This window comes from Halorussus halobius (genome assembly GCF_004765805.1).
Lineage (GTDB): Archaea > Halobacteriota > Halobacteria > Halobacteriales > Haladaptataceae > Halorussus > Halorussus halobius.
In genome coordinates this window covers 229243-454551 of record NZ_SBIU01000004.1, presented here as the reverse complement: position 1 = coordinate 454551, position 225309 = coordinate 229243, and the positions used below count along the sequence as shown (strand labels likewise).

217 protein-coding genes, 5 tRNA genes, 1 pseudogene and 2 CRISPR repeat arrays (2 of these 225 cut by a window edge) are annotated in these 225309 nt (G+C 65.5%); of the genes and pseudogenes, 121 read left to right on the top strand and 102 right to left on the bottom strand.

Features of this window, described 5'->3' with window-relative positions; translation table 11 throughout:
- Both EPL03_RS14045 and EPL03_RS14040 read left to right on the top strand, forming a co-directional pair.
- Positions 1–446, top strand: partial view of a hypothetical protein gene (locus EPL03_RS14045; protein WP_135829961.1) — the 3' portion only. 580 nt of this gene lie to the left of the window's left edge; only the last 446 of its 1026 coding nucleotides appear in the window; its start codon lies off the left edge, out of view; it ends in the stop codon at positions 444–446.
- A 36-nt stretch (positions 447–482) separates the two neighbouring features.
- Positions 483–1112, top strand: coding sequence for a hypothetical protein (locus EPL03_RS14040; RefSeq protein WP_135829960.1), 630 nt, complete (start codon positions 483–485; stop codon positions 1110–1112).
- A gap of 25 nt (positions 1113–1137) precedes the next feature.
- Here the strand turns inward: EPL03_RS14040 and EPL03_RS14035 are convergent, their stop codons facing one another.
- From EPL03_RS14035 to EPL03_RS14020, 4 genes are all read right to left on the bottom strand, one after another.
- Positions 1138–2784 carry a tryptophan--tRNA ligase gene (locus EPL03_RS14035; RefSeq protein ID WP_135829959.1) on the bottom strand — a complete coding sequence of 549 codons (1647 nt, stop codon included), beginning with the start codon at positions 2782–2784 and terminating at the stop codon, positions 1138–1140.
- 99 nt (positions 2785–2883) lie between these two features.
- Positions 2884–3912 (bottom strand): tRNA-intron lyase, encoded by a 1029-nt coding sequence (gene endA, locus EPL03_RS14030; RefSeq protein WP_135829958.1) that lies wholly within the window; start codon positions 3910–3912, stop codon positions 2884–2886.
- 471 nt (positions 3913–4383) lie between these two features.
- Positions 4384–4605, bottom strand: a complete 222-nt coding sequence (locus EPL03_RS14025) for a hypothetical protein (protein ID WP_135829957.1) — start codon at positions 4603–4605, stop codon at positions 4384–4386.
- An 84-nt stretch (positions 4606–4689) separates the two neighbouring features.
- Positions 4690–5250, bottom strand: coding sequence for a 2'-5' RNA ligase family protein (locus tag EPL03_RS14020; protein WP_135829956.1), 561 nt, complete (start codon positions 5248–5250; stop codon positions 4690–4692).
- A gap of 401 nt (positions 5251–5651) precedes the next feature.
- On the opposite strand from EPL03_RS14020, the gene EPL03_RS14015 reads away from it, so the two are divergent.
- The 18 genes from EPL03_RS14015 to EPL03_RS13935 all read left to right on the top strand — a co-directional run bounded on the left by EPL03_RS14015 (position 5652) and on the right by EPL03_RS13935 (position 22514).
- On the top strand, positions 5652–6938 hold the full coding sequence (locus EPL03_RS14015) for an argininosuccinate synthase (protein WP_135829955.1): 1287 nt from the start codon (positions 5652–5654) through the stop codon (positions 6936–6938).
- 1 nt (position 6939) lies between these two features.
- A complete protein-coding gene (gene argH / locus EPL03_RS14010) occupies positions 6940–8397 on the top strand; it encodes an argininosuccinate lyase (protein WP_135829954.1) in 1458 nt (485 codons plus the stop codon).
- A gap of 171 nt (positions 8398–8568) precedes the next feature.
- Entirely contained in the window at positions 8569–8733 is a 165-nt protein-coding gene (lysW, locus tag EPL03_RS14005) for a lysine biosynthesis protein LysW (protein ID WP_135829953.1), read from the top strand.
- 1 nt (position 8734) lies between these two features.
- Positions 8735–9601, top strand: a complete 867-nt coding sequence (gene lysX, locus EPL03_RS14000) for a lysine biosynthesis protein LysX (protein ID WP_135829952.1) — start codon at positions 8735–8737, stop codon at positions 9599–9601.
- A complete protein-coding gene (gene argC / locus EPL03_RS13995; protein ID WP_135829951.1) occupies positions 9601–10674 on the top strand; it encodes an N-acetyl-gamma-glutamyl-phosphate reductase in 1074 nt (357 codons plus the stop codon). The genes lysX and argC overlap by 1 nt, the downstream gene beginning before the upstream one ends.
- Positions 10671–11633, top strand: a complete 963-nt coding sequence (locus EPL03_RS13990; RefSeq protein WP_135829950.1) for an acetylglutamate/acetylaminoadipate kinase — start codon at positions 10671–10673, stop codon at positions 11631–11633. Before argC ends, EPL03_RS13990 begins: the two co-directional genes overlap by 4 nt.
- Before the next feature lie 28 nt (positions 11634–11661).
- Positions 11662–12801 carry an aspartate aminotransferase family protein gene (locus EPL03_RS13985; protein ID WP_135829949.1) on the top strand — a complete coding sequence of 380 codons (1140 nt, stop codon included), beginning with the start codon at positions 11662–11664 and terminating at the stop codon, positions 12799–12801.
- Positions 12798–13859 (top strand): [LysW]-lysine hydrolase, encoded by a 1062-nt coding sequence (locus tag EPL03_RS13980; RefSeq protein WP_135829948.1) that lies wholly within the window; start codon positions 12798–12800, stop codon positions 13857–13859. Before EPL03_RS13985 ends, EPL03_RS13980 begins: the two co-directional genes overlap by 4 nt.
- Complete coding sequence (gene argF / locus EPL03_RS13975; protein WP_394346945.1) at positions 13856–14815, top strand: ornithine carbamoyltransferase; 960 nt, start codon at positions 13856–13858, stop codon at positions 14813–14815. The genes EPL03_RS13980 and argF overlap by 4 nt, the downstream gene beginning before the upstream one ends.
- 59 nt (positions 14816–14874) lie before the next feature.
- Complete coding sequence (locus tag EPL03_RS13970) at positions 14875–15180, top strand: AbrB/MazE/SpoVT family DNA-binding domain-containing protein (protein WP_135829947.1); 306 nt, start codon at positions 14875–14877, stop codon at positions 15178–15180.
- Positions 15173–15616 (top strand): PIN domain-containing protein, encoded by a 444-nt coding sequence (locus EPL03_RS13965; protein ID WP_135829946.1) that lies wholly within the window; start codon positions 15173–15175, stop codon positions 15614–15616. Before EPL03_RS13970 ends, EPL03_RS13965 begins: the two co-directional genes overlap by 8 nt.
- Before the next feature lie 141 nt (positions 15617–15757).
- Positions 15758–16579 carry a manganese catalase family protein gene (locus EPL03_RS13960; RefSeq protein WP_135829945.1) on the top strand — a complete coding sequence of 274 codons (822 nt, stop codon included), beginning with the start codon at positions 15758–15760 and terminating at the stop codon, positions 16577–16579.
- Positions 16580–16863: 284 nt separating this feature from the next.
- Entirely contained in the window at positions 16864–17820 is a 957-nt protein-coding gene (locus EPL03_RS13955) for an alpha/beta hydrolase (protein WP_135829944.1), read from the top strand.
- A gap of 87 nt (positions 17821–17907) precedes the next feature.
- Entirely contained in the window at positions 17908–18051 is a 144-nt protein-coding gene (locus EPL03_RS20100; RefSeq protein ID WP_168216270.1) for a hypothetical protein, read from the top strand.
- A 123-nt stretch (positions 18052–18174) separates the two neighbouring features.
- On the top strand, positions 18175–18777 hold the full coding sequence (locus tag EPL03_RS13950) for an N-acetylmuramoyl-L-alanine amidase (RefSeq protein ID WP_135829943.1): 603 nt from the start codon (positions 18175–18177) through the stop codon (positions 18775–18777).
- A gap of 259 nt (positions 18778–19036) precedes the next feature.
- Complete coding sequence (thrC, locus tag EPL03_RS13945) at positions 19037–20305, top strand: threonine synthase (protein ID WP_135829942.1); 1269 nt, start codon at positions 19037–19039, stop codon at positions 20303–20305.
- A 69-nt stretch (positions 20306–20374) separates the two neighbouring features.
- Positions 20375–20614: a hypothetical protein gene (locus EPL03_RS13940; protein WP_135829941.1), complete on the top strand. Its 240-nt coding sequence runs from the start codon at positions 20375–20377 to the stop codon at positions 20612–20614.
- A 241-nt stretch (positions 20615–20855) separates the two neighbouring features.
- Positions 20856–22514 (top strand): histidine kinase N-terminal 7TM domain-containing protein, encoded by a 1659-nt coding sequence (locus EPL03_RS13935; protein WP_135829940.1) that lies wholly within the window; start codon positions 20856–20858, stop codon positions 22512–22514.
- Positions 22515–22624: 110 nt separating this feature from the next.
- On the opposite strand, the gene EPL03_RS13930 is transcribed toward EPL03_RS13935, so the two are convergent.
- Positions 22625–23437, bottom strand: coding sequence for a hypothetical protein (locus EPL03_RS13930; RefSeq protein ID WP_135829939.1), 813 nt, complete (start codon positions 23435–23437; stop codon positions 22625–22627).
- A gap of 180 nt (positions 23438–23617) precedes the next feature.
- Here EPL03_RS13930 and EPL03_RS13925 point away from each other — a divergent pair, with 180 nt between their 5' ends.
- The gene (locus EPL03_RS13925; RefSeq protein ID WP_135829938.1) at positions 23618–24490 is read left to right on the top strand and encodes a hypothetical protein; all 873 of its coding nucleotides are present in this window, start codon (positions 23618–23620) and stop codon (positions 24488–24490) included.
- Positions 24491–24676: 186 nt separating this feature from the next.
- Here EPL03_RS13925 and serA read toward each other — a convergent pair whose 3' ends face one another.
- Positions 24677–26263, bottom strand: coding sequence for a phosphoglycerate dehydrogenase (gene serA, locus EPL03_RS13920; protein WP_135829937.1), 1587 nt, complete (start codon positions 26261–26263; stop codon positions 24677–24679).
- A gap of 130 nt (positions 26264–26393) precedes the next feature.
- On the opposite strand from serA, the gene EPL03_RS13915 reads away from it, so the two are divergent.
- Positions 26394–27569 (top strand): alpha/beta fold hydrolase, encoded by a 1176-nt coding sequence (locus EPL03_RS13915; RefSeq protein ID WP_135829936.1) that lies wholly within the window; start codon positions 26394–26396, stop codon positions 27567–27569.
- Between the two features lie 68 nt (positions 27570–27637).
- Here EPL03_RS13915 and trxA read toward each other — a convergent pair whose 3' ends face one another.
- The 5 genes from trxA to EPL03_RS13890 all read right to left on the bottom strand — a co-directional run bounded on the left by trxA (position 27638) and on the right by EPL03_RS13890 (position 31927).
- Positions 27638–27997: a thioredoxin gene (gene trxA / locus EPL03_RS13910; protein WP_135829935.1), complete on the bottom strand. Its 360-nt coding sequence runs from the start codon at positions 27995–27997 to the stop codon at positions 27638–27640.
- 402 nt (positions 27998–28399) lie between these two features.
- The gene (locus EPL03_RS13905) at positions 28400–29572 is read right to left on the bottom strand and encodes an inorganic phosphate transporter (RefSeq protein WP_135829934.1); all 1173 of its coding nucleotides are present in this window, start codon (positions 29570–29572) and stop codon (positions 28400–28402) included.
- A 14-nt stretch (positions 29573–29586) separates the two neighbouring features.
- A complete protein-coding gene (locus EPL03_RS13900; RefSeq protein WP_135829933.1) occupies positions 29587–30048 on the bottom strand; it encodes a YeeE/YedE family protein in 462 nt (153 codons plus the stop codon).
- A 121-nt stretch (positions 30049–30169) separates the two neighbouring features.
- Complete coding sequence (locus EPL03_RS13895; protein ID WP_135829932.1) at positions 30170–30727, bottom strand: YeeE/YedE family protein; 558 nt, start codon at positions 30725–30727, stop codon at positions 30170–30172.
- Positions 30728–30733: 6 nt separating this feature from the next.
- Positions 30734–31927 carry an MBL fold metallo-hydrolase gene (locus EPL03_RS13890; protein ID WP_135829931.1) on the bottom strand — a complete coding sequence of 398 codons (1194 nt, stop codon included), beginning with the start codon at positions 31925–31927 and terminating at the stop codon, positions 30734–30736.
- A 249-nt stretch (positions 31928–32176) separates the two neighbouring features.
- Between EPL03_RS13890 and EPL03_RS13885 the strand changes: the two are divergent.
- The 5 genes and pseudogenes from EPL03_RS13885 to EPL03_RS13865 all read left to right on the top strand — a co-directional run bounded on the left by EPL03_RS13885 (position 32177) and on the right by EPL03_RS13865 (position 35257).
- A pseudogene (locus EPL03_RS13885) lies at positions 32177–32422 on the top strand (sulfurtransferase TusA family protein).
- A gap of 2 nt (positions 32423–32424) precedes the next feature.
- Positions 32425–32991, top strand: coding sequence for a DsrE/DsrF/DrsH-like family protein (locus EPL03_RS13880; protein WP_135829930.1), 567 nt, complete (start codon positions 32425–32427; stop codon positions 32989–32991).
- A 188-nt stretch (positions 32992–33179) separates the two neighbouring features.
- A complete protein-coding gene (locus EPL03_RS13875; protein ID WP_135829929.1) occupies positions 33180–34388 on the top strand; it encodes an inorganic phosphate transporter in 1209 nt (402 codons plus the stop codon).
- A gap of 106 nt (positions 34389–34494) precedes the next feature.
- Positions 34495–34884, top strand: coding sequence for a ferredoxin Fer (gene fer, locus EPL03_RS13870; protein WP_135829928.1), 390 nt, complete (start codon positions 34495–34497; stop codon positions 34882–34884).
- A gap of 112 nt (positions 34885–34996) precedes the next feature.
- Positions 34997–35257: a hypothetical protein gene (locus EPL03_RS13865; RefSeq protein WP_135829927.1), complete on the top strand. Its 261-nt coding sequence runs from the start codon at positions 34997–34999 to the stop codon at positions 35255–35257.
- Between the two features lie 25 nt (positions 35258–35282).
- On the opposite strand, the gene EPL03_RS13860 is transcribed toward EPL03_RS13865, so the two are convergent.
- Positions 35283–36014: a DUF7509 family protein gene (locus tag EPL03_RS13860; RefSeq protein WP_135829926.1), complete on the bottom strand. Its 732-nt coding sequence runs from the start codon at positions 36012–36014 to the stop codon at positions 35283–35285.
- 112 nt (positions 36015–36126) lie between these two features.
- On the opposite strand from EPL03_RS13860, the gene EPL03_RS13855 reads away from it, so the two are divergent.
- The 3 genes from EPL03_RS13855 (at position 36127) to EPL03_RS13845 (ending at position 38669) form a co-directional block, all read left to right on the top strand.
- Positions 36127–36696, top strand: a complete 570-nt coding sequence (locus EPL03_RS13855) for an ArsR/SmtB family transcription factor (protein WP_135829925.1) — start codon at positions 36127–36129, stop codon at positions 36694–36696.
- Between the two features lie 7 nt (positions 36697–36703).
- Positions 36704–37558 (top strand): HAD family hydrolase, encoded by an 855-nt coding sequence (locus tag EPL03_RS13850; RefSeq protein ID WP_135829924.1) that lies wholly within the window; start codon positions 36704–36706, stop codon positions 37556–37558.
- Positions 37559–37664: 106 nt separating this feature from the next.
- Positions 37665–38669 (top strand): A24 family peptidase C-terminal domain-containing protein, encoded by a 1005-nt coding sequence (locus EPL03_RS13845; RefSeq protein ID WP_135829923.1) that lies wholly within the window; start codon positions 37665–37667, stop codon positions 38667–38669.
- A gap of 128 nt (positions 38670–38797) precedes the next feature.
- Here EPL03_RS13845 and EPL03_RS13840 read toward each other — a convergent pair whose 3' ends face one another.
- The 3 genes from EPL03_RS13840 to EPL03_RS13830 all read right to left on the bottom strand — a co-directional run bounded on the left by EPL03_RS13840 (position 38798) and on the right by EPL03_RS13830 (position 43283).
- Positions 38798–41509, bottom strand: coding sequence for a TRAP transporter permease (locus EPL03_RS13840; RefSeq protein WP_135829922.1), 2712 nt, complete (start codon positions 41507–41509; stop codon positions 38798–38800).
- A 72-nt stretch (positions 41510–41581) separates the two neighbouring features.
- Entirely contained in the window at positions 41582–41980 is a 399-nt protein-coding gene (locus tag EPL03_RS13835; RefSeq protein WP_135830013.1) for a DUF1850 domain-containing protein, read from the bottom strand.
- 223 nt (positions 41981–42203) lie between these two features.
- Positions 42204–43283 carry a TAXI family TRAP transporter solute-binding subunit gene (locus EPL03_RS13830; protein WP_135829921.1) on the bottom strand — a complete coding sequence of 360 codons (1080 nt, stop codon included), beginning with the start codon at positions 43281–43283 and terminating at the stop codon, positions 42204–42206.
- A gap of 186 nt (positions 43284–43469) precedes the next feature.
- Here EPL03_RS13830 and EPL03_RS13825 point away from each other — a divergent pair, with 186 nt between their 5' ends.
- A complete protein-coding gene (locus tag EPL03_RS13825; RefSeq protein WP_135829920.1) occupies positions 43470–45524 on the top strand; it encodes a S9 family peptidase in 2055 nt (684 codons plus the stop codon).
- Between the two features lie 289 nt (positions 45525–45813).
- On the opposite strand, the gene EPL03_RS13820 is transcribed toward EPL03_RS13825, so the two are convergent.
- On the bottom strand, positions 45814–46041 hold the full coding sequence (locus tag EPL03_RS13820; RefSeq protein WP_135829919.1) for a DUF7569 family protein: 228 nt from the start codon (positions 46039–46041) through the stop codon (positions 45814–45816).
- A 150-nt stretch (positions 46042–46191) separates the two neighbouring features.
- On the opposite strand from EPL03_RS13820, the gene EPL03_RS13815 reads away from it, so the two are divergent.
- The gene (locus EPL03_RS13815; RefSeq protein ID WP_135829918.1) at positions 46192–46392 is read left to right on the top strand and encodes a hypothetical protein; all 201 of its coding nucleotides are present in this window, start codon (positions 46192–46194) and stop codon (positions 46390–46392) included.
- Positions 46389–46787, top strand: a complete 399-nt coding sequence (locus EPL03_RS13810; RefSeq protein WP_135829917.1) for a type II toxin-antitoxin system VapC family toxin — start codon at positions 46389–46391, stop codon at positions 46785–46787. Before EPL03_RS13815 ends, EPL03_RS13810 begins: the two co-directional genes overlap by 4 nt.
- Here EPL03_RS13810 and upp read toward each other — a convergent pair whose 3' ends face one another.
- The 3 genes from upp to EPL03_RS13795 are packed head-to-tail and all read right to left on the bottom strand — an operon-like array spanning position 46788 to position 48268.
- Complete coding sequence (gene upp, locus EPL03_RS13805; RefSeq protein ID WP_135829916.1) at positions 46788–47465, bottom strand: uracil phosphoribosyltransferase; 678 nt, start codon at positions 47463–47465, stop codon at positions 46788–46790. It lies immediately after the preceding gene.
- A gap of 30 nt (positions 47466–47495) precedes the next feature.
- Positions 47496–48044, bottom strand: coding sequence for a hypothetical protein (locus EPL03_RS13800; protein WP_135829915.1), 549 nt, complete (start codon positions 48042–48044; stop codon positions 47496–47498).
- Positions 48045–48088: 44 nt separating this feature from the next.
- Positions 48089–48268, bottom strand: a complete 180-nt coding sequence (locus EPL03_RS13795) for a hypothetical protein (protein WP_135829914.1) — start codon at positions 48266–48268, stop codon at positions 48089–48091.
- A 121-nt stretch (positions 48269–48389) separates the two neighbouring features.
- Here EPL03_RS13795 and EPL03_RS13790 point away from each other — a divergent pair, with 121 nt between their 5' ends.
- The 12 genes from EPL03_RS13790 to EPL03_RS13735 all read left to right on the top strand — a co-directional run bounded on the left by EPL03_RS13790 (position 48390) and on the right by EPL03_RS13735 (position 65507).
- The gene (locus tag EPL03_RS13790) at positions 48390–48722 is read left to right on the top strand and encodes a hypothetical protein (protein WP_135829913.1); all 333 of its coding nucleotides are present in this window, start codon (positions 48390–48392) and stop codon (positions 48720–48722) included.
- A gap of 59 nt (positions 48723–48781) precedes the next feature.
- Positions 48782–49189 carry an SRPBCC family protein gene (locus EPL03_RS13785; RefSeq protein WP_135829912.1) on the top strand — a complete coding sequence of 136 codons (408 nt, stop codon included), beginning with the start codon at positions 48782–48784 and terminating at the stop codon, positions 49187–49189.
- Positions 49190–49726: 537 nt separating this feature from the next.
- Complete coding sequence (locus tag EPL03_RS13780; protein ID WP_135829911.1) at positions 49727–57541, top strand: hypothetical protein; 7815 nt, start codon at positions 49727–49729, stop codon at positions 57539–57541.
- On the top strand, positions 57522–58244 hold the full coding sequence (locus EPL03_RS13775; protein ID WP_135829910.1) for a hypothetical protein: 723 nt from the start codon (positions 57522–57524) through the stop codon (positions 58242–58244). The genes EPL03_RS13780 and EPL03_RS13775 overlap by 20 nt, the downstream gene beginning before the upstream one ends.
- Positions 58237–58917 carry a hypothetical protein gene (locus EPL03_RS13770; protein ID WP_135829909.1) on the top strand — a complete coding sequence of 227 codons (681 nt, stop codon included), beginning with the start codon at positions 58237–58239 and terminating at the stop codon, positions 58915–58917. Before EPL03_RS13775 ends, EPL03_RS13770 begins: the two co-directional genes overlap by 8 nt.
- Before the next feature lie 205 nt (positions 58918–59122).
- Positions 59123–59614, top strand: a complete 492-nt coding sequence (locus EPL03_RS13765) for a hypothetical protein (RefSeq protein WP_135829908.1) — start codon at positions 59123–59125, stop codon at positions 59612–59614.
- A 57-nt stretch (positions 59615–59671) separates the two neighbouring features.
- Positions 59672–60046: a hypothetical protein gene (locus tag EPL03_RS13760; RefSeq protein WP_135829907.1), complete on the top strand. Its 375-nt coding sequence runs from the start codon at positions 59672–59674 to the stop codon at positions 60044–60046.
- A 412-nt stretch (positions 60047–60458) separates the two neighbouring features.
- A complete protein-coding gene (locus EPL03_RS13755; protein ID WP_135829906.1) occupies positions 60459–61091 on the top strand; it encodes a hypothetical protein in 633 nt (210 codons plus the stop codon).
- A gap of 416 nt (positions 61092–61507) precedes the next feature.
- The gene (locus tag EPL03_RS13750; protein ID WP_135829905.1) at positions 61508–62239 is read left to right on the top strand and encodes a hypothetical protein; all 732 of its coding nucleotides are present in this window, start codon (positions 61508–61510) and stop codon (positions 62237–62239) included.
- A gap of 64 nt (positions 62240–62303) precedes the next feature.
- Positions 62304–62600, top strand: coding sequence for a hypothetical protein (locus EPL03_RS13745; RefSeq protein ID WP_135829904.1), 297 nt, complete (start codon positions 62304–62306; stop codon positions 62598–62600).
- Between the two features lies 1 nt (position 62601).
- Complete coding sequence (locus EPL03_RS13740; RefSeq protein ID WP_135829903.1) at positions 62602–63585, top strand: ArsA family ATPase; 984 nt, start codon at positions 62602–62604, stop codon at positions 63583–63585.
- Positions 63586–63764: 179 nt separating this feature from the next.
- Positions 63765–65507 (top strand): carbon starvation CstA family protein, encoded by a 1743-nt coding sequence (locus EPL03_RS13735; protein ID WP_135829902.1) that lies wholly within the window; start codon positions 63765–63767, stop codon positions 65505–65507.
- Positions 65508–65552: 45 nt separating this feature from the next.
- On the opposite strand, the gene EPL03_RS13730 is transcribed toward EPL03_RS13735, so the two are convergent.
- The 5 genes from EPL03_RS13730 to EPL03_RS13710 form a co-directional block, all read right to left on the bottom strand.
- Positions 65553–66164, bottom strand: a complete 612-nt coding sequence (locus EPL03_RS13730; protein ID WP_135829901.1) for a hypothetical protein — start codon at positions 66162–66164, stop codon at positions 65553–65555.
- Positions 66161–66535, bottom strand: coding sequence for a cupin domain-containing protein (locus tag EPL03_RS13725; RefSeq protein WP_135829900.1), 375 nt, complete (start codon positions 66533–66535; stop codon positions 66161–66163). Before EPL03_RS13725 ends, EPL03_RS13730 begins: the two co-directional genes overlap by 4 nt.
- Before the next feature lie 131 nt (positions 66536–66666).
- The gene (locus EPL03_RS13720; RefSeq protein ID WP_135829899.1) at positions 66667–67608 is read right to left on the bottom strand and encodes an ABC transporter permease subunit; all 942 of its coding nucleotides are present in this window, start codon (positions 67606–67608) and stop codon (positions 66667–66669) included.
- Positions 67605–68540, bottom strand: coding sequence for an ABC transporter ATP-binding protein (locus tag EPL03_RS13715; protein WP_135829898.1), 936 nt, complete (start codon positions 68538–68540; stop codon positions 67605–67607). Before EPL03_RS13715 ends, EPL03_RS13720 begins: the two co-directional genes overlap by 4 nt.
- A gap of 4 nt (positions 68541–68544) precedes the next feature.
- Positions 68545–71547: an outer membrane protein assembly factor BamB family protein gene (locus tag EPL03_RS13710; RefSeq protein ID WP_168216269.1), complete on the bottom strand. Its 3003-nt coding sequence runs from the start codon at positions 71545–71547 to the stop codon at positions 68545–68547.
- 675 nt (positions 71548–72222) lie between these two features.
- On the opposite strand from EPL03_RS13710, the gene EPL03_RS13705 reads away from it, so the two are divergent.
- The 3 genes from EPL03_RS13705 (at position 72223) to EPL03_RS13695 (ending at position 74555) form a co-directional block, all read left to right on the top strand.
- Positions 72223–72444, top strand: a complete 222-nt coding sequence (locus tag EPL03_RS13705) for a hypothetical protein (RefSeq protein WP_135829896.1) — start codon at positions 72223–72225, stop codon at positions 72442–72444.
- 156 nt (positions 72445–72600) lie between these two features.
- The gene (locus EPL03_RS13700; RefSeq protein ID WP_135829895.1) at positions 72601–73287 is read left to right on the top strand and encodes a DUF5828 family protein; all 687 of its coding nucleotides are present in this window, start codon (positions 72601–72603) and stop codon (positions 73285–73287) included.
- A gap of 74 nt (positions 73288–73361) precedes the next feature.
- The gene (locus EPL03_RS13695; protein WP_135829894.1) at positions 73362–74555 is read left to right on the top strand and encodes an inorganic phosphate transporter; all 1194 of its coding nucleotides are present in this window, start codon (positions 73362–73364) and stop codon (positions 74553–74555) included.
- A 190-nt stretch (positions 74556–74745) separates the two neighbouring features.
- Here the strand turns inward: EPL03_RS13695 and EPL03_RS13690 are convergent, their stop codons facing one another.
- Positions 74746–76149, bottom strand: coding sequence for a hemolysin family protein (locus EPL03_RS13690; RefSeq protein ID WP_135829893.1), 1404 nt, complete (start codon positions 76147–76149; stop codon positions 74746–74748).
- 128 nt (positions 76150–76277) lie between these two features.
- Between EPL03_RS13690 and EPL03_RS13685 the strand changes: the two genes are divergently transcribed.
- The 3 genes from EPL03_RS13685 to EPL03_RS13675 are packed head-to-tail and all read left to right on the top strand — an operon-like array spanning position 76278 to position 77711.
- Complete coding sequence (locus tag EPL03_RS13685; RefSeq protein WP_135829892.1) at positions 76278–76544, top strand: glutathione S-transferase N-terminal domain-containing protein; 267 nt, start codon at positions 76278–76280, stop codon at positions 76542–76544.
- Positions 76544–77068: a redoxin domain-containing protein gene (locus tag EPL03_RS13680; protein WP_135829891.1), complete on the top strand. Its 525-nt coding sequence runs from the start codon at positions 76544–76546 to the stop codon at positions 77066–77068. The genes EPL03_RS13685 and EPL03_RS13680 overlap by 1 nt, the downstream gene beginning before the upstream one ends.
- Before the next feature lie 55 nt (positions 77069–77123).
- Entirely contained in the window at positions 77124–77711 is a 588-nt protein-coding gene (locus EPL03_RS13675) for an L-threonylcarbamoyladenylate synthase (protein WP_135829890.1), read from the top strand.
- A gap of 69 nt (positions 77712–77780) precedes the next feature.
- On the opposite strand, the gene EPL03_RS13670 is transcribed toward EPL03_RS13675, so the two are convergent.
- On the bottom strand, positions 77781–78449 hold the full coding sequence (locus tag EPL03_RS13670; RefSeq protein WP_135829889.1) for a CRISPR-associated protein Cas4: 669 nt from the start codon (positions 78447–78449) through the stop codon (positions 77781–77783).
- A gap of 195 nt (positions 78450–78644) precedes the next feature.
- Between EPL03_RS13670 and EPL03_RS13665 the strand changes: the two genes are divergently transcribed.
- Positions 78645–80039, top strand: coding sequence for a DUF6498-containing protein (locus EPL03_RS13665; protein WP_135829888.1), 1395 nt, complete (start codon positions 78645–78647; stop codon positions 80037–80039).
- 173 nt (positions 80040–80212) lie between these two features.
- Here EPL03_RS13665 and EPL03_RS13660 read toward each other — a convergent pair whose 3' ends face one another.
- Entirely contained in the window at positions 80213–80815 is a 603-nt protein-coding gene (locus EPL03_RS13660; protein WP_135829887.1) for a conditioned medium-induced protein 4, read from the bottom strand.
- A gap of 118 nt (positions 80816–80933) precedes the next feature.
- Between EPL03_RS13660 and EPL03_RS13655 the strand changes: the two genes are divergently transcribed.
- From EPL03_RS13655 to EPL03_RS13635, 5 genes are all read left to right on the top strand, one after another.
- Positions 80934–81518 (top strand): biotin transporter BioY, encoded by a 585-nt coding sequence (locus EPL03_RS13655; RefSeq protein ID WP_135829886.1) that lies wholly within the window; start codon positions 80934–80936, stop codon positions 81516–81518.
- Positions 81519–81544: 26 nt separating this feature from the next.
- Positions 81545–82243, top strand: a complete 699-nt coding sequence (locus EPL03_RS13650; RefSeq protein ID WP_135829885.1) for an energy-coupling factor ABC transporter ATP-binding protein — start codon at positions 81545–81547, stop codon at positions 82241–82243.
- Positions 82240–82947, top strand: a complete 708-nt coding sequence (locus EPL03_RS13645; RefSeq protein ID WP_135829884.1) for an energy-coupling factor transporter transmembrane component T family protein — start codon at positions 82240–82242, stop codon at positions 82945–82947. Before EPL03_RS13650 ends, EPL03_RS13645 begins: the two co-directional genes overlap by 4 nt.
- Positions 82948–83030: 83 nt before the next feature.
- On the top strand, positions 83031–85154 hold the full coding sequence (locus tag EPL03_RS13640; protein WP_135829883.1) for a (Fe-S)-binding protein: 2124 nt from the start codon (positions 83031–83033) through the stop codon (positions 85152–85154).
- Between the two features lie 57 nt (positions 85155–85211).
- Complete coding sequence (locus EPL03_RS13635) at positions 85212–85586, top strand: cupin domain-containing protein (RefSeq protein ID WP_135829882.1); 375 nt, start codon at positions 85212–85214, stop codon at positions 85584–85586.
- 25 nt (positions 85587–85611) lie between these two features.
- Here EPL03_RS13635 and EPL03_RS20095 read toward each other — a convergent pair whose 3' ends face one another.
- Positions 85612–85785 (bottom strand): hypothetical protein, encoded by a 174-nt coding sequence (locus EPL03_RS20095; protein ID WP_168216268.1) that lies wholly within the window; start codon positions 85783–85785, stop codon positions 85612–85614.
- Between the two features lie 760 nt (positions 85786–86545).
- Between EPL03_RS20095 and EPL03_RS13630 the strand changes: the two genes are divergently transcribed.
- Together EPL03_RS13630 and EPL03_RS13625 are read left to right on the top strand one after the other, a co-directional pair.
- Complete coding sequence (locus EPL03_RS13630) at positions 86546–88600, top strand: DEAD/DEAH box helicase (RefSeq protein WP_135829881.1); 2055 nt, start codon at positions 86546–86548, stop codon at positions 88598–88600.
- An 86-nt stretch (positions 88601–88686) separates the two neighbouring features.
- On the top strand, positions 88687–88983 hold the full coding sequence (locus EPL03_RS13625) for a HalOD1 output domain-containing protein (RefSeq protein ID WP_135829880.1): 297 nt from the start codon (positions 88687–88689) through the stop codon (positions 88981–88983).
- A 235-nt stretch (positions 88984–89218) separates the two neighbouring features.
- On the opposite strand, the gene EPL03_RS13620 is transcribed toward EPL03_RS13625, so the two are convergent.
- Positions 89219–89446: a hypothetical protein gene (locus EPL03_RS13620; protein ID WP_135829879.1), complete on the bottom strand. Its 228-nt coding sequence runs from the start codon at positions 89444–89446 to the stop codon at positions 89219–89221.
- Between the two features lie 173 nt (positions 89447–89619).
- On the opposite strand from EPL03_RS13620, the gene EPL03_RS13615 reads away from it, so the two are divergent.
- Entirely contained in the window at positions 89620–91434 is a 1815-nt protein-coding gene (locus EPL03_RS13615; protein ID WP_135830012.1) for an SLC13 family permease, read from the top strand.
- 69 nt (positions 91435–91503) lie between these two features.
- Positions 91504–91576, top strand: a tRNA-Pro gene (locus EPL03_RS13610).
- A gap of 250 nt (positions 91577–91826) precedes the next feature.
- Here the strand turns inward: EPL03_RS13610 and EPL03_RS13605 are convergent.
- The 6 genes from EPL03_RS13605 to tgtA form a co-directional block, all read right to left on the bottom strand.
- The gene (locus EPL03_RS13605) at positions 91827–92546 is read right to left on the bottom strand and encodes a DUF192 domain-containing protein (RefSeq protein WP_135829878.1); all 720 of its coding nucleotides are present in this window, start codon (positions 92544–92546) and stop codon (positions 91827–91829) included.
- Between the two features lie 75 nt (positions 92547–92621).
- Complete coding sequence (locus EPL03_RS13600) at positions 92622–93116, bottom strand: hypothetical protein (RefSeq protein ID WP_135829877.1); 495 nt, start codon at positions 93114–93116, stop codon at positions 92622–92624.
- A 96-nt stretch (positions 93117–93212) separates the two neighbouring features.
- Positions 93213–93410: a hypothetical protein gene (locus tag EPL03_RS13595; protein WP_135829876.1), complete on the bottom strand. Its 198-nt coding sequence runs from the start codon at positions 93408–93410 to the stop codon at positions 93213–93215.
- Between the two features lie 123 nt (positions 93411–93533).
- On the bottom strand, positions 93534–95285 hold the full coding sequence (arcS, locus tag EPL03_RS13590) for an archaeosine synthase subunit alpha (protein WP_135829875.1): 1752 nt from the start codon (positions 95283–95285) through the stop codon (positions 93534–93536).
- Positions 95286–95340: 55 nt separating this feature from the next.
- The gene (locus EPL03_RS20090; RefSeq protein ID WP_168216267.1) at positions 95341–95505 is read right to left on the bottom strand and encodes a hypothetical protein; all 165 of its coding nucleotides are present in this window, start codon (positions 95503–95505) and stop codon (positions 95341–95343) included.
- A gap of 50 nt (positions 95506–95555) precedes the next feature.
- Positions 95556–97028, bottom strand: a complete 1473-nt coding sequence (gene tgtA / locus EPL03_RS13585) for a tRNA guanosine(15) transglycosylase TgtA (RefSeq protein ID WP_135829874.1) — start codon at positions 97026–97028, stop codon at positions 95556–95558.
- Between the two features lie 90 nt (positions 97029–97118).
- On the opposite strand from tgtA, the gene EPL03_RS13580 reads away from it, so the two are divergent.
- Positions 97119–97556 (top strand): FxLYD domain-containing protein, encoded by a 438-nt coding sequence (locus EPL03_RS13580; RefSeq protein WP_135829873.1) that lies wholly within the window; start codon positions 97119–97121, stop codon positions 97554–97556.
- Positions 97557–97614: 58 nt separating this feature from the next.
- Here the strand turns inward: EPL03_RS13580 and EPL03_RS13575 are convergent, their stop codons facing one another.
- From EPL03_RS13575 to EPL03_RS20085, 4 genes are all read right to left on the bottom strand, one after another.
- Positions 97615–98901, bottom strand: coding sequence for a COG1470 family protein (locus EPL03_RS13575; RefSeq protein ID WP_135829872.1), 1287 nt, complete (start codon positions 98899–98901; stop codon positions 97615–97617).
- Positions 98902–99104: 203 nt separating this feature from the next.
- The gene (locus EPL03_RS13570; RefSeq protein WP_135829871.1) at positions 99105–99725 is read right to left on the bottom strand and encodes an NUDIX hydrolase; all 621 of its coding nucleotides are present in this window, start codon (positions 99723–99725) and stop codon (positions 99105–99107) included.
- Positions 99726–99780: 55 nt separating this feature from the next.
- Positions 99781–100194, bottom strand: a complete 414-nt coding sequence (locus tag EPL03_RS13565) for an SPW repeat domain-containing protein (protein WP_135829870.1) — start codon at positions 100192–100194, stop codon at positions 99781–99783.
- A gap of 191 nt (positions 100195–100385) precedes the next feature.
- Positions 100386–101288, bottom strand: coding sequence for a hypothetical protein (locus EPL03_RS20085; RefSeq protein ID WP_168216266.1), 903 nt, complete (start codon positions 101286–101288; stop codon positions 100386–100388).
- Positions 101289–101838: 550 nt separating this feature from the next.
- On the opposite strand from EPL03_RS20085, the gene EPL03_RS13555 reads away from it, so the two are divergent.
- Complete coding sequence (locus tag EPL03_RS13555; RefSeq protein ID WP_135829869.1) at positions 101839–102645, top strand: DUF63 family protein; 807 nt, start codon at positions 101839–101841, stop codon at positions 102643–102645.
- An 86-nt stretch (positions 102646–102731) separates the two neighbouring features.
- Positions 102732–103361, top strand: coding sequence for a hypothetical protein (locus EPL03_RS13550; protein ID WP_135829868.1), 630 nt, complete (start codon positions 102732–102734; stop codon positions 103359–103361).
- Between the two features lie 18 nt (positions 103362–103379).
- Here the strand turns inward: EPL03_RS13550 and EPL03_RS13545 are convergent, their stop codons facing one another.
- Positions 103380–104096: an SDR family NAD(P)-dependent oxidoreductase gene (locus EPL03_RS13545; RefSeq protein WP_135829867.1), complete on the bottom strand. Its 717-nt coding sequence runs from the start codon at positions 104094–104096 to the stop codon at positions 103380–103382.
- A 58-nt stretch (positions 104097–104154) separates the two neighbouring features.
- Here EPL03_RS13545 and EPL03_RS13540 point away from each other — a divergent pair, with 58 nt between their 5' ends.
- Positions 104155–104706, top strand: coding sequence for a metal-dependent hydrolase (locus EPL03_RS13540; RefSeq protein WP_210424998.1), 552 nt, complete (start codon positions 104155–104157; stop codon positions 104704–104706).
- Between the two features lie 47 nt (positions 104707–104753).
- Here the strand turns inward: EPL03_RS13540 and EPL03_RS13535 are convergent, their stop codons facing one another.
- Together EPL03_RS13535 and EPL03_RS20080 are read right to left on the bottom strand one after the other, a co-directional pair.
- A complete protein-coding gene (locus EPL03_RS13535) occupies positions 104754–105113 on the bottom strand; it encodes a DUF7344 domain-containing protein (RefSeq protein ID WP_135829866.1) in 360 nt (119 codons plus the stop codon).
- A gap of 143 nt (positions 105114–105256) precedes the next feature.
- Positions 105257–105403: a hypothetical protein gene (locus EPL03_RS20080; protein ID WP_168216265.1), complete on the bottom strand. Its 147-nt coding sequence runs from the start codon at positions 105401–105403 to the stop codon at positions 105257–105259.
- A 548-nt stretch (positions 105404–105951) separates the two neighbouring features.
- Between EPL03_RS20080 and EPL03_RS13530 the strand changes: the two genes are divergently transcribed.
- The 3 genes from EPL03_RS13530 (at position 105952) to EPL03_RS13520 (ending at position 107263) form a co-directional block, all read left to right on the top strand.
- Complete coding sequence (locus EPL03_RS13530; RefSeq protein WP_135829865.1) at positions 105952–106269, top strand: HalOD1 output domain-containing protein; 318 nt, start codon at positions 105952–105954, stop codon at positions 106267–106269.
- A 104-nt stretch (positions 106270–106373) separates the two neighbouring features.
- Positions 106374–106784: a peptide-methionine (R)-S-oxide reductase MsrB gene (msrB, locus tag EPL03_RS13525; RefSeq protein WP_135829864.1), complete on the top strand. Its 411-nt coding sequence runs from the start codon at positions 106374–106376 to the stop codon at positions 106782–106784.
- An 89-nt stretch (positions 106785–106873) separates the two neighbouring features.
- Positions 106874–107263, top strand: coding sequence for a pyridoxamine 5'-phosphate oxidase family protein (locus tag EPL03_RS13520; RefSeq protein WP_135829863.1), 390 nt, complete (start codon positions 106874–106876; stop codon positions 107261–107263).
- A 41-nt stretch (positions 107264–107304) separates the two neighbouring features.
- Here EPL03_RS13520 and EPL03_RS13515 read toward each other — a convergent pair whose 3' ends face one another.
- Positions 107305–108081, bottom strand: a complete 777-nt coding sequence (locus EPL03_RS13515; RefSeq protein WP_135829862.1) for an enoyl-CoA hydratase/isomerase family protein — start codon at positions 108079–108081, stop codon at positions 107305–107307.
- A gap of 63 nt (positions 108082–108144) precedes the next feature.
- On the opposite strand from EPL03_RS13515, the gene EPL03_RS20350 reads away from it, so the two are divergent.
- The 3 genes from EPL03_RS20350 (at position 108145) to EPL03_RS13500 (ending at position 110132) form a co-directional block, all read left to right on the top strand.
- A complete protein-coding gene (locus EPL03_RS20350; RefSeq protein WP_449272224.1) occupies positions 108145–108936 on the top strand; it encodes a DUF7114 family protein in 792 nt (263 codons plus the stop codon).
- An 82-nt stretch (positions 108937–109018) separates the two neighbouring features.
- Positions 109019–109090 (top strand) — tRNA-Thr (locus EPL03_RS13505).
- Between the two features lie 442 nt (positions 109091–109532).
- On the top strand, positions 109533–110132 hold the full coding sequence (locus EPL03_RS13500) for a hypothetical protein (protein ID WP_135829861.1): 600 nt from the start codon (positions 109533–109535) through the stop codon (positions 110130–110132).
- A 455-nt stretch (positions 110133–110587) separates the two neighbouring features.
- On the opposite strand, the gene EPL03_RS13495 is transcribed toward EPL03_RS13500, so the two are convergent.
- Together EPL03_RS13495 and EPL03_RS13490 are read right to left on the bottom strand one after the other, a co-directional pair.
- Entirely contained in the window at positions 110588–110920 is a 333-nt protein-coding gene (locus EPL03_RS13495) for a hypothetical protein (RefSeq protein ID WP_135829860.1), read from the bottom strand.
- 26 nt (positions 110921–110946) lie between these two features.
- The gene (locus EPL03_RS13490; RefSeq protein WP_135829859.1) at positions 110947–111708 is read right to left on the bottom strand and encodes an HNH endonuclease; all 762 of its coding nucleotides are present in this window, start codon (positions 111706–111708) and stop codon (positions 110947–110949) included.
- A 435-nt stretch (positions 111709–112143) separates the two neighbouring features.
- Here EPL03_RS13490 and EPL03_RS13485 point away from each other — a divergent pair, with 435 nt between their 5' ends.
- A complete protein-coding gene (locus tag EPL03_RS13485) occupies positions 112144–112758 on the top strand; it encodes an SHOCT domain-containing protein (RefSeq protein WP_135829858.1) in 615 nt (204 codons plus the stop codon).
- Positions 112759–112772: 14 nt separating this feature from the next.
- Here EPL03_RS13485 and EPL03_RS13480 read toward each other — a convergent pair whose 3' ends face one another.
- The gene (locus EPL03_RS13480; protein WP_135829857.1) at positions 112773–113780 is read right to left on the bottom strand and encodes a tyrosine-type recombinase/integrase; all 1008 of its coding nucleotides are present in this window, start codon (positions 113778–113780) and stop codon (positions 112773–112775) included.
- Positions 113781–114094: 314 nt separating this feature from the next.
- Between EPL03_RS13480 and EPL03_RS13475 the strand changes: the two genes are divergently transcribed.
- Positions 114095–115216 carry a tyrosine-type recombinase/integrase gene (locus EPL03_RS13475; RefSeq protein WP_135829856.1) on the top strand — a complete coding sequence of 374 codons (1122 nt, stop codon included), beginning with the start codon at positions 114095–114097 and terminating at the stop codon, positions 115214–115216.
- A 514-nt stretch (positions 115217–115730) separates the two neighbouring features.
- Here EPL03_RS13475 and EPL03_RS20660 read toward each other — a convergent pair.
- Positions 115731–115859, bottom strand: coding sequence for a hypothetical protein (locus EPL03_RS20660; protein ID WP_280178864.1), 129 nt, complete (start codon positions 115857–115859; stop codon positions 115731–115733).
- A gap of 156 nt (positions 115860–116015) precedes the next feature.
- Between EPL03_RS20660 and EPL03_RS13470 the strand changes: the two genes are divergently transcribed.
- From EPL03_RS13470 to EPL03_RS13450, 5 genes are all read left to right on the top strand, one after another.
- Positions 116016–116531: a hypothetical protein gene (locus EPL03_RS13470; RefSeq protein WP_135829855.1), complete on the top strand. Its 516-nt coding sequence runs from the start codon at positions 116016–116018 to the stop codon at positions 116529–116531.
- A complete protein-coding gene (locus EPL03_RS13465; RefSeq protein WP_135829854.1) occupies positions 116521–118230 on the top strand; it encodes an SMC family protein in 1710 nt (569 codons plus the stop codon). Before EPL03_RS13470 ends, EPL03_RS13465 begins: the two co-directional genes overlap by 11 nt.
- Positions 118227–118673, top strand: coding sequence for a hypothetical protein (locus EPL03_RS13460; protein ID WP_135829853.1), 447 nt, complete (start codon positions 118227–118229; stop codon positions 118671–118673). Before EPL03_RS13465 ends, EPL03_RS13460 begins: the two co-directional genes overlap by 4 nt.
- A 102-nt stretch (positions 118674–118775) precedes the next feature.
- Positions 118776–123278, top strand: a complete 4503-nt coding sequence (locus EPL03_RS13455; RefSeq protein WP_135829852.1) for an NACHT domain-containing protein — start codon at positions 118776–118778, stop codon at positions 123276–123278.
- Between the two features lie 404 nt (positions 123279–123682).
- On the top strand, positions 123683–124918 hold the full coding sequence (locus tag EPL03_RS13450) for a tyrosine-type recombinase/integrase (RefSeq protein WP_135829851.1): 1236 nt from the start codon (positions 123683–123685) through the stop codon (positions 124916–124918).
- 60 nt (positions 124919–124978) lie between these two features.
- Here the strand turns inward: EPL03_RS13450 and EPL03_RS13445 are convergent, their stop codons facing one another.
- Complete coding sequence (locus EPL03_RS13445; protein ID WP_135829850.1) at positions 124979–126205, bottom strand: hypothetical protein; 1227 nt, start codon at positions 126203–126205, stop codon at positions 124979–124981.
- A gap of 75 nt (positions 126206–126280) precedes the next feature.
- Positions 126281–126433, bottom strand: coding sequence for a hypothetical protein (locus tag EPL03_RS20075; protein WP_168216264.1), 153 nt, complete (start codon positions 126431–126433; stop codon positions 126281–126283).
- Between the two features lie 558 nt (positions 126434–126991).
- Here EPL03_RS20075 and EPL03_RS13440 point away from each other — a divergent pair.
- Positions 126992–127273: a ribbon-helix-helix domain-containing protein gene (locus tag EPL03_RS13440; protein ID WP_135829849.1), complete on the top strand. Its 282-nt coding sequence runs from the start codon at positions 126992–126994 to the stop codon at positions 127271–127273.
- A complete protein-coding gene (locus tag EPL03_RS13435) occupies positions 127266–127493 on the top strand; it encodes a type II toxin-antitoxin system RelE family toxin (protein WP_135829848.1) in 228 nt (75 codons plus the stop codon). The genes EPL03_RS13440 and EPL03_RS13435 overlap by 8 nt, the downstream gene beginning before the upstream one ends.
- A 28-nt stretch (positions 127494–127521) precedes the next feature.
- On the opposite strand, the gene EPL03_RS13430 is transcribed toward EPL03_RS13435, so the two are convergent.
- From EPL03_RS13430 to EPL03_RS13415, 4 genes are all read right to left on the bottom strand, one after another.
- Positions 127522–128478: a permease gene (locus EPL03_RS13430; RefSeq protein ID WP_135829847.1), complete on the bottom strand. Its 957-nt coding sequence runs from the start codon at positions 128476–128478 to the stop codon at positions 127522–127524.
- Between the two features lie 2 nt (positions 128479–128480).
- Positions 128481–128864 (bottom strand): ArsR/SmtB family transcription factor, encoded by a 384-nt coding sequence (locus EPL03_RS13425; protein WP_135829846.1) that lies wholly within the window; start codon positions 128862–128864, stop codon positions 128481–128483.
- Between the two features lie 705 nt (positions 128865–129569).
- The gene (locus tag EPL03_RS13420) at positions 129570–130316 is read right to left on the bottom strand and encodes a pirin family protein (RefSeq protein WP_135829845.1); all 747 of its coding nucleotides are present in this window, start codon (positions 130314–130316) and stop codon (positions 129570–129572) included.
- A 106-nt stretch (positions 130317–130422) separates the two neighbouring features.
- Positions 130423–132327 (bottom strand): cation:proton antiporter domain-containing protein, encoded by a 1905-nt coding sequence (locus EPL03_RS13415; RefSeq protein ID WP_135829844.1) that lies wholly within the window; start codon positions 132325–132327, stop codon positions 130423–130425.
- A gap of 187 nt (positions 132328–132514) precedes the next feature.
- On the opposite strand from EPL03_RS13415, the gene EPL03_RS13410 reads away from it, so the two are divergent.
- Positions 132515–133372: a ribose-phosphate diphosphokinase gene (locus tag EPL03_RS13410; protein WP_135829843.1), complete on the top strand. Its 858-nt coding sequence runs from the start codon at positions 132515–132517 to the stop codon at positions 133370–133372.
- Between the two features lie 138 nt (positions 133373–133510).
- A complete protein-coding gene (locus tag EPL03_RS20070) occupies positions 133511–133648 on the top strand; it encodes a hypothetical protein (RefSeq protein WP_168216263.1) in 138 nt (45 codons plus the stop codon).
- Positions 133649–133743: 95 nt separating this feature from the next.
- Here the strand turns inward: EPL03_RS20070 and ileS are convergent, their stop codons facing one another.
- Complete coding sequence (ileS, locus tag EPL03_RS13405; RefSeq protein ID WP_135829842.1) at positions 133744–136941, bottom strand: isoleucine--tRNA ligase; 3198 nt, start codon at positions 136939–136941, stop codon at positions 133744–133746.
- A gap of 207 nt (positions 136942–137148) precedes the next feature.
- On the opposite strand from ileS, the gene EPL03_RS13400 reads away from it, so the two are divergent.
- Positions 137149–137580, top strand: coding sequence for an HIT family protein (locus EPL03_RS13400; RefSeq protein ID WP_135829841.1), 432 nt, complete (start codon positions 137149–137151; stop codon positions 137578–137580).
- A 60-nt stretch (positions 137581–137640) separates the two neighbouring features.
- Entirely contained in the window at positions 137641–138456 is an 816-nt protein-coding gene (locus EPL03_RS13395; RefSeq protein ID WP_135829840.1) for a ParA family protein, read from the top strand.
- A 165-nt stretch (positions 138457–138621) separates the two neighbouring features.
- On the opposite strand, the gene EPL03_RS13390 is transcribed toward EPL03_RS13395, so the two are convergent.
- Positions 138622–139134 (bottom strand): DUF7858 family protein, encoded by a 513-nt coding sequence (locus EPL03_RS13390; protein ID WP_135829839.1) that lies wholly within the window; start codon positions 139132–139134, stop codon positions 138622–138624.
- 171 nt (positions 139135–139305) lie between these two features.
- On the opposite strand from EPL03_RS13390, the gene EPL03_RS13385 reads away from it, so the two are divergent.
- Positions 139306–140181: a transcription initiation factor IIB gene (locus EPL03_RS13385; RefSeq protein WP_135829838.1), complete on the top strand. Its 876-nt coding sequence runs from the start codon at positions 139306–139308 to the stop codon at positions 140179–140181.
- On the opposite strand, the gene EPL03_RS13380 is transcribed toward EPL03_RS13385, so the two are convergent.
- The 7 genes from EPL03_RS13380 to EPL03_RS13350 all read right to left on the bottom strand — a co-directional run bounded on the left by EPL03_RS13380 (position 140171) and on the right by EPL03_RS13350 (position 148752).
- A complete protein-coding gene (locus EPL03_RS13380) occupies positions 140171–140836 on the bottom strand; it encodes a MinD/ParA family ATP-binding protein (protein WP_135829837.1) in 666 nt (221 codons plus the stop codon). The genes EPL03_RS13385 and EPL03_RS13380 overlap by 11 nt on opposite strands.
- Positions 140833–141276 (bottom strand): DUF7857 domain-containing protein, encoded by a 444-nt coding sequence (locus EPL03_RS13375; RefSeq protein ID WP_135829836.1) that lies wholly within the window; start codon positions 141274–141276, stop codon positions 140833–140835. The genes EPL03_RS13380 and EPL03_RS13375 overlap by 4 nt, the downstream gene beginning before the upstream one ends.
- 615 nt (positions 141277–141891) lie before the next feature.
- Positions 141892–142740 (bottom strand): DUF7856 family protein, encoded by an 849-nt coding sequence (locus EPL03_RS13370; RefSeq protein ID WP_135829835.1) that lies wholly within the window; start codon positions 142738–142740, stop codon positions 141892–141894.
- On the bottom strand, positions 142737–143075 hold the full coding sequence (locus tag EPL03_RS13365) for a DUF7855 family protein (RefSeq protein WP_135829834.1): 339 nt from the start codon (positions 143073–143075) through the stop codon (positions 142737–142739). Before EPL03_RS13365 ends, EPL03_RS13370 begins: the two co-directional genes overlap by 4 nt.
- Positions 143076–143112: 37 nt before the next feature.
- Entirely contained in the window at positions 143113–143751 is a 639-nt protein-coding gene (locus tag EPL03_RS13360) for a DUF7504 family protein (RefSeq protein ID WP_244605274.1), read from the bottom strand.
- A 131-nt stretch (positions 143752–143882) separates the two neighbouring features.
- Complete coding sequence (locus EPL03_RS13355) at positions 143883–144176, bottom strand: DUF7854 family protein (RefSeq protein WP_135829833.1); 294 nt, start codon at positions 144174–144176, stop codon at positions 143883–143885.
- A gap of 1 nt (position 144177) precedes the next feature.
- A complete protein-coding gene (locus EPL03_RS13350; RefSeq protein ID WP_135829832.1) occupies positions 144178–148752 on the bottom strand; it encodes an LAGLIDADG family homing endonuclease in 4575 nt (1524 codons plus the stop codon).
- Between the two features lie 172 nt (positions 148753–148924).
- Between EPL03_RS13350 and EPL03_RS13345 the strand changes: the two genes are divergently transcribed.
- On the top strand, positions 148925–149221 hold the full coding sequence (locus EPL03_RS13345; RefSeq protein ID WP_135829831.1) for a hypothetical protein: 297 nt from the start codon (positions 148925–148927) through the stop codon (positions 149219–149221).
- Between the two features lie 331 nt (positions 149222–149552).
- Here the strand turns inward: EPL03_RS13345 and EPL03_RS13340 are convergent.
- Positions 149553–149659, bottom strand: a tRNA-Ile gene (locus EPL03_RS13340).
- A gap of 96 nt (positions 149660–149755) precedes the next feature.
- Here EPL03_RS13340 and EPL03_RS13335 point away from each other — a divergent pair.
- The 4 genes from EPL03_RS13335 to EPL03_RS13320 all read left to right on the top strand — a co-directional run bounded on the left by EPL03_RS13335 (position 149756) and on the right by EPL03_RS13320 (position 154509).
- Entirely contained in the window at positions 149756–150553 is a 798-nt protein-coding gene (locus EPL03_RS13335; protein WP_135829830.1) for a hypothetical protein, read from the top strand.
- A gap of 269 nt (positions 150554–150822) precedes the next feature.
- The gene (locus tag EPL03_RS13330) at positions 150823–152367 is read left to right on the top strand and encodes a cellulase family glycosylhydrolase (protein ID WP_168216262.1); all 1545 of its coding nucleotides are present in this window, start codon (positions 150823–150825) and stop codon (positions 152365–152367) included.
- A gap of 151 nt (positions 152368–152518) precedes the next feature.
- Positions 152519–153811 (top strand): 5'-deoxyadenosine deaminase, encoded by a 1293-nt coding sequence (locus tag EPL03_RS13325; RefSeq protein WP_135829828.1) that lies wholly within the window; start codon positions 152519–152521, stop codon positions 153809–153811.
- A gap of 62 nt (positions 153812–153873) precedes the next feature.
- Complete coding sequence (locus EPL03_RS13320; protein ID WP_135829827.1) at positions 153874–154509, top strand: class I SAM-dependent methyltransferase; 636 nt, start codon at positions 153874–153876, stop codon at positions 154507–154509.
- Positions 154510–154536: 27 nt separating this feature from the next.
- On the opposite strand, the gene EPL03_RS13315 is transcribed toward EPL03_RS13320, so the two are convergent.
- Positions 154537–155781 carry an MBL fold metallo-hydrolase gene (locus tag EPL03_RS13315; protein ID WP_135829826.1) on the bottom strand — a complete coding sequence of 415 codons (1245 nt, stop codon included), beginning with the start codon at positions 155779–155781 and terminating at the stop codon, positions 154537–154539.
- Positions 155782–156214: 433 nt separating this feature from the next.
- Between EPL03_RS13315 and EPL03_RS13310 the strand changes: the two genes are divergently transcribed.
- Positions 156215–157363, top strand: coding sequence for a thiolase family protein (locus tag EPL03_RS13310; RefSeq protein WP_135829825.1), 1149 nt, complete (start codon positions 156215–156217; stop codon positions 157361–157363).
- Positions 157364–157553: 190 nt separating this feature from the next.
- Here the strand turns inward: EPL03_RS13310 and EPL03_RS13305 are convergent, their stop codons facing one another.
- The 4 genes from EPL03_RS13305 to EPL03_RS13290 all read right to left on the bottom strand — a co-directional run bounded on the left by EPL03_RS13305 (position 157554) and on the right by EPL03_RS13290 (position 160550).
- A complete protein-coding gene (locus tag EPL03_RS13305; protein WP_135829824.1) occupies positions 157554–157748 on the bottom strand; it encodes a helix-turn-helix transcriptional regulator in 195 nt (64 codons plus the stop codon).
- A complete protein-coding gene (locus EPL03_RS13300; RefSeq protein ID WP_135829823.1) occupies positions 157745–158143 on the bottom strand; it encodes a DUF2178 domain-containing protein in 399 nt (132 codons plus the stop codon). The genes EPL03_RS13305 and EPL03_RS13300 overlap by 4 nt, the downstream gene beginning before the upstream one ends.
- Positions 158144–158280: 137 nt before the next feature.
- Entirely contained in the window at positions 158281–159969 is a 1689-nt protein-coding gene (locus tag EPL03_RS13295) for an aldehyde ferredoxin oxidoreductase family protein (RefSeq protein ID WP_135829822.1), read from the bottom strand.
- An 86-nt stretch (positions 159970–160055) separates the two neighbouring features.
- Entirely contained in the window at positions 160056–160550 is a 495-nt protein-coding gene (locus EPL03_RS13290) for a deoxyuridine 5'-triphosphate nucleotidohydrolase (RefSeq protein WP_135829821.1), read from the bottom strand.
- Between the two features lie 161 nt (positions 160551–160711).
- Here EPL03_RS13290 and EPL03_RS13285 point away from each other — a divergent pair, with 161 nt between their 5' ends.
- Positions 160712–162688 carry an aconitate hydratase gene (locus tag EPL03_RS13285; RefSeq protein WP_135829820.1) on the top strand — a complete coding sequence of 659 codons (1977 nt, stop codon included), beginning with the start codon at positions 160712–160714 and terminating at the stop codon, positions 162686–162688.
- Between the two features lie 403 nt (positions 162689–163091).
- On the opposite strand, the gene EPL03_RS13280 is transcribed toward EPL03_RS13285, so the two are convergent.
- The 3 genes from EPL03_RS13280 to EPL03_RS13270 are packed head-to-tail and all read right to left on the bottom strand — an operon-like array spanning position 163092 to position 164241.
- Positions 163092–163241, bottom strand: coding sequence for a 50S ribosomal protein L40e (locus EPL03_RS13280; protein ID WP_135829819.1), 150 nt, complete (start codon positions 163239–163241; stop codon positions 163092–163094).
- Between the two features lie 58 nt (positions 163242–163299).
- The gene (locus EPL03_RS13275) at positions 163300–163632 is read right to left on the bottom strand and encodes an SMR family transporter (RefSeq protein WP_135829818.1); all 333 of its coding nucleotides are present in this window, start codon (positions 163630–163632) and stop codon (positions 163300–163302) included.
- Positions 163633–163671: 39 nt separating this feature from the next.
- Positions 163672–164241, bottom strand: coding sequence for a DUF367 family protein (locus EPL03_RS13270; protein WP_135829817.1), 570 nt, complete (start codon positions 164239–164241; stop codon positions 163672–163674).
- Positions 164242–164361: 120 nt separating this feature from the next.
- Between EPL03_RS13270 and EPL03_RS13265 the strand changes: the two genes are divergently transcribed.
- A complete protein-coding gene (locus EPL03_RS13265) occupies positions 164362–164739 on the top strand; it encodes a hypothetical protein (protein WP_135829816.1) in 378 nt (125 codons plus the stop codon).
- Positions 164740–164766: 27 nt separating this feature from the next.
- The gene (locus EPL03_RS13260) at positions 164767–166062 is read left to right on the top strand and encodes a hydroxymethylglutaryl-CoA reductase, degradative (protein WP_280178867.1); all 1296 of its coding nucleotides are present in this window, start codon (positions 164767–164769) and stop codon (positions 166060–166062) included.
- A 72-nt stretch (positions 166063–166134) separates the two neighbouring features.
- Here EPL03_RS13260 and EPL03_RS13255 read toward each other — a convergent pair whose 3' ends face one another.
- The 10 genes from EPL03_RS13255 to cas6 all read right to left on the bottom strand — a co-directional run bounded on the left by EPL03_RS13255 (position 166135) and on the right by cas6 (position 178312).
- Positions 166135–166524 (bottom strand): PIN domain-containing protein, encoded by a 390-nt coding sequence (locus EPL03_RS13255; RefSeq protein WP_135829814.1) that lies wholly within the window; start codon positions 166522–166524, stop codon positions 166135–166137.
- Entirely contained in the window at positions 166521–166721 is a 201-nt protein-coding gene (locus EPL03_RS13250; protein WP_135829813.1) for a DUF7557 family protein, read from the bottom strand. Before EPL03_RS13250 ends, EPL03_RS13255 begins: the two co-directional genes overlap by 4 nt.
- Before the next feature lie 77 nt (positions 166722–166798).
- Positions 166799–169547: a CRISPR direct-repeat array (repeat unit 37 nt; unit sequence GTTTCAATGCCTTCGCGGCTTTTCTGGGTTCTGCGAC).
- A 124-nt stretch (positions 169548–169671) separates the two neighbouring features.
- Positions 169672–169944: a CRISPR-associated endonuclease Cas2 gene (gene cas2 / locus EPL03_RS13245; RefSeq protein WP_135829812.1), complete on the bottom strand. Its 273-nt coding sequence runs from the start codon at positions 169942–169944 to the stop codon at positions 169672–169674.
- Between the two features lie 8 nt (positions 169945–169952).
- The gene (gene cas1, locus EPL03_RS13240) at positions 169953–170948 is read right to left on the bottom strand and encodes a CRISPR-associated endonuclease Cas1 (RefSeq protein ID WP_135829811.1); all 996 of its coding nucleotides are present in this window, start codon (positions 170946–170948) and stop codon (positions 169953–169955) included.
- Complete coding sequence (gene cas4 / locus EPL03_RS13235) at positions 170945–171538, bottom strand: CRISPR-associated protein Cas4 (protein WP_135829810.1); 594 nt, start codon at positions 171536–171538, stop codon at positions 170945–170947. The genes cas1 and cas4 overlap by 4 nt, the downstream gene beginning before the upstream one ends.
- A complete protein-coding gene (cas3, locus tag EPL03_RS13230) occupies positions 171535–173427 on the bottom strand; it encodes a type I-D CRISPR-associated helicase Cas3' (RefSeq protein WP_135829809.1) in 1893 nt (630 codons plus the stop codon). The genes cas4 and cas3 overlap by 4 nt, the downstream gene beginning before the upstream one ends.
- The gene (locus tag EPL03_RS13225; protein WP_135829808.1) at positions 173427–174128 is read right to left on the bottom strand and encodes a hypothetical protein; all 702 of its coding nucleotides are present in this window, start codon (positions 174126–174128) and stop codon (positions 173427–173429) included. Before EPL03_RS13225 ends, cas3 begins: the two co-directional genes overlap by 1 nt.
- Positions 174121–175071 (bottom strand): type I-D CRISPR-associated protein Cas7/Csc2, encoded by a 951-nt coding sequence (gene cas7d / locus EPL03_RS13220; RefSeq protein ID WP_135829807.1) that lies wholly within the window; start codon positions 175069–175071, stop codon positions 174121–174123. Before cas7d ends, EPL03_RS13225 begins: the two co-directional genes overlap by 8 nt.
- Positions 175068–177479 carry a hypothetical protein gene (locus EPL03_RS13215; protein WP_168216261.1) on the bottom strand — a complete coding sequence of 804 codons (2412 nt, stop codon included), beginning with the start codon at positions 177477–177479 and terminating at the stop codon, positions 175068–175070. Before EPL03_RS13215 ends, cas7d begins: the two co-directional genes overlap by 4 nt.
- Complete coding sequence (gene cas6 / locus EPL03_RS13210; protein ID WP_135829806.1) at positions 177479–178312, bottom strand: CRISPR system precrRNA processing endoribonuclease RAMP protein Cas6; 834 nt, start codon at positions 178310–178312, stop codon at positions 177479–177481. The genes EPL03_RS13215 and cas6 overlap by 1 nt, the downstream gene beginning before the upstream one ends.
- Positions 178313–178493: 181 nt before the next feature.
- Here cas6 and csa3 point away from each other — a divergent pair, with 181 nt between their 5' ends.
- Complete coding sequence (gene csa3 / locus EPL03_RS13205) at positions 178494–179138, top strand: CRISPR-associated CARF protein Csa3 (protein WP_135829805.1); 645 nt, start codon at positions 178494–178496, stop codon at positions 179136–179138.
- Between the two features lie 119 nt (positions 179139–179257).
- A CRISPR array of direct repeats spans positions 179258–179962; the repeat unit is 38 nt; unit sequence GTCGCAGAACCCAGAAAAGCCGAGAAGGCATTGAAACA.
- A gap of 394 nt (positions 179963–180356) precedes the next feature.
- Here the strand turns inward: csa3 and EPL03_RS13200 are convergent.
- The 5 genes from EPL03_RS13200 to EPL03_RS13180 all read right to left on the bottom strand — a co-directional run bounded on the left by EPL03_RS13200 (position 180357) and on the right by EPL03_RS13180 (position 184273).
- Positions 180357–180429 (bottom strand) — tRNA-Arg (locus tag EPL03_RS13200).
- A 50-nt stretch (positions 180430–180479) separates the two neighbouring features.
- Positions 180480–181910, bottom strand: a complete 1431-nt coding sequence (locus EPL03_RS13195; protein WP_244605273.1) for an MATE family efflux transporter — start codon at positions 181908–181910, stop codon at positions 180480–180482.
- A 71-nt stretch (positions 181911–181981) separates the two neighbouring features.
- Positions 181982–182560: a 2Fe-2S iron-sulfur cluster-binding protein gene (locus EPL03_RS13190; RefSeq protein WP_135829804.1), complete on the bottom strand. Its 579-nt coding sequence runs from the start codon at positions 182558–182560 to the stop codon at positions 181982–181984.
- Positions 182561–182653: 93 nt separating this feature from the next.
- Positions 182654–183754: a radical SAM protein gene (locus tag EPL03_RS13185; RefSeq protein WP_135829803.1), complete on the bottom strand. Its 1101-nt coding sequence runs from the start codon at positions 183752–183754 to the stop codon at positions 182654–182656.
- 6 nt (positions 183755–183760) lie between these two features.
- Positions 183761–184273 carry a halocyanin domain-containing protein gene (locus EPL03_RS13180; RefSeq protein WP_135829802.1) on the bottom strand — a complete coding sequence of 171 codons (513 nt, stop codon included), beginning with the start codon at positions 184271–184273 and terminating at the stop codon, positions 183761–183763.
- 181 nt (positions 184274–184454) lie between these two features.
- On the opposite strand from EPL03_RS13180, the gene EPL03_RS13175 reads away from it, so the two are divergent.
- The 5 genes from EPL03_RS13175 to nirK all read left to right on the top strand — a co-directional run bounded on the left by EPL03_RS13175 (position 184455) and on the right by nirK (position 187292).
- Positions 184455–184670: a DUF2249 domain-containing protein gene (locus EPL03_RS13175; RefSeq protein ID WP_135829801.1), complete on the top strand. Its 216-nt coding sequence runs from the start codon at positions 184455–184457 to the stop codon at positions 184668–184670.
- 79 nt (positions 184671–184749) lie between these two features.
- Positions 184750–185130, top strand: a complete 381-nt coding sequence (locus EPL03_RS13170; RefSeq protein ID WP_135829800.1) for a cupin domain-containing protein — start codon at positions 184750–184752, stop codon at positions 185128–185130.
- A gap of 72 nt (positions 185131–185202) precedes the next feature.
- Positions 185203–185430, top strand: coding sequence for a DUF2249 domain-containing protein (locus EPL03_RS13165; protein WP_135829799.1), 228 nt, complete (start codon positions 185203–185205; stop codon positions 185428–185430).
- 22 nt (positions 185431–185452) lie between these two features.
- Positions 185453–185764 carry a cupin domain-containing protein gene (locus EPL03_RS13160; protein ID WP_135829798.1) on the top strand — a complete coding sequence of 104 codons (312 nt, stop codon included), beginning with the start codon at positions 185453–185455 and terminating at the stop codon, positions 185762–185764.
- A gap of 445 nt (positions 185765–186209) precedes the next feature.
- A complete protein-coding gene (gene nirK / locus EPL03_RS13155; protein ID WP_135829797.1) occupies positions 186210–187292 on the top strand; it encodes a copper-containing nitrite reductase in 1083 nt (360 codons plus the stop codon).
- A gap of 41 nt (positions 187293–187333) precedes the next feature.
- Here the strand turns inward: nirK and EPL03_RS13150 are convergent, their stop codons facing one another.
- The gene (locus EPL03_RS13150; protein ID WP_135829796.1) at positions 187334–188209 is read right to left on the bottom strand and encodes an HVO_0234 family beta-propeller protein; all 876 of its coding nucleotides are present in this window, start codon (positions 188207–188209) and stop codon (positions 187334–187336) included.
- Between the two features lie 581 nt (positions 188210–188790).
- Between EPL03_RS13150 and glmM the strand changes: the two genes are divergently transcribed.
- Positions 188791–190155, top strand: coding sequence for a phosphoglucosamine mutase (gene glmM / locus EPL03_RS13145; protein ID WP_135829795.1), 1365 nt, complete (start codon positions 188791–188793; stop codon positions 190153–190155).
- Between the two features lie 173 nt (positions 190156–190328).
- The gene (locus tag EPL03_RS13140; protein WP_135829794.1) at positions 190329–191720 is read left to right on the top strand and encodes an ATP-binding protein; all 1392 of its coding nucleotides are present in this window, start codon (positions 190329–190331) and stop codon (positions 191718–191720) included.
- A 30-nt stretch (positions 191721–191750) separates the two neighbouring features.
- On the opposite strand, the gene EPL03_RS13135 is transcribed toward EPL03_RS13140, so the two are convergent.
- Positions 191751–192902 carry a DUF7118 family protein gene (locus EPL03_RS13135; RefSeq protein ID WP_135829793.1) on the bottom strand — a complete coding sequence of 384 codons (1152 nt, stop codon included), beginning with the start codon at positions 192900–192902 and terminating at the stop codon, positions 191751–191753.
- Positions 192903–192909: 7 nt separating this feature from the next.
- Positions 192910–193323: a phosphoribosyl-AMP cyclohydrolase gene (gene hisI / locus EPL03_RS13130; RefSeq protein ID WP_135829792.1), complete on the bottom strand. Its 414-nt coding sequence runs from the start codon at positions 193321–193323 to the stop codon at positions 192910–192912.
- Between the two features lie 750 nt (positions 193324–194073).
- Between hisI and EPL03_RS13125 the strand changes: the two genes are divergently transcribed.
- Positions 194074–195336, top strand: a complete 1263-nt coding sequence (locus EPL03_RS13125) for a sodium:calcium antiporter (RefSeq protein WP_135829791.1) — start codon at positions 194074–194076, stop codon at positions 195334–195336.
- Positions 195337–195387: 51 nt separating this feature from the next.
- Entirely contained in the window at positions 195388–195936 is a 549-nt protein-coding gene (locus tag EPL03_RS13120) for an NUDIX domain-containing protein (RefSeq protein ID WP_135829790.1), read from the top strand.
- 37 nt (positions 195937–195973) lie between these two features.
- Here EPL03_RS13120 and EPL03_RS13115 read toward each other — a convergent pair whose 3' ends face one another.
- Entirely contained in the window at positions 195974–196603 is a 630-nt protein-coding gene (locus EPL03_RS13115; RefSeq protein ID WP_135829789.1) for an IMPACT family protein, read from the bottom strand.
- A gap of 127 nt (positions 196604–196730) precedes the next feature.
- Between EPL03_RS13115 and EPL03_RS13110 the strand changes: the two genes are divergently transcribed.
- Together EPL03_RS13110 and EPL03_RS13105 are read left to right on the top strand one after the other, a co-directional pair.
- Positions 196731–197288 carry a DUF7342 family protein gene (locus EPL03_RS13110; protein WP_135829788.1) on the top strand — a complete coding sequence of 186 codons (558 nt, stop codon included), beginning with the start codon at positions 196731–196733 and terminating at the stop codon, positions 197286–197288.
- A 6-nt stretch (positions 197289–197294) separates the two neighbouring features.
- Positions 197295–197801 carry a hypothetical protein gene (locus tag EPL03_RS13105; protein ID WP_135829787.1) on the top strand — a complete coding sequence of 169 codons (507 nt, stop codon included), beginning with the start codon at positions 197295–197297 and terminating at the stop codon, positions 197799–197801.
- 16 nt (positions 197802–197817) lie between these two features.
- Here EPL03_RS13105 and EPL03_RS13100 read toward each other — a convergent pair whose 3' ends face one another.
- A complete protein-coding gene (locus EPL03_RS13100; RefSeq protein ID WP_135829786.1) occupies positions 197818–199218 on the bottom strand; it encodes a PQQ-dependent sugar dehydrogenase in 1401 nt (466 codons plus the stop codon).
- Between the two features lie 661 nt (positions 199219–199879).
- On the opposite strand from EPL03_RS13100, the gene EPL03_RS13095 reads away from it, so the two are divergent.
- Positions 199880–202399: an ABC transporter ATP-binding protein gene (locus EPL03_RS13095; protein ID WP_280178862.1), complete on the top strand. Its 2520-nt coding sequence runs from the start codon at positions 199880–199882 to the stop codon at positions 202397–202399.
- 81 nt (positions 202400–202480) lie between these two features.
- On the opposite strand, the gene EPL03_RS13090 is transcribed toward EPL03_RS13095, so the two are convergent.
- The 4 genes from EPL03_RS13090 to EPL03_RS13075 all read right to left on the bottom strand — a co-directional run bounded on the left by EPL03_RS13090 (position 202481) and on the right by EPL03_RS13075 (position 206705).
- Positions 202481–203371 (bottom strand): ABC transporter ATP-binding protein, encoded by an 891-nt coding sequence (locus EPL03_RS13090; RefSeq protein ID WP_135829784.1) that lies wholly within the window; start codon positions 203369–203371, stop codon positions 202481–202483.
- Entirely contained in the window at positions 203371–204483 is a 1113-nt protein-coding gene (locus EPL03_RS13085; protein ID WP_135829783.1) for a FecCD family ABC transporter permease, read from the bottom strand. The genes EPL03_RS13090 and EPL03_RS13085 overlap by 1 nt, the downstream gene beginning before the upstream one ends.
- Before the next feature lie 5 nt (positions 204484–204488).
- Positions 204489–205721, bottom strand: coding sequence for an ABC transporter substrate-binding protein (locus EPL03_RS13080; RefSeq protein ID WP_135829782.1), 1233 nt, complete (start codon positions 205719–205721; stop codon positions 204489–204491).
- 114 nt (positions 205722–205835) lie between these two features.
- A complete protein-coding gene (locus tag EPL03_RS13075; RefSeq protein WP_135829781.1) occupies positions 205836–206705 on the bottom strand; it encodes a helix-turn-helix transcriptional regulator in 870 nt (289 codons plus the stop codon).
- Positions 206706–206901: 196 nt separating this feature from the next.
- On the opposite strand from EPL03_RS13075, the gene EPL03_RS13070 reads away from it, so the two are divergent.
- From EPL03_RS13070 to EPL03_RS13050, 5 genes are all read left to right on the top strand, one after another.
- On the top strand, positions 206902–208707 hold the full coding sequence (locus EPL03_RS13070; protein ID WP_135829780.1) for an ABC transporter substrate-binding protein: 1806 nt from the start codon (positions 206902–206904) through the stop codon (positions 208705–208707).
- 110 nt (positions 208708–208817) lie between these two features.
- Complete coding sequence (locus tag EPL03_RS13065) at positions 208818–210554, top strand: ABC transporter substrate-binding protein (RefSeq protein WP_135829779.1); 1737 nt, start codon at positions 208818–208820, stop codon at positions 210552–210554.
- A gap of 60 nt (positions 210555–210614) precedes the next feature.
- Positions 210615–211628, top strand: coding sequence for an ABC transporter permease (locus tag EPL03_RS13060; RefSeq protein WP_135830007.1), 1014 nt, complete (start codon positions 210615–210617; stop codon positions 211626–211628).
- Complete coding sequence (locus tag EPL03_RS13055) at positions 211625–212584, top strand: ABC transporter permease (RefSeq protein WP_135829778.1); 960 nt, start codon at positions 211625–211627, stop codon at positions 212582–212584. The genes EPL03_RS13060 and EPL03_RS13055 overlap by 4 nt, the downstream gene beginning before the upstream one ends.
- A gap of 3 nt (positions 212585–212587) precedes the next feature.
- A complete protein-coding gene (locus tag EPL03_RS13050; RefSeq protein WP_135829777.1) occupies positions 212588–212932 on the top strand; it encodes a DUF7268 family protein in 345 nt (114 codons plus the stop codon).
- Positions 212933–213280: 348 nt separating this feature from the next.
- Here EPL03_RS13050 and EPL03_RS13045 read toward each other — a convergent pair whose 3' ends face one another.
- Complete coding sequence (locus EPL03_RS13045; protein ID WP_135829776.1) at positions 213281–214570, bottom strand: dihydroorotase; 1290 nt, start codon at positions 214568–214570, stop codon at positions 213281–213283.
- Between the two features lie 571 nt (positions 214571–215141).
- A tRNA-Arg gene (locus EPL03_RS13040) sits at positions 215142–215214 on the bottom strand.
- A 130-nt stretch (positions 215215–215344) separates the two neighbouring features.
- Between EPL03_RS13040 and EPL03_RS13035 the strand changes: the two genes are divergently transcribed.
- A complete protein-coding gene (locus tag EPL03_RS13035; RefSeq protein ID WP_135829775.1) occupies positions 215345–215887 on the top strand; it encodes a hypothetical protein in 543 nt (180 codons plus the stop codon).
- Between the two features lies 1 nt (position 215888).
- Here the strand turns inward: EPL03_RS13035 and EPL03_RS13030 are convergent, their stop codons facing one another.
- From EPL03_RS13030 to EPL03_RS13020, 3 genes are read right to left on the bottom strand one after another with little or no spacing between them, the layout of a single operon-like run.
- Positions 215889–216812, bottom strand: coding sequence for an amino acid ABC transporter ATP-binding protein (locus EPL03_RS13030; RefSeq protein WP_135829774.1), 924 nt, complete (start codon positions 216810–216812; stop codon positions 215889–215891).
- A gap of 46 nt (positions 216813–216858) precedes the next feature.
- Entirely contained in the window at positions 216859–217644 is a 786-nt protein-coding gene (locus EPL03_RS13025) for an ABC transporter permease (protein ID WP_135829773.1), read from the bottom strand.
- A 4-nt stretch (positions 217645–217648) separates the two neighbouring features.
- Complete coding sequence (locus tag EPL03_RS13020) at positions 217649–218683, bottom strand: ABC transporter substrate-binding protein (protein WP_135829772.1); 1035 nt, start codon at positions 218681–218683, stop codon at positions 217649–217651.
- 278 nt (positions 218684–218961) lie between these two features.
- Here EPL03_RS13020 and EPL03_RS13015 point away from each other — a divergent pair, with 278 nt between their 5' ends.
- Positions 218962–220776 carry an LEA type 2 family protein gene (locus tag EPL03_RS13015; RefSeq protein ID WP_135829771.1) on the top strand — a complete coding sequence of 605 codons (1815 nt, stop codon included), beginning with the start codon at positions 218962–218964 and terminating at the stop codon, positions 220774–220776.
- 39 nt (positions 220777–220815) lie between these two features.
- Here the strand turns inward: EPL03_RS13015 and EPL03_RS20065 are convergent, their stop codons facing one another.
- Both EPL03_RS20065 and EPL03_RS13010 read right to left on the bottom strand, forming a co-directional pair.
- Positions 220816–220989 (bottom strand): hypothetical protein, encoded by a 174-nt coding sequence (locus EPL03_RS20065; protein WP_168216259.1) that lies wholly within the window; start codon positions 220987–220989, stop codon positions 220816–220818.
- Positions 220986–221234: a DUF433 domain-containing protein gene (locus EPL03_RS13010; protein ID WP_135829770.1), complete on the bottom strand. Its 249-nt coding sequence runs from the start codon at positions 221232–221234 to the stop codon at positions 220986–220988. Before EPL03_RS13010 ends, EPL03_RS20065 begins: the two co-directional genes overlap by 4 nt.
- Before the next feature lie 101 nt (positions 221235–221335).
- On the opposite strand from EPL03_RS13010, the gene EPL03_RS20655 reads away from it, so the two are divergent.
- The 7 genes from EPL03_RS20655 to EPL03_RS12980 form a co-directional block, all read left to right on the top strand.
- Complete coding sequence (locus EPL03_RS20655; RefSeq protein ID WP_280178861.1) at positions 221336–221458, top strand: hypothetical protein; 123 nt, start codon at positions 221336–221338, stop codon at positions 221456–221458.
- Entirely contained in the window at positions 221451–221942 is a 492-nt protein-coding gene (locus EPL03_RS13005; RefSeq protein ID WP_135829769.1) for a DUF7384 family protein, read from the top strand. Before EPL03_RS20655 ends, EPL03_RS13005 begins: the two co-directional genes overlap by 8 nt.
- 113 nt (positions 221943–222055) lie before the next feature.
- Positions 222056–222340, top strand: coding sequence for a hypothetical protein (locus tag EPL03_RS13000; protein ID WP_135829768.1), 285 nt, complete (start codon positions 222056–222058; stop codon positions 222338–222340).
- Positions 222341–222425: 85 nt separating this feature from the next.
- Positions 222426–223388: a DUF5787 family protein gene (locus EPL03_RS12995; protein WP_135829767.1), complete on the top strand. Its 963-nt coding sequence runs from the start codon at positions 222426–222428 to the stop codon at positions 223386–223388.
- A gap of 229 nt (positions 223389–223617) precedes the next feature.
- The gene (locus EPL03_RS12990) at positions 223618–224415 is read left to right on the top strand and encodes a twin-arginine translocation signal domain-containing protein (RefSeq protein WP_135829766.1); all 798 of its coding nucleotides are present in this window, start codon (positions 223618–223620) and stop codon (positions 224413–224415) included.
- A 180-nt stretch (positions 224416–224595) separates the two neighbouring features.
- On the top strand, positions 224596–225039 hold the full coding sequence (locus tag EPL03_RS12985) for a hypothetical protein (protein WP_135829765.1): 444 nt from the start codon (positions 224596–224598) through the stop codon (positions 225037–225039).
- 138 nt (positions 225040–225177) lie between these two features.
- Positions 225178–225309: the start of a universal stress protein gene (locus EPL03_RS12980; protein WP_135829764.1), read on the top strand. It continues 513 nt past the right edge of the window; the window shows 132 of its 645 coding nt (coding positions 1–132); it begins with the start codon at positions 225178–225180; its stop codon lies beyond the right edge, outside the window.

Here is a 225309-nt window from a genome sequence, read left to right as displayed (position 1 = left end):
TCGGCGGGTTCGCCGGCTACCTCCTCACGCCAGTCGGGCGGGGATACGTCGCGGTCGCGCTCGGACTGCTTGCCTACCGATACCGGGACCCCTCGGCCGACCGCGTCCTCACCGTCCGTCGGGCGATAGCCGTGGCTGCGCTCGCCGTCCCGGTCGCGCTCGTCGGCACCGCCCTGTTCGAGAGCGGGTCGGTCTCCCGGTTCGTCCGGGGCCCCACGAGCTCGCTCGTGGTCGCCACCGGCGTCGTCGCCGGCGTCCTCGTCCACCAGCGTCGGTGGGCCCGGCTCGTCGGGGTCACGGTGGGCGTCGTGGCGCTCGTCGTCGGCGTCAACGCGCTCGCGCTCGGTCCGTTCGGCGCGCTCGTCAGCGTCGTCTCGGTCCTCGTCGGGCTCGCGGCCGGGGTCGTTCCGCTGGCCTACGGCGTCGCCTTCGCCCGTGCCTCTTGACGTTATCCTTTTGACTTCACTGGGAGAACGTCGACTATGGTCCCCCGCAACTCCCTCGCGGCGTGGCTCCCCGCCCTGGCGCTCGTCCCCGCGACCGCCGCCGCACACCCCGCCTCCGAACTGCCGAGCGTCGACGTCGGACTCGCCGGATTGGCCGTGCTCGCACTCCTGTTCTACGCCGTCTACGTCGTCTTCTCGGTCGCCGTGGGCGTCGTCGTGCTGGGCGTCTCGGAGTTCGTCCTCTCGGGGTCGTACGTCCGGGCCGTCGAGAACCGGATACGCGACGGCCCCGGTCGGGCCGGCCTGCTCGGCGTCGGCGCGGTCGTCGGCGGGTTCGTCGGGTTCGTCCTGTTGCTGGTCGTCCTGCTCGTCCTCGTCGAGGTCGGGTTCCCCCAACCCGTCGTGCTCGTGGCCGTCCTCCCGCTGTTGGGCGGTACGCTGTTCGCGTACGTCGGGTCCACCGTCGGGACGATAGCGCTCGGGGCGTCGCTGCTCCGGCGGTTCGGCCGCGACGAGCCGAACCTCTGGCTCGCGCTCGTGGTCGGTGCGCTGGTCGCCAACGTCCCGGTGGTCAACTTCGTGCTCGCGTTCGTCGTCCTCTTCGTCGGCGTCGGCGCGATGGTCGGCCAGTGGTGGGGCGGTCGAGGCGGCGCGCCGCCCCGGTAGTCCCGCGGCCCGACCGAGCGGGCCTTCAGCGCCGCGCTCGGTCGCTATCGAGTTCGATGTCCGCCCGCTCCAGCAGTTCCTCGACCTCCTCGCGCTTCCGCTGGTGGTCTTCGAGGAACTCCCGCATCAGCTCGGCGGCCTGCTCCTTGCAGTCCCCACACAGGCGCTCGCCCCCGACGCACTCGTCGTACACGCGCTTGGCGAACTCGTCGTCGTCGCCCGCGAGCAGGTAGGCGTACAGCTCGTAGACGGGGCACTCGTCGGCCCGCCCGCCCAGTTCGCGCTGTTTCTCGGCGGTCTCCCGGCCGCCGGTAGTCGCCGCTTTCACCTTGTCGTAGCCGTCCTCCGGGTCGTCGAGCAGGCTGATGTGGCTCGCGGGCACCGACGAGGACATCTTCCCGCCGGTCAGTCCCGTCATGAATCGGTGGTAAATCGACGAGGGCGCGACGAAGCCGTAGCCGCCGTGGTCGAGTTCGACCTCGCGCGCCAACGCCTCGGCCTCGTCCCGCGAGAGGTCGAACGCGTCGACGTGTTCGTCGAACACCCGTTTCTCGCCCGCGACCGCGTCGATGAGCGCCTCGAACGCCTCGTCGGTCGCGTTCCGGTCGAGGAATCGCACGCGGGGCCGGAGCGGCTCCTTGCCGGCCTCGCGGAGCTTGGCGACGATGGTCGCGCGCACCTCGTCGGCGGTCATCTCGGCTTCGAGCCAGTCGGCGGCGTCCTCGCACCGGACCGGCTCGCCGCCCCCGCCTTCGTCGCGCTCGGCGGCCTCGTCGGCGAGCGCGGCGTGGGCCGCCGCGAGCAGTTCGCGCTCGCCGGCGTCGGCCTCGAAGCTCGCGTACGCCTTCGTCACGCCGAAGTAGCGCGTCCGGGCCGCCAAATCCCGCGCCAGCCTGACGTGGGGGTCCTGGTCGGGGCCGACCGGGATGACCGTGGGCTTGGGCTCGTCGAGTTGGGGGTAGAGGATGTCGGCCATCTGAGTCACCACGCTCTGCATGTGCGAGACGCTGGTCTCCCCGGAGAAGCCGTAGATGTTCTCCAGCTCCGAGAAGTTGGCCGACGCGCCCAGCTCGAACGCGAGGTCCTGGACGTCGCGGTCGCCCGACTGCCGGTAGAGCGTGCCCTCCTCGGGGTCGAACCCGAGCGCGAGCAGGCTGAGCAGGTAGTCGCGGGCGTGCTCGTCGATTTCGTCCCACGACATCCCGCGCGCGCTGTTGGCTTCGAGGTCGGCGATGAGCGCGTAGGCGTCCCCGCCCTGGCGCTGGTGCCAGATGAGCTCGTCGAACACCAGCTTGTGACCGATGTGGGGGTCGCCGGTCGGCATGAACCCCGAGAGCGCGGCGAACGGCTCGTCGTTGACCATCGCCTCGGCGACCCGGCGGTAGTCCCGGTGGCCGAAGATGACCCCGCGCCGCATCAGGTAGTGGGGGTCGGGCACCTCGTCCAGCAGTTCGTCGAACTCCTCGATGCCGAACTCCTCGAACAGCTTCCGGTAGTCGGCGACGGTCGCCGACCCCCACGGGTCGAGGGTCGCGCCGTCGTCGCCGGCCGCCTCGGTCCCGCCGTCGGCTACTGCCCGACGGCCCGCGGGCTCGCGCCAGTCCTCGCCCGACGCGGGGCGCTGGTCGTCGGACGATGCCTCGGTCTCGCGCGGGCGTTCGTCACCTGTCATGGCGAAATCGACTGGCGGCGAGCCAATCTACTCCACCGTAGGGGGTCGTCGGCACAAAAAGGGGTCGCTTCGGCGGTGGCGGCGTCCCGACGCGCCACGTCAGGGGGTCAAGCGCCCGACCGACACCCACGTCACGCCGTCGCCGTCGACCAGCGCGAACACCATGCGCTTGCGGACGCCGTGGGCCAGTCGCACGTCGAGCGCGAGGTCGCGGGGCGCGAACGCGTGGTCGGCCGGAAGCACTCGCACGAGACACTCCGAGTGTCCCAACTCGTCGACCGACTCCACCGCGGCGTAGGTCCGGAAGTCCGCGCCGAACTTGAACCCCGTCTTGGGAACCACCCCGCGCTCGCGGAGCGCCCGGTAGACCCGGAGCCGGCGGTCGAATCGCTCGCCCTCGACCGCCCGACCGCGCTCGCGAACCGACTCCGCACCGGAATCGAGCGCGAGCGCGCCCTCGTCGGCCAGGGACGCCGCCTCGACCAGCGACAACTGGAGCGCGCCCGGCCGGTCGGGCTCGCGGTCCCGGAGCGGTTGCCCGTAGAACCCCCGCTCGTGGAGGCGCTCGGGCGGCTCCCACGCCACCACCCGGTCCCCGAGCAGGTCGGCGGGGACGCCTTCCGGGAGGTCGACGCCCGACGAGCCCCGGAGGTCGGGGCGGTCGGTTTCGAGGTAGGTGATCTCGCTCTCCTCGTCGACGACCGCCAGCACCGCGTCGCCGAGGTCGGCGGCGGGTACGTCCGCGCGCTCGCCCGCGACCCGGACCCGGTACAGCACCGCGTCGTCCCACGGCCCCTTCCCGCGCGGGTAGACGACGAAGTCGGTGTCCGAGCGCGGCGACGCCACCCAGTCCTCGCGGTCGGGCGAGAGGTAAAAGCCCCGGTCGCGCAGGTCGGCGTACACCAGGAACCGGGCGGTGACCGCCCCGCCCGTCCCGGCGAGGAACTCGCGGAAGCCCTCGCCATCGACGGCGTCCAGGTCACCCTTGAACAGCAGGTAGGCGGCCTCGACGCGCGACAGGGCGACCTCCTGGCCGCCGAGCGGGCGACCGTAGCCGCTGGAGTCGTAGAACCGCTGGCGGGCGTCGCCGCCGACGACGACCTCGCCGTCTCGAAGGCGTCCGTCCATGCTCCGGTGTCCGGGTCCGCGGACCAAACGGCTTCCGGTGTCCGACGAGCCGTCCGAGCGTCGTTCGCGCGGGCGGCGTTTCGTGACGCGATGCGAACTCGGCCGCGGGACGCGACGGCGGCACGTCGATTCGCTTTTCCATCGTCGGCGCGCGTCGACTCGCCATTTCACGGTCGGCGCGCGCTGGCGTCTCGTCGAGCGGAGCGAGACAAGGCTGGTGGGAGCGTGTCTCCCACGGCGCGACCTCGTGTCGCGCCCAAGCGCGCGAGGTCCTGGTGAGCGGATGTGAACGAGGGCTCGTCAGCGCTCGTCTCTGACGGCGGCGGGGCGCGTTCGTGTGCCCCGAGGCTGGGGCGGCGTGAGGCTCCCGCTGTGCGGATGCGGAGCGGTTGCGGTGCGGATGCGGTGCGGTTGCGGTGCGGTTGCGGAGCAGTGCGGTTGGCCCTGGTGGACTGAACGGCCGAGGCGCGGTCACGCGAGTAACGCGAGTGTGACCGCGGAAGTCACAGCCCGCATGGTTCGAACATCGAAGAGTTTCGTCATCACGAGCGCGACGCGATCGGACGACGGCGAAGCGCGCGCAGGCTCGCCAGACGCGGGTTGTCTGGCGGCGGCGAGCGCGTCGAGGGTGTTCGAGGCGTTAATTGCGGTTTCAGCGTGGTCGGAGAGCGGGCCGAAACCGTTCGAGGTCACGGACCCAGCTCCAGTCGCCGCTCTCGACGCCGCCGAGCGTACGAACCGGGTCGACCCCGATGCGAGGGCGGCCGACCGTGGACGCTACGCCGGCAGCGGGAACGTCGCGACCGACTCCTCGTACTTCGCGTCCCAGACGTCCAGCCTGTCGACGGTCCACGTCACCGGCTCGACCTCGCGGTCGGCGAGCCGGCGCGCGTCCGCGACGTCTCCGCCCCGGGCCAGCGTGACGTGGGGCACGTAGTCGTCGCCCTCGAACGCCTCGACCGCCGAGAACTCGGGGAGCAGTCGCCGGTGGACTCGCCGGAGTCCGGGGCTCTCGACCGCGAGGTACGCGACCGGCCCCTCGCCCAGCGGCGGGTTCGGGAAGTAGTCGATGCCGGCGACGCGGGCCTCGAACGCCGGCGCGCCGGCCAGCGCCTCGCGGACGCGCTCGCGCAGGCGCGGAACGTCCCTGCGGCGCTCGTCTCGCGAGGTCCCCCAGTTCGCGTCGCTCCGGCCGCGTCCGCCCGTCCCGTCGTCGCCCAGTCGCTTGCAGACCAGCGAGTGGCGCTCCCGGATGCGCTCGAACGCCAGCAGGGCGGGCCGAAGCTCCTCGGCGAGGCGACTGACCTCGCCCGGAACGGGGACGTTGAGGCTGTACACGCTCGACCCGTCGGCGGCCACGAACCAAGAGGATGACGGTCCGGGCGACGCGTGGCCGCGAGCCCCGACGCTTCGAAGTCACACCTCCGGGACGGCGATGAATAATGGAGTTAAAACGGTATTAGGTATCATACCGTGGGTTGCAAACCTTGCCTCGCCGAAAGAGTTTAAATCCTCGGGGCCAGAAGCTACTGGTGATGACACGGTCTCGCGGTTCCGGAGTGCCCGCGCTCGTCGGGAGCCGCGCGTCCACCCTCGTTCTCGCCCCGCGACGACGACCGGGGTCCCTGTAGACCCCATCTTATCCTCACTCCGACTCGGCCGGTCGCGTCCCGCTCGACGCGACCCGTATCGCTTCCGAACCGCTGCGAAACCACGACACCCGAAATCACGACACCACAATGACGACACAATCCACCGTCGCGCTCGCCTTCTCGGGCGGGCTCGACACCACGGTCTGCGTCCCGCTGCTCGAAGAGGAGTACGGCTACGACGAGGTCATCGGCGTCACCGTCGACGTCGGCCAGCCCGCCGAGGAGTTCGACGAGGCCGAGGAGACCGCCGACGCGCTCGACCTCGACCACTACGTAATCGACGCCAAAAGCGAGTTCGCCGAGCAGTGCCTCGACGCGGTCAAGGCCAACGCCACGTACCAGGGCTATCCGCTGGGTACGGCCCTGGCGCGTCCGGTCATCGCCGAGGCCATCCTCGACGTGGCCCAAGAGCAGGGCTGTGACGCCATCGCACACGGCTGCACCGGCAAGGGCAACGACCAGCTCCGGTTCGAGGCGGTGTGGCGCGACTCGGACCTCGACGTAATCGCGCCCGTCCGCGAACTCGGGCTGACCCGCGAGTGGGAGATGGAGTACGCCGCCGAGAAGGACCTCCCGGTCGAGGGCGGCAACGAGGGCGACTGGTCCATCGACACCAACCTCTGGAGCCGGTCGGTCGAGGGTGCCGACCTCGAAGACCCCGGCTACGTCCCGCCCGAGGACATCTACGAGTGGACCGACGCGCCGGGCGAGAACGCGCCCGCGGACGGCGCGTTCGAGACCGTCGATATCGCCTTCGAGGACGGCTACCCCGTCGCGCTCGACGGCGAGGAGCTGCCCGCGGTCCAGCTCATCGAGTACCTCAACGACCTCGCGGGCAGCTACGGGGTCGGGCGCTCGGACATGATGGAAGACCGCATGCTCGGCCTGAAAGTCCGCGAGAACTACGAGCACCCCGGCGCGACCACCCTCCTGAACGCCCACGAGGCGCTCGAAGGACTCGTCCTGACCGAGGAGGAGCGCGCGTTCAAGAAGCAGGTCGACGCCCAGTGGGCCGAGAAGGCTTACGAGGGTCTGCTGTCGGCACCGCTCGTGGACGCACTCGACGGGTTCGTCGAGGCCACCCAGCAGAAGGTCACGGGCACCGTGACCATCAAGTTCGAGGGCGGGCAGGCCCGCCCGGTCGCCCGCGAGAGCGACTACGCGGTGTACTCGGAGTCGGCGGCCTCGTTCAACACGGAGTCGGTCGACGGCATCGCCCAGGAGGACGCGACGGGCGTCGCCAAGTACCACGGCTTCCAGTCGCGGCTGGCCAACGCGGTCGCGGCCGACGCCGAGGCCAAGAAGGAGGAACTGCTGGCCGACGGCAGCGGCGAGAGCGAGGCCCAAGACGCCTCGACGAGCGAGGGCGAGTGAGATGACGGAGGGGAGCGAATCCGAGGGCGACGTGGTGCGCCGCGACCGCTTCAGCGGCGGCCCCGCTCGCGGGTTCCTCTCCAGCCTCGCGGCCGACGAGCGCATCTTCGCGGCCGACCTCGCGGTCGACCGCGCGCACGTCGTGATGCTCGCCGAGCAGGGCATCGTCGGCGACGACGAGGCCGCCGCGATTCTCTCGGCGCTCGACGACGTGGAGAGCGCGGGCTTCGACGCCCTGCCCGAGGGCGAGGACGTCCACGCCGCCATCGAGACGGCGGTCGTCTCGCGGGCGGGCGACGTGGGCGGGAAGATGCACACCGCGCGGTCGCGCAACGACGAGGTGGCGACCTGCATCCGGTATCGCCTGCGCGAGGACGTACTGGCCGCCGTCGAGGCGACCGTCGCGCTCCGCGAGGCGCTGGCCGAGGTCGCCGAGGACCACGTCGACACCGTGATGCCCGGCTACACCCACCTCCAGCCCGCCCAGCCCACGACCGTCGCCCACTACCTGCTGTCGTACGAGCAGGCGGTCGCGCGCGACACCGCCCGGCTGTTCGACGCCTACGCCCGGGTCAACCGGTCGCCGCTCGGCGCGGCCGCGTTCGCGGGCACGCCGTTCGACGTGGACCGCGAGCGCACCGCCGAACTGCTCGGATTCGACGGCGTCGTCTCGAACTCGATGGACGCGGTCTCGACTCGCGACTTCCTCGTGGAGGTCGTCGCGGCGCTCGCGAACCTCGCGACGACCGTCTCGGGGCTCGCCGAGGACCTCGTTGGGTTCTCGAAGGACGGGGTCGTCGAGCTGTCGGACGACTACTCCTCGACCTCCTCCATCATGCCTCAGAAGAAGAACCCCGACACGCTCGAACTCGTGCGGGCGACCGCCGGCGACGCGGCGGCCGGGCTGAACGGCCTGCTCACGACGCTGAAGGGCCTGCCCCGGGCGTACAACCGCGACCTCCAGACGGCGACGCCCCACGCGTGGGAGAGCGTCGACGCCGTGACCGAGGCGGTCGAGGTCGCGGCCGGCGCGGTCGCGACCGCGACGTGGGACGAGGCCGCGCTCGCCGAGGCGGCGGGCGAGGGGTTCTCGACCGCGACCGGGGTCGCCGACCTGCTGGCGATGCAGGGGATTCCCTTCCGGACGGCCCACGAGTTGGTCGCCGAGGCCGCGGAGGAAGGCGACGACTACGCCGCGCTCGACGCGGCCGCCGAGGAGGTCCTCGGCGACTCGCTGTCGGCGTACGTCGAGCGCGAGGCGGTCGAAGCCGCGCTCGACCCCGCCGCCAGCGTGGCGGCCCGGGACTCGGCGGGCGGCCCCGCGCCCGACGCGGTGGCGGGGCGGCTCTCGGCGGTCGAGGACTCGCTCGCCGCCGACGCCGACGCACTGGCGACCGAGCGCGACGCGCTGGCGAGCGCCGACGAGAAACGCCGCGCGGAGGTGAGTCAGTTTGACTGAGCCGCCGCCGGTCCCGTCCGGGACCACACTTATATACCAGCCGAGCCGACGACGCGGTTCGGATTGATGCGGAATTCTGCCCGTCACGCGATTAGAGCCGACTCCGAGCTATGTAAATTAAACGATAAGTTCGATGGGTTTAAGTAGTAACGCGGGGTACGAAGGGGTACGATGACAGAATGCGTCGAGTGCGGGGCGGACGTGGCCCTGCACGATTCGGCAGAGGTAGGAGAGATAGTCGACTGCACGACCTGCGGTGCGGAGCTGGAAGTCGTCGACCAGAACCCGCCAGTCCTCGACCGAGCCCCGGAGCTCGAAGAGGACTGGGGGGAGTAGATTGCAGCTCGGACTGCTCTACTCCCGGATTCGGAAGGACGAGAAGCTGCTCCTCTCGGAGCTGCGCGAGCGCGGCCACGACGTGGTGAAGATAGACGTGCGCGACGTCCGGTTCGGACTGACCGAGGCCCCCGAGGTGTTCGCGGACCTCGACCTCGTGGTCGACCGGTGTCTGGCCACGAGTCGGAGCCGGTACGCCACGCGCTTTTGCGAGGCGTACGGGATTCCGGTCGTCAACTCGCCCGAGACCGCCGAGACCTGCTCGGACAAGGTGCAAAACAGCCTCGCGCTCGCGGGGGCCGGCGTGCCCACGCCCGCGACCGAGGTGTCGTTCACCACGGAGTCGGCGCTCGAGAGCATCGAGAAGTTCGGCTACCCCTGCGTCCTCAAGCCCGTCATCGGGTCGTGGGGTCGGCTGATGGCCAAGATAGAGTCCCGGAGCGCCGCCGAGGCGATTCTGGAACACAAGGCCACGCTGGGCCACTACGAGCACAAGGTGTTCTACGTCCAGGAGTTCGTCGACAAGCCCGGCCGCGACATCCGCGTGGTCGCCACCGACGGCGAACCCGTCGCGGCGATGGCCCGCTCGTCGGACCACTGGCTCACCAACGCCGCGAAGGGCGCGGACACCGACGGGTTCAAACTCGACGACGAGGCCGAGCGACTCGTGAAGCAGGCCAGCGACGCGGTCGGCGGCGGCCTGCTCGGGGTCGACCTGATGGAGACGGGCGACTCCTACACCGTCCACGAGGTCAACCACACGGTCGAGTTCAAGGCGCTCAACGACGCGGTCGAGGTCGACGTGCCCGCCGCCGTGGTCGACTGGCTGGAGACGAAGGCCGACGCGAAACCGGAGGTGGCGGTCTGATGGCCGCCCAGGCCCGGTCGCGCGACGACGCGGGCGAAACCCTCGGGGCCACCGTGGTCGGCGGCTCCGGCTTCGCGGGCGGGGAACTCCTGCGCCTGCTCGCGGGCCACCCCAACTTCGATATCGCCGAGGCGACCAGCCGGCAGTACGCCGGCAAGTCGGTCGGCTCGGTCCACCCCAACCTGCGCGGGACCGACCTGCGCTTTTCGGACCCGGGCGACCTCGACTCGGTGGACGTGCTGTTCGCCGCGACGCCCCACGGCGTCTCGATGGGCCAAATCGACGAGTTCTACGAGGTCGCCGACCTCGTGGTCGACCTCAGCGCGGACTTCCGACTCGACACCGAGGCCCAGTACGAGGAGTGGTACGACGGCCACGACGCGCCCGAGTATCTGGACGAGGCGGTGTACGCCCTGCCGGAACTCCACCGGGAGGACCTGCCGGGTGCGGACCTGATCGCGGCCGGGGGCTGTAACGCCACCGCGACGATTCTGGGGCTGTACCCGCTGTTCGAGGCGGGGATTCTGGACGGCGACTCGGACGTGGTGGCCGACGTGAAGGTCGGCTCCTCGGAGGGCGGTGCGGGCGGCGGCGCGGCCTCCAGCCACCCCGAGCGGTCGGGCGTGGTGCGGCCCTACGCCCCGACCGGCCACCGCCACGAGGCCGAGATACAACAGGAGCTCGGAGCCTCGGTCTCCTTCACGGCTCACGCCGTGGACATGGTTCGCGGGGCGGCCGCGACCTGTCACGTCTTCCCGGAGTCGGCCGTCTCGACGGGCGACCTCTGGGGAGCCTTCCGCGAGGCCTACGACGACGAACCGTTCGTCCGGCTCCAGTCGGGCGGGTCGGGCGTGTATCGCTACCCCGAACCCAAAGCGGTCGCGGGGACGAACACGGCCGAAGTCGGCTTCGAACTCGACCCCGGCAACGAGCGCGTGGTCGTCTTCAGCGCCATCGACAATCTGGTGAAGGGGACGGCCGGGCAGGCGGTCCACGCCGCCAACCTCGCGCTCGGCGTCGAGGAGACGGCCGGACTCGAATTTTCGGGACTCCACCCGGTGGGAAGTCCATGACCGAGTACGCGAACGACGACCTGCGCGAGGCCCACGAGCAGTTGATAGACAACGACCTCGGAGACGACGGCCTGCGGACTGACGGCGGCGTCGCGGGCGGTGACGACGAAGACGACCGTCCCGTCGTGGTCAAGATCGGCGGCGCGCGAGCCGTCGACCCGGCGGGCGCGCTCGCGGACGTGGCCCACCTCACCGCGAACGGCGAAGACGTGGTGGTCGTCCACGGCGGGTCGACGGCGGTCGACGACGCGCTCGAACGCCTCGGCGAGGAACCGGAGTACGTCGAGACGCCCGGCGGCGTCGTGGGCCGGTTCACCGACGAGACCGCGATGGAGGCGTTCGAGATGGTGTTGCCCGGCAAACTCAACACCGACCTCGTGGCCGCGCTCCAGAACGAGGGCGTGAACGCCGTGGGGCTGTCGGGCGCGGACGGGCAACTGCTGACCGGCCCGCGCAAGTCCGCCGTGAAGGTCGTCGAGGACGGCCGGAAGAAGATTCGCCGGGGCGACCACTCCGGCAAAGTCGAGTCGGTCAACGCCGACCTGCTGGAGACCTTACTGGCCGACGACTACGTCCCGGTCGTGACGGTGCCGATGCTCGGCGCGGACGGCGACGGGAGCACGACCGAGTTCACGCCGGTCAACGCCGACGCCGACCGCGCGGCCGCCGCCGTCGCGGCCGCGCTGGGCGGCGAGTTGGTCGTGTTGACCGACGTGCCCGGCGTGCTGGCCGACCCCGACGACCCCGACACGCTGGTCGAATCGGTCGAGACGCCGGCGGACTTGGCGGCCGTCGAGGACGCCGCCGAGGGGTTCATGACGAAGAAAGTGATGGCGGCCGTCGAGGCGCTGGAGGGCGGCGCGGCCTCGGTCACCGTCGCGGACGCGAACAACCGCGACCCCATCACGGTCGCCCGGACCGGCCACGGTACCACCTTCCAACCGGGGGCGGTCAGATGACCCCGGCCACCGACCGGGAGGTGGTGACGTGACCGGCGGCTTCGTCTACTCCGAGAAACCGATCCGCATCGAGCGCGGCGAGGGCGTCCACCTCTACGACGGCGACGGGACCGAGTACCTCGACTTCGGCGCGAGCTACGGGGTCGCGGCGGTGGGCCACTGCCACCCCGAGGTCGTCTCGGCGGTCCAATCGCAGGTCGAGCGGCTGACGTTCGTGCAGGCCAGCTACCCCAACGCGGCCCGCGACGGCCTCTACGACAAGCTGGCGGCGGTCGCGCCCGGCGACCTCGACGACGTCTGGCTCTGCAACTCCGGCACCGAGGCCAACGAGGCCGCGCTCAAGTTCGCCCGGAGCGCGACCGGCGACTCGAAGATAGTCGCGGCCCGCGACGGCTTCCACGGCCGGACGATGGGGTCGCTCGCGGCGACGTGGAAGCCCAAGTACAGGACGCCCTTCGAACCGCTCGCGGGCGGCGTCGAGTTCGTCCCGTACGGCGACGAGGCGGCGCTCGCCGAGGCCGTCGACGACGAGACGGCCGCGGTCCTGCTCGAACCGATTCAGGGCGAGGGCGGCGTCAACCCCGCGCCCGAGGGCTACTTGCAGGCGGCGCGCGAGGCCGCCGACGACACCGGCGCGGCGCTGATATTCGACGAGATACAGACCGGACTCGGCCGGACCGGCGCGCTCTGGGCCTGCGAGAAGCGCGGCGTGACCCCCGACGTGCTCACGTCGGCGAAGGGGCTGGGCGGCGGGCTCCCGGTCGCGGCGACCCTCTGTGCGGACTGGGTCGCCGAGGACGCGGGCCCGCACGGCTCGACGTTCTCGGGCGGGCCGGTCGTCAGCGCGGCGGCCGAGGCCACGCTGTCGGTACTCGCCGACGAGGACCTGCCGGCGAACGCGGCCGAAGTCGGGGAGCATCTCCAGTCGAAACTGAGGGGTCCCGAGTTACCGATTCGCACGGTCCGGGGCGAGGGCCTGCTGGTCGGCGTGGAGGTCGGGCGCGGCGCGAACGCCGTCCTGAAGCGGCTGGCGATGAACCACGGCGTTCTGGCGCTCCCGGCGGGACGGTCGGTCGTTCGCCTGCTCCCGCCGCTGACCGTCGAGCAGTCCCACGCCGACGAGGTAATCGACGCGCTCGGCGCGGCGCTCGCGGAGGTGTCGGCGTGAGCGCCGAAGTGGCCCCCGACGAGGACGCCCGCGACCTGCTCGAAGACCTCGTGTCGATTCCCTCGCCCACCGGCGAGGAACGCGAGGCCGCGGAACGCCTCGCGGCCTTCTTCGAGGACGCGGGCCGCGAGGTCTGGCTCGACGAGGTGGGCAACGTCCGCGCGCCCGCCGACGACTCGGTCCTGCTGACCTCGCACATCGACACCGTGCCGGGCGAGATTCCGGTGCGGGTCGAGGCGTCCGAGGACGGAATCGAGGAACTGTGGGGCCGGGGCAGCGTCGACGCCACGGGGCCGCTCGCGGCGATGGCGGCGGCCGCGGTCGCAACCGGGGTCAGCTTCGCCGGCGTGGTCGGCGAGGAGACCGACTCCCGGGGCGCGCGCCACCTCGTCGCGGACCGCGAGGCCCCCGACGCGGTGGTCAACGGCGAACCCTCCGGCTGGGACGGCGTGACCCTGGGCTACCGGGGGTTCCTCGCCGGGGAGTACGCGGTCGAGACCGACTCGGCCCACACCTCCCGTCCCGAACCCAACGCGATTCAGACCGCGATGGCGTGGTGGTCGCGGGTGGCCGACGCGTTCGAGGTCGGCGGGAGCGACGCCGAGACGCCCGTCTTCGAGCAGGTCACCGCCAAACCCGTCTCGTTCGAGGGCGGCACCGCTGCCGACGGCCTCTCGGTCGAGGCGGGCGTCGAGGCCCAGTTCCGGATTCCGCCCGGCGAGTCGGCGGCCGACATCCGCGAGACGGTCGAGGGCGCGGTCGAGTCGGGCGAAATCGAGTGGCGCGAGCCGATTCCACCCGTGATGGAGAGCCCGCGAACCGAGGTCGGCCGAGCGTTCCGGGTCGGGATTCGACGAGTCGGGGGCGACCCCCGACTCCTCCGAAAGACGGGCACCAGCGACATGAACCTCTACGCCGGGGCGTGGGACTGCCCGATGGCGACCTACGGTCCCGGCGACTCCGAGTTGGACCACGCGCCGAACGAACGCCTCGACCTCGCGGCGTTCGACCGCTCCATCGCGGTCCTGAAACGCGTCTGCGAGGACCTCGAAGAATGACCGAACGCGCCATCCAGACCATGCCGAACTCGACCGACGAATCACCTCCCGACTCGCTGCTCGACGTCGACGACCTCTCGGACGACGACCTCGCGGCGGTTCTCTCGACCGCTGCGGACATGAAGGTCGCCCGGAAGCGAGGCGAGTCCTACGTCAGTCTGCCCGACCGGAGCCTCGCCATGCTCTTCGAGAAGCCCAGCACCCGGACCCGGGTCTCGTTCGAGGTCGGGATGACCCAGCTCGGCGGCCACGCCGTCTTCCTCGGGCCGGACGCGACCCACCTCGACCACGGCGAACCCGTCGCCGACACCGCACGGGTGCTCTCGCGGTACGTCGACGCCGTGATGGCCCGCGTGTTCGACCACGGCGCGCTCGAAGCGATGGCCGACCACGCCACCGTCCCGGTGGTCAACGGCCTCTCGGACGACGCCCACCCGTGCCAGACGCTCGCGGACCTGCTCACCATCTACGAGGCCTTCGATGGCTTCGAGGACGTCAGCGTCGCGTGGGTGGGCGACGGCAACAACGTCGCCCAGTCGTTCGCGGTCGGGTCGGCGATGGCGGGCCTCGACCTCACGATGGCGACGCCCGAGGGCTACGGACCCGACGACGAGGTGCTGGCCCGCGCGGCCGACCGGGGCGACGCGCCCGAGGTCGTCCACGACCCCGAGGCGGCGGTCGAGGGCGCGGACGTGGTGTACACCGACGTCTGGGTCAGCATGGGCGAGGAGACCGAGCGCGAGGAGAAGCTCGGGGACTTCGAGGGGTTTCAGGTGAACGGCGACCTGCTGGCTGCGGCCCCGGACGCGGCCGTGATGCACTGCCTGCCGGCCCACCGCGGCGAGGAGATAACCGGCGACGTGCTCGAGAGCGACAGCGCCATCGTCTGGGAGCAGGCCGAGAACCGGCTCCACGCCCAGAAGGCGCTGCTGGCGTACCTGCTCGGGGCGACGTAAGAGCGAGCTTCGAGGTCGTACAAACGTTTTTGTTTTACGGAGGCTAATGGTAAGAGTACATGGCGAGTAAAGCTACCGACGGGCGAGTCGTCCGCGTCTCCAAGAAGGGCCAGACGACCATCCCGAAGGCGCTTCGGGAGAAGTTCGACATCGACGCGCCCGGTCGCGTCCGCTTCCGCGAAACCGACGCGGGCGAGATCGTCGTCGAGCCGGTTCCCCATCCGTCCGACCTTCGGGGGTCGCTCGCCGACGAGGACGCCGAACCCGGAGACGTCTGGGAGAAACTCCACGAGTTGCGAAGCGAAGAGTGCCGGCGCGAGGACGCCGAACTCGACCGGCTCGCGGCGACCGGCGACGATGAGTAGCGCGTTCGTCTTCGACGCCGAACCGCTCGTCGCGTACCTCCACGACGAACCCGGAGCCGACCGCGTGCAGGACGTACTGGAACGGGTGTACGATGGAACGCTCGAAGCCGAGATGAGCGAGGTCACGGCGACCGAGGTCGCGTACAAGACCGCGTGGTTACACGCCGACGAGCGACTGACCGACGACGACCTCGACCTCGGACGACGGCAGGTTCGGAACTTCGTCGACGGCGGAATCGAACTCGTCTCGCCCACCGACTCGTGGGAGACCGCCGCGCGGATAAAAGCCGGCGGTGGTATCTCGCTCGGTGACGCATTCGCAGTCGCACTCGCTGCCGAGACCGACGCGACTCTTCTCGTCGGAGCTGACGACGACTTCGACGGCCTCGGCGTGTCCGTCGACGTCGAGCGAATCAGGACGACGGCAGCGACGTGACGCCGCCCCGTCGCAATCGACCTGCTCGGGGCGGCGTGAGCCGGCCAGTAGTCTCGGATTCCTTTTGACTAGTCGAATACGAATAGCGACGGCCAACACTCGTTATACGCCTTCGCGCCGCATCTCGGCCGGGGAGACACAGTGTTCTATCACGACAACGAACTCCAGTTCGAGGTCGAAGTCGAGGAGCCCGACCCGCAGTTCGCGAAGATGCTCCAGCAGGCCATCGGCGGAGCCGAGGGCGAGATGCGCGTCGCGCTCCAGTACATGTTCCAGGCGTTCGCGGTGCCCGCCGACAAGCAGGAGTTCCGCACCCTCTTGATGGAGACGGCGGCCGAGGAGCTGGGCCACATCGAGATGCTGGCGACCGCCGTCTCGAAGAACCTTCAGGACGCGCCAGAGGAGATGCGCGAGGAGGCGCGCCGGAACGACGCGGTCGTGGACGCGATGATGCAGAGCGGCCAGCCCAGACAGGCGCTGTCGGCCGGGCTCCACGCGATGCCGGTCGACGCCAACGGCGTCCCGTTCAGCGGGAACTCCGTGGTCGCCAGCGGCAACCTCGCGGCCGACATGTACGCCAACGTGATGGCCGAGTCGACCGGGCGACTGCTGGCGACCCGGCTCTACGAGATGACCGACGACCCCGGGATGAAGGAGATGCTGTCGTACCTCATCGCCCGCGACACCATGCACCAGAACCAGTGGCACGCCGCGCTCGAAGAACTGGGCGAGACGGTGCCGGTGCCCGCGAGTTTCCCGCAGGACGAGGAGAATCAGGACCACGACTACGAGTTCATGTCGACGTTCCGCGAGGAGATAGAGGACCCCGCGCGGCCGTGGACGCAGGGCGAGTCGTTCGACGGCAAGGGCGAGTTCTCGTTCGGCCGCCAGCCCGGCGGCGGGCCGCCGAACCTCGAGAAGACCATCGAGGAGATGTACAACGAGGCCACGGCCGACGAGTGAGGGGTTCGAGTCCCGTCGTCTCGCGTCCGGGGCGCTGACCGCCGGTGGGCGAGTCGCGCGAGCGACCCCGCACGCGGTGAGGGTCCGCAGCTACCGCCGCGACCGTTTTCAGTCGGGGTACCATTTATCGGCATGCTTTCAACTACTTCTGAACGGGAAATGTTTTCAACCGAGGTATTTCTTAATACGATGTCCAAAAAATAAGGGATAGAGTGGCTGACTTCCTATTCCACGATTTCGTAGATATAATTAAATACTTATACTACGTGGATATTCGATGAAATATGTCGGAGGCACACCCTGACATCGAAGCGGTCGTTTCCGAGGTACCGCCACTTCACACGCTCCCGCTCGAAGCCGCGCGCGACGGTTACCGGGACTTCATGGCCGTCGACGCCGAACTCGGGTCGCTCGCGGACGTGCGCGACAGCGCCGCCCCCGGTCCGGACGACGGCACCGTCCCCGTTCGGGTGTACACGCCCGGAGGCGAGGGCCCGTTCCCGGTGCTGGTCTGGATGCACGGCGGCGGGTTCGTCCTCGGCGACGTGGACTCGTACGACCCGGTCTGTCGGGTGCTGGCCGACGAACTCGACTGCGTCGTGGTCGCGCCCGACTACCGACTCGCGCCCGAACACCCCTTCCCGGCCGGACTGCGCGACTGCTACGCCGCCGTCGAGTGGGCGGCCTCCCGGACCGAGATGCTGGGTGGCTCGGACCGACTCGTCGTCGGCGGCGACAGCGCGGGCGGGAACCTCGCGGCGTCGGTCTCGCTGCTCGCGCGCGACCGGGGCGGTCCGGAAATCGACTATCAGGCGCTCGTCTACCCGACCACGGCCTTTTCCGACGAGTTCGCCGACGAGCCCTGCGGCGACGACTGTTACTTCATCACCGAACCCGACCTCGAGTGGTCGTGGGACCTCTACCTCGAAAACGAGGTCGACGGGATGAGTCCGTACGCCTCGCCGCTCCGCGCGCGGGACCTGAGCGACCTCCCGCCGGCGACCGTGCTGACCGCCGAGTTCGACCCGCTCCGGGAGGAGGGCGTCGCGTACGCCGACCGGCTCGACGACGCCGGCGTCCCGGTCGAACACGTCCACTACGGCCGGATGGTCCACTCCTTTTTCACGAACCTCGCCGAACCTCGCGTCGAGCGCGCGTGGGACGCGCTCGCAGAACTCGACGCGCATCTCACCCGGGCGCTCGACGAGGCCGACGAGGAGAAGCGTCTGGCCACCGCCTGACGACTCGCGACGACGTCTCGGCGCGAGTACGTTTCTGATAGAAAGTAGTTAATTTTATAGCAACAGAGGATAGAACGTAATCTGGCTATGAAGCAAGCACTCAGAATCGGACTGATACTCACGTTCCTGACCGCGCTCCTGCTCGTCGGTACTACCGGCGCGCTGGCTGGCGAGTGCATGAGCATCGGCGACGTCACAGTGAATTGTGCCTGTGACAACATGTGCTACTGACGCCGGCGGCCAACCGTAATTTTTCCCGGAGACGACGAGGCCGGAAGTCGCTGGTATTCGACCCAATTTAATTCTCTAGAAATAAACTTTATTTATTTACTCAATCAATATAAAACTGTGCCCATGGAATCCAGACGCGACCTGCTGAAGAAGCTCGGTGCCGCGAGTACAGTCGGCGTCGGTGCGACCGCGCTCTCGACCGGGTCGGCGGCGGCCAAGCCCGCGGTCGACTGGGAGCCCGCCCACTCCAGTAACTACACGTCGGCGGACCGTGGCGCTGGGGACATCGCCGGCGTCGTCATCCACGTCGCGCAGGGCTCGGCCGAGGGGACCGTCAGTTGGTTCCAGAACCCCGACGCCAACGTGAGCGCCCACTACACCATCCGGGACGACGGCTACAAGTACCAGAGCCTCAGCGACATCAACATCGGCTGGCACGCCGGCGGCACCCAGTGGTACACCGACCACACAATCGGCATCGAGCTCGGCGGCTACGTGGGCAGCGGCTTCCCCGACGCCCAGTACCAGAGCACCGCCGAACTCACCTCGTGGCTCTGCGACCAGTACGACGTCCCGAAGAGCCGCATCTCCGGCGTCGGCGACTGCTACGGCGAGGCCGGCATCATGGGCCACCATCAGGTGCCCGAGACCGACTGCGGCTACAACGACCACACCGACCCCGGCCCCAACTGGGACTGGGACTACTTCATGAGCCTCGTCTACTGAGTTCGCGCCCGACTACGGGGCCCGGAGTGTCCGGAAGACCGCGCCGGGAACCGGCCCGCAGGCGACGTGACCGACGAGGGCTGGTCGGAACTCGCTTCCGACGGTGGCGAGCGTGCCGAGAGCGTTCGGGGATACGATTGTGATTCTGCTGTCCGAGGACGCCACCTCGGTTCCGACTACGCTTCTCGATATCACCGCTCGCAGGCAAGCCCCGCGCCGACCGGCCCCTTTTTGCCCGTCGGTCGCCTTCCACCTCTCAATGACGCTGACGCTCGCGGACGCCGGAGCCGAGTCGCCGCCCGAGGCCGACGACGGGACGTGGCTGGCCTGCATCGAGTGTGGAGCGACGTTCCCCCCGTTCGAGGCGGTGCGGTACACCTGCGACGACTGCGGGAGCCTGCTCGAGGTCCGGTACGCCGACCCGCCGACGCTCGAGGAGTTCGCGGCGTCGGACGACCGGGGCGTCTGGCGCTACGCCGACGCGCTCCCGGTCGAGTCGGGCGTGAGCATCGCGGAGGGCGACACGCCCCTCTACGAGGTGCCGACCATCGAGGCCGAGACCGGCGTCGCCGACCTCCGGGTCAAACACGAGGGAGCCAACCCCACGGGGAGCTTCAAGGACCGCGGGATGACGGTCGGCGTGAAGGTCGCCGAGAAACTGGGCGTCGGCCGACTCGCGTGCGCCTCGACGGGCAACACGAGCGCGGCGCTGGCGTGCTACGGCGCGCGCGCGGACACGCAGGTCCTCGTCCTCCTGCCGGCGGGCAAGGTGGCCGCCGGGAAGGTCGCGCAGGCCAGCCTCCACGGCGCGCGCATCCTGGAGGTCGACGGCAACTTCGACGCCTGCCTCGACGTCGTGTCGGAGCTCGCCGACCGCGGCGAGGCGTACCTGCTCAACTCCCTGAACCCGTTCCGACTTGAGGGCCAGAAGACCATCGGCCTCGAAATCCTCGAACAGTTCCGCGACGGGACCGGCGACCTGCCCGACCGCATCGTCCTGCCGGTCGGCAACGCGGGCAACACGGCCGCCCTCTACAAGGCGTTCCGCGAACTCGTCGCCGCCGGGTCGCTCGCGCCCGAGGACGTGCCCGCGCTGACCGGCGTGCAGGCCGAGGGCGCGGCTCCGATGGTCGAGGCGGTCGAGACCGGCGCGGACGAGGTTCGGCGCTGGGAGGAGGTCGAGACCCGCGCGACCGCCATCCGCATCGGAAATCCGGTCAACGCGCCCAAGGCGCTCCCGGGCATCCGGGAGACGGGCGGGACCGCCGTGGCCGTCTCGGACGCGGAGATAACCGACGCCCAGCGCGCGCTCGCCCGGGACGGCGTGGGCGTCGAACCCGCGAGCGCGGCGTCGGTCGCCGGGCTCCGGAAACTCCGCGAGTCGGGCGAGATCGCGGCCGACGAACAGGTGGTCTGCCTGACGACCGGGCACCTGCTGAAAGACCCCGACGCCGCAGCCGCGGCGGGTGCCGAACCGGAGCCGGTTCCGGCCGACACCGAGGGCGTGCTCGACCACCTCGGGGAGTAAGCGAACGCCGACGCGGCGCGACCCCGTGCGGGCAAACACTATTATCCCGGGACACCTTACCAGCCGAATATGAACAAGTGGCTCCGATACGGCGGCTGGGCGGTGCTCGGACTGGTCGTCCTGTGGACCGTCCTCGAGATAGTGTCCATCATCTTCGGCGTCGTGTCGTGGATAGTCAGCACCGTCGTCTCGCTGCTCGTGGCCGGCGTGGTGCTGTACCTCGCGTATCTGGCCGTCTCGAAGCTCGTCGGCGGGTCGGGCGGGTCGGGCGGCTCGCGGTCGCGCTCCCGCGAGAAGGTGTTCGAGTAAGGCAGCGGGGCCGTCCACGGATACGACGCCACTCCGCGGCCGGCTTCCCGCGCTGGAACCGCGACTCTCGGTACCGCACGCCCGACCGTCGGCTGCGCGCGCCTTCTCCGCGATGCTGCAGGAAAAATAACTCCCCGCAGAGAAGCACCAGAGACGAACGCATCGGAGTATATCTCGTGATAATTCCGGCCAATAGTTTATACGAGTCGAGTTTGATACACCGGTAATCGGGCCGAGCCCTATGCAGTTCACACCGTCTGCCGCCGCGTCGATACTCGCTACCGTCGTCTCGCTGGGAGTGGCCACCTTCGGGTGGTACCGACGGGACGCGCCGGGCGCGCTCCCGGTCGCGGCCTTCACCGGTGCGGCCGCGATATGGACCGGCGGGAACGCACTGCAAGCCGCGAGTGCGACGCTGTCGGCGAAACTGTTCTGGGTCGACGTCCAGTACGTCGGGCTGGTCGCGGTCCCCGTCGCGTGGTTCGCGTTCGCCTGCGAGTACACCGGTCGGGAGGAGTGGGCCGACCGCCGGACGCTCGCGGTCCTCGTCGTCCCCATGGTCGCCACGCTCGGGCTCGCGTGGACCAACGACTACCACCACCTGATTCGGACGTCGAGCGAGGTCGTCACGGTCGGCGGGAACGCGATGCTAGACCGGACGTTCGGCCCGGCGTTCTGGGTGGCGTGGGCCTACTCGAACCTCCTGACCGGAGTGGGGACCCTCGTGCTGGTGTACGGGATGCTGAGGTCCCGAAAGCTGTACTGGCGCCAGACCCTCGCCGTGCTGTCCGGCGTGACGGTGCCGTGGTTGGCGGCCACGCTGTTCTACAACGGCCTGTCGACGGTCGAACCCGAGACGTACTTCGCGGTGAGCGGACTCGCGTTCGCGTACGCGATAAACCGGTACGAACTGCTCGACGTCGCGCCGGTCGGCCGTCGGACCGTCGTCGAACAGATGGACGACCCGGTGTTGATTCTCGCCCCGGACGGCCGGGTCGTCGACGCCAACCCGGCGGCGGCCCGGCTGTTCGGCTGGGAGAGCGTCGACGGCGTGGTCGGACGCGCCGTGACCGACGCCTGCGCGTCGTTTCCGGCCGTCCTCGCGTGGTACTCGTCCGGCGAGTCCGCCGGCGAGGTCGCCGTGGAGGCCGCGGACGGCCGGCAGCGACACTTCGACATCTGGACGTCGTCGCTCGGCGACGACGCCGAGCGACCGCCGAGCCGAGTGCTGGTCTTCAGGGACGTGACCGCGCTCAAGCGCCAGAACGAGCGGCTCGAGCGCGTCGGCCACACCATCGCCCACGACCTCCGCAACCCGCTGAACGTCGCACAGGGCCGACTCGAACTGGCGCGGGCCGACGGTACCGACGCGGACGCCGATCTCGAACGCGTCGCCGACGCCCACCGACGCATGGCCGACATCATCGACGACGTGCTGGCGATGGCGCGCGACGAGGACGCCGGTCGCGCCGACCGCCGCTCGCTGCGGGCCGCCGCCGAGCGCGCGTGGGCCACCGTCGACACCGCCGACGCCACCCTCGCCTTCGACGGCGACCCCGGTTCGGTCGAGGCCGACGGCAGCCAACTGGCGAGCGCGTTCGAGAACCTGTTCCGCAACGCGGTCGAGCACGGGAGCGCCGACGCGACCGTGCGCGTCGGCGCGCTCGACGACGGCGGGTTCTACGTCGCCGACGACGGTCCCGGCATCCCGGAGCGCGACCGCGAGTCGGTGTTCGAACACGGCTTCACGACGCGGGACGACGGGAACGGCGTGGGACTGGCCGTGGTCGCCGACGTGGCCGGGCGCCACGGCTGGCGCGTCGCGGTGACCGACGGGGAGGACGGCGGCGCGCGGTTCGAGTTTCGAAACTCCGAACCCGTGGCCGCGTCGACGCGGTGAGTGCGGCCCCGTCGCCCGTTCGCACGCGGCGGCGCACCGACTCGGGGCCGACCCTCACTCGTCCGCCGGCGTCCGGGTGCGTCCGTCCGCGTTCCCGACGGCGGCCTCGGCTACGTGAGCTTTACGTAGAGCCAAACTGCGCCGACGACCACCGCGACGGTTCCGACGACGTCCAACACCACCGCGAGCGAACGCCGTTCCGGCCGGAGTCCGACGGCGGCGGTCACCTGTGCCTGTAGCGTCCACGCGGCCACGATGCCCGCGACGACCACGACGTTGTCGTCGAACGCCCCGGTCCCGAACTCCCGGACCGCGTACGTCGGGACCGCGACGAGTACCAGCGGCGTCACCACGACGCGAACCACTGGCTCGAACCGCCGCCACCGCGACGCGTCGCGGCCGCCGACCCTGCGGACGTCGACGCCGCTGCCGGTCAGCACGCGGTCGACCGCCGGCAAGTCCGCGCGCGGGACGAGGAAGTCCCACGGCTCGAAGACGTTCCGCTCCCGGTAGTCGAGACGCACGAGGGCGAACCCGCCCAACGGAACCACGAACACGCTCCGCAGGTCGTCCACGTCGACTGTCTTTGCCCGAGTCCACGCCGGCGTCCGACCGTGTTCGATTCTGATGGTCCGTCGGGTCGCGTCGACGGTTACCCGTGGCGACGCGTACCGATAGCTCGACCACCAGAAGCCCAGCAGGAACAACGCAGGCAGACCCACGGCCAGGCTCGCAAGCTCCGGCCCGACCACCACGGCACCGGCGAGAACGGACAGGGGCAGACAGACGAAGAGCAGAAACCAGACCAGCGGGCCGCCCGACAGGAATCCGAACGCTATCCGATAGAGCGTGCTGACTGCTCCCGTGAGTCGGGACTCGAGAACGAGTGGCCCGTTTTCACCCGCGCTCGCACCTTCGTCCATGTGGAGAGTAGGTACGGTTCGGACTTAATTCTGCGGGCACGAAGGAGGATAAATACTGGTTTGCTCCCGGTCGCGCGATCTACCCGGTCCTTGCTTCGATGCGGACGGCCATTCCACTAGGAGATAAAATTAAATAATATTTTTTAGAAAACTTATATCACGTTGGAATCACGTACCCTCATGGACTCAGACAAGAGTTCGAGCAGACGGAATATTCTCAAAGGTGTCGCTACCGGTTCGCTCGCTGCCGTCGGGCTCCCCGGACTGGCGAGTGCGGTCGAAGACGTCGACCCAGAAGACGTCGGGTCGCTGATGAAGTCCGAGCAGGTTCGGGCCATCGAGCGCGCGGACCCGAAACTGAAGCTCCAACTAAACGAGGCGAAGGCGCTGGGGAGTTCCGACTTCGCCGTCATGGTACCGACCAATCACGGGCGGCTGGTCGTGGTCGACCACGACGGCGGGCGGGAGGCGGTGTTGCAGTTCGACCAGCGCGTGTCCGCAGTCGACGCCGACTGGCCGGAGGGGACCACCGGCAAGCTGAAGGCGACCGGCGACGAGGCCGTCTTCCAGCGTACGGCGACCAGTGAGGAGTCTCGGCAGGCCCTCGAACAACTCGGCGAGACCGACCTCGTCGGGTCGGACGACGTCGTGGTGAGTCTCACGCCGGAGACCGGCGAGCACTACGTTACGCGAGTCGACGCCGACGCGAAGGAGATGGAGACCATCACCGCTCGCGACACCGGCAGTTCGGGGATGGACCTGAGCGTCGCCGAACGCGACGTCCGCTCGCACGGCGACGACGTGTCGACCGCCGGGTGTGACTGCGACGACGAGGCGGCCGACCTGATCTACTGCGTGTATCAGGCGGGTAGCTGTCTGAGCTGCTTCGTCGGGTCGCCGGTACCGCCGGTTCTGGCCGCCTGCATCGTGTTCGTGTGCGCGGGCGGGACGGGCGGCGTCCCGCTGACCTTCGTGGCGGATCTGGGCTGTACCGACGTCGACCCGTCGTGCGTCCAGAACTGCGCCGAGTCCGCCTGGGAAGGGCTAGTCTAAAAGCCAGCGGTCGGCTTCCACGCCCCTCGATTCCTCTTCGAGGGACACTGACCGTCCCGAGGGCGACAGCGTCCGCAACCGGACGAGCCGAACTAACGCACAGCGTTGCAACGTTGTGCCGGACGTTTCCTCGACAGTCCACGGCACTACCGACGCTCTAGAATCCGCAAACGGTTTCCGAGACCTCTACTCCGCGCCGTTCAACTCGATGTACCGAGCCTCGATAATCCTCTCGTCGCTCTCCAGCGCCTCCTTGGCCTCGTCGGGCACCTGCTCGTCGAGGGTGTACACCGTCAGCGCCTCGCGGCCGTGGGCCTCGCGGGCGTTGAACATCCCCGCGATGTTGACGTCGTGGTCGCCCAGCACGGTCCCGATGAAGCCGATGACGCCCGGCGCGTCCTCGTTGCGCGCGACCAGCATGTGGCCGTGCGGGATGGCGTCGACCCGGTAGTCGTCGACGCGGACGATGCGGGGCTCGTCGCCGGTGAACAGCGTGCCCTCGACGCTGACCGACTCGTCGTCGCCCGCCACGGTCACGCGGACCAGACTCTGGAAGTCGTCGGTCTGGCGGGTCTTGCTCTCGGTCACCTCGACGCCCCGGTCCTCGGCTATCTGGGGTGCGTTGACCGCGTTGACCTGCCATTCGAGCGGCTGGAACACGCCCTTCTGGGCGCTGGCGGTCACGAGTTCCACGTCCTCCTCGGCGATGTCGCCCTCGTAGGTCACCTCGATGGACTCGATGCGCTCGTCGAGCAGTTGGGTCGCTATCTTGCCGGCGGTCTCGGCGAGGCCGATGTACGGCTCGATGCGCGGGAACGCGCTCTCGTCGATGGAGGGGGCGTTGAGCGCGTTGACGACCGGCTCCTCGGCGAACGCCGCGACTATCTGGTCGGCCGTGCTGGTCGCGACGTTCTCCTGTGCGGCCTCGGTGCTCGCGCCGAGGTGGGGCGTGACCACCACGTCCTCGACGTCGAGCAGCGGGTTGTCCGGCGAGATGGGTTCGTCGGCGAACACGTCGACCGCCGCGCCCGCGAGGACGCCGTCCTCGACGGCTTCGGCCAGCGCGTCCTCGTCGACGACGCCGCCCCGGGCGCAGTTGACCACGTAGCCGCCCTCCAGTTGGGCGAGTTCCTCCTCGGAGATGAGCCCCTCCGTCTCGGGGGTCAGCGGCGTGTGGACCGTCAGGAAGTCCGCGCGGTCGAGGCAGTCGTCGAGGTCCACGAGTTCCGCGCCGAGCTGGGCCGCGCGGTCCTCGCTGATGTAGGGGTCGTAGGCCACCAGCTCCATCCCCAGCGAGTCGAGCTTCTTGGCGACCTCCTGGCCCACGCGGCCGAGTCCGACCACGCCGAGCGTCTTGGCGTTGACTTCCGTGCCGAGGTAGTCGCCCTTGGCCCACTCGCCGTCACGGAGTCGGGCGTGGGCTTGGGGAATCGAGCGCGCGGTCGCGAACGCCATGGCGACGGTGTGTTCGGCCGCCGCCCGGACGTTGCCCTGCGGCGCGTTGGCGACGATGACGCCGTGGTCGGTCGCGGCGTCGATGTCGATGTTGTCGACGCCGATGCCCGCCCGGCCGACGATGACCAGGTCCGGAGCGGCGTCGAACACTGCCTCGGTCACCTCGGTACCCGAGCGGACCACGAGCGCGTTGGCGTCCGAGACGGCGGCCAGCAGGGCGTCCCCCTCGACCTCGTAGGCGGTTTCGACCTCGTGACCGGCCGCTTCGAGTCGCTCCAGACCCGCGTCCGCGATGGGGTCCGTGACGAGAACCTTCATGGATAATCGGACTGGTGCTGACGGGATAACCCTTTCTTCGTCCGTGGCTTTTGCCGAGCCCGCGGCAACCGGGACGACGACCGGATGGAAACTGTCGTAAGCCCGCAGTCCTTCGGACACGATACGCACGATGAGTTCGCCAGCGATACGGTTCATCGAGACGGTCGCGGACGGCGAGTACGACGCCGCGGTCGACCAGTTCACGGCCCAGCTCGGGGCCACCTACTCGGCGTCGGAGCTCGCCGAGACTTGGACGACGCTTCAGGAGCGGTTCGGGCCGTTCGTCGGAATCAGCGATTCGGAGTCGTTCACGGTCCAGGGACACGACGCGACCGCCGTGACGCTCGAGTTCGCCGGCGGAACGCAACGGGTTCGCGTCGTCGTAGAGGGGGACGCTATCGCGGGCCTGCAGTACCTCGACGCCGGCGACGTCTCGTACGACCGCCCGGCCTACGTCGAGGATGACGTGACCGAAACGGACTGCGTCGTCGATGGCCGTGCTGGCGAGCTTCCGGGGACCCTCGCGCGCCGGGGAGTCGACTCGGCGGTCGGGGTCGTCCTCGTCCACGGGTCGGGCCCGATGGACCGCGACGGGACCGTGGACGGGAGCAAACCGCTCAAGGACCTCGCGCTGGGGCTGGCCTCGGCGGGCGTTCCGGTACTCAGATACGACAAACGAACCGCAGCCGAGTCCGTCCCGCCGGCCGAACACACCCTCGACCGCGTCGTCGTCGAGGACGCCGTCGCCGCCGTCGACCGGATGCGTGAAGAGGTCGACGCGGTGGTCGTCGTCGGACACAGCCTCGGCGGGATGGCGGCGCCGCTGATCGCCGCCCGGTCGGACTCCGTCTCCGGGCTCGGGCTGCTCGCGGCGAACGCCCGGCCGCTGTCGGAACTGTTGCTCGAACAGTCCGAACAGTTCCCGGCGACGGAGACGCGAGCCGAAATCCGTGCCGGCGTCGAGCGGATACGCGCCGGCGAGTTCGACCCCGACGAGGACGTGCTCGGATTCCCGGGCGCTTTCTGGCGCAGCCTGGCCGAGTACGACCCCATCGAGACGGCGTCGGACCTCTCGATACCGATGGCCGTGTTCCAGGGCGAATCGGATGCGCAGGTGTCTCCCGAGAAGGACTTCGGTCGATGGCGCGACGCGTTCGCCGACGATTCGAGCGTGACGTTCCAGTCGTACGCCGATCTCGACCACCTCTTTCGGCCGACTTCGGGCCCGGAAGCGGCGACGAAGCACGTGGCGAGCGAAGTAATCGTCTCGCTCACGGACCTGCTTCTGGAGGCGACGACCGAGTAGCCCGTCGGAGCTTCCGTCTCTCTTCCGGTACGGCGTTGCGAGTCGAAACCCACGCTTCGGGGCGGAAATCAGTCCGTGTAGGTTTCGATGAGCGCGCGAAGCTCCCCTTCGTCTTCGAGGCCCACGGTCTCTTCGACCTGCTCGCCGTCGGCGAACAGGACGAGCGTCGGGACGCCCCGGACGCCGTAGGCGGCCGCGAGCTGCTGGTTGGCGTCGACGTCGACCTTGGCGACGGTGGCGTCGGTGTCTTCGGCCAGCGTCTCGACGATGGGGTCGAGCAGCTGACAGGGGCCACACCAGTCGGCGTAGAAGTCCGTGAGGACGACGTCGTTGTCGGCGACGACGTCGCCGAGTTGGGCTTCGCCGTCGACGTGGAGCGGCTCGTCCGCGGGGGCGTTGTCAGCGTCGGCTGCAGTATCGGTTGCCATCGCCGGTTCCTACGCTCCAGTGCGAATTAAGAGTTTTGGGTGCTATATACAATACTACCCAATATAATTGGGTGCGGGGGCGGTCCACTGGACAGTCGCGAGCGAACGCACCGCCCGGGAACTGCGACGCCGGGAGACGGTGCGATTAGCTTCGACGCCGGGACCAGTCGTCGAGCAACCGCTCGACGTCGCCATTGACCGTCGACCGGACGCGGTTCTCCCCGCCCGACGAGCGCTCGGAACCACGCCCGGTCGGGTTTCCCGAGCCCGCGAAAACATCCGACCGGCCCCACGCCGGGTCCCGGCGGCGTCGTTCGGCCGTCGAGTCCGGCATCGGTACCACCGGCTCGCCGGGACCGCCAACGGGCTGCCGACCGAGTCACCGGTCGCTTCTGGCCGAGGCTACAGGAGGAGAACGCCCGCAGCGTACGCGAGCACGAACGAGAGCGCGAACGAACCGACCCACGCGCCCAGCGTCACGAGAATCTTCCGCGCGTCGACCGCGTCCCGGCCGCCGACCGCCGCACCGCTCCCGATGATCGCGCTGACGACGATCTCGTTGAACGACACGGGAACGCCCAGCAGGACGGCCAGTTGCGCGATCAGGAACGACGGCACGAGCGCCGAGATAGAGCGCCGCGGTCCGAGCGACGAGTAGTCCCGTGCGAGTGACTTTATCATCCGAGGTGCGCCCGTCCACGAGCCCGCGAGCATCCCCAGGCCACCGCCGACGAGCACCGCGAACATCGACACCGCCACCTCGTCGAGCAGCGGGAGCAACGGCCCGACCGCGAGTCCGACCTGGCTGCCGCCCGCGGAAAACGCGACGAGCGAGCCCAGCGCGAGCAGCACGCGCCGCAGTCCCCCGCGCTGGTCGCGGCAAACGTCCCACCGGACCACGGCGGCGACGGCCAGCGCTGTGCCAGCAGTCACGACGACCGCCGACGCACGGCTATCGATCGCGACCGCCTGCTGTCCGAGCTCGCTGACCGTCCCCGCGGTGTTGCCCCTGCCGAGGAAGCTGAACTCGACGTTCACGAGGACGGCAGCAACGACGCCGACGAGCGCCGGGACGGTGTACCGTTCGGGTACGTCGGGTCGCGGGAGAACGCTCGCGATGGCGAACGCGATTCCGCCACCGACGAGCGGCGTCAACGCCCAGACGGCAGCTATCTGGCGGTACTTCGACCAGACGGGGGTTCCACCCAGGGCGAGGCCGACGCCGACGACAGCGCCGGTCACCGTGAACGCGGTCGCGATGGGGTAGCCCGTCGTGATGCCGACCGCCATCAGTCCGGCACCCAGGAGTAACACCAGGATGACGCCGGCGACGGGGACGGTCGCGCCGCCGACCAGGCCACTTCCCACGGCTTCCGAGACGTTGCCCCCTTGCGTGACGGCACCGGCGAACCCGAACAGCCCGACCAGAAAGGCGGCCCGCATCGTCCCGATGGCGTTCGCGCCGACCGCGGGCGCGAACGGGGTCGCACCGCTCGACCCGGCACCGATGACCCACGACATGAACAGGCTGGCGAGCGCTGCCCCGACGAACAGGGCGACGAGCGCGGCGTCCATCGGCGGCGTGGCGGTCAGTCGGCCCCCGCCGGGTCGGTCTCGCGGGCTCGGCTGTGGCTGCGCCAGTAGCCCTGGAGGTACGCGCCGAGGAACATCCCGGCCAGCGCCCACAGGATGGTGACGTTGCCGACGCCGAGGCTGGCGTAGGCCGCGCCCGGACAGATGCCCGACAGCCCCCAGCCGACGCCGAAGATAGCGCCGCCGACGAGGACGTTCCGGTCGAACGGCTTCAACCGTCGCTCGTAGGGGTCGCCGGTGAGCGGTGCGGCGTCCCGAATCCGGGGGAGGACGGCGAACCCGATTCCCGAGACGATGGCGGCCCCGAACATGACGAACGGGAGCCCGAGGTCGTCGAGCTGGAGGAAGTGCAACACGACCTCCGGCCGCGCCATGTGGCTGAACCCGAGCCCGAACCCGAAGGTCAGGCCGCCGACGAAGAGCAGCGGCTTGAACAGGGCGTGGCGGTCGTCGCTCACGCGTCGTGCCCTCCGGTTGCTCCCGTTGGCGGGTTCCGCGACGCTCGCCGCTCGCGGCTCACGGCCGTTCGCCGCTCGCTTCCCGGGCTGGTCGGTCCGTTCGCACCTCGCAGTTCGGCCATCACGGGCTCACCCCCAGCGCGGTGACGACCTGAGCCGTCCCGACCGCCACCGTCAGGAACGTCGCGACGCCGACCAGCGACGTCTTCGACGCCGAGCCGACCCCACAGACGCCGTGTCCGGACGTACAGCCCCTGCCGACGCGCGTGCCGATGCCGACGAGGATGCCGCCGAGGAACAGCCGCCAGGCCTGGACGTCGGTCGTCCACAGCGTCAGGCCCGCGACCTCGTGCAACTGCCCGGTGGTCCCGGGTTCGTACAGCGAACTGGACACCAGCCCGGACTGGAACGTCGCCGCGAACGCTAGCCCGCCGAGGACGATGCCGGCCGTGAACACGAGCCGCCAGTCCCGCGAGGCGACGTACTGCTGGAACCGCGACTGGTCGGAGACGTACGACAGCGTCGATTCGAGGAACGTGCTCGCGCCGGCGGGGATGCCCGTCCCGGCGTATATCAGGAGGGTGCCGAGCCCGACGAGTAACCCGCCGACGGCGTACCGGCCGATGCCGTTCGGGAACGGCCCCGTGGCCGACTGGAGAGCGACTGGGTCGATCACCATCGGCGTCTAGTCACCCGCCAGCGACTCCTGACTCGCTGCGCAGTTGTTCGGCCCGAGTTCGAGCGTGAACGCTTCCTCGTCGTCGACCGCGTGCTGCCCGAGGTTCGTCGCGATGATGTCCTCGTAGTTGGCCGGCCGGGGCGGCATGTCCGAGAGGAGCAACTCGACGAACGCGTCCTCGTCCATCGTGAGCGCGTCCATCTCGTCGACGAGGTCGCCGAGCGGCGCGGTGTAGGTGCCGTCGGCGGCCGGCTCGGCGGCGTCGCCGAAGTGCGCGCCGCCGACCAGCGTGTCGTCGGACAGCGACAGTACCCGCTCTTGCAGGGACTCGTAGAGCGTGCGGGCCGCGTCGGGCGCGTCCTCGTCGCCCGCTTCGAGGTCTGGGCGGGCGATGCTCTCGACGAAGAGGCCGTCGCCGGTCGCGAGCAGGCTGCCGTCGACGAGATAGGAGGTCATCCCGGTCGTGTGACCTGGCGTGTAGACCGCTTCGATAGTCGCGTCGCCGACCTCGAAGGTGTCACCGTCCTCGACCGTGGTCAGCTCGTCGGCGTACGTGACGCCGCGGTCGACGGCCGCCTCGGGGATGACGCCCTCGACACCCTCGTCGTCGAGCGCACGCACGCCCGAGACGTGGTCGGCGTGGACGTGGGTGTCCAGCGCGTACTGGAGGTCGACGCCGAGGTCGGCGGCATCCTCCAGGTAGCGGTCGGTGAACGCCCGAAGCGGGTCGACGATCGCGGCTTGGCCGTCGTCGTAGAGGAGGTAGCCGAGACAGCCCGAGGAGGGACGCTGGTACTGGACGAGCGTCCCGGCACCGTCGTAGCCGGTGACCTCGACGGCCTCGTAGACGCTCGCCCAGCCGTTCATTCCGCCCTCGAGGTGGTCGACGTCGTACCCACGCTCCGCGAGCGTGCCCGCGACGTACTCGCTTGCGCCGCCTTTCGCGCACAGGACCGTGATTTTGCGGTCCTCGGGGATGCGGTCGAGGACGTCCTCGTCGATCTTGTCGTCGAGGAACTCGACGTACGGGACGTTGATCGACGTGACGTTCTCGCCGTCGATGTGCCACTCCTCGTACTCGGAGTGCATGCGCGCGTCGAGGAGCGTGACCGACTGTCGGGCGTCGATGCGGTCTTTCAGCGATTCCGGCTCGACCGGTTCCACGGCGACCTCCGGGGTGGGGAACTCGTCAGCGTTCATGTCGTGTGGTCGCTTCTACCGGCCGAACACACAAAAGCATTTCCATAGTATTTCTATAGATGTACAATACTATCTCCGCGATATTGGAGGGGGACGAAAATATATCCGGAAGTTGCCCCCCCATTAACGCGCTTATAGAGATGCACGTCAAAGCAGTAGTTCGCAGAAAACACAAGAACCAACAATCTTTTAGTCGGGTAGCGAGTATTGTGCGATAGCTCCAATACTGGCCACCGGAGCGGACAACCAATGAGCGCCGAATTCGACATCGCGGAGACGCTCGACGTCAAAGGCGCATCGTGTCCCATGCCAGTCGTGAAAACCAAGTCGGCCATCGACGAACTCGCCGCCGACGAGGTCCTCGAAGTGGTGGCGACCGATTCCGGAAGCATGAGCGACATCGACGGCTAGGCGTCCGGGACCGAGGGCGTCGAGCTCCTCGACCAGGAGGAAGGCGACGACGCGTACAAACACTACGTGCGCAAGACGGAGTGACGATGAGCCCGGAGACACCCGACGCGGCGTCAGACCCGCCCTCCCGCGCGGAGTTGGCGACGCGCGTCGACGAACTCGAGGACGCGCTCGCCGACGCCACCGGCGACGACGCCGGGACGATGAGCATCGTCGCGACGAAGGGCACGCTGGACATGGCGTACCCGCCGCTCATCCTCGCCAGCACCGCCGCCGCGTTCGGCTACGACGTCACCGTCTTCCACACGTTCTGGGGGCTGGACATCCTCCACGAGGAGCGCTCGAAGGCGCTCAAGCTGAGTTCGGTCGGCAACCCCAACGTGCCCGTCCCGAACGTCGTCGGGGCGCTGCCCGGCATGGACCGCGTGACGACGAAGCTGATGGAGAAGCGAATCGCGAACAACGACACCGCGACCATCGAGGAACTCGTCGAGACCAGCCTCGACATGGGCGTGGCGTTCCAGGCCTGCCAGATGACCATCGGCCTGCTGGACTACGACGAAGACGACTTCTACGACGGCGTCACCACCGGCGTAGGTGCCGCGACCGCCTTGCAGGACATGGCCGACGCCGACATCCAGCTGCTGGTCTGACGACGGGGCGTTCTCGACGCAACCGGCCCCAGACGCCACCGACATCCGGGACGTGGACCCCGGGACGAACGTGACGTCGCGGTCGTTCCGGCGTTCCTCGATTCGTTCCCGGTAGGGCACTTTCGGTCCCGTGGCGAGGGCTCTCAGCGACCGACGCTATTTACTCGCCGTCGTCCGAACCAGCGAGCGTGCTCAGCCCACTCCTCGCTGTCGGCCTCGCGGTCGCGGTGTTCGTCGGGTTCAACATCGGCGGCTCCTCTACCGGCGTCGCGTTCGGCCCGGCGGTCGGCAGCAACGTCGTCTCGAAGCTCGGTGCGGCCGGGCTGATGGCCGGGTTCGCGCTGCTGGGCGGGTGGACGGTCGGCCGGAACGTGGTCGAGACGATGGGCGGGGACATCGTGCCCGCCGACCTGTTCACCCTCGGGGCGAGCGTCGGCGTCCTCTTTTTCGTCGGACTCGCCCTGCTCGTCTCGAACCTGTTCGGCGTGCCGGCCTCGACCTCGATGACCGCCGTGGGAGCCATCGCGGGACTGGGCGTCGCGGCCGGGGACATCGACTGGGGCGTGATGGGCCAGATAGTCTCGTGGTGGCTGGTCGCGCCCATCGTCGCCTTCTGGGTGTGTGCGGTCGTCGGGCGCTACCTCTACCCGTATCTCGACGTGTGGTTCCGCATCGACCAGTCGGAGGGGCCGCTGGTCGAGTACGAGCGCGTCGGGCCGATTCCGTACCCCGTCCCGGCACCGAACACCGGCCGGCGCGAACTCGTCGGGAGCGTCCTCGTCGTGGTCATCGCGTGCTACATGGCGTTCTCGGCGGGCGCGAGCAACGTCGCCAACGCGGTCGCGCCCCTGGTGGGCAGCGGGGCCGTCTCGCTCGACCACGGCATCCTGCTCGCGGCCGGGGCCATCGGTCTGGGCGCGTTCACCATCGCCCGGCGCACCCTCGACACCGTGGGAAGCGGGCTGACCGAACTCCCGCTGCTCGCCGCGCTGGTCGTCGAAGTCGTGTCGGCGTCGCTCATCACGCTCCTGTCGTACCTCGGCATCCCCGCCAGCCTCGCGGTGAGCGCCACGATGTGCATCGTCGGCCTCGGTTGGGGCCGGGCGACGCGAGCGGTCCGGGTGCGGGACGCGGCGGCCGCCGCGGTTCGCGGCGACGAGGGCGGCGACACGGCGGGCGAGTCCGGCGGGAACTCGGCGATGTCGGTGGACGCGCTCACGGCCGAACCCGACGACGAGGTACAGCGAATCGGCGAGGAAGACCCCGCGGACCTCGACACGGCCGACCTGTTCGACCCGGCGGCGACCGGCCGCGTCGTCACCCTCTGGATTCTGACGCCCACCATCTCGGCGGTGGCGTCGTTCGCGCTGTTCACGCTCGTTCCCATCTACGGCTGAGAGACCGCGGGCGGCGCGGCCGACCCGACCCGCTCGCGGGTCGCCTCGGGACGTCTCGGCGCGAAACAACAACTACTAACCATGTCGCCCCCGAACGCTCGGGGTGATGCCAACCGTCGAATACCTCAACTACGAAGTACTGGACGACCAGGGCTGGGACATGGACGACGAGGACCTCTTCGAGAAGGCGAGCGACGCCGGTCTCGACGACGAGGACTACGGGACCCTCGACGTGGCCGAGGGCGAGTACATCCTCGAAGCCGCCGAGGCCCAGGGCTACGACTGGCCGTTCTCGTGTCGCGCGGGTGCCTGCGCCAACTGCGCGTCCATCGTCAAGGAGGGCGAAATCGACATGGACATGCAACAGATTCTCTCCGACGAGGAGGTCGAGGACAAGAACGTCCGCCTGACCTGCATCGGTAGCGCGGCGACCGACGAGGTCAAAATCGTCTACAACGCCAAGCACCTCGACTACCTGCAGAACCGCGTCATATAGATCGCTCTTCCGGGCGCTCCGGAGTTCACTTCTTTACATGAGCGCTCCCGAGTAGCGCGAGGATTTCCCGCCGACGCACTTTCCCCGGTCGACGGCGTTCACTGAGTCGGCGATGACGGACACCTCCGACGACCCGCCCCGGACGATGCGGGACAACTTCCGCGTCTGGAACTACGACGCCGTCGAGCGCGAGGTCGTCCTCCGGAGTTCGGACGACCAGCACGTCGCGGTTCCGCTCCCCGAGGCGCACGCGGACCTGTTCGAGGAACTGGCGGACTCGTCGGGGACCGTCGACGCCACGCTCGTCCGCTCGGACGAATCAGGCACGGTGTGGCGACTCGACGAAGTTCACGGCGTGAGCGAAACATCGTGACCGGTCGAGAGCGACACGACACCGCTCAGGCTTCGTAGCTAGTGTACACTGGGAACGGTCGGTCCCGGGCAGTTCGCTCGACGTTGGCGAGGAACTGCCGGGTCTTCGCGAGCAGGTCGGCCTCGTCTTCGAACTCGATGGCGTCTACGCCGTAGGTGTACGGCAGTTCGTCGATGCTGGCACTGCCGAACGACTCACCGCGGAACACCCGGAAGCGCTCGCGGGGCTTCCGGTCCGGTTCCGGGTTCCCGGTCCGGAGGTTGAACTCGCTGAGAATCGCGCCGACCTCCGACCCGGCCCCGGTCGTGAGGCCGGCCTGCGTGAAGACGAACACTACGGCGTCGCTCACGGCGGCGAACGCCACCGACTGGTCGAGGACGGACAGATAGTTGTCGAGGTCACGTTCTTCGGCCTCGCGTCGCGTCGGGACGTCGATGTCGGTGGCGAGGAACGCGCGCACCCCGAACAGCTCCCGCATCTCCTCGCAGACGTCCCGCAGTGCCGCCTCCATCGTCCCCGTCTCGTCGCCGGTGACGTGACGGTCGGGGTCGAACAGCGGGTCGTCGATGAACGACGTCCTGAGTTTCTCGGCGTCGTCGAAGACGTAAGTCGCGTCGAACGCGGTGTACGGCCCCATCACGTAGACGAAGAAGTCTTCGTCGAGCCGGTCCCGGTCCGGCGTCGGCGCGTCGCGCCGGACGTACTCGAAGACTGGCCGACCGTCGTATCGAAACTCGTCGTAGTCCCGGCCGTTCATTCCTTCGGGGGATGGTGTTAGACGAACAACTATCTGTCGGAGCTGGAATTCATGTAGCTAAATTAGATTAATAACCGTTAATCTATTATGGGTAGCCGGAGTAGAGTCACGTATGACAGAGAGCGCGCCCGACGAACTATTCGAACTGCTCGATGCGGGGGACGTGGAGACGTACGCCGAACGACGACTGTTCGACGGTAGCGTCGACTCGATGGCCGCCCACATCGACCGGAAGAAGGCGCTCGCCGACCCGGTCCGGTACAGTATCCTCTACCTGCTCTACGAGTACGGGGCCGCGTCCCGGAAACGACTGGCGTCGGAGACGGGGCGCAACAACAACGACCTGCAACACCACCTTCGAGAGTTACTCGACGCGAACCTCATGGCGGAGATTCCCGCACCCGAGGGGGCCGACGGGAGACAGACCTACTACCGAATCACGACGCTGGGCAAACAGGAAATCGCCGCCGACCTGCGGAACCTCCTCGGCGAACGGGCAGCGACCGACCGGTTCGAGGCGCTAGTCGACCCGGAACTGGCCGAGGACATCCCGTCGGAGAGCGACGTTCGCAGGCGGCCACTCACCGTGGTCGAAGACGAGGAGGTATCCGGCGAAATTAATGGGTACAGGAGTGAACTCCGGACCAAACACCAGGCGTTCCAGCAGGTGACCACGGAGTGACCCGGCGATGACGACCATCGCGCTCGTCTTCGACTTCGACGACATCCTCGCCCCGGACTCCACGACGCAGTTCCTCGAACGCAACGGCGTCGACGCCGAAGCGTTCTGGCTCGAGGAGTTCCAGGACAAGGTCCGGGAGGGGTACGACCCCACCGTCGCGTATCTCACCCTGTTACTCGAGAAGGTCGGGAGCGACGAACCACTCGGTGAAATCGGCGTCGACGACCTCGAAACCTTCGGCGCGTCGCTGGACGAGAACGAGATGCTGTACCCGGGGGTGTCGGGCCTGTTCGCGGACCTGGACGACATCGCCGCCGACTACGAGGGAATCGACGTCGAGTACTACGTCGTCTCCGAGGGACTGGAGAGCATCATCCAGGGGACGGAACTCGCGGACAACTTCGACGCAGTGTACGGGTCACGGCTCGACGAAGACGAAGACGGCGTGTTGAGTCGCGTGAAGCGTCCGATTTCGTTCACCGACAAGACCCGGTACCTGTTCGAGATCAACAAGGGAATACGTCCGGAGGAGGCGAGACGGAACCCGTATCGAGCGAACAAACGAATCGCGTCCGAGGAGCGACGGATTCCGTTCGAGAACATCGTCTACGTCGGTGACGGCATCACCGACGTTCCCTGTTTTTCGGTCGTGAAGGAACGCGACGGCCGCGTGTTCGGAGTTATCGACAGCGACCGGGAGTCACCCAAACAGCGCGCGATTCGAGACATCGGCTCGCCCAGGCGGACCGGGAATCTGAGCGAACCCAACTACGACGTCGACGGGAGACTCGGCTCACTGCTCCGGTTGACCGTCGAGGGGATGTGTACGGAGCGGGAGATAGACAAGTACGAGGTACTCTGAGACGGAGGTTGGGAGGACTGCTCGCCGGCCGGTCGAACTGTCCGGGCTTCCTCTTACATTTATATACGATGGCGGAACAAACCCCCCTCACGGAGAGATTTCCCGCGTGCCCCTACTCGACGCCTCGATTCCCGACCTCCTGCGACTGCTCGTCGTCCCCGTCTTCGGCTGGGCCGCGCTCCGGGACGCGAAGACCCGCCGGATTCCCAACCGGACGTGGTATCCCCTCGCGGCCCTCGCGGTCGTCCTGCTGGCGTGGGACGGCTGGCGGGCGTGGAGCGCCGCGCTCGACGGTCCCGAGTTCTTCTGGATTCGGGCCGGGGTCAGCCTCGGCTTCGTGGCACCGCTCGTACTCGCGTTCTGGTGGTTCCGGGCGTTCGGCGGCGCGGACGCGAAAGCGTTTCTGGTGGTGGCCGCGTTGTTCCCGACGTTCCCGACGTACGTGGTCGCCGACTGGGTGCTTCCCCACCAGCAGACCGCGCTCGGCGTGTTCTCGCTCACCGTCCTGACGAACACGGTCCTGCTCGGCGCGCTCTACCCGCTCGCCGTGTTCGTCCGGAACGCGGCCGGCGGCCGAGTCTCGTCGGTCATGTTCCTCGGCAGACCGGTGTCGTGGGACGCGATACCGACCGAGCACGGTCGCCTGCTGGAGACGCCGGAGGGCGCGACTCGGAACGGCGTGGACCTCGACGCGGTCCGGATGTACCTCCGGTGGCGCGGCCTGACGCTGGCCGAGTTGCGCGAGCGCGCCGACCACTACCGGGACCCCGCGACGCTGCCGGCCGACCCGAACCCGCCGACCGACGGTGCGGTCGGCGTCGAGGACGCTCGCGCCGACGGCGGCGCGGTCGCCGAGACGATTCCGGACGACGACGCGCCGGACGACGACCCGTGGGGCGCGGCAACGTTCCTCGAGGACCTCGACCGCGACGCGTACGGCGCGACGCCCGAGCGCCTGCGGGACGGACTCGACGCGCTGGCGAGCGAGGACGAGGTGTGGGTCTCGCCGGGCATCCCCTTCGTCGTCCCGCTGTTCGTCGGCACCGTCCTCGCGCTGACCTACGGCGACCTGCTGTTCGGCGCGCTGGCGTGGTTGGGATTGACACCATGAGCGCCGACGAGGATTCCACGTACGCGGGGAAGTACGTCCAACCACGGCGCGGCCCACTGGGACGGGCGTACGAGCGCGTTCGGCGTCTCGTTTCGGACGGACGTCGTGAGGACGATTCCCGATCGTTTCTACGCCGCCTCGGTCGTCTCGCCCCGGTCGGCAGTCTGCTCGGTGTCGGCCCGCCGGCGATTCCGGACCGCGAGAACGCCGAACAGCACCGCGCCGACGCCCCGGAGCGCGAGGTCGAACAGACCGGGGTCGAGTTCGCCGACGACCCCGACCAGCGCCAGCAGCCCCGCCACGGTGTTGAACAGCAACAGCGGGGCCATCAGCAACAGCGCCGCGAGCGCGAACAGCGCCCGGCTCAGCCCGCCGACGTCGGTGTAGAGGTACGCGATGATGGTCGCGGCCAGCGCCACGACGCCGACGAACACGCCGGCGACGGGAATCAACACCTCCGGGACGAAGTAACCGAGGTCCGCCACGTCCGCGAGGCCGATGACGTCCACCTCCTCGCCGGTGCCGGTGCCCCGGAGCAGGAGGATGCCCGGCGTCAGCACGAACGCGAAGGGGACGATGGCCTTGTTGAGCGACAGCGAGAACGCCGTCACCCCCGTCTCGAACTGGTCGGACTTGGCGATGCCCGAGGCGGCGTAGGCCGCGACCGCGACCGGCGGCGTGATGTCGGCGATGACGCCGAAGTAGAGGATGAACAGGTGGGCCGCCAGTATCGGGATGGCCCCGACCTCGCTGATGGCCGGGCCGAGCATCGAGACGAGGATGATGTAGGTCACGGTGGTCGGCATCCCCATCCCGAGGATGATGGAGGAGACGGCCGTCAGAATCAGCAGGACGACGATGGACCCGCCCGCGACCGACCGGATGAGCGCGGTCAGGTTGGGGCCGAGGCCGGTGACGCTGATGACGCCCGGGATGATGCCGGCGGCCGCGACCGCGACGACCACCGTGGTCGCGGTCCGCGCGCCGGCGTCCATCGACTTTAGCACGAACCCGACGTACTGGAACGGCTTGGCGGCCGCGAGGCCGGGCCGGCGGACGGCCTCGGCGGCCGCAGCCAGCGCGGAATCGACCTGCGGGTCGAAGTCCAGCAGCGGGGCGTCGGCGTCGGGTCGCAACAGCATCGTGGCGAAGCTGATGGCGATGGTCATCCAGCCGAGCGTTCCGGCGGCGGCGAGCGCCGCCGCCACCGGTGGCGCGCCGCCGCCGGGGGCGGCCCCGGTGAGCGCGTCTATCACGCCGCCGCCAGTCGTCGCGAAGGCCGCGGCCTCCAGCAGGTAGAGCCCGGCGATAGTGCCGAGCAGGGGCACCCGCGTCTCCTCGTCGTAGGCCGCCACGAGCGCGATCAGCGCGCCGATGGCGACCAGCGTGAACCACGCCGACCGCGCGACCGACAGGCGCTCGACGATGAGGTAGTACAGCAGCAGGCCCAGCGGCACCAGATAGAACCAGCCCCGACGCAGGTGCGGTCCCAGCGAGACGAGGTCGCTCGGGGCCAGTCCGCCGATGTTCCGCTTGGAGGCTTCGAGGTGGACCATCACCCAGACGCCGAAGAAGAACACGACGGCGGGAATCGCGGCCGCCACGATGACGTCGGCGAACGGCGTCAGCGTGTACTCCACGATGAGGAACGCGGCCGCGCCCATCACCGGCGGGAGAATCTGGCCGCCCGACGACGCCGAGGCCTCGACCGCACCGGAGAACTCCGGCGAGTAGCCCGACCGCTTCATCAGCGGGATGGTGAACGCGCCGGTCGTGACCGTGTTGGCTATCGAGGAGCCGCTGATGGTCCCCATGAATCCGCTGGCGATGATGCTCGCCTTCGCGGGACCGCCCTTGCGGTCGCCGGTCGCCGAGTACGCCAGGTCGATGAACCACTTGCCCGCGCCGCTCATCTCCAGGAACGCGCCGAACAGCACGAAGATGTAGATGAACCGGACGCTCACGGTGACGGGGATGCCGAACACGCCGTTCTCGGTGTTGTACCAGAGGTTCTGGACGATGGCGTCCCAGCCCAGCGGCGTTATCGAGAGCACGCCGACGTACGGCGCGTCGACCGGGATGAGATACCCCCAGCGCGCGTAGACGACGAACGACGCCACGATGACCATCAGGTAGACCCCGAGCGCCCGCCGGGTCGCTTCGAGCACGAGCAGGACGCCCGCCGCGCCGAGCAGGAAGGCGTAGGAGGGTTCGCCGAGCGGAATCCCGACGCTCGCCAGCGCGTCGACCACGGGGCCGAGCAACGAGTACACCTCGTCGATGGGTCGGCCGGCACCGAGTCCGAGCGCCCGCATCCGCCGTATCTCGTCGAAGTCGGTTATCATGTACGCCGCCGAGAGTATCGAAATCGCGACGAGGACGGCGTCGACCGGCGTGACCCGGCGACGATTGGGGTCCGCGAATAGCCAGCGAACCGCCCGGCGGACGCCCTCGCCGACCCTCGTCACCGGACTCCCGTCGCCGAATCGTCGGCGGAGCGCGGGCACCACGCGGGCGAGTCGCCGCGAGAGGACCCCGTCGCCGGTCGTCGGCGGGAACAGCAGGAAGGTCAACACGAGCGCGAAGCAGACGTGGACGGCGTTGACCTGCAGCAACTGGAGCGCGGCGAGCTCGACGGTGCCGACCACCGGGAGGTCGACTCGGAAGACGAACCCCCGGGCGGCCAGCCACATCTGGAACGCCGAGAACAGGATGGCGACGACGGTGACGACTATCGCCGCCGCGCCCCGGAGCGTGCGCCGGCGCTCCAGTTGCTCGATGAGTTCCTGCTGTTCGTCCTCGGAAATCGGGGCGTCCCCGGCGTCGTCTCGCGCTGTCATGGTTCGGTGAGAGTCGTCGTTCGGTGAGCGTCGTCGATTTCCGCAGGGTCTCGGTGGGTTCGCGGTTCGCGGTCAGGGCGGTCGAACGGTAGTCGCGACCGACCCCGCGGCGACCCGGATGGTCACCGTCCGGGCGTCCGAGAGGTCGACGAGGTCGTAGGTGCGGTCGCCGACCACGAGTTCGTGGCCCGCGACGCGGCCGGGCGTGACGTGCAACCGCTCGTAGCTCCCCTCCGGGTCGAAGACGAAGGTACCGTTCTCGGTGATGGTGACGTCAGCGCGCGCGGGGAGCCCCGCCCCGTACGAACGAAACTCCATGCGAACCATCTCCAGTTCGGTCCCGTCGACCGCGTACACGTCCAGCACGGGCGTCTTCTCGACGCTGTGGGTGTAGTTCAGCGCCACCGTGGTCCCCTCGGTCACCGGGACCGCTAGCAGTCGCTCGCCGGTCTCGGCGTCCGCCACGACCAGCGTGCGGCCGTCGTCGGAGGCGGTCGGGACGTTCGTCGTCGGAGCGTTCGTCGTCGCCGGATTCGCGGTCGGAGCGCTCGTCGTCGCGGTCGCGGCGTCCGAGGATGGCCCGAGCGTCGTCCCCGGACTCGCAAGCGGACCGGCGGTCGCGGACGCCCCGAGAGCCGCGACCGCCACGGCCGCCAGACAGGCTCCGACCAGTCGGGGGAGTCGGGTCACTGTGTCAGTTCTCGGCCGTCGTGGTCTCGGCCGCTCCGCCGTCGGTCTCGGTGCCCATCTCGGTTTCGGTGCCCATCTCGGTCCCGTTGCCGGTCGTGGTCCCGTCGCCCGAGGGCGTCTCGACCTCGACCTCGCCGAAGATGCGCTCTGCGCCCTCGTGGAGCGGTATCGACATCCCGTCGAGCGCCGAGTCCTCGCCGATGAAGTCGGTCTTGATAGTCAACTCGCCGACGTTGTCGAAGATGGCGCTGGTGACCGTCTCGACCGTGTCGGCGTCGAGGCCCTCGCGAGTCGCTATCATCGCCTGCACGGAGACGGTCGGGGCCTCCTCGTCGACGCCGCTGTACGTGCCGCCCGGAATCGCGTCCTCGGCGAACCACGGCTGGGCGTCCAGGATCGACTGCCGGGCGTCGCCGGATATCTCCACGATGGAGACGTCGGTCGTGGTCGCCAGCTCCTCGATGGCTCCGAGCGGCCACCCGCCGACGACGAACGCGGCGTCGATGTCCCCGTCCCTGAGCTGGTCGGCCGCTTGCGAGAAGCCCGCGTTCTGCTCCTCGAAGTCGCCCTCGCCGATGCCCGCCGCGTCGAGTATCTGGAGCGCGTTGACCTGCGTGCCGCTCCCGAGGTCGCCGGTGTTGATGGTCGCGCCTTCGAGGTCGCTCAGCGTCTCGATGTCGGTCCCCGGACGGGTCACGACGTGGATGGTCTCGGGGTAGAGCGTGGCGACCCCGCGGAGGCTCTCGACCGCGTTGCCCTCGAACGCATCGATGCCCGTGCCGTTGTACGCGAAGTACGCCACGTCGTTCTGGATGAGCGCGAAGTCGGCGTCGCCCTGCGCGAGGCTGCCGACGTTCTCGACGCTCGCGCCCGTCGACTGGACCTGGACCGTGAAGTCGGTGTTCCCGTCGATGACCGTCTTGAACTCGTTCGACAGCGGGAAGTACGTCCCGCCGGTCCCGCCGGCGTGCCACGAGAGCCGCTGGTCCTGCGCGAGCCCGGTCCCGCTGAACCCGACCAGTCCCGCGAGCCCCGCCACACCGGTCGCCTTCAACACGTCGCGTCTGTTGGAGTCTCCCACCATTGCAGCGCGTACCTGTACGTCCGGAGAGATATACCCTGTCGACGCTTCGACCCCGAAACGTCGCGTTTCCGGGCTCAACGCTGGATTTCGAGGCCCGGGGTCCGGACAATCGGTCGTTTCCGATGCGGCGGACGGCCGGGCCGGGGAACCGGAATCCTCTTGTCAGTTTGTCCGAACTCCGAACGTATGGAGACGGTCCGTGCAAGCGATTATCACGACCTCGCGCAGGTGGGCGAGCCCCGAATCTCCCCCGACGGGGAGCGGGTCGCCTTCGTCCGGAAGGTGCCGACGAGCGACGACGAGTACGAGGCGACCATCCACGTCGTCCCCGTCGGCGGGGGCGAGCCCCGGCGATTCACCGTGTCCGAGGGGGTCGACGCCAGCCCTCGGTGGAGTCCGAGCGGCGACCGGCTCGCCTTCGTGAGCACGCGCGGCCGGGACGACGACCGGCCCCAACTGTGGGTCGTGCCGACCGACGGCGGCGAGGCCCGGCAGGTGACCGACGTCGTGGGCGGCGCGTCCAGTCCCGCGTGGTCGCCCGACGGGAGCCGAATCGCGTTCGTCCAGTCGGTCACCGCCGAGGACCGCGAGGCCGGGCGCGACCTCGAACTCGACGGTGAGTACGAACCCGACGACCCCGACCCCCGCGTGGTCGACCGACTGGTGTATCGGTCGAAGGGCGGCTACGTCGACGGGCGGCGCTCGCACGTCTACGTGGCCGACCTCGCGAGCGACGCGGGCGAGGCCGAGGTCACGCGACTCACCGACGGCGACTACGACTTCTCCGGACCGGAGTGGGCCGACGAGTCGACGCTGTACTACGGCGTCCAGCGCACGGGCGACCCCGACGACAACATCATCGTAGATATCGCCGAGTACGACCTCGATGCCGGCGAGGAGGTCGGGACCGTTGTGCAGACCGCCGGGTGGGGCGCGAGCGTCGCGGCCACGAGCGACGGCCGTCTGGCCTACGCCGCCACCGACCCGGAGGCGGCCACGCTCGAACAGACCGAAATCGAGGTCCTCGACCGGGAGACCGGCGAAGTGACGACCCCGACCGCCTCGCTTGACCGGACGCTCGCGGGCGCACCCGTCCCCCACTGGCCGGCCGGCGTCCCCGAGTGGGGTCCCGACGAGGAGGACCTCTACTTCCTGACGCCCGACGAGGGCGACGTGGCGCTCTGGCGGGTGCCCGGCGACGCCAGCGCCGACCCCGAGCGCGTGGTCGCCGACCGGGAGGTGTACGGCGCGTCGGTCGGCGAGGACGCCGTGGCGTACGTGGCCGGCGAGTGGGACCACCCCGGCGACGCGTTCGCGACGACGCTCCGGGGCGCGGAGACCCGGCGACTCACGCGGACCAACGGCGAGTACCTCGACGACCGGGCGGTGGCTCGGCCCGAGGAACTCCGGTTCGAGAACGAGTCGGGCGACGAGATTCAGGGCTGGGTGCTGACGCCGCCCGACTTCTCGCCCGACGAGACCTACCCGCTCGCGGTCGAAATCCACGGCGGCCCCCACTCGATGTGGGGCACCAGCCGGACGATGTGGCAGGAGTTCCAGTTGCTCGCGGCCCGTGGCTACGTCGTCTTCTGGTGTAACCCGCGCGGGTCGACGGGCTACGGCGAGGCGTTCATGGCCGCCATCGGCGAGGGCCGGTGGGGCTCGCCGGCCGCCGAGGACGTGCTGGCGGGCGTCGACGAGGTGGCGGACCGGTCGTACGTCGACGAGGACGACCTGTTCGTCACGGGCGGGAGCTACGGCGGCTACCTCACCGCGTGGCTGGTGGGCCACACCGACCGGTTCGACGCGGCGGTCAGCCAGCGCGGCGTCTACGACCTCAACAGCTTCTACGGCACCACCGACGCGTTCAAACTCGTCGAGTGGGACTTCGACGCGACGCCGTGGGAGGACCCCGCGTTCCTCCGCGAGCAGTCCCCGACCGCCTACGCCGACGCGGTCGACACGCCCACCCTGTTGGTCCACGCCGACGAGGACTTCCGGGTTCCGGTGAGCGACGCCGAACTCCTCTTCCGACTGTACAAGAAAAACGGCGTGGAGACCAGGCTCGTGCGCTACCCCCGCGAGGGCCACGAGCTCTCCAGGAGCGGCGAGCCCGCCCACGTGGTCGACCGACTCGAACGCCTCGTGCGCTGGTTCGACGGCTACTCCGACCACCACGACGTCCCGAGGGCACTGGAGCGGGGCGACGAGGGGCTGTCGGCGACCGAGGACGACGAGTAACCGGACGCGAACCGTCCTCGACGGACAGGTCCCCATCGAGGTGTCCCGCTTCATTGTTCCGTTTTCCCACACCAAGGTCCGTTTCGTCAGGGGTCGGACGTCGCGATATCCCGTCGCCTCCGTGCGGTCGCACACCCGAAACGAAGGGGTTCGGCGGGCGTCGGGGCGACTCGCCGCGAAACGGCTCCGGAGCGCTATATTCCGCAATTGGGGTGGCTTTCGGCAGGAAAACTTGCCGGCGACGACGCCGTTCAGTCGGCGGGTTCTCCACCCGATACCGAGGGGTTCGTCAGTCCACGATGAACTCGCCGTCGACCTCCTCGACGACGGGCTGGTCGGGTTCGGAATCCGGTTGCATCTCGGACTCGTAGCGGCCGATCCACTCGGCGAAACACGCGGGACAGAGTCGCTGGCTGTCTATCTCCGCTCGGTCGACGCTCAGCCGGACGGTTCGAGCCAGCGCGTCGGCGACGTCCTCGCCGCAGTGCGAACAGGGGTCGTCGGCGTCGTCAGTCATGCCCGAATGGTGGGTACGGCCGACATATAGGTCTTGGCGATGGTCGGTCGGCGGACTACCGCCAATGACCGCACCGACTCGCTACGCCGCGATATCGACGGTCACTGACCGTGGAAAACCATTTTATTCGCCGGACCGTAGTTGCGAGTGATGGGAAACACTGTCCGGACTTTCTCCTCGTTGGGGACCGGGAAATCGAACGGTGACTTGGAGCCGGAGCAGGAGACGCTCGGCGAGGCCCTCGACACCCTCGCCGAGGACGAACGCTTGGGCGACTTTCTGGCGAACAGGTCGGACGACGACGGCGTCGACCCGGTCGAAGCCGTCCGAGACGTACGCGAGGACGTATGAGCGAGCGGCTGTTCCTCGATACGAACGTCTTCGTGGCTATTCTGGACGAAGAAGCCGAGCAAGCGACGACGGCACGGAGACTACTCAACGCTGATTACGAGTTTTACACGTCGCTCTTGAACTTACTCGAACTCCGAACGGTACTCGTCAAGCATAAACAGTGGGAACCGGAGCGAGTAGAGGAGATAATAGACGGTGTCTCAGAACGAGTAGAGGTCTTCGTCCACGAAACGTCCGACGTTCTCGCGACGAATCAACTGCAACAGGAGACGCTCCTGTATCCGATGGATTGTCTCATTCTCGCGGCAGCAGAGGATGCCGACGCCGAACTAGTCACGTTCGATTCAGAGGTACTCGACGCAGGTGGTACTTCCCCGTCCGAACTACTCGATTAGCTACGTCGTCCGGAACGCCCGGTCGCCGGCGTCGCCGAGTCCGGGCACGATGAACCCGTCGTCGTCGAGGTGGTCGTCGATGGCGACCGTGAGCAGGTCGGCCGCGTCGGCCGCCTCGTCGACCCGGAGCAGGCCCTCCGGCGCGCTGACCGCCGACAGCACGAACAGGTGTTCGGGGTCGGGCTGGCTGTCGGTTATCTCGTCGAGGACCGCACACATCGTCGACCCCGTGGCGAGCATCGGGTCGGCCACGATGACCGTGTCCTCCTCGGTTATCTCGGGGAGCTTCACGTAGTCGATGGTGATGGGGAAGGTGCCGTCCTCGTCGCGGCCCGCCTCCTCGTCGCGGCCCGCGCTGATGACCCCCTGCTTGGCTCGCGGGAACGCCTTCAGCAGGCCCTCCACGAACGGCGTCGCGGCTCGGAGGACGTTGATGATGACCACGTCGTCGAGGCCCTTCACGCGCTCGCCCGTGGTCTGGGTCAGCGGCGTCTCGATCTCGACGAACTCGGTCTCCATCGCGCCGTCGATTATCTCGTAGCCACAGATGCGGCCGAGCTTCACCAGCCCCTTCCGGAACGCGACCTGCTCGGTCTCGGCGTCGCGTATCTTCGAGAGGGTGTCCTGTGCCAGCGCGTGGGTGATGAGTTTGGCGTCCCCGCGGTCTTCGATGGTCATCGTTCGTTCCCACGACGGGCGCGCTGGGGTTTAGCTCTTAATATAGCCGGCCAGTCGCGACGCGGGCCCGACCGGCCAGCGCGCGAGTTTGACGCCGACGAGCCCGCCGACCAGCAGCCAGTGGGGCGCGTCGGCCAGGACGTGGCCGAGGAAGTCCTCGGTGGGGTCGACCCTGTCCCAGTGGACCTCGTACCGGTCGGCGAACTCCTTGACGTGGACGCCGGCCCCGTCGGGGAGCGGCCGCCGGTAGTCGGCGCGCTGACCGCGCGGGTCGCCGGCGTGGGCGACGAACCCGGCGTCGCTGGGGTGGACCACCGCGTCCGTCGCGATTCTGAGGTCGACGTGCGGGCGCTCGCGCCGGACGCGAGCGACGACGCCGTCCCAGACCGAGCGGTCGGTCCGACACGCCGAGCACGTCGGAGTCGATTCGGCGTACTCCACCGGCGCGTCGCACTCGCGACACGGCTGAATCCACGACCACTCGATTCGTCGACCGCAGGCGTCACATCCCCGAGCGAGGTGCGCGACCGGGGCGGCACAGTGCGGGCACTCTGCGGTCGTGACGTCCGAGTTCGTCATCGTGCCCCGATTCCAACGAACCCCCGTAAGCTTTCTGTAGCGCGTCAGCGGACGACCAGGTACGTCACGACCATCAATATCCCCGTGAGGGCGACGACGCTCTGCCACTCGAACGCGAGCGCGTCCACCACCGAGAGGCCCCAGACGACGAGCGTCGCGAATCCCGCCGACAGCACGAGGTTCATCACGAACAGCACCCGGGGGTCGCCCTGCGAGTTCGCCATGCCGGATGTTGACTCACCATCGTCTTATCCTTTTCCCGACAGGGCGTCGGAACGCGTCGTAGCGGCGACCGGGGCTGGTCGGGCCAGCAGACCGAAGGCCCGCGGGGCCCAACGGACGGTCATGCGACCGCGGAACAGGGTGGGCCGGCCGGTCGACCCGGTCCCGTTCGTCGTCGTCGCGGGGTTCGGGTTCCTGTTTTGCTACAGCTACGCCCCGGCGTACCTGCTGGAACTGGGCGCGGAGCTGGCGGGCGCGCTCGGCTGGTCGACGATGCTGTTCCTCGCCACGACGGGGCTGGCCTACTATCGGTTCGTCTGGGACGCCCGTCCCGACCTCCGAAGCGAGGTCCCCGGCCACCTCCGATTCCGGCGGCTCGTGCTCGCCAGTCTGGCGGTCGTCGGCGTCCTCGCGCTCCTCACGCTCCCGCTGTTGACCCCCTACGCCGGGCCGTAGCTCCGCGCTCGCCGCCAGTCGACCGTAACCCTTTCGGGTCGCCCTGCGTATGGCCGACGATGCGCGAGGTCGAAGTCTCGACGTTCGTGTCCGCGCCGCCCGCAGTGGTCGAGCGCGCGCTCACGCCCGCGTCCGTGGTCGAGTACGAGGGGAGCTTCCAGGTGTACGACGTCGAAGAAACCGACGACGGCTGGACCGTGACCGCCGGCGCGACGGGGTTGACCATGCAACTCGACTTCGAGGAGCGCCGCGACGGCCTGTTTTACCGCCAGCGTAGCGACGGCGGCCCCTTCGAATCGATGGAGACGACGCTCTCGGTCGACCCCGAGGACGAGGGGAGCCGCGTGACCGCACGCTCGTCGGTCAGCCTCGGGCTCCCGGTGTCGGCGCTCTCGGACCGAATCGCGGCGTGGAAGCGCCGGGGCGAACTGGAGCGGGCGCTCGACGCGCTGGCCGAGGACGTGTAGTCGGGGCGGAAGCGGGTTGCGAGGGCTCGCTCGGTGCAGTGTTCGATTAGCTGGCTCCATGCGAAGGTGAGTCTGTGGCCAGTTTTCGGCGGCTGGCACTGTCCCGTCTGCACCGCCCCGACCCGCGTCTTTTCGTCGAGGGATTCGTTCGCCCGCCATCGGTTGTTGTAGAATTACTCGTAGTCGGGCGGGTCGCTCTCCCGACGCCTGTAGACCGCCATTGCATCGTCACCCCGAATCGAGAAGTGGTCGTGTCCGTCGACCTTTCGTTCGAGCGTTCCGCGACAGTACGACCACTCGCCGTGCCATACTTACCCGCCAGAAAAATTTAAATAGTATATATATTTAATGTATCCAAAAATGGGATTATCTCGCCAGAAGATTGCAGTTATATTTTCTATTCTCGTCGTGACGGCGGCTCTCCCGCTGGATACGGTCCGGCCTTCGAACCCTCCTTCCATTCCAGCAGCCGCGTCCTCGTCCGAGGCCCAGTCGCCGACCGACGCCGCGACCGGGGCAGCGTCTCAACTCTCTTCGTTGAACGCCAGCCAACTCAAAGCGGCCGCCGTCGACCGGCTCGTCCGGGCGAACGCTCCCGACGACGTCCTCGTTAGGCTCAACGCGACGCTAGCTACCTCTAGACCGAACCGGCCGGAGAGCGCCGACGTCTTCACGACCGACCGCGAGGTGGCCGCCGCCGTCCAGAACTCGACGCCGACCGCCGCTCGCCTGCTCGCCGTTGCCGACCATCGCGCCGCCAACACCACGCTCGCCGACCTCATCCGGGTCAAACGACTCGCCTCCTCGGTGAACGAGACGCTCGCCACGACCGTCGAGAGCCGGATCTCGACCGCGCGAGACGCGCTCGCGCGCGGCAAACGCCTCCGCACGAACGACCGGTACGTCGCGGCCATCGACGCGTACAACACGAGCTGGCTGGCGGCCCAGCGCGCGGTCGCCCTGCTGGACCGCGCCCTCGACCCGCAAGTGCGGCTCACAACCCGGCAGGACCCGCTCCGCGACGGCCGCTACACGTACACGCTCCGTGGCGTGGTATCCGACGCTCGCACGCGCCACGCCAACGTCACCGTGACCGTCGACGGTGACTCGCAACCGGTATCGGTCTCGACGCCGACCGCACCGGGCCACAACGCCACGTTTACGGCGAATCTCTCTCTGACCGACGCACCCCACCGAATCGAGGTCAACGCGACGACCGTCGGCGCTGCGCCTCCCAAAACGAACGCGTCGTTCGTTCAGCGCGACACCTCGGTCCTGCGACTCGACGGCGATGGTCTCCGCGCGAGCTACGAACAGTCGGTCACCGTCACCGACCCGCTCGACGCCGACAGCGACGCCGCTCGAACCGACAGCGACGAGGCCGACGACGGCGTCCGCGACGGCCGGGAAGATTTCGACGCCGACAACGCCACCACGGCGGCCGAACAACGAGTCTCCTCGGACCCCTTCCAACCCGACACTGACGGCGACGGTCTCAGCGATGGCGTCGAGATTCGCGCCGATGGCCTCAGTCCCGTGCAGGCCAATAGCACCGCTACCCACAACGCCACGGACGACGCCGACGGTGACCTCGACGGCGACGGACTGTCCAACCTGCGCGAGCAGGCCCTCGGTACTGCGCTCGATGACCCGGACACCGATGGCGACGGCCTCACCGACGGCGCAGAACTCGCGGAGTACGACACCGATCCGCTCGACCCGGACACCGACGGCGACGGGCTGTTGGACAACGAGACCACGAGGTACGGGAGCGACCCCTTGGACAACAACTCGGACGGCGACGGCATCCCCGACGGGGTCGAAGTTAGTCAGCACGGCACCGACCCGGCGAGCAACGACACCGACGGCGACGGATTGGCCGACGACGCCGAACTCCAACTCGGGACCGACCCGACCGGAATCGACACGGACGGCGATGGACTGGACGACCAGGAGGAGTTATACCGCTACGACACCAACCCGAACGACCCCGACAGCGACGGCGACGGGCTGGGAGACGCGGCGGAAGTCCACTTCCAGTACACCGACCCGAATGCGGTCGACACCGACGGCGACGGCCTCGGGGACGACGCCGAAGTTCACCGATACGATACCGACCCGAATGCGGTCGACACCGACGGCGACGGGGTGAGCGACGCCGCCGAAGTCGAAAAGCACGACACCGATCCGAACGAGCCCGACAGCGACCGTGACGGTCTCAACGACAGCACGGAACTCCACGAGTACGACACCGACCCGAATGCGGTCGACACCGACGGCGACGGTCTCGACGACGCGGCTGAAGTCCGCCAGAACGGCACCGACCCGAACGACCCCGACACCGACGGCGACGGCCTCGAAGACGGTCCCGAAGTCCACGACCACGGCACCGAACCGCTGGTCGCTGACACCGACGGCGACAACCTCACCGACGGCGAGGAGGTCACCGAGTACGGGACGGACCCGCTGGCGGCCCACAGCGACGGCGACAGCCTGTCGGACGGAACCGAGATCAACCAGTATGGCACCGACCCGCTGGCGGCCGACACTGACGGCGATAGGGTGACGGACGGCAACGAGACGGTCGTGGGGCTGTGGCCGGACGACCCGGACAGCGACTCGAACCGGACTGCGCGCGACGAGAGCGACGACGGGCGACGGGACGGCGCGGAGGACTTGGACCGAGACGGCGCGAGTAACGCCGAGGAGTTCGACGCGGCGCTCGATCCGCTCGACCCGGACACCGACGGCGACCGGCTACGCGACGGCTTCGAGTTGGACTCCGACCGGCTGGACCCGAACGCGACCGACACCGACGGGGACGGGACCCCCGACGCCAGCGAGGACTTCGAGGGCGACGGATTGGACAACCAGCGCGAGCAGACCCACGACACCGACCCCCACGTCGCGGACACCGACGGCGATAACCTCACCGACGGCGTCGAAGTCGATAGCTACGGAACGGCCCCGAACGCGACCGACACGGACGACGACGGTCTGGAGGACGGGGCCGAAGTCTGGACCTACGGGACGAAGCCGTTGACGGCGGACACTGACGGGGACGGGCTCTCGGACGGGGTCGAGGTGAACGTCCACGGAACCGACCCGCTGGTCGCTGACACCGACGGGGACGGGCTCTCGGACGGGGTCGAGGTGAACGTCCACGGAACCGACCCGCTGGTCGCTGACACGGACGACGACGGTCTCCGTGACGGCCCGGAAGTCGTCAACGGGACCGGTCCTCTCACAGTGGACACGGACAGCGACGGCCTCGAAGACGGTCCTGAGATTCACACGTACTCGACCGACCCGCTGAACGTCGACACCGACACCGACACCATCCGAGACGGCCCGGAGGTCCACCAGTACGGCACCGACCCGAACGCCTCGGACACGGACAGCGACCGGCTGAACGACAGCACGGAGTTGAATCGGACGCTCACGAATCCACTTGCGGCCGACAGCGACTCGGGGCGCACAGCCACCAATGAGGCGGGCAACAACGTCAGCGACGGCTCGGAGGACTTCGACGGAGACGGCGTCGCCACCTACTACGAGTACGCGCTGGGGACCGACCCCTACGACGACGACACGGACGGCGACGGCCTCGGCGACGGCTACGAGGTCCAGTCCAGTCTGCTGTCGCCGCGTTCGACCGACACGGACGACGACTCGGTGAGCGACGCCGCCGAGGACTTCGACGGAGACGGGCTCTCGACGGCCCGCGAACGGACGGTCGGAACGCATCTGAACCAGTCGGACACCGACGGCGACGGATTGAACGACAGCGAAGAGCTGGAGACTTACGAGACGAACCCGCTGACAGGCGACACCGACGGCGACGGGTTGAACGACAGCGAGGAGGTGAACCTCTCGACGGACCCGACGGTGGCGGACACCGACGGCGACGGGACCCTGGACGGCAACGAGACGTTCACGACGAGTTCGGCCGACGAGCAGACCGGCGTCTCGATGTCCATCACCGGCGAGGGCAACGTCGCGGACACGGTGTCGGTCGACAACAGCTCGGAACCGGTCCTGGAGACTCGGAGCGTCGACACCGTCACGGCGAGCGAGACCTACGAGTTCGAGACCAGCCGGAACTTCTCGACGGCGACTATCACCCTGCCGTACGACGGGTCGACGGTCAGCGACGCGAACGAATCGACGCTCGACGCCTACCGCTACAACGAGACGCTCCAGACGTTCGTCGCCGTCGAGAACTCGACGGTCGACACCACCAACGACACGGTGACGGCCGAGACGCCCCACTTCTCGACGTACACGGTCATCTCGACCGACGCGTGGGAGGCGCAGTTCGACCGCTCCCGGCCCACGAAGTGGTCCCGAAGCGACGACTTCGGCGACCTCGCCAACTGGTCGCAGGATGGCGAGGTCTCGACCGCGACGGTCAGTGCGACGGCGTCGCTCGACACCGCCAGCGGCGGGGACACCGCCGACCGTTCGTCGGTGGTCGGCGTCGGCTCGACCGACCGCCCCGACCCACGCAACTGGACGACCCCGTCCAACCGGACGAAATCCGAGCGTCGTCAGTCGGCAGCGAACTCCTCGACGACTCGCGCGCCGGACGCGAACGCGACGACCGACGCTGCGAGGACACGGACCACATCGGAGCGAGCGACCTCCGTTCAGACGACTACGGCGACCACTACCACTACTACCGCAACCACTACTACTGTAACGACTACCGAGACCACGACCGTCGAGGCTTCGGTCGCGGCGGCGACGACCACTACCGGTACCGAGCATTCTACCACCAACCCCACCGACGTCGGGCGTTCGACTACTCCCGACCAATCCGAGACGACCGTCACTACCGAACGGACTACTCCCCCCGATGCGACTACCACCGCCGAACCGACCGAGACCGACGGTAGCTCCGACAGTCAGTACGACGCGCAGGTCGGTCCACCGAAGCACGATAATCCGAAGGGCGGCGGGTCCTGTGACGGAGAGTGTGGTGACGAGACCACCGAAGAGACGACCACCGAAGAGACGACCACCGAAGAAGAGGTCTCGAACCCGGACCCGAAGGAGGATTCGGACGGCGACGGCGAGTGGGACCGGTACGACGACTGCCCGTACGAATACGGCCTCGGTTCCGACGGGTGTCCGATAGACAGCGACGACGACGGAACAGTCGACCACGAAGACGACTGTCCGAACGAAGCCGGGGCAGGGGACGGCTGTCCAAGCGACAGCGACGACGACGGCACGCGCGACTACTACGACGAGTGTCCGAATACGCCCGGTCTCAAGGACAACGGCTGCGCCAAGAACACCGACGGCGACCAGTACAACGACTACTTCGACGACTGTCCGACCGAGGCTGGTACCGGGTCGGACGGTTGTCCGGTCGACGACGACGGCGACGGGACGAAGAACCTGAACGACGACTGCCCGCAGTTCCCCGGCTGGAAGCAAAACGGCTGTCCACAGGAGTCGAGCCTCGAACGCACCGTCACGCTCCGCGACGCCGAGACCGTCACCCTCGGCACCATCGCTACAGCCGAGGCCATCAGCGACCGGTCGGTCGCCGAACTCGTGGTCGTCGGTCCCGACAGCCAGCGCGTCCGCGTCTACGGCGAAGACCGCTCGCACGTCGCTCGCACCGCAAACAACTCGACGGTCGAGGCGACCGGCATCATCCCCGGCGGCGAGGGCGACCGCGGCGAGTTCGAAGCGGTCGAGGAGGACCTCTCGCAGTTCGCGGGCGAGCAGGTCACGATTCGGGTCGTGACGGTCGGCCGCGCGACCTTCGAAATCGACGCGCTCAAGATCGGCTACGACACCGACGGCGACGGGCTCTACGACAGCGTCGAGCGCGGGAGCTGTGGCCTCTGGGACGGCAGAGGCCAGTGTCTCGACACCGACCCGTATCTCGCGGACACCGACGGCGACGGGCTAAACGACAGCGAGGAGATCGGGCCGCGCAAGCAGGTCCACGGGCGGGAGTACTACGCGCTGGTGAGCAATCCGACGGTTCGGGACACCGACGGCGACGGTCTGAGCGACGAGCAGGAGGTCGAAGGCGGGTTCGAAACGGCGGTAACGCGGAGTCCGGAGGCGTCCCGGAAGTATCTCAACGGACAATCAGGCTCGGACAAGCGCGAGCATCTGAGTCGCAAATCAGTGAGCAGTAGCCCGCTCGCATACGACACCGACGAGGACGGTCTCTCGGACCGCCAAGAGTGGCTGTACAAGACCGATCCCGAGAATCCCGACAGCGACGGGGACGGCCTCGAAGACGGCCGCGAGCGCGACTTCGGTGCAGATCCGACACTGCACGACTATCGCGGGCCGGATATTCGACCGGCGAAATACGGCTACCGCTTCCAAGAGAACTTCACGAAAATCCAGTACGTCGCCGTCTACTACACTGCAGACCCGAGTGACGTTGCGAAAACGACAGTTACGAAAAACGGCGACGTTCAGTACAGCGCGACTCCATCGGCGGAGTTTAGCCGTCACAACGGGTCGTTTACGGAGCCGAGTCAACTGATTGTCTCCGGTTTAGAGGATCAGATCGGAACCAACGTCGAAGCGACTGCGACCGACAAGCACGGCAACAAAAATACGCATTCGCTCGTCCAACGCGCGAACGACTGTGGATTGAAAGCAAAGTCGCGGACCGACAGTTACAATTATATAAATAACCAGACAAATTCCGGGTACGGCGTCTGTTCGGGCTTCGATGCCAGCATCGGCAGTAGCTTAAAAGCAATCGAAGAGTTCGCCGCTAATCCGGACGCGCTCCTCAACTTCGTCACCGGGCTCCGCCAACTCGTCAAGATACTTGACAAGTCCGGCGTCCTCGACATGTTCATCGAGGCGTTCAAATCAACCCTCGAAACCAAACAGCAGGTGAACAACCCGTTCACGAAAGGGACCAGCGAGTACACCGAGTATCGGCGTGCGTGGTATACTGGCTACGCGACCGGCTTCATCACGAAAGCAGTGTACGGTGGCCAGATCACGAAAGCGCTCAAGAGTACGAACTATGTCGAGACCATCGAGGACGTCGCCAAATCGACGCGCGCCGGACAGACCGCGATGCGGCTCAAGGCACCCTACGACCGTGGAAAGGCACGCGTAGCCACCGGGTTAGCTGAAGGGGGAACGAAAGCGGCGGGGCCATTGCTGGAGCGGGCGAAGTCGGCGGGGGCAACGTATCGGCTGTGGAAGCTTCAGCAAACGGCTGAGGTGGATAGTGCCGACCTCTCGGACGTCGAGCAGAAGCGAGTAACGCGGTTCCTTGCACAGCATGGGGAGGATGGTGCTGAGATGCTACGTCAGATGGACAGTGAGAGTGTCCGGCGGATGTTCCGAAAGACGTGTAGCGTTGGGACATTCAAGCGGGCTGGCGGTGGCTGTACACAACTGAGTGAGGAAGAACTGTTGGAGTACACTACAGCAGTTCGGCGAGCAGATGTCGGGGTTGGTCGGTTCTACAAGAAAATCGATGAGACCGACGTTAGTGAGGCGGCCGCAGAACGGTTCGTCGCTGAAACCGGACCTGCTGGGCTTCGATTAGCGGCCACACTCGACTCTGACTCGTTTGAGCGACTGATTCAAGTCGATGCAGATGCTCAGGATGCAATTGCTGAAGCTTGGCGATCCGATACTCTTCGAGTTTCTACTGGAGATATTCAAAATGCTATCCAGCGCTTTGATTCATTAGGATCTACCAAGAGAGTAGAAGCGACAAAACTATTGGAAGACGCCAATGGTAAGGGAGCTAATTTAATCGCTAAAATTAGGTATGATAGTCTTGAGAATATATTGGGGATAGATGGCAAATATTCACGAGAAGCACGACGTAATCTCGCTAGAGAATTCTCAGAAGGGGATGTTTCTATTGAGAAAGTTAACCAGTTTGCTACTGATTATATGGCTGTTAAACACAAGAGTGGATCTAAAGGTATAGTTCAAGATATTGCCAAGCAAGATGACGTAGGCGGTCCTATTTACGAAGCACGGGTTGCTAATGAAATAGGAGCAGACCGAATCGGACGGCTGAGTACTGATGTTGGTAGCGCTGGTGAAAAAGGCGAACTAGATATTGTACTTGAAAATGGCAACATTATCGAAGTAAAAGACCAAAAATGGCATCAATTAGGTGTAAGTCAATATCAGGATGTCAATAAGAAACTGGATTCAAGTACTAGTTATAAAAGTATGGATGGAGATACATTAGTGTATGTTGTGAGAGGGTTAGATGTGACAGACAATAGGAAGAAAGAATTTATAGAAGGGATGGAGGAAAAGGCGAAAGAGGAATACGGTGTGGAGATAGAAATTAAGATTAAGGATGCCCCCGATAAAGCCTGAAATGAGTGTTTCTGTGATTGATGATATGGTTGAGGTTTGGTTTCTTTTCGGAAGAAGTATTAAGAAAAAACTCCTCGGGAATTTACTCAACCATTATCTAGAGATAGGTTGCTCTACACAACAAAACGGGCAAGAAGATACTTGTAAATATCAACCTCCAGATTTTAAGGAACCTACACAGACACTCAATACGGAAGAAGCTTTCAACAGAATAGTTTCTGACCAGAAAGGTGGATTAGAACTCTGGTATGAGGATATCCGAGTAGACCTCGAAGTAAATTTAGAAAGTTCTGTATTCTCCACAACAAAGCATATATCTCTCAAAATTTGGTCGTCACAGTTTAAGGACCACGATAAAGACCATTCCAGTCCAATGGATCGAGTCTCATCGTTTCTAGATCTTGTATTCCAATTGGTGGATATCATGAAACCAAAGTACGCCTTTGGTTCGCTTTATGGCGAGCAAGATAGCGGAGAGGAAATCACACGAGAGGTATTAGACAAATCAGGTATCCCAGGTATTTTTTGGATTAATCTATTCACAAAAGATTTAATATCAAGGATTGGTGAGGAAAAGCTCCTTTCTGCTCCTGCTTGGAAAGTAGATAAAATTTCAAAGGATCAGATATTACTTGTAGTTACTAGTTCTCCACTCTCATATAAACAAGAAGCAGACCAGATAGAAGATTTTCTTTATGACTGATCTTAGCAATCTAAATAATGCGCCAAATAATCCCAAGCAAAATAAAACATTTCTCGCTTTCCGCCCTGAAAGCGTGTCATGGATATTGGAAGTGCCAGCATCTCCAGAAGAGGGTAAAGGAGATCAAATGCTTTCAATTATCGAGGAGATACTCGTCTCATTCGAGGATATATTATTAGTGACTGATGTAGCATGTCGCCTTGAGTCAAAGGATAAGCCAGAGGAGACAGATTCATTACAGATTGTGGATTCTGATGGTGTAACTTTTCAAGATTTAGTGTCTAGTATTCCTAAAGCGTCGTGGAGGATAACCCAAATTTCTCTATCAGGTGAATCAAAAATTCAACTATTGGATAGTGAGCACAGTATATGCATAGTTTCTGATAATTATATATCGTGTACTAAAGGAGGTATTTTAGAAAAGAATCCGGACAAAAACCCTATCGAAATATCCGTAAATCAATATGAGATATTCAGCTCAGCCCCATATCAACATGACTTACAGATAACGACATTCACAGATATTTGGTTTGAAGATAGCAATATTGGTCAAACAAACCAGAGAAAGCTTGCAACTGCACTTGGGGAAATTTACTCACGTCTTCAGATTTCAAATGTCCGTACAGGATCGGAAACTAACCCTCCGGACCAAGTCTGGTCACCAAAACAATAGAATTCAGAGAAAGATTATAAATGAAGTGGAATCGGCCTAGAAGATAAACATGGCAGACGAACCATACCATATATGACATTTTTCTGGTGCAATCTCTGAAGATGATGTCCCAGTTATCGTTGACCGGTGTGTTAATGCTGGATTCAGCCTACAAGATAACGAACAGCTTGTTGATGAGGAAGGGGCTGAACAAAAGCTCTTGTCCTTGAAATATGACAAGGTTCTAGATATAACTCTTGGATTGAACCTCGGCGAAAATTGGGACTGGAATGAACCAAGAGTAATAACCACATTCTCCACTATGGCGGTGGAGACCGCTACCGACGTAAATTCTGAACAACATACTCAAGAACTAGTTCAAAAACGCGTTACAGCAATACTCGAAATGACAAAGGGGGTTGTGTCCGCTACAAATCCTGAATACACTTGGGGGGTTCTTTCAGTCGGGTCAAGTCCCTCTAGTGGACTTCGACCTGTTAAAAGGCCAATTAGTGAAAGCATTCAGCGGATACCTTGGATTTTAGTTTTGTCTGAGCCAACAATTGACGACTTTGGTGGTCGTGAGTACGTTCTTCAAACACCTGCATGGATGGTGGAAGAGCTACCAACAGGCCATATCCTAATCGTAAAAACAAATAATCCTGTGGATCCATCAGAAAGTACGGAATCACGGTTGCAGTCTTATCTTTTAGACTAATGTATTTATTCATGTAATATAAAATATTTATTTAATCAATAGTTTAAGCGTACCGGATTGAGTTTTGTCAGCTATGAGTTTGCTGGCGCAAATGTTGATACGACCGACCTCTCGGACGTCGAGCAGAAGCGAGTAACGCGGTTCCTCGCACGGCACGGGGAGGACGGGGCAGACGACCTCCGAAAGTTGGACGACGAAGACGTGAACGCACTGTTCCGACGGGCGTGTAGTGCTAGTGGATACGGAACTCAGCGGATCGGTGGTGGTGACTGCACAGACCTGACTGATCGTGAGCAACGCGTCTATCGTGATGCGGTCGTTGCAGCAGATGTTGACCCGAGCGAATTCGGCGCGCGGTTAGCGAAGACCGACGTGAGTTCCGCGAACGCTCGACGACAAAGCCCTGAATCAGTTCGTGCAGTTGGATGCTGAGTCCCGGCGTCTACTTGTGGACGCGTGGCGGGCCGACCGTGAGGTTACTGGTGGCAGAATTGGATCAGATGGACTCGATATAATGGTCCGGCAAGGGGCCGACGTGAGAGACCTGAGTCAGAGGTCGAGTCTCTCGACTGACGAGACTCGTAAGAATCAAAGCATCTTGACCCTGGCGGATATAATCCATTCCTCGTAGATGAGGAAATAGACGGTCTGGTAAACAAACTGGTAGCTCAAGCCGGATCTGGAGAGGATGATATTCTTGTTGTAGTCACCGAAGAATTCTATGACCAATATGAGAGCAAACTCAACAATATTCCCGATCGAGTGAAAAACGGTCTTAGTTCAAATGGACTTGACTCCGATATTACGATAGAAATTAGTACCTACGATGAAATAAATTCCTGATATGCCGACGACAGTTGCAGCATTCTACACACATAGTACGCCGGACGACATTATTGAAACGGTTCTCAAAGTTTGCAATGATATCGGATTTAAAACCGGAGAAATCACCGAACGAAAGTCAAGAGTGGACGGCGTTCAGTTCGACAATATAAATATCCCGTTTGACGGGTGGGAACTCAATTTCAAATTCAATCTGAACGATGACCGCGATCCAGCCGAGCCCCCACTTAGTATCGGACTCGGACGAAGGATTGATCCAGCCTCGGTGGCTGAAGATACGACCTACCAGCATCGAATGGACGTGATTTTCGAGTTAGTCTGCCGAATTGCAAGTACGCTTGCTGTCGATTATGCTCCAGTATTTATAACACCGGGTGTGTCAGTGCGTCCAGAAACGGCCCAGATCACCGATTCAGTCGAGGATATTCCATATATCGGCGTGTATACGAAGACAATCCTTGACGGTCTAGGCGGTGTAGAGGGGTTAGGAACGCCTTCACCGTGGTATATCGCCGAACTTAACGATGGCCGTATCGTCGTTATCCCCGCTTCCGAACCGTGGACCGAAGGCGGGTGGGAGCCACCAACAACTGCCGACTTCCTCGCATCTACCGAATTTAACCGCGACAGCTAACCGATTCGTACTCAGTCAGTTAGGGTCGACGGTGAATCAAGCACGCCGTCGAGACTGCCACACTCAAGATTGGCTACGACACCGATGGCGACAGGCTGACCGACAGCGACGGCGACGGCCTCGAAGACGGCCGCGAGCGCGACTTCGGCGGCGACCCGACACTGCACGACTATCGCGGGCCGGACATCCGCCTCGATAGGTACGGCTACATCGGCAACGCCAGCGCCACCAAAATCCGGTACATCGTCGAGTATCTAGTTGCGGACCCCAGCGGCGTCGCGCAGACGCGCGTCCGGAAAAACAGCGGAACGCGCTATCGAGCGCAACCGGACAGCGTTCTGAGTCAGCACAACGGCTCGTTCACCGTTACGGGCTTCGCCACGCTCGGCGACCAACTCGCGGGCGCGAAAGTCGAGGTGACCGCAACCGACAGCCACGGCAACGAGGAATCGACGGTCGCCATCCGGCGGGCGAACGCTATCGGCCAACTCGCAGGCAAACTCGAATCCGACACCATCTACGCCCAGAAGACCGCTGGACAGCTCGGCGTCCTCTCGGGATTCTCGACCAGCATGGGTGGGACCGTCAAGTCGCTGGTGTCGCTGGTGGGTGACCCGCTCGGATTCGTCGAGGGGCTGACCGGACTCGTGGAACTACTGGACGAGTCCGGACTCCTCGATATGTTCCTCGACGCGATGGTCTCCAGCCTCCAAGAGACACAGCGAGCGAACAATCCCTACGAAAAAGGGAGCGCGCTCTACGACGACTATCAGTACAATTGGTACGCGGGGTACACTGTCGCGTTCGTGACGAAAGCGGTGACGGGCGCGCAAGCCACCAAGGTCGTCAAAAGCTCGAAATATGCGAAGAAAGTCACGGAGTTCGCCAAATCGACGCGGGCCGGCCGGACCGCGATGCGGCTCAAGACGCCCTACGACCGTGGGAAAGCGCGCGTGGCGACCGGACTGGCGAACGGTGGCAAGAAAGCGGTGGGACCACTGCTGGAGCGGGCGAAGTCGGCGGGTGCGACCTATCGGTTGTGGAAACTGCAACAAACGGCCGTCGCGGATGTGGACGACCTTTCAGAGACGGAGCCGTCGCCCCGTGAAGCTCTCTCGTTGCAACTCAGACGCAGCCCACCGAACTGAAGAACCCACGCCAATTTCGAGAGGGCGGCAACCTTTTATCGCGCCGCCGACTCGTTGTGAACTGATGACACTCGCCGACCGAATCGGAGCGTACCGGGACGTGGTGGCGGAGTGGCTCCACGGGCTCTACCACGGGATGATAGAGCATCCCGCGTCCGAGCTCGTCGAGCAGGAGGCCGAGGACGTCGACGACGCGTTCCTGTTCGCGTGTTTCGCCGACGCGTTCGGCATCCCCAGCCCCGTCTCCTACTACACCGCCGAACTCCTGCCGTACCTGGGCGAGGAGTTCCAGCAGTGGGAACACCGGATGTGGGACCGCGGGTCGCTGCTCGAACGCAAGGGCCACCAGTACCACTTCTGATATGAATAGGTTCGTCTTCTTCGGCGGCAAGGGCGGCGTGGGCAAGACCACCGTCTCGTGTGCGTACGCGCTCAAGTGCGCGCGCGACGGCCTGAAGACGCTCGTCGTCTCGACCGACCCGGCCCACAGCACTTCCGACGTGTTCGACCAGCAGTTCGGCGACGACCCGCAGGCGGTCGCGGGGTACGAGAACCTCTACGCGATGGAACTCGACCCCGACGAGGAGGTCGAGCGCCACATGATGGATATAAAGCGCACGATGAGCGACCAGGTGAGCCCCGCCATCGTCAACGAAATCGACCGCCAGATAGAGCTGGCCCACCGCACGCCCGGGGCGCACGAAGCCGCGCTGTTCGACCGCTTCATCGACGTGATGCGCGAGGCGTCGACTCCCGACGGCGACGACTACGACCGCGTCGTGTTCGACACCTCGCCGACCGGCGGCACCCTCCGGCTGCTCGCGCTCCCGGAGTTTCTGGGCGACTGGATCGACCGCCTTCTCGAAAAGCGCGAGCACAGCGTCGACCTCCACGAGAAGGCGGCCATCGGGAACCGCGACCCGGTCGCGCGACTCGACGAGGACCCCATCATCGGTCGACTGGTCGAGCGCAAGGAGCTGTTCGAGTTCGCCGGGGAGACGCTCCGGAACGACGCGTCCTTCTTCCTCGTGTTGAACCCCGACGAGCTGTCGATTCGCGAGACCGAGCGCGCCATCGCGGAACTGGCCGAGTACGACCTCGGCGTCGCCGGGCTCGTGGTCAACAAGATCGCGCCCGACCCCGACGAGAGCGAGACCGGGACCGCCGCGACGTACCTCCGACAGCGCCGCGACACCGAGCGCGAGCGCATCCGGCGCATCGACGCGGAGTTCGACGAGCCGGTGGTGGCTCGCATCCGCCAGCGGGTCGAGGAGGTGAAAGGCGACCTCCTCGACGAGGTGGCCGAGGAACTCGACGTCGCGGTCGCCCCGACCGCCGACCCCTGAGGCCGGGCCAGAAAGTATTCAAGCGGAACTTATTGCCGGTTCGGTCACCCTTCTCCGTCGAACTCGGGCTGAATCGCGACCAGAACGCCGATACCGGGGCCTGAATTCGTCGTTCCTAGCGAAAAACAGAACAATCTTTAAGTCGCTGTTTTCCGTTTCACGGGGTGAGGCGAGATACCATGGTTCAAGTAATCTGGCTGGTGGCGGCAGTGCTCGTGCTGTTCACGCTCGGGTACTTCAGTTACTCGCGGTACCTCTCCCAGTTCGTCGAGCTGGACGAGGACAGCGAGACGCCAGCCCACAAGTACGAAGACGGCCAGGAGTACGTGCCGGCAAAGAAGCCGGTGTTGTTGGGGCATCACTATTCGAGCATCGCGGGCGGCGCGCCCATCGTCGGACCCATCACCGCGGGGCTCATCTGGGGCTGGGTCCCGGCGCTGTTGTGGATCGCCATCGGCAACCCGCTGATGGGCGCGGTCCACGACTTCGTGTCGCTGTCGGGCAGTCTGCGACACGAGGGCAAGTCGATAGGGTACATCATCGGCGAGTACGTCGGCGACGACGGCAAGAACATGCTGCTGTGGTTCGCGTTCCTGACCATCATCCTCGTCGTGGCGGTGTTCGCGTACGTCACGGCGCTGGTGTTCCAGGAGTTCCCCAGCGCGGCCACCGCGAGCATCCTGTACATCGCGCTCGCGCTGCTGTTCGGGGTGTACCTCTACCAGCTCGACGGGCCGTTCATCCCCGGCACGGTGCTGTTCGTGGCGGGCGTGTTCGCCAGCGTCTGGGTCGGCATCCAGTACCCGCTCGCGCTCACGCAGACGACGTGGATTCCCATCATCCTCGTGTACGCGTTCGTCGCCAGCGTCCTCCCGGTGTGGGTGCTGTTGCAACCGCGCGACTACCTGTCGTCGTTCCTGTTGTACGCCGGCGTCGGGGGCGCGCTACTGGCTATCATCGTCGGGACGCTCATCACGACGCCCGCCGAACCGCTCCAGACCAACATCCCGGCTTACAGCGGATTCTGGGGCAGCGACTCCTTCGGCGTCGTGAGTCCGCTGTTCCCGATGCTGTTCGTCACCATCGCGTGTGGCACCATCAGCGGATTCCACTCGCTGGTGTCGTCGGGGACGACCGCAAAGCAACTCGACAAGGAGACCGACGCGCGACTCATCGGCTACGGCGGCATGCTCGGCGAGGGCCTGCTGGCCGTGGTCGCGCTGTCGGCGGTCGCGGTCGTCGGCATCACTCCCGAAGGCACGACCGGCGGGGTCGGGCTCGCGCTGCCGAACTTCGCGGACGGCGGTGGCATCATGCTCACCAGCTTCGGCATCCCGATCGAGTACGGCGCGCCGTTCATGGCGCTGGTGATGGTGAGCTTCCTGCTCACCTCGACCGACACCGCGCTCCGGCTGGGCCGGTACATGCTCGAAGAGATAATCGGGACGCCCGAGTCCCAGGTCGAGGAGGTCGCGACCAACCGGTACGCGAACGCCGGCTTCCAGTCGGTCGTCGCGTACGGTCTCATCGCCACGGGGACGTGGACGCCGCTCTGGCAGCTGTTCGGGAGCGCGAACCAGTTGCTCGCGGCGCTGGCGCTGCTGACCGCGACCGTGTGGCTGGCCAACTGGAGCGCCAACAAGCAGCTGATAAGCACCGGCGTCCCGATGGCTATCATGTCGACCATCACCATCCTCGCGCTGGTGTACCTCCAGTACTACCAGAACCTGTATCAGGGCATCATCCTCGGCGAGTCGTCGTTCGCGCTGTGGTCGCTGGCGCTACAGATCGCCATCGGCACGGTGCTCATCGTACTGGCGCTGGCGCTGTTGCGCAAGGGGTACGGCAACATCCAGAACGCGAGGGGTGACGTCTCGGCCGCTCCGGCGACCGACGGCGGACAACCCCCGGACGAGGACTGACGCGACGGCTTCCGACTCTTTTTTTCGGAGCGACGACCCGAGCGGTCAGCGCCAGATGGCGCGGACGAACCGCTGGAACAGCCCGGGGTCCGACCCGGACACGTCGTCCCACAGCCGGAAGGCGGCCGCCGCGTCCGCGTTCCGGCTGGCGACCAGCCGCTCGTCCTCGGGGTTCGCGACCACGAGGTTGACCTCGTACCGGCCGAAGAAGCCGAACTTCAGGAGCGTCCGGTCCCGGAACCCGTCGACGAACTCCCGGACCGAGTCGGGAATCTCGGAGGCCACGACGACGAACGTGAACTCCGTCTCGAAGTGCTCCTCGTCGGCGGTTATCCACTCGTCGGCGAGGTCGTGGCCCAGTTCCACGAGGCGTTCGAGGTCTGCGACCGTGACGCGGTCGGTCCGGCGCGCGAACAGGTGCTCGCGGGCCTCGTGGTTGGCGTAGTTGAGCGACGGGTGGAACAGTTGCTTCCGGTTCTCGACCCGGACCTGGCCGTACATGTCGAACTGCTCGCCGCCGACTCGATAGCCGTTTTCGAGGTCGAAGCTGTACATCAGCCGGTCGCTCACCCGGTCGAGATACTCGTCGTCCCAGTCGGGCACGTCGTCGGGGAGTGCGCCGTCCGGAGCGTCCTCGGGGGCGTGGGCGTCGCTCATGCGTCGGGGTCGTAGGCGTGTACGTCGTCGACCGGCGGAGCGCCCAGCGCGAGCGTCCGGACCGATTCGTCGGCGTCCTCGGGGACGAACGCTCGCTGGGGACTGTCGGGTTCCGCGACGAACAGGTGACCCTCGGGGACGACCTGCTCGCCCTCGGGCGTCTCGACGCGGAGCTCGCCCCGCGTCACGTAGAAGACCTCCTCCTGGTCGTCGTGATAGTGGTACGCCAGCGGAATCTGCTCGCCGGGGTCGGCCTCGTAGAGGTTGACCGCGACGTTCTCCAGCCCCGCCGTGTCCCCGAGCGCGCGCTGCACGCACGGCCGGTCGGGCGTGGGGTCGACCGACTCGGGGTCGATGACGTGGTATCCCATGTGCGACCTGTGGACACGGGGGTTGAAATAGCCTCGGACGGTGGGGGGCCGTCTCCCCGACGTTCTCCAATCTACACCGACATCCGCTTCTACACGGTCTCGGACAACTAGAGTTAGACGAATTTCAGGTATTACGAGATGTCTTTCCTATTGAAATGATACATCGACAGCCCAAGCAGTACAGCTGCGAGCGTGGTCAGGAGCGCGACTGAAACAAACATCGGAACGCGGCCGACGACGGGGACTGTCCCGGACAGGCCGCCAACGAGTGGGTCTGGGCCCCACCCGGACGCATCGAAGACACCCGTCACGGGCCCCAGCGTTGCCTGAGTGAGTGGCGAGAACGTTACGCCGGTCACATTATGGAAGAAAACGAACACGTTGCCGAGGTGGTAGTTGACGTCGAGCAGGTGAAGTTTGTAGGTCTCGTATACGGTCGAACCGCCCGTAACGACCCGAACGAAGTAGAAGGCGAAAAACAAACCAGGAACGAGCAGCATGGCGAGCACGGTTTGCAGTCGACCTCCAGTAACGGTCGCGACGATAGCCCCAACTGTGGCGAGAAGGACACAGACGAAGAAGGCATAGAGCAGGGTACCGGGGAGGAGTGTGAAAATACTGGAACCCAACGCGAGGGGAACTGTTCCGGAAAAGTGGTACAGGGCGACGGCGCAGATAAAAATGCCGGCAATCGTTGTGAGGAATGCAAACGCGACGATGGCCCCGAACTTCCCCAGTAGTACCTGCCGCCGGCGCACAGGCTTGCTCAGAAGAATCCGCAGAGTTCCTTGCTGTTCCGTCTTCGCAATCCCGTTTGCGGCCAGGACCGCTATGAGAACCATCATCGGGATTCCAGCGGCCCAGGTGAACGATAATTGGCTAAACGAATCTATCAACAACTGTTCTTGAGTCCGTAGTGGAAGTGTTGCTAAATCGTCGGAAGCAGAACTAGTCAACCCCATCGAGAGCAAGATGGTGATGACACTGTAGGGGACGAAATAAAGCAAGAGGAGTTTCAGGCTCGAAAAGTCCCGAAGTGTCTTGCGAGCAATCACGAGGCTTCGGGCAGTCATTCAGTAGTCACCTCCTCGTTCTCGTTACGCTCGATGGCGTCAGCGAACGCCGACTCGAGACCACCGGTTTCTTGCAGCGATTCGAGCAATATCCCTTCGTCAGCCAACAGCTGCTGGAGTTCCGTACGGAACTCGTCAGGGTCGTCCGTCATGATGGTGATAGAGCCGTCTTCGTCGAGGCGGACACTGGTGACCCATCCTCGACCCTCGAGCAACCCGACTAGCTGTTCGTTCTCGGAGGTGTCAACCGCAAACGTCTGGCCGCCGTAGCGGTCCTGAATACTATCGACAGGCCCGGTCTCGACAAGCTGACCGTCGTGGAGGATGGTCACTGTATCGATGAACTGTTCCAGTTCTGCGAGTACGTGGCTACTGACGAACACTGTCATTCCCCGTTCAGTAAGGTCTTTGAGTGACTCGATAATCGCCATTCGGCCTGACGGGTCCAGAGCCGCAGTCGGCTCGTCGAGTATCAGTAGTTCCGGTTCGTGAATCATGGCCTGGGCAAGACTCAGCCTTCGTTTCATCCCGCCACTGTACCCGCCGATTTTCTGGTTGGCGGCGTCACTGAGATCGAGCCACTCCAGCAGTTCCGCTGCGCGCTCGCGGGTCTCCGAACCCATACCCGCCGTCTGTCCCATGTACTCGAGGTATGTTTGCCCGGTCATGGATTCGTCCAACGCCGGGTCCTGTGGCGAATAGCCGATAGTTTCTTTCGCCGGGATCGATCCCGCCGGTTCACCGTCGATCATCACCTCGCCCTCGGACGGACTGAGCAATCCGACCATCATCTGCATCGTCGTCGTCTTTCCGGCCCCGTTCGGCCCGATGAATCCGTGGATGCTCCCGGCCTCGACAGTGAGGTCGATCCCATCGACTGCAGTCAGATCACCATACCGCTTCGTCAAATCTCTGGCTTCTATCATCGACATCGCATCACCTCCGAACCCCCTGAATGAGGCTAGAGACGGGTCTGAGTCCGAAGACAGCACCCACCGAGAGCGCTGTCAGTCCGTACATGGCGAGATCGAGTGACGAGTCGCTCTCGACGGTCACACTCCGACTATCGTATACACTGATTCCATTGGCATCGGTCGATTCTATCTGAATCGTGAACTCCCCGGAGGGGAGACGGACCGACGTCGACTGCTCCGTCGTTCGTGCCACGAGACGTTCGTTCACTCGGACGGTCGTGACGTACTCCCCATCAGCGGCGAAACTCCACTCGAGTTGCTGTTCGGACTGTGAATCAGGTTCTGCGAGCGAGACTCCGGCGGACGGATCTGTCGTCGTCAGGCTTCCATCGGACCCGATCAACCCGATTCGGTCCTCGAAAACGGAAAATCGGGTGACCGCACCTCGGCCACTCAGCAGGACCTCGCCCTCGACCGGGTCGACGATGTAGAACTCGGCAGTCCGTGATTGGTTTCCGTCCGTCACTGCGACGACACCTAGTTCCGGAACGCCGTCACCGGTCTGGTCGGGGATCGGCTGTGCGTGAATTCCGGGAATCGGGGGTCGATTCACCTCTTCATACGGTGCCAGGACGATTTCATCGACGGTTTCACCCGCGTTCACGTCGTAAAGCTCAACTTTCGCCCCCGACCGCCGGGAACTCTTGACGATGGCAATCTCTTCGTTGCCGTCGTCGTCGACGTCGCCGATAGGGGTCACCGGTTGCGGGGACTGGATTCCGGCGTTTCGTATGGGCCGAAGGTGCCCCATCTGGCGACGCCAGACCTGGTCGAATCCGTCGGATACCGTTACGGTTGCTTGGCCCTCGTTCTCCGAGAAGGTCACCAACCCCTCGCCGTTCTCGAAATCGGTCGGGACGACGTTCGCCGTCCTGGGACGCGGGTACGAATTGACCACCTGGCCGTCACCCGGGGAGAACACCTTCAATTGCGGACCGTCGTCCGTTCGCGCGGAAAAAAGCACCTCGTCGTATCCGTCGGCGTTACGGTCAGGGATGGTCCGGATCTCAGCGTTCCCGTTCAGTTGACCGACTTCGGCCTGGGTAACCGTCCGAAACGACAACTCTCCATTCGACGTTGCCGGTTGGAGTACCGCTACCTCGCCTTGTTCCCGCGAGACGGCCACGAACGCCTGAAGTTCGCCGTCTCCACCGATAGCCCGGTATCTGATGTCGTTGCCGTCGAGGGGTTGCCACTGCTTGGCATCTGCCTCGGGAGGGACGTCGCGATAGAGGCGCTCCCACACCACAGCTCCAGTCTGGAGGTCGATCACGAACACTCGTTCCCCTGCTCCGACGAGAACGTCTGGGGTTCCGTTGCCGGTGACGTCGCCGATCGCGTCGATAGACGTGATTCTGAACCGCTGTCCATCCCCGTCGAACGCGTGATTCTCGTCGTTGACGAGTTCGTATCGTGCCAGTTCGGTACCGTCGCTACCGGAGAGATGAACGAGCGTAGAGAGCGGCCGCTGATTCCGATCAACCTGTTCGCGGGACCGTCGCTGTACGGCGAGGATGTCGAACCCGCCGTCATCGTTTTCGATCGGCCGCAGACGGGTTAGGCCACCCTCCTGAAGGAATCGTTCGACGTCGACGAGACGGGACCAGGCGATCGTTCCGTCGGTGCCGGCTCTGAGCATCAAATTGCGGTGCTGTTGGCCGTCTCTGAGGGTGTTCTGTGAGTACACTAGATAATCGTCCGTTCCGTCACCGAGGAAATCCTCGGCGAGCACCTGGGTATTACGGAGCGAAAGCACACTCCACTCGATGTCGCCGGACTCATCGACCAGTTTCAGGTCGCCGTTACTGGAGGCGACGACGAGGCGGTCACCGCTGGGAACGACGTAGCCTGTCGCCCGTTCATTGGCGCGACGATTCCGACCAGCCGCGGACGCGACTTCGATCGGTGTCCCTTCAGCACCGTCCTCAACACTATACACCCGTATTGTTTGCGTGGTTTCGAGCCCCGGTGACGGGACGAGCAAACTACCGCCTTGGATCGCGGAGCTGTGGGCGATGTTCCCTAAATTCCCCGTCGAAACTCCCTCTTTCGACCACTCTACTGAGCCGGAATCGGCACTGAGGTTGTATAGCTCCCTGCGTTGCAGGTCGTAGCGACGCCCTTGGGGTTGCTGTGGAATCGCCACCGCTATTGCCAACCTGGACGTACCGCTATCGCGTTCGGCGACGGTCAACTCTAGATTGAAGTAGTGTGCATCGCTTGGGACCGTCGGAACGCCCGACGAGGAGTTCTGTCGATAGTATTCCTGAAGGGCACCCTCGTCGAACGCCACCAATTCTTTCTGCCAGACGAGCGTCCCATCGTCGGGTTCGAGCAGCGCCGCGGTCCCGTCCTCTGTCGTTACGGACAGCCGTTCCGAACCGTCGAGCGTCACCGGTTCGACATTCCATACGGATCGTGGTATCGATCCAAAGCGTTCGTGTTCGAACGGTTCGGCGACCTGTTTCTCGTACACCAGTTCTCCGCTCGCCGCATCGATAGCCACGACGGAGCCGCCCTGAGTTCCGGCGTACACCGTCCCGTCGATCGAAGCGGTCTGCCAGACTGCATATTCCCGGGACATCTTCCACGATGGGTCACCTGTTTGCCCGTTCAATGCGACCACGGTCGAACCGGCACTTACGACGATGTCAGTAGTCCCGTCTATCGGTTCGGCATCGAAGACGGGCACTTGTCGGTCTATCGTCCCGAAATCTTGGCTGTAGACAGTTCGATTCTGTGAGTGCGACCAGCGAACTTCGCCAGTGGAGATATCAACGGCTTTGATGTTTGCGAAATCCGGGTCGTCTACGAGAGCGATTGCGAGGTCACCTTGGACGTGACTGATATCCCGAACCGGTTGCATCTCGATAAATTGCTCAATCGAGCCTTCCGAGACGACGTAGACGCCCAATTCTGTCCCGACGAGCAGAGCATTCCCAAGATCGACCGGCGTTGTCGTCACAGTTCCTTCGAGGCTAACTGGGGTAGACTCGGCCGCTTGGAGTTGGTTTGTCGGGATTGAATTCCGCGTTTGACTCGGTGAGCTAGCACCGGTCGCGGTAGCTCGAGCCCCGGGGAAATGTTGCACTCCATACATCGCGGTGCAAGCAGCAAGCGACCCCCTCAGGAAATTTCGCCTGTTGAGATTGATTTCCTCGGTGACTCTCATTTAGGGGGGATTTATAGATTGACTACTTATATCCTTCGATAGGTAGGATTTCTAACCTATGTGCGCATCCTATTGAAATATTAATTGAAGCCGACAAACAAGATACGACGCAAGAGGAAAGACTACCGCGATTCTATTACCGGAACACGCTACCGGCTGTCGATGGTTCTTCTATCTGGCCGGGGCGATGTGGTACACCGTTCCGAGACGAAGCAACGTCTTGGCGGCCGTATCGGCAATCTGTACGCGTCTCTGCCTGATATCAAACCTACCCGTTCTCACAGCGTCCTCACTATCCATCACTTGCTCGTGTACAGAGCGGGATACATCAACTTCGTCGACCCGTATCCCCTGGTGGTTGAAACTCGGTCGCATAAATGGGAGTCCCGCGAAAGACGTTCAGGAACGAACCACAAACCGCCGAACCCTTAAGACGACGGACGACCAACGTCCGTGCGAGTGGACACCATGGACAGCGACAGAGTCGAAGCGTGCGGTCGATGCTCGATGACCTCGATGGTCTCGATGACCGAGGAGGACGGCGAGTCGGGCGGCACCAACCCCTTCGACGGGGACCGCATCGAGGTCGACGAGTCCGAACTGCGTCGGGTCTCGCACCATCAAATCTTCCTCGGGCGCGTGAAACGGCGCATCGATGAGCTAGCGACCCGGCTGACGTACGGTCGATAAAGCTGACGTACGGCCGGCGAGCGCGCTCACCGGCCGACCACCTGTCGGGAGTTTCGCCCGACCATCCGCCGAGGATTTAGACGACTACCTCCCGGTAACTGCGAGTTCCGCCTCGCCCGACAAGCGTTTAACCCCCCCGGACTAGGAGCCACACCAATGGAAGAGAGCGTTTCGGGATTCAAGCTCCGCGGCGCGTGGGGCGACATCGTCGAACACGGCGAGCGCATCACCGAAGCCCTCCGCGAGGCCGACGTCTCCGGCGACGCCTACGAGGAGTGGGACGAGTGGCGGCCCAAACACCACGAGCGCCTCGGCGAGGACGTCTCCGAGAAGACCGCCGAGCAGGCCTCGGTCGGCGAGGGCGAGGGCGAGAAGAAGGGGAAGGGTCCCGACGAGGACCTCAAGACCGCCGGCGAGAAGATAAGCGAGTCCTACGAGAAGCTCGAGGACGAGAAGACCGACGAGGCGGTCGACAAGTGGCAGGACTCGGTGAACTACGTCGCTCGCGCGGCCGACTCCGCCGGCCGGAAGGCCCTACGGAAGGTCGAGGATACCGTCTATCAGAAGGTGATGACCCGGCTCGCGCCCTACTACTTCGACAACGACCTCATCAGCGCCAACGTCCAGCAGGTCGGCCGGGGCGACGGCGAGCAGGAGTTCGTCTTCGAGGTCAACGTCAACGACGACGAGCTCAAGGAGGTCGTGAGCGAGAAGCTCGCCGACTACGAGGACGAGGTGAGCCGCTGGCACGTCGACACCGAGAAGCGGACCGACACCGCGGAGGCCGCCGAGGGCGTCGAGGCCCCCGAGGAGGTCGAGAAGCCCCACTCGAAGACGACCTGATACGGCGTCGAAATCCGGCCGCCCCGTCGCATCGAGCCGGTACACTATTTTACCGTCAGTCACAGGTTCGGAGCATGGTCGCAAGCGGCGTCGCGACGCTTATCGTCGCCGGAGTGGCGAGCCTGTTCATGGCGTGGGCTATCGGCGCGGGCTCGTCGGGCTCGACCCCGTTCGCTCCGGCGGTCGGCGCGAACGCCATCTCGGTGATGCGGGCCGGGTTCCTCGTCGGCCTGCTCGGCTTTCTCGGAGCCGTGCTGCAGGGCGCGAACGTCTCGGAGGCGGTCGGGACCGAACTCATCGGCGGTGTCCAGTTGACGGCCATCGCCGCCACGACCGGGTTGCTCGTGGCGGCCGCGCTCGTCGCCGTCGGCGTGTTCACCGGCTATCCCATCGCCACGGCGTTCACGGTCACCGGTGCCATCGTGGGCGTGGGGCTGGCGATGGGCGGCGACCCCGCGTGGGCGAAGTACCAGCAAATCGTCGCGCTGTGGATTCTGACGCCGTTCGCCGGCAGTTCCATCGCGTACGTCACGGCCCGACTCCTCCGGTCGGAGCGCACGGCCGAGTCGGTCGTCATCCCGTTGCTCGGCGGGCTGGTCGGGCTCATCGTCGCCAACATCGAGTTCGCGGTGCTGGGTCCCTCGGGCGTGGGCCGGTCGATAGCCGGGGCCGCCGCGAACGCGGTCGCGTTCCCGCCGGTCGCGGGCGTCGAGGTCGGGCGCGTCGTCCTCTCGCTCGCCATCGCGGGGGGCGTCTCCGGGCTCCTCGCGTGGGACGTCTCCCGGAGTCTCGAAGCCGGACAGCGCCACTTCCTGCTCGCGCTCGGGAGCCTCGTGGCGTTCTCGGCCGGCGGGTCGCAGGTCGGCCTCGCAATAGGGCCGCTGGTGCCGCTGCTCGACCCCTTCTCGATTCCGCTCTTGCCGGTACTGGTGGGCGGCGGCGTGGGCCTGCTCGCCGGCTCGTGGACGGGTGCGCCCCGGATGATAAAGGCCATCGCACAGGACTACTCGGCGCTCGGGCCGCGTCGGTCCATCGCGGCGCTCATCCCCTCGTTCGCCATCGCCCAGACCGCGGTCCTGTTCGGCATCCCGGTCTCGTTCAACGAGATCATCGTGAGCGCCATCGTGGGCAGCGGCTACGCTGCCGACGGCGGGGGCGTCAGCCGTCGGAAGATGGGGTACACGGTGCTGGCGTGGTTCGGGTCGCTCGCGCTGGCCATCGGCGTGGCGTACGGGGTGTTCACCGCGATAGGGAGCGTCGCCGGGTAGCCGATTAGGGTCTCCATTGTAGTTTTCGTGACGCGGCTCCGCGCCGAATCGTCAGGACTTCGAGAAGACGGGGCCTGTCGGTCGAGAGCATCCGACAGCGACGGGGCACCCTCGTCGAGTCGAGCCGGTCGACACGGGCGAGACGAACGCCCCCACGTGAACGCGACTCTCAGCGTCAGTAACTCGACTCCTATCCTTCGGTCTCGACGCCCTCGCCGGCTCCCACGTTCGGGTCGTCCTCGATTTCGGCGCGCTCGGCGTCGTCGAGTTTCGTCACGCGAGCCTTCAGGATGCGGGTGTTCTCGACCTGCTCGACGTCGAGGCGCACGCCGTCGTAGGTGATGCTCTCGCCCTCTTCCACGAGCCGGCCGGCGCGGTTGAAGATGAACCCCGCGACGGTCTCGAACTCCTCGCCCTCGGGCAGGTCGATGTCGAGCGCCTCGTTGACCTCGTCGATGTTGAGCTCGCCCTGCACGACGGCGGTGTCGTCGTCGACGTACTCGATGGGTTCGTCCTCCTCGCCTTCCAGGATGTCGCCGACGATCTCCTCGACGACGTCTTCCATCGTCACCAGCCCCTCGGTGGTGCCGAACTCGTCGATGACGATGACCATCTGGAGACGGTTCTCGCGCATCTCCGCGAGGAGCTCGTCGACGTTCTTGCTCTCGGGGACGTGGAGCGTGGGCTGGATGACGTCGTCGAGTTCGAGGTCGTCGTGTTCGCCGTAGGTCCGCTCGCGGACGAGGTCCCGGATGTGGACCACGCCGACCACGTTGTCGAGGCTACCCTCGTAGATGGGGACGCGCTCGTGGCCGCTCTGAACCAGCGTCTGGATGGCGTCCTCGACGCTCGCGCTCTTGGCCACGGCGGTCATGTCGAGTCGCGGGGACATCACCTCCTTGGCGATAGTGTTGTTGAACCGGAAGATGCGCTGGAGCATCTCGCGCTCGTCTTCCTCCAACACGCCCTCGCGTTCGCCGGTCTCTATCATGCCCTGAATCTCGTCGCGGGTGACGTAGGAGCTCTCGATGGCCGACCCGCCTCCGGTGACGCTGTTGACGAGGCGGGTGAGGTAGTCGAACGTGACGACCAGCGGCAACAGGAAGTACTCCGAGTACTTCAGGGGTTTGGCGACCCGACGCGACCACGACTCGGTGTTCTCGACCGCGTAGGACTTGGGCGCGCTCTCCCCGAACAGCAGGACGAGCGCCGTGATGCCGAACGTGGCGATGGCGACCGCCTGCCCCTGCGAGACGTGGAACGCCAGTACCCCGGTGGCGATCGAGGACATCGCGATGTTGACGATGTTGTTGCCGACCAGGATGGTGACGAGCAGGCGGTGCGGGTCCGACTTGAGTCTGGCGACCGTGTCCGCTCCCGGGAGCCCCTCCTCGACCAGCGCGTCGACCCGGTGGCCCGGAAGCGAGAACATGGCTATCTCGGACGAGGAGAAGAACGCCGAGAGGCCGATGAGGACGACGATAGCCGCCGTTCCGAGCCACGTCAGTACGCTCTCGGTGAGCGTGACACCGAGGAACTCGGCGGCAGGCGTCGCCTGCAGCGGGACGGCCGTGAGTATCGGGAGTGACACCATTCGACGGTCCAACTTGAAGGTCGGCGGGATTAACTCTTTATTCTTTCCCCCGACCCGACAGAAACCGGCCAATCAGCGGGACTGCCGCGAGCGAAGACCTTACGGCGCTTTCAGGCCAACAGTCACACATGAGTACGACCGACGACCCGCCGATAACGTTCTACCGGCTGCAGGCGTGCCCGTACTGCGAACGGGTCACCCGCACGCTCCGGGAGTACGACCTCGACTACCGCTCGCGGTTCGTCGAACCGATGCATAGCGACCGCGACGTGGTCAAGCGCGTCAGCGGCAAGCGCAGCGTCCCGGCCATCGTCGACGAGAACACCGGCGTCACCATGAGCGAGAGCGCCAACATCGTGGAGTACCTCGACCGGACGTACGGGGGCGAGAACTGATGCCCGAGTTCGAGGTCGCTTCGCTCCCCGACACCGACCACCTCGCGGAGGGCGAGGTCGCGCCCGACTTCACGCGCCCGCTGGTCACCGACGAGTACTGGGAGGACGTCTCGCTGTCGGCGTTGACCGACGACGGGCCGGTCCTCCTCGTCTTCTATCCGATGGACGGCGCGTTCCCGGCGACGTACGTCTGGAACGAGATTCGCGACCGGGAGTGGGGTAGCGAGGCGAGCGACGACCGCGACCTCACCGTCGTCGGGCTCTCCATCTCGGACCCGTACTCGCACAAGCGGCTCATCGAGGAGCGCGGAATCGACTACCGGCTGTTCAGCGACCCGGGCAACGGCGTCGCCGAAGCGTACGGCGTCGTCCACGACCTCGACGGGATGGCGGGCGTGAGCGAACCCAGACCCGCGGTATTCCTGCTCGACGATGACCGTACCGTCGAGTACGCGTGGGTCGCCACGGAGTGGCCCGACTTCCCGGACTACGACGAGATAGAAGCCGCCATCGCGGACCGCTGAGGGACTCGCACCTGCGACCGACGCGCCTTTTTCGACCGGGAACCAACTGCGAGCCATGAGCGACGACGCCGACGTCGAGCGCGCGGCCGAGGCCGTCCGGGACGGCGACCTCGTCGTCTATCCGACCGAGACGGTGTACGGCCTCGGCGCGGACGCCCTGAACGACGAGGCGGTCGAGCGCGTCTTCGAGGCGAAACGACGGTCCCGGGACGACCCCGTCTCGCTGGCGGTGCCCGACGTCGAGGCCGCGCTCCAATACGTCCGGGCCACCGACCGCGAGGAGCGGTTCATGCGTGAGTTCCTCCCCGGCCCGGTGACGGTCGTCTGTGAGAAGCGCGAGCCGGTCCCCGACGCGCTCACGGGCGGGCGGGACCGGGTCGGCGTGCGAATCCCCGACCACGACCTCGCGCTGGCACTCTTGCGGTCGGCCGCGCCCGTCACGGCGACGAGCGCGAACGTCAGCGGCCGACCCAGCGCGACCCGCGTCGCGGACCTCGACCCCGAAATCCGCGACGCTGCGGCCGTCGTCCTCGACGGCGGCGAAACTGGCGGAACCGGGAGTACGGTCGTGAACGTCGCGTCCGGCGAGATACACCGTCGCGGCCCGAACGCCGACGCGGTGGCGGCGTGGCTCCGGGACTGACGTCCCTGCTGGGAGACGGCCGAAGCGACCGTCGAGACGTACTTCTCGCTCGACCTGCTCGCGTTCTGACTACAGTCCGAGCAGCGACCGGAGCGACCGCGTCTTCACGCCACACTCCGCGCGGTACTCGCAGGCGTCGCACTTGGCGTCGTCGCGGAGGCGGGGCGGCGGGCCGTCGAGCGACCGTACCGCCTCCACGGCGGTCCGATAGGCCGCCTTCCGGCGGACGGTCAGGTCCAGTTCGCGGACGACGCCGTGGGTGGGGTACTCCACGAACGCGCGCTCGACCGGGCGCTCGTGTTCCCACGCCAGCGCCTTGGCGGCCGCGACCGCCCGGACCGATTGGGGCTCCCAGACGCCCTGGTCGGGCGGGTCGCCGGCGAACACCATCGACGGCGTCGGCGGGTCGAGCTCCAGCACTTTGTGGACGATGCCCCGGCAGTCCCGGCCCTCGACGAGTCGCTCGCGGTCGTCGGGGTCGGCGAGCGCGGGCCACTCGTCGGCGAATCTCGACCGCGCGCGGTCGAGATTCGCCCGGAACGCCCCGGGTTCCACGGCGAGGGGCAAGTCGGCCAGTCGCTCGTCGGGGGCAGATTCGAGGTCGCCGTACCGGAACGCGAGGTCGCGGCACTCCGCGACCGCCTCGGGCACGTCGAGGCCGTCGTCCTGCCGGCGGTAGTAGAGCTTTCGCGGGCAGTACGCCGCAGTCGCGACCTCGCCGAACTGGACCGTCGTCATGGCCCGGTTTCGTCCCGTCCTCGTATTTAAAATCGGGGGTGGAAAGGGTGCTACTTCCCGCCGGGAGCCGCCGGCTCCCGCGCGAGCGACTCGACCCCTCGAACCGGCCGACTCGTCGGGGGAGCGGTCCTCGGAGCGACGGACGGTCGACTCCACACCGACAGCTTTTATTCGCCCCTCTCAAACGTTGAAACGGTGGTAAAGCCGTCGAACGATTCGTCCGCCGCGTTTCTGGCGACGGTCGCGGCGAACGTCGTCCCGCTGGTCGGCGTGTTCCACCTCGGGTGGAGCGCGCAGACGTTCGCGGTCGTCTACGCGCTCGAACTGGTCGTCGCCGTCCCGTTCGCCGGACTGAAGGCACTGTTCGCGCGCCGCCCGCCGAACTACGACGAACTGGAGCGCCCACAGGAGGGGAACCCGCTCAAGCCCGACGAGTGGGGTGGGGTCTCGGTCGGACCGAGCGACCTCAACCGCCGGCGCGGGAGCGTCGCGGTCGTCGACTCGCTCCCGCCGGTCTACCCCCGGAACGTCCCGTTCGTCTTGCGGGCGTTCGGGGCTGCGGTGTCGCTCGTCGGGGTGTTCCTTTTCGTGTTGGGCCGGTTCGTCGACGTGCCGGCGACGCTCGCCGACCCGAGCGTGGCGGTGAGCGTCGTCTTCTTGGTCGTCTCTCACGTCGGCGTCGTCGAGCGCGAGTACTTCCGGAAGCGACGCCACGAGACGAGCACTCCCCGAGACGTGGTCGCGAGCGCGACGACCGAGGCCGGGCTGGCCGTGGTGGTACTCATGTTTGCGATTGTCGGCGGCCCGACCGGCGCGCTGGTCGCGTTCGTCGCGGTGAAGCTGTTCGCGGAGTGGCGGGGCTACCGCGGCGGGGTGGCGTTCGACCCCGACGAGGGAGTGGGAACGCTCCCGCCCGTGGCGGCTCCGGATGCGTCGCCGACGGTCGAGGTCCGTCCGGACCGGCGCGCCGTCCGCGGAGCCGCGCTCTGGCGGGGCGCGAAGTCCGCAATCGGTAGCGGTCCGGTGTACCTCTTCGCGTGGGTCGGGCTCACTGCCGGGTCGACGGGGCCGGTCGCCGCCACAGTGGTCTGTTTCGGTCTCCTGCCGGCCGGCATCGGCGGGCTGCAGGCCGTCGAGTACGCCCTCACCCACGGCACGCTGGCGTACCAGCGCCGCGACGACGCGGTGGTCGCGTACGACGACCTCACCGATACTGTCCAGTGGGCGACCCTCGTCGACGACATCCGGGACGTCGAGCTGTGCGAGGGAGAGTTCGTCGACCGCGCTTGCGACACCCGGACGTTCTCGCTCACGCCGTCCGCAGGGGAGTACGAACGCAGCGTCGCGCACCTCCGGGAGTACGGCCGGGCCGTCGAGGCGTTCGAACTCCCGGTCGAGACCACGGCGTTCGGCCCGCTCGACCGACGCGTGGCCGGGGCGGCGGCCGCGGTCGGAGCCTGTGGCGTCGCCGCCGTGGCTGGACTCGCCTACTCCGCCCCCACCATCGCGGCAGTCGCCGCCGCGTGGGGTGGCCCGTTCGGCGTCGTCGCCCTCAGGCGGGCGTGGCAGTGGGCGCTCCCGGCCGCCTGAGCCGACGCCGGGCGAAGCGGGCGCGTCGTGGCCGGTCACCGCGACCCGGCCGCCCCGTGTATCCGGAATCACGGCGTGGACGTTCGGACGAGCGACTTCTTACGTGAGTTCGGGTAGCGCTCTTTTAAGCGTGCGAAGAACGTGCCATCACCGTACCCGACGAAAAAAGTCGCTCAGAACGAAACGTTCGTCTCCATCCCCTCGGTCGCGTCGTCGAGGCCGTCGTCGTGGACGTCCGTCGTCATCTGCTCGGAGAGGTCCCCGTCGTGCAACAGGTTCTCGAACTCGTCGCGGTAGCGGTCGTTGACAGTGCGACGCTCCTGTTGGGTCTCGACCACCCGCCGGTAGCGTCGGACGGTCGACTCGCTCACGCCGAGCTCGTCGGCGCAGTCGACGTCCGACGCGCCGGCGTCGAGCAGGTTCCGGAGGTCGTCGAGGTCGAACGGGGCGTCGGCGTCGTCGTCGCGGACGAGGTGGAGGTCGATGCGGGCGCGCGAGACCGTCTTGCCGAGGGACTCGTCGCCGAGTCGGCGCGCGATCTCGGCGTCGGAGTCCCCGTCGTAGAACCCCTCGACGACCGTCACGAGTTCCGCCTCCGAGAGGCTCGTCCCGAAGTCGTACCGGTCGCTCATCTCGGCGACGAGCGCTTCGAGTCGCTCCTCGATCTCGGCCTCGGACTGGAGCGACCCCGGCGTCTCCTCCTGCTGTTCGGTGACCGTGGCCTCGTCGGTCACGTCCATGAATATGTCCCGCAGTTCCTCGGTCTTCTCGTCCATTCTTGTATGGTGTGGGCCGGACGCGGCCTCAGTATAAAAACCTGTTGGCGACGGGAGATGTGGCTCGGCCCTGCCGTCAACCGAAGCGTTCTTGCAGGTTGACGATTCACGGGGTGACATGAGCACGGACGCCGCTTCGGTCGAACTGGTCGGCGAGGAGACGGTCGGGAACGTCGCTCGGGCCGCACTGCTGGCGGCGCTCACGGGCGCGTTCGCGTACGTGTCGTTCCCGTATCCGCTCTCGCCCGCTCCCGTCAGCCTACAGGTGCTCGGGGTCTTCCTCGCCGGGATACTGCTCGGGCCGCTCTGGGGCGGCTTCTCGATGGCGCTGTACCTCCTCGCGGGCGCGGTGGGCGCGCCCGTGTTCGCGGGCGGGTCGGCCGGACTCGGCGCGCTGTGGATTCAGCCCACCAGCGGCTACCTCTGGTCGTACCCCGTCGCCGCCGCGCTGGTGGGCGCGCTCGTTCACGGCGGCCTCGCAATCGGCGACCCGGCCGATCGGAGCGCGGCCCGCCTCGTCGCCGCGATGGCCGCCGGCACGGTCGTGATCTACGCGGTCGGCGTCCCGGTCATGTCGGTGGTCCTCGGACTGACGTGGACCGAGGCGTTCGTGACGGGCGCGCTCGCGTTCGTCCCCGCCGAAGCGGCCAAAATCGCGGCCGCAGTCGGCGTCGTCCGGAGCGACGGCATCGCTGCGACCTGACTGCCCGCGAGAGACGACGCACTTCGATGATAGCGACGCGAAATCTGGTCCATCGGTACGGCGACGCGGCCGCAGTCGACGGGGTCTCGCTCTCGATTCCCGACGGCGAGTTCGTCCTGCTGGCCGGCCCCAACGGCTCGGGCAAGTCCACGCTGGTCCGGCACTTCAACGGCCTGCTCGACCCCGACCGAGGCGAGGTGCTGGTCGACGGCACGCCGGTCGGCGACGACCTCGTGGCCGCCCGAACTCGCGTCGGGATGGTGTTCCAGAACCCCCGGGACGGGTTCGTGGCCCCGCTGGTCGGCGCGGACGTGGCGTTCGGCCCCGAGAATCTGGGGCTGTCACGCGAGGAAATCGAGCGCCGAGTCGACGCCGCACTGGCGGCAGTGAACATGGCCGGTCGGCGCGACGAGCGCGTCGACGACCTCTCGGGCGGCGAGCGCGAGCGGGTCGCCATCGCGGGCGCGCTGGCGATGGAACCCGACCACCTCGTGCTGGACGAACCCTTCACGGGACTGGACGCGCCCGCCCGCGAGTCGGTCGTCGAACAGCTTCGAGGCCTCCGCGACTCGGGGACCGGGGTCGTCCTCGTGACTCACGACCTCCGGGACGCGCTCGCCCTCGCGGACCGAGTCGTCGCGCTCGCCGACGGGCAGGTGGCCGTGGACGCTCCGCCGGCCGAGGCCCGCGACGAACTGCCGGAACTCGGGGTTCGGCTCCCGTGACGCTCGGCTACCGCCCGGGCGACTCGTTCGCGCACCGGCTCGACCCCCGGAGCAAGCTGGCGTTCCAGTTCGCGTTCGCGCTCGCGGCGTTCGCCCACACCACGCCCCGAGGACTGGTCTGGCTCACCCTCGCGTGCGTCGCGGTGCTGCGGGTGGCTCGCGTGCCAGCCCGCGCGGCGCTGGCCGAGTATCGGTTCGTCTTTCCCTTCCTGCTGGCGGGCCCGCTCGTCGCCGCGCTCACGCTCGGCCCGCCGTGGGTACAGCCCTCACGCGCCGTCGAGAGCGCGCTCGCCAGCTATCGCGTCGTGTTGGTCCTGCTGGTGAGTGCGGCCTACCTCCGGACGACCCCGGTCCGGGAGTCGCGGGCCGCGATTCGGTCGCTCGTGCCCGGCAGACTCGGCCGACTGCTGGGGGCCGGCGTGGGGTTCGTCTTCCGATTCCTGCCGGTCCTGCAATCGGACCTGCGCCGGATTCGGGACGCCTCGGCCGCGCGACTGGGCGACCAGCGCGGGTCGGTCGCCCGAATGCGGCTCGTGGCCGTCTCGGGGCTCTCGCGGGCGTTTTCGCGGGCCGACCGGTTCTCGCTCGCGCTCCGCGCCCGGTGTTTCGCGTGGAATCCGACGCTCCCGGCGCTCTCGCTGACCCGGGCCGACCTCCCGGCACTGGCCGCGAGCGCGGCGGTGCTGGCGTGGGCGCTGGTGTAAACGGTAAACTCCTGGCCCGTTTTTCCGCGGGGACGCCGGCTCGGTCGGTAACACTTATGCGAATCCTGTCCGCGGTGTAGGACATGGACTCACTCGTGTTGGCACAGACGGGCAGCGAGGTGACCCGGCCGACGTTCTGGCGCATCGGCCACCTCGGCGAGGCCATCTTCTACTACCTCTCGGCCGTGGCCATCGCGTTCTTCCTGTTCGGCGTCTACGAACGCTTCGCGACCTACGCTCGCGGGACCGACTCGTGGTTCGACCGCCTCGACGACCTGCCCGGTCGGGTCCTCGGAGCCGCGAAGATAGTCTTCACGAACGAGAAGCAGTTCGACCGCGACCTGTACGCGGGCGTGATGCACGCGTTCGTCCTCTGGGGCTTTCTGACGCTGTTCATCGGGACGACCATCCTCGCCATCGACATGGACGTCTGGACGAAGGGGCTCGGTCAGGACTCGTTTTTCGTCGGCAACTTCTACCTGTCGTACTCGCTGGTGATGGACGCGATGGGGCTGCTGTTCGTGGTCGGCGTCGGCATGGCCATCTACCGGCGCTACTGGGTGCGGGAGGGTCGACTCTGGGGCAAACACACCTCGACCGAGGACGACCTGTTCGTCTGGACGCTGTTCCTGCTCGGCGTCGGGGGCTACCTCACCGAGGGCGTGCGCATCCTCGGCACCAGCCAGTTCCGGAACGTCTCGTTCGAGACGGTGAGCTTCGTCGGCTGGTTCGTCCGGGACGTCCTCGAACTCGCGGGGGTCACGCCCGGCATGGCCGAGGCGGCCTACCCCGTCGTCTGGTGGTCACATTCGCTGCTCGCGCTGGCGTTCGTCGCGACGATTCCGTACGCCAAGCCGTTCCACATGATATCGAGTTTCGCCAACGTCGTGACCCGCGACGAGAAGGCGGGCAAGCGCCTGCCCGGAGTTCCGGACGACGCCAGTCCCGAGGAGATAGGCCACGGCTCCATCGAGGACTTCTCGTGGAAGGAACTGCTCGACCACGACGCCTGCACCAAGTGCGGCCGGTGTTCGTCGGTCTGCCCCGCGAAGGCGTCGGGCCGACCGCTCGACCCCCGCGACGTCATCCTCGACCTGAAACAGTACCGCGAGGACCTCGACGCCGGCCGGACCGACGAACAGCCCATCGTCGCCGACGGCGGGACCAGCGTCGTCGACAGCGAGACGATGGAGTCGTGCATGTCCTGCATGGCCTGCATGGACGCCTGCCCGGTCGAAATCGAACACGTCGAGCAGTTCACGGGGATGAACCGCCGACTCACCGAGTCGGGCCAGATGGACGCCAACGTCCAGGACGCGATGATGAACGTGTTCCAGAACGGCAACACGTTCGGCGAACCCGAGCGCAAGCGCCCCGACTGGGCCGACGAGTTGGACTTCGAGGTGCCCGACGCCCGCGAGGAGCCGGTGGAGTATCTGTGGTACGTCGGCGACTACCCGAGTTTCGACGAGCGGAACAGGAAGATAGCCCGGTCGCTCGCCACCATCTTCGAGGCGTCGGGCGTCGACTACGGCATCCTCTACGAGGACGAGCAGACGGCCGGCAACGACGTGCGCCGGGTCGGCGAGGAGGGCCTCTACGAGATGCTGGTCGAGGACAACGCCACGGCGATTCGGGACTGCGAGTACGACAACATCGTCTGCACCGACCCCCACAGCTACAACACGTTCCGGAACGAGTACCCCGAGTTCGACGACTGCGACTGGGACGAGGACGACGTGTTCCACTACACGCAGGTAATCGAGGACCTGTTCCGCGCCGGGCAACTCGGCCTCTCGGGGACCGAACTCGACTACGCCGTCACCTACCACGACCCCTGTCACCTCGGGCGGTACAACGGCGAGTTCGAGGCTCCCCGCGAAATCGTCGCCGGAACCGGCTGCGAGCTCTCGGAGATGCCGCGCAACCGCGAGGACAGCTTCTGCTGTGGCGGCGGGGGCGGCGGCCTCTGGATGGACTTCGACGAGGACCCCAAGCCCAGCGAGGAGCGCCTGCGCGAGGCGCTCGAAGACACCGACGCGGGAAGCCGGGTCGAGAAGTTCGTCGTCGCCTGTCCGATGTGCATGACGATGTACGAGGACGGCCGCAAGACCGGCGGCTTCGAGGACGACCTCGAAATCGTGGACGTGGCGGAACTGCTCGTGGAGGCCATCGGCGAGACAGAGCGCGTCGAGGTCTCGGACTGAGCGGGCGACGTCTCCATCCACCGGTATTACTTTTAGCTCCCCCGCGTAGGTGCGTGCATGAGCCAGCAAATCGAGCCACTGGTCCGGCACAGCGACGACATCGAGTACGAGGACGTGGACGCGGCCGAGGGGATGTCCAAGGGCGTCCTCGTCGACGAGAGCCGGGGCGCGCCCAACTTCGCCATCCGGCGGTTCGAACTCGACCCCGGCGCGGAGGTTCCGGAACACACCAACGAGGTCGAACACGAGCAGTACGTCCTCGCGGGCGAGTACACGGTCGGCATCGGCGACGAGGAGTACACCGTCAGCGAGGGCGACTCGCTGCTCATCCCGGCGGGCGTCGTCCACTGGTACCGCAACGAGGGCGACCAACCGGGCGCGTTCCTCTGTGCGGTGCCCAACGGCGACGACGAGATAGAACTGGTGGAGTAGTCGCTCCCGTTCGGGACCGGTGTCGCTACTCGCGTTCGGGTAGCGAGACGAGCGCCCGGATGTCGGCGGCAATCCACGCGTCGGTGGCCGACTCGTCCTGCAGTCGGACCGTCGGCCGGCCCTCCGCGTCGTCGTCTATCTCCAGCGTCACTCGTTCGTCGAATCGCTCGGGTAACCGCTCGTCCTGTCTCCCCCTCATAGATTGTGGTGCTGTGCGCACGCCCGGCTTACCACGATGCGGTCTTTGTTATTTGCCGGTTGCTCGGGAGTATTGGTGGAATAACGTATCTCTACCTCGGTTATGCCGACGTTAACCGGCGATTCTGGTCGTGGTGTATGGGATCAGGGTGGTTGGAATTGTGCGGTCTGGGGTGCTGTTTGCGGTCGTGGGGCGGTCTGCGGTACTGGGGCGGTCTGCGGTACTGGGGCGGTCTGCGGTACTGGGGCGGTCTGCGGTACTGGGGCGGTCTGCGGTGCGGTACGCACCGGTCGAGGCAGTAGTTAGCCCCTCGTCACCGTCAACTTCTGATTCGGGAGATTTGAGCTAGCTACTGCCTCGACCGATGAGAGACCGCACCGCACAGCACCGCACCCACAACGGCGAGCCTCACGCCGCCCCAGCCTCGGGGCGCACGAGAGCGCCCCTCCACCGGCAGACGGTCCTGCTCGCTTCGCTGCGCGGGCTGCGACTGCCGAGCCTGCGCGCGCGTCGCTTGCGCAGACCTCGCACGCTTGGCGCGCTCACAAGAGAGCGCGCCGTGGGAGACACGCTCCCACGAGCCTCGTCTCACTCCGTTCGACGAGACGCCAGCGCGCGCCGACGTGGAAACGTAACCGTAGCGCGCTGACGACTCTCGCACAGTTCTCTCGCACGACCGACTCACCACGACTCGAATCGCCCGCGACCCCGCATCGCTCGTTCCGAACCGCTCAAATACCGCGAGCTACTACCCGTAGGCGTGTCCAAGCAGGTCCCGCAGGTGGACGTGCTGTTCCTCCACGCGTCGGGCGGCGACTACCTCGCGGTGGTCGACCGCGACGGCGAGCGCGTCTTCCAGGCGAAACTCGAACTCCAGGAGACCAACGCCGGGCCGAGGCCCGGCCGGTTCCGCGTCAAGCGCGGGACCAGCGAGGAGCCACGAGACCCCGACCAGTTCGTCGAAATCGCGCGCAGAGCCGACCGCATCCGCATCTCCCAGCAGACCCGCCCGGACGACCGCGAGGAGCTTCGGGAGATGCTCGACGCCTACCAGCTCGACGCCAAGACCGTCCGGACCTGCCGGTTCTGCGCGTCGAGCGGGCGCTACTCGCCCATCACGAGCGAGACCGCCGTCGACGCCGGCGACGAGCACATCTGCCCCGACTGCGCCAAAGAAGAGCTAGAGCGCGAGCTCTCGTTCCGGGGCGACCTCACCAGCGAGGCCCGCGACCGGCTCGAAGACCTCCTGCTCGAGGTCCAGGACCTCGAACGCATCACCAACCTCCTGAAGGGCCGGCTCGACCCCGACCTCACGAAGTTCGACGAGATAAGCGCCAACGTCGAGGACGTCGAGGACGTGCCGGTCGACTCGCTCGACCTCCATCCCGGCATCCAGAACTTGCTGGAAGACCGGTTCGACGACCTCCTGCCGGTCCAGAGCCTCGCCGTCGAGAACGGCCTGCTCGACGGCCAGGACCAGCTCGTCGTCAGCGCCACCGCCACCGGCAAGACGCTCGTCGGCGAGATGGCCGGCATCGACCGCGTGCTGAACGGGCAGGGTAAGATGCTCTTTCTGGTGCCCCTCGTCGCGCTCGCCAACCAGAAGCACGAGGACTTCGAAGAGGAGTACGGCGACCTCGTGGACGTGACCATCCGGGTCGGCGCGAGCCGGGTCCGGGACGACGGCCACGCGTTCGACCCGAGCGCGGACGTCATCGTCGGCACCTACGAGGGCGTCGACCACGCGCTCCGGACCGGCCGCGACCTGGGCGACGTCGGCACGGTCGTCATCGACGAGGTCCACACGCTCAAGGAGGGCGAGCGCGGCCACCGCCTCGACGGCCTCATCGCGCGACTCAAGCACTACTGCGAGACGCGCGCCCGACGCCGCGAGGGGTACGGCGGTGCCCAGTGGGTGTACCTCTCGGCGACCGTGGGCAACCCCGCTTCGCTCGCGAAATCGCTGGAGGCCAACCTCGTGGAGTTCGAGGAACGGCCCGTCCCGCTCGAACGCCACGTCACCTTCGCCGACGGCGACGAGAAGGTCGACATCGAGAACAAGCTGGTCCGCCGGGAGTTCGACAGCGAGTCCTCGCAGGGCTACCGGGGCCAGACCATCATCTTCACCAACTCCCGGCGGCGGTGCCACGAGATATCCCGCCGGCTCGAATACAGCTCCGCGCCGTACCACGCCGGCCTCGACTACGGCCGCCGGAAGAAGGTCGAGCGCATGTTCGGCGACCAGGACCTCGCGGCGGTCGTGACCACGGCGGCGCTCGCGGCCGGCGTCGACTTCCCGGCCTCGCAGGTGGTGTTCGACACGCTGGCGATGGGCATCGAGTGGCTCTCGGTCCAGGAGTTCCACCAGATGCTCGGCCGGGCGGGCCGCCCGGACTACCACGACCGGGGGAAGGTGTACGTCCTCGTCGAACCCGACGCCGCCTACCACAACAGCATGGAGATGAGCGAGGACGAGGTGGCGTTCAAGCTCCTCAAGGGCGAGATGGAGGACGTCCGGACGCTGTACGACGAGAGCGCGGCGGTCGAGGAGACCCTGGCGAACGTCACGGTCGCGGGCAGCGAGGCCAAGCGGCTCAACGACCGGATGATAGGCGAGGTGCCGACGAAGCACGCGCTCGGAAAACTGCTGGAGTACGAGTTCATCGACGGCCTCGACCCGACCGACCTCGGCCGGGTCGTCACGACCCACTTCCTCGCGCCAGACGAGGCGTTCGAGATACTCGACGGGATTCGGAAGGACCGCCATCCCTACGACGTCGTGGCCGAACTCGAACTCCACGGCGAGGAGGACTGATTCGTTTCCGGCTCGGACCCGCACGCCGCGTTCGTCTGACGCTCGTCTGATGGGTTTTAATACGTGGTAGTATCAAAATACGTATCATGGCGACAGCAGACCGCAACTGGTCGCGGGGGCGAACCGCTTCGGTCCACGAGACGCGCCACGACCCCGACGATTCGGCGGCGCTCAGCGAGACCGTCATCGACGCGGTCGCCGCCGCCGAGGGCGTGGACCCGACCGACTCCGACCTCGAACTGTATCAGGCCGTCGACCTCGAAGCGCTCGACGTGCTGTTCGAGCGCCGGTCGGGCGACGGCCGGTGGCGGTTCGAGTTCTCCATCGACGACCTCCTCGTCGTCGTCGAGGGGGCCGGTACGGTGAGAGTGTACGAGCGGTAACGAGGGTTCCCTACGGTCACGTTCCGGCGAATTGATACTGGTTAGCGATTCTGGCCTGGGGTCGATTTATCCGGCGGAACAGGCGCTAAAGCCTCGCCGTTTACGGCGGAGAAGACATCACTAATATAGTGTATCAAAAGAACGTCGGGCGGGAGTCTGTGGTAGAGGGTGTCGGTGCTGAAGTCCAGCAACCGACAGGCCACTTCTCTGGTCGAGGAAGCGACTGGCCGAATCCTTAGTACTCTTTGAGATTTTTCGCTGTTGCCTGGTGGTCCCGCTTGCTCTTCCCGAGCCCGGACGCGAACATGTCGCTTTGGTCATCCGCCCCAACCATGTTGCCACACCCCGTACACTGCTTTACCTCTTTCCAGTCTTGATTCGGTCCCGGTCCTGCTACAGTGACATTGAAAAGGAAGGTCAAGGTGCTGTTACAGTTATCGAATGGACAGTCAATCTCTGTCATGCCTTCCACCAGTATATCCATGGCGGAAAAACCTTTTGGTGGGTCGAAATCCGATTTCGCGGGGCACCCATCTATCCAGGTCCGCGTCGGAGCAGCCAAGGAGACGTGCTTCCGCATCGTTTTTGTCTTCACCCCGAGTTGTGACCGACGTGGCACTCGCGCTGACGCCGGAGATAGTCGTCGTCTTCGTGATCGTGCTCGCGGCGCTGGTGCTGTTCGCCACCGAGCCGGTGCCCATCGACATCACCGCGCTGGGCATCATGGTGGCGCTGATGGTGCTGGAGCCGTGGACCCGAGTCTCGCCCAGCGAGGGCGTTTCGGGATTCGCCAGCACCGCGACCATCACCGTGCTGGCGATGTTCGTGCTGAGCTACGGCGTCCAGCGCACCGGCGCGGTCCAGATTCTGGGCCGGAAGATAGCCGGGTTCACGCGCGACGACGAGACCCGCCAGCTCGGCGCGACCATCGGCGTGGTCGGCTCGATTTCGGGGTTCATCAACAACACGGCGGCGGTCGCCATCCTGATGCCGATGGTGACCGACCTCGCCCACGAGGGCAAGACCTCGCCGTCGAAGCTGTTGCTCCCGCTGTCGTACGCCTCGATGTTCGGCGGGACGCTCACGCTCATCGGCACCTCGACCAACATCCTCGCCAGCGACCTCGCGGCCCGGCTCGGCCAGCAGAACCCCGCCGAGTTCGGCGAACTCCACGCGTTCTCGATGTTCGAGTTCACCGCGCTCGGAGTGCTGGTCTCGGTCGTCGGCGTGGTGTACCTGATGACCGTCGGGCGATGGCTGACGCCCGCCCGCATCCCGCCCCGCGAGGACCTGACCGCGGAGTTCGGGCTGGAGGAGTACCTGACCGAGGTGGTCGTTCGGGAGGACTCGCCGCTGGTGGGTCGGACGGTCCGGGACGCGGTCGCGGACACCGACCTCGACGTGGACCTCGTCCAGCTCATCCGCGACGGGCGCTCGTTCGCCGAACCCCTCGCCGCCAAGGAGATTCGGGCCGAGGACGTGTTCGCGCTTCGGACCGACCGCGACACGCTGGTCGACCTCATCGACGCCGAGGGACTCGACCTCCTGCCGGAGGTCGAGGTGACCGAGGCCGAGTTGGCGGGCGGGGAGGCGACCGACCGGAGCCTCGTGGAGGTGGTGGTCGCGCCCCGCTCGTCGCTGGTGGGCGAGTCGCTGGCCAGCGCCAACTTCCGGGACCGGTACGACGCCACCGTGCTGGCGCTCCGGCGCGGCCCGGAGTACGTCCGCAAGCGCATGGACCACGCCGAGTTGCAGGTCGGCGACACGCTGCTGGTCCAGGCGACCGCCGACAGCATCTCGCGGCTGAACGTCAACCGCGACTTCATCGTGGCGCAGGAGATAGAGCGCCCCGACTACCGGCAGTCGAAGATTCCACTCGCGGTCGGCATCGTCGCCGGCGTGGTCGCGGTGGCCGCCCTCGACGTGCTGCCCATCATGGTGTCGGCGCTGGCGGGCGCGCTGGTGATGGTCGTCACGGGCGTACTCAAACCGCCGGAGGTGTACGACGCGGTCGAGTGGGACGTCATCTTCCTGCTCGCGGGCGTCATCCCGCTGGGCATCGCGATGGAGCAGACCGGTGCGGCCGACCTCATCGCCGACCTCGTGGTGCTGTCGGCCGACCTCCTGCCGCCGATAGCGGTCCTCGGCCTGTTCTACGTGGTGACGGCGATACTGACCAACGTCGTCAGCAACAACGCCAGCGTGGTCCTGATGATTCCGGTCGCGGCCGAGGCGGCGGCGCAACTCGACGCCAACGCCTTCGCGTTCGTGCTCGCGGTGACGTTCGCGGCCTCGACCGCGTTCATGACGCCCGTGGGCTACCAGACCAACCTGTTCGTCTACGGGCCGGGCGGCTACAAGTTCACCGACTACTTCCGGGTCGGCGCGCCGCTCCAGTTGGCGTTCGCGGTCGTGACGACGCTGGGCATCGCGTACTTCTGGGGCGTGTGAGCGGCCGACGGGAGGGAAGTCGCCACAAACGAAACCCTTTACAGGTCCTCCCGCGCTAGTCACCCCTATGGGACCGTGGGGTAGCTTGGTATCCTTTCGGCCTTGGGTGCCGATAACCCCGGTTCGAATCCGGGCGGTCCCACTTCCGGCGACAAACCAGTGAGCACCGCGTAGCGCGTGCGAACGAGTCCAGCCGCCGGACGTTGACGTTTCTCGGATTCGAGCCCTGCGAGTCGCAGCCCGGAACGGCCGCAGGCCGAACGCTCGGACGCCGATTCGGGTCGACTCCCGGTCGGAGCCGTCGCTGGCGAGTCGACCCGAAAGAATGTACCTCGCGTACCCCTACCCGAGGTGTTCGTGGCGTCACGCCCGTTTCTTAAATGCTTTGTGTTCTAACTCGTCTCGGACACCGCCTCCGGCCCGGCTTCGGGCGTGGTGCCGTCGAACACGAGTTCCGAGCCGGGGCCGACGCCGGTCCGGTTGGCGAACCCGCGTTCGAGTTCCACCACGTACGTCGCGTCGCCCTCGCTGCTGTAGCGGTCGACCGCCGAGTCGGGCGCGTGGGGCTGGGGTTGGGCGTGCTCGACGTTCAACACGGTGCCGTTCGGCGCGACGAAGATGATGTCGAGCGGGACGTAGGTGTTCTTCATCCAGAACGTCCGGGGCGCGGCGTCGTCGTAGACGAACACCATCCCGGTCCGGTGGGGAAGCGACTGGCGGTACATCAGCCCCTGCCGGCGCTCGTCGGGTTCGTCGGCGACCAGCAGCGACACCGCGACGTTCGGACACCCGTCGACGAGGAACGTCGCGGTCACGTTCTCGTCGGCGTCGGTGGTCGCGGGAAGCGTCGTGGTCGCCGTCCCCGCGCTCGTCTCCCGCGCGTCGTCGGCGGTCGCTTCGGTTCGAGTCTCGGCCGGCGCTCGTCCGCAGTCGGCGGTCGTGGTCGGCTCGTCGGTCGAGGTCCTGTCCGCGCTCCCGTCGGTCAGCGTCGTCGCCTGCGCGGTCGGCGCTTCCGTCGTGGTCTCGGCCTGTCCCCCGCCGCTGACGGTGACGCCGCCGAGACAGCCGCCGAGTAGCACCGTCCCCACCAGCAACAGGGCGTACGGCTTCATGCGGAGAGGGTACGCCTCGTGCGACCAAAAAGGTGGCCGGCCGAAGAGCGAGTCGCGCGCCGGTCGCTCTCGCGTTCACCGGCCGACGTCGTACCGGAGCGGCGTCGAGTACGGCAGAACGGGCACGTCGAACGTGTCGGCGAGCGTGGCGAGCGTACCGTCGAACGTGAACAGGAAGACGGCCACGTCTCGGTTGCGGTTCTCTCGGGCGAGTGCGAGGACGAGCGCGGCTTCCGGGAAGTTGCACGCCATCTTCGGCCGGTTCTCGATGACTTCGGTTGCCGCCTCGAACACGTCTTTCGGCGTCCGCGACTGGCGGGTGTCGCTCCAGTCGTCGCTTCCGTGAAGGACGCGAAGGTCCGAGCGCTGGAGACGGTCGTAGAGGTCGGCTACCGAATCGGAAGAGCCGTCGTATCGAACCTTCGTGAAGACCTCTACGAGTTGGTACGTACTCGTAGTGAACGCCGCCCGACGACGTCCGAGGGTTCGCAGACGGTCGAGTACGTCTTCGTGTAGCTCGGACCGGACGTTACTGAACCACGCGAGTAGTGCTTCCTTCCCGAGAAACACGACAACGTGGCCTCGGCCGGACGGGAGCAAAACGTCGTCGGGATGTTCCACTACTGGCCCGTCACTCCGTGAACGAGACGCCGAACTCACGGCCGCTCACTCCTCGTCACTCGCCAGACGAATACGTTCGCCGTCGAAGAGCGGGTCTGGCCGGTCGACCCCGAAGTCGTCAGCTTCCAACTCCGGCAGTTCGTCGGAGTCCTCGTAGATGAACGCCTTCACCACCGGGGAGAGGTCTTCGTCGGCGGGATGAGGATTCTCCTTCGTGTACTGTGGGTCCTCGTCAGTTGCCACGGACGACCCTCCTCGTCGGTGAACTGTCCCCTATTCTACTAAAAACTGACGCGGGGGCCACGGGTGCGAGTCCGTTCCGAGTCACGGGCCTGTCTCGCCCCGCCTTCGGATGTACAACTACGGTTACTTCTCCTCGACGTGGCGGACCGAGGTGGCGATGCCGCGCGTGCTCTCGACCATCTCCGGGCCGGACATCTCCGCGCGGCCGACCGCGAACGCGCTCGGCCCCTCGATGACCACTTCGTCGCCCACCCGGACGTCCTCGGAGGCGTCCACGACGCCCGGCGCGAGCACGCTCCCGTGGGGCGCGAAGTCGTCGATCTCGACCCGCTTGGTCGGGGCGTCGGATTCGACCCACCGGCGCGCGCCGGCGAGCGTGAACGAGAGGACGCCGTACTGGGGCACCATCGCGGCGAGTTGCTCGCCCTCGCCGTCCCGGACCCGAAGTTTGGGATAGCGGCTCTCGGTCCGAACGTCCTCGAACAGGGCGTCGCCCGCGCCCTCGCCGAACTGGTAGTCGGCGATGGCCCGCACCGTGTTGTGCTGGCGCTCGCGCTTGCCGTACTTGAGTTCGCCCTCCAGCGCGGCCGCGAGGTTGCCCAGCGACTCGGTCGCGGTGGGGTGGCCCTCGACGGTGTACTCGAACTCCACGCCGAGGTCGGCCTCGACGCGCTCGCACACGTCCCGATACCCCTCGTCGGGGACGTGAGCGACGACCCGAGGGTAGTCGTTTCGTTCCAGATAGCGCCGAAGGACCGACGCGACGAACTCCTTCTCGTCCTCCGACCAGCGCCCCGTGACGACGGCGTCGTAGTGCTGGGCGGGGTAGGTGAGTTCGAGTTCCTGGGGCACCACGCCGATGGGCGAGGTCATCGAGACGGTGTGGCCCCGGAACTGGACGGCGTCGTGGAACTGGCCGTGGCTCTGGGACTCGCTGTACGGTTTCTTGGCCGAGCAGGGCACCAGCACGAGCGGGTTGTCGAACCGGTTTTCGTACCGGGTCGTGACCCGGTCGGCGAACCGCTGTATCTCGACCCGGCGCAGGGTGTCCTCGGTCGCGGCGGCGAGTTCGGCGTCCCGCAGGACGGGCGTGCGCTCTTCCACGTAGCTCCACTGCTGGTCGAACTCCCGGACAGCGGCGGTGAGCCACTGGTCGTGGCGGGCCTGTCCCTCGACGTAGTCCCGGAGGCGACCCTGCCGGATTCGCTCGCGGACGACGCCGAGTTCCGCGCGGAGCGCGTTCACGTTGTGTTCGGCGCAGTCCTCGCGAGTGAACTCCGCGAGGGGCGTTCGGCACGCCGGACAGGCACACGGGAGTTCCGAGAGGTCGTCGAGGTAGTGGGTGCCCTCGGTGGTGAGGTACTTGCCCTGGGTCCCCGCGACCACGGCGCGGTCCTCGTCCACGAGGTCGACGCCGGCGTAGACGAGGACGGCGACGTTGGCGGGCGTCGCCACGCCCGGCAGGTAGAGCGCGCTGTCGGCCAGAATCTTCTCGCGGGTTTCGATAATCGCGTCCTTGAACCCCGCTCCGTGGCCGACGACCCCCTGCGCGCCCGAGAGGACGTAGGCGTCCGCGCCGTAGTCGTCGGCGGTCTCGGGCGCGACCACGGCCGCGCTCGGGTAGTCGACGTCCGGGTACTCGACCGCGAAGGAGTCCATCACTTCCTCGTCGGTGCCGCTCGGGAACCCCCGGTGGGGCAGGACTGTCAGCCGGGTCTCGTCGCCCTCGGGCACCTCGCGGTCGGCCGTCCAGAGGCTCCCCGCGTCGGCGAGCAAGTCGTCCACGACCGCGGGCGTGGTCACCGACTCGGAAAGTCGCAACTCGGCGACCCGGGCCGGGCCGTCGCGGTGGTGGACCTCGAAGTAGTCGGTCATACCCTCCGGTCGGGGACCGAGGGGCAACTATCTTGCGAGACGAGCCGCGACCGCCTCAGTCCCGGCGGCCGAGGAAGTGGCTGTTCTCGGCGTGGCCCCTGCCGAACTCGCGGAGCCAGCCCGCGCCGTCGGCCAGTCGCCGGTAGGCTCGTCGGAGTACCGAGTCCGCGCCGTCGGCGGAATCGGCGTCGTCGGGTCGGTCCTCGCGGGAGTCCGCCATGCGAGAACCGACGGAATCTCGGCGCTTAAATCCCGGCGTCGAGTCGGTCCTCACCCGCTCAGGTCCACCACGTCCACGCGCTCGGGCACCGCCGCGAGCGCCGCCTCGGGCCAGCCGCGATGGGCCAGCGTGAACTCGGTCTCGGGATTGGCCGCCGCGAGCCGGGCCACGCCCTCGGCGGCCGCCCGGTAGCCCTCCGCGTCCATCCGGTCGGGTACCTCGGCAGTCAGGGGATAGGTCTCCGAGAGGTCCCGGGGGAAGGGACCGAACGGCGCGCGGACGTTCCACGACTCGTCGTAGCGGTCGCTCGGGCCGCCCTCCGTGAGCAGAACCTCGTCGCCCGGCGAGAGCGCGAGGCGGTCGAGACGGTCGTGGTGGCGGACGACCTCGGGCCGGCGGGCGCTCTCGCCCGAGAGGTAGAAGAACGCGCCCTTCGACGCGGAATCCTCGCGTTCGAGCAGGTCGGCGTGGTCGAGGAGCGCCCGATACCCGTCGAGCATCGCGGGGTGAGCGCGGGCGCGGGTCTCCACGAGTTCGAGCAGGTTCCCGGCGCGGAGCGCCTGCTTGACCGTCCGCATCTCGCGGAACGTGACGTGGAGGTTGTGTTCGGCCAGCAGTTCCTCGCGCTCGCGGTCGCCCAGTTCGCGGAGTTCGGCGGGCGTGTGGTCGGCACAGACGGGACACGAGCAGGGGAAGTAGTCGAGGTCGTCGAGCTGTTCGGTGCCCCGGACCGTGAGGTAGCGGTCGTCGCGGGCGTACAGCGCGTACGCCGCCGAGTCGAACAGGTCACACCCCATCGCGACCGCGAGCGCGAACATCATCGGGTGGCCCGCGCCGAACAGGTGGACAGGCGCGTCCCGGCCGAGGCCGCGCTTGGCCCCGGCCACCACGTCCACCACGTCGCCGTACCGGTAGTCGTTCATCAACGGGACGACCGCGCCGACCGGGAACACGTCGAGGTCGGTGGCGTCGGCGTGGCGGCCGGCCGACTCGCGCAGGTCGGGGTAGGTCGACCCCTGCACGGGCGCGTTGACCAGCATCTCGCCGGTGTCGACGCCCTCGGCGACCGCGAGGCGGTCCTGGGTCGTGGCGAGTTCGTCCTCGGCGCGCTCGCGGTCGACGTCCGGCGGCGTGGGCACGTCGACCGGCGTCCCGACGTCGCTCCCGATATCGCGCTGGAATTCGAGGATTTCCGGCGTCGTGACGTCGATCTCGCCGTACTCGGCGAGCTGGAACGACCCCGAGTCGGTCACGATGACCCCGTCGAACTCGAGCACGTCGTGGAGGCCCCGCTCGAGCGCTTCCTCGCGGTAGTCGTCGCTGCCGTAGAAGACGTAGGAGTTGGTGATGAGAATCTCCGCGCCGAACGCCGATTGCATCCGGGACGGTTCTATCGTCCTGACGTGCGGATTGATGACCGGCATGAGCGCCGGCGTCTCGACGGTCACGCCGGCGCGGGGAACCGTCAGTTCCCCGATGCGGCCGAGCGCGTCCTGGTCGCGTATCTCGAAGTGGTCGCCCATTGGCGCGGAGTAGCCCGAGGACGGGGGTAAGGGTTCCGTTCGTCGGGCGCTCTCGAAACGGTTATCCCCGGAGAGTCCGACCCCGCGACCATGCGACGACGCGCCCTCCTCGCGGTCGTCGGGTCGGCCGCCCTCGCCGGTTGTGGCGGCCGGTCGGACGGCCCCTCGACCCCCGAAACCGAGACGACGACCGACGCCGAAACGACCGCACGAGCGACCGAGACCACCGTCACCGACGACCCCGCGCTCGAAGTCGGCGACCACGAACTCGTCCGCTCGAACGAGGGGTCGGCGAGCGAACTCGCCTCCGTGGTCGGCACGGTCCGCAATTCCACCGACGAGACGGTCGCCGAGGCGACGGCCACCGCGACCTTCGAGGGCGGCGGCGAGACGCTCGACAGCGCGAGCGCGGACGTCTCGGACCTCGCGCCCGGCGGGTCGTGGTCGTTCGAACTGGTCTTCCCCGGCAGCGGCGAGGACGCCCGCGCAGTCACGGACTACGCGCTCGACGTCGAAGTCGGCGACTGACTACTCGGCGTCACGGCCGGCGGCTCGCCGCGCTCGAAAAAATGGAATCGGTCGGTCGCTATTCCGCGCTCTCGTTGCGGACGATCTCGTAGCTGAACCCGATGGCGTTCTCGGGCATGACCTGCAGGTCCCAGCTACCGGCTTCGGGGTCGTCGACGCGGTAGACGAACTCCTGGCCGCCGGACCGAACGCCGTAGTCGCCCTGCTGCTCGACGCTCGGGCTGTTCGAGGCGCTGAGGTCGACCGAGCCGCGGTCGCTCACCTGCACGCGCTCGGCGTCGACGGTGGTGCCGTCGGGCGCGACGAAGGTGACGTCGAAGTTGGCGGGGTCGTCCGAGCTACCGCCGTACACCCCGGCGCGGGGCGAGAGCGTGAGGGTGACGTCCTCGGCGTCCTCGCTCACCTCGAAGGAGGTCTCGAACGGCTCCTCGGGCTGGTTCCAGACCTCGAAGTTGAGGCTGACCTCCTGCCAGTGGTTGCTGTTGTCGGCGCGGTTGGGGTCTTTCAGCCCGAGGTCGAGATTGCCGCGATAACTGTTGCTGTCGGCGCTCTCGGGCGGGGACACCGTGACCGAGACGGTCGCGGTCTCGCCGGGCTCGACGCTCGACGGTGCGTCGATGCTCACCCACGAGGGGTCTATCTTCGAGGAACTACTGCCGTAGCGCACGTTGCTCTGGCCCTCGAGCTGGGGGCTGAGCGGGACGGCCTCGTCGCCGGTGTTCTCGACGACGACCTGCTTGGTCGTGGTGTCGCCGGCCTCGACCTGTCCGCGGAGGTAGGTGCTGGAGAGTATCTCGACGGTCGGCTCCTGCCAGACCCGCACGTTGACGCTCGCGGCGTGGACCGGGCGCGCGGGACGGCCGGGGTAGGTCACCTGTTCGTCGGTGAACGCGACCTGTCCGCTGTAGTAGCCGATCTCGGCGTCGTCGGGGACCGAGACGGTGACGGTGAACTCCTGCTCCTCGCCCGCTCCCACGGACGAGTCACCGTCGATGGAGACCCACGACTTCTCGAGGAGGTTCTGGCCGGTCGGCGGCACGTAGACGCGCGGGTCGAGGTCGACCGCGGAGTCCTCGCGGTTGGTCACCGTGACGGTGAACTCGGTGGACTCGCCCGGCTTGAGCTCCGGGCGGTTGTAGTCGCTCTCGACGTAGAGCTTGGTGTAGTCGGCCGACTCGTTGGCCTGCGCCCCGCTCGTCTGGGTGTCGTTGGCGGTGGCTGTCTGGACTGCCGATACGTCTCGGTCGTTCAGGGCGGTCGAATCGGTGGCGGCCGGGCCGTTGGCCGCGACGGCCGGCATGGCACCGACGACCAGCACGATGAGGGCTGCTACTCGGAGTTTCATGGTTTCGTCGCAACTCGCGCTCGCTGACGCTCCCGGTGGAGGGCGGTCAGGACGGCGGAGTTGCCTACTCGGACTAACTCGCGGCCGACATAAATGTTTAACGAGTGATAATTACTCCGGTTGGTTTACTGAAGAAATTGGGCTGAGGCCCGATACGTCCGGTATTTTTCAGTTCGAAGGGTAGTCCCCGAACGTCTCGGGAGCTAGTCCCCGACCGCCTCGTAGTACAGCACGCCGAGCGTGGTCCGGCCGTCCCGGACCTCGCGGGCGGCGACGTGGTCGCGAAGTTCGTCCATCGTCGTCGTGTCGACCCGAATCGACTCGTCGCCGTCCAACTCCTGCTCGGCGGTGGGCGTACAGCCCCGCGCCACGAAGAAGTGGAGGACCGAGTCGGCCACCCCGTTCGCGGGTTCGACGCTGGTCAGAAACGACACCTCGTCGGCCTCGTAGCCGGTCTCCTCGCGGAGTTCCCGCCGGGCAGCCGCCGCGGAGTCGGCGTCGTCGGGCTCCATCCCGCCGACCGGGAGACCGCGGTTCGCCCGCCCGACCGCCTGCCGCCACTCCTCGATGACCACGACCTCGCCATCGGGCGTGAACGGCAGGACCACCACGCTCGGCGGTTCGGTGAGGTAGTCGAAGTCGGTCTCGGTGCCGTCCGGCAGGCGGACCTGCTCGCGGCGAACGTCGAACCCCGGACAGGAGTAGGCGACCTCCGCGTCGAGGACGTCCCAGGCCAGCGAGTCGTCGTCGGTCGCGGGCTCGTCGCCCGAGGCGGGCGCGTCATCGGACGGACGCGCGTCGTCGGTCGCGGGCTCGTCGGTCATGCCCGGCGGTTCGCGCTGGCACGTGAAAAGACGCTTCGGTTCGCCGCCCGCGTCTTCACCGCGTCTCGGCGTCGGTGGTCCGGGTCCGGCGCTCGGCTCCGCGACCCTGATACGCGTTGTACCCCGCGAGGACGGCGACGATGGCTCCGCTCACCACGTCGCTCCAGAACGCGCCGTCGGTGAGCACCTCGAAGAGGAACGGCGCGACCACCATCCAGAGGCCCAGCAGCGCGACCAGCGCGGCCGCGCCGGTGTTGATTCCCTCGACGTCGTCGGTCCTGAGGGCGTTGTACCCGGCGATGATGCCGATCGCCGCGCCGACGATGACGTCGTTCCAGAAGTTGGCCGCGGGCGGCGAGTACAGGAACGCCGATATCACGATCCACGCGCCGACCAGCGCGACCGCCGCGGAGATGTACCCCCCGATAGTGTCCGCTCGGGTCCTCGCGTTCGTCGTCGTTTCGCTCATACTGAATCCCCCATCTAGAGTTCGCGCTGACGGGGATAAATCGATTGGCTGTCGCGGCGTTCCGGGGCCCCACCGAGAACACCGAAAACGCGTTTCGGCCGCTCTACGGCGGAAAGAGCGACGAGAGCGCGTCGGTGTCGCGACGAAGTCGGGACGAAGGGAGCCACGCCCGAGCGTGACCCGGTCCGAAGTCACGTCGTCGCGTCGGACGCCTCCGCGTATCGCACGCCCCGGTGAACGTCCCCGCCGGCCCAGTCGAGGTGGTAGGTCATGTCCGACTCGCCGTCGCCGACCCGCTCGTCGGGGTCGTCGCCAGCCGAGAGGGCGTCGGCGTGCTCCCACGTCTCGGACTCGCCCGCGGCCACCGCGACCGAGACGCGCTCGATGGGCGTGTACGCGACCATCGGCCCGGTCCGGTTCAGCCCGGCGACGAACCGACCCGGTACGTCGCCGGCGTTCTCGACGGTCACCGAGACGGTTGGCGACTCGTGGGGTTCGACGGACTCGGGAGCGTCGACCGTCACCGACAGCGACGGCTCGGGCGCGAGGAGTCGCCGGCGAACCGTCCCGTCGGGCCGCCACTCGCCGCCGGGCCACGTCAGCGCGGGCGCAGCGTCGTCGCTCCCGGCGCTCGCCGGGAGTTCGAACAACAGCAATCCCTCGCCCGAGTCGGGGTCGTAAAACGCCTCTCCGCCGTCCTCGAACCGCCAGAAGCGCCACGGCTCGTCCACCGACTCGGGGCCGTAGTCGGTGCCGTCGAACCGGACGGCGAACGACTCGGGGTCCGGCGGTTCGCCGTCGCCCGAGGTCGAGACGTCGACCAAGAGATACTGTCGGTCGTCGTCCCTGACGCCGATGGAGTCGGGCGAGGTCATCGTCACCATCGCCGGCTGGAGCGCGTCGAGCGAGACCGACACGTCGGCGGGTTCGGCGGTCGTCGTGGACGCGTCGGTCGTGGCGGATTCGGCGGTGGTCGTGGCTTCGGTCGTCGTCGCGTCCCGCGTGGCGGGCGCTTCGGGCGCGGACGCCGAGAGGCAGCCGGCGGAACCGGCGAGGAGGGACCCGGAGAGCGCGAGGAGCCGGCGGCGTCGCATGGCCCGAGGTTCCGTCGAGGGCGGTAAGTGCTTTGTGCTGACTGGTTCCGACGTTCACTGTTCTGGAATCCGGCGTGCGGTTCTCCGTGCTTGAGTCCGGCGTGCGTTTGACTCAGGCGTGCGCGAGTAACGCGCGCGAGGGAGGGGCGCGCTCGTTCGCCCCGAGGCTGGGGAGGTGGGAGGCTCCCGCTGTGCGGTCGCGGCGCGGGTACTCATTTGCCTCGCCAGTAGCTAGCTTCCTGAGTCCATCGTATTCTGTCCCGAGAGCATCTGAGGTAGCTACTGCCGAGACCTACGAGTGACCGCACAGCACCGCGACCGCACGGCACCGCACCTCGTCCTCCCCAGCCGCCTGCGTTGCTCCCGCCGGTGCGCTACTCGGCCCTCGCACGCATTGGCGTGACCACTGACGGGTCACGCCAGCGCGCGCCGACCGTAGAAAATTGAGCCAGCGCACGCCGACGGTTCCTCGCCCGTGAGAGACCCGGTTTCACCCGTCTCACTCCCACGTATCGCAAACCTTTCGGACGAGCGCTCCGCGATGTTGGCCATGGTGTTGCCAGAGGGGTTCGCCCTGCCCGCGCTCCCGTACCTCGCCGGCCTGCTGGTCGCGGTCGCGGTGGTCGCCGGCGCGCTGTACCGGGCCGGCCCCTACGTCTCCGACCGGACGGTCCTCGCGCTCGCGCCGTGGGTCGTCGTCGGGTCGGGGCTCCACGTCCTGTTCGTCCTCGGGTGGGTTCCGGACGTCCTCGCACCCCTGCTGGGCACGCCCGCGGTCTACCTCACCACCTTCGTCGTCGCCGGCGGGGTGTGGCTCGCCGCGCTCCGCGCGGACGCTGACCCGGTGGGGCCGCTGGTCGCGGTCGGTGCGCTGCTCGCGTTCGCGACGGTCGGGTACGCGCTGGCCCGCGGCGCGAGCGACGGCCTGCGACTGTTCTGGCCCGCGGTCGGGCTCGCCGTCGCCGTCCTGCTTGCGGGCGCGCTCTGGGCGGCGACGCGGTGGTCGTACCCCGCTGTCGCCGCCGAGACGGGCGCGGCGGGCGCGCTGGTGCTGGTCGGTCACGCGCTCGACGCGGTCTCGACCGCCGTCGGCGTGGACGTGCTCGGGTTCGGCGAGCGCACGCCGCTCTCGCGGGCGGTCCTCGACCTCGCGGCGTCGCTGCCGACCCCCGAGGCGATGGGCACGGGCTGGCTGTTCGTCCTCGTGAAGCTCGCCGTCGCGGAGTTGGTCGTCGTGCTGTTCGCCGACTTCGTCCGCGAGGACCCCGCCGAGGGGTACCTCATGCTGGGCGCGGTCGCGGCGGTCGGTCTCGGCCCGGCCGTCCACAACCTCGTGCTGTTCGTGATTACCGGGTAGCGACGCCCCGCCGCGAGCGTTCCGAGACTGAATCGGCTCTTTCACCCTCTAGAAAGCTTATCACGCCGAGCCACGACGCCCGAGATATGGCCGAGCTCACGCGACGCTCGCTGCTCGCCGCAGTCGGCGTCGCCGCCACCGCCGGCTGTCTGTCCGACGACCGACCGGGCGAAACGACCGGCGAGACGCCCCGGACCGAGTCCCCCGAGCGCGAGACGACCGATTCCACCGCGACCGCGCGGGGGACGCCCGACGAGACGACCGCGGGCGACTGGGTCACCCACGCCTCGAACCAACCGGACCCCGACCACGCGGTCACGCTGGAAAACAGGTCCGACGCGGCCGAGACGGTCCGCGTCCGAGTCGTCCGCGAGGCGACCGACGAGACCGCGTTCGAGGCGACCGAGACCGTCGACTCCGGCGTCGAACTCGACCTCTACAACCTGAAGGAGGCCAGCCCCGAGGGCGTCGAGGCCTTCGAGATATGCGGCGAGCTAGTCGAGGCCGAGACATCCACCGCCGACGCGTCGACGACCGACGACGCTCTCACGACCGCCGAGACGACGACCGCCCGGACGACGACCACCCGGACGACGACCACGGCTCCCTCGGGCCGCCGGGACTGCGCGACGATTCGGACCAACGAGTGCTACGCGGACGCCCACGTCACCGTCGGCGAGGACGGGGCGTTGCAGGTCGTCTACGCCATCTGCTGACCGCGCGACGGGCCGGTCTCAGGCTTCTGCCGACTCGAAGGCGTCCCGACCGACGACCTCGCCGTCGACGTCCTCGACGGCCGCCTCGGTCGCGGCCCACGCGAAGACGGCGGCGGCGTCCGAGCCCCGACCGGTATTGCCGTCCGCGCCGTCGGCGAGACTGCGCGCGTCGACGACGCCCACGGCAGCGTCGAGTTCCGCCGCGAAGCCGCGAGCCACCGCCGTCGCCGCCGCCTTGGATATCGCGTAGGAGCCGCCGCCTCGCTCGCGCTCGCCCGCCCCCGCGACCAGCACCCGCGCGCCGCCGGCCAGATGGGGCACCGCCTCGCGTATCGTGGCGAACGCGCCCCGGGCGTTGGTCCGGAGGGTGTCGTCGAACGCGGCGTACGACTCCCCGGAAAGCGGCGTCTCGGTGGCGTCCGAGTCGACGGGGTCGCCCTCGCCGTGGAACGTCTCGGCGCACGCGGCCACCACGTCGACGCCGCCGTCGCTCTCGCGGGCCGCCGTCTCCAGCAGGCGCTCGACGTCGTACTCGTCACGAACGTCGGCCCGGACGCCCCGGACGCTCCCGTCGCCCTCGGCGCTGTGGGTCTCCATCTCGGCGACCAGCTCGTCGAGTTCGTCCGCGTCCCGGCCGGAGACGACGACTCGCGCGCCCTCGGACGCGAACCGCCGGGCGACTGCCCCGCCGAGGCTCCAGTCCGCGCCGGTCACGACCGCAGTCAGTCCGTCCATACCGACCGAACGGGCTCCGAACCCAAACCGATTTCCGAGTCGGCGCGAACCTCCGGGTGTGTTCAGGCACGGTCACTACGGCGTGGCGCTCGTGCTGTACGCGCCAGTGGGGTGTGCGCTGCTCGCGCTCGGGGACCCGACCGCCGCGCTCGCCGGCGGCGCGGGCGCGCTGTGGCTGACGATGCTGCCCGACTGGGACACGTGGCTCCCGCTGGTCTCCCACCGGGGGCCGACCCACACCCTGCCGTTCGTGGCGCTGGTCGCGGGCCTCGCGTGGGCGGTCACCGGCGGCGTCGCCGAGACCGCGGGCATCGCCCGCCCCGTGGGACCCCTCTCGCTCCCGACGTTCGCGGCCGGAATCGCCGCGCTGGCGCTGCTGGCCCACCTCGCGGCCGACCTGCTGACGCCGATGGGCGTGGCGGTGCTGTGGCCCGCGACCGGCCACCGGTACACCGCGTCGGTGACGACCGCCGACAGCACCGCGTGGAACTACGGCCTGTTCGCGCTCGGCGTGTTCGCGACCGCCGTCGCGGCGTCCCTCGGGGCCGCGCTGTTCGCGAACGACCTCGCCGCGACGCCGCTGGTCGGCGCGTCGCTGGGGCCAGCCTAACCGGCGGGCGGACGAGCGGGGCCGCCGCCTCGTCAGCCCCCAGCGCGTCAGGAATCAGACGACCGGCCGAGCGGTTCGCCCTCGTCGCCGGCGGCCGCCGCGAGGTAGCGGTCGAATCGGTCGGAGGGGTCGTCGAGCGCCACCGTCCCGCCCTCGCGGTCGTACTCGACGAGACCGGCGTCGGCGAGCTTCGGGAGGTGGACGTGCGCGAGGTCGGCGGTGACGCGCGCGAGGTCGACGCCGCACTCGGCGGCCACCGCGTCGGCGAGGTCGCGGACCGTCGTGGGTTCGGTGCGCCGGTACAGAACGTACAGGGCGTGGCGTCGTCGTTCCGCCGAGAGTACGTCGAAGAGCTCGTCGAGCGACTGCTGGGCCGAGCCACGGTCCTCACCGGGGGTGGCGTCCATGGCCCGTACACCGGCCGGGCCGTCGGGCGTACGGTTCATCTCCGTGCCACACGTACGCAAACAACTGTAGTAACTTTTACGGGAGTTCTCAGGGGTCGTGACGAGGTGACTCGCTCGCCGGAAGGACGGTCGGCGGGGCAAGGTCACCAGTCGCGGTACGTGAGCTCGTCGGACTTGTTCGTGACCGCCCGCATCATACATCCGCGACACACCCACACGTCGCCCCCGGTGCGAGACACCAGTCGCGTTCCCCCCGACTTCCGGCGCTCGCAGATGTCACAGACGCGCATACCCGGCGTACGCTTCCCGAAGGTATCAATCCCCCGGGCAGTCGTCGCCCGGAGTGGGCGACCGGACGCGCCGGGTGCGACCCTCGTCGTCGGTCGCGCCCGCGTGCGGCGTGGGCCGCCGGGTCGTCGCGGCGACGAACGCGTCCGGGTCCCGCGGGGCGCGGTGACCTCGACTCGCGACGTCGTGGCGGCGTGAGCGTCGCCAGCCCACGGACGTCGGCGTCTGGGAAAACATTATAATCCCTCCACGACTCCCATCGCCCGTGTCCAATGGACTCACAACCTCACGCGGGACTGCCGGGCGCTCGGCGCTACGCCGTCCGGCGGACCCGGTCACCGCCCTACCGCGACTCCCCGTCGCCCCGCCGCGGGGAGCCACGGTCCCAACTTAGCGCGTGGTCCCCGTCGCCAGCCGCCGCCGACGCCTCGTCGCCAGCCGTCGAGTCGCCACCGGTCGCCGCCCCTCCGCCGGCAGTCGTGGACCCTTCGTCCCCGAACGAGCGAGTTGCGAACGGGCGCGACTCTCCGCTCTCGGACCGTCGCCACCCATGACGGACGACGCGAGCGCGCCCCTCGGAAGCGTCGAGTACGACCCGACCACGGACGCTTACTACACGAACTACGCCGGCGACGTCGCCCCGCCCAGCGCGGTCGTCCCGAGCGCGATAGCCGAGATAACCGGACGCGGTGTCGAGACCCTCCAGCCGCTCCAGGAGGTGGTCGACCCGGACGCGCTCGACCACATCTTCCGCGAGCCCACCGGCGACCGCGAGGACGTCGAGATAGCGTTCACCTACGCCGGCCACGACGTCACCGTGTCGGGGTCGGGCGTCGTCGTCATCGAATCGGTGGCGTGCGAGGCGTGAGGGTCGGGACGACCCGAGCGCGGACGTCAAACGGGCCGCTGGCGGGACCCGGAGACGCCACGCTCCGCGTAACCCCTAACCGCACAGAGACCCAAGACGTCGCCATGAGTCAACAGGACGGAGCCGACTCCGACCTCCCGGCGACCGACGAGGAGTGGCGCGAGCGACTGAGCGACGAGGAGTACCGCGTGCTCCGCGAGGCCGGGACCGAGCCGCGATTCTCCGGGGACCACGTCGACCGCACCGAGGACGGCGACTACGCCTGTGCGGGCTGTGGCGCGCAACTGTTCGACGCCGACACCAAGTTCGACGCCGGCTGCGGCTGGCCGAGCTTCTACGACGTCGACGACGACCGCGTCGAGACCCGGCGGGACACCAGCAAGGGCATGGACCGCGTGGAGGTGCTGTGCGCCGAGTGTGGCGGCCACCTCGGCCACGTCTTCGAGGACGGCCCCGAACCCACCGGCGAGCGCTACTGCATCAACTCGGTCGCGCTCGACTTCGAGTCGGAGTGACGCCGGCTCGCTCGGGCGGCTCGCCGCCGTGGGAGAGCACGGACGCCGCCCGCCGGTAAGCGTTTCCCCCATCCGGGCGTGGGTCCGCCGTGTCGAATCCCGTTCCGCCCGAAGCCGAGGAACTGCTCACGAGCGAGCCGCTGCTGGCGCACTTCGCGACCTGCGCCGACGGGAATCCCCACGTCGCGCCGGTGTGGTACGCCTACGACGACGGCGTGGTGGTGTTGCTCACCACCGGCCGCAAACTGGCCAACGTCCGGGAGAACCCCCGCGTCGCGGCGTCGGTCGAGAAGTCGACCGAGGGGCGCGCGGAGTGGATGGTCACGCTGCTGGGGACCGCGACCGTCGTGGAAGACGCCGACGCGACGCGCGCGGCCGCCGAGCGCATCAACCCCAAGTACGGCGCGTCGCCCGACGAGTACGCCCGGAACACGCTCGTCCGGATCGCGGTGGGGTCGGCCGACTACCGGACGTACTGACTCCCCGCCCGTCGCGGTCGGTCGCCCGACGTTCGGGCCCGTCAGCTCTCGCGGTCGTCGCGGATGTCGTCGGCGTGGCGCTCGACGAGCGCGCCGAACGCCCGGGCTTCCCGGCGGGCCTGCTCGTCGGCCCCGCTTCGGTCGCGCATCCGGGTTTTGACGACGCGCAGGGTCTCGGCGTCGTGGGCCGCGAGTTCGTTGGCCACCGCCCGCGGGTCGTCGGTCACCCGCGAGACGAGCCCCATCCGGCGAGCCTCGTCGGCGTCGACGGTCCGCCCGGAGAGCATCAGGTCCAGCGCCTCGCCCTCGCCGACGATTCGCGGGAGCCGGACGGTCCCGCCCCACGCGCCGAACAGCCCCAGCCGGACGCCCGGCTCGGCGAAGGTGGCCGCCGGGGTCGCAACCCGCAGGTCGCAGGCCAGCGCGAGTTCGACGCCGCCGCCCCGGGCCGCGCCGTCGACGCCCGCGACGACCGCGCAGTCGGCCGCCTCGATGGCGTCGGCGACTCGCTGGCCGCGCTCGGCGAACGCCTCGCCCCGCTCGCGGTCGAGGCCCGCGACCACGTCGAGGTCCGCGCCGGCGCAGAACGCCGGCCCCGCGCCGCGGAGGTAGACCACCGAGCAGTCCGGGTCAGCGCCGGCGTCGGTCACGGCGGCTTCGAGCGCGTCGAGGCCCCCGGGCGCGAGCGCGTTCCGTCGCTCGGGGCGGTCGAGCGTCACGACCCGCACGCCGTCGACGTCGTCGGTCCGTATCGCGAGTCCATCACGGTCCCGGTCGCTCCGGTTCGCGGTCGCGTCGCCGTCTCGGTCCGGTCCCATCACGTCCGTAGCTCGGAGCCGGTTTCCAAAGGTCTTTGGCGATTCCGTCACAAGCCTCGGCCAATGGAACCGGCCGTTCGGGCACGACGAGCGGGACGGCAGGCGGTGCACGACGTCGCTCCGGACGCCCTCCGGGAACGCATCCGCGTCCTCCTCGACGACTCGGCGATGGTACCGGGGGTGCTTGCGCTCAGCGCGGCGCGAGCCGTCGAGGACGGCGACGGGCCGAGCGTCGGGCGGGGCGGACCGAACGGGGGCGAGGACCCCCGCGAGACCACCGGGAGCGACGGCGGAACGGTCGGCGGCCCGGGGAGCGCGAGCGACCCAGCGGGTGGCGGGAACGCGGCCGGCCCGGTCGGAATCGAGGAGCGGGCCGCCGGCGTCCAGCTCATCTACGAGGGGCTGCGGCTCACCCGCGCGCTCGCGGACGAGCCGCCGTGGGAGCGCGAGCCGCCACACACCGACAGCAACGTCGACGTCCTCGCGGCCGACGTGATGGTCGCTCGCGGGTTCTCGCTGCTGGCACGGACCGAGGCCGCCGACAAGGCGGTCGCGACCGTCCAGTCGTTCGGCCGCGACGAGACCGACGGCCAGCAGGGCCGACCCGCCTCGCCGCACGCGCTGGAGACCGACGTGTTCGAGCTCGCGATGCTCGCCGGCGCGACCGCGTTCGGCGTCCGTCCCTCCGAGGCCCTGCTGGCCTACGCCGCCGAACTGGCCGCGTCGCTGGAGGGCGACCGCCCGGAGCCGCCCGAGGCGCTGCCCGCGGAGGTCGAGCAGGCGATGGGCGACGTGCCCGACCCCCGGCGGTTCGTTCCGGCCGACGACGCGCGGCCGTCGGCGACCGACCCCTGAGACGGCGGCGGTTTCGAGGGCCGAGGCGCGGGCGGAATCGAAACGCCTAAAGAGTGTTCCCGGCATAGCAAAGGATGCGCGCGCCTGGGTAGCTTAGCGGTAAAGCGCGTCCTTGGTAAGGACGAGAGCCCGGGTTCAAATCCCGGCCTAGGCTTGCGCCTGCGGCGCTGGCTGTAATTCCAGTACAGCGCCCTTCTTACATAGTTTTTGCCCCGGATACCGTCAGGAAGGCCACCCGTCTAGCGGGGGGTTTTGCCGGTAGTCTGCTGGTGCTAAGGATACCCGCCTGCGCAATGACCCTCTGACGTGCCGCGTTTAATGAAAATTCGGGCAATCAATCGGAAATCAACGGGAAGGGGTGGGAGGTCAGAACATCAACCAAATCGTTTTCTCATTCACAATCGTTAGTTCGGAAGTGAATTTTTTGAAGTTAGTCCATATATCGGATGACAATTAACAAACAAAAGTTATAAGCGTTTCAAATGAGTCTACTCTTGTGACTGAGTTCTCCAGTCGGCCATCCACCTGAGCGGTGCATGTAGGCTCCCGTCTTAGACAGGAGTTCCACCTGCTTGGAGAACTACAGGAGTTCAATTATGAGTGCCAAAACAAACCAGAGCGGCGGCTCTCGTTTGGAATCGGCTTCGTTTGTCGATTGGTCGAGATACCATGAGAACCGATGGCGATACGAGGGTAACCCAAAACCAGCACCAGAATCGGACATCTATAATCCTGATGCACGGAATGCAACGACAATTCGATATGACATCGACTGCCGGCACGACCCTGAAAAGAGAAGAAAGTACAAACGGCTCTCAGAATACAACAGTGGATTAAGGAACGGGCCAAAGTGGACCAATGATGAATACAACACCAATCTCCTAAACCGGCATTTGATTCAGGCACTCGCTTCACAAGTAGGACTGAACCCACGTTACAAGCGGGAAGCCGAGAGTCTATTCCGTGGGTTTAACCTCCAGCAATTCGGAACTGATGCGGATATCGTGGCATTCTGTACGTGCGTCGCTGTAGTTGAAAATTCAGAGGAAAACAATAGGAAATGCCATCCCTGTGTCCTAGACGAAAAGATGGACTCTGAATTCAAGCAGGTCGCAAGGGAGGAAGGGTATCAGAAGAGAGAACTCATCAGTCTGTATAACAAGGTCACCCAAGCCAAAGACAAGTACCGAGGGTGACCCCCTATATAAACCCTTTACCATTCTACTCCAATGGAGGGGCGACGAAGGAGGACAACGTTCACTTTTCCACTGGCGGTTTACAACGTGGTTACCAACGGGAAGGCGGCCACCAGCCGAGCCGCAGGCGAGGGGTGGCCGTACGGGTTCGGTGACCTTCAACCCAATAGCCCGCTCCGGTCGCTTCGCTCCCTTCGCGCCGGGCTTCCCGGTGTTCCCCGCTAAGTGGTTTCCGTCAGTGGTCACTGGTAGGAAGTCCGACCAGCAAGAAGACCTTGAAACAGAACACCGAGCAGCGTCAGTAGGTGTTCCTGACGGAAACCACTTAGCGGGTACCATGCAGAGAACGTCTTCTCAGTGTCGAGTAGTGGTGATTCCGTTCCTGATTATGGCCGTGTGGGAGAGTATAGTAGATTAGCAAAGAGATAGCATGAAGGGAATAGTAAGAAAACAGGTCACTCACTATTAGTTGTTACTTGGGAAGTTTGTACATCTGAGAGGATGTCAATCTGTTGGAGGATGTGAGTGAACTTCTCATGCGCTGTTGCCTCCCTGTCCTTTCGAATAAGAACAACGTTTGTTACGAAGTCCTCGGGAATCTCTCCTCCCTTGTCATGTGGAGTAATCTTGGTGCCCTTTTTCTCTTCAACTTCGAGTTCTTTTGCGTCCTGTAACAACCTCTGGATGGCATCAGATTCCCCATCATAATTGGAATTATATTCTCCGTCACTAACCGCCACATACCCTTCCTTACCAGAAGAATCTTGGAAATGGAGTTTTTGGTTCATAGTATCTGAATTTATAAGCGGTGAATTTACTCATCTATAGCCGGGGGTTCTTTTCTCACCATTTTCTTTTTCGTATATATTCTTCCGATACTTTGGATGACGATTATTGAAATGATTGCGCCGAGAAGTACCCTAATTGACACAGTAAACACACCCCAGATACTTAAAATAATGCCGACAATAATTCCGAGGTGATTCGTCTTTTCATGGTTCTTAGCCCACTTATCGGAATGACCCTGCAATTCCTCCAAGTCTATATGCTCAAGTGTAATTTCCTTGCTTAGAAGTTGCCAGTTTTCTGGTAACAGTGTTAACCCGTTTTCTCTCGGCGAAAATGGACCGACCGTCCCCTGATGACCACGAGGTCCAACCCGTAACTCAAGACGGTCTGATTTCGCCTTTGTCAGTGTTGACCAACAGTGGGTACATTGCAAGGTCTCATTTGCGGAAGGATGGTGGGAAACCTCTTCAACCCCACAGATAGGGCATTTTTTAAAAGGGTTGGGGATTTTCTTCTGTTGAGTCTGGGAGGATTTTCCAGAGCGTTGTTTTTTCGATGTAGGGGCCTGAACGTCATTGTGTACTGCATTATGGCAATTCTCACAGAGAGTTTGCAGATTAGACAGTTTATGTTCTCCACCCTTTGACTTTGGCACTATGTGATGAGCATGTAGAGTAGCGTTTCCGCGAGGCCCACCTTCTAAACCGCAGTTCTGACATGTGTAATCATCCCTGCGATACACCCTTTTTCGACGAGAATCCCAATTGTCGGGATAGTTCTGGGACATACCAACCTGTTGGAAGTAACGTAGTAAAAATGAGATGGATATTATTTGGTAAACGCCCAATCGACACGCTTACAGACCGTCGAGGTACTTCTGTCGAGTTTCCATCTACTCGTCCTTCGACTGCTTGTTGTAATACTTGTCGAGTACCTCCCTGCTCACGTCTATACGGTCGCTGATTACGTCCTTCGGCGTCTCCTCATTAAGGGAGTAGGTGATTGGCCCCTTTCCGAAGCGGATGCGGTGAGAGCGACGAGAGACACTTACAGGCGGGGTTGTAGGAGTTGGCTTCGCAGGTGTCCAGCTCCCGGTCGTGCGGGCACTCCTTCCCGATTGTCACCGGAACTTTGGGCCAGAACAATCCTTCTCGGGCAAAGGACAGCGGTAGAAGGACAAACACCAGATAGATTTTTATGCTGTTAATGATATCATTCTACTATGCCTCTCTTTGGTGGAAGTACCGAACCGGGTGCTGATGTTTTTCGTGAGTGTCCTGAATGTGGAAAGGACGAAATATACTCCCAGAGTGACGGGTTTCTGAGTACAACTGAGTATCTCTGTAATCATTGCGGATATGAAGCGGGAATTAACGAAGTCACTAAATCATTCAGTGAAACGTACAAAGCACATAAGAAGAAAAATAGGAAGGAAATTAATGGAGAATTAGAGGAAATTTCTGACCCAGAACTCAGGCAACAGGTAATGGATAGGCAGACAGAGGGATGGGAGATTGAAGAGATTACAGGGTCAGGGGAGCGAGTGGTGATGATTGCTACTGAAGGGGGTACTATCGGGGGGCACGCTCTTACAGGTGTTTTGACGGGTTTGTGGACCTTTGGGATGGGAAACGTGGCATATGGTAAATTGTCTGAAAAGAAGAATCAGGAGCGGATTGTTTTACGTACAGATGACGAGTCTAACTCCCCTACTCAAAGTAGCAACACGGAAAATCCGATTGAACTCATTCGAGAACTAGAAGAGCTACACGAAGAGGGGTTGATAACTGATGCTGAGTTTGAGGAGAAGAAACAGGAGTTGTTAGAAGAAGTATGATTCTACATCTTGGTCTAAATATCCCTGATGTGGTCTCGTCGTCTTTCGGCTTTCTCAGCACTTGACCCCTTGTCGTAGTGTTTGTCAAGCACCTTCCCGCTCATATTCACTCGTTCTCCAGTCACGTCCTTCGGCTGTCCTGCGTTCCGAGCGGCAGTCACGTATCCCCGTCTCAGGGCATGGGGACTAACTGACCCCGGGCACTTGCAGGAAGCGTTCCACGACATGGCCTCGCAGGTGTCCGGGTCACGGTCAAAGGGACACTCCCCGCCGTTGTAATAGCAGGGTCGAGTGGCCGTGTAGACGTACCGTTGAATCGTCGTCTCCACCACACGGCCACTCTTGGATGTGAGAAGCGGCTTCCTGTTGTGTTCGTCCCTTACCTCGTTCCGGTTCTGCTCCACGTAGTCACGGACTATCCCAGCCGTCTCGGAGGTTAGCAGAACATCCCGCCCGCTCTTCTCTTTGTTCTTGAGCGGTGTTCCCGACGTTGGCCGGTGCCGTAGTTCGAGCGCAGGACGCGCTTCGTCAAAGTCACCGAGGTCGAGTGCCCGTAACCCGCTCATTCGCATCCCCGTTTTCCAGAGGATGAGGAGCGTGACGTGACGGTTACTCGCGTACTCGTACTTCGTGAGGAAATCGAGCATGGCGACGGCTTCGTCTCGGGTGAGGAGGTCGTCGCAAATCTCGTCATCCTCGTTGACTGAGGGAATCCGCACCATGTCGGCCATGCCCCGAGGGACGGCTTGGATGTGTTCGCAGAACTCGATGAACTGCTTGAGCGTCATCATGTCCTGTCGGGCTGTGATGACCTTCACGTTCGACAGGCGGTGTTCCTTGTACCGCTGGATGACTTCGCTGTCGAGGTCGTTGAGGTCTGTGATGCCCTGCTCGTCTAGCCAATCACAGAACTGCCGAGTGGTCGTGCGGTAGTTCTTGATTGTCTTCTTGGTGACGCCGGGCTTCTTGTCGTTGAGGTAGCGGTTCTTCGCGTCGTGCGGCGGCGTTGGTTTCAGGCTCATGGCTGTTCGGGTACAGCCAGTTTAACAGGCAGTGGTATAGCCCAAGGCGGGCGCGGGGCCGTGTGCCCCAAATCGCCCGCCGACGAGAGCCCGGGTTCAAATCCCGGCCTAGGCTCTTCTTCCCGACTTCTTCCTGTAGTTACCGGGTTCTCCGTCGATGTAACAATGAACCGGTTGAAAGGACGCGAGGGTGGCTACTCCGAAGTTGGGTTGCCGCCGTCACGCGATTCTCGGAAGGTATCGGACATATTAGACAAGGAGTTTAAACGTTGGGCGCTAGCTAGACTAGCTTTTCCTGTGGAGGCGATACCGCTATGAACAACGATGAGAACAAGGTCGATGGAATCATCCTCGTAACCAGCGAGGCAGAAGAGTTTCTAAACCCGCGTCAAGAGATCTCCTACCGATCTCACCGGCGGGAACTCTGTGAGTGGATGCTGTCCCTGGGGAAAGATCCGGAGAAAGCGAATGGCTACAGTTACACTACTGCGAAGAACCGGATGAACCGGTTGGACCTGTTCTACCGATTCGTTTGGGAACAGGAAGGTAGGTACGTTCAGGATTTGACTACGGATCACGCTGACAGTTGGATGCGTTTCCTGGCGAAGCAGGACTACAAGGAAAGTACGAAGTGCCACTACCAGAAGGCCGCGCAGACATTGTTCAAATGGAAACGCTGGGAACGAGGAACCGACACCGAATGGGAACCTGTGATCGAGTACAGTGATCCCTCAACCCAGTACCAGCCAAGAGATTATCTGACTAAGAAGGATCGGCGGAAGCTGCGTGATGCCGCAATGAGCTACGGTTCAGTGCCTCACTACAACTCGGTTACTCCTGAAGAACGAGAAAAGTGGAAGACTTACTTGGCACAACGTTTCCAGAAGCCTAAGGACGAAGTAGTGAAGAAGGACTGGCTCAAAGCTAACTCGTTCAAGTATACTTCGATGATCCACGTTGCGTTAGACGCTGGGCTACGACCATGCGAAGTCGGGAACGCCAAAGTCCGGTGGGTCGACACCAGCAACGGCGTACTACGTATTCCCCGAGAGGAGTCCAGTAAGAACCGGGAGAACTGGACAGTCGCACTCAAACCTGAGACCGTCTCAATCCTGAAACAATGGATCGAAGAAAGAAAGCAACGGGACAAGTACAACGGGAGGGAACCACTTTGGCTGACGAAGTACGGTAACAGGTACGACAAGGATTCGTTTAGAACCGTGTTCAGAAACATAGCGGAGGAAGCAGATCTCGATCTTGAAAACCGTGATCTAACACCTTACAGCATCCGGCACTCAACAGCGACCTACATCACGGATGAAGCAGGACTCGCAGTAGCCGCAGAACAATGCCGTCACAAATCCAGGAGAACCACAGAAAAATACGTTCATAGCTCTGTAGATCGACAGGAGGACGCAGTCGACAAAATAGACTGAACTCTCCCCTCCTCATTTTCTCCTTCTTCCATAATCACTATACAGTGTATAGTCGTTCCCGTTTTCAGGGCTGATTCAGACCTGATTTCCGGTGCTATTAGGAAACTTTCTAACCTGATTCCAACCCAGTTTTGAGGACCGGTGTTTCCTATGCCCTCTCTATTTCGCTTGTGAGAATGAGAACAATCGGTCAAGAGAAGACACGTTCTCAGAACTATACCCAGTTACTCATGGGTTCTGCAACCGAAGCCAGGTCCAAATCCCGATCCAAACCGCTTGAAAACTGTAGAAAAAACAGGAAATCCAAATCCCGAGCTATTTCCTACATTTCCCCTGATTTACGGCACGGTACACTCTGGTCGAGGGGGATTTACAGGATTTCCCGAAGTCGGAACATAGTGTAAACTCTGTTGAGCCTCACTCTACTATTTCCAAGAGAAACCCTGTCGTGTAAACAGAGATCAGTAATAATTCAAGTACAAGCGAAGGTCAGTGTCTCTGCCGGTCGTGAGGCTCAACAGAGATGTTCAGCAACGGCATCCACCTTTTCCAGTAGTTGTCTGGATGCTTGAACTGCTTCAGCATCCCTCTTTCCTACGCGTTCCTCAAACTCCTCAAAAGAGAGCTGGTGTTTCAGAAACATTTCCACGGATTGCTTTCGAGAAGACATACCACTTTGTTGGAATTCAAGATTTTTCAGACCTCTTGAAACAGATACTGCTCCTTGTCTCAAGCCAAAGTCTTTCTCTTCCGAGTTAGAACCAAAAGTTATCTAACTATTTGGTGGTGATTACTCATTATGCAGCTTAGTAAGCACATTCAGCAGAGCTGGGGTGCTCTGTTTCTCTTCATTTACGCCTCCGGGGTTCTCTACCTTTCTCCGTACAAATTGAAAGACCCTATGCACTTCATGGCGGCCGGTGTACCTTCTCTTGTTCTGGTCTTCCTAAGCGTGGCGTTCAATGATGGTTTGATGGAGTTTTTCGCGGGAGATGTGATTGAGGAGACGTTTGAGAGTATAGATGAACGTACAGGAAATGAAGAGTTCTACTGGGATGCTGATCAAGAGACTCAGGACAGAATAGATCGAATGGATGGTAAAGCTCACCGCCATTTAGTGACGGTTCTTTCTGGTCTATTAATCGGCTTTTCACTGCCCTTCGCGATCGATTATTTGTATGGGTTTAATTACGCTGTTCTATCGCTAGCTGCATCACTAGTCGTGATCTACTTATTTGGTTACCGGGAGTATCGTAATCTCCGACAGGTAGTTAAAAGTTCAGCCAAACTGTACAATATAACCGATGAGGATTGACTCCTTAGACATCGAAGAGTTCGCAAATGGCGAGCATCGAGGAATGGAAATAGAATCGCTAAGCAGCGACTCTCAACTACTTCAAGGCGGAAGCCGAACAGGTAAAACACTTACATTCAACGCAATACTATACAATCTACTTGGAGCCCAACATACCATAGATTTAGCCACAGGGAGACAGAACGAGGTCGAGATTGGGTTCACAAACAATCGACGATTTTTCCGAGGAAATCCCGAAGCAGAGTACGAAACTGAGGACGAAACATTACACGGATCCGAAGCATCGGAAACATTTTCTGAAGATCTTGGCGACACCACTCTACTGAAATCTCACTTTGTCCACTCGCATATAGGCAAGATGCCTTTAGACGATTTGAGCAGAGCCCAGAGAACCAGGCTAATTCGTAGCGTTACCAATCAAGGTCTTGAACAGAGAATTTCACGGTTAGAAGATGCGAAAGAACAACTGGATCAGCTGGTTGTCGAGACTAAAGACACTAAGCGTCGTCTCTCTGAGGAAGAATCTGACCTTGATCGAAAGATAAGCGATTTAGAATCCCAGAAGGAGAAGTACGAGAGGCTGGAGGCTCAAATTGAAACAGGAGAGTTGGCGGAACTCAGTAAGCAGTTGAAAAGAGATGAAAAACTGGAGACTGAGCTTGACGACTTATTCAAGGAAAAGGAGGGTTTGCGTAAGCGTCTTCGGAAATTGCACAGAAAGAAAAGAAAACAGGAGAACTACGAGTCAGAGGTCAACGAGATAATTGCAGAGGCGGTCAATGATTTTGTCTGTCCGACATGTGACCGTAGGATTACAACCGAGAAAGCAAAGAACCGTATTAACCGGGGGTACTGCCCTTACTGCGGACAGAACCACTCTCTTGATGGGCTGAAAGACCGTCTTAGCCAGAAAATTGAGGAGTCAGATGATCTGCTTGACGAACTCAAAGAAGAAATTCAAGAGCTACAAGACCAGAAAGACGATGTCTCTCAGCAGATCGATAAGATAAAAGAGAAACGACCTGAGCTCGGAGAGTTAGACGGATTTACTAAGCGAAGGCTCGACAACTACGATCACAACATCCAGAAGATCCAAGATCACGTACAGGAAGAGCTAGAGTCTATATCTAACAGTTTGGAGGATCTACAGTCTGACCAACAGAGTATTAATCAGAGGTCTGAGGAAGTTGAGCAAAAGCTAGAGGCGTATTCTGAGGCGCTCAGCCACTCCTCGGAGATGGTTGGCGAATTGACTGAGGAAAGCTTTGAAGCTGGCATACAAGAGTTTAGTGATGCCTGGGAGGACGCATACAACCAGATGAACTCCAACCTTCAACTGGGAATCAGTATTTCCGAGGAGGGAAGGATTCAGTTCCCAGGAAGGAATAACCTACGTGAGTATGATCGGGGAGGAAATCTGAGCGGATCAGAGTTGCAACTACTGAATATCTCCTTTGTCTGTACCTTGAGTCGATTTACTACAGAGAACGATGTTATTGATTGGGACACTATCGTTTTGGATGAGCCTTTTTCTAATCTTCAGGAAGACGAGAACATGGAGGCAGCTCTTGACTATATCACGTCATTGGATAAGCAGGTGATTGTTACAACATCGAACAGTTCTATTGAGTCACGATTTGATCAGGTTGAAGAATTGGAGAGAGAACCTCTCCAGACGAAACTAGGTGAATTCCTATGACCGAAGACAACGATGATGAATTGCATCCACGGTTGATGATGTTAGCCGAGTTTGACGGTGAGATAGAAGGACGGCTGAAGTTCCATAAGTCACTATATCAATACCGGAACACAGAGGCTGATTCTGAGGACTGGTCGTTCAGGAGAGAAGAGCACGGCCCGTTAGATCCTGGATTTTCTAGTCGGATGCAATCTTACGAAGATCTGGATATGGCCGATGTTGATGAGGATCGAGAGCCCCATCGTTTCCGGATTACTGACAAGGGTGAGAGATTTGTTCAGGGCCTCTCGACAGGACTCTCGAAGCTTAAGGAAGGATTCGATGAAAAGCAAGGAGCTATGAGCAAAGTTGCGTCAAGAAATAAGGATCGAACAGGCTCCGAAATTGAGAAGGATGAAGACGTCCAGAAGGCAAAAGAAGAGCCCTATCAAACTGATGTCTGAATATTTCCTCGAGTAGCTTCGTGCTAGTTTCTCAACTGTCTGTCTACAGTCTAATGTGCTTGAGAAAATGATTAATAAGTCCGTATAATACGTAGTAACATAATGTCGGAGGAAGACGAGGAGATAGGTTCCTCAGATTCGGATCTTACAGATGTAGCAGCTAGTACAAAACGGACAGCGGCTGCTGCCCGCGGATATACTTTTCAAGATTTTGTAGCAGGAGCTTGTATTCTTTCCGTCTTTTTTGAAGATTCAAATTCTGTTACAATTGAATGGAAATTTGGAGAAGAAGACAAATTTGATGATATTATCCTTGAACGGGATGGAGAAGTTATTTGTATCCAAGTGAAAAATGGCATAAACTATACCTTATCTTCTAGTGACCTCACCGGTTCGAGTTCTCGAGGATTAGCCATAGATGATTTAACTGAATCTGCGAAGTCACGCCTTGATGCGGATGAAGGATCACGATTTATAGTTTTGACTTCGTTCAATCAGGAACCAGGGTCAAATATTGATTTCAAAGATGATTCAGGAAGTTTGTCGTTGTTAAATGGTGTTGATTTCCCTACCAAAGAATTAGTTGGCGAGCAAGGTAAGATTACTAACGGAACCGATATTGAGTTTATACTTGGAGCGCCAGGAGTCGATACAGAAGGGAAGAAAGTAACTAAATCTATCCAAGGTACCGATTTCTTCGAGGAGATCTTATCAAGTGTTGCGCCACGGTTAGAACATTATGAGAACCCGGAGATTGATGATTCTCATACTCTTATTGAGAGAGCGGTTAATCTAGCAAGATGGGCCAGAAACCAACCGGTTCTGCGATTAGACCGAGAAGAGATTGTTCGTCGGCTAGAGTTGAGTCCATCACCGATTTTCTCCCAAAGATTTCCTATTGAAGAAGGATTTATCCGGCCGCGATGGATTAATAATGTAGAGGAAGCTTTTAGCAACCCAGATAACCGCATCTTGGTGGAAGGAAAGCCGGGGAGTGGGAAGTCTACAGGTATAGAATTGCTTCATCGGAGTTGGGAAGAACCGGATAATCAGCGGACATTACGCTTTTATCTGTATGTTCCGGAGGATGCGGACTCATTAGAGAAGAAACGAAGTGATCCTGTTTGGTTCCGACATCAGCTTGCTGCCCAAATACTCAATACGTTCCCAGAAGCATTTGACAACGATGTCTCGGTTCCTGTATGGACCGGGATTAACGACCTGCAGAGATATATTGATATTGTCGGTCAATGGGCAGAGCAAAATAGTAAACGGGCTCTGATTATTGTTGATGGGTTGGATCACGCTTTACGAGAATTTGGAGGGACAACGGCCACTAAACCTGCTGAGGGAACAGTACTAGAAGAGATAGGGAAGCTTGATTTCCCAAATTCATTGGGGCTTCTGATGGTAAGTCGTCCCCTTTCCGAGCGAACACATGAAACGCTAGGGGTGGATTCTAGAATTGATGTTTCTTCATGGGAATCTGACGAGATTAAAGAATACCTTAATAGAAATGATATGGCTTCTGGAGATGAAGTTGTTGACCGGGTTAAAAAGGTTTCAGGCGGTCTTCCAGTGATTATATCGCATCTTCTCCGTAAAGCTGGCACTCATATAGAAGGAGTGGAAGCAGGTCTGGAATCGGCACTAGAGGAAGCCTCACACGTTGATGGAGAGTTGGAGAAGTATTACGATACTATATGGAGCCCTCTAGAACCGTATGAACAGGACGCAGCCACGTTAGTTGCGTTGAATCCTACAGGACTACATAGGGAGGTTTTAGATGCGGTAGTAGATATTCCGCATACTCAAAAGAGTATATCACTAGACGAAGCTCCTCTTACTCACATTCTAGATCTTTTACCAGACGGTCGATTCCGTATCTTTCATGATAGCTTTCGAGCATATACTGAAGACCAACTGGATCAAGAAGAAATAGAAAGAGAACATGAGAGATTATACCGTTACTTGTTCGATCAATGTACCTTCTACCCTACAAATTTAGAGAGCCTACAGTACCACGCAGAAAATGGGCCTGGTAGCGCCGCTCTAAAGAATCTAGCTACACTAGATAATCTTCTTGGTTGGTGGCAGGATGGCGTTCATCATGACTTAGTGTCCGAAACTTTGGAATTGGCCTTTGATGCTTCCTTACAGGACGGTGACTACTTAACGGCTATCGATTGTATCGTTCTCGGCGGTGTCTCTCGAAATATGCTTAAAACCTACTTGAATGACCGTTTGCGCCTCAGTTATTATATTTCCCGTGGCGAGCGTGAAACCGCTCTCCGCTTAGTTGACCAAATCCGATTCTATGATGGAGGCAACGAGGAAGCGCTGAAAGCTATGCAGGTCGTGTCCCAGACTTGGGAGGATGAATTAGATAAAGACTGGCTGGTTCAGTGGGAAGAAGATTATCAAGAGGACGAACAGCCTAGTTGGGAGCCAGAAGCATACTTTGAGGTTGCAGCCACAGTCTTAGAACCGGATACATACTGGGAGTTGGCAGCGGACTTCAAGCGGCAAGACACAGGCGAGCACTTTACTTATGAGGTTCTTGCTGCCGTTGAAAAGAACTCAGATCTGCTTTCTGATCAGCCAAAGCCACCAGAGTGGATTTTTGAGAATCCCGAACTGGCTCTGGAAGCGTGCGAAGATTTGATAGATGTTCTCCCAGACTCTTGGCGGACCGAACTTAGAGAAGAAGCGCCGGACTGTTCTTCTCTATCTTTGGCTGGACTCCATACCTTGCTGAAGTGCGATGGCCCGGAGGACGAGATTCTCCAAGCTGTTAAACAGAGGACGGTAGGCCAACCAATGGATGCACCGGGAGGAAGGGATGTGCAGTTCTGTGATGTATACTATGTTGGTTCGATACTTGCTGGTCTAGGCAAGTCACCAGACATTTTGTTTAATATAGTTGAGAAAGTTTCAACGGAGCAAGAAAGGATTCAAAAGCTTTTAGCGGTGATTGGGGCAGCAACGACACGGAGTTTATCGGCAGAAACAGAACATTGGGTTAACGTTACTCTAAAATATCTAGAGGAGATTCTTGAGGAGGGCCGTATTGAGAATACTAGAACTCAATATATCGATAGCTGGCGGTATAGGCAGGCAGTCTCTAAGGTATTCGATGCTTTTGACGAGGTGGTGGATCAAGGGTCAGAAGATCTCACCAAGAAGGTGCTCAGAATGACAGACGACATAGAATCTGACGACCAAATCTTGGAGTACATCTCTAGAACTCTTACTGAGACCCGTGGTACTTTGTTCCCGAAGGAAGAGCTACCTGAGGGCCTAGAGCAACGATATGAGGAAATTCTAAAGCGTCCTCCGGATGAGACACCACCTTCAGAGGAACTTATGGACCTAGGCGTCCAAGCGGCTAAAGCTGGTTATGATGACCGTGCTGAAAAGTACGCTAAGAAAGCAGTTGAGCATTGTTTCCGATACGGATATCGGAAGGATATGTTCCTTAGCGATATTTGGAAAGGACTTGAAGATATTGCTGACGGTGATTGGGATCGCCATCTCGGTAGTGCCATCCAACTAATCAACTGGGCAAATCTGCTTCTTGATTTGACTGATGGAAAAGAAACGCATCACTTTGAGGGGAAGTTTCTGAAATCCCTTCTTAACGATGGAGCAATTGATTATAATACGGCAGAGGAACGAGCACGCCATAATACAACTTTGCGTAAGCTTTGGGATTGGCGTCTGCGGAATCCGGAAGGGATGACCGAAGAAGAGTTGAGGAGTTTAATTCGAGTGAAAGAGACGAAGATTCGAAGTAGTCATCGTTCAGACCGGGCACTTCCATTCTTTGCTAAAGCCGCAGAGGTTGCCGATGAATTTGGCTGGGATCGTTTGGTAGTCGATGCACTACACGCCTTGAACAGTGGTGACTATGTCCGGGATGAGATTAGCAACGAAGAAGAGCAGGACCTTCGGGATCTAGCGTCAAAGCATGGCGTTGACATTCCTGATGATTTAGATTCAACTAATAGCACCACAGATTATGGGGACCAGGAAGAAGAAGAGGAAGAAGAGGACAAAATTGACGAGCAGATTCAGGAATTGCTGTCGGAGCATTCGGAAGAAGACCCTCTTGAGAAAGATGACTTTGAGGTATTAGGGACGGAAGAACTGTTAACTGCTGGCGAACTTCTTGAAAATAGAGGTATTAGTTCGACACGATATGACCCGACGGCGGCGGCTCCAATTGCTCGTATATTGGCGGACCGGAATGAGAAACAAAGAGCAATCCAGTTATTAGAGAATGTGATTGCTGAGCGTGATTTAATGAACTGGTGGCTAGGCGGAGGTCATAGCCGATTTGTGGCGGTTGCTGAAGCTTTGATTGACTTATGTGGAGAGGAATCTTTACAGCATGTGCTTACTGCGTGGCGTAACAGCCGTCTGGACACCAATGGCTACCAAAACATCTTCCCACAATTAGTCTGGGCCGTTAAGAGAACTGAAGGACAAATAGCCGCGGAGGAACTATTCTCCCATACGATGGACTGGATGAGACGGCTTGCTTGGCCTTATGAAAATCGAGTTCAGAGATGGGGTGTGCTCGAACCGACTTTCCGTGATTAGGAACAGACGTCATTGTCTACGTCTTTGAGTTTTGGTACGCATTTTCCATCATGTTTTTCTGGTATACCTGTTCAAAGTTGTTGAACCGTCTTGATTTCGTATGCGCCGAGCTGGAAGTTTTCTTATAAAACTTCAGTAGCAGTATTTCTCTTGAAAACCCCAAACGAAAGAAGGAGAGAGGTTGAGAAACACTGAACGGATTGGAGCAAGCCCCATCCGGGCACACTACAGACCGTTCAGAGCCCTCAGCGCCGTACTATTGGAATAACAACCAAGAGAAACGCCGAGTCGTAGCGCTGTGAACTGACTGTTCAAAGCCCTCCAAGGGCAACAAGGTGTTCAACCTCAACAGAACACCGGTGTCTCCCCGTTCTCCTTCTACACTCAGATGTGAACCAATAGCTATGTCCACTACAGACTATGTTGATGTTGAAACCGCTCTTCAAAACCTCGAAGACTCCAAACTCAGCCAGGCCAACGTCCAAGCCATACACGAGTTTATCGACAATCTTGCAGCAGAAGGAATCAGCGAGGTCCGACAACGCCGATTAATCACCTGCCTCAAATCACTGGTCCAGAAAGTCGCTCCGCCAGAGTTCGAACTACGGCAAGCATCCGAAGAAGACCTCAAAACAGTGATCGCCTCATTGAACCGGAGCGACTACGCCGAGTCAACCAAACACACCATGCGAAGCGCCGTCAAGAAGTTCTACAAAGTCGAGAACGGCGGCCAAGAACATCCCGAGAAGGTCGATTTCTTCGCGGTTGGCGGCGAAAACGGAAGCACCGTCTCTCGCCAAGACCTCTTCACACAGGACGAGCTCAAACAACTGTTCCGCTCATTTTCGAAGACGAGGGATCGAGCATTCACCATGATGCTCTACGAATCTGCGGCACGACCCGGTGAACTGCTTCAAGCCAACATCGGCGACTTCACAAGTACTGAGAAAGGTGACTTCATCTACCTTAAAGGACTCAAAGGAACACCCGACCGTACCAATCAACTCGTACGCTCGGGTAGAACACTGAGAGAATGGCTCAGCCAACACCCCTTAGGCGGCGAACTAGGTGACCTCAATAATCCGAGTGCACCGCTCTGGGTGAAAACCGAGCAGCAGGAATGCAAAAACTGTGGAAAGACTCCACACAACCATTCGCAGGGTTGCGAATACAAACCAGATCAAGGAGATCGTCTCTCCTACGACGGGTTTCTCCGCCGGTTCAAAGATGCGTGTGAAACAGCCGAGATACCGGAGAACAAGCGTCGACCATACAACCTTCGGCACACCAGGTTGACGGAGGTGGCGACCTTCATGGGCTACGAGCAGTTGAACAAGTTTGCGGGCTGGAAACCTGGAAGTGACAGGGCGAAAGTCTACGTCCATTTGAACAACGATGATGTGAACAAAGCGATCAGAGACGAATACGGCTTAGAAACAGGAGAAGACCAGGACTCTACGGTTCAATGCCCGTTTTGTAGTGTTGAGAACCAAGACGTACATACCGAGTGCCGGAACTGCGGCCGACCACTCAACCTCAAACAAGAAACCCAGAAAGAAGAGAAACAGGACGTATTGGAGCGGCTGTCCGAATTCGAAGAAGAAGGTGTCCTAGATAAACTAGAGGAACTTGACATCTAAGCGGCGGGAATGATGAGGTAACTCTGACTATCCTTAAAAGGAAAAGTTAGAAGATGTGAGTTACGCAGAAGTTTCAAACCGGAGTTTATCCCGTGTGTGGTGAACTGTCACGTTGTTCTCCTCAGCGATGTAGGCCACAGCGTTCATCCTGTCAAAGTAGTTGAACGCAGGTTCTGACTCAGGATTACGGAACCACTCATCAGTAAAATGATGCGCGAAGCCTCCAGACACGTTCTTTGCTTTATCCCATAAATCTTGACTATCTGATTTCTGAAGAGCGGTACCAGCATACATTCCTATTTCTTCCGAAGTGTTGTTGTAGTCGTGTTCTGCTGGGTGTTCTACGTATCCGTTGACTCCGGCGTTGTCTCCTTGGAAGAAGTTGGATTCGGCAACCGTTGCTATTTGTTGTTCTACTTGGTAGTTTGTTTCTATGGTGTAGTTTTCCTGGTTTCCGGTTTCTTCTGGTTTGCGTGTTGGTTGTTCTGTGGCGGCGATGAGTCCGTGGTCGCCGTTTTCTCCTTTTGAGTCGTGGTCCCAGTAGAAGGTGTTGAAGCCGTGACGTTGGTCGAGGCTTTGGTATGCGGCGGCTTTTATTCCGTTGTGAACACTGCTGATGCCGTCGATACGGGTGTCAGCAATCGCGTGTTTGTACCAGAGGTCCTGGATCCCTGATTCTTCTATCCGTTTGTCCAGGTTCTCTCCATGTTTGAAGGATGTGGATTTGTCTTTGTCTCCGTTTCCTGCCCAGTTAATTTCCTCTTTAAGCTTGAGCTGGTTTTCTCCTCCGGCTGCTTCGATGTATTGTTGGTGGACTGATTGTCTCCACTCGGGTTTGTGTGCGTTTGCGAAGAACTCGTAGACGAAGCCTTTCCCCGTTACCGGGTGTTGGAAGTGTCGCTGGTTCAGCGCTTGGTTGAGATCCAGTTCTACATTTAGTTCTCCGTTATACTTATCGAATATTATTGAGTTTGTGTACTCTGCGTTTTCGTTGGCTGGCAGAACATTCAAGGTTACAGAATCTCGTTCTAGTTCCTCGGCGACACTTTCTAGGTCCTCAGCTTGATGTGTCTGTTCTAGAGGATTCCTCCCTTTAGTAGTGGTCTCCCCAGTAGTGGTTTCCCCCGTGGCTATGGTTGTCTGTTCCTCGGAGATTGTGGTGATTCCAGTAGATCCGTTAGAACGGTCTTGCTGGTCTTGGTCAGTTCCGCTACACCCGGCGAGTCCGACTGTGGCGGCGACTGCTGTCCCGAGAAATTGTCGTCTGGTTACACCATCCCGACCCAAAGAATTGTCACCTATTGATAACAATAATATCCTATTATTTATAAAAACTGCGCTCCTCCGAAACAGAACAGTGTCTCAGAGAAGCTGAAGGAGCACGAGAAACAGCTGCCATCTCCAAATAGAGCGTTTTCTATCTTCGACTGCTCCTCTACCCGATCCAACCTCAAAAGGAAGATAATCCAGCTGTAAAGAATCTGAATCTCCAACACCTATACTTGGGTTCATCATACCCGGAAATCTCGTTTGAAAGTATACGCGGGTTAGCGTACACCAGATTTCAGTTGGGTAGTATTCGACGTGAACTGGTTTAACTAAATGTATAGTGCAGTAGCATTACCAAGCAGGCCGAAAGCATGCTTCCCCGCCGACTTATGCTGGTGCACGCTAAAACTACTCCTGACGGAGACAACCCGGAAAAACAGGAAGTCAGAGGACGGAGCCAAGTTCCACCCAAAGTTGAAGAATACGTGTTGACGCAACAAGGTCAGAACTGGCTTGTTGGACCTCGAGATATGTTGTTGTCTTGGTAAGGACGAGAGCCCGGGTTCAAATCCCGGCCTAGGCTCTTCCTGCCGTACACGCCTCGGACGCACATTCCACGGATTCATTCGTCTCGAACACAACGTGGTTAGAACAGCCCTGGCTCACTAATCTGCGCTCGCAGAGGGAGGTGAAGGAGAGTCAGGAACCTGATAGAACGCCCCCGATACGCCTATCCACGACGATTACGTGGCAAATGAGATTCCGTCGAAACGACTATTGGTAAGACCAGCGTATTACGTCTATATGTCTGAAGCAGCCACAAGCGACGACGGCGGGGACGACATCGCCACGGTGAACTTCAAACTCACCGAGTCGTTCCTCGAACAGATAGACGACACGTGGCAGGGACGCGGGTTCAACAGTCGGAGCGAGTTCATCCGGTACACGCTTCGAGACGCCGTCGAGTTCCCGACGTTCGACCGCGACGAACTCGTCGCCCTGCTCGAAGCCGAGGAGGACGTCCGCGAGGGACGAACGACGAGCGCCGAGGAGGCCCGCGAGCGGTTCGGCACGAGCGATGAGTGACGACGGGTGGACGTGGGAACTCTCCTCGAAAGCCGAGGACGACCTCGATGCGCTCTCGCCCGCCGACCAAGACCGGATACTCGACAAGCTCGATGAGGTCGTCTCCTCACCGTGGCGCGACCCGCCCGACTACGGCGAGCCACTCCAGAACAGTCCGTACAAGAAGATTCGCGTCGGCGAGTTCCGACTCTCCGTGAGCTTCCGGCAGGACGACTTGTAGTACTCTTCTCAAACGAATATGATACTGATTAGGTGATGAAGAAGTTGAATACGACGCCAACAAATATGCCTATCGTCACGACAGTTCCCGCGTAGACAAGCAATAGCCTGCGCCTGAACAGCTTATTGAGAAGAACCAGATTGGGGATACTAACTCCGGCTCCGCCGATGACGAACGCCAATACGGTTCCGATGGCAATGCCCTGATCGCTGAGGGACGCCGCGATCGGCAACATTCCACTGAGGCTGATGTATACTGGTGCACCTGCCAGCGCAGCCAACGGAACCGCAAGCGGGTTCTCCGGCCCAAGCACTGCGTGGAGGAGTTCAACCGGGATGGCACCGTGAATCAGTGCACCGATTGTCATGCCGAGAAGGAGGTATGGGAGCGTATCGATGAAGAAAGACCACGCTTCGCGGGCCGCAGTCTCGATGTGATCACGATGCGTCGTCGTCGGCGTCGTCTCAGCAGTACAGCAAGCGGTTGCTCCACCGTCCGCAGCAACCGGTTGTCCCTGATCATCGCCAATTCGAACGTCCTTCACATATCCTGAAAGTCCGAGCCGACCGATGACGATTCCACCGACGATTGCAGCGAGGAGCGTGATTACGACGTACCAGACGGTGATTTCGACGCCGAAGAGTCCGAGCAGCAGCAGAACGGCAATCCAGTTGACTAGTGGCGATGCGAGTAAGAACGAAAACGACAGTCCGAGTGGTGCGCCTGCTTGAAGCAGCCCTGCTAATACCGGGACGGTCGAACAGGAGCAAAACGGTGTTACTGCACCGAGACCAGCGGCTGCGATATTGCCGGTGCCTTCGTCGTGTCCGCGGAGTTTCCGTTCGACTTTTTCCGGGGGAAGATACTCTTGGGCGAGCCCGACGAGGAAGGACGCGCCGATGAACAGGGGAACGAGGAGGACTGCAAGATGGAGGAAGTAGTTCCACGAGTCAAGAAGTGCGTTGGAGAGACTGGGAGAGAGCATTCTTAGGTGTCCTCCTGAATTGCGTGGGCGAGATCGAGTAATTCGAAGACGGCGGTATCAGCGATGCGGTAGTAACTCCATTTGCCTTTCTTCCGGGACTTGACCAACCCTGCGTCTTTCAATTTCCGGAGGTGGGTGGCAACTGTTGACTGTGGTGCGTCAAGGACGACCTGTAGCTCACAGCCGCAGCACTCGGATTCACGGAGTGCGCTGAGAACGCGAAGTCGGTCTTTATTTCCAAGTGCCTTGAAGACGGACTCCTGACCGGATACATCTTGCTCGGGTGGTTTGATCTCTTGGAGGGCCGTAACTCGTTCGTCTGGATTATCGTAGAGGCGATCAAGTGCGTTGTAGGCGTCGTCCGGTGGTGATTCCGTTTCAGTCATATCGTGAGTTTCCGATTTGGGTTATTCACAGCAACTGTCTGATTTGTCCTCTTCCGAGTTAGATTGGACTTCTTCGATGCGAGGGCCACAACAGTCTGACTCATTGTCTTGGTCGTAGCGGTTTGCGAGGCGATTCCAGAGGCGATCGAGAGCACTTTGAGTCATTACGTCATATCGTATTTTCCCGATGTGGATAAAGCTTTGGGAGATAGGTCGCCGACGAATTTGTTATAGTGCATTGTCTGCCGCAAGAGTATCGAAATATATCTCAAATAATAGAATATTTAGCGGTCAGTTCGCACACCAACCTATAGTTTGGTTCAGTAGGAAGGGTATCGAACTAAGTGGGTTCTAACAGAGCCACTTGGCTCGATGAAGGGAGCAATTCAGTTGAACCACTCGAACTCCACACAATTCTGATGTGATGAGTAGGGCAACGCTCACCCGAACATGGTTGTCGATTTCTTGCGTCCACAGACGGCATACGGGGCCGAATACCCAGTTCTTTTATAAGTGGGTTGCTAATAGAGAGATGAGAAGCACGCAAGGTGGATATTTGCGGCAAAGGTAGCCGCTTTCAGGGCCGAAGGCCACCTCGGTAAAGCAAGTCCTTGGTAAGGACGAGAGCCCGGGTTCAAATTCCGGCCTAGGCTTCATTCTCCGCTATCACTTCCGAGCCACGCTACGAGACGAGCGTATTCGAAGTCACAACACCACGGGACCCCGTAACCGAATCGGCTCGCCGTGGGGTCGCCCCGAGACCGCGACGACCCGGAACGAGTCGCCCCGCAACTCGACGCTCCCGCCGTCCGTGACCGGGAACACGTCGCCCTCGCCGAACTCGTGGCCGTCGACGACTCCCTCTCCCGCGACGCCGTAGAGGAAGCCCGCCCAGTCGTCGGGCGTCGACCACGTCCACTCGCCGGTCACCCGGACGTCGAGGTACTCCATCGGCGTGTGAAGTTCGATTGGAGAGCCGTCGCCGACGACGGTCGTCACGCTCGCGCCCGGTGTCTTCTCGGTCGGCAGCGCCCCGGCGGACGCGTCCTCGTAGTCCGGGTCGGCGTCCTTCTCGTCGCGCGGGAGGTTCACCCAGAGCTGGAGGCCGTTACAGGCCGCGCCGTCGGCGGGGAACTCCGAGTGTCGGACACCCTCCCCGGCCGTGATGTGCATCACCTCGCCCTCGGTCGCGGTGTGGGAGACGCCCAGCGAGTCCTCGTGGGCCATCCCGCCCTCGACCATGTACGAGACGATCTCGAACCCGCGATGGGGGTGCATCGGGAACCCCTCGTCGGGGTCGATGTAGAACCGCTCGAACAGGACGAACGGGTCGAGGCTCGACGGGTACTCGTCGGTCGGGAACGCCCGGTTCGAGCGCACGCCGGTCCCGTGGGCGACGGTCTGGCCCGGGACGGGGGTGCGGTCGCTGCCGGACGATTGGTTCGACTCCATACCCGACGTACCCCTCCAATACCGATAAGCGTCTCGGAGCCGGAAACGACGGGCGGTTTCCGGCAGTGGGACGCGGGGCCGGCACCCCAGTTCCCGAGGGCGTCGCTCACTCGTGGGGGTGGACCCGCGAGATGGCCTCCGACACGGCCTCGGTCCGCCCGAGGATGGTGATGTGGTCGCCGTACTCGAGTTCGAAGTCGCCGCGTGGGACCGTGCTCTCGCCGTCCCGGGCGACCAGCGCGACCAGCACCTCGTCCGGGATGTCGGCGTCGATGTCGGCGATGGTGCGGCCGACGAGTTCCTCGGCGGTCACCTCTATCTCCTGTACGTCGCCCGACCGACCGAGTTCAGTCATCCAGTTCGACAGCGCCGGCCGCTCTATCATGTTGTCGATGCCCCACGCGGTCGCCATCGCCGAGGACACCGTCTTGACGCCGAGTTCCTCGAACGCGTCGGCGTTGTCGGGGTTGTTGACCCGCGCGATGACGGTCTCGACGCCGAACTTCGACTTGGCGAGCTGGGCCACCAGCAGGTTGGTGTCGTCGTCGCCGGTCGCTCCCACGACGATTTTGGCGCGGTCGGCCCCGGAGTTCTGCAGAACCTCGACGTCGGTACCGTCGCCCTCCCGGACGGTGAAGCCGTCGCTCCGAGCCCGCTCGGCCTTCGATTCGTCGTCTTCGAGTATGACGACGTTCTCTCCGCGTTCTTCGAGGCGTTCGGCGAGCGCGAGGCCCACCCGCCCGCCTCCGATGATGAGTACGCGCATTGGTATCACTTCCAATCGCTCCGCGATTCGTCTGGCGAACCCGCCTTCGAACACGACCGTCGCAAGGATGACGAGGAACACCGTTCCCGCGAGGACGTCGGCTCCGGCCGGGTTCGAGGGCGGTTCGGGCGTCTGTAGCTGGATGGCGAACAGCGTCGCCACGCTCGCGGGGATGATGCCCCTCGGGCCGACGAGACTCATGAACACTTTCTCGTCCCGCGTGAACCGCTTGCCACGCGTCGAGACGAAGACGAGCAGGGGTCGGACGACCAGCGCGACGATGAGGACGACCGCCACCCCTTCGAGACCGAGCGCGAGCAGCGTCTCGAACTCGATGAGCGCCGCGAGCGCGATGAAGATGAACGAGAGGACGATGAGGGTGACGTCGCCCTTGAACGCCTCGATGGTCTCCCTGTACGGGAGGTCGGCGTTCCCGAGTATCACGCCGGCGGCCGCGACGGCCGCGACCCCGGCCTCCGCGGCGATGGTGTCCGCGATACCGTACGCGATTACCGCCCCCGCGAGCGTCATCAATCGGGCGTTCTGGGGCGTCTCGGCCGTCGAGAGGTCGACCTGGGTGAGCAGGTACCAGAGTACGATCGCGACCCCGACGCCGATGGCGATTCCGACCCCCATCCGGAACGCGAACTCGCGGACGTAGTCGGCGGGGTTGGCCTCCTGGGACGCGAGCAGTTTGAAGATGACGACCGCGAAGATGGCGGCGGTCACGTCGTTGACGATGCCCTCGGTCTCCAGGGCGGCGGCCACCCGGTCGCGGACCGGCACGACCGAGAGGATAGGCGTGACGACCGTCGGCCCGGTGGCGACGAGGAGCGACCCGACGAGCGCCGCTATCGTCCACTCGACTTCTAGCAGGAAGCGAACCGCCAGCGTCGTCCCGACGAACGCGATAACCGCGCCGACGGTCACCAACCGGACCGCTGCGGCGGGGGCCTCGCGGAGTTTCTCGACCGTGAGGTGGAACGCGCCCTCGAACACGATGATGGCCACGCTCAGGCCCACGATGGTCGACAGCGCCGGGCCGAACGACGCCCGGTTCACGATGCCGAGTCCCTCCGGTCCGACCGCGACGCCCGCGAGGATGAGAAAGAGGACGCTCGGCACGCGAAGCCGGGCGGAGAGGACCTGCGCAGCCACGCCGAGCGCGATGATGAGCGCGACTATCAACAGGAGGTTCGACCCGCCTCCGACCGCGAGTACCACCAGCGCGTCGCCGGGAATCACGAACGGGACCTCCGTGTCGTCCCGCCCGTCGAACGGGGGCGTTCGTCGTCAGCGAGTGACGTCCACGCTTGCATCCGGCGGACGTTTCGGTTCCAGCGCTATAAATGTCCGATTTCGTTGACGGGGCGTGGTCGAGGACTCGCCCCGAGTGAAAACCGATTTACTCCCCGCCGTCCACGCCTCGGACATGATCCTCAGCGGCTCGGCCTCGCAGGCGCTCGCGGCGGAACTGGCCGCCGAACTCGGCGAACCGCTCGCGAGCGTCGAGTACGAGCGATTCCCCGACGGCGAACTGCTCGCGAGCGCGCCCGACGTCGCGGACGCCGACCCCGACAGGGCCGTCGTCGTCGCCTCGACCGTCTCCAGCGACGCCCACCTCGAACTCCTCCAGTTGCAGGACGCTGCCCGCGAGTGGGGAGCCTCGGAGGTCGTGACCGTGCTACCGTACATGGGCTACGCGCGACAGGACGACGCCTTCGAGGCGGGCCACCCGGTTTCGGCCCGGGCAGTGGCCCGAGCCATCTCCTCGGGCACCGACCGCGTGCTGACGGTCGCACCCCACGAGGACGCCGTGTGCGACTTCTTCGAGGTGCCCGCCGAGTCGGTCGACGCCGCCGGGCGACTCGCCGACCCGCTGCCCGCCGACCTCGCCGACCCCGTCTTCCTCTCGCCCGACGAGGGCGCGGTCGACCTCGCCGAGACGGTCCGGGACTCGTACGGCGCGGGCGAACTCGACTACTTCGAGAAGACCCGCCTGTCGGGGTCGGAGGTCGAACTCTCGCCCAGCGACGCCGACGTCGCGGGCCGGGACGTGGTGGTCGCCGACGACATCATCGCCACCGGGTCGACGATGGCCGGCGCGGTCGGGATTCTGCGCGAGAAGGGCGCGGGCCGGGTGTTCGTGACCTGCGTCCACCCGATGCTGGCGTCGAACGCGGTGACGAAGCTGTCGCGGGCGGGCGTCGAAGCGATCTACGCGACGGACACGATAGAGCGGCCGGTCAGCGAGGTGTCTGTCGCGTCGGCGCTCGCCGAGAAACTGTAGGCGACTCCGGCGAACCTCGGTGGGCCGCCGAGCGACAAGTGGAACGTCGGTTGCCAGCGTGGAAATTCCAGGGCCGAATAGACTTAATCAACTACAACGTAGAAAAATTTATTATCTGGCGGGGGAATTCCACGGTTGGTGCTAAAGATGCACAAGATCAGACTCGCGCTGCTCGCGACGGTCGCACTGTTTGCAGTTGCAATCGACCCGGTCGCTGCCGAAGTCGGCGTCGAATGCGGAACTCTCTGGGGCGGAGGCTTCTGCCCGGAACCGTGAGTCGCCCACGGGTGAATCCGTGAGCTTCGATTTCACGTTCTAGAAGACCGGTGATACGCTAGCAGGCGAAATCGCGGGCGAGACGTCGGTCGTCGCTACGCCTCGGCTTCCGCCAGCGGCGCGACCGCGATCTCCATCTCGACGCCCTCGACCGTCCACGTCTTGCGGTGGCCGTCCTCGACGTCGCCCACCTCGTCGGCTCGGACCTCCTCGCGGACGAGGTCCATGCGCGACTCCACGAGGTCGGCCACGCGGTCGTCGGCCACGTCGAGGTCGAGGCGGACGCGCTCCTCGATGTCGAGGCCCATCTCCTTGCGCATCTCCTGAACCCGGCGGACCACCTCGCGGGCGTACCCCTCGCTCTCGATGTCCTCGGTGAGCTGGGTGTCGACGTAGACGACGCCGCGCCGGTCGCCGTCGACGTCGAACTCGACGCCGGCGACGCCCTCGGGCGTCTCCCGGACGAACTCGACCATCTCGTCGGTGAGGTCCGCGTCGAGGCCGGCCGCGTCCGCGACCGCGCCTTCCAGCGCGGCGAGCGTGGGCTCGGCGACCTCGGCGTCGTTGAGCGCCTGCATGACGCGCCCGGCGTCGTCGCCGAACTCGGGGCCGAGCAGGCTCATGTCGGCGGTCGCGCTGTAGTGGAGTTCGCCCCAGTCGTCGCCGGGTTCGACGAGCTGGACCTCGCGGGCGTTCAGGCGGTCGGCCAGCAGGTCGCGGTGGCGGTCGACTGCCGCGACCACGCGGTCGTCGTCGGTGGTCACCACGAGTCGGGTGACGGGCCACCGGAGCTTGCGCTCGGCCTGCTGGCGGGCGTTCGACCCGGACTCCTCGACGGCGCGGAGGAGTTCGACGTCGGTCTCCAGTTGGGCGTCGCGCCAGTGCTCGTCCGGTTCGGGCCAGTCGAGCATGTGGACCGAGTCGTAGCCCGCGTCGCCCGTGAGCTTCTGGTACACCTCCTCGGCGACCAACGGCGCGTACGGCGCGAACAGCGCCACGAGCTCCGAGAGGACCGCGTAGAAGGTGGCGTACGCCGCGCGCTTGCTCGCGCTGTCGGCCTCGTCCCACATGCGCTCGCGGACCACCTGGATGTAGAACCGCGAGACGTCCTCGACCACGAAGTCGAGCAGCACGTCGACCGCCCTGTCGTGGCGGAACTCCTCCCAGTGGGCGGTCATCTCCGCTTCGACCGTCTGGAGCCGCGAGAGCACCCACTCGTCGACGAGTTCGAGGTCCGAATCGACCGATTCGAGGGTGGTCTCCTCGGGGTCGAACTCGTCGAGGCGCATGTACGGCAGCGGGAACCGGAACACGTTCCAGAGGATGTTGAGGTCCCGCTGCATGTTCTGGGTCTCGTCCCACGAGAAGCGCATGTCCTCGCCCTGCGGGTTGACCGACAGCAGGAACAGCCGCATCGGGTCCGCGCCGTGCTCGTCGATGACCTCGCCGGGTTCGACGGTGATGCCCTTGGACTTGGACATCCCGCGCCCGTCGGGCATGTTGGCGTAGCCGTGCATCAGCACCTCCTCGTAGGGAATCTCGCCCATCGCGGCCGTGGCCATGCCGAGTTGCGACCAGAACCAGCCCCGGGTCTGGTCGTGGGCCTCCATGATGAGGTCGGCGGGCCAGAGTTCGTCGAACGCCTCCTGCTCGCTCGGGTAGTCGAGCGTGCCCCACGAGGCGACCGAGGAGTCGAGCCACACGTCGAACACGTCGCCGACGCGGGTGTAGGTGGTGCCGTCCTCCGTGATGGTGAGGTCGTCGACCGTGCCCTTGTGCAGGTCGACGCTTTCGGGGTCGACCTCCTGGTCGACGCGCTCGGCGAGTTCCTCTCGGTCGCCGATCACGATGGCGTTCTCCATCGAGCCGTCCCAGTCCTCCGGGAGCCAGATGGGGATGGGGATGCCCCAGTAGCGCTGGCGCGAGACGTTCCAGTCGGGCGCGTCCTCGACGAAATCCCGGAAGCGGTTGTCCCGCGCCCACTGGGGATGCCACTCGCTGTCCTCGATGTTGTCGAGCAGGTCGTCCTTGACGTCGGTGATCGTGATGAACCACTGGTCGGTGACGATCTGGATGATGCCGGTGTCACACCGCCAGCAGTGGCCGTAGCTGTGGTTGGTCGTCCCGGAGTGGAGCATCAGCCCCTTCGCTTCGAGGTCGGCGATTATCTCCTCGTCGGCGTCCTTGACGAACTGGCCCTCGTACTTGCCCGCAGAGTCGTCGTACACGCCGTCGCCCCCGACCGGACAGAAGATGTCGAGTCCGAGTTCGCGCCCGCGCTCGAAGTCCTCCTCGCCGTGGCCCGGCGCGGAGTGGACGAGGCCGGTGCGGTCGACCTCCACGTAGTCGGCCGTGTACACCTGCAACGCGTCTTCGCCGTCGGCGTGGTCGGGCACTTCCTCGTCGAGCGGATGGTCGTACTCCCAGCCGACCATCTCCTCGCCCGAGACCTCGGCTTCGATTTCGTAGTCGTCGTAGCGGCCCTGTTTGAGGACGTCCTCGACGCACCCGTCCGCGAGGTAGAGCACCTCGCTGTCCCCGTCCTTCTCGGCTCGGACCCGCTTGTAGGTCACGTCGCCGTCGACCGCGACGAAGGTGTTGGCCGGGATGGTCCACGGCGTCGTGGTCCAGATGACCAGCGAGCCCTCCCGATTCCGGAGCGGGAACTTGACGTAGATGGAGGGGTCCTCCACGTCCTCGTACTCGACCTCGTTGTTGGCGATGGCGGTCTCACACCGGGGACACTGCGAGATGGAGCGTTGGCCCTGCTCGACCAGTCCCTCCTCGTGGGCCTGCTGGAAGCCCCACCACGCGGCCTCCATGTACTCGGGGTCGACCGTCTTGTACGGGTCGTCCCAGTCCATCCAGACGCCAAAGGACTGGAAGTCCGACTGGAGGCCCTCCAGTTGCTCCTCGGCGAACTCCTTGCACTCGGCGATGAAGTTCTCCTCGCCGAACTCCTCGATGTCCTTCTTGTTCTCGAAGCCCAGTCGCTCCTCGACTTTGGTCTCGATGGGCAGGCCGTGCATGTCGTAGCCCGGCCGGTCGGTCACGTCGTAGCCCTGCATCCGATGATACCGGATGTAGGCGTCCTTCAGCGTCTTGTTCCACGTCGTGCCCATGTGGGCTGCGCCGGAGGTGTACGGCGGGCCGTCCACGAAGAAGAACGGCTCCTCGTCGGCGCGGTGCTCCACGGTCTTCTCGTAGGCGTCGACCTCGTCCCAGTAGTCGAACACGCGGTCCTCGACCGCGTCGGGGTCGTACTGGTCGTCGACCTCGCCGAACCTGCTCATGTACGTGGTGTTCTCCTACGGCGTTAAATTGGGTTCGGTTGTGCAGTCGAGTCTGTACGTCGAGTCGGCCGGGCGTGGCGCGGTCCTCGGCCGGTGGCGTGTGTCGCCTCTCGCGGACGCCGCCTCCGAATCGGCGAACCCCGAACTCGCGTCGAATAGCAGCCTCAACCTTGATACCTCGGCCGGCCGAACCCCTCGCACGCACCCATGAGCAACGACGACTGCATCTTCTGCCAAATCGTGAACGGCGACGTACCGAGCCGAACCGTCTTCGAGGACGACACCGCGATGGCGTTCCTCGACGCCAACCCGCTCGCGCCGGGCCACACCCTCGTCGTCCCGAAGCGCCACTACGAGACGCTCGAAGCCGTGCCCGAGGACACCGCCGCCCACGTCTTCGGCGCGCTCCACCGACTCAACACCGCCGTCCAGCACGCGGTCGACGCCGACGGCGCGAACGTCGCGTTCAACGACGGACCGGCCGCTGGCCAGGAAGTGCCTCACGTCCACGGCCACGTCATCCCGCGATTCGAGGGCGACGGCGGCAACCCGGTTCACGCGGTCGCGGGCGAGCGCCCGAACCTGAGCGACGACGAACTGGACGAGATCGCCGAGACCATCCACAGCCAGCGCGACTGACTCGCCCTCCGGGGCCGGCGAAGCGCACCCTTTTATATCATCGGGGAAAACGTCGAATCAATGCACGCAACGACTGCCGCGCTCGTCGGCGCGACCGGCGGTGCCGGCACGACTCGACTCGCGCTGGAATTCGGTGCGACGCTGGCCCGGGACGGCCGCGACGTGGCGATTCTCGACGCAGCCTTCGCCACCGAGGGATTGGCCCGCCACGTCTCGGGTCGCGTCGACCCCGACCTGACCGAACTGCTGGTCGACGACGACCCCGTCGCTGCGGACCGACTGCTCGCCGAGGGTCTGGACGAACACCCCGTCACGGCCGAGCTGTCGGGCCGGCTCGAACTCGGTCCGGCGCGGGCACCGTTCGAGCGACTCGCCCGCGCCAAGACCGCCGAGGCGGCCCAGCGGTTCGGGACGCTGCTCGACGAGGCCGGCGGCGAGTTCGACCACGTCCTCGTCGACGTCCCTCCGGTCGCCGAAAATCAGGCGGTCGCGGCGGTCACGGCGGCCGACCGCGTCGCGGTCCTCGCGCCCGCGAGCGAACGCGGGGTGGACGCACTCCAGCGGACGCGCGGTCGAGTCGCCGACGTGGGCGCGAGCGTGGACGCCGTGGTCGCGAATCGTGCACCCGAGGGACACCCGGTTCGGAGCGCCGACGCCACAGTTCCGGAGAGCGAGGCGACGACCGTCGACGGCGCACCCGCCAGCGTGGGCGGCCCTGAAGCGGACGGCGACCCCGAAAGCGAGTTCGCGCCGGCAGTCGCTCGCGCCACGGCGGCCGTCGTGGACGCGGAACTGACGTTGGAGTTCGAGGAACCGGGGCTGTTGGAGGTCGACCCCGAGGAGCTGCTCCCCGACGCGCTGTCCGGGCGCACGTAGCCGCCCGGATAGAATACAGCAGGGCTGGCCTAGAATTTTATCACCGTTCGGGCTCGCGTAACTATCGGAGGTGACAACGAATGCAATTCGTCAACCCGCTCAGTTGCGGACGGTTCAAGTGTCTCCCGGTGTAGGTCGGCGTTCGCGTCCGGCCTCGAATCGACCTCAGAATAGCTCCGTCACGTCGCTTCTCGCCTCCGCCAGCGCGTCCTCCGTCGTCCGGTCGTTCGACCGGAACCCCTCGACGACCGCGCGAGCGCCGTCGAGGGGGTCGTGTGTCTCCACGAACGTCGCCAGCGCGAACTCGGTCTCGCTCGCGCCCGCGAGTTCCTTCGCTTCGGTTCGCGAGAGGTCGGCCGACAGCCAGTCCCGCAGGATGTCGTGAGCGCGCGGCGTCAGCGGCGAGACGCCCTCGCAGCCCAGCAGGTGGAGGGTCTTGGCCGCGGTCACCGGCGCGACGCCGGCCGCCCGCGCGCCGTCGCCGACCGACCGACCCGCGACGTGGCCCTCGACTATCGTCGCCGCCGACGCGGCGTCGCAGGGCAGTTCGTCGCCGAACTCGGCGAGGCGCTCCCGGAGCGACGTCTGGGTTCCCGCCGTCGCGTCCACCGAGGCGACCCCGCGGTCGCGCTGCTGGGCGGTCACCTCCAGCCCGTCCGCGATGTCCGAGAGCGTCACGGCTATGGCTTGGTCGACGGCCCCCTTAAATTCTGCCGTCGTCCGGGCGGATGATAACCTCTCGCTTCCAAGAGCCTACCGGTTACCGGTAGGTTCTTCGCGCCGCCGCCTTCTATTTCACCCGTTCCTAACCTTCCTTTAAATAGCATCTCGGGCGAAGTTTCGACCGTGATGAGCAAAGCACACGCGACAGCGCGGACGTGCCCCGAGTGCGGCGGCCGACTCACGCCCGACTGCGACGAGACCGTCTGTGAGGACTGCGGCCTCGTCGTCGCCGAGGACCGGATGGACCGCGGGCCCGAGTGGCGGTCGTTCGACGACGAGGAGACGAGCGAGCGTCGGACCGGCGCGCCCCTCACCCGGTCGCGCCACGACCGGGGCCTGACGACCGAGATCGGCCACGACGGCGACCTCCGGCTCACGGGCCGCAAGCGCAGGCGAGTCGCCCGGATGCGCAAGCACCACGAGCGAGCCCGCATCGGGTCGAAGACCGAGCGGAATCAGGTGTACGCCTTCACGGAGATTCGGCGGCTCGTGGGCGCGCTGGACCTCCCCGACAGCGTCCGCGACCGCGCGTGCGTCCTGTTCGAGTCGGCCCAGTCCGAGGACCTGCTCCGCGGGCGGTCGCTGGAGGGGTTCGCCGCCGGAACGGTGTACGCGACCGCGCGGACCGCCGCCGTCTCGCGCACGCTCGACGAGGTGCTCGACGTCGCCCGCGCGACCCGACGCGAACTCAAGACGGCCTACGACGTGATGAATCGCGAACTCGGCCTGCCGACCGGACCGATCGACCCCCGGGAGTACCTGCCCCGGTTCGCCAGCAAGCTCGACCTCCCGACCGAGATAGAGACCGAGGCCGCCGACCTGGTCGAGCGCGCCCGCGAGCAGAACCTGCTCTCGGGGCGCAACCCCGGCGGATTCGCGGCGGCGTGTCTGTATCTGGCGGCCCGGGACACCAGCCACCAGCTGACCCAGACGGAGGCCGCCGCCGTCGCCGACGTGACCAGCGTGACGCTTCGCTCGGCGTACCAGGACCTCACGCGCTGAGCGACCCCTCGACTTCCGCCGCGAGTTCCCGGAAGCTGGCGGCCGGTTCGGAGTCCGCGGCGACCGTCGACACCGGACAGCCCTGCCGCTGGGCGCGCCGGACCCGGTCGTCGTCGGGAATCGCGACGATTGGCGCGCCCAGCGCGCGCCTGAGTCGCTCGGTCGGCGGGTCGCCCGCGGTCCGGTTGAGCGCCACTGCGGCGAGTCCGGCGTCGAGTTCGCGGGCGAGCGCTCGGGTCCGGATGGCGTCGGGGAGCGCGAACGCCTGCGGCGCGGCGACCAGCACCGCGGCGTCGGCCGCCAGCAGCCCCATCCCGGCGTCGGCGGCCATCCCTGCGGGACAGTCCACGACGACCGCGCCGTAGGCGTCGGCGACCGCCGCCACCGCGTCGACCAGCCGGGTCACGTCGCCCGCCCGCGCCCCGGCCAGCGTCCGCCCGCACGGGAGCAGGGCGACCGGGGCGTCCTCGCGGACCGCCTCGACCGGGTCGGCGCGCCCGGCCAGCACGTCGTGGAGGTCTGGCCCGCGCCGGGCCGCGAGGTCGGCCATCCCGAGGTCGGCGTCCACGACCACGGCGTCGAGTTCCGCGCCGAGGTTGAGCGCGACCGTGGACTTGCCCACGCCGCCCTTCCCGCCCGCGACGGCCAGAATCACGGTGACCTCCGCGGGTCGGCGTCGCTCGGTCCGGACTCGCGGCTGGCGTCGGACGCCGGCGACGGGACGGCGTCGGCGGGCGGTCTCGCGTCGCCGAGCGCGCGCACGACGCCGTCGGGGCTCTCGTCGGGAACCGTCCGCTCGCAGTCGCGGTCGGCCGACCCGGCGCGCTCGCCCCAGACCAGTTCGACGGGGGGTTCGTCTGGCGGCGCGGGGCTGGCGTATCCCAGCGGCAGGGTCGCGTCGGCCGGGACGACGCCCTCGAAGCCGCCCTCGTCCCACCCGGCCTCGGGGACGCCCTCGCGCCGGGGCGGTCGGACCGGGCCACTGAGTCGATTGGCGACCCGGACGCGCCGGGGCGTGGCAGTCGGGTTCTCGACGACGAGCGTTACGAGCGAGACGTCGGCGCGCGACTCGACGCGCCAGTCGAGGTCCACCATGGCCCGGTTTCGTCACGTCATTGGTTATAAGCGTACGCGTGGAGCGGGCGACCGACCGCTCGAACGCTCCGACTGCCTCGGCGACGATAGCTCAGTCGTCCCATCTCGGCGCGCGCTGACTTGCTTTTCCACGGTGGCGCGCGCTGGCGCGACCCGCAAGTGGTCGCGCCAACATGCGCGAGGGAGGGGCGCGCTCGTGCGCCCCGAGGCTGGGGCGGCGTGAGGCTCCTGCCGGGCGGTGCGGGTGCGGGGCGGTGCGGTTTCCTCGGTGGACTGAACGGGCGAGGCGCGGTCGCGTTCACTGTAGTCGCCTCAGCGACCGCTATCTGACGCAACTATGTCCGTCAGATATGTCGCTGAGCGACCGCGAGCGGGCCGAGGGCGTTCGAGGACGTTGCGGTTCTATTGTTATCCCAGAGCGCGCAGAGAGCGTTCGAGGCTGTCGTTGCTGTTGTGCTGGTGGAGAGCGCGCCCAGGGCGTTCGAGGAAGTGGTTGCAGTTCCAGCGTCGTCGGAGTACGGCCCTTTAGAGGCCTCGACAGTAGGCATCTCGACTCCCGACATCACACTGTCGACAGTACCACGAGGATAGCCATCGCTTGCGCCACGGACCGACTCACACCAGAATCACCGGCGCGTCGAGCCACCGCGCGGCGGCCCCGGCGCTCTCGAAGGGGTCGACCTCGCCCGCGAGCGCAATCGGCGCGTCGAGGTCGGCCACGCGGGCGACCGCGAGCGCGTCCCGAGTTCCGGTCGGGAGTCCCGTCTCGGGAACCGCGCTTCGGGCCGCCTCGAACTCGTCGCGCACGCGCTCGGCGAGGGACTCGCGGGCCGCCCGCCGGAGGTTCCCGGCGCGGTCCTCCAGCCGGAGGCGCTCGCGGCGGGTCTCGCGGGTCTCACGCGCTCGCTCGCGGGCCCGGGCCAGCGCTTGCTCGGCCGCGATGCGCTCGGTCTCGATTTCCGAGAGCCGGCGGGTGGCCTCGGCGAGGTCGGACTCGGCGTCGGCGGAATCGACGTCTCGCTCGCGGAGCGCCTGCACCCGGCCCCGGAGCGTGGCGACGCGCTCGCGCCACTCGGCCTCGGCGTCGCCGGCCTCCGCCACGCGCTCGCGAGCGCGCTCGCAGTCCACCGTCGGCGGGTCGAGCGCGCCGAGGCGCTCGCGGACTGCGGCCAGTTCCTCGGCCTGCGGCGCGACGTGGCCCCGCGAGCGCGCGGCGGCCGCGAGGGCGGGACCGCGCGCGAGCGCGAGGTCGGCGTCGATTCGGCCGACGTGGTCGTGAACTGGCTCGGGAGCCGGGCAGTCGACCGCGAGCGAGCAGTCGCGGTCGCCCCCGTCGCCGACGACTCGCGGTCCGTCGTCGCGGACCGCCTCCGCGACCGTCGCCGGGGCGAGGTCGATTCCCACGAACGCCCGCAGGTCGACGGCGTGGCCCGTCCTGACTGCGTCGCCGACGCCCACCTTCATAGCTCGGCGTCGCGCATCGAGTCGACGTCGGGGTGGTCGGTCCCGGCGGCGAACGCGGCGTACGGCGTGCTCGGATGCTCGCGGTCCTCGTACGCCGCGGCGGCGTCCCGGACCGCTTCGGGGACCGCCTCGAACTCGTTGAACGTCGCGGTGCGCTCGACCTGCACGTCCCCGCCGTGTTTGGCTCGGAGCCGGAGCGCGAGGAACGCGCCGAGTTCGGTCGCCGCCAGCAGCGCCGCGCGACCGAATCGCTGGACGACCGCCGCTTCGTGACGGTTGCAGGCGTTCCGGAGCGTCTGGCGGGCGGCTCGCGAGTAGGTCACGACGAGCAGCACGGCAGTTATTTCCGGGACTTACGGATATAAAATTTCCCTATCGGCTTCGGACGGTCCACCCGCCGTCGTCGTCGAGCTCGACCACCGCGTCGAACAGCGAGGTGAGCGTGCTGACCGTCTGCTGGTCGCAGGCCTCGGGGTCGAGGTGGAAGTGTGCAGTCACCCCGGCCGCCTCGAACCGGCCGGTCAGGACGTGGAGGAACTTGTAGGCCGTCTGGAGGTCGGCGTACTGGAGCAGGGCCGTCAGCGAGTCGAAGCAGGCGGTCACCTCGTTGCCGTCGTCGCCCCACCGCTGGAGGACCTCGCTGAGCGTGATGCCGAGCCCGGTCAGGTCGCCCGGATTGGCGAGGGTCTCGACGACCTCGTCGTCGGACCCCGTCGCCGGGTCGTTGCCACCGCGCGCCGACGTCGAGCGGGTCGTGTCGCCGACGCTGACGAAGTGCATGTTCCGGGGTCGGTCCCCGACGTGGGTGAGCCAGTCCTGGACGCAGGCGTCCGGCGAGCGCGTGTACCCGACCCACAGGACGTCCTGTTCGTGCGGCTGGTCGAACGACAGCAGGTCGAGACACGCCTCCTCGGTCCCCGAGTGAAGAGACGGGGCGAGCAGGAGGATGCACGACCCGCGTTCGACCGCGTTTTGGACCGACTCGTTTTCGCTGTGACCCTCGGTTTGCATCGGTAGTATCGCGGCGTTCCCGCGTGCAGGTCCGTCCGTCTGGACGAATGGTGCTAAGGGAAGCGCTCTTATTTATTTTCCCATGTCATCGTCCCGCATCGCCAGCGCGCGACCGAACGAGACGCCCGAGGTCACTCCACCTGTTCGACCTCGAACGACGGCGGCTCGCCGTCTGCCGACGCTGCACCCAGGACGCCGACCACGCGCTCGCGAGCCTGTGACCGCGACTCGGCGACCACGACGAGTCCGTCGGCCGGGTCCTCGCCCGACGCGCGATAGGCCGACAGGTCCTCGTCCTCGAACTCGGTCGCGTAGGTCCGGAGGACGTTCACGACTCGCCGTTCGGTGGCTTCGAGGTCGGCCTCGCCCGACTCGAAGTCCGCGAGCGCGTCCTCGACGTTCCGGAGGGCGGAGATGCGGTCCATGCTACGTCGTCCGCAGGTGGTCGGTCGAGGGCTCGTACACCTCGCCCTTCTGCTTGAGCTTGTCTATCTCGTGGTCGGCCTTCGACTGCTCCATGCCGATCTCGTCGGCCCGGGCCATCACTTCCTCGACGGGCGCGCCCTCCTCGTACTCGTCCTCTATCTCGGCGATGAGTTGCTTGAGGTTCTTGATGCGGTCGCGCTGGGATTTCGAGGTGCCCGTTTCGACCACGTCGGCGTCGAACTGGCCGGTCTCGGGGTCGACGCCGATGTCCTGCAGGCACGACCGGGTGATGTCGACCGCGCGCTCGGCGTCCTCGACGGCGACCTCGTCCGACAGGCGGACGCGGGCGCTGGCCTCCGAGAGCCGCACCAGCGCCTCCAGTTGGCGGGCGGTCACCGGAACGGGGGCGTCCTCGTCGACGCCCTTCGCCCGGAGGTCGACGTAGAAGTCCTCGATGGTCTCCTTGGCCGCCTCGGTCATCGTCGGGAAGCAGTTGCGCTTGGCGTACGCGATGTACTTCCGGAGCAGGTCGGGGTCGATGGCGGGCGCGACCTCGCCGGTCTCGTTCTCGACCTCCTCCTGGGAGACGTTCGGCGCGCTCATCTCCGTGCGCTGGGTGTTCAACTGGCCGGCGTAGTTGGTCTGGAGGATGTGTTCGGCCAGTCGACGGTCTTCCTCCTCGTCGGGCTGGTCGGTCACCGTGAAGATGAGGTCGAACCGCGAGATGAGCGCGGGCTCGAGGTCTATCTGCTCGCCGATGGGCTCGTACTGGTCGAACCGACCGTACTTGGGGTTGGCCGCCCCGAGCAGCGAACACCGGGACTTGAGCGTCGCGTTGATGCCGGCCTTCGAGATGGATATCTTCTGCTGTTCGAGCGCCTCGTGCATGGCGCTCCGGTCCTCGGAGTTGTGGACCACCATCCCGTTTGCGACGAAGTTGTGGGTGCCCGCTACCGTGAGGTCGTACACCTTGGGCTCCTCGCTCCGCTCGATTGCGTCGACCAATCGCTTGACCTCCTTTCGGACCGTTCGGATTCGGTCGAGTGCGACCGACTCGACTTCGGAGAACCGGTCGGTCTCGACGACACCGTTGAACCACCGCGAGACGGTCGACGGTACGACGTCGAGCTCGCGGGCGAGAGCGGCGAACGACACGCCGTGGCGGTCGAGTTCCGCCCGGAGCGCGTCCCACGAGCTCGTGGACGGGTCGACTGCCAGTAGCTGTCGTCCCATCTCGACGCCGTTCTCGGGAGAACAACCGAGCACGTCCGCGAGTTCGCCTCGAAGCAGCCGGGTCCTATCGCCGGACGCTTCGGCCGCCGTCGTCTCGACAGCGTCGACGCGCCGCCACTTCACGTCCCCACGGACCAGCGACCGGAGCGGTTCGAGATCGGTTTCGGCAACCGATTCGACGACCTCTCGGAGCCGGTCGGCCACGACCGTCCGGAGGCCGTCACTATCACCCCACGCCCGGGAGATTCCCTGCTGGGTGTACTCGGTGCCATCGGCGAGTTCTCGCTGCGAGACGTGGTATCGGCCTTTCACTTCGGCTAACGTGTCCCAGTCGCGGCGCTCGGCCAACGCTTCCAGAGTGCTGTCGGCGGTCGCCTTGCGTTCCTCGAACGTGTCGAGGACGACGCGAGCCAACCGGAGCGAGACGTCCGCGTCTCCGTTCTCGAAGTTGCAGTACGTCGCGTCGCCGATGCCGCATTCGGACTGCTGGAGCCGAAGCGAATCCCGGAGGTCCGAGAGCAGGCCGCCGCAGTCGGGAATCACGTCGAGTATCGTCCTATCGCCGGACGCGGCCTCGCAGACTGCTTCGAGCGCCGACTGCTTTCTGTCGAGCGTGAACCCGACGTGCTGTTCGAACGCGTCGAGCGAATCGGCTGCCGTGATGGCGAGCACGTACACGTCGCGTTTGTCGTCGCGTCCTTTCGTCTGGATTTGAGTCGACACGCCGAACTCCAGCAGTAGGCTCTTGACGCCCAGCAGCAGTTCGTCGCTCGACGAATGTATCTTGACGTTGCCGGTGGCGACGTCGACGCTGCCTTCGCTATCGGCTAGCGCTCGAACGAACGCCGCCTTCGTCGCCGGCGAGGCGTCCGTGACGCCCTCGGGGAACGCCTTGTCGTCGTACGTTTCGAGATTCATCCCCGCGTCCAGAACTGCGTCTGCGTACTCCCGGCCCGGCAGTCGAACGGTCTCGACGCCGTCGTCGCGCTGCTCGCTGGGGGGACGTACGGGCGTCGCGTCGAACGCTGCCTGACACGCTCGCTCGAAATCGGCCAGTAGCTGTTCTTCCTTGTTGGTGAAACGAATCCCGTACACGCCCGCGTCGCGGTCGTAGTAGACGTTTCCGTCGCCCGAGAGATAGCCGAGGACCGCGCCCATAGCACCCCCCACCGTCGAAGCGGCGTCGTCAGGTTCGACGGCGGTGGCCGGGAGAGCAGCGGTTCCGCCATCAGTCGCTGGCCGTGAGAGTCGACGTGGTACGTACACCCAATCGCCGGCTGTGAGGTCTCGAGCCGGCTTCTCGACGCGCTCGCCGTTCTCGAACGCGAAGAAGGGATGGTCGTGGGTCGCGGTCAGTTCTTCGCCCGATTCGGTCCGGACCGTGGTGAGTTCCTCGGGCGCGTCGTACTCGTGGACCGCCGTGACCGGACGCTCGACGAGTCGACCGTCCTCGGTCATCGTCCACGCGTCGAGGTCCACGTCGCGTATCGTTCGACCGTTCGGAAGCTCCTCGATTTCACCCTCGGCGGCGGCATCGCGCGCCAAGTCCCGGATGCGCGAGACTCGTCCGTCGGCGAGGTGGACGAGCGTGTCGCCGGTCACACACCGCATCTTGTCGAGTTCGTCCACTGCCGCGATTCCACGGTCCGCGAGTACGAGCGCACCGGCTTCGAGGGTCCACTGCTGGCCCTCGCCGAAGTCGTCCTGAACAGCGGCCGCCGTAAGGCCGGCGCTCGACGACCCCTTCCCGGAGGTGTACACCGAGCGGGGCGCGATGTTCTGGACGTACGAAATCATCTGGGAGTTGTGCGAGACGACGTTGTTCGAGAGGTAGTTGTGCGTCCCTTCGACTTCGAGGTCGTACACCCAGTCGTAGTCCGGTTCGACGGGTTCGATGGATGTGATTTTGGACTGTCTTACCTTCGACCCAAGAGGCGAAGTCGGAGGCTGCCGAACGTCAGCCGTAGATGCGACGCCGCCATCGGTCACAGTTACGGGGTCCGAATCGTGGACGGCAATAGGGTCACCCTCTCGAAGCCCTTCAGCCTGAACTGCCTCGAACGCACCATCGGAGTACACGAAAAGCGGATGAGACGGCGTTACTTCGAGTTCGGTTCCACTGGCAGTTTCGATGCGGTACATCTCCTCCGGCGCTTCTCGCTTCCAAACTTTCGTCGCACGCTTCTGGACTAACGTCCCGTCGTCGTCCATCGAGGGGAGCGGAATATCGACCTCCTGGTACACACCGTCGTCTATCGAGGTCGGGTTATTGAGGTGAGATTCCACAATTTCGCGGATCGGCTTCTGAGTTCCATCCGCAAGCGTAACCTTCGTGCTTCCTTCCAGACACTTGCCCGTGCCGGGGTCCCCTATAAGCAGCATGTGCAGGTCGCCCCGAATCCGGGACTCGTCGGGCAGATGCTTGGTCACGCCCGAGAAGAGCTGAAGAATCATCGCCAGCTTCTCCTCGTCGTAGCCGTAGATGGCCGGAGCCATCGACGCGACCATCTTGTCGTAGATGTCCGGCTCGTTCGAGAGTTCGACGATCTCCGTCTTGTCCTCGTCGGTGATGTCCATCTCCTCGAACTCCTCGTCCTCGATGGTCACCGACATGCCGTCCATGTACACGTCGAAGACCGCCGACTTGTCCTGGTCGCTTCCCTGCTGTTCGAGGTGGAGGATGCCCGTGACCGTGACGTGGTCGCCGGGCGTGACGTTGCCAGTGATGTCGTCCTCGATGTGGACGTCGATTGCCTGGGGCGTCTCGCCGCCCCGGAGCCCCTCCGGGCTCTCCTGGACGCGGAGCTTCTGGGAGTCGACGAACTCCGACTGGTCGAAGTTTATCTGGAACGGGCCCTGTCGCTCGCAGCCCTGACACTCGTGGGGTTCCTGGAAGTCGCCGCTGCTCTGGGGGATGTAGGTCAGCGTGCCACACCGCTGGCACTCGAAGGCGGCCTCCTGAATCTTGGGTCGGACGTCGGTCGCCTTCCGGACGATGCCCTGCACGCCAACGAGGGTGTTGACGTGTCGCGCGCGGATGGCCCGGATGTCGGTGGTCCGGTCGAGGTTGCGGACCCGGACGTGGGCCTGCCCGAGGCTCACGTCCACCGGGAGGTCGTAGAGCCGCAGCGCCTCCTCGGCGTACTCCCGGTACTGCTCGGGCTGGGAGATGAAGTCGTCGGCGAGTTCGGGGTCGAACCGATAGAGGTCGGCCCAGTCGACGAACAGCGACCGCTGCTCGCCGGGGTAGTTCTGGGCGAGCTCCCCGACCTCGTCGCTGTAGTACCGTCGATAGAACTGCTCGAACGTATCGATGAGCTCCGTGTTCTCCGCGCGAGCCATTCAGCAACCCTTAGTCCCCCATCCGATAAGAAGTTTCGTAAACGGAGTGGACGTGAGCGTACGCCCGGTCGGCCCGCCCTCGCTGTCGGAACGTGAGCGACCGTGAGACCGGAGCCAGCGACGGGCGCTGGGCAGCCGAACGCTTTTGCCCCGGTCCCGAGTACCCGCGTCCGTGAGTCGAGAAGTCAGGCGAGAGATTCGTCTCGTAGAGTACGAGGACGGCCAGTGGTCGGCGACCGACGAGGAAGCCGACGTCACCGTCGAGGGCGAGAGGTGGGAGGACGCGTTCCTCCAGCTAGGTCTCCGGTCCGCGTCCACGTCCACGATCGACCAAGAGGCGGCCGAGATGAGCGCCGAGGAACTCGGAGACGCCGTGGACGACATCGTCGGCGACGTCGAGTCGATAGCGAACGCGCCGGAGGACGTGGACGAAAACGAAGTGGACGACGCTGACGACTCCAGGGCGTGACCCGAGCGCTGACGCGTCCCTCGTCCGACACCGACTGAGCCGGCGAACGAAGCCAGCGAGCGGACCACCGAACTCCCGACCGGGCACCGGGATGCGGTTCGCGCATCTCCAGGCGAGTGAGAACGAGACTCGACCGCGGGAGACGGCGCTCGCGGCTGGGTCGACGGAAGATGGGCCCGCTCGGATTCGAACCGGAGCGAGACAGTCCTGCTCGCTCCCTTCGGTCGCTGCGCGGGCTGTGACTCGCAGGGTTCGAACCTGCAGTCGTCCATTTTCGGCGCCAGTATTCGTTCGCGCTGCTGGGCGGCGCTCACAGTCTCGTCGCCGAAGATGGGCCCGCTCGGATTCGAACCAAGGAATCGCCCGGTGTCCCATGACGCCGGAGGGGTCCGGCCGTCAGTATGAGCCGGGTGCTTTACCAGACTTAGCTACGGGCCCTCGCCAGCAGCTAAGGCGGGGATTCGTTAAAACAGTTGGGTTCCGCGCCGGCGCGCCGGCCAACGTTTATCCGCGATGGCGAACCAGTTCCGGACGATGACCGACGCGACCGACTACGACCCGGTCGACTGTCCGGCCAGCGACTGCACGTACAGCGGCGCGGTTCGCTCGGTCGCCGGCCACGTCAGCGCAACGAACGACGACGCCCACTCGTGGGACCGCCTCGGCTACGACGGCGCGCGCGAGTTCGTGATGGCCGAGAAGCGCCGCCAGCGCGGCGACGCCGGGACGCCGCGGGCGGGCTCCGGGTCGGCTTCGGCCGGCGACGCCGGCGGGTCCGACGACGCGCCGAGCGACGCTCGGTCGGGGACCGGCGCGCCGGCCGACGACGACTCGGACTTCGAACTCGGCTTCGAGCGCGATGCGCTGGTCTTGCTCCACCTCGCCAGCGAGTACGACCTCTCGTCGCTCGACGACCTCGGGACCTACCAGCTCGCGGACCTCTACTCGCTGCTGGCCGACGTGAAAAACGCCGCGGAGGACGCCCGACAGGAGGTTCGGGACGCCCTGCTGGAGCAGGTGCGCGAGGAGCGGACCGTCGCGGCCGACCTCGGGAGCGTCGAGCGCCGCACCTACACGTACCGACAACTCGAAGACGAGGCGACCGTCCGCCACGCGCTCGCCGACGCGGGCGTCGACCCCCAGTCGGTCCGGAGCTTCGACGAATCGAAGATCCGGGACGCGGTCGAGGCGACCGACCTCGACGAGGACGCGGTGTTCGACGTCGAGGAGCGCGCCCAGATGCGCATCGCCGACTCGAACGACGGGAGCCGCCGCCGGCAGTTCGACCGACTCGACCCCGACGTTCGGGAACTGGCCGACGACGAGGAGTGACCGCTCCGTTGAAACCCGCCGCCGAGGGGTGCCGCCGTTGGCTGCCCGGTCTGTGACCGAGCCCCCGAGGCTTGGCTCCGGGGGCTGTCGGTGACCGGTCCCCGAACGACCTAGGCTATTTGTACCTCCGGTCTGAGATACGCCACATGAAACGCCGACGGTTCCTAGCGGCAGCAACTCTCTCGACGAGTCTCTTAGCTGGGTGTGAATCTAGCCCGTCTTCGGAAACCGAGGGGCACACGTCGACCCGATCGGACGCTGCTACTACTGTGGGTACTTCTACGCCAACCACGTCTTCGCCTGATGCGGAATTCGAGCTCGAACAGCCCACCGCTCCCGACGACGTCGCCCCGGGCGACTCGTTCGAGATTCGCACCCGGATACGGAATACGGGAACCAGTGCTGGGTCACGAACCGTCTCACTGGAGATCGGCGAACACGAGTACTCGAAGTCGATCGACCTCGGCCCGGGCGAGACGACGACACTCTCGTTCGCGGTCGAGGAGCCCCTCGTCGCCGACACCTACCAGTTCACCATCGCGACGAAGGCGACTGGTCGAGCGGTTCGTGGTGAGTTGCAAGTCGGGGGCGACATTCCAACGCTCGACCACTTCGTTCGGACTGAGGGCCGGAACTTCGTTCGGGACGGCGACCCGTTCTATTTCAACGGTGCGAACAACGACATGCTCCGACGAGCGCCGAAGTGGTACGTCGACGAGGTGTTCGCCGAGGCATCCGAACTCGGACTGACGGCGCTTCGAACGTGGGTGTACGCCGGCAAGTGCTTCGTCGGCTCCTGTAAAGGGAATAATAACAAGGTGCTCCCCGAACCCGCTGACGACGGGTCGGACGCCGTCGATTCGTTGCCGCCGCTCAACGAAACCGTGATGCGGAAGCTGGACTACGCCATCTACAAGGCAAACGAGACCGGGGTTCGATTGGTCCTGCCGCTCCTCAGCAATACCGACAGCCACACCGGCATCACCGATTTCGTTCACTACACTGCGTCGGCGTCGAATCACGACGACTTCTACACCGACCCCAACTGCCGGGCCCTCTACAAGGAGTACGTGGAGGCGGTGTTGACGCGGGTGAACGTGTTCACTGGTCGCGAATATCGAAACGACCCCGGCATCATGCTGTGGGAGCTCGTGAACGAGCCCGACCTCCTGGACAACGACGGGGCGACGTCGATCATGCAGGACTGGATCGAGGAGATGGCCCCGTTCATCAAATCCGTCGACGACAACCACCTCCTCTCGACCGGGGAGATCGGCTACTACGAGGAATCGAAGGAAAAGAGCCTGCCGGGGAAATCGGACCAGGGGATGGACTTCGTCGAGAACCACCAGCCCGATGCTATCGACGCCGCCACGTTCCACATGTATCTCAACAAAAACGGGCTGCTGGCCGAAGACGACGACGGTGTCCCCCGTTGGAAAACGTGGGTCGAGAACCACGCCATCGACGCACACGAAACCCTCGAAAAGCCGGTGTACGCTGGTGAGGTCGCGCCGAGCAACGATGACGGGCAGTTCCGGGTGGATCGTCGGGACGACGACTGGAAATCCCAGGACGAAAAGCGGGCCAAGAAGTACCGGGAGATATTCGACGAGTTCCTGGCCCACGACGTGAACGGGGCGCTCAACTGGACGTTCATGATTCCGTTCGACTATGCCACCGACCCGGTGGATTCCCCGGAGGAGTGGAACGCGAGTGTCAGCGTCTATCCGGACGACCCGTACACGTCGGAAGTGCTCGGCGAGTATTCTGCCACGCTACAGTCGATGTCGTCGGATTCATCCGGCGAGTAAGTGCGTGGAGTGACGCCTGTTTCTACGATAGTACGACGACACAAAGAGGATTCCAAGAGCCCGACGACGCGGTTCGAGACGACTGCCACTTCCGACGGGTCGACGGCGAACCGACAGATACTTTCCCGATTCCGACCCTACGGGCTGGGGGATGTTGCTCCACGGAACGGTCGTCGCCGACGCCGAGACGGTCGTCGAGGACGGCGCGGTAGTGGTCGAGGGCGACCGCGTCGTCGCGGTCGGCGACCGCGAGGACCTGGTCGACGCCTACCCCGACCACGAGACGACGGCGTACGACCTGCTCGCGCCGGGCGTGGTCGGCGCGCACGTCCACTCGGTCCAGTCGCTTGGCCGGGGCATCGCCGACGACACCGCCCTGCTCGACTGGCTGTTCGACTACGTGCTCCCGATGGAGGCCGGCCTCGACGCCGACGGCATGCGAATCGCGGCGGAACTGGGCTACCTCGAACTGATAGAGTCCGGGGTCACGACCGCCATCGACCACCTGTCGGTCCGCCACGCCGAGGAGGCGTTCGAGGCGGCGGCCGACCTCGGGATTCGGGCCCGGATGGGAAAGGTGCTGATGGACACCGAGTCGCCCGACGGCCTGCTGGAGGACACCGACGCCGCGCTCGACGAGACCGAGCGCCTGATTCGAAAATATCACGACACCTGCGGCGGGCGCATCCGGTACGCGGTCACGCCCCGATTCGCGGTCAGTTGCACCGAGGAGTGCCTGCGTGGCGCGCGCGACCTCGCGGACGAATACGAGGGCGTGCGCATCCACACCCACGCCAGCGAGAACCGCGACGAGGTCGCCACGGTCGAGGACCGCACCGGCCGCCGGAACGTCCACTGGCTCGACGAGGTGGGGCTGACCGGCGAGGACGTGGTGTTGGCCCACTGCGTCTGGACCGACGAGTCCGAGCGCGAGGTGCTGGCCGAGACCGGCACGCACGTCACCTACTGTCCGTCATCGAACATGAAACTCGCGTCGGGCATCGCGCCCGTCGTCGACTACCTCGACCGCGGGGTCAACGTCGCGCTGGGCAACGACGGCCCACCCTGCAACAACACGCTCGACCCCTTCACGGAGATGCGACAGGCCAGCCTGCTCCAGAAGGTCGACCACCTCGACCCGACCACCACCCCGGCGGCGTCCATCTTCGAGATGGCGACCCGCAACGGCGCGAAGGCGGCGGGCTTCGAGAAAGTCGGCAAGCTGAAACCGGGCTGGAAGGCCGACGTCGTCGGGCTGACGACCGACGTGACCCGCGCGACGCCGCTCCACGACGTGTTCTCGCATCTGGTGTTCGCGGCCCACGGCGACGACGTACAGTTCACGATGGTCGACGGCGAGGTGCTGTACGAGGACGGGGAGTTGCGGACCGGGGACGCCGACGCGATTCGACGGCGGGCCGAGGCGTACGAGCTGCCGGTCTGAGTTCCCGGCCCGTCCCCGCCGACTCCGAGAGCCCTTTAGGGACCGGCCTCCTGCCATCGGGCATGAACTCCGAGGACGACCACAGCCCGTCCGACAACCATCGCTACTGGGCCGAGCGCTCGGAGGAGTTCTCGCCCGCCTACTACGCCGACATCGGGCGCAACGAGGTGACCGAGACCCTCGACGCCGTGTTCGACCACTACGTGGACCGCGACGCCGCGATTCTGGAGGTCGGCTGTAGCTCCGGCCGCCACCTCGCCGGGCTCCTCGAATCGGGGTACGAGAACCTCACCGGCATCGACATCAACGACGACTCGTTCGACGTGATGGCCGACCACTACCCGCGACTCGCCGAGACCGGACGGTTCCACGCCGGCGCGATAGAGGACCTCGTGCCGGAGTTCGAGGACGACGCGTTCGACGTGGTCTACTCGGTCGAGACCCTCCAGCACGTCCATCCCGACAACGACTGGGCGTTCGCGGAGCTGGCCCGCGTCACGTCCGACCTGCTGATAACCGCCGAAAACGAGGGCAACAGCCCCGAACGCGGTCGCGAGGGTGCGGAAGTGAGTTGCGTCCACGACGACTTCCCGCTGTACCACCGCGACTGGAAGCAGGTCTTCTCGGACCTCGGGCTGGCCCAGCTCCTCTGCGAGCCGGGCAAGCGCGACACGGTCCGCGTGTTCCGCGTGCTGTGAGGCGTCCGGCCGGACCGCGCCCGGCTCTCACTTCCCGCCGGCGGTCGTGACGACTTCGCCGATTTCGGGCGCGCCCGCGGCGACCCCGTCCGCCCGCAACTCCTCGGCGAACGCCTCGCACCGGTCGCCGTGGTTGACCAGTACCTCGGCGTCGCGATACGAGTCGAGGAAGTCGAGCAGCCCCTCGCGGTCGGCGTGGGCCGAGAAGTCGTACTGCTCGACCCGTGCGCTGACCGGCATCACCCGACCGTCGATCTCGGCGCGCCCGGTTTCGAGGAGGTCGCGACCGGGCGTCCCCTCGACCTGATAGCCGGTCATGGTGATCTTGTTCGTCGGATTGGCCCGAATCTCGGGGACGTAGGTCATCGCGGGACCGCCCGAGAGCATCCCGCTGGTGGTGACGACCACCGTGTTCTGGTCCGCAATGCGCTTGCGCTGGCCGTTTCGCCCGGTGACGAACCGCGCGTGGGACTTCGCCCGCCGGAACGCGTCTTCGTCCCGAACGAACTCGGGATGCTGCCGGAGCATCTCGGTCACACGCTTGCCCATCCCGTCGACGTAACAGGGGACGCCGTGTTCCTCGCAGACGAGCAACAGCTCCTGGGTCCGTCCGATTGCGAACGCCGGCACCACGACCGTCCCGCCCTCCCAGAGCGTCGTCTCGACGCTCTCGACGAAGCGCTCCTCGACGGTCGCCCGGTCGTCGTGTTCGACGTCCGAGTACGTGCTCTCGCACACCACCACGTCGGCGTCGGGTCGGGCGGTCGTCCCGGCCACCAACTGCTGGTCGTCCGTGTGAAAGTCCCCGGTGTAGAGCAGGCGCGTCTCGCCGTCGTCGACGAGGACGTGGGCGCTCCCCGGAATGTGGCCCGCGTCGAAGAAGGTCACCTCGTGGCCGGCGGCCTCGAACGACTCGCGGTAGCCGTGGCGTTCGGACGCCTGCGTGACGCGCCGGACGTCCGTCTCGGTGAACGGGCACTGCATCGTCCCGCCGTGGAGTTCGAGCGTGTCCCGCGCGAGCGTCAGCGCGAGCTCTTCGGTCGGGGGCGTCCAGTGAATCGGCGGCCGGCCGTCGCCGTCGACCAGCGCGGGGACGGCCCCGGCGTGGTCGAGGTGGCCGTGGCTCACGACCACGGCGTCCGGGTCGGGGTCGCCGACCGGGAACTGCGGCGGGGTCTCGGCCATCATCCCGTAGTCGAGCAGGAGGCGGTCGTTCACGAGGACCGCGCTCCGCCCGACCTCGCGGGCACCGCCGAGGAACTCGATGTCCATCACCGACGGCTACTGCGTCCGGCCGCTTGACGCCGTCGATTGCCCGAAACGGGGATTCGATACGCGCTCCCGTCTGGAAGTGAACGAGCCCAGACGGTATCGTCGCCCGAATCTAGATCCGCCTGCCATTGATTCGACTGCTCTGGGGTAGCGTACGTCCCGCCCGGTCGGAGTTCGCCGACGCCAACTTCAGTCGCGTACCGTCTCGTCGGTCGGCTCGCCGTCGTCCCAGCCCCGGAACGCGTCGTAGCGTTCGAGCATCGCGTCGAGTTCATCCGGCGGGAGTCCGTCCCCGTCCCGGGACCGTCCGGGACGACCTCGTGTCCCAGCCGGTCGCCGACGGCACCGGCGGCGCGCCCGCCGCCCGGAAACTCCCCGCGAGTCGCGCCGCGTTCTACTGCCATTTAAGATTGTAGAGGCCCGACGGTAACGCATGGGAGACGACACCACCCCGGTTATCGCGAAGGCGGTCCGGACGCCGCAGGGCAAACAGGACGGCGTGTTCGCCGACACGCGGAGCGAGGACCTCTCGATACCGCTGGTCGACACCATCCTCGACGAGACGGGGCTCGACGGCGACGACGTCGACGACCTGCTGTGGGGCGTCGCACAGCAGCGCGAGGAGCAGGACAACAACGTGGCGCGGGTCATCGCGCTCCTCTCGGAACTGGGCGAACAGGTGCCCGCCGCGTCCATCAATCGGTGGTGCGCATCCTCGATGCAGGCGGTCATCAGCGCCAGCGACGCCGTGCGGGCGGGGCAACGCGACGCCATCATCGCGGGCGGCGTCGAGAACATGAGCCGGGTGCCGATGGACGGCGGTTACCAGAGCCGGGGCATCCACCCGCGGATGAGCGAGGAGTACAACCTGCCCGGCCTCCAGATGGGGATGACCGCCGAGAAGGTGGCCGAGGAGTACGAGATAAGCCGCGAGGCCCAGGACGAGTACGCCGCCCGGAGCCACCACCGCGCGGCCGAGGCGACCGAGGAGGGCCGGTTCGACGACCAGATAGTCCCCATCGAGACCGACGACGGACTGGTCGAGACCGACGAGGGCATCCGGCCCGACACCGACGTCGAGACGCTCGCGGGCCTGCCCTCCGTCTTCGTCGGCGACGGCACGGTGACGGCGGGCAACGCCAGTCAGGTCAGCGACGGCGCGGCCGCGACCCTCGTCACCAGCGAGGCGTTCGCCGAGGACCACGGCCTCGACGTGATGGCGTACGTCGGCGACAACAACGTGGTGGGCGTCGACCCTTCCGTCATGGGTATCGGCCCGGTCCCCGCGACGCGGGGCCTGCTCGAACGCACCGGCGAGTCCATCGAGGAGTTCGACCTCGTGGAACTCAACGAGGCGTTCGCCAGCCAGACCGTCTACGCCAAGAACGAACTCGGCGTCCCGGACGAGAAGTTCAACGTCAACGGCGGGGCCATCGCGCTGGGCCACCCGCTCGGGGCCTCGGGCGCGCGCCTGCCGGTCACGCTGGTCCACGAGATGCAGCGCCGCGACCTCGACAAGGGACTGGCGACGCTCTGCGTCGGCTTCGGTCAAGGTGCGGCGATGACGTTCGAGCGGAAGTAGGTGCGGTTTTTTCATCGACGTTTTTCGAGCACGGACGCGAGCGAAGCGAGCGTTCGTGCGAGGAAAAAGGTCGTCGCGTCAGGGTGCGGCGATGACGTTCGAGCGGAAGTAGGTGCGGTTTTTTCGTCGACGTTTTTCGAGCACGGACGCGAGCGAAGCGAGCGTTCGTGCGAGGAAAACGGTCGTCGCGTCAGTCCTCGGGCTCGAACAGGTCCTCGATTCGGCAGTCGAACCGGTCGGCCAGCGCGAACGCGAGTTCGAGCGAGGGGTCGTACCGGCCCCGCTCGATGGAGTTGATGGTCTGGCGCGTGACGTCCACGTCCTCGGCGAGGTCGGACTGGGTCAGGTCCCGCTCCTCGCGAAACTCCGGGAGCCGGGTGTTCATCGCCGTGCGCCGACCACCATGGTCATCGCGAGGTACGTGACGTAGAGGACCGCGACCGCGATCGCGACGCCGGCGGCCATCGGTCCCCACTCGTACAGCCCGACCGCGTCGAGCGCGACCAGCGCGGGGAACACCAGCGCCGAGAGGACGCCGTACAGTCCCATCGTTCGCGCGCTGGCGCGCCGGTGGATGGACTCGTCGCGCTCGTCGAACAGCGTCGCACCGCTGGTCCGCTCGACGACCAGCGTCGCGCCCGCCAGCAGGAAGAACGCGGCGGTCGCAACGAGGTTGTATCCGAGTCCGACGAGGACGCCGAAGGTGACGCCCGCGAGCATCCACAGGCCCAGGTAGGCCCGACGATACGTCTGTCGTCCGCGAGTCGCGTTCGATGTCATGGGTGGTGTCGAACGAGCGTTCTGTAAAGCTCGCTTTACAGTAAAGCGTCCTTTACACTCCACAATAAAAGTATGGGTTCGGGCTCGGGTTTCGACTAGTTCCGCCTCGAAAATCGTGTGGGCGACGCGTCGACCGGTCAGTCGTCCGCACTCGCCGCGCCCGACCCGCCGGAGACGTGCGAGTCGGGCACCGTCCCGTCGTCGTTCCAGCCCCGGACCGCGTAGTAGTCGTCGAGGGCGTCCTCGAACCCCGGCAGGTCGTAGGGCAGGCGGTCGGCCTCCCGGGCGATGCCCCGCCGGTTGTTGAAGTGGCGTTCGAGTTCGACCACGCGGTCGCCGACCGCGAGCAGGTCCTCGAAGTCGGCGTCGAACAGCAACTCGTAGCGCTCGGGGCTCACGAAGTCCCGGGAGAACTTGCAGACGACGCCCGAGTCGTTGAGCGCCATCAGGTTCTCGCGCTCGACCAGCCGCTCGGGCTTGCCGTCGAAGCCGTCGGGGGCCATCGCCTCGTCCTCGTCGACGAGGGGGTACTCGACCGAGTAGAACGTCGCGTACATGTGGTCGGCACCGCGATTGGCGACCGCGTACGACAGCCCCTGTCCGTGGAGGAGTCGCCCCTCGTGGGCCGCGAAGTCCATGCCCTTGACCGTCCAGTTGCCGACGCCCAACTCCTCGTGGATGCGGTCGATGCCCTCCGCGAGCAGGTCGCCGACGCCCTCGCGGTGGGCGATTTTCTCCACGAGGTCGTGGACGAGGTCCTCGTCGCCGAACCGGTCCTCGCTGGCGAGGTACGCCGACACCGTGTTCCCGGTCGAGATGGTGTCGAGGCCGTACCGGTCGCAGAGTTCGTTCGACTGCATCACGTCCACGATGTCGTCGATGCCGGCGTTCGAGCCGAACGCCATCGCGGTCTCGAACTCCGGCCCTTCGGTCTCGACGCCCGCGTCCTCGTCTCTGGTTGGAAGCTTGCACGCGAACGCGCACTGCGAGCAGGTGCCCTTCTTGTACTTCTTCTCGGCGACCGCCGCGCCGTTGATGCCCTCGGCTCCCTCGAACGAGCGCTCGGCGAAGTAGTAGGCGGGCAGGCCGTCCATCTCGTTGGCGAGGTCCATCACCGAGACGGTGCCCTGCTCTTTCATGATGTGGTCGGCCGTGGCGGCCTCGCGGTGGATGTCCATCGCGCCGGCGGGCATCTCGATCTCGGGGCGGGAGTCGCCCGCGAAGGTGACCGCCTTCACGCCCTTCGCACCCAGCACCGCGCCGAGGCCGCCCCGGCCGAACGCCCGCTCTTCGGTGGTCATGATCGAGGCGAACCGGACCTCGTTCTCGCCGCCGGGACCGATGCAGGCGACGTGCTCGGACTCGAGTCCGTGGGTCGACTCGAGGTACTCGCAGGTCTCGGGCACCGTAGCTCCGTCCAGGTCCGGCACTTCCTCGAACTCGACGCCGTCGTCGGTGACGTGGACGACGAGAAGTTCGTCGCTCGCGCCGGTGATCTCGACCGCGCTGTACCCGGTGTCGGCGACGTGCCGGGACATGAACCCGCCGGCGTTCGACGACAGCAATCCGCCCGTGAGCGGCGAGATGCCGGTGGCGTTCGTCCGACCGGTGAAGCTCACGTTCGAGACCTGCATCGGCCCGGTCGTGAACAGCAGGCTGTTGTCCGGCCCGAGCGGGTCGGCGTCGAACGGGACGCGGTCGTGGGCCAGCTTCGTGGCGACGCCCCGGCCGCCGACGAACGACGCCAGCACGTCGTCGATGTCCTCGGTGCGGGTCTCGCGCTCGCCGACGTCGACGGTGAGCAGCGGTCCTTTCGCGTGCCTCATGGTCGCCGATTGGGGAGTCCGGACCATAAAACGATGAGGTCGTTCGAACCTCCCGCGGCCGGGACGTCGGTGGTCGAACCGCCGACTCAGAACTCGTCGAGGCCGACGTTCTCGCCCTGATAGGACCCGGCGTAGGTGCCGTCGTGGTCGGCCTCCGCGAGGACGAGCTGGGCGATTCGCGCGCCGCGTTCGAGCGCGACGTCGTGGTGGACTTCGAGCAGCCCCTCGCCTTTCCCCTCGTAGCCGGCGTCCCAGACGGCCGTGTTCAGCATGCAGGAGTTGCGCATGAGCGACGACCGGGGGTAGATGAACCCGACGTGGCCCTCGGGAATCGCGACGGTCTCGGCGTACTGGACGACGTAGCCGCCGGGCGTGAGGTAGTAGGTCTCGGCGGCGTCGTCGGCGACCTGTTCGGTCTCCAGTTCCCGGCGCTCGCCGACCTCCTTGCCCTCGCGTCCGATGCGACCGGGTTCGCGCTGCTCGTACACCCTCTCCAGCGTGAGGTCCACGCCGTTGGGCTGGACCTGCTCGGGGTCGGTGTCGGTGACGTGGTCGGCGACGAACGAACCGCTCTCGAACATGGTGGGTGGCTCCGCTCCGAGGCCCAAAGCGTTGTCGGAGTCACGCGACGCGACGCGGACGGCGCTTCCCTCAAATCTTGCCACGCGGCGACCGCGTGCCCGCGTTTCCGGAACGGAAACACGCGGGATTTATACACGTGGAGGGTCGATATTCGGACGATATGGGACAGACGCTAACGGAAAAAATCCTGGAGGACCACCTCGTCGAGGGCGAACTCGAGACCGGCGAGGAGATCGGCATCGAGATCGACCAGGTCCTCGCACAGGACACGACGGGAACGCTCGTCTGGCTCCAGTTCGAAGCGCTGGAACTGGACGAGGTCAAGACGGAACTCGCAGCGCAGTACTGCGACCACCAGACCTACCAGTTCGACTTCAAGAACACCGACGACCACCGGTTCCTCCGGTCGGCCGCCGGCACGTACGGGGCGCACTTCTCGCGGCCCGGCAACGGCATCTGTCACAACGTCCACAAGGAGAACTTCGCCGCGCCCGGCAAGACGATGCTCGGGTCCGACTCCCACACGCCGACGCCCGGCGGGATGGGCGAACTCGCCATCGGTTCCGGCGGACTGGACGTCGCGGTCGCGATGGGCGGCGGCCCGTACTACTTCGACGTGCCCGAGGTCGTCGAGGTCCGACTCGAAGGCGAGCTCCCGGACTGGGCGACCGCCAAGGACGTCATCCTCGAGATGCTCCGACGCCTCTCGGTCAAGGGCGGCGTGGGCAAAATCTTCGAGTACACCGGTCCGGGCGTCGAGAGCCTCTCGGTCCCCGAGCGCACGACCATCACCAACATGGGCACCGAGCTCGGCGCGACCTCCTCGATATTCCCGACCGACGAGAACACCAAAGACTACCTCGAACGGGTCGGCCGCGGCGACGAGTACGAGCGGTTCCAGCCCGACGACGACGCCGACTACGACGACCAGGTCACCATCGACCTGAGCGAGCTCGAACCCCTCATCGCCGAGCCGTCGATGCCCGACAACGTCGTCCCGGTCCGCGAGGTCGCGGGCACCGACGTCGACCAGGTCATCATCGGCTCGTGTACCAACGGCGCGTACGAGGACATCCTCCCGTCGGCCAAGATGCTGGAGGGCCGCGAGGTCAACCCGACGACCGAGATGATAGTCGCGCCCGGTAGCAAGCAGGCCTCGGAGATGCTGGCCCGCCAGGGCTGGACCGCCGAGATGATGGCGGCCGGCGTCAACTTCTCGGAGGCGACCTGCGGTGCCTGCATCGGCATCGGTCACGTCCCGGCCAGCGACTCGGTGTCGCTCCGAACCTTCAACCGCAACTTCGAGGGCCGGTCGGGCATCGAGGACGACGACGTCTACCTCTGCTCGCCCGAGGTCGCCACGGCGGCCGCGCTCAAGGGCGAAATCGTCGACCCGCGCGACCTCGCCGACGAACTCGGCGACCTGGAGGACCCCGGCTTCGAGATGCCCGACGAGTACACGGGCAGCACGGCCGACCTCATCGACCCCGAGGAGGCCCCCGACGACGAACTCATCAAGGGTCCGAACATCAGCGAGGTCCCGCTGAAGGACGAACTCGGCTCGGACCTCCAGGGTCCGAACCTACTGAAGATGGGCGACAACATCACGACCGACCACATCACACCCGCCAACGCGGACGCGCTGAAGTTCCGGTCGAACATCCCCGAGTACGCCAAGTTCACGCTGACTCGGGTCGACGAGGACTTCCCCGAGCGCGCGCTCGAAGCCGACGGCGGCTTCCTCGTGGCCGGCGAGAACTACGGGCAGGGTAGCTCCCGCGAGCACGCCGCGCTGTGCCCGATGTACCTCGGCGTGGAGGGCGTCCTCGCACAGAGCTTCGCCCGCATCCACAAGGCCAACCTGTTCAACTTCGGCCTCATCCCGCTGACCATCGACGAGGAGACCTACGAGCAGATAGACCAGGGCGACGACGTCGAGATCGTCGACGACGTGGCCGAGGCGGTTCGCTCCGGGCAGGAGGAGTTCACGGTTCGCATCGACGACGACTGGGAGGCGACCGCGCACCTCGACGCCTCCGAGCGCGAGCGCGAGATTCTGGCCGACGGCGGCAAGCTCTCGCACACCAAAAAGCAGGCCCAGGGCGGTAGCTCCGGCGCGACGCCCGCCGACGACTGATTCGCTGACCGCTCCCGTTTTTCGCGTCGCCGCCACCGGCGCTGTTGCGTGAGTCTTCGTCGTCCAGCAGGAGTACGAGTAGTTGTCCCGCGAGCGACCGCGGACTCCTCAGAGCTTCACGCTGACGGCGGTTTTGGTCGAACTGTTACCAGCGAGAGTGCGTCACAGGCGCTCCCGAGCGCAGCAACAGGCCGCTCGCAAAAGGTGGGGGTGGGTGGGGGAGATTTCGGGAGCTTGCACCTCCGGCCGGAGAGTGCATTTCCTTCTTATGATTCGTAGTACTAAAGAATTACGGGCCGGCGCTCGATTCCGACGGCCGCGAGAGCGCGACTCGCGGAATCCGACCCTTCGACGGGCGGAGCCGACGCTGACCGGTGCGGTCTGGGCGAGAGGAGAGCCGCCGTCAGGCGTTGCGCGGTTCCGTGCTCTTGGGCCGGAGGTTGCCGTACCCGCACTTGCGGCAGTTGTCCGCCTCCTTGGGGTTGCGAGCGTTGCACCGCATGCAGATCATCTTGTCGAGGATTCGCGCCTCCGCTTTCTCGAAGCTGGCCATACCGGGGACTTGGCCACGGCCGCATTTAAACTTTACAGAGTCGCCCGGCGGCCCCGAGCTAGTGCGCCGAGACGTCCGAGACCACGTTGAGCAGGTACACCCCGGCGACGACGAGGGCGATTCCGGCGACGCCGGGCGCGTCGAGCCGCTCGCCGAACACCACGACGCCGATGGCCGCCACGCCGACGATGCCCAGCGCGGCCCACGTCCCGTAGACGAGGCCGATGGGCAAATCCTCCAGCGTGAGCGAGACGAGGTAGAACGCGAAGCCGTACCCGACCACGACGCCGAGGCTCGGAAGCGGCCGCGAGAACCCCTCCGAGAGCTTGAGCGCCGTCGTACCGACGAGTTCCGAGCAGATGGCCGCGCCGAGCGCGACGTACGGATTCATGCCCGGCAGGTCTCCCCGACCCAGGATATGTCTTTCTATCTACCAATCGCGGTCGCCCGAGCCGACGGCTTCCTCGTCCTCCGCCCGGTCCCGGTCGTCGGCCCGCCCGGCGTTTCCGGCGTCGAGGTACTCCTGCTGGACGGCGACGACCTCGGTCGAGTCCGCGCAGTCGGCGTACCGCCGGAGCGGTTCGGCGTTGAGGTCGAGGAACGTCTCGCCCCACCGGAACTTGCTCAGAATCGCTTCGGCCCGCTCGCGCTCGCCCAGAATCACCAGCGCGGCCGCGAACGCCTCGACGGTGGTGAGTCGGAAGGGCTTGCCGTGGTTGACGGGGTTGGCCGCCACCAGAAACGGGAGCGCGCGGTGGACGCCGGGCATCTCGAACAGCGCGCGCTCGGCGGTCTCCCACGAGCAGTCGAGCGCGACGAGTCGGTCGGTCTCCCCGCGGTCGGCCGGCGAGAGCGCCCGCTCGGCGTGGGGGTTCAGGACGACGCCGTAGGGCGTCGCCCCGTCGCTCCGGTGGAGGTCGGCGAGGTCGAACCGCGCGAGTTTCCGGGCGGTACACTTCTCGGGGTCGTCGTCGCCCTCGTATCTGACGTGGAGGTCCACTGCTCTGGGTCGGGCTTGGTCGCTGGCGGGGAAAAGTGGCTCGGAGCGTGCGCTCGCCGCCCGGCGACCGCGCTGCGGGCAGCCGCAACCTATTCGTAGCCGAGCGCCGACTGGGTCGGTATGGCGATTCTGGAGATAAACATCGAGAAGCCGGCGCTGGTCGAGGAGTACCGCTCCCCCGACGAGATGCGCGAGCGCGTGGCGGCGACGGGACGCGACCGCTCGACGAGCGACGACCGGTCGTCGGGTGGCAGCAAGGGCAAGGTCGTCGCCGCGCTCGCGGTGCTGGCCGGCGTCGCGGTGCTGGCGTGGCGGCTCCACAGCGGCGGCTCCGACGACGGCGACGACTCGCCCGGGGACGGAGAGTACGACCACGGTCCCGAACCGGAGATCGGCGGCGACGAGCGCGGCGGCGTGCGGGGCACGGTCGCGGGCGCGGTCGGCCTCGCGGTCGCGCTCGCCAGCGTTGTAGCGGCGGTCCGGCGCGTTCGGCGATAGTCCGGTGCGGCCGAGTCCACACCACCTATATCCTCCGGGCGAGAACGCCGACGCATGAACTCCCGCATCTCGGGATTCTACAAGCAGGGCGTCCCCGACCGACTCGACGAAATCGTCGAGCGCTGCGACCTCTCGGCCGAGGCCACCGAGGCGCTCCGGGACAGCACCGACCTCGACCTCGCAGACAGGCTGAGCGAGAACGTAGTGGGGAGCGTCACGCTCCCGCTGAGCGTGGCGACCAACTTCACGGTCGACGGCGAGGACGTGCTGGTCCCGATGGCGGTCGAGGAGAGCAGCGTGGTGGCGGCGGCCTCCCACGGCGCGCGGATGGCCCGCGAGACCGGCGGGTTCTCGACCTCCGTCTCGGGGCCGTACATGGTCGCCCAGATTCAGGCGCTCGACGTGCCCGACCCCCGCGCCGCGAGGGTCCGACTGCTCGACGCGCGCTCGCGCCTCGTCGCGGAGGCCAACGACCAGGGCGTGCTGGTCAGCCACGGCGGGGGCTGTGAGGACGTCGAGGTCCGCGTGGTCGACACGCCCGAAGGCGAGATGGTCGTCACCCACCTCGTCGTGAACGTCCAGGACGCGATGGGCGCGAACGCGGTCAACACCATGGCCGAGGGCGTCGCGCCGACGGTCGAGGAAATCACCGGCGGGGAGGTGTCGCTTCGCATCCTCTCGAATCTGGCCGACCACCGCGTGGCCCGCGCCCACTGCCGGGTCGACCCCGCCGAGTTCGAGCGCGAGGACGCCGACCTCACGGGCGAGGCGGTCCGGGACCGCATCGTGGACGCGTGGGCGTTCGCGGTCGGCGACCCGTACCGGGCGGCGACCCACAACAAGGGCGTGATGAACGGCGTCGACGCGCTGGCGACCGCGACGCTCAACGACTGGCGGGCGCTCGAAGCCGGCGCGCACGCCTACGCCGCGCTCGGGGGGTACGGCCCCCTGACGAGCTACGAGGTCGACGACGAGGGCATGCTGTCGTGTAGCATCGAGGTCCCGATACAGGTCGGCACCGTCGGCGGTGCGACCCACGCGCACCCGACCTCGAAGGCCGCGATGGAGATTCTGGACGTCGACTCGGCCGACGAGTTCGCGGGCGTGTTCGCCGCGCTCGGGCTGGCCGAGAACCTCGCGAGCATGCGCGCGCTCGTGACCGAGGGCATCCAGTCGGGCCACATGAAACTCCACGCCAAGAACGTGGCCGCCGAGGCCGGCGCGCCCGAGGACCTCGTCGACGAGGTCGCGGCCCGGATGGTCGCCGAGGACGACGTCCGGCAGGGTCGGGCGCGGGAGTTGGTCGACGAACTGGGCGCGTAGGGGGAAGCGCGCTTTCGGCCGCTTCTCGGTAAGTGATTAGTTCCTGCTCGGGTTTTCTGGGTTCTGCGATACTTACTCGCGAAGGTTCGTGATTTGCATGTAGTCGTCGAGAACGTCGGTCTCGAAATCGGAGTCCGCGACCACGAGTTCATCGCCGGTCGAGCGGGCGGTGGCGGCGATAAGAATATCGGCAGTTGCGAGCCGTTCCCCGTCGGATAGGAGTTTGTCCTGGAGACGGCCAGCCTCAAGTGCAATCGACTCGTTCAGGTCCAGTGTTTGGACTCCGGCGAAGTCTTGGCGGACCGCTTCGACGTCTGTCGTTCCGGAGCCTAATCGGCCTTGGACCACTTCGAACGCACACAGTGTCGAGGTCCACCACGGTTCTCTCCCGTCGATGTACTCACGAACGCGCTCGTCGCCTTTCAGATACTGGATTATCGTCGAGGTATCCAGAAATGTCATGTCTGGTCGCGCTCCCGTCCCTCACGGAGACGCTTCATCGCCGTTTCTGCGTCCTCGTCCGACCATGCACCAAACTTTATCGGGTCTTCGTCGGCGGAAATTCGGTTGAGGAACTCGTCCCACGTCTCCGTTTCTCGCTTCAGTTCGTCGAGTCGCTCCTTCGTCGCTGAATCGACGGGGATGGATGTCCGGCTCATACAAATTCATAGTGAATTCAAACGGGTATAGATTGTGATGGTCACGGTCACCCCGATTTTCGCGCTCGCGCAGTTACGGTTTCATACCTTCGTGACTTTTCTGGGTTCTGCGACACACGCTCGTCGACGCGGACGCAACGACAGATAAAGTTTCAATGCCTTCGCGGCTTTTCTGGGTTCTGCGACTATTTGCGTAATCCGACACGACCGACTGATAGCTACTGTTTCAATGCCTTCGCGGCTTTTCTGGGTTCTGCGACCCAGCACGCTGACGCGTTCGCGTCCGAATTCAAGTTTCAATGCCTTCGCGGCTTTTCTGGGTTCTGCGACCGACCGCGAGGCCGGCGAGCGCGGCCCGCCCATCGTGTTTCAATGCCTTCGCGGCTTTTCTGGGTTCTGCGACCCCAGACGTAGGTCCAGTGTTGGTTCACTTCGTCATGTTTCAATGCCTTCGCGGCTTTTCTGGGTTCTGCGACCAACACGAGCGACGAGAACAGAACCACGACCACGTCGTTTCAATGCCTTCGCGGCTTTTCTGGGTTCTGCGACTGGCCCTGGTCGGCGGCCATGATAGCGTCGTTCAGTTGTTTCAATGCCTTCGCGGCTTTTCTGGGTTCTGCGACTTCCGGAACCCGGCCTACACTCGCGGCGTTTACCGGTTTCAATGCCTTCGCGGCTTTTCTGGGTTCTGCGACGGAGCGCGTAGTCGTTCGCGAACGGCTCCTGAACCGTTTCAATGCCTTCGCGGCTTTTCTGGGTTCTGCGACGAAGCGCGTCCCGCAGCACGTCGTCAACCTCGCGACGTTTCAATGCCTTCGCGGCTTTTCTGGGTTCTGCGACCGAAACCGGGTTGCACGCACGTCTGAGTAGGGTGAACGTTTCAATGCCTTCGCGGCTTTTCTGGGTTCTGCGACCCCCGAACTAAATCTACGCGTTAGCGCCTCTCTCTGTTTCAATGCCTTCGCGGCTTTTCTGGGTTCTGCGACACAGCCGCTCACCGTCGCCATCCCCGAAGCAACCGTGTTTCAATGCCTTCGCGGCTTTTCTGGGTTCTGCGACCTCCGCTATGTCGGCCAGCGCCCCGGCGTCGAACTGCTGTTTCAATGCCTTCGCGGCTTTTCTGGGTTCTGCGACAATATTTGCATAGTTATGGTGATTTGCTTAAATGGCTGTTTCAATGCCTTCGCGGCTTTTCTGGGTTCTGCGACACGGCGACCGCTGCCAGCACTGCGAACGCTTCCAAGTTTCAATGCCTTCGCGGCTTTTCTGGGTTCTGCGACCGACGCATGGGTGAACGCGCTGAACTCTCTCGGCTAGTTTCAATGCCTTCGCGGCTTTTCTGGGTTCTGCGACAAACGGAATGGTAAGGCACAACAAGCTTAATCCATTAGTTTCAATGCCTTCGCGGCTTTTCTGGGTTCTGCGACCCAGCGCGGGCGTTCCGAGTTGGTCGAGGCCGAACCGTTTCAATGCCTTCGCGGCTTTTCTGGGTTCTGCGACGTACTCGGTTCCGTTCGTCTGGTCCCATACTCGGAGTTTCAATGCCTTCGCGGCTTTTCTGGGTTCTGCGACCGTCGTTCGGTCGGGGCTGGTAGTCGACGAACGCTCGGTTTCAATGCCTTCGCGGCTTTTCTGGGTTCTGCGACACTCGACGCAGTCGACGGAGGCCGAGCCTAATGCCGTTTCAATGCCTTCGCGGCTTTTCTGGGTTCTGCGACCCAGTCGCGTCGTTTTCTCGACGAGCGCCGATTCCTTGTTTCAATGCCTTCGCGGCTTTTCTGGGTTCTGCGACTTACAAGAGTTATTTCTTTTGTATCGGTAGTATTTCGTTTCAATGCCTTCGCGGCTTTTCTGGGTTCTGCGACCCGTCGCCGCCGCCGTTCCAGCCACCGTTCGGCAGGTGTTTCAATGCCTTCGCGGCTTTTCTGGGTTCTGCGACTAGAAGATAACGAAATCGATGAAGTTACCGATACTTTGTTTCAATGCCTTCGCGGCTTTTCTGGGTTCTGCGACCCACTCGAAATCAACGAGGACGCGGTCGTAACTATTGTTTCAATGCCTTCGCGGCTTTTCTGGGTTCTGCGACGCAGCTTTACCTTCTCACTCGACCCGACCGAGATAGCGTTTCAATGCCTTCGCGGCTTTTCTGGGTTCTGCGACGCTTCCTCCCTGCTGAGTGCTGGTCTCCTGCTGCTCGTTCTGCTGTTTCAATGCCTTCGCGGCTTTTCTGGGTTCTGCGACGTGGTTCTCACGATACCGACGGACAGCGACCTCCGTGTTTCAATGCCTTCGCGGCTTTTCTGGGTTCTGCGACCCCATGAAGGTTTGACTTGCAGTTTCACCAATTCCCCGTTTCAATGCCTTCGCGGCTTTTCTGGGTTCTGCGACGGATAATCCCCTTCCGCGCACGTAGGCGCACGTAGGGTTTCAATGCCTTCGCGGCTTTTCTGGGTTCTGCGACAACTTGGGGCTATAATTGTAGGCATTGGGAGTTACTTGTTTCAATGCCTTCGCGGCTTTTCTGGGTTCTGCGACCCGAAAGGGTATAGGAGTGAACACCAATGTAATAGTTTCAATGCCTTCGCGGCTTTTCTGGGTTCTGCGACACTCGTACTTGAGGTCCGTAATGTCCGCCGAGTTGAAGAGTTTCAATGCCTTCGCGGCTTTTCTGGGTTCTGCGACGCGGCAAGGCCTCGGAGGTGGGTCGATGACGTCCTGTTTCAATGCCTTCGCGGCTTTTCTGGGTTCTGCGACGTCCGAGGTGTCAGGAACCTCGAACCCTTCAAGCTGTTTCAATGCCTTCGCGGCTTTTCTGGGTTCTGCGACAGGGGGTGATATTTCGCCCAGCGCTCCAATAAAGCTTTCTCACGGCCCCAAATCCACGCCGCGGTTCGTGGACCGGGGCCGTACAGACAATTTAAAAAGGTCGATGAAGTCGGGGTCGGGAGCCTCAGATCACGGTCGCGGAGTCGTCGGTCTCGGCGTTCCCGATGTCGGTCACGTCGTCCAGACACGATTCGCAGAGTCGATACACCCGAATCCGGTCGCCGTCCGTCGGTTCGATGTGGGATTCGAGCGCGTCCTCCAGCTCCACGCGCTGGGAGTCGGTCACCTCGACCTCAAACACGCTGAACTGCTTCCACGCCCCGTACCGTTGCAGGGTGCGGTACACCTGCCGGCGGTTCGCGTCGTCGCTGACGTCGTAGGCTACGAGCAGTCGCATGTGTGTCGTCACCGGGACATGGTCAGCGCGTGGTACTCGTCCAACTCGCCCGTAATGGCCTTCCGCAACAGGATTGCCTGTTGACGAATCGCCTTCCGTCGGGTCACGCTGTACTCGAAGTACGGGTGCGTGAACTCCTCGCACATGTAGTCGTCGAACTTGCCCAGATACGTCTTGAACGCGTCGTCGTTCAGTCGATTGTCCGCGTTGAAGTCCTCGTGGGTAATCGTCCCGCGATTCACGAGGCGGGTGACGAACGCGTCGCAGAATATCGGTCGGAACTCCTCCTGGAGGTCGAGCGCCAGCGACGGGCGTCCGTGCCGGTCGGCGTGCAACACCCCGAGAAACGGGTCGAGGTTGTACTGGCGGAGCGCGCTCAGCACCTCGTTTTTCGCCATGACGTACGTCAGCGAGAGCAGCGAGTTGACGTGGTCCTCGGGCGGTCGCTTCGTCCGCTGCTCGAACGTCCAGCCGTCGGTCAGCGTCTCGTCGAGTCGGTCGAAGTACCGCTCGGCGGCCTCGCCCTCGGTCCCGCGCAGGTCGTCCTTGGTGGTCGCGTTCCCGGCGCGCACGCCGAGGTCCTTCAGCACGTCCGTCCCGTGGACGCCCTTCCGCCCGAGGAGCGTCCGGCCGTTCCGGATTTTGGCCGCGATCATGGCCTTTGCGATTGCGAGCTCCGCGTCCGCCCCGAGCGCGTACTGGGCCCGCCGGACCTCCGCGATGGTGTTGCGCTCCGGGACGAAGCTCCCGCGATACCGGCCGTTCTGGGTGAAGTAGTTCAGCACGATGCCGTGTTCGTTCGCCTCGGCGACGAACGGCGTACTGAAGTTGACGCCGCCGAACACGTTGATGGTGTCGAGCTGCTCGGTCGGATACGTCGCCAGCTCGCCCTCGTCGCCGTCGACGTCCCAGACGACGATTCGCCCGCCGTCGGTCCGCACCTGGGTCCCCTGCGTGGTCACGTACACGACCGAATCGTCGAACACGCCCTCGGAAGCCTTCATCCGTGGCCCTCCCAGCCGGTTCCGTGGGCTCTGTCGGGTTCGAGGAGCGCGGTCTCTTCTGGCATGCAGTACTCGCGGGCCGAGCAGGCCTCGCACTTCTTTGGATTGTCCGTGAGTGGTGGGATTTCGTCGACGGTCATCGAGCGCATCGCTTCGACCTGTTCCTCGACTGCGTTTCTGTGTTCTTCCGTGATTGGAACGTGCATGCGTTGATCAGTCTGGTAGAGATAGATGGCCCCTTCGCGGACCTGTTCGTCGAGATGCTCCTCGAGAAGCATACAGTAGCCCGCGAGTTGGAGTTCGTCACTTCTGTAGTAGTCACCGCTCTCGGCACGCTTCCGTTCGACCGGGACGGTTCGTGCTCCGTCGAGGTCGAGTACGTCGATCTTCCCTTTCAGTCCGAGCTGTTCGGACTCCAGATAGAGTTCGTTCAGCCAGTCCCCGCGCGTCGACTGGTTTTCGTGCGTGGTCTTCCCCTCGACGCGCTCGTAGTTCCGCCCCTGCGTGTCGTAGAAGTGCAGATACCAGTATCGACGCGAACAGTACGCGTACTGATTCAGGTCGGAGACGTTGACGAGTTCCCCGGTCATACCTGTCGCCGATGAGCCTCGACTGTCGGTGGGCCGTTCCCGTCGTCTTCGACCTCGATTTCGTACGTCGCCGTGGTGAGGCGTTCGGGAATGATGGCATCCGTGATCCGGACGATGTCGAAGAACCGGTGTAAGAGGTCCGTATTGACGTCGAAGTCGTCGTTATGGCTTACTCGGTCGATGCGTCGGTGGATCTTCTCCTGTAGCGTCTCCTCGATCTCCGACGTTGGCTCGTCGTATTTCGTCGGTTCGGTTTCGTATGCTGGCAGTCGAGCAGTCACAACTGAAAGCGAGTCGCCGTCGTTCGGTTCGACTACGAGCACGTCGTCGTCCGTTACGTGATCGATGTCGTACCCCCGAAGCGTCCGCACGAGATCGTAGGTCGTCAGCCCGAGGCGGTCGCCACGCGGATACTCGATCTGTGCCGAGAGGGACCGACCGCGGAGCCCACGGAAAACCTCGAAACAGTGCTCCGTAAATTCTAGGAGCTTGGCCTCCGGGTCCCGTTGCTTGTACTTTCCACCCAAGCCACCCACTGCTTCCAGTTCGCTCCGCACGTCCTCGAGGAAGTGCTTCCATCGGCCGTAATGTTCGACATTCGTTGCGAGGTCGGCGTAGATCTCGGGGTTGAACCCGCCGTAATCGTCCTCACGGACAGCGATTCCGTACGCGCCCCGAAATCCGACGAGATCTGCGAGCGCGTCCTGTGCCATCCGCTCGTCCTGCAGTCCCTCGTACACCTGCCCGGCGAAGGTCGGGAAGTCGACGTCCTCGCCCCACGGCCCTCGTCCGAGACCGTAAACGTGGACCGTCGCTTTGGATTCCCTACCAGCTCGACCGAACCGCTGGAGGAACGCGCTCGCTCGCGTTGGATTCTCCATGATGAGCGTGGTCACGTCGTAGTCCAGACCGACCTCTCCCTTGCTCGTCGTGTTCAGGACGTAGAACTCCTCGCCGTCTAAATCGACTCTTTCGTCGTCGGTGTCGAACCCGTTGTCCTTCTCCACGTGCTCGAAAACGTCCGGATACTCCCTCGCGACGAAGTCGTGGAAGTCGTTACTGTCCTTCGCACTGTTGAACACTATGACGATCTGCGGTTCGTCGTAGTCGGACACTGCTCGGAGTTCGTCTTCGAGTAGCTCAACGACAGCTTCACGCTCTTCGATAATGCGATTCGTCTCGTGTCGGAGTACCTCGACTCGCTGGCGGAACTGATCGCCGTCGTCGACGTGTTCGGCTTCGATGTCGCGCACCTCGAGTTGCAGTTGCGTTCGGACGAACCCCACGAAATCCTCGTTCGGGGTCGCCGAGGCGAGTAGGATGTTCGGATTCGAACGCCGCTCCGCGATTATCTTGGTCTGGAGTAGAAGTCCACTGGCCGCAAGTGATCCGTAGAAGTGGAACTCGTCGTAGACGACGGCGTCGAACCAGTCGAAGAACCGCATCGCGCGGCCGCCACGATACATGTCCTGAATCGTCGCTTGGAGGATGTCGGGGTTCGTCAGAATGACGTCGTGGTCGTTCGCGTAGGGGTCGACGAAACCGAGCAGGTTCTCGGTCCGCACGTGGCCGTGCCCCTCGAGCGTCGCACCGTTTAGAACCGTCGCATCGATGCCTGCCTCCGTGAACCGTTCGCGTTGCTGTCGAAGCAGTGCGTTGGTGGGATAGACAAGAAGCGTGAGTTCGTGCGCGTCGATGAGTTCGTGGAAGGTCGCCGTCTTTCCTGCACCCGTGGGAGCACGGACTGTTGCAACGGGAGCATCCCCCTCGTGAATCCATTCGACGACGTCGTTTTGGAACGCGCGTGCCTCCTCGAAGTCGTGATCGGCGAGTCCGTATTTCGGTGGTTCGGTCGCCAAACACGATCCGTCGATGTGGAACTGCTGCATCAGAGAACCTCCGGAATCACGCGTTCGCGGACGAACTCCGGGTCCGCTCCGACGAAGTGCTGGAGTCGCGGATCGTTTCCACGCTGAAACGACGTACTCCGTGCCAGCAACTCGGTCAGGATGTCCTCGCCGACGTCGTACACGTCGGCGAGCAGATACTTGTTCAGAACGAGCGTATCCCGTTCGCGTTCCCGCGCACGGAACTCGCCGGTCTGCTTGACACCCATTCTGAAGAACGGCTGGTCGGGAATCGGCTGCTCGCTCCAGACCGTGAACTCGAACGTCGAACCGGGAGCGATACCGACGTAGTTGCGAATCGTCTGGTAGGCTGCCCCGGAGTCCTCCAGAATCGAGGGGACGGACTTGCCCCCCGTAACCTGCCGCGCGAGGTCGGTGTCGTTGGTCGTGAAGCTCCGCTCGGAGCGATAATCGGTGCTTCGGAAGGTTCGCTCGTCAGTTTCGACCGCAACCGGTCGCATGTCCGAGACGAAAAACGACGCATCCGTCAGGTGCGTGTAATCGGGGGTGGTTGCGTCCTCACCCAGCTCGGCGTACCGTTTTTCCATCTCGAAGTACCGATAGCCGAGTGCGTGCATGAGCGCGGTCGCGGACAGCGTCGGCTGCGTCCGAATCGCACGCCCCTCGGAACTGGAGTAGAAGAGGGGCGCGTACAGCGTGGCCTCGAACGTCTGCTCAATCATCGGTCAAGCCGAAACTGTCGCGCGCTTCCGCCATCAGTCGCGTGAACTCCTCCCGTAGAATTTCGTCGGCGTCGTCGACTTCGCGAGCGGCGACGGCGCGTAGCGCTTCGAACCATTCCGGGACGTCCTCGGCAGCGTCGAACGTCCCGTACACGTCCCAGTCCTCGCGACGAACTGCCTCGACGTACTCATTGAGACTTTCCTCGAGGTTATCGTCTTCCCCGTGGTACTCCATCAGTAGCTCTCCAGTCGAGAGGGAGGTGTCGTGGTCCCCGAGGATGATCCCCAGCACGTCGTTACGAACGTTACGACCGGTTCGCGTCTCACGCGCCCCGTACTTCCCGGTGTTCAGGACGTTGTGGAGCGTGTACAGCAACATCGGTCCGGTCGCCGCTTCCAGCGTGATGAAGTGAACGAGGTCGTTTCCGGGCTGGACCTTCACGAAGTCGAACAGCGCCTGTGACTGCTCGCGTTCGTCGTCCTGCATCGTCCCGGTCTCGTAGACGGCGTTCCGGGTTTCCTTGTTCATCAAGTCGTACTCCTCGGTCGTGTAGGTGTAGCCCTCTACGACCCGGGACTTGATCGCGAAGTCTTGGTCGCCAGTTCCAGCCAGTCCGTACGTGAGCGTACCGACGTTTAGCGATTCGTCCAAGTCGTCGGGCTCGTTGTACGTGTACTCGCCGTGGATGAGAGACCCGTCTTCGTCGAGCCGTCTGAGCAGGTCGAGGCCGGTGAGGCGTTCCTTGCTCGTGAATTTCTCCCCGTTCACCTGCGCGTGGAGTTTCTCGCCGAACTCCTGCGTTTCGGCGCGGTCGTGATTCGAGTTCCGGAACAGCGTCGGCTCTGTAATATCTCGCTTCACGACGAGCGTGACGGTCGGCTTCCTGGTTCGATAGATGCTGTGCGATTCGACGAGTCCTTTGTCGGGGTAGTCGAGTGTCATTGTCGGTCCTGAAGTGCTTGGTCGTATGCGTAGTAGTACGAGTTCACGAGCGCGTCTTCCCAGTCGGAGAGCTTCTTCAAGGTGAGGAGGTCGTTCTCGTCGAGATACGCTCGAATGGCCTCGACGAACGCTTCGGCTTCCCCGACCTCCACGTATCCGGCGTAGTCCTCGCGGTCGGCAGCGGCGTACACCTGACTCTCCACGTACTCGACGAGTTCGTCGTCGTCCATGCGTTGGTTCATCCCGCTGAGGAACGCGTCCAGCGCCTCGCGGAACACTTTCGTCTTCTTGTACTTGCTGTCGTACTGCTGGCCGAACAGGTCGATTCCCCGCTCGGCGACGGTTTTCATGTCCATGAGTGCATCTTCGTGGTAGTTCTCGAAGTACTCCCGGAGGTCCGGAAGTCGAGTAGCGTTGTCGTGGTTGACGACTGCAAAGTCGGCGATACTGTGGAACGTATCGCGGTCGAGGTGGATGTACGGATTGGACAGGTTCGCGTCCTGTCCGACCATGCTCATGATTTTGAACAGCTGGAGCGCGCGACGGAGATGCGAGTCAGTACGCTCGCCCGTCACGAAGTCGGGGAGCGGACCGAATCGCTCCGCCTCGTCCAGCCCGAGAAGTTCTTGCGGTCGGGTGGCCTCCTCGTCCGCGAAGACGGCGTCCGCGCTCTCGAAGCGCGTGAACGGCCGTCCCACGACCACCTTCATCCCGGCGTCTTGGGCAGCCTGCATCACCTGCCGGATAACCGCCATCCGATGGTTCTCGTTCCGTACGTAGACCGGCTGGAGGTAGTACTGCGGTCCGACGAGACTCGTCGTTAGTTCGGTGTCGTCCAGTTCGTCCGCATCGCCCTGTACGACGTTCCCGGCCCGGCGACTGCGCACGCGGACGTCGCCGAGGAAGTCGTCGAAGTAGAAGTACGCGACTTCGAGCGCGTTGTTCGTGCTCACGTCGCTTCGCTCGCAGATGTCGGCGAGCAGTGCGTACTCCAGATTACAGACCTCACAGATGGATTTGTACTTCGCGTGCGGTGGCACTCGACGGGAGTACTCTTGGGTTCGATAGATTCCGCTGAGTCCTTTCTGATACTTCGTCCCCGTCTCCGCGCCACAGAGGAAGCACATCTCCTCTTTCCCCCCGAGTTCGGGAGTGGCCCGTCCCTCGAAAAACCGTTCGCTGACAGTTGTGAGCGCGTCGCTGTCGGGCTCGAGGTCGTCGTGGAGTTGCGGACGAACCTTTTGTGCGAACGACTCGAGGAAGTCGGCGTACTTTTCGTGGTGTTCGGCGAGATGCGCGACGAAGTGGAGTTTGACCTTCTGGACGCCCTGCTCGTCTTCGATTCGGTCGTACGCGGCTTGCACGTCGGGGTCGTCGAACTCCGAACGACCGTCGACGTAGATTGCTTTCGCCAGTATGGGGAAGTACTGGTCGAACGCCTCGGGGATGTACTCGAACGGTTCGACGCCAGCCGATCCACGTTCAAGGAGATCGCGAAACTCCTCGGCGATGATCTCCTCCTTCGTATCGACGTCCATCTCGACCTCCGCGAGAATGTCGTAGTCGAAGGAGTTCCAGTTGAGTTTGCACGAGAACGAGAACTCCGGCCCGCCGATTTTCTCGGGTAGACGAGCTTCAACGTCGTCTCGAAGGGCTGCCCTGTCAGTAGCATCTCCGAGGTAGAGAATCGAGTCCGGTGAGCTTCCGACTATTACCCCACACGCCTCGCGGTCTGTCTCACCAGCGATAATCTCTTTCGTCGTCCCCAGAAGCAGGTCGTTCAGGACCGGCTGTTCGAGTTCCGTGAACTCGACGAGATGGACGTCCGCCTCACCGAAGTGCGTCGTAAGTTTGTCGTACACGCCGTCGATGCCGTCTCGAAGCGCGACGGAGGCCGCTTGATCGCCGATACGGCAGTAGCGCTCCAACCCCCGGAACTCCGTATCGATACCGCGAGTCTCGCGGCTATCCTCGCGCGTCTCGGTGCGTTGCACCAGATAGTGGAGATCCTCACGGTAACCGTCGCCGAGGAATTCCTCGACGCCGAAGTCGTCACCGCTCCTTTCGTCCGGGTCGAAGTAATACTCGAACGCTTCGGCGGTGTTTCCGTCGGCATCGAACCCGTACGCCTCTCGGACGTACTTGTTCGTGTCGTGTAACGCGAGTGCGGCCGCGAGGACCTTGATGTCCTCCTCGTAGTCGACGACGTCTTCATCGCGGCCGACCGCGTTGAACACGAACGCGTTGACGCCGACGGTCACGGCGTTCAGCACGTGTGCTGCGAGCGAGCAGTTGGCCGACGAGTCGACTTTCGCGTCGTACTCGCCCGCCGCATCGATGATGTTCTCGTACAGGTCTGTGTCCTTTACGAGCCATTCGTGAGCTTTGCGAGCAGCGTCTGGGTTCATTATTTAGTCACCTCCACAGCCACGTTCCCACATCCCCGAGCCACGGCACTCCCGACGCCGCTGTACTCGCCGAACAGCGCGAGCGCGGTCACCGCGTTCCGAACGCTCTCGCTCGCACCCTTGAAGCTGTACGCGCAGTCGCCGGTGAACCCCTGCCGGAAGATGGGCTTGCTGTTGCCGTCGTCGCCGGTCACGCGGTTCACCAGCACGCTGTGGGTTCCGAACGAGCGCGCGTCGGGCTTCTCCACGACGTGGGCCAGCAGGTCGTCGTCGCCCAGCGCGAACTCCAACTCGTCGGGCGCAGTGCGATTCCACTTGCCGAGCAGCGAGCCGAAGACGGCCCGCCTGTGGGGGACCATCGTCGTCACGTCGCCGGCCTCTTCGATACAGGTCGGCGTGCGAAACGCCACCTCGACGGTCGGGTCCTCGTAGTCGTTCGCGCGCGAGACGAGGTCGGCGTGGTCGGCGTTCTCGCTCTCGAACCGCTCGACGCGGAGCGTCCCGTTCGTCAACTCCAGTTCGTCGCCTTCCAGCACGAGCGCGCTGACGAGTGCCTGAAACACCGCCTCGTCGTCCGAATCGACGACGCCCAGCGACAGTTCGTACGTGCGGTCGCTCCGGACGCGCTTGTGGTAGTCGCGGTCGCTCCCGCCGAACGCGCCGAGCAGGCCGCTGCAGTGGAGGCTCCCCAGCGGGGAGTCGTGAACGCGCTCGCTGACGCTCCCGTCCACGTCGTCGAGCGCGGCCAGCAGTGCGCTGTAGACGCTGTAGCCGTCCGATATCGGGACCGGAAACGACGACTCGGGCCGGACGGTGAGAGTGATGCGTCGCATCTTATCGGGGCGAACGATGGTCGTGCATTCGTTGTCGCGCTCTCCGTCCGCTCGTTCGCAGGCTGATATGATAAACCCGGTGACTGATTGGATCGACGGCGCAACATTCGCATTCGGGAGCGTCGATTGCGTCGCAGTGCAACGGTAGTATTATTCCGGGGTACGCGCTATCTCGAATTGGATGCGAACGTACGTCTCGACGCTCGGGTACCACGAAACCAGGGTCACGCGACCGATTCTCAAGCGCGGAATCGACGGGGGCGACGAGGTCGTGGTCGTCCGGCCGGCGACCAACGACGACGACGAGCGCGCGGCGGAGGCGCTGGCCGACGTCGAGCGCCTCCTGAGCGGGATCGAACCCGACGTCTCGCTGGCGGCCGAAGGCGTTCCCCACGACGACTTCGGCGACGCGGTGCTGGCGTGTAGTGACCTCCTCCGGGCGGCCGACGGGACGGTCGTGGTCAACTTCGGCGGCGGTGCCCGGGAGGTGTTCCTCGCGCTCGCGACGGCGACGCTCGCGCACCTCGACCGGGTCGACGAGACGCTGTTCTTCCGGGACACCGACCACTCGGTCCGCAAGTGGGAGCTGCCGAACCTCGCCGCGAATCCACCGGACGAGACGACGAAGACGTTGCGGACGCTCGCGAACGTCGAGGGCCCGGTGTCGATATCGGAGCTGGCCCGCGACAGCGACGTCGCCACGAGTACTGTCGGTCGACACGTCTCGAAGCTCGCGGACGCCGGAGCCGTCAGAACCACGAACGCGGGCAAATCCAAGCAGGTCGAACTCACGCTGACGGGGCGACTCCTGCTTCGAACCGCGTGACCAGCACGGTCTTCGTGGACCTTTTTAAATTCCCTGTACGGCGCCGGTCCACGAACGCGGCCGTCGCGTAGACGACAGCAGAAACATTTATTGGGGCTGTGGCCGGATTTTCACCCCCTGTCGCAGAACCCAGAAAAGCCGAGAAGGCATTGAAACTCGATGAGACCGGTGGTCAGACCGAGGTCGCGGAACGGTCGCAGAACCCAGAAAAGCCGAGAAGGCATTGAAACACCGACACTGTAGTCGACGCCCTCGCCGACCGGGGGGTCGCGTCGCAGAACCCAGAAAAGCCGAGAAGGCATTGAAACAGGTCGACGGCGTCATCGAGGTCTATGAGTTTCGAAGTCGCAGAACCCAGAAAAGCCGAGAAGGCATTGAAACAAGTCGTTCCGCGACTTTTCCTCGCCGTAGTGCATCGGTCGCAGAACCCAGAAAAGCCGAGAAGGCATTGAAACATTGACGAGAACCGGCCGACGCTCCAGCCCGAGACCGTCGCAGAACCCAGAAAAGCCGAGAAGGCATTGAAACAGGTCCGACGAGAGCGAAAGGCCGCCGTGCGCGCCTGGTCGCAGAACCCAGAAAAGCCGAGAAGGCATTGAAACCGTTCCGCCCACGAATTCGTCTTCCATCGGGTCGAAGTCGCAGAACCCAGAAAAGCCGAGAAGGCATTGAAACGCGGTCGTCGACGACACGCCCGAGCACGTTGTTGAAGTCGCAGAACCCAGAAAAGCCGAGAAGGCATTGAAACTGGGTAGCCGGGTCGGCGTCATCAAGGGGGTTCTGTAAGTCGCAGAACCCAGAAAAGCCGCGAAGGCATTGAAACAGGTCGAGTCCGAGTTCGACACGAGCCGCTTCCAGAGTCGCAGAACCAGAAAAGCCGCGAAGGCAGTGGACGGATGGGATTCGAGTCCGGAACAGTCCGTCCTTCACTCCGGCCGGTCGCTCACTGCGCGGACTGCGTCTAACAGGCGCTCAAATCCATTTGCGTCGAGATTCGCCGCTCGCGGATTTGGCGAGCAGATGAACTGCTCGCCGTAGTGGTCGCAGGAGAAAGCGGGCGGCATGGGATTTGAACCGGAGCCAGACGGTCCTGCTCGTTCGCTCCGCTCACTACGCGGGCTGCGACTGGCAGGCGTTCAAATCCATTTGCGTCGTTGTTTGTCACTCGCGTCTGTTGCGAGCGCACGAGGCGCTCGTAGGGTACTCGTGACAAAAGAGCGGGCGGCATGGGATTTGAACCCATGACCTCTTGGTCCGGAACCAAGCGTTCCGTCCGCTGAACTAGCCGCCCTCACCCGAGCCTACTCCCCTCGCGGGTTTAACCGTTTTGAAAACCGCAACTCAGTCCTCGGCTACCGTCGGCTCGGAGCCGACCGACGAGCGTGCGCCGTCGACGACCGCTTCCTTCCACGTGCCCCGGGTGAACCACGCGGCGGCCGCGAGCGCGCCGACGACGTGGCCGGCCGCGACCCCGATCCAGACGCCCGTCGGGCCCAGCGACGTCCCCAGCCCGAGGTACGCGACCACCGGCACGCGGACGAACCAGAGCGCGAGCATCGAAAACGCTAGCGCGGTCTTGGTGTTGCCCGCACCCCGGTACGCACCCACGAGGACGTGGAACACGCCGATGAACGCGAACTCCACCGTCCGAATCCGGAGGTACTCCACGGAGTAGGCGATGGTCCGGGCGGCGTCCTCGGTGCCCGTGGCCATGAACACCGAGACGACCGGTTCGGGGAACGTCGCGGCCAGCACGCCCAGCGCGACCATCACGCTCGCGCCGACGGCGGCCGCGAGCTTCACCGCGCGCTCGGCCCGGTCGGGCTTGCCCGCGCCAAGGTTCTGGCCGACAATCGTGTTGGTCGCCCTGCCGAACCCGACCGCCGGCAGGAACACCAGCGAGATGAGCCGGTTGCCCAGCCCGTACGCCGCGATGACCGCGGGCTCGAACGTCACGATGACCACCGTGAGCACCACCATCGCCAGCGCGCCAGCCGACTCCTCCAGCGCCGCCGGAACCCCGAGGGTGACGATGTCGCGGACGTGGCTCGCGTCGGGCACGAGGTCGCCGACCCCGACCGACGGACCGAGGCCGGTCCCGAACAGGACGGCCACGCCGACGACGCCGCCGACGGTCCGGGCCACGACGGTCGCCACCGCGGCCCCTTCGATGCCCATCGGGTCGAACGGCCCCATCCCGAACACGAGGATGGGGTCGAGGACGACGTTGAGCGCGACGCTGAGTATCATCACTCGCATCGGCGTCCTTGGGTCGCCGTACCCTCGGAGCAGGGCCGAGAACGCCATGAACGCGAACATGAACGGCAGCCCGAGGACGAACAGCTCCATGTACTGCTGGGCCAGCGGGACCACCGCCTCGGCGGTCGCGGGGTTGCTCGGGTACAGCGACAGCATCGGCCCCGCGCCGTAGTGGCCGACGACGCTCAGGACCGCGCCGGCCGCGACCACCACGCCGAGCGTCTGGCCGGCGACCGTCCCGGCCGACCCCTCGCTGTCCGCGCCCACGTACTGGGCGACCAGCGTGCTGCCCGCGACGTTGAATCCGGTCCCGAACGCGATGAGGAAGAAGATGATGGGAAACGCGAGGCTGATCGCCCCGACCGCGTCGGCCGAGTGGCGGCCCAGCCAGAACGCGTCGGCGACGTTGTAGGTCACCTGTAGCAACTGGGTGACGACGATGGGCCACGCGAGGTGGAACAGCGGGCGGGCCAGCCCACCCTCCGTGATGTCGTCGGCCGAGGTGGTCGTCACTGTCCGGACGGTGTTCACCTTAGGATTTCAATGCTTCGGGTTGAAATTTCGCTTCGGCGAGAAGAAATCAGTCAGGGCGTCTCGTTCGTTTCGAGCGAGAAGTCGGCGGTGGGGTGTGCGGTGCAGGTCAGGACGTAGCCCTTCTCGACCTCGTCCTCGCCGAGCGTCTCGTTGTTGCTGTGGCGCACGTACTCGGTGGCGTCGCCGTCGGTTATCTTGCCGCCACAGGAGAGACACTGGCCCTGCCGGCACGCGTAGGGCAGGTCCCAGTCCTCGTCCTCGCCGGCTTCGAGCAGCGTCTCGTTGTTGGCGACCTCGATGGTCTCGCCCTCGTTGACGTACTCGACGTCGTAGTATTCGACCTCGTCGTCCGGGATGGACGCCGGGTCGAAGCCGGTCTCCTCCTCGTCTTCCTCGCCCGCGAGTTCGCCCTCGGCCCCGCCGCCGACCGCGACCGCGCCGCCACCGCCGCCGATAGAGCGGTTCATCGGCTCGGGGAAGTCGGTCTCCGGCACGGTCTCGGCCCGACGTTCGAGCACCTCCTGGGAGATGTCGTCGGGCGCGCGCCACTCGGTGCCCTTCGAGACGTGGAGGGCGACCGCGATGAACACGAGCGTCAGCCCGAGTCCCAGACCCAGTACGTCTACCATGCTTGGGGGTACGGAAGGGTGGTTTAACAGCATTGTGATTGCCGTCGGGGCCTTCGACGGTCGCTCGCCGGGGAGCGACCCGGCCTCGGCGACTCAGTCACCGGCCGACTCCTCGCCCCACGGGAGCGGCCCGTCGTACTTCTCGGGGACGAACGAGCACAGCGGGTCGCTCCCGAGCGGGTCGCCGGTGGCCGCGTAGGCTCTCGACCGACTGCCGCCACACATCGTCCGGTAGGGGCACGCGCCGCACTTGCCGTTCAGGCGGTCGGGGTCCCGGAGCGACTCGAACAGCGCCGAGTTCCGATAGAGCTCGACCACGCTCTCCTCGCGCACGTTCCCGGCCGACTCGGGCAGGAATCCCGAGGGGTACACGTCGCCGACGTGGCTCACGAACGCGAAGCCGTCGCCCGCCGTGATGCCCATCTGGCGGCCCGGCGGCTCGTCGGCCCGCTGGACCGCGACCCGCCGGTAGTGGGGCGCTTCCGTGGTCTTCACGCCGAAGGGCCACTCGTCGCTCCGGTCGACGAGCCACTCCATCACGCGCTCGGCCCGGTGGGGCGAGAGGGGGTCGAGCGCCGCGCCCCGCCCGACGGGCACGAGGAAGAACACGCTCCACAGCACCGCGCCGAGGTCGGCCACGAGGTCGGCGATCTCGGGCAGGTCGGGCACGGTCCGTCGACAGACGGTGGTGTTGACCTGGAGCGGGACGCCCTCGTCGCGGGCGGCCTGCGCGGCCCGCATCGTGTCGGCGAAGCTGCCGGCCTCGCCCCGGAAGGCGTCGTGGCGCTCGGCGGTCGCCCCGTCGAGGCTGAGCGCCATGCGCCGGAGGCCGGCGTCCGCGAGGTCGGCCACCGCGTCGGGGGTCAGCGAGGTGGTCCCGCTCGGCGTCATGGTGACGTTCAGCCCGAGGTCGGTGCCGTACTCCACGAGGTGGACGGCGTCGTCGCGCTTGAGCGGGTCGCCGCCCGAGAACACGACCAGTTGGCCTTCGCCGAACTCCCGGACGTCCTCGAGCAGGCGCTCGGCCGCCGCCGTCGTGAGCTCGTCCGGATGCCGGTCGGGCTGGGCGTCGGCCCGGCAGTGCTCGCAGGTCAACTCGCAGGCCTGCGTGAGCTCCCAGATCAGCACCAGCGGTCGCTCGTCGGTGTCGACCTGCCGGGGCGGGCCGGCCGAACGACGCGGTGAACTCGCCATGGCGACCTACTCCACGACTATCGCGCCCTTCATCCCCATCGCCTCGTGGGGGACGCAGACGTACTCGTACGTGCCGGTCTCCTCGAACGTGTGCTCGAACGTGAACCCCTCCTCCTGGGTCTGCTCGCTCTCGAACGAGCCGTCCTCGGCTACGACGTTGTGGAGGCTACCCTGTCCGGTCCACTCCCAGACCACGGTCGTCCCGGTCGAGACCGACACCGCGGCCGGGGAGAACGCGTAGTTGCCGCCGTTGCCCTGCGCGCCGACGTCGACCGTGACCTCGTCGGAGCCGGTCTCGTCGACCACGCCGTCGAAGTTGTCGACGTCGTCGAACCAGCCGCCGAAGTCGGTCGAGTCCCCGCCCGAGTCGCCGTTCGACTCGTCGCCCGAGCCGTCGCCGTTCGATTCGTCGTCGCCGCCCGAGCCGCCGCTGCTCGAACAGCCCGCGAGCGCCACGCTCGCCGCGCCCACAGCCATCGCCTTCAGTGCCGTCCGCCGGGTGAGAGTTTCGTCGGTCATCGTCGTTCTCGGCTTCGGGGCGTTCATAAATGGCGCTGTCTTCGATTCCCGGGCGGTGAAAACGGGGTCCGAACCTGTTCGGCCGGCCGAACGACGCCCCGGTGCGAGCGGCGCGTGCCGGTCCCACCCCGCGAACACGTTCGGCAGAATCGACAGGCGAGTCGGTCCCGGACGTACGAACGTGACCACTCGCGAACTCGACGCCCGCGAGGTAGACGGCGGACCGTTCGACCAGATCGTGGACGCGCTGGGCGACCTCGGGGACGACGACACGCTGGTCCTCGTCAACAGCTTCGAGCCCGAACCGCTGTACGCGGTGCTCGACGACCGGGGGTTCGACCACGACGCCGAGCAGGTGGCCGACGACGAGTGGCGGGTCGAGATCGAACCGCGGTGACGCCCAGGCCCGGTGACCGGCGTGGTGGGCGAACACGTTCGGGGAACCGGCGACGGACGCGCCGCCCGTCGTCTCCCACATGGTCGCGACAGACTTCGACGACGAGCGCGAGTACGACGACGAGCGATTCTCGGCCCAGTCGACCTTCCGGAGCGACCGGATGAAGGTGGTACTGGGCTACTTCGAGCCCGGCCAGTTCATCCCGGTCCACGCGCCCGACAGCGACGTCGCCATCACGGTCCGGCGGGGCTCGGGCGTCGTCCGCGACGGCGACGACGAACGCGCGGTCGAACCCGACGACGTGGTGGTCGTCCCGGCGGGCGACGAGCGCGGCGTGAAGGCCGGCGACGAGCGACTCGAAGCCACGCTCGTAACCGCGCCGCCCCCGACCGACGCGGAACACGACCCCGTGCGCGAGGGGCTGAAGAAAGGGGAATTCGACCCGCGCGCGGACGATTGAACGGCCAACCGACAGGATGCCGAACATCTTCGGGACGAATCCGAAGGCCGACCGACGGCTATCCTCGTGTGCATGCCAACCCTAGACGTCCGCGAGATTCCGCCGCCGGAGCGCCACCCGAAGATACACGACACCTTCGCGGAGATGGACAGCGGCGAGGTGCTGGAGATAGTCAACGACCACGAGCCGAAGCCGCTGTTCTACGAGATGCAGGCCGAGGTCGAGTCGTTCGACGCCGACGCGTACGAGGTCGAGCGCGAGGGCGACCAGACGTTCGTCGCGCGATTCCCCAAGAAATGACTTCGAGAAACTCCCCCCAGCGATGACGGTCGAGACCGCCGCGCTCGACGAGTTGACCGTGACGCCCCGCGAGGTGGCGTTCCCCGGGTCGGAGCCCAAGACGGTCCGACTCGCGCTCGAGGCGGGCGAGGAGGTGCCGGCCCATCGACACCCCGAGCGCGAAATCGTGGTGTATCTGGTCTCGGGCCGCCTCGACGTGCGCGTCGACGGCGAGTCGAACGTCCTCGAACCGGGCGACCTGCTCCGGTTCGACGGCCGAGACGAGGTGTCGCCGAAGGCGGAGGCCGACAGCACCGCGCTGCTGGTGTTGGCCCCCCGGTCGGACGGGGAGTGAGTCGAGGCGGAGCGACGCAGCGACGTCTCGTCCCGCGGTACCGTGCGGTCCCAGTGCGGGCTGGCGGTCGCGATTGCTGTCGGGGGTGCGGTACGCCCCGGACCGCCCTGCATCGCAACTTCCCTGCACCCGACCAGCACCGCGCTCCGCCGCGCTGTGGCGCTTCGCTCGTGCGCGCGCGACACGTCCAGTCTGCGCATCGAGCCCGCTGTGGCATCGAGCGTGCTCCGTGGTCTGTGGCATCGAGCTCGTGCGGTCGCCGGCGTCGGTCGCCCCGCTTTCGACGCCGCTGCCGAGCGCACCCGACCACGTTCGCCTCGCCGCCCGTCCGTTCTCGCGGATTGAGAATGCCGCGAACACGTTCGTAAGCCTTCCTACCGCCCGAGAATCGTATTCTCGGTTGAAGGTGGGTGAGGGTCTACCTGTAACCGTGAGGTGACCACCAATGCCCCGAACGAACCGACGGACGGTCCTGCAAGGTATCGGCGTGGGCGGCGCGGCGGCGCTGGCCGGGTGCTCGTCCCAGTCCGCCCCCCAAGCGACCAGCGAGACGGCCCGCAAGACGACCGAGCAAGCCATGAACCAGAGCAAAGAGATCACGGCCGACCGCGTGGCCGCCGACCCGACCGACGTGCCCGACCCCATCGACCGCGACGAGCCGCGGGAGGTCGACGTGACGCTCCGCGCCGAGGAGGTCACGGCCGAGGTCGAGGACGGCGTGACGTTCAACTACATGACGTTCAACGGGCGGGTCCCCGGGCCGATGGTCCGGGTCCGGCGGGGCGACACCGTGAACCTGACCTTCGAGAACCCCGACGGGAACGACCTGCCCCACAACGTCGACTTCCACGCCTGTTACGGTCCGGGCGGCGGCGCGGAGGCGACGACCGTCGCGCCGGGCAACACCGAGCAGTTGTCGTTCAAGGCGACCTACCCCGGCGCGTTCATCTACCACTGTGCGGTCCCGAACATGGACATGCACATCTCGGCGGGGATGTTCGGCACCATCGTCGTCGAGCCCGAGGAGGGCCTGCCCGAGGTCGACCACGAGTTCTACCTCGGCCAGCACGAACTCTACACCGACAAGCGCGCGGGCGAGACGGGCCACCACCAGTTCGACATGAAGGCGATGCCCCGCGAGGAGCCCAGCTACGTCGTGATGAACGGCGAGAAGTACGCGCTCACCCCCGACGGGTACGGTCCGATGACCGTCGAGACGGGCGACACCGCACGGGTGTACTTCGTCACCGGCGGCCCGAACCTCACCAGCAGCTTCCACCCCATCGGGAACGTGTGGAAGGAACTCTACCCGAGGGGGTCGTTCGAATCGGCCACCCAGAAGCACGTCGAGACCACGCCGGTCGCGCCCGGCACCACGACCGTCGCCACGATGGAGTTCCCGGTTCCGGGCGCGGTCAAGCTGGTCGACCACGCGCTCAGCCGGGTCGCCCGGAAGGGCTGTATGGCGGTCATCGCCGCCGAGGGCGAGGAGGACCCCGAGATATTCGACCCCGAACCCGACGCGTGATTCCGGCGACGACAGCCCCCGCCGGGGCACGCCACTCCCGATTACGGCGCGGCGACCGCCCGGACCCCGCGCAGGCCGAGCCGCCGGTAGTTCCAGCCGTCGCCGACCGACAGCAGCAGGGTTCCGTCGTCCGTGACCGCGTACGCACAGCCCGACTCGCCGTGGTCGAGCGCGACGACCTCGCCAGCCACGGGTAGCTCTACCTCGCGCCAGTTACCGTCCGTCGATTTTCCGTCGCCCCCGAACAGCCGACCGTCCGCGCGCGCGGCGTGCGGTCCGGTGCCGGTCGCCTCATCGGCGGCTCGCCCGGCGCTGACCGCCCGGAAATCGCCCGAAAGCTCGTCCAGCCAGCCGTTGCCGAGTCGGTACACGCCGCCGCCGGTCGCGGCCAGCGGCGCGCCCCCGGCCGCCACGTCGTGGGCGTCGTCGAGACCGACGTGCCGGAGGTCGTCGCCGGCCGCGCGGTGGACGCCCGATTCGGCCGCGACGAACTCGCCCTCGACCGCGCGCACGTCGTCGAGGTCGCCGAGGCGGGTCCACTGCTCGCCGTCGCCGCGCAGGACCGCGCCGTCCTCGCGGGCCACGACCAACTCGTCGCCGGCGTCGCCCACCGCCACGGTGGGACCGACCTCCAGCGCCTCGAACGACGCGCTCTCGGCTCCGGCGACTCCGTCGCTGTCTCCGGCACCGTCGTCGCCCCCTGCGGTCGCGACCAGCACGTCCTCGTCGGTGGCGACCGCGATTCGTCCGTCTCGCCCGGCGACGTCGCGGGCCGAACACTGCCGGGCGAGGCCGAACTCGCCCACGAGGTCGTCGGAGGTGTTCGCGCGAGCGACGCCGAACTCGCCGACCACGTACACCGGGGTCGGTCCCTCTCTGGCGTCGTACACCCGCTTCTCGTCGATGCTGATGCCCATGCTTCGACGTGGGTGGTAGAGCGTGGAAAGCGTTCTGGATGGCGCGCTGTCGTGCGAGGGGCAGGGTGCGGTCGCGGCGCGGGTGTGGTCGCGGTGCGGGTGCGGTTCGAGTGTGGTCGCGGTGCGGTCTCTCATAGGTCTCGGTAGAAGCTAGCTCGTACGCGGTCCAGTGCTGGAAGTGACCACAATCACGAAGCTAGCTATTGCCGAGGCCTAGGGGAAACCGCGCCGCGACCGCGCCGCATCCGACCGCCACCGCACCGCGACCACGCCACATCCGCGCCGCAGCCGACCGCCACCGCACCGCGACCACGCCACATCCGCGCCGCGACCGCGCCCCGTACCTCCGCGTCGCGCTCGCGCAGAACTGCGCGAGCGCGGCGCGTCCGGGGGGCGGACGAGTCGAGCGATTGGGTGGATACGGAGTTGCCCGTCGCCGAGGAACCGCCCGCATTCGCGTCGGCGGACTGCGAACGTTCCACGGCATCACGTGCGAAAACAAGTAGGAAATCCGACGAAAGCGCCGTCGCTCCCGGTCGCGCTCCGGAATACCTTTTGCCCGTGGGTCACGACGCTCGGACATGAAGGTCTTCGGGTCGAGCGGCACTCGCGGGGTCGCCAACGAGGGGCTGACCCCCGAGTTCGTACTCACGGTAGCCAAGGCGGCCGGGACGGTGTGGCGGGCCGAGCGGGTCGCGCTCGCCCGCGACACTCGCGCCACGGGGGAGATGCTGGCCGACGCCGCCGCGAGCGGGCTCGCCAGCGTCGGCACCGACGTCGACCGGCTCGGTATCGTCCCTACGCCCGGCGCGCAGACGTACGCCGAGCGCGAGGGCGTCCCGGCGATGATGATAACCGCCTCGCACAACCCGCCCGAGTACAACGGCGTCAAGCTGATCGGTGCCGACGGCGTGGAACTGACCGTCGACGCGCTCGAACGCATCGAACAGCAGTTCCTCGCCGAGAGGTTCGACGTCGCCGAGTGGGGCGCGACCGGCCGGAGCAGGTCCGTCGAGGGCGTTCGCCGGCGGTACGTCGAGGAGCTTCTCGACGCGGTCGACCGCGAGCGCATCGCCGACGCCGACCTCACCGTGGCGCTCGACCCCGGCCACGGCGCGGGGTCGCTCACCAGCCCGGAGTTCTTCCGGAAACTCGGCTGCCGGGTCGTCACCGCCAACAGCCAGCCCGACGGCCACTTCCCCGGCCGCGAACCCGAACCCGTCCCCGAGAACCTCGGCGACCTCGGCCGACTCGTCGAGGCCACCGACGCGGACGTGGGCATCGCTCACGACGGCGACGCGGACCGGGCCATCTTCTACGACGAGACCGGCGCGTACGTCGAGGGCGACGCCACGCTCGCCGCGCTCGCGGCGGCCGAACTCGACCCCGGCGACGCGGTGGTCTCGGCGGTCAACGTCTCCCAGCGGCTGGTGGACGTGGCCGACGAGCGGGGGGCGTCGCTGGAACTCACGCCCATCGGCTCGACCAACCTCATCACCCGCATCCGAGAACTCCGGGCGGAGGGCGAGTCGGTCCCGGTCGCGGGCGAGGGCAACGGTGGCATCTTCTTCCCCGAGTACCTGCTGGCCCGCGACGGGGCGTACACCGCCGCGCGCTTCCTCGAACTGCTGGCCGACCGGCCCGCGAGCGAGGTGGTCGCGCCCTACGACGGGTATCACAACGTCCGCATCAACGTCGCGTACGACGGCGACGCCGAGCGCGACGCGCTGCTGGCGGCGGCCGAAGGCGAGGCCGAGCGGTCCGAGGCCGACACCACGACGCTGGACGGCTACCGCATCGACTACGGCGACGCGTGGGTGCTGGCCCGACCCAGCGGCACCGAGCCGATAGTCCGCATCTACGCCGAGGCCCGCGAGGGGGCCCGGGCCGAGGAACTCGCGACCGAGATGGAAGGGCAGTTGCGGGCGGCGAAAGACGAGGTTTGAGACGCTTTTTCGAGCGAATGGACAGTTTTGGTCGACAACAACCCGTGAGCAGTAGTGATACTCCCAAGTATGATTATTCAGAGTACGATACTCTAGAGTTTGATTATCTCAAGTATGATTATTCGAAGTACGGTAATCGATAGCGTTATGATGCGGGCTCGCCTACGACCGCTATGGCGGATTTCGTGAACCGGACCGAGGAACTCTCCCGACTCCGGACGCTCTACGACTCGGCCGACGCCGAACTCGCCGTGATATTCGGTCGCCGTCGCCTCGGCAAGACCGAACTCGTCAGGCAGTCGCTCGAATCGTCCGACGACGCGGTCGTCTATCAGGCCAAGCAGAAGACCAGCGCGTTACAGCTCCATCAGTTCGTCGAGAAAGCGGCCGAATCGTACCCCGGCGTGACCCGGATTCGAGCCGAGTGGGAGGCGGTTCTGAGCTATCTCGCCGAACAGGACGCAATCGTCGTCCTCGACGAGTTCCCGTATCTCGTCGAAGAGGAGCCGAGCCTTCCCTCCGTGCTACAGGCGATGTTCGACCACGACCTCGACGATTCGGCGGCGACGTTCGTCCTCGTCGGCTCCTCTATCAGCATGATGGAGGAGGCTGCACTGCTCGGGAATAGCCCGCTCTACGGTCGCTCGTCGCTGAAACTGGACATCAGACAGCTCCCGTTCGACGCCGCGATGGGGTTCTTCGACGACGCCTACACCCCCGACGAGCAGGTTTTTACGTGGGGCGTCTTCGGCGGTATCCCGTACTATCTCGAAGAAGTGTCGCCCGACGCGACGCTCGGGGAGAACGTTCGGCGGACGATTCTCTCGCGCCACGGCTCGCTCCACGATGAACCCGACTACGTGTTGCGCATGGAACTCACGGAACCGACGCGGTATTTCTCGATTCTGGAGGCTATCGCTGGCGGCAACACGAGCCGAAACGAGATTTCGGGAACGACCGGCGTCGACTACAATCAACTCTCGAAGTATCTCGACCGGCTCTCGCGGTTGCGACTGATAGAGCGCCACGTCCCCGTCACCGAACGAACGGAACGGAGCAAACGGGGCCGATATCGCATCCGCGACCCGTTCTTCCGCTTCTGGTTTCGCTTCGTCTACGGCACCGGCGACCGGTACGACGAACTCGGGGACGAAGCCTACGACGCACTGATTCGACCGGAGCTAGCGGACTTCGTGAGCGGTTCGTTCGAGGAACTGTGTCGCTCCGCGCTCCGAACGCTCTATCCGGAGTACACGGTCGCCGACACCGGCAGCTGGTGGTACGACGACCACGAAATCGACGTCGTCGGTCTGACGACCGGAGAGACGCTACTCGTCGGCGAGTGCAAGTTCCAGCGGTCCCCGCTGGGGTACGACGCGTTCTCGAAGCTCCAGCGTCACGTCGAGGAACTCCGGTGGACGCCCGACAGCGGAGCGGAGAGAGTCGAGCGATACGCGCTGTTCTCCCGCAGCGGATTCAAACCGTCCGTCGAGGAGGCTGCCGAGGAACGCGAGGACCTTCGGCTGTTTACCGTCGGGGACGTAATCGAGGCGCTGAACGCCTGACTCGCTTCGGTCCTGCCGCCGTTGACGCGCTCACCGCTCGGGATACTCGTCCAGTGCCGCCTCCAACTCCGCCTTGCGCTCGCGCAACCCAGCCAACTCGTCGGCGACCGCGCCGCTCTCGACTTTCTCGCGCTCGGCGTCCGAGAGTTCGGTCCGGGCCTCGGCGGCGGTCCGCAGATGCTCGAATCGCTCCTCGTCGCGGACGGCCGACTGGACCGCCCGCAGGGTCGCCACCACGTCCTCGTCGGCGAAGCGGCCGACGACCGACACCAGTTCGTCGACTCGCCACCGGAGCTGTGCGGCCGACTTGGGCGGCCACTCGATTCGGAGCGGGCCGGCGTCGAGCCGTTCGAGGTAGGTCCGGTTGGTCGCCACCGCGCGCTTGAGCGCGGTCGGGTCGTCGACGTAGTGGTCGAGCTTCGAGTTGGAGTAATCGGCGTACTTCAGCAGGTCCGCGACGGTCTCGGTGCCGGCCTCGTTCGACGCGACGTACTCCCGGAGCGTCTCCGGGGGCGTGCGGTACTCGACCAGCGCGTAGTCGCGGGTCGCGGCCACGAAGTCGAGCAGTTCGCGGGCGCTGGCGTCGGCCTTGAACTCGGCGAACGCCTCCGCGACCGCCTCGTCGTAGCGCTCGATGGGGCGGCGTATCTCCTCGACCGGCGCGTCGAGGTCGGCGTCGCCGAGTTCCACCAGTCGCTCCCGGTCGGCTATCTCGTCGCGCAGGTCGGCGACGGCCTTCCCCACGTCGCGGCGGGCCTCGCGGTAGCGCGCCCGGGCGTCCCGGCGCTCGTCGAGCAGCCCCGCCACTTCGCCGGCCGGGCCGAGGGCGTCGCGGGCGCGCTCGAAGTCGCCCTCGCTGAGGCGGTTCTTGTCTATCTCCTCCTCGGCCGCCTCGAAGGCGTCGCGCTCGGGCAGGTCGTCGTCGAGGTCCTCGACCAGCGAGGCGAAGTTCGACTTGAACTCCATGAACTTCTTGAAGTTCTCGCGCCCCGTGCCGGTGGCCGTCGACTCGTAGCGGTCGAGCAGGTCGGTCGCCCGGTCGTGGGCGTCGGCGACGCGCTCGACGGTACCCTCGCCGTACTCGGCGATTCGGTCGTCGACTCGACCGCAGGCGGCGTCTGCGTCGTCGAGTTCGTCGAGCAGGTCGTCGGTCCGGGTCGCGGTCGTGGGTGGCTCGTTCATCGGTCGGTCACTCGTAGACGTCGTCGGGGTCGAACACCTGTTCGCCCACCGTCTCGCCGTCGAGCGTGCGGTAGAAACAGCTCTCGTAGCCGGTGTGACACGCGCCGCCCTCCTGGTCGACCAGATACAGCAGGGCGTCGCCGTCGCAGTCCGCCCGGACCTCCCGGACGCGCTGGACGTGGCCGCTGGTTCCGCCTTTCTGCCACAACTCCTCGCGGCTCCGCGAGTAGTAGTGGGCGAGGCCGGTCTCGCGGGTCTTCCGGACCGCTTCGGGCGTGACGTACGCGAGCATCAACACCTCGCCGGAGTCGGCGCTCTGGGCGACGGCGGGAATGCGGCCGGTCTCGCCGAAGTCGAGGTCGACTGCGAACTCGCGGTCGGCGTCGTCTGCGTCCACCTCGGCGGTGGGGGCGTCGCTCATGGCGTGTGGGTTCGGTCTTCCGGGCGATATGTCTTGTGTGTCGGTGGGCCGGCCGCGTTCGGATGGGAAGCCCGAACTCGGTCGCGCGCCGCTGGACAGTTCCGGCGCGCGTCGACTCGATTTTCGACAGCAGTACTCACGGACTCGGTTTTCCACGGTCGGCGCGCGCTGGCGCGGTCCTCGTGACCGCGCCAAAGCGCGTGAGGGAGGCGAGCGCGTTCAGGCGCTCGCCGAGGCTGGGGAGGGGTGAGGCCTGCCGTCGCGGTGCGGGTACGGTGCGGGTGCGGGGCGGTGCGGTCGGCCTCGGCGGACTGAAAGGGCGAGGCGGGCTCGCGGCCGAAGGCCGTGGTCGCCTCTGGCGGCTCTATCCGCGCCGATGCGGTGCGGTGCTGTGAGGCGCGGATATCCGCCAGAGCGACCGCGAGCGGGCCGAGGGCGTTCGAGGCTGTAGTTGCGGTTCAAGCGTTTGTGCAGTGCGGGCCGAGGGCGTTCGAGGCTGTAGTTGCGGTTCAAGCGTTTGTGCAGAGCGGGCCGAGGGCTTTCGAGGCTGTAGTTGCGGTTCAAGCGTTTGTGCAGTGCGGGCCGAGGGCTTTCGAGGCTGTAGTTGTGGTTACGGTGCTGCTGTCAGAGAGCGCACCGAGGCTGTTCGCAGCGTCCCACGCGACCGAACAGGCTCCGTGTAGAATCTTTCAACGCACTCGTCTACGCGGATTCGAGGGTACATGAGGCTCCGCGTCGTGTCCGTGACCCATGACACGTGGGCGGACGCTCGCCGGGACGGCGCTGGTCGTGGCGCTGGTCTTGGCACTGGTCGCGGTGCCGGTCGCGCCGGCGCTCGCACAGGACGCGGCCGGGGGAGATTCCGGAGCCGAGGGGAGCAACGAAGCCGAAGAAGGCGAGGGCGGCGTCGAGGGCGCGCTCGAAGGCTTCGTCGAGGGACAGGGACTCCTCGGCGCGGTGCTGGTCCTCGTCGCGGGCGCGCTCTTGCTGACCGCCTGCGCCGAGAAACTCATCAGCTACCTCACGCGGGCCGCGCTCGGACTGAAGGTGTCGCTGTTCTCGCTGGCCATCCTGTTCACCGGGTTCGAGTTCGACGACACCGTCCTCGCGGTGGTCCTCTCGGCGGGCGACCTCGAAGGGGCCGCGCTCGGGACGGCGCTCGGCACTGGACTCGCCATAATCGGCGTCACGCTCGCGCTGGCCGCCGTCGTCCGCCCGTTTCCGGTCGACCTGCCGACCGACTACGTCGCGCTGTTCGCGCTCGGACCTCTGATACTCGTCCCGTTCGTCCTCGTCGGGACGCTGACCGCCGTCCACGGACTCGCGCTCATCGGCTTCTTCGCGCTGACGTTCGGCTACGTTCTGGTCCGCGAGCGACGCCGGGACGTGCCCGTGTTCCGGAACACCGAACTCGGGAAGCGACTCCGCTCGGACGGCGGCGCGGTCGTCGGGGGCGACTCGACCGCGAGGGAGACCGACGGCGGGACGGCCTCGGCTCCGGTTGCCGACATCCCCGAGGACCGCGTCGTCGCCGGCAGGCCCGCGTCGGGGTGGCTCTGGCTCGTGCTGGCCGTCCTCGCGCTCGTCGGCGTCGTCGTCGCGTCGATGCTGCTGGAGGCCGGGTCGGAGGTGGTCGTCGAGGGGTTCGGCGTCGACGGAACCGTCTTCGGCGCGACCGTCCTGACCCTGATACTCACGTTCGAGGACGTGATGCTCACGCTCGAACCGGTTCGCCGGGGCGTCCCCGAAATCGGGGTCGGAAACGTCGTCGGGAGCGTGCTGTTCTCGGTCACCGGGAACGTGGGCGTCATCACGCTGCTGAGCGACCTCGAAATCTCCAACTCGGTGCTGACGTTTCACCTCCCGGCGGTCGTCGTCGTGACCGCGCTGGCGGCGTACTTCTTTTACGAGGGCCGCGTGAAGCGGTGGCACGGCCTGCTGTTGGGCGGCCTCTACGTGGCCTACTGGGTCGTCGCGCTGGTCATCTTCGGCGGGGTTCCGCTGGGCGGGTGAGGCAGTTGTCACCCACCACAAGTTTTCCCGCCCCGGCGAGTAGGGCCGACCATGGTCTGGGTACTTCACGGAGCCGACCCCGAGTTCTGTCCGCGATGCGGCGACGCGCTCGACGTGCGCGAGACCGACGAGGGGCCGCGCCCTCGGTGTGAGGACTGCGACGTGACGCTCTATCACAACGCGGGCGTGATGGCCCGAACCGCCGTGGTCGACGCGGACCGCGTGCTCCTCATCGAGCGCGGCGCTGCGGGCGACGTCGGCGCGTGGGCGACCGCCGGCGGCTACGTCGAGGCCGGCGAGCGTCCGAGCGAGGCCGCCGCCCGCGAACTCGAAGAGGAGACCGGACTCGCGGTCGCCCCCGACGACTTGACGCTCGTGAACGACGGCTTCCTCGACTTCGGGGGCGGCGAGACCGACGTGGCGTTCAACTACGCCGTCCACCGCTCGAAAACCGCCGGCTCCGTCGACGCGGCGAGCGACGCGGCCGACACCCGCTGGTGGACCCGCGAGGAACTCCGGACCGACCTCCCCGACGACAAGAACAATCTCCGCGCTATCGGTCTCGACGCGCTCCTCGACGTGCTGGACGACGTTTCGTGACGGGCCCCCGAGGCCCAGCTCGCACTGGGCCGCGAGCCTAGCTTCCGCCGTCGATTTCGGCCCGCCCGCTGGTCGCGCTCCGGATGCGCTCTCTGAGCGCGTCGCCCTCGGCGGTCGGTACCCGCACGTCGAAGTCGACCTGCGCTTCGTACGTCGCGTCGAACTCCACTCCGCCGCCTCCGCTTTCGCTCTCCAGAATCCCGCGCACGGTGCCCGAGTCGTCGTACTCGACCGTCACGGAGAACGTCTCGTGCGGGCGCTCGGTCACGACGCCGGCGTCCGCGACCGCCTCCTTGACCGCTCGGGAGTAGGCCCGCGCGAGGCCGCCGACCCCGAGGTTGGTCCCGCCGTAGTAGCGGGTCACCACCGCGACCACGTTCTCGATTTCCTGCTGCTGGAGGACGTTGAGCGCGGGCTTGCCGGCCGACCCCGAGGGCTCGCCGTCGTCGTCGCCGTACTCCCGGAGCAGGTCGCCGCCCGCGGCGCGGACGCGATACGCCGGGACGTTGTGGGTCGCGTCGGCGTACTCGGCGCGAACCTCGGCCACGAACGCCTCGGCGGCCTCGCGGTCGGTCGCCGGGGCGGCCCGGCCGACGAACTCCGAGCCTCGAATCTCGAAGGCGGCCCGGCCGCGCTCGGCGAGCGTCGCGTAGGTCTCGTCGGTCATCGTTCGCTTCGTCGCGCTCGGGTTACTCAGGAGTTGCGCCCTGCTCTCGTCGCGTCCCGAACCGCCTACTCTCGTATTTGCGTGAGCCATCCAAAGATATAATTGATAGAATCGCCTACCTGTTCGCATGACCGAGCGCGGCATCGACTCGTGGGCCGAGGGGTTGTCGGCCCGCGAACGCGTGCGGGAGATCGCCACGACGCTCACTCGACCGAGGTCGGTCGAGTGGGTGCGGACGGAGGCCGGAATCTCCTCCTGGCAGACCGCGAAAGACGAGTTGGAGATGCTGGTGGAGTTCGGACAGGTGCACGCGGTCGAGGGCGACGACGGAAACACGAAGTACGCACCGAACTACCAGCTTCGGTACGTCAAAGAAGTCACCGAGATGATAAACGAGTCCACCCGCGAGGAACTCCGCGAGCAGATCGCGGACGTGCAGGCGGAAATCGACGAGTGGAAGGCCGAGTTCGGCGTCGAATCGCGGACTGACCTCGAATCGACGCTCGCCGACGAGGAACTCTCCAGCGAGGCGATTCGGGACCGCAACGCGGTTCTGCGCCGGTGGGAGAAACGCGAGGACGACAAGCGACTGCTGAAACACGCGCTTGAACTGTACGACGACGCTCGCTCGCTCCGGCCCGGTCGAGACGACCCGTCGGATTCGACGCTCTCGCTGTCACCGTAGCTCCCGATGATATTCCTTGCGAACCGCGCGAACCTCGACGAGCGGACGCTTCTCGGGCGTCTCCACAAGCGTCTCGCCACGCAGGTCGACGCCGGGGAGTCGCCCATCGAGCAGGTCCGGTACCACACCTCGTCGGGCACCAAGGTAGGCGTGCGAGCGACGGTCGACGCGCCGGCGTTCGTCGGCGAACCGTACGCGGTCGACGAGGCCGAACTGCAGGTCGGGTTCGAGTTACCACCGAACCGCGAGTACGACCACTACCGGATTCAGTGGGTCGAGCGAGCGCGCGAACTCATGGTCGGCTGGCACCAGGACCCGACGCATCCGAGCCTCGGCGAGTGTCATTTCCAACTCGACTATCGCGGCGAGACGGTCCAGCGAGACGAAGCGACCTTCCTCGACGCGCACCCGCTGAACGTCTTCGACCGGCGAGCCGACCACTTGGTCGCGGTTCTCGACGCGATGACGTGGGACGACGGCCTCCCGTTCGTTCCAAAATCGTCGGTGCGGTAGGAACGTCGGTGTTGGCTCATTCGGCGGGTACGATTCGATGGACGCCGCCGCCCTCGCTCCCGGACGCGAGGACGTACACCTCGCCGTCGGCGTCGCGGCCGAACGCGTAGACCTGTCCGAGTTTGCCGGCGTCCGCGTCGGCGACGTCCAGTACCGCCGTCGACCACAGTTCGTCCGCCCCGTCGCCCGCGCGCTCCCCGTCGCTCGCGCCCTCTTCGCGGCTTTCCGGCGGCGTCGCCACGAACAGCCGGCCGTCTGCGGCCAGGTCCGCGAAGACGTAGCGCCCCGCCAGTCCGGGCAGGGCCGACCCCCGGTACACCTGGCCGCCGATGACCGACGCGCCCGAGAGGTCCCCGCCCGAGTGGGCGTACTCGACGACGGGGTCGAGCAGGGGTTCGCCGCCACGGACGGCTTCCGGAGTGGCGCCCGGGCAGTCGTCGGCCCCGAAGCAGTGGGTCCCCTCCTTGACGTTCCAGCCGTAGTTGCCCCCGCGCTCGACCAGGTTCACCTCCTCGTAGTCGCTCTGGCCCACGTCGGCGACCAGGAGGTCGCCCCGGTCGAACGCCATCCCCCACGGGTTCCGGAAGCCCCACGCGTAGTGTTCGTCGCGGCCGTCCCGCCCGACCAGCGGGTTGTCCTCGGGAATCGCGTAGTTCCGGCCGTCCCCCGAATTGTCAACATCGATGCGCAGGACGCTCCCCAGCAGGTTCTCGGTCACGTCCTGTCCGTTGCCGCCGGCCACGGCGTCGTACCAGTCGTCGACGTGACCCGAACCCTGGTCGCCGCCACCGCCGCCGTCGCCGACCGCGACGTAGAGGTAGCCGTCCGGCCCGAAGACGATGGGGCCGGCGTTGTGGTTGGCCTGCGGTTCCGGGATTTCGAGGACGGTCCGCTCGGAATCGCGGCTCGCTCGGGTGCCGTCGTCGGTCGCCTCGAACTCCGCGAGGACGAAGGTGTGGTCGTAGCCGTCGGGGGTCCCCTCGCGGGGCGGCGCGCTGTAGCGGACGAACGCACGGCGGTTCTCGGCGAAGTTCGGGTGGAGCGCGATACCGAGCAGCCCCGCCTCGTAGCCCGTCGCGATGGCGTCGCGCAGGTCGAGGAAGGGTTCGTCGCGCAGGCCGCCCGACTCGTGGACGAACACCCGCCCCTGCTGGTCGGCGACGTAGCGCCGGTCGGCGTCGGGCGCGAACGCCACGTCGAGGGGCACCTCGAAGCCCGTCGCCAGCGTTTCGAGGCCGACCGCGTCGGGGAGGTTCCCGGTCGCGGTCTCGGTCGCGTCGGTTCCGCCCGACGTCGTTCCGGTCGTCGAGTCCTGCGGGTTCTCCGGCGGGTCGGCTCCTGCACAGCCAGCCAACCCGAGCGTCACGCTCGCGCTCGCGGCTCCGAGGAACTGTCGCCGACTGGTGGTGAACTCCATGCCCGCACTTCGACCCGGAGACTGAAAGACCCGTGGCGCGTCTCGACGGGGGTCGAGAGGCGCGGTGGAATCGATCGCGCGACCGCACTGCTGGTTCTGGTTCCACGTCGGCGCGCGCCTGGACTCGATTTTCCACGGTCGGCGCGCGCTGGCGCGACCCGCAAGTGGTCGCGCCGAAGCGCGCGAGGGAGGGGCGCGCTCGTGCGCCCCGAGGCTGGGGAGGGGTGAGGCTCCCGCTGGGCGGTCGCGGTGCGGATGCGGGGCGGTGCGGGTGCGGTGCAGTTCCTTGGTGGACTGAAAGGGCGAGGCGCGCTCCGGGAACCCCGACGACGTAAGCACCGCAGGAGCGAAGCGACGAGGAGCGCAGCGAGTCGCGGGACCGGAGCGGGCCGAGGGCTTTCGGGGAGACCTGTGCATCGTAGTTACTGTCCGAGAGCGGGCCGAGGGCTTTCGGGGAGACCTGTGCATCGTAGTTACTGTCCGAGAGCGGGCCGAGGGCTTTCGGAGATATGATTGGGATTCCAGCGTCGTCCCGGAGCCACCAGCACCCGGCCCTCCACTCTCGAATTTGACCGAACTTGATTCTGATACGTCTGGCACTTGGTTCCTATTTTCCACGTCGTAAAAGTGGAAAGATATTTGCCCGCTCGCGTCGCACGTCGTGGTAGTTGTGAGCGACCTACTGTCGGTCTCGGACCTGCGGACGCAGTTCAACACCGAGCGCGGCGTGGTCGAGGCCGTCGACGACTTCGACCTCACGATTCGCGAGGGCGAGACCGTGGGGCTGGTCGGCGAGTCCGGGTCGGGCAAGAGCGTCAGCGCGCTCTCGTTGCTCCAGTTGGTCGACGACCCCGGCGAAGTCGTGAGCGGACAGGCCCGGTTCGCCCACGGGGAGCTGGCCGCCGACTTCGCCGAGCGGTATCCCGAGGGCGTCGGGGAGTTCGTCTTCCCCGACGAGGGGACCGTCGACCTGCTCGCCGCGCCCGAGGAGGCGATGCGGGCGGTCCGTGGCGGCGAGGTCAGCATGATATTCCAGGACCCGATGACCTCGCTCAACCCGGCGCTGACCGTGGGCGAGCAGGTGGCCGAGAGCCTGCGACTCCACCAGTACGGCGGGCGTCGCAGGGACTCGTGGTGGAACGCGGTCCGGGAGGTACTGCCGAGCCTCGGCGGCAAGGAGGTCGACGAGAGCGTCCTCCGGGACACCGTCGACATGCTCGAACAGGTCGGCATCCCCGAACCCACCGAGCGCGTCGACGAGTACCCCCACGAGTTCTCGGGCGGGATGCGCCAGCGCGTGCTCATCGCCATCGCCCTGGCCTGCCAGCCGAAACTGCTCGTGGCCGACGAACCCACCACCGCGCTCGACGTGACGATTCAGGCCCAGATTCTCGACCTGATAAACGACCTGCAGGACGACCTCGGCATGTCGGTCTTCTTCATCACCCACGACCTCGGCGTGGTGGCCGAGACCTGCGACCGCGTGGCGGTGATGTACGCCGGCGACGTCGTGGAGGTCGGGCCGGTCGACGAGATATTCCACGACCCGAGCCACCCCTACACCTACGCCCTGCTCGAATCCATCCCCCGCGAGGACAAAGAACGGCTCACGCCCATCGAGGGCAACGTCCCGGACCTCATCGACATGCCCGAGGGGTGTCACTTCGCCGGCCGGTGTCCGTGGGAACAGCCCGAGTGTACCGGGGGTGCGATTCCGCACCTCCAGCACGGGCCCGACGACGTGGACCACCGCGCGAAGTGCGTGCTGGAGGACTTCGACGAGAGCCGGTACGGCGCGGACCGCGAGGGGGTCACGAGCCGCGACCACGAGGTCGGCGACCGCCTGCTCGAAGTCGACGGGCTGAAGAAACACTTCTCGCGGGCCGACGGGCTGCTCGACGAGTGGCTCGCCGACGAGATAGAGAGCGTCAAGGCGGTCGACGGCGTGAGCTTCGACGTCTACGAGGGCGAGACGCTGGGTCTCGTCGGCGAGTCGGGGTGTGGCAAGTCCACGGCGGGCCGGACGCTGCTCCACCTCGAAGCGCCGATCGACGGGACCGTGGTGTTTCAGGGCACCGACCTCTCGACGCTCGACCGCGAGGAACTCCGCGAGAAGCGCAAGGACATGCAGATGATATTCCAGGACCCGCTGTCGAGCCTCGACCCCCGGATGACGGTGGGTGCGATAATCGCCGAACCCCTCAAGATTCACGACCTGCCCGAGGAATCGCCGGCCGGCGACACCTCCCGCAAGCAACAGCGCCGCGAGCGCGTCCTCGAACTCATGGACGAGGTGGGGTTAGAGCGGGGCCAGTACGACCGCTATCCCCACGAGATATCGGGCGGCCAGCGCCAGCGCGTCGGCGTCGCGCGGGCGCTGGCGGTCGACCCAGACTTCATCGTGGCCGACGAACCCGTCTCCGCGCTGGACGTGTCCGTGCAGGCCCAGATTCTCAACCTGCTCGAGGACCTCCAGGACGAGTTCGGGCTGACCTACCTGTTCATCGCCCACGACCTGAGCGTGGTCCGGCACATCTCCGACCGGGTCGCGGTGATGTATCTGGGCGAACTCGTCGAGATAGCCGACACCGACGAACTGTTCGCCGACCCCAAGCACCCCTACACGCGGGCGCTGCTGTCGGCCATCCCCGAACCCGACCCCCGGGCCGACACCGACGACCGCGTCATCCTCGAAGGCGACGTGCCCTCGCCCATCGACCCGCCCTCTGGCTGTCACTTCCGGACGCGATGTCCGCGAGTCATCCCACCCGGGGACTTCGATATTGCCCAACCGGCCTACCGCGAGGTGATGAACTACCGCGAGCGCGTCGAGGACCGGCGCATCGACCTCGACTCGGCGCGGGAGGAGGCGGCCGGGCGGGGCCGCGCCGAGGCCGAGACCGTGACCGCCACGGACGGTGGCGAGCGAACCGACGGAAGCCCGCAAGCGTCGTCGGAGGCGTTCCGGGCGGTCCTGTGGGACCGGCTGTTCGACGCCGAGCCGACCGGCCGCCCGCGAGAGGTCGTGGTCGAGTCGTTCGACCACCTCGCCGAGGGCGAGTGGGCGGCGGCCGAGTCGCTGCTGGCCGACCACTTCGGGAGCGTCTGCGAGCGCACGAACCCGGTCCTGCAGGAGGCGGCCCATCCGGCGGCGTGTCACCTCTACGACCAGCCCGAGTAGGGTTCGAAGACGCCGCCGGTGGACCCGCAGGGCCGCGGTCGAGGCCGACTACTCCGCCGAGAGGCTTGTCGCCGAGTCCGGCTACCGTTGTCCGTCCCGGTCGTCGTGGAGCGGCTCCAGGGGCGTGACCTGCAGGCCGTGTTCGGACGGCGAAACTGCCGCCTCGATGTCGAAGACGTCGGCGAGAAGCTCCTCGGTGACGACCGATTCGGGCGGGCCGCGAGCGTACACCGACCCGTGCTTGAGTGCGACCACGTGGTCGGCGTACCGCGCCGCCTGGGCGATGTCGTGGAGCACGACGACGACGGTGGTCTCGCGCTCGTGGCGGAGCGTCTCCACGATGTCCATCACTTCCAGTTGGTGGTGGGGGTCGAGGAACGTCGTGGGTTCGTCGAGCAACAGCACGTCGGCGTCCTGGGCGAGCGCCATCGCGATCCACACGAGCTGTTTCTGGCCGCCGCTGAGGCTCCCGACCTCGCGCTCGCGCAGGTGTTCGACGCCGGCCAGCGAGATGGCCTCGTCGACGGCCGCGTGGTCCTGTTCGCCCGGCGACTCGAAGAAGCCGTGGTGGGGGTAGCGGCCGCGCTCGACGAGGTCCTCGACCGAGATGCCGTCCGGAGAGGTGTTCTCCTGGGAGAGCAGGCCGAGCCGGCGCGCGAGTGCCTTCGACTCGAACGACTCGACGGGCGTGCCGTCGAGCAGCACGCTCCCGCTCTCGGGGGTCAGCTGGCGCGCGAGCCCCTTGAGGAGGGTGCTCTTGCCGCTCCCGTTCGGGCCGATGAGCGCGGTCACCTCGCCGGGCGGGACCCGGAGCGTCTCGCCCGGGATGACGGGGTCGTCGGGACCGGGGTAGCCGACGACGAGCTCCTCGGCGGCGAACTCCGAGACCGGGTCGGTCGACTCGCCCCCGGCGGCGGCCGGCCGGGCCGCGTCGGTCTGCCGGTCGTCGGGGTCCGACGTTTGCTCGGACATCAGACCTCACCCATGTCTTCGGTCTGGCGCATCAGATACAGGAAGTACGGCCCGCCGACGAGCCCGGTGATGATGCCGACCGGCAGCTGTATCGGGCTCAGCGCGAGGCGCGCGCCGACGTCGGCCCCGACGAGCAGCGCCGGGCCGAGGAACAGACAGCCGACCAGGAGCCGGTGGGAGTCGCTGCCGACGACGTTGCGGACCATGTGTGGCACGATGAGGCCGACGAAGCCGATGAGGCCCGCGACCGCGATGGCCGCGGCCGTCGAGAGCACCGCGATGCCCGCGACCGCGAAGCGGACCTTCTCGACCGGCATCCCGAGCGACTTGGCGGTCTCCTCGCCCAGCACCAGCACGTCGAGTTCGCGGGTCACGAGGAACGCGAGGGCCATCGCCAGCAGGGTGAACGGTAACGCGATGCGGACCTGTGCCCAGTCGGTGTTGAGCAGCGACCCGGAGAGCCACGCCTGCGCGGACATCACCGTCCCGAGGTCGTCGATGAAGAAAAACAGCGCCCGCTGGACCGAGCCGAAGACGGTCCCGACGATGACGCCGGCCAGCACGAGGCGGACGGGACTGGTCCCGTTCTTCCACGCGATGACGTACACCAGCAGGAACGCGATGCCGCCGCCGAGCGCCGCCAGCACCGGCACGAGCGGGACCAGCCCCGAGAAGAACGTCAGGACGACGAGCACGACGAGGCCCGCCCCGTCGCTGACGCCGAGGATGTAGGGGCTCGCGAGCTCGTTCCGGGTGATGATCTGGAAGATAGCGCCCGAGACCGCGAGGTTCGCGCCGACGAGGACGCCGACGAGGATGCGCGGTAGCCGGATGTTCCAGACGATGTGCTGTTGCTGGGTGAACCACTCGGGGATGTCGCCGCCGAGCAGGAACGCCCGCCAGGCCTCCGCGCTGAACACGACCGCGGGGTTGAAGACCGCGCCCCAGGCTTCGCCGAGGGTCAGCGGGTACGCGCCGAAGCTCACCTGCAGGAGTGTCGCGCCGAACAACACCGCGATACTCCCGAGCGCGACGCCCGCGAGCTTCGAGTTGGCGTACCAGTCGCTGCCCGCGGCTCGTCGGTCCGCGAGTTGGTCGAGAAATCCTGACATCGTCCCTATATGTCGCCGGCGACGACGTCGAGGAGGCGCTGGCGGTCGAAGAGCTGCTCGCCCTCCGGAACGTCACCGACGGGACCGGGCCACTCGCCGAACTCGTCGGGATAGACCTGCTTGGCGACGGCCTCGGTCGAGAACATGTCGACGATGGGACCCATGTACTGGCCGCCGCTCCGGATGACGTTGCCGTTCTGGACGGCGCTGAGCTGCTGGCCGTTCTCGTTGGCCTCGAACGGCTCGACAGTAGTGTTCACGAACTCCTCGTGGGTGGTCGAGGTGAGCGCGCCGACCGCGCCGATGTAATCCGGGTCCACGCGGAGCAGTTCCTCGTAGCCGACCGGGCCGTCCGGGTACTGGCCCTCGAAGGCGTCCTGCATGCCGAGGCGGTAGTACGACTTCGTGTTGTTGCCGAGGCGGTGCAGGGGCGCGATGCGGAACTGGCCGGAGTCGGGGCTGACGCCCCGCCAGATGGCGGCGACAGTGGGGCGTTCGTCCTCCGGCGGGAGCCCGTCCTCGATGGTGTTCATGAGGTCGTCGTGGAGCGACTTCCAGGCTTGGAACTGTTGTTGGCGCTGGAAGATTTTCGCGACCTTCTCGAAGGCCTCGTACATCGTGTACGGGTTCGGCTCGTCCTGGACGGCCGACTGGGGGGCGAATCGGAGAGTCGTCCCGAGGAACGGGCCGGTCTGTGATTCGACGTCCTCGAAGTCGGCGTCGTCCCAGCTGACGTAGCGACTGATGTTGTCCCGGGAGATGAGCCAGACGTCGGCGTCGGCGGCGTAGAAGTTCTCCTTGTCGTAGCCGGACTCGGCGTCGCTGGCGATCTTGGTGATTCGGCTCTCGTCGAACCCGAGGTCGAGGAGGTCGTAGAACTTGAGCGGGGCGCGCTCGAGGCCGGTGGTCGCCGTCGGGTGGATGCCGAGCGCCATCCCCATGTCGATGAAGGGGCTCGTGCCCACGCCGTACGTCTCCGGGACCTCCTCGAACGTGTACGGGTCGTTGGGCTCCATCTCGACCGTGTACGGCGTGGGCTCGTCCGTGGTCGTCTCGGTTTCGGACGCCTCGTCCGTGGTCGTCTCGGCGTCGGTCGTCTCCGGCGCGGCCGTGTCGGTGGCCGTCTCCGTGGTCGCTTCGGTCGTACTCGTCGAACTCCCGTCACTACCGGTACAGCCGGCGAGTCCGGCCGCGACGATACCTGCGGTACCCGCGAGCAACTGGCGTCTGCGTACCATATGATTTAGGCATGCCTAAAAAGACTTAGTGATTCCCGGCTTTCGGAACGACGCGACGGATTGGCTGTTCAGGGTACGTCGTCGACGACGCACCGTGAACGCGGGGCCGGGTCCTCACGCGCCCTCGTCGGGGGCCCGGCGTTCGAGCGGCGTCGCACTCGCTCGGTACTGCTCGACCGTCTCGTCGGCCCACTCGACGACCTCGGGGTGGGTACACCGGATGATGTCGAAGCCCTTCTCGCGCTCGCGGTCGACCGTCAGGAACACGGTCTCGTCGTCGACGAGGTCGATGCTGCAGGGCACGCGCTCGTCGGTGCCGTAGTAGACGGTCGAGCCGGCGGTCGCCTCGATCTCCCGCCACCGGTCCAGAAGCGTCGGGTCCTCGAGCATCGTCTCGGTGACGCTCGGGTCGAAGACGACTGTTGCGTCCGGCTCGGTTCCGCTCCGCACGGTCTCCTCGAACGAGTACATCGGCAGCGAGATGAACGTTCCCAGAAGCGACCGAAACGACGACGCGTCCCGGACCGCGTTGGCGACGATGCGGGCACCGGCCAGCGGGTCCGAACTCTCGTCCCCGACGAGTTCGCCGTCGGCGAGACACCGGACGTCGAAGCCGAACCACTCCGTCGGCAGTCGCTCGACTATCCCGGGATAGTCCTGTCCGACCGAGACTGTCGCGAGCAGCCGGTCGACGTCCCGGTAGACCAGTTCGCCGAACGTGGTCGGCGCGTACCTGTTCTCGGACCCGCGTCTCGTGATCCACTCCCGGTCCTCCAGGTCGCGCAGGATGCGGCTCAGCGTCACCCGCGTCACCCCGACCGCGTCGCTCAGTTCGTTTCGCGTCCGGGGGCGGTCGTTCAACAGCGCGAGTACGTGGACGCGGTGTTCCGAGCGAGCGAGGAACGCCACCGACTCGACCGCGCTCGAAGGCAACCGCTCGGCCGTTTCTGCCGCCGTCCGACCGTCGGATTCCGTGGTCATCATCGATTGCAGGTCAATTGTTTAGGCTGGCCTAAATCAGTTTCTACTCGCGCTCGTGCGCTCGGACGGGACTCACAGCGCCCGTCCCGGGGGACTCCCCCGCGATGGTTGCGACAGAAGCGCGGAATTGAACCAACCGCACCCGCGACCAAACCCCTCCCGTAGGCTTTTATCTGAAATGATTGATTGGTAGGGTTGGATGACTTCAAACGACACATCCGTTTCAAGGCGAAGCCTGCTGAAGGCGGCCGGCGGCGCGGCGGCGTCGGCCTCGGTCGCGGGGTACGTCGACGCGGGCGCGACCGCGGACGTCCAGCAGGAAGGGGGGACCGTCACCTACGCCCGGGGGAACGACTCGGGGACGCTCGACCCGCAGAACACCACGAGCGGCGAGGACGTGAAGGTCATCAACCAGCTGTACGACACGCTCATCGACTTCGAGCCGAACCAGACCAGCCTCCAGGCCGGGCTGGCGACCGAGTACTCGCTGGAGGGCACCACGGCCACGCTCACGCTCCGGGAGGGCGTGCAGTTCCACAACGGCGAGGAGTTCACCGCCGACGACTTCGTGGCGACCTACCAGCGGTTCACTAACCCGGACTCGGAGTACTACCCGGGCGACGACTACGTCTCGGCGTACGGGCCGTTCACGCTGGGCAACTGGGTCGAGAGCGTCAGTCCGGGCGGGGCGGGCGACGCCGGAACGACGGCCGCGGCCGACGGCGGTGCGACCACGACGGAGGGTGCGCTGGCCGACCAAGGGACCACGACCGAAGGGACCGAGACGGCGGCCGGCACCGAGACGCAGGCTGGCGGGGCGGGCGGCGACCAGTACAGTCTCACCATCGAACTCAGCCAGCAGTACGCGCCGTTCCTGCGGAACCTGGCGATGTTCGCGTCCAGCGTGCTGTCCGAGCAGGCGATACAGGAGTACGGCACCGACCTCAGCCAGAACCCGGTCGGCACGGGCGCGTTCGCGTTCGAGAACTGGGACCAGGGCAACCAGCGCATCCGGCTGTCGGCCACCGACGACTACTGGGGCGAGGGACCGGCCGTCGACGAGGCGTTGTTCACGGCGGTCAGCGAGAACACGTCGCGCGCCCAGACGCTCGTGTCCGGCGGCGCGGACATAATCGACGGGCTCGGCGCGCAGTCGTCCCAGATAGTGGCGAACTCCGACGCGGCCGAACTGGTCGAGACCCAGGGCATCAACGTCGGCTACATGGCGTTCAACATGGCGCGGTTCGAGCCGTTCCGCGAGCGGGCGGTTCGGCAGGCCATCAGCTACGCCATCGACACGGAAGCCATCGTCAACAACATCTTCCAGGGCATCGCGGTGCAGGCGAGTCAACCGATTCCCGAGCAGGTGTTAGGTTACAACGAGGAGCTGGACCCGTACCCGCACGACCCCGAGCAGGCCCAGTCGCTGCTCGAAGAGGCAGGGTACGGCGACGGGTTCGAGTTCGAGCTGGCGACGTTCCAGAACCCCCGGACGTACAACCCCTCGCCCGTCCAGGCGGCCCAGACCGTCCGGTCGAACCTGAACGAGGTCGGCATCTCGGTGTCGGTCAACCAGCAGCCGTTCAACCCCTTCCTCGAATACACCAATCAGGGCCAACACGACGCGTGTTTCCTCGGGTGGATGACCGACAACGCGGACCCGGACAACTTCTACTACGCGCTGTTGCACCCCGGCATCTCGGTCGAGGACGTGCCCGACGGACAGGACTGGGTGAGCTTCGACACGGAGGGGTACAACACGACCAACAGCGCGGCGTGGGCCAACACGGAGTTCATGGAACTCGTCGAGGACGCCCAGTCGACCCTCGACGAGGACCGGCGGGCCGAACTGTACCGGCAGGCCGGCCAGCTCGCCCACGACGAAGCGCCGTGGGTGTTCATCGACCACGCCCAGGAGCTCCGGGGTGTGGCCGGCAGGGTCGACGGGTTCCAGATAGCGCCCATCTCCGGGCCGCTCCTGAACCTCGTCAGCCTACAGGGCTGACCCGCCCCCACAAATTTCACAGATAGTATTAATAGTATTTCTATACTAGATTTCTTATTGCTCTATCTATCTCCAAAATAGTTATACGATACGTAGTAGAAATATATTCTATGCCAGGAGACGACAGTTTCGAGCGGCGTAGCTTCCTGCAGGCGGCTGGCGGTGCGGCGGCCGCCGTCACGCTGGCCGGTTGTGCCGGCGGCGGGCAGGACGAGGCGACGACCGAGACGACGAGCGGTGGCGAAGCGACCACCGAGACGACGGCCGGTAGCGAGGGGACCTCCGGGGAGAGCGACGACGAGTCCGGGAGCGGCGGAACCCTGACCTACGCTCGCGGGAGTTCGTCGGGGTCGCTCGACTTCCAGGCGACCACCAGCGGGGAGGTGGCGAAGGTCACCAACCAGATATACGACGGCCTGGTCCGGTTCGAGCCGGGCACGACGTCCATCGTGGCCGGACTGGCGACCGAGTACGAGGTCGACGGCGACACGGTGACCATGACCCTCCGGGAGGGCGTGCAGTTCCACGACGGCGAGGAGTTCACCGCCGACGACTTCGTGGCCACGTACCGGCGATTCCTCGACAGCGAGTACGAGTACTACCCCGGCGACGACTACCTCTCGGTCTACGGGTCGTACTCGCTGGGCGTCGTCGACGAGGTCGTCAAGAACGGCGACTACGAGCTGGAACTCCAGCTCGCCAGTCCGTACGCGCCCATCGTCCCCAACCTCGCGATGTTCGCCATGCGGGTCCACTCGGAAGCGGCCATCGAGGAGTACGGCGCGGACCTCAACGAGAACCCGGTCGGGACGGGACCGTTCCAGTTCGAGAACTGGGACCAGGGCAACCAGCGCGTCCGGCTGTCGGCCAACGACGACTACTGGGGCCAGACGCCCACCGTCGACGAGGTCGTGTTCACGGTCGTCGGCGAGAACACCTCGCGCGCCCAGACGCTGCTCTCGGGCGGTGCGGACGTCATCGACGGACTCGGCGCGCAGTCGTCCCAGCTCGTCGAGAACTCCGATTCGGCCGAACTCGTCTCGATGCCCGGCATCAACGTCGGCTACATGGCGTTCAACATGGCGCGGTTCGAGCCGTTCCGCGAGAAGGCGGTCCGCCAAGCGGTCAACTACGCTATCGACACCGAGGCCATCGTCGACAGCATCTTCCAGGGCATCGCCTCGCAGGCCAGCCAGCCCATCCCGGAGGGCGTGATGGGGTACAACGACGACCTCGACCCGTATCCCCACGACCCCGAGCAGGCCCAGTCGCTGTTGGAGGAGGCGGGGTACGGCGACGGGTTCGAGTTCGAGCTGGCGACGTTCCAGAATCCCCGGACGTACAACCCCTCGCCCGTCCAGGCCGCCCAGACGGTCAAGTCCAACCTGAACGAGGTCGGCATCACGGTCACCATCGACCAGCAGACGTTCGACCCGTTCCTCGAATACACGAACACGTACAAGCACGACGCCTGCTTCCTCGGGTGGATGACCGACAACGCGGACCCGGACAACTTCTACTACGCGCTGCTCCACCCGCAGGTCGAGAACCCGCCCGAGGACAGGGACTGGATAAACCCCGACGACCACGACAACCCCAACACGTCGAACGCGGCGGCGTGGGCCAACTCGGAGTTCATGCAACTCGTCGAGGAGGCACAGACCACCTACGAGGAGAGCGAGCGCGCCCCCAGCTACGAGCAGGCCGCCGAGATATTCCACGAGGAGGCTCCGTGGGTCGCCATGGACCACGCGATGGAGCTTCGAGGGGTCGCGGGCCACGTCGAGGGGTTCGAAATCGCGCCCATCGCGGGGCCGTTCCTCAACCTCGTCGAGCTACGGAACTGACGCCCCGGCCGTACCTTTGACCTTGATGAAAACCGTATTCCGGTGGCAGGAGACCGAGCGATGATATCCAAGCGGTTCCTCGTCAAGCGCCTGCTGTTGCTCGTTCCGGTGCTGTTCGGCGTGGCGACGTTCGTGTTCGCCATCCTCCACCTCTCGCCGGGCGACCCCGCGCGGGTCATCGCGGGCCAGCGGGCGTCCGAGGAGTTCGTCCAACAGATTCGCACGGAACTCGGCCTGAACGACCCTATCTGGGTACAGTACGGCCGATTCCTCGTCGAGGCGGTCCAGCTCGACTTCGGGCAGTCCTACCAGATTCAGCAGGGCCAGCCGGTCACCGAGGTACTTCGGTTCAAACTCCCGGTCACGCTCGAGATGGCCATCTACGGCCAGTTGTTCGGCATCCTGCTGGGCATCCCGGCCGGACTGCTCGGCGCGATAAAGCAGGACGCAATCAGCGACCACCTGACCCGAATCGGCGCGCTGACCGGCATCAGCGTCCCCATCTACTGGAGCGGTCCGCTGGTCATTCTGCTGTTCGCGCAGGTGCTGGGCTGGTTCCCCGCGAGCGGTCGCATCGCCTCGGAGTTCAGCATCCGGCCGATAACCGGGGTGATAACCTTCGACACGCTGATTCAGGGCAACTTCGCGGCGTTCCAGTCGGCGGCGACGCACCTGCTGTTGCCGTCGCTGGTCATCGGCATCTACTCGATGGCGCTCATCTCCCGGATGATGCGGTCGTCGATGCTGGAGGTCATCAGGCAGGACTACATGCGGACCGCCCGCGCCAAGGGGCAGGGCTCGAAGATTACCGTGCTGAAACACGGGTTCCGGAACGCGCTCATCCCGGTCATCACCGTCGTCGGCATCCAGTTCGGCACGCTGCTGGGCGGCGCGGTCCTGACCGAGACCGTGTTCGGCATCCCCGGCATCGGCGTCATGCTGGTCGAGGCCATCCAGGTCGGCGACTACCCCATCGTGCAGGGCACCGTGCTGACGTTCGCGTTCCTGTTTACCATGGTGAACCTCGTGGTGGACATCACCTACTCGTACCTCGACCCGAGAATCCAACAATGAGCACGCAAACCGAGACCGAGGACGTGGGGAATCGCGGCGCGCTCGAACGGCTCCGGGCCTCGCCGTTCCTCTCGGAACTGCTGTCGAACCGCCTCGCCGTCGCCGGGCTGGCGATGATATTCGGCGTACTGGTCGTCGGCCTGTACGCCCGGCTGTTCATCGACCTCCAGTCGGTCACGGCCAGCCAGATCGGCACGAACCCCAACGTCGCGCCGCCGAGCTGGCTGGGCCCGAAGGAGGGGCAGGTCGTGACCGACTACGGGACGTGGGCCTACCCGTTCGGGACCGACATCCAGTCGCGGGACATCTTCACCCGCGTCCTCTACGGCGCGTGGATCGCGCTCAAGTACGGCACCATCACGGTCGGGGCCTCGACCGTGCTGGGCGTGGGCCTCGGGATTCTGGCGGCCTACTACGGCGACGTCACCGACAACGTCATCATGCGGACGATGGACGTGTTGCTGTCGTTCCCGAGCCTCCTGCTGGCGCTCGCGCTGGTCGCCATCTTCGGCACCGGGCTCTGGAAGGTGGTCATCGCGCTGACGCTGGTGTACACGCCTCGGTTCGCCCGCGTCGTTCGCGGGGCGGCGCTGAAGGTGCTCGAGGACGAGTACATCGAGGCCACCGAGGCGCTCGGCGCGAAAGACCCACGCATCATCGTTCGGCACATCCTGCCCAACTGCCTCGCGCCCATCACGGTCCAGTCGACGCTCAACTTCGGGCTGGCCATCATCGACATCGCGGCGCTGTCGTTCCTCGGCTTCGGGGCGGAGGCCGGGACGCCATCGTGGGGTCTGATGCTCGCCAACGGCGTGGACACGGGGCTGCTCACCGGCGACTGGTGGTGGTCCGTTTTCCCCGGCCTGTTCCTCGCCATCACCGTCCTCGGGTTCAACCTGCTGGGCGACGGGATGCGCGACGCGCTCGACCCCCGGATGCGCGAGACGGTCGACTGACCCATGGAGCGCCGCGAACGCGGTCGCCTCGTCGGGCGCGCGCTCCTCGTCGGCGCACTCGCGGCCGGCGTCGCGGTCCCGGTAATCGTGGTCGCCGGCGAGTCGGTCGGATTCGCCAGCGAGACGGTGTTCGCGGTCGCGGCGCTGGTGTTCGGTTTCTCGCTGCTCGGCTGGTCGGGGTCGGTGTTCGCCGGCGACGGCGTCGAGAACGTCCAGAAGCATCTCGGCGGCGGGTCGGATTGGTCCGAGGCCGACTCCCGGCAGGCGATGGTCGTTCTGGGGAGCATCGGCGCTGGCGGCATGGTAGGCGCGAGCGTCGCGACCGTGGCGGTCGGCGGACTCGTCTGAGCCAGCACCGCACCGTCGGCCGGTCGTCGGCCTCGAAAGCGCGAGGAATGTGGGTAAGTGACCTCGCGGTTACGGACGAGTACCCGGTTCTGGCCGGTGGCCAGGTGCGTTCGGCGGACGATACCACAGTCGGCGGCGGTTCGCCGACGATACTTCGTATGGGATGTTCACACATAACTGCCGCTCTTCGGGCAATATATTCAATTCCGCTCTAGAGAACGCCACGACCGTCTTTCTATCCTTCAGAAAGCAGTTCAAACGGCCAGAAAGTCGGCACGTCGGCGGGCGTTCGCTTGGCGAGTGTCGGATTCGCTCGATAGCCGACCGTCTCTCGGGGTCCGAACGCCCTCAGCCCCGCACGTTCTGGCCGACCGGCTCCCCGAAGCGCTCGCCGTCCTCGCCGCGCTCGTAGACGACACGCCCGCGAACTATCGTGCGTTCGGGGAACACGCCCTGCATGCCCTCGAAGGGCGTCCAGTCACAGTTCGAGTGGCGGTCCTCGCCGCGAATCTCGCGGGACTCGTCGGGGTCGACCAGCACGAGGTCGGCCATCAGCCCCTGCTCGACCCGGCCCTTGCGGGTCAGGCCGAACACGTCGGCTGGGTTAGCGGCCGTGAGGTCCCGGACGCGCTCGTAGCTCAGCGCGCCCTGTCGGGCCTGCTCGAGCAGTAGGGGCAGGGCGGTCTCGACGCCCGGAACGCCGCTCGGTGCGTCCCAGATGCCGGCGTCTTTCTCCTCGCGAGTGTGAGGGGCGTGGTCGGTCGCGACCACGTCGACCGTGCCGTCGGCCACGCGCTCGAAGAGGGCCTCGCGGCGCGCCTCGCTCCGGAGCGGCGGGTTCATCCGCCCGAAGGTGCCCAGGTCGTCGTAGTCCTCCCGGGACAGGAACAGGTGGTGGGGCGTCACCTCGCAGGTCGCGCCGCCCTCGGCCGCGGCGTCGACGCCCTCGGGCGTGCTGGTGTGGGCGACGTGGATTCGCGCGTCGAGGTCCGCGCCGATCTCGACCGCGCGCTCGACCGCCGCGACCTCGGCCTCGGCGGTCCGGTAGGCGCTCCACGCGTCGTAGTCGTCTCCGGCCCGGTCCGTGGCGGCTTCGTCGAACAGGTCGGCGTCCTCGGCGTGGACCGTCACGACCCGGTAGTTGTCCGAGGCGGCCGCGACCGCCTCGCGGAACAGCCCCTCGTCGATGCCCATGTCGCCGGTCGAGTCCGCGAGGAACACCTCGCCGAGCGCGAGTATCGGGCGGTCGAACAGTTCCTCGGGCTCCCAGTCGGACGTGACCCCGCCGTTGATGCCGTAGTCGACGTACGAGTCGGCCGCGAGGTCGGCCTTCCGGTCGAAGCTGTCGCCGTCGACGGTCGGCGGGTCGGTGTTGGGCTGGTCGACGACGGTGGTGACGCCGCCGGCGACCGCCGACTTGCTCCCCGACGCCCACGTCTCCTTGTGGGCGAAGCCGGGCTCGCGGAAGTGGACGTGGGCGTCTATCATCCCCGGCAGGAGGAGCTTTCCCGTGGCGTCTATCGAGTCGCCCGAGTGGGTGAGCGTCGAGCCGACGGCCGCGATGCGCCCGGCGGACGTGTCCACGCGCACGTCCACGGTTCGGCCGTCGGCCAGCGTCGCGTTCCGGATGGTGAGCATCTCTGGTCCGGTGGTTCGGGGGTCGGCGTGCTAAGCCTCCCGGTTCGTCGCCACCGGTTCTCGCTCGTCGCGTTCGTCCCGAACGCCGGGTTTGCGCCCGGATTCCGAATCCGGCGCGCGAACGAACGTGAGCGAGGAGGCTGGGAGGCGTGCGGCTCGCGGTCGCGGTTCTCATCAGTCGAGGCAGTAGCTAGCTTCCCCCGACGCGTTCACCGCCGTCGCGAACGAGCTCGCTTCGCTCTCTACAGAGGAGAAACCGCACCGCGCCCGCACTCGTCCAGCCGCCTCGCCACGCTGGTCGTCGGTGCGCTACGCAGAGACGTCCTGACGGGGATTTGAACTCGTGAAGCCGGTCCGGGCGTGCGGCCTTCGGCCGGGCTGCGACTTCCTGCTCAAATCTCCGTAGTGGCGTTTCCGCGACGCAGGGGTGCGAGAGCCACAGAGGGTTCTCGCGGACGAACTCCGTGAAAACGGCCGGACGGAGTCCCCGCGAACGAAGTGAGCGGGGGCACGGCAGGACGTGAACGACGCAGCGACGGCTGAGCGAAGCGGAGCCGTCGAAAGGAATGAACGTCCTGACGGAGATTTGAACTCCGGTCCCTGGCTCCGCAAGCCAAGAGGATAGTCCACTACCCTATCAGGACTCGACTCACCCTTGGCCGGTTCCACTAATAGGGGTTACGGTCTGCGTACCGGCGTGGGATAGCGACTCAAACTCAAACGACTATTTTTCTCTCCGTGACTGTTTTGAAAGAGGGCGTCGTGAGTCCCGGTATGGACCGACGCGAACTGCTCGCGTCCGCGGGTGTCGCGATGGGAACCGCCGCGTTCGCGGGCTGTCTGGGCGAGTACCGGGACGCCGCCGACGAGGTGGGGGAGACGACGGCCGGGGACTCGACCGAGACGGAGCGAGCGTCCGGGACGACCGGCGAATCGACCACCGCGGCGACCGGGGCCGCGACGCTGACCGACGCGTCGCTCGACGTCGTCGACTCGGACTGTGGTCAGCCCGCCAACGAGGCCGAGGTCGCGTTCCGCGCGGCCGACCTCGCGGTCGACGTCGCGGGAACCATCGCGGGCTCGGACGCCTGTTACGTCGCGGAACTCGAAGACGCGAGCTACGACGCCGAGGCCGACGCGCTCGCTTTGACCGTCGTCTCGACCAGGGCGGAGGGGTCGGAGGCGTGTGCCGAGTGCGTCACGGAGATCGACTACGAGGTCACCGCCACCTTCGAGGGACGCCTGCCCGGGACCGTCGAGGTGGTCCACGAGGCGATGGACGCCACGACCACGGTCGCGACCGTCGAGTCGGACTGACTCACCCGCTCGCATCCACTTCGTTCCGGTCGCGCTCACGCCCGTCATCGCCGTACAGCAGTTCGCCGCGGACGAACTGTCGGGTCCGCGGGTCCGCGGGGTCCTCGAACAGTTGCTCGGGCGGGCCGCGCTCGACCGTCTCGCCGTCGAGCAGGAACACCACTCGGTCGGCGACGCGCTCGGCCTGGTGCATGTCGTGGGTAGCGATAACGACCCCCACGCCGTCGGCGGCCGCCTCGCCGATAGCGTCCTCGAGGACCGCCGTGTTCCGCGGGTCGAGGTTCGACGTGGGCTCGTCGAGCAACAGGACGTCGGGCTCGACCGCCAGCGCCCGCGCGAACGCGACCCGCTGGGCCTCGCCGCCCGACAGCGACAGCGCGTTCTGGTCGCGCCTGTCCGCGAGGCCCACCTGCTCCAGGGCGGCCGCGACGGCCTCGGGCGGGTCGGCGTCCGGCGCGATTCGCCGAAAGCCACGGTCGAGCCAGTCGAATCGATTGCGGTGGACCGGCACCGCGTCCGCCGTCGCTCCGACGACCCGATGCAGGTTCCGGGTCGCCGCCCCGGCAGCCCCACGCAGCTCCCGAGCCAGCCGGTCGCGCCACGGCTGGCGGACCCGTAGCCCGTACGCGACGTTCCGAGCCACCGGCGCGTTGAACAGGCTCGGCTCCTGGAACACCATGCCGAGACGCCGCCGGACCGCGAGCCGGTCGTCGTCGGACAGGTCCCACACGTCCGCGCCGTCCCACGAGACGGTTCCCGAATCCGGGCGCTCGAACAGCGCGAGCAGGCGGAGCAACGTGGTCTTGCCCGTCCCGGACGGGCCGACCAGCGTCACGATTTCGCCCGGTTCGGCTTCGATAGAGACCGCTTCCAGCACTTCGTCGGCGTCGAACGCCATCGACGCGTCGGTCGCGCGCAGGGTCACGCCGACCCCTCCGTGGGGCGTCCCGTGGCGACCGCCCGGTGGGGACTCACGCCGACCCCTCCCCGCGGCCCTTGTCCCGGAGCCACGATCCGAACGCGTTCACGCCCAGTACGACCGCGAGCAACACCGCGCCGAGCACCAGCCCGACCTCGTACCGGCCCTGTCGGGCCTCCACCGTGATGGCGGTCGTGAGCGTCCGGGTGTACGACGAGCCGTCGCTGAACACGATGTTGCCCCCGACGATGAGGATGGACCCCACCTCGCTGATGGCCCGGCCGAATCCCGCCAGAATCGCGGTCACGATGCCGTACCGGGCCTCCTTGACCACGACGAGGCCGACGTCGCGGCTCGTCCCGCCCATCGCGTAGGCGGCGTCCCGGACCGACTGGTCGACGCCCTCGACCGCCGAGAGGCTGATGCTGGTGACCACCGGCGTCGCCAGCACGAACTGCGAGAGTATCATCGCCTCCGGGGTGAACGCCAGCCCGAGGTCGCCGAACGGCCCGCTGTTCGACACCGCCAGCAACACGAGCAGGCCGACCACGACGCTGGGAAACCCCATGCCGGTGTTGATGACGGCGGTCACGAGCCGCTTGCCCGGGAAGTCGGTGAACCCGACCGCGAGCGCGACCGGGAGGCTGACCAGCGCGCTGAGCGCCACCGCCGTCAGGCTCACCTGCAGCGACACCACCACGACGCTGACGACGTAGGTCCAGCCGCCCTCGGGGAGCCGGGCCTGTAGCGGGACCGCGGGGTCGAACTGGAGCGGAACCGCGGGGTCGAGCTGGAGCGCGACCGGCGCGAGCGGCGACGCGAGACTGGGGTCGAGCATCCGGTCAGTCGTCGTTCGGAACCCGCGTTTCGACCCAGTGCAGGTAGCGCTCGTCGGCCTCCGACAGCGACTCGGCCTGCTCGGCGGAGTAGCCCTCGGGCACGTACTGGCCGAAGTCGGGGTCCTCGGCGAGCGCGTTCGGGAAGAACAACTGCGAACCGTTCGCGGTGTAGTTCCCTATCGTCGACTGGGTCTCGGGGCTCGTGAGGAAGCCGACGTACGCCATCGCGGCCTCGTAGTTGACGTTCGAGTGGACCGCGGGGTTGACCGCCATCACGCCGTAGGGGTTCTTGAGGACGACCGGCCCGCCTTCGAGCGGTCCCTGCACGTGGACGGTCAGGCCGATTTCGTCCTGCATCGAGAGGTAGGTCCCCCGGTCGGCCAGGGTGTACGCCCCGGTCTGGTCGGCCTGTACCAGCGTGTCGCCCATGCCCTTGCCGATCTCGCGGTACCACCGGCCGCCGGGGTCGGTGCCCGACTCCTCCCAGACGACCAGTTCCTTCTTGTTGGTGCCCGAGTCGTCGCCCCGGGAGACGAAGGTCGCGCCCTCCTCGGCGATAGTGGTGAACGCCTCCGTCGCGCTGTCCATCCCGTTTATTCCGGCCGGGTCGTCGTCCGGCCCGACGACGACGAAGTCGTTGAACATCACGTCCCGCCGGTTGACGCCGATTCCGTCCCGCATGAACTCGTCCTCCGCGCCCCGGGCGTGGACCAGGATGACGTCGGCGTCGCCGTCGCGCGCGGTCCGGATGGACGCGCCGGTCCCCTTCGGGACCGTCTTGACGGCGATCCCGTACTCCTCCTCGAAGGTGGGGTGAAGTGCGTCGAGGAGGCCGGTGTCGTACGTGCTGGTCGTGGTCGCCAGCACGAGCTCGCCGTCGCCGACCTGTCCCGACCCCTGACCCGCGGTCCCGTCCTGCGTGGTGGCGGTCGCGTCCGTGGTCGCGGCCCCGCTCTGCGAGTCGTTCCGGCCGGTACAGCCGGCCAGCCCGAGAACAGCACCGGTCCCGACCGCTCGAACGAATCTCCGGCGTTGCATCGTATAGGGAACAACGACCGGCGAGAGAGCCATAACTGTTTCCCTCCGGACGTAACCGGTGGAGGTTACGAGCTCCCGGAATCGGCTACGGACGGGCGACAGAGTGACTGGATTCGGTTACGCGCGGGGTGGTCCCGGAGGCCGGACCGCCGACGGCCGGCGGACGCCTCGCGGACCCGAAAGCCGGCCGTCCCGCGGCCTCGGACGCGAGAAAGTTACTTAGGGGTGGCATCGAAACCCCGGCACATGGCACGCGAACACGGATTCGGGGTGGAACGATGAGCGTCCTCGGCTCGACCGCCGGCAAGGTCGCGGCCGTCCTCGTGGCGGGACTGGTGGTCACGACCGCAGGCATCGGCGCGGCGCTCGCGACCGGAGCCGTAAATCCGGAGCCGCCCACCGTCGAGTCCATCGACAACGAGTGGGGCGAGGTGACCGACGACCGCACCGGCATCCGGACGACCGTCGTCGTCGACAATCCGAGCGGCGTGGGCGTCCCCGGCGTGGCGGGCGTCTCCTACGACGTGGCGATGAACGACGTCACCGTCGCGTCCGGGTCCAGCGGCGGACTCAGCCTCTCGCCCGGGCGGAACGAGGTGACGATCGAGACCGACATCGACAACCGGAAGATTCCGGCGTGGTGGGCCAGCCACATCAACGCCGGCGAGCGCACGACCGTCTCGGTCCGGCCCACGGTCGACGCCGGGTTCCTCTCGCGGGCGATTCCCGCCCAGAACCGGACGTTCGAGACCGACATGCTCTCCTCGTTCGAGAGCGACGACAACCAGTCGGTCGCGGTCGGGAACAGCACGCTGCTGACCGTGACCGGCACCGACGCCTCGTGGGGCGAGGCGACCGAGAACCGGACGCCGCTGTCGTTCTCCGCGTCTGTCCGCAACCCCAACGACGCGCCGGTGTCGTTCTCGACGCTGGGCTACCGCGTGTCGATGAACGACGTCGTCGTGGCCGAGGACACCACCGACGGGGGCGTCGAGGTCGGGGCCGGCTCGACCGGGACCATCCGCATCGACTCGGCGCTCGACAACCGGAAGCTCGACGAGTGGTGGGTCAGCCACCTCCGGAACGGCGAGAACACCACCCTCGACGTGGAGGTGTTCGCGGTCGCCGAGACCGACGCGGGGACCGAGCGCGTCCCGCTCCCGTTCATGAGCCAGCGCGTCGCGTTCCAGACCGACGTTCTCGGTGGCGGCGCGGCCGACACCCGGTCGCTCGGGACGTCCGAGGGCGTCGACTTCGAGCCGCCGACGGTCGGGTCGGTCGAGCGCGACTGGACCGCCACCGACGCTGGCACGCGGTTCTCCAACCGGGTCACGGTGACCAACCCCAACGACGCCGACTCGGCGCTCGGCGAGATTCCGCTAAACGCCAGCTATCGGGTGAACGCCAACGACGCGACGCTGCTCGACGCCGAGTCGGAAGCCACCCTCGGCCCGGGCGAGAACGAACTGGCGTTCGCGGGCGAGGTCGGCGACGACACCATCGTCGAGTGGTGGACGAGCCACGTCGAGAACGACGAGCAGACCGACCTGACCACCGACGCGGACGTGCGCGCCGACCTCGGGTTCGCCGAGGTCCCGGTCGCGCTCCCCGCCGACGACACGACCTTCGAGACCGACCTGCTCGCGGGCTTCTCGGGGTCGAGCGAGGAGGTCGCCGTGCGGGGTCGCACGGTCGCCACGCTCGACGGGATGGACGCCCGGTGGGGCGAACCCACGACCGACCGGACGCCGATGCTTGTCGGCGGCGAGGTCCACAACGAGCGCTCGCGGCCGCTGACCGTCGAGTCGTTCGGCTACGAGGTCCGGGCGGGCGGCGTGGTGCTGGCCGACGACGAGGCCTCGGTGGGCGAGACCGTCCCCGGCGGGGAGTCCCGGAGCGTGAACGCCACGGGGTACCTCGACAACGACCGCATCCCCGACTGGTGGGTCGGCCACCTCGAAAACGGCGAGCGCTCGGAGCTGTCGGTGTCCTACTACGCCGTCGTCGAGTACCGCGGCCAGCAGTACACGGTCGACCTCGACTCGATGAGCTACACGCAGACGGTCGAGACGAACGCGTTCGGCGGGTCGTAATCGGGGACGGTTTTCGCAGTTATCGTCGGTCCGGGCCGGTCACGCGTAGATAATCTCGTTCGGGAGGGCCTGACCGGCGGGGCGTTCCAGCGCGGGGTGTTCCGCGTCCGAGTAGCCCAATGTCTCCTCGTCGAGTGCGGTCGCAACGTTCCAGCCCCGTCGTCGGAGTCCGTCGGCGACGGGTTGCCAGACGTTCTCGTCGGCGTATATCATGCGGGCGTCTCGGTATCGCGGTCCACGTCGGGGTCGACGCCCCGAAACTCCTCGATGTGTCCGTAGTAGTACGCAATCGCGGAGTGGATGTCTTCCAGCGAGAGGGCCGGATAGAACTCGGCGATCTCGTCGGGAGAGTAGCCGTTGTGTTCGTAGGCACAGGCGACGTTGACGACCCGGATGCCGGTTCCCTCGATGGTGGGCGCGCCGTCGCTGTGCGCTCGGTCCTTCACGATGTTCGTCATGTGTCCATCTTATGCGTAATTGTATTTAAACGTCCGGTGGTCCGGTCGTCCCTTCGCCTCAAGCCGGGAGACCTTTCCTCGCCCGACCCCGAGTATCGCGCATGACCTGGGCCGACCTCTTCGAGCGGGCCGACTCCCACCGGACCGACCCGGAGACGATTCGCGAGCGCCTCGACGCGCGCCGCGGCGGCGAGACGACCGACGGGGAGGCCGACGATGCCTGAGACGCCCGAGACCGACCCCGCGCGAATCGTCGCCGACGCCGACGTGCTGGTCGCGGACCTGCTCGCCGGCGAGACCACCGGCAACCCCGCCCGCGAGGCCATGGACGAGATTCGGAGCCACTCGTGGCTCGAACTGGTCGCCAGCGATTCGTTGCTCGACGACGCCGAGGCCGTCGTCGCCGACCTCGCGGACGCCGACCTCGCGGCCGCGTGGCGCGAGCGAATCGAGGACCTGCGCGTCGCGGTCGAGCATCCGCCGGGCGACCACCCGGCGCTGGCGAGCGCGTACCGCGGGCGGGCCGCCCACGTCCTCAGCGGCGACGAGGGGTTGCGAGGCGCACAGGTCGGCGCGGCGCTGGGCTCGCGGCTGAACGTGAGCGTGAAGACGCCCGAGGGGTTCGTGGCGCTGTTCGACGCCGAATCGCTGTACGAGGCGGTCGAGGGCGGCGAGTATCCGGGACCGGACCGCGACCCGCGCGCCTGACCGAAACTGACGAGAGAGCTACAGAAGCCGATTCCGGTAACGCGGGCTACAGAAATATTATTCAGATTACACTTTTGGGGTCGGGTCGCCTACCGACGAGTGAGGACAGGCCGATGAAGCACGCAATCCGACTCCGGCGGACCCCGCCTGCGGTCCGCGCTCGGCACGGTCGACGCACCGACTCGACGCTCGTGGGCGTCGCACTCCCCATAACCGCCGCGCTGTCGCTGGTGGGCTCGGCGCTGGTCGTCGGCGCGGCGTTCGCGGCGGCGGCAGTGCTCGTCCCGGTGACGGTGCCCGCGCTGCTGGCGGGCTGGGCCGCCGCCATCGGGCTGACGTTCGCGCTCCCGCTGGTCGTCGTCCGCGCGGTGGTCGCGGCGCTCGAACGAACGCGGTGAATCGCTCGCGCCCGACGCAAGCGGGTCGGGCGCGCTCGCCGAATCGAGCGCGACGCTTTTTTGCGCTCGGTCCGGAGGAACGGCCGTGCGCGAGTATCCATTCGAGTTGGCGCTGTGCGCGCACCTCGAAGCCCGCGAGGAGGCCGTGGTGGCCCGCCAGATCGGCGGCGGCGTCCGCGCGCCGGCCAACCGGGTCCTCGACGTGCTGGTAGTCGACCCCGGGCCGGAGATGGCCGAGCGCGCGGCGCTGACGCCCGAGACCATCCCGCACGCCGCCGTCGAGAGCGACGTCGGGGTCGGGCGGGCGCGCGACCCCACGACCGCCATCGACGCGCCGCCCGAGCGCGCCCGCCGGGTGGCCGAGCGCGCGGTGGAACTGGGCTTCTTCGAGCGCGCGGTCGGCGGCGGCGTCCGACAGGTCGCACGCTACCCCGACGACTGGTTCGGGCGACTCGTCGGCGTCGAGAACAAGCCCGACCTCGGCAGTCCGGGCGACCTCGAACTTCAGCTCCGGAAGGACGTCAGCCTCGCGCTGGTCGACGAGGTGGTCCTCGCCACCGAGAGCTACGTCACCGGCGCGCACCGCAACCGCATCCCCGAGCAGGTCGGCATCTGGCGGTTCGACCCCGAGACGGGCGAGCGGGAGGTCGTCCGGGCGGCCGAACCGCTGGCGAGCGACGAGGCGGGCGTGGAACTGCGCGACCGCCACCCGCTGCGGACCGACGTGGCGGTCGCCTCGCCCGAGGCGAAAGCTCGCCGACGCCGCCGGATGGCCGAGCGCGCCTACGGCAAGGGGTGGCGGCCGGACGACTTTCCGGCCTGCGCCGAAGCCGAGCGCGTCGCGCGCGAGGGGAGCGAGGGCCTGCCCTACTGCGCGTGGAAGGACCGACTCGTGAACCCCGCGAACTGCGGGCCGTCGTGTCCGGGCCACGACCCCGCCGACCCGCCCGAGGTCGACGTTGCCGGGGCGCGAGACGGCCGGACGCCGTGGGTCGCCGAGCCGGAGGGCAAAGCGAGGCGACAGTCGGGACTGGACCGATTTGAATAGCGGGCGACGAGAACGAGAGCGTTACAGGGCGTCGTACTTCTGTCGCACTCTGGTTCCAGCATCCTACCTCCAGGAATACGAACGGCCGCCTCGTAGAAGGTATCCGAGGCGACGGATTTGGAACGGAGCAAGTGGCGGCGTCCTGACGAAACTTGGCGGAAGTCCGAGCTATTCCTATATCGAATCTAGCCAAAATAATTAAGTTACTATATTATAATAATGAATCTGTATGAGTAGAGAAAATAACCTAGGCGAGCAGAAGGAGAAAACGAGTAGTTCAAATATCAATAGGCGTGATTTCGTCAAATCCCTTGGGGCAACGGGAGCGGTTGGTGCCTTTGGTGCTAGCAAAGTACAGGCACACCCAGAAGAGAGTGAACAGTTCGTTACGAAGCTTGAGGGCGACGAGGCACAACGGGTATTTGAAGACCTCTCGAAAGAACCGAAATACGACCAGCTCAAGAAGAAGGTAATCCAGCGCGGGGAAACGTTGCTCCCCGAGGAAGCACTGATCGCTCGCGTCGACGGTGAACAGAACGTCGTCCTCGCCGACGTTCCGCTCGCCGACACCGACGCCGACGACGGGCATCTCGCCATCGTGCGGAACGCGGAAACTGGCGAGATTACGGCTGCAGCGCTCGAATACGAGAACGAGCAAGACGGGGAACGGACACGGACGACGCTCGAATTGACGGACGGCTCCTCGTTTGAAGAAAAGACAGAGAAAATTAATATAGAAGATGTGTATAATGCGGATAATAGTGATAGTGTTCACACTCAAGATAGTCTCACATGCAGTGCTTGCAAGACTGCGATAAGTACGATCCTGAAACTTGGATGTAACGCAACTTCCTTTGTACTCTGTAATGCAATTTCGGCAGCCGGAATCGACTTCATGGGCCAAAGCTGTAGTGAGTTCGTTGACGCTGCCTGTAAAGTGATTCAAGGACAAAATGAAGGTGGGGCATCCCCTCAACTAATCTGCGCCGCTCCGGGGCTTGGTTTCTGTCCGATACCCAATCCGTAGGTTCCTATTTCACCGCAAATAACTCACAGACAGTTATTTATAGTATCTGTATATTAAATAAAGTATTTAATAGGTTCTTGCAGAGGTATTAAGTCCGACCATAGAAATAGTGATTTACAGCGAAACCTTTCCACCGAAGTCGAGAGGTTTCCAGTTAACATCCTTGTAGGAGGAGGAACAATGCCATCGGATTTACCAACAGATGACGACCAACTCGTCACGAGACTCGAAGGTGATGAGGCACAACGGATACTCGAAGCCCTCTCGAAAGAACCGGAATACGGCCAACTGAAGGAGGAAGTACTCCGGCGCGGCGAAGCGTTGCGCCCCGAGGAAGCAATGGTTGCTCGTGTCGATGGTGCGGAAAACGTCGTCCTCGCCGACGTTCCGCTCGCCGACACCGACGCCGACGAGGGCCATCTCGCCATCGTGCGGAACGTGGAGACCGGCGAGATTACGGCTGCGGCGCTCGAATACGAGAACGACCGCGAGGGGAAGACCGAACAGACGACGCTCGAATTGACGGACGGTTCCTCGTTCGAGGAAACGACGCGGATGTTCGACCCGGATACCCCGAACGACATCGCGTTCGACCTTTCCGAGGACTCCGAAAACGAATCGTAGGCGTCCGTCGGTGGTCGCGGGACGACGTTTCGTCCCGTGAGTCGGCGGCCTCCCGCTCGCGCGCGGAATCGGCGACCCCGAACGACGGCCGGGCGCACAGCGACGGGACTTTTGACCGTCGGGGTCGAACCCCGTTCCATGTACGACCGCATCCTCGTCCCGACCGACGGGAGCGACCAGTCGGCAGTCGTCTCGCAGGCGTTCGACCTCGCGGAACTGGCCGGCGCGACCGTCCACGCGCTGTACGTCGTCGACGAGAAGGCGCTGAAC

Bases quoted from the DNA above. Each gene is read 5' to 3' on its own strand.
- EPL03_RS13360 (WP_244605274.1), bottom strand. From the start codon at position 143,751: ATGCAAACCGAGGGTCACAGCGAAAACGAGTCGGTCCAAAACGCGGTC.
- EPL03_RS13005 (WP_135829769.1), top strand. From the start codon at position 221,451: ATGCCTGAGACGCCCGAGACCGACCCCGCGCGAATCGTCGCCGACGCC.
- endA (WP_135829958.1), bottom strand. From the start codon at position 3,912: ATGGACGGACGCCTTCGAGACGGCGAGGTCGTCGTCGGCGGCGACGCC.
- EPL03_RS13100 (WP_135829786.1), bottom strand. From the start codon at position 199,218: ATGGAGTTCACCACCAGTCGGCGACAGTTCCTCGGAGCCGCGAGCGCG.
- EPL03_RS13280 (WP_135829819.1), bottom strand. From the start codon at position 163,241: ATGGCCAGCTTCGAGAAAGCGGAGGCGCGAATCCTCGACAAGATGATC.
- glmM (WP_135829795.1), top strand. From the start codon at position 188,791: ATGAAGGTCTTCGGGTCGAGCGGCACTCGCGGGGTCGCCAACGAGGGG.
- EPL03_RS13740 (WP_135829903.1), top strand. From the start codon at position 62,602: ATGAATAGGTTCGTCTTCTTCGGCGGCAAGGGCGGCGTGGGCAAGACC.
- EPL03_RS13015 (WP_135829771.1), top strand. From the start codon at position 218,962: ATGAGCGTCCTCGGCTCGACCGCCGGCAAGGTCGCGGCCGTCCTCGTG.
- EPL03_RS13075 (WP_135829781.1), bottom strand. From the start codon at position 206,705: ATGATGACCACGGAATCCGACGGTCGGACGGCGGCAGAAACGGCCGAG.
- EPL03_RS13735 (WP_135829902.1), top strand. From the start codon at position 63,765: ATGGTTCAAGTAATCTGGCTGGTGGCGGCAGTGCTCGTGCTGTTCACG.
- EPL03_RS13225 (WP_135829808.1), bottom strand. From the start codon at position 174,128: ATGATTGAGCAGACGTTCGAGGCCACGCTGTACGCGCCCCTCTTCTAC.
- EPL03_RS13730 (WP_135829901.1), bottom strand. From the start codon at position 66,164: ATGAGCGACGCCCACGCCCCCGAGGACGCTCCGGACGGCGCACTCCCC.
- EPL03_RS13935 (WP_135829940.1), top strand. From the start codon at position 20,856: ATGCAGTTCACACCGTCTGCCGCCGCGTCGATACTCGCTACCGTCGTC.
- EPL03_RS13185 (WP_135829803.1), bottom strand. From the start codon at position 183,754: ATGGCGAGTTCACCGCGTCGTTCGGCCGGCCCGCCCCGGCAGGTCGAC.
- cas4 (WP_135829810.1), bottom strand. From the start codon at position 171,538: ATGACCGGGGAACTCGTCAACGTCTCCGACCTGAATCAGTACGCGTAC.
- EPL03_RS13905 (WP_135829934.1), bottom strand. From the start codon at position 29,572: ATGGACGCCGCGCTCGTCGCCCTGTTCGTCGGGGCAGCGCTCGCCAGC.
- EPL03_RS13990 (WP_135829950.1), top strand. From the start codon at position 10,671: ATGACCGAGTACGCGAACGACGACCTGCGCGAGGCCCACGAGCAGTTG.
- EPL03_RS13120 (WP_135829790.1), top strand. From the start codon at position 195,388: ATGGTCTGGGTACTTCACGGAGCCGACCCCGAGTTCTGTCCGCGATGC.
- EPL03_RS13800 (WP_135829915.1), bottom strand. From the start codon at position 48,044: ATGACGAACTCGGACGTCACGACCGCAGAGTGCCCGCACTGTGCCGCC.
- EPL03_RS13190 (WP_135829804.1), bottom strand. From the start codon at position 182,560: ATGGTAGACGTACTGGGTCTGGGACTCGGGCTGACGCTCGTGTTCATC.
- EPL03_RS13215 (WP_168216261.1), bottom strand. From the start codon at position 177,479: ATGAACCCAGACGCTGCTCGCAAAGCTCACGAATGGCTCGTAAAGGAC.
- EPL03_RS13855 (WP_135829925.1), top strand. From the start codon at position 36,127: ATGACAGAGAGCGCGCCCGACGAACTATTCGAACTGCTCGATGCGGGG.
- EPL03_RS13105 (WP_135829787.1), top strand. From the start codon at position 197,295: ATGATATTCCTTGCGAACCGCGCGAACCTCGACGAGCGGACGCTTCTC.
- EPL03_RS13690 (WP_135829893.1), bottom strand. From the start codon at position 76,149: ATGGTGTCACTCCCGATACTCACGGCCGTCCCGCTGCAGGCGACGCCT.
- EPL03_RS13010 (WP_135829770.1), bottom strand. From the start codon at position 221,234: ATGACGAACATCGTGAAGGACCGAGCGCACAGCGACGGCGCGCCCACC.
- EPL03_RS13535 (WP_135829866.1), bottom strand. From the start codon at position 105,113: ATGGACGCCACCCCCGGTGAGGACCGTGGCTCGGCCCAGCAGTCGCTC.
- EPL03_RS13545 (WP_135829867.1), bottom strand. From the start codon at position 104,096: ATGGACGGACTGACTGCGGTCGTGACCGGCGCGGACTGGAGCCTCGGC.
- EPL03_RS13625 (WP_135829880.1), top strand. From the start codon at position 88,687: ATGGCGACAGCAGACCGCAACTGGTCGCGGGGGCGAACCGCTTCGGTC.
- EPL03_RS13045 (WP_135829776.1), bottom strand. From the start codon at position 214,570: ATGCTCACCATCCGGAACGCGACGCTGGCCGACGGCCGAACCGTGGAC.
- EPL03_RS13790 (WP_135829913.1), top strand. From the start codon at position 48,390: ATGCGACCGCGGAACAGGGTGGGCCGGCCGGTCGACCCGGTCCCGTTC.
- EPL03_RS13300 (WP_135829823.1), bottom strand. From the start codon at position 158,143: ATGACATCGAACGCGACTCGCGGACGACAGACGTATCGTCGGGCCTAC.
- EPL03_RS13580 (WP_135829873.1), top strand. From the start codon at position 97,119: ATGCGACGACGCGCCCTCCTCGCGGTCGTCGGGTCGGCCGCCCTCGCC.
- EPL03_RS13565 (WP_135829870.1), bottom strand. From the start codon at position 100,194: ATGAGCGAAACGACGACGAACGCGAGGACCCGAGCGGACACTATCGGG.
- EPL03_RS13375 (WP_135829836.1), bottom strand. From the start codon at position 141,276: ATGGTGGACCTCGACTGGCGCGTCGAGTCGCGCGCCGACGTCTCGCTC.
- EPL03_RS13180 (WP_135829802.1), bottom strand. From the start codon at position 184,273: ATGACCGACGAAACTCTCACCCGGCGGACGGCACTGAAGGCGATGGCT.
- trxA (WP_135829935.1), bottom strand. From the start codon at position 27,997: ATGGCAACCGATACTGCAGCCGACGCTGACAACGCCCCCGCGGACGAG.
- EPL03_RS13965 (WP_135829946.1), top strand. From the start codon at position 15,173: ATGAGTAGCGCGTTCGTCTTCGACGCCGAACCGCTCGTCGCGTACCTC.
- EPL03_RS13430 (WP_135829847.1), bottom strand. From the start codon at position 128,478: ATGCTCTCTCCCAGTCTCTCCAACGCACTTCTTGACTCGTGGAACTAC.
- EPL03_RS13475 (WP_135829856.1), top strand. From the start codon at position 114,095: ATGAACAACGATGAGAACAAGGTCGATGGAATCATCCTCGTAACCAGC.
- EPL03_RS13480 (WP_135829857.1), bottom strand. From the start codon at position 113,780: ATGAGCCTGAAACCAACGCCGCCGCACGACGCGAAGAACCGCTACCTC.
- EPL03_RS13895 (WP_135829932.1), bottom strand. From the start codon at position 30,727: ATGGTGATCGACCCAGTCGCTCTCCAGTCGGCCACGGGGCCGTTCCCG.
- EPL03_RS13125 (WP_135829791.1), top strand. From the start codon at position 194,074: ATGACACGTGGGCGGACGCTCGCCGGGACGGCGCTGGTCGTGGCGCTG.
- EPL03_RS20075 (WP_168216264.1), bottom strand. From the start codon at position 126,433: ATGATGAACCCAAGTATAGGTGTTGGAGATTCAGATTCTTTACAGCTG.
- EPL03_RS13060 (WP_135830007.1), top strand. From the start codon at position 210,615: ATGATATCCAAGCGGTTCCTCGTCAAGCGCCTGCTGTTGCTCGTTCCG.
- EPL03_RS13465 (WP_135829854.1), top strand. From the start codon at position 116,521: ATGAGGATTGACTCCTTAGACATCGAAGAGTTCGCAAATGGCGAGCAT.
- EPL03_RS13795 (WP_135829914.1), bottom strand. From the start codon at position 48,268: ATGGCGAACTCGCAGGGCGACCCCCGGGTGCTGTTCGTGATGAACCTC.
- EPL03_RS13555 (WP_135829869.1), top strand. From the start codon at position 101,839: ATGGTGTTGCCAGAGGGGTTCGCCCTGCCCGCGCTCCCGTACCTCGCC.
- EPL03_RS13605 (WP_135829878.1), bottom strand. From the start codon at position 92,546: ATGAAGCCGTACGCCCTGTTGCTGGTGGGGACGGTGCTACTCGGCGGC.
- EPL03_RS13880 (WP_135829930.1), top strand. From the start codon at position 32,425: ATGAGCCCGGAGACACCCGACGCGGCGTCAGACCCGCCCTCCCGCGCG.
- cas1 (WP_135829811.1), bottom strand. From the start codon at position 170,948: ATGAAGGCTTCCGAGGGCGTGTTCGACGATTCGGTCGTGTACGTGACC.
- EPL03_RS20660 (WP_280178864.1), bottom strand. From the start codon at position 115,859: ATGTTTCTGAAACACCAGCTCTCTTTTGAGGAGTTTGAGGAACGCGTA.
- EPL03_RS13325 (WP_135829828.1), top strand. From the start codon at position 152,519: ATGTTGCTCCACGGAACGGTCGTCGCCGACGCCGAGACGGTCGTCGAG.
- EPL03_RS13575 (WP_135829872.1), bottom strand. From the start codon at position 98,901: ATGAAACTCCGAGTAGCAGCCCTCATCGTGCTGGTCGTCGGTGCCATG.
- EPL03_RS13720 (WP_135829899.1), bottom strand. From the start codon at position 67,608: ATGACTGCCCGAAGCCTCGTGATTGCTCGCAAGACACTTCGGGACTTT.
- EPL03_RS13450 (WP_135829851.1), top strand. From the start codon at position 123,683: ATGTCCACTACAGACTATGTTGATGTTGAAACCGCTCTTCAAAACCTC.
- EPL03_RS13550 (WP_135829868.1), top strand. From the start codon at position 102,732: ATGGCCGAGCTCACGCGACGCTCGCTGCTCGCCGCAGTCGGCGTCGCC.
- EPL03_RS13815 (WP_135829918.1), top strand. From the start codon at position 46,192: ATGGGAAACACTGTCCGGACTTTCTCCTCGTTGGGGACCGGGAAATCG.
- EPL03_RS13950 (WP_135829943.1), top strand. From the start codon at position 18,175: ATGGAATCCAGACGCGACCTGCTGAAGAAGCTCGGTGCCGCGAGTACA.
- EPL03_RS13620 (WP_135829879.1), bottom strand. From the start codon at position 89,446: ATGACAGAGATTGACTGTCCATTCGATAACTGTAACAGCACCTTGACC.
- EPL03_RS13135 (WP_135829793.1), bottom strand. From the start codon at position 192,902: ATGAACGAGCCACCCACGACCGCGACCCGGACCGACGACCTGCTCGAC.
- EPL03_RS13955 (WP_135829944.1), top strand. From the start codon at position 16,864: ATGTCGGAGGCACACCCTGACATCGAAGCGGTCGTTTCCGAGGTACCG.
- fer (WP_135829928.1), top strand. From the start codon at position 34,495: ATGCCAACCGTCGAATACCTCAACTACGAAGTACTGGACGACCAGGGC.
- EPL03_RS13680 (WP_135829891.1), top strand. From the start codon at position 76,544: ATGCCCGAGTTCGAGGTCGCTTCGCTCCCCGACACCGACCACCTCGCG.
- EPL03_RS13395 (WP_135829840.1), top strand. From the start codon at position 137,641: ATGCACGCAACGACTGCCGCGCTCGTCGGCGCGACCGGCGGTGCCGGC.
- arcS (WP_135829875.1), bottom strand. From the start codon at position 95,285: ATGACCGACTACTTCGAGGTCCACCACCGCGACGGCCCGGCCCGGGTC.
- EPL03_RS13305 (WP_135829824.1), bottom strand. From the start codon at position 157,748: ATGAACACCCGGCTCCCGGAGTTTCGCGAGGAGCGGGACCTGACCCAG.
- argH (WP_135829954.1), top strand. From the start codon at position 6,940: ATGACGGAGGGGAGCGAATCCGAGGGCGACGTGGTGCGCCGCGACCGC.
- EPL03_RS13320 (WP_135829827.1), top strand. From the start codon at position 153,874: ATGAACTCCGAGGACGACCACAGCCCGTCCGACAACCATCGCTACTGG.
- EPL03_RS13025 (WP_135829773.1), bottom strand. From the start codon at position 217,644: ATGCTCGACCCCAGTCTCGCGTCGCCGCTCGCGCCGGTCGCGCTCCAG.
- EPL03_RS13440 (WP_135829849.1), top strand. From the start codon at position 126,992: ATGTCTGAAGCAGCCACAAGCGACGACGGCGGGGACGACATCGCCACG.
- EPL03_RS13170 (WP_135829800.1), top strand. From the start codon at position 184,750: ATGGTCGCGACAGACTTCGACGACGAGCGCGAGTACGACGACGAGCGA.
- tgtA (WP_135829874.1), bottom strand. From the start codon at position 97,028: ATGGGCGACCACTTCGAGATACGCGACCAGGACGCGCTCGGCCGCATC.
- EPL03_RS13825 (WP_135829920.1), top strand. From the start codon at position 43,470: ATGGAGACGGTCCGTGCAAGCGATTATCACGACCTCGCGCAGGTGGGC.
- EPL03_RS13410 (WP_135829843.1), top strand. From the start codon at position 132,515: ATGATCCTCAGCGGCTCGGCCTCGCAGGCGCTCGCGGCGGAACTGGCC.
- EPL03_RS13500 (WP_135829861.1), top strand. From the start codon at position 109,533: ATGAGTGCCAAAACAAACCAGAGCGGCGGCTCTCGTTTGGAATCGGCT.
- EPL03_RS13275 (WP_135829818.1), bottom strand. From the start codon at position 163,632: ATGAATCCGTACGTCGCGCTCGGCGCGGCCATCTGCTCGGAACTCGTC.
- EPL03_RS13890 (WP_135829931.1), bottom strand. From the start codon at position 31,927: ATGAACGCTGACGAGTTCCCCACCCCGGAGGTCGCCGTGGAACCGGTC.
- EPL03_RS13115 (WP_135829789.1), bottom strand. From the start codon at position 196,603: ATGACCGACGAGACCTACGCGACGCTCGCCGAGCGCGGCCGGGCCGCC.
- EPL03_RS13265 (WP_135829816.1), top strand. From the start codon at position 164,362: ATGGCGATTCTGGAGATAAACATCGAGAAGCCGGCGCTGGTCGAGGAG.
- EPL03_RS13755 (WP_135829906.1), top strand. From the start codon at position 60,459: ATGCCGACGACAGTTGCAGCATTCTACACACATAGTACGCCGGACGAC.
- EPL03_RS13110 (WP_135829788.1), top strand. From the start codon at position 196,731: ATGACCGAGCGCGGCATCGACTCGTGGGCCGAGGGGTTGTCGGCCCGC.
- EPL03_RS13020 (WP_135829772.1), bottom strand. From the start codon at position 218,683: ATGCAACGCCGGAGATTCGTTCGAGCGGTCGGGACCGGTGCTGTTCTC.
- EPL03_RS20100 (WP_168216270.1), top strand. From the start codon at position 17,908: ATGAAGCAAGCACTCAGAATCGGACTGATACTCACGTTCCTGACCGCG.
- EPL03_RS13490 (WP_135829859.1), bottom strand. From the start codon at position 111,708: ATGTCCCAGAACTATCCCGACAATTGGGATTCTCGTCGAAAAAGGGTG.
- EPL03_RS13295 (WP_135829822.1), bottom strand. From the start codon at position 159,969: ATGAGGCACGCGAAAGGACCGCTGCTCACCGTCGACGTCGGCGAGCGC.
- EPL03_RS13650 (WP_135829885.1), top strand. From the start codon at position 81,545: ATGATAGCGACGCGAAATCTGGTCCATCGGTACGGCGACGCGGCCGCA.
- EPL03_RS13715 (WP_135829898.1), bottom strand. From the start codon at position 68,540: ATGTCGATGATAGAAGCCAGAGATTTGACGAAGCGGTATGGTGATCTG.
- EPL03_RS13080 (WP_135829782.1), bottom strand. From the start codon at position 205,721: ATGGTACGCAGACGCCAGTTGCTCGCGGGTACCGCAGGTATCGTCGCG.
- EPL03_RS13470 (WP_135829855.1), top strand. From the start codon at position 116,016: ATGCAGCTTAGTAAGCACATTCAGCAGAGCTGGGGTGCTCTGTTTCTC.
- EPL03_RS13675 (WP_135829890.1), top strand. From the start codon at position 77,124: ATGAGCGACGACGCCGACGTCGAGCGCGCGGCCGAGGCCGTCCGGGAC.
- EPL03_RS13250 (WP_135829813.1), bottom strand. From the start codon at position 166,721: ATGAGCCGGACATCCATCCCCGTCGATTCAGCGACGAAGGAGCGACTC.
- hisI (WP_135829792.1), bottom strand. From the start codon at position 193,323: ATGAGCGACGCCCCCACCGCCGAGGTGGACGCAGACGACGCCGACCGC.
- EPL03_RS13070 (WP_135829780.1), top strand. From the start codon at position 206,902: ATGACTTCAAACGACACATCCGTTTCAAGGCGAAGCCTGCTGAAGGCG.
- EPL03_RS13725 (WP_135829900.1), bottom strand. From the start codon at position 66,535: ATGGGATACCACGTCATCGACCCCGAGTCGGTCGACCCCACGCCCGAC.
- EPL03_RS13770 (WP_135829909.1), top strand. From the start codon at position 58,237: ATGACTGATCTTAGCAATCTAAATAATGCGCCAAATAATCCCAAGCAA.
- EPL03_RS13830 (WP_135829921.1), bottom strand. From the start codon at position 43,283: ATGGTGGGAGACTCCAACAGACGCGACGTGTTGAAGGCGACCGGTGTG.
- EPL03_RS13290 (WP_135829821.1), bottom strand. From the start codon at position 160,550: ATGTTCGAGAGCGGTTCGTTCGTCGCCGACCACGTCACCGACACCGAC.
- EPL03_RS12990 (WP_135829766.1), top strand. From the start codon at position 223,618: ATGAGTAGAGAAAATAACCTAGGCGAGCAGAAGGAGAAAACGAGTAGT.
- EPL03_RS20350 (WP_449272224.1), top strand. From the start codon at position 108,145: ATGGAACCGGCCGTTCGGGCACGACGAGCGGGACGGCAGGCGGTGCAC.
- EPL03_RS13850 (WP_135829924.1), top strand. From the start codon at position 36,704: ATGACGACCATCGCGCTCGTCTTCGACTTCGACGACATCCTCGCCCCG.
- EPL03_RS13495 (WP_135829860.1), bottom strand. From the start codon at position 110,920: ATGAACCAAAAACTCCATTTCCAAGATTCTTCTGGTAAGGAAGGGTAT.
- EPL03_RS13455 (WP_135829852.1), top strand. From the start codon at position 118,776: ATGTCGGAGGAAGACGAGGAGATAGGTTCCTCAGATTCGGATCTTACA.
- csa3 (WP_135829805.1), top strand. From the start codon at position 178,494: ATGCGAACGTACGTCTCGACGCTCGGGTACCACGAAACCAGGGTCACG.
- EPL03_RS14035 (WP_135829959.1), bottom strand. From the start codon at position 2,784: ATGACAGGTGACGAACGCCCGCGCGAGACCGAGGCATCGTCCGACGAC.
- EPL03_RS13000 (WP_135829768.1), top strand. From the start codon at position 222,056: ATGAAGCACGCAATCCGACTCCGGCGGACCCCGCCTGCGGTCCGCGCT.
- EPL03_RS13485 (WP_135829858.1), top strand. From the start codon at position 112,144: ATGCCTCTCTTTGGTGGAAGTACCGAACCGGGTGCTGATGTTTTTCGT.
- EPL03_RS13660 (WP_135829887.1), bottom strand. From the start codon at position 80,815: ATGGACGAGAAGACCGAGGAACTGCGGGACATATTCATGGACGTGACC.
- EPL03_RS14040 (WP_135829960.1), top strand. From the start codon at position 483: ATGGTCCCCCGCAACTCCCTCGCGGCGTGGCTCCCCGCCCTGGCGCTC.
- EPL03_RS14015 (WP_135829955.1), top strand. From the start codon at position 5,652: ATGACGACACAATCCACCGTCGCGCTCGCCTTCTCGGGCGGGCTCGAC.
- EPL03_RS13695 (WP_135829894.1), top strand. From the start codon at position 73,362: ATGGTCGCAAGCGGCGTCGCGACGCTTATCGTCGCCGGAGTGGCGAGC.
- EPL03_RS13255 (WP_135829814.1), bottom strand. From the start codon at position 166,524: ATGACATTTCTGGATACCTCGACGATAATCCAGTATCTGAAAGGCGAC.
- EPL03_RS13370 (WP_135829835.1), bottom strand. From the start codon at position 142,740: ATGAAGGTGGGCGTCGGCGACGCAGTCAGGACGGGCCACGCCGTCGAC.
- EPL03_RS13635 (WP_135829882.1), top strand. From the start codon at position 85,212: ATGAGCCAGCAAATCGAGCCACTGGTCCGGCACAGCGACGACATCGAG.
- EPL03_RS13700 (WP_135829895.1), top strand. From the start codon at position 72,601: ATGGAAGAGAGCGTTTCGGGATTCAAGCTCCGCGGCGCGTGGGGCGAC.
- nirK (WP_135829797.1), top strand. From the start codon at position 186,210: ATGCCCCGAACGAACCGACGGACGGTCCTGCAAGGTATCGGCGTGGGC.
- EPL03_RS13865 (WP_135829927.1), top strand. From the start codon at position 34,997: ATGACGGACACCTCCGACGACCCGCCCCGGACGATGCGGGACAACTTC.
- EPL03_RS13640 (WP_135829883.1), top strand. From the start codon at position 83,031: ATGGACTCACTCGTGTTGGCACAGACGGGCAGCGAGGTGACCCGGCCG.
- EPL03_RS13930 (WP_135829939.1), bottom strand. From the start codon at position 23,437: ATGGACGAAGGTGCGAGCGCGGGTGAAAACGGGCCACTCGTTCTCGAG.
- serA (WP_135829937.1), bottom strand. From the start codon at position 26,263: ATGAAGGTTCTCGTCACGGACCCCATCGCGGACGCGGGTCTGGAGCGA.
- cas3 (WP_135829809.1), bottom strand. From the start codon at position 173,427: ATGCAGCAGTTCCACATCGACGGATCGTGTTTGGCGACCGAACCACCG.
- argC (WP_135829951.1), top strand. From the start codon at position 9,601: ATGGCCGCCCAGGCCCGGTCGCGCGACGACGCGGGCGAAACCCTCGGG.
- EPL03_RS20655 (WP_280178861.1), top strand. From the start codon at position 221,336: ATGACCTGGGCCGACCTCTTCGAGCGGGCCGACTCCCACCGGACCGAC.
- EPL03_RS13655 (WP_135829886.1), top strand. From the start codon at position 80,934: ATGAGCACGGACGCCGCTTCGGTCGAACTGGTCGGCGAGGAGACGGTC.
- EPL03_RS13530 (WP_135829865.1), top strand. From the start codon at position 105,952: ATGACGGACGACGCGAGCGCGCCCCTCGGAAGCGTCGAGTACGACCCG.
- EPL03_RS13925 (WP_135829938.1), top strand. From the start codon at position 23,618: ATGGACTCAGACAAGAGTTCGAGCAGACGGAATATTCTCAAAGGTGTC.
- EPL03_RS13035 (WP_135829775.1), top strand. From the start codon at position 215,345: ATGGACCGACGCGAACTGCTCGCGTCCGCGGGTGTCGCGATGGGAACC.
- EPL03_RS13785 (WP_135829912.1), top strand. From the start codon at position 48,782: ATGCGCGAGGTCGAAGTCTCGACGTTCGTGTCCGCGCCGCCCGCAGTG.
- msrB (WP_135829864.1), top strand. From the start codon at position 106,374: ATGAGTCAACAGGACGGAGCCGACTCCGACCTCCCGGCGACCGACGAG.
- EPL03_RS13460 (WP_135829853.1), top strand. From the start codon at position 118,227: ATGACCGAAGACAACGATGATGAATTGCATCCACGGTTGATGATGTTA.
- argF (WP_394346945.1), top strand. From the start codon at position 13,856: ATGACCGAACGCGCCATCCAGACCATGCCGAACTCGACCGACGAATCA.
- cas7d (WP_135829807.1), bottom strand. From the start codon at position 175,071: ATGACACTCGACTACCCCGACAAAGGACTCGTCGAATCGCACAGCATC.
- EPL03_RS13335 (WP_135829830.1), top strand. From the start codon at position 149,756: ATGACCGACGCGACCGACTACGACCCGGTCGACTGTCCGGCCAGCGAC.
- thrC (WP_135829942.1), top strand. From the start codon at position 19,037: ATGACGCTGACGCTCGCGGACGCCGGAGCCGAGTCGCCGCCCGAGGCC.
- EPL03_RS12985 (WP_135829765.1), top strand. From the start codon at position 224,596: ATGCCATCGGATTTACCAACAGATGACGACCAACTCGTCACGAGACTC.
- EPL03_RS13840 (WP_135829922.1), bottom strand. From the start codon at position 41,509: ATGACAGCGCGAGACGACGCCGGGGACGCCCCGATTTCCGAGGACGAA.
- EPL03_RS13310 (WP_135829825.1), top strand. From the start codon at position 156,215: ATGGGAGACGACACCACCCCGGTTATCGCGAAGGCGGTCCGGACGCCG.
- ileS (WP_135829842.1), bottom strand. From the start codon at position 136,941: ATGAGCAGGTTCGGCGAGGTCGACGACCAGTACGACCCCGACGCGGTC.
- EPL03_RS13860 (WP_135829926.1), bottom strand. From the start codon at position 36,014: ATGAACGGCCGGGACTACGACGAGTTTCGATACGACGGTCGGCCAGTC.
- cas6 (WP_135829806.1), bottom strand. From the start codon at position 178,312: ATGCGACGCATCACTCTCACCGTCCGGCCCGAGTCGTCGTTTCCGGTC.
- EPL03_RS20090 (WP_168216267.1), bottom strand. From the start codon at position 95,505: ATGGCGGACTCCCGCGAGGACCGACCCGACGACGCCGATTCCGCCGAC.
- EPL03_RS13420 (WP_135829845.1), bottom strand. From the start codon at position 130,316: ATGGAGTCGAACCAATCGTCCGGCAGCGACCGCACCCCCGTCCCGGGC.
- EPL03_RS13685 (WP_135829892.1), top strand. From the start codon at position 76,278: ATGAGTACGACCGACGACCCGCCGATAACGTTCTACCGGCTGCAGGCG.
- EPL03_RS13140 (WP_135829794.1), top strand. From the start codon at position 190,329: ATGGCGGATTTCGTGAACCGGACCGAGGAACTCTCCCGACTCCGGACG.
- EPL03_RS13570 (WP_135829871.1), bottom strand. From the start codon at position 99,725: ATGACCGACGAGCCCGCGACCGACGACGCGCGTCCGTCCGATGACGCG.
- EPL03_RS13055 (WP_135829778.1), top strand. From the start codon at position 211,625: ATGAGCACGCAAACCGAGACCGAGGACGTGGGGAATCGCGGCGCGCTC.
- upp (WP_135829916.1), bottom strand. From the start codon at position 47,465: ATGACCATCGAAGACCGCGGGGACGCCAAACTCATCACCCACGCGCTG.
- EPL03_RS13810 (WP_135829917.1), top strand. From the start codon at position 46,389: ATGAGCGAGCGGCTGTTCCTCGATACGAACGTCTTCGTGGCTATTCTG.
- EPL03_RS20065 (WP_168216259.1), bottom strand. From the start codon at position 220,989: ATGATATACGCCGACGAGAACGTCTGGCAACCCGTCGCCGACGGACTC.
- EPL03_RS13425 (WP_135829846.1), bottom strand. From the start codon at position 128,864: ATGACTGAAACGGAATCACCACCGGACGACGCCTACAACGCACTTGAT.
- EPL03_RS13915 (WP_135829936.1), top strand. From the start codon at position 26,394: ATGAGTTCGCCAGCGATACGGTTCATCGAGACGGTCGCGGACGGCGAG.
- lysW (WP_135829953.1), top strand. From the start codon at position 8,569: ATGACAGAATGCGTCGAGTGCGGGGCGGACGTGGCCCTGCACGATTCG.
- EPL03_RS13150 (WP_135829796.1), bottom strand. From the start codon at position 188,209: ATGGGCATCAGCATCGACGAGAAGCGGGTGTACGACGCCAGAGAGGGA.
- EPL03_RS13065 (WP_135829779.1), top strand. From the start codon at position 208,818: ATGCCAGGAGACGACAGTTTCGAGCGGCGTAGCTTCCTGCAGGCGGCT.
- EPL03_RS13090 (WP_135829784.1), bottom strand. From the start codon at position 203,371: ATGTCCGAGCAAACGTCGGACCCCGACGACCGGCAGACCGACGCGGCC.
- EPL03_RS13355 (WP_135829833.1), bottom strand. From the start codon at position 144,176: ATGGACCGCATCTCCGCCCTCCGGAACGTCGAGGACGCGCTCGCGGAC.
- EPL03_RS13940 (WP_135829941.1), top strand. From the start codon at position 20,375: ATGAACAAGTGGCTCCGATACGGCGGCTGGGCGGTGCTCGGACTGGTC.
- EPL03_RS20085 (WP_168216266.1), bottom strand. From the start codon at position 101,288: ATGCGACGCCGCCGGCTCCTCGCGCTCTCCGGGTCCCTCCTCGCCGGT.
- EPL03_RS13435 (WP_135829848.1), top strand. From the start codon at position 127,266: ATGAGTGACGACGGGTGGACGTGGGAACTCTCCTCGAAAGCCGAGGAC.
- cas2 (WP_135829812.1), bottom strand. From the start codon at position 169,944: ATGCGACTGCTCGTAGCCTACGACGTCAGCGACGACGCGAACCGCCGG.
- EPL03_RS13350 (WP_135829832.1), bottom strand. From the start codon at position 148,752: ATGGCTCGCGCGGAGAACACGGAGCTCATCGATACGTTCGAGCAGTTC.
- EPL03_RS13385 (WP_135829838.1), top strand. From the start codon at position 139,306: ATGAGCAAAGCACACGCGACAGCGCGGACGTGCCCCGAGTGCGGCGGC.
- EPL03_RS13165 (WP_135829799.1), top strand. From the start codon at position 185,203: ATGCCAACCCTAGACGTCCGCGAGATTCCGCCGCCGGAGCGCCACCCG.
- EPL03_RS13050 (WP_135829777.1), top strand. From the start codon at position 212,588: ATGGAGCGCCGCGAACGCGGTCGCCTCGTCGGGCGCGCGCTCCTCGTC.
- EPL03_RS13745 (WP_135829904.1), top strand. From the start codon at position 62,304: ATGACACTCGCCGACCGAATCGGAGCGTACCGGGACGTGGTGGCGGAG.
- EPL03_RS13775 (WP_135829910.1), top strand. From the start codon at position 57,522: ATGCCCCCGATAAAGCCTGAAATGAGTGTTTCTGTGATTGATGATATG.
- EPL03_RS13085 (WP_135829783.1), bottom strand. From the start codon at position 204,483: ATGTCAGGATTTCTCGACCAACTCGCGGACCGACGAGCCGCGGGCAGC.
- EPL03_RS13820 (WP_135829919.1), bottom strand. From the start codon at position 46,041: ATGACTGACGACGCCGACGACCCCTGTTCGCACTGCGGCGAGGACGTC.
- EPL03_RS13670 (WP_135829889.1), bottom strand. From the start codon at position 78,449: ATGACGACGGTCCAGTTCGGCGAGGTCGCGACTGCGGCGTACTGCCCG.
- EPL03_RS20080 (WP_168216265.1), bottom strand. From the start codon at position 105,403: ATGCGCGTCTGTGACATCTGCGAGCGCCGGAAGTCGGGGGGAACGCGA.
- EPL03_RS13285 (WP_135829820.1), top strand. From the start codon at position 160,712: ATGGGACAGACGCTAACGGAAAAAATCCTGGAGGACCACCTCGTCGAG.
- EPL03_RS13400 (WP_135829841.1), top strand. From the start codon at position 137,149: ATGAGCAACGACGACTGCATCTTCTGCCAAATCGTGAACGGCGACGTA.
- EPL03_RS13515 (WP_135829862.1), bottom strand. From the start codon at position 108,081: ATGGGACCGGACCGAGACGGCGACGCGACCGCGAACCGGAGCGACCGG.
- EPL03_RS13160 (WP_135829798.1), top strand. From the start codon at position 185,453: ATGACGGTCGAGACCGCCGCGCTCGACGAGTTGACCGTGACGCCCCGC.
- EPL03_RS13705 (WP_135829896.1), top strand. From the start codon at position 72,223: ATGGACAGCGACAGAGTCGAAGCGTGCGGTCGATGCTCGATGACCTCG.
- EPL03_RS13315 (WP_135829826.1), bottom strand. From the start codon at position 155,781: ATGGACATCGAGTTCCTCGGCGGTGCCCGCGAGGTCGGGCGGAGCGCG.
- EPL03_RS20095 (WP_168216268.1), bottom strand. From the start codon at position 85,785: ATGAGGGGGAGACAGGACGAGCGGTTACCCGAGCGATTCGACGAACGA.
- EPL03_RS13970 (WP_135829947.1), top strand. From the start codon at position 14,875: ATGGCGAGTAAAGCTACCGACGGGCGAGTCGTCCGCGTCTCCAAGAAG.